We start from the raw sequence: 230,686 nt of genomic DNA on the forward strand, positions 1-230,686 counted from the left end.
CCGCCAATCTCGTGCTGCTCTACGTCCCCGGCCTGCCGCTCTGGTCGAGCCTTGCGGTCGCCTTCGCCGCCCGCAACAGTGCGATCTACTTCACAAAGTGGTATCCCGAGTATCGCCAGATCAAGTACGGTACGCCCGCCCGCGCTCTTCCCGACGCCCGCTGAACAGGATCGATGATGAAGGACGTATTCGCCCGCCTCGCCTCCGACTTCCTCTCCGCTATCGTCTTCCTGGCCGTCTATCTCATCACCGACAACGTCATCCTGGCGACGTCGGTGGCGATCGCCGGAGCGATCGCGCAGGTGATCTACGCCCGCGTCAAGGGGCAGCCGCTCAACTACATGACCTATGCGAGCCTCGCGCTCGTCGTCGTGCTGGGCACGGTCACGCTGCTGACCAACGATCCGCGCTTCATGCTGGCAAAACCCTCGATCGCGCATTTCGCGATCGGCCTCATCATGCTCAAGCGCGGCTGGATGCTGCGCTACATGCCGCCGATCGTCGCCGATACAGTTCCGGAATATGTCACGGCTGCAGGCTACGTCTGGGCGGGGCTGATGTTCGTGATCGGCGTCGGCATGATCGTGGTCGCCTCCACGGGCGATCTGAAGCTGTGGGCGTTCTACATCACGGTGGTTGCCGGCGGCGCCAAGATCCTGGCCTTCGCCGTGCAGTATGTGGTGCTGCGGCTCGTCGTCACCAGCCGGCGGCGCGCCGCCGCCCGCGCCTAAATGCCCTATCGCAGGGTTGGGCAGGAACTGCGAGTTGAGCTATAGGCTCGCTCAGGACGGCCGTGGATGGTCGCGGACCGCCGAAATTTGCTCGGGAGACGGGAATGGCCGTAGACGGCAACTGGAATCTGACCATGACGACGCCGATGGGCGAGCGCCAGGCGACGCTGAGCCTGACCGCTGCGGACGGCACACTCACGGGCACGCAGGGCGCGGAAGGTAATACGGCCGAGATCTTCGACGGCACCGTCTCTGGCAACAACGTCTCCTGGAAGGTCTCGATCACCAACCCGATGCCGCTGACGCTCGAATTCACCGGCACGGTCTCCGGCGACAGCATCAGCGGCGAGATGGGCATCGGTCCGATGGGCAGCTTCCCGTTCACGGGCGCGCGGGCCTAAAGCATGATCCGGAAAAGTGCGAAGCGGTTTTCCGGAAAGATCATGCGTAAACAACAAGCTAAAGCGCGATGACGATTCATCCAAATTTCATCGCGCTTTAACGCCGCGCGCCCCATGATGCGCCCGCTCCGTCTCATCGCCGCGGCGGTGCTGTCTGTCGCGGCACAAGCCGCGCGCGCCGATGACACCGAACCGGCGTGGCGCGCAAGTGCGCTCGCCATGGTGCCGGCAGGCTATATCGCAGGCACCGCCTACCGAACCGAGGGTTCGACCGGTTATCTCGCCGTCTATCCCGCGACATCGAACGATCCGAAGACACCGGCGAGCGTGTTCGCGGCGCGCCAGGCCCTCGTCGTCACGCTCACACCCGACGCTACACGCGCGGTGTCAGCCGAGATCAAGCCGCGCAACGATCGCGATGACGACGACAGCGATTTCGCAAAGCTGCACGCCGAGCTCGCCGGCAGGCGCACGACGCTCCCTGATGGCACCGAGCCCTGCAGTCTCGGCGCCTGGTCCATCGACAAGGATCCCAACGGCCTCAACGTGCGCGCCGAGCCGTCAGCGACGGCGCGTGTGCTCGGCACTCTGCCGCCGCCCTACCGGCTGAAGCTTGGCGGCGCCGAGAACACTCCCGACGGCGGCTGGCTCACCGAATTCCGCATCATCGGTTTCAAGGGCGGCTGGTTTCTGATCGAAGGCGCGAGGCCCCCGGGCAAGGACTACGAGGACGAGAAGCGATATCCGCGCAGTGCGCCAAAGCCCTATGCCGGACGCGGCTGGGTCGCGTCGAACAAGGTCGGGGCGAATTACGCCAATGGCTACACGCGCGCGGGCGGGCTGTTCCAGGCGCCTTTCATCGATGCCAAATGGACGCCAGCACAACGCGAACTCGGCGGACCGATTGATGGCGACGGCGGACCGAAACGCATCTTGGCCTGCAGCGGCTTCTGGGGTCTCGTCGAGAGCCACGATGGCGTCCGCGGCTGGTGGCGCGCGCTGTGCTCGAATCAAGTCACGAATTGCAGTTAAAGCGCGATGAGATTTGGATGAATCGTCATCGCGCTTTAGCTTGTTGTTTACGCATGATCTTTCCGGAAAACCGCTTCGCACTTTTCCGGATCATGCTTTAGAACGTCGCAGCTTCCTGCCGTCATGGCCGGGCTTATCCCGGCCATCGACGTCTTCTTCGCCGCACCAGGAACGTGATGCCCGGGACAAGCCCGGGCATGACGATTGTTAGGGCACGGGCATCATCGTCCGCACACGAGCGCGGATGGAGCAGCTAGCCCAAATTCAACTCTTTGAAGAAGTCGTTGCCCTTGTCGTCGATGATGATGAACGCGGGGAAGTCGACGACTTCGATGCGCCAGATCGCTTCCATGCCGAGCTCGGGATATTCGAGCACCTCGACCTTCTTGATGCAGTGCTCGGCGAGGTTCGCCGCGGCGCCGCCGATCGAGCCGAGATAGAAGCCGCCGTATTTCTTGCAGGCCTCGCGCACGGCCGGCGCGCGGTTGCCCTTGGCCACCATCACCATCGAGCCGCCCGCGGCCTGGAACTGGTCGACGAAGGAATCCATGCGGCCCGCGGTGGTCGGACCGAACGCGCCGGAGGCGTAGCCCTCGGGCGTCTTGGCGGGACCAGCGTAATAGACCGGATGGTTCTTGAAATAATCCGGCAGCGGCTCGCCCTTCTCCAGCCGCTCGCGCAGCTTGGCATGGGCGCTATCGCGCGCGACGATCATGGTGCCGGTCATCGAGACCCGCGTCTTGATCGGATATTTCGAGAACGTCGCCAGGATGTCCTTCATCGGCTGGTTGAGATCGATCTTGACGACCTCGCCGCCGAGCGACTCTTCGACCTGTGGCAGATATTGCGCCGGGTTGTGCTCGAGCTCCTCGAGATAGACGCCGTCCTTGGTGATCTTGCCGAGCACCTGGCGGTCGGCCGAGCACGACACGCCAAGCCCGATCGGCAGCGAAGCGCCGTGCCTGGGCATGCGGATCACGCGGACGTCATGGCAGAAGTATTTGCCGCCGAACTGCGCGCCGACGCCGAGCGACTGCGTCATCTTGTGGATTTCCTTCTCCATCTCGATGTCGCGGAAGGCGTTGCCATCAGGCGAGCCGTGGGTCGGCAGAGCATCGAGATAGCGGGCGGAGGCGAGCTTCACCGTCTTCATGCAGAGCTCGGCCGAGGTGCCGCCGATCACGATGGCGAGATGATAGGGTGGGCACGCCGCGGTGCCCAGCGTCAGGATCTTTTCCTTGAGGAAAGCGAGCAGCCGGTCCTTGGTCAGCACCGAGGGCGTCGCCTGGAACAGAAAGCTCTTGTTGGCGGAGCCGCCGCCCTTCGCCATGAACATGAACTTGTAGGCGTCGTCGCCCTCGGCGTAGATCTCGCACTGCGCCGGCATGTTGTTGGCGGTGTTCTTCTCCTCATACATCGAAAGCGGCGCGACCTGCGAATAGCGCAGATTGCGGCGCAGATACGCATCGCGCGCGCCTTCGGACAGCGCCGCCTCGTCGTCGCCGTCGGTGATGACGTTGCAGCCCTTCTTGCCCATGATGATCGCGGTGCCGGTGTCCTGGCACATCGGCAGCACGCCGCCGGCGGCGATATTGGCGTTCTTCAAAAAGTCCAGCGCGACGAACTTGTCGTTCGGGCTCGCCTCGCTGTCCTCCAGGATCGAGCGGAGCTGCTTCAGATGGCCGGGCCGCAGATAATGGTTGATGTCGCCAAATGCCGCTTCCGACAGCGCCCGCAGCGCCTCGCGCGACACCACCAACATGTCCTTGCCGAGGACCTTCTCGACCCTGACTCCCTCGGACGAGATCTTCTTGTAGGGTGTCTCGTCCTTGCCCAGCGGGAACAGCGGGGTGTGCTTGTAGGGCGGAACAGGCTTGGACTGGTCGGGGAAAGCGGTGGGAGCGTTCATGGGGCAAATCTCGGGGTTTTGCGGCCCTGGCGGGCCTCTCAGCATAGAAGCGTTCTAAGCTTTTTTGCCGCAAAGGGAAGCGCCCGGGAAGCCCGCCCGGCTCATGGGGACCCCTGGATTTCACGATCCCTCGCCACCTGGTCTGACTGATCGACCGCGTAGGGAGCCTCCACAAGCTCCCGCGTCCCTTCAAGCAGACCCGGACGACCTATGTTGGGCAGGCCTGAAGCGGCAAGACACTCGATCCTCGCCCCGATGCTATACGGGCGGCTGCAATGGGATTGCCCTGGGAAATCCAGTCAATGATCTCATCGAGATCACGAGCCGCCGACGCGTGACTGACGACCTTCATTCGCCCGGGTGCTGCTTGAAGTACTACTTGAGGCGCTCCTTGAACTCCTCGAGCGTGAGCCGTCGCGCATTCGGAATCCGACCGACGGCGGCGAACCTCCTCGACCTGCTCGTCGGTTAGCCGATAGACGCTGTAGTCCTGCGACTCCATGAGCATCAGAATCTTCGCTGCGTCCTCCTGGCGTTCGGGCGGCCAGGTCAGAACGCGGTCCAGGATTGCCTTTACCTGCTCCTTGCTCATGTGTTCTTTATGTCACGCACCTGCCAGCAAGGAAGACCCTGCCCTTGCGCTTCGCACCCGGCGACGCTTGAATGCGCGCCCTAAGGGGCTTTTCATCATGATTTTGAAACTGAACGTCCGCGGCGCGATCCTGGTCGCCGCCGCCATCACCGGTCTTGTGACCCTCTCCTCGCCTGCGCACGCCGATCGCTGTGACGACAGCGCCAAGGAGCTGGCGAACCAGATCGACCGCCTCAAGGTGAATTTCCGCGCCGCCAACATCGTCTATCTTTCGCACCCGGCCGCCAAGGAGCTGTCGGTGGGCTGCCGTGGCGACAAGTATTCGATCGAGCTCTATGCCAAGAGTGATCGCAAGCCGAAGCCGGAGTTCTATGCGCTGGTCGGATCGATGGCGGCGATCGTCTTCACCGTGACCAAGGACGACACCACGACGGGCGGGACGCGCTGCCTGAAGCGGATGGGCCTATTGCGCGGCGACAAGATCAACATGCGCTATCGGCGACTCAACATGGAATGCACGCGCACCAAGACGGAGGCGTCCATCGCCATCACGCGCGGCAAGGACGAATAGGACACTCGCCTTCTCTTCGGCCACGCGCTCGCGACGCGAGGCATCGCCTCGCCGGCCGCCACACACTCGGTCATTGCGAGCGCAGCGAAGCAATCCAGAATCTTTCCGCCGAGGGACTCTGGATTGCTTCGCTTCGCTCGCAATGACGAGGAGAGAGCCGTTGTCCTCTCCGATCGTATGCTTGCGGAAGCAAAACGGATCCCATGCCCGATCCCTCGCATTTTAACGATTGCCTTGAAGGAAATTTCGCTCATCGCAGGACACGCTCGATTGTATTCATGTGTGAGGATTTGCGGATGAAGGTTTCCACCGTTGCACCGCCGCCGATCGCGATCGTGGTGCCGAGCTACGACACGACCAAGCAGCAGGACGATCAGACCAAGGTCAAGGACGAGGATCCGACCTTTAAGCCGCAGCCGCCCGCGCCGCTGCCGCCGGGTCAGGGCACGCGGATCGATCAACTCGCCTGATCAGGCTTGCCAAAGCCGAAGCGGCCGATCCGGTCGATCGGCCGTTGCGCGCGTCTCGGCCGCATCTTTGCCGGATAGCCGGACCAATATCATGCGCGCCCGAGCCTTGGGAGCTGCGCATGATCGCACGTCTCTTGCTGCAGAACACGATCTTCAGTCGCGATGGGCGCGCTGTTGTTCGGGGCCGCCGGCACGCTGGATTGGCCTTCGGCGTGGGCGTTCCTCATTACCTCGCTCTGCTCGGTCCGCTTTGCGGCTGGTGGCTCTACCGGCTGGATCCGGCATTGTTGGCGGAGCGTCTGCGTCCGGTCATCCAGAGGGACCAGCCTCCGGCCGACAAGGCCTTCATCACCGCGTTCATCGTCGCGATGCTGGCCTGGCTGATCGTGATGGGGCTGGACCGGCGTTCGCTCGCATCCGAGATGCCGCTTGCCTTGCTGATTCTCGGCTTCCTGCTGTTCCTGCTCTGCGCGCTGTTCACCATGTGGGTCTTCCGCGAGAACTCGTTCGCCGCGCCCGTGGTGAAGCTGCAAGCCGACCGCGCGCAGCGCGTGATCTCGACCGGTCCCTACGCCTGTGTCCGCCATCCCATGTACAGCGGCATGGTCCTGTTCTTCGCCGGCCTGCCGCTGCTGCTGGGCTCGTGGTGGGGACTTGCGATGATGCCGCTCTTCATCGCCTTGCTCGCCGTCCGCATCCTGATCGAGGAGCGCACGCTGCGCGAGGGCCTGCCGGGCTACACCGATTATGCGGCGCGGGTGCACTATCGCCTCATCCCCGGCGTCTGGTGAGCGCACCTCATGGTCCGCACGAAAGCGGCTAATGATCCAGCTCGCGATAGCGCCGGAAGATGCCCTGCTCGTTGAAGGGAATGCGGCGCTCGCTTTCGAGATAGGCCTTGATGTTCGGCCGCGCGGCAATGCGGTCGTGCAGACCCACAAGACCTGGGACATCGGATTCGAACGCCTTCATGCGCTTGGGGAAGGCATAGCGCAGTCCATCGACGATCTGGAATAGCGAGAGGTCGACGTAGGTCAGGCGGCGACCGGTGACATAGGTGCCGCCGCCCCCGGCGAGAAGCTGCTCGAAATAGCCGAGATATTTCGGCACGCGCTCGCCCCAGAACTCGGCCGTGCGCTTCTTCGCCGGCGCCTTCTGATCCTCATAATAGAGCGAGGGCCCGAGCGGATGATGGGTGTCGTGGATCTCGACGACGAGATCGGTGATGGTGAGCTGAAGCTGGTGCACCCAGAGCCTGCCGGCTTCCGTCTTCGGCGCAAGCCCATGGCGGGCGCCGAGATAGAGCAGGATGTTGGCGGTCTGCCCGATGACGAGCTTGCCCGCTTTCAAGAACGGCGGCGCGAAAGGCGGCGTGCCCTTCTGCGCATCCATCATCTTCATCATCGCAGCCGTTCCGCGCGGGCCGCGCGCGACGTCGACGTAAGCGGCCCCCGCCTCCTCCAGCGCCAACCGCACATATTCGCCGCGGCCCTGAATCTCAGGCCAGTAGTAGAGCTCGTATTTCATGGAAGTGGTCCGTGAGCGTGGAGCGACGGACCAATCTAGCACGCAGCCGACGCGTGGCGAGAGTGGTGACCTCAAATGAAAAGGGCGCCGTGCCTGAGCACGACGCCCCTCCTTGCTAGATCGCTTGCGATCAGTTGGTTTGCTGGATCGCCGACAATTCCCAGCCGGTGCCCGGCCGGCGGGCGAAGGTCCAGATCTCGGTCGCCTCGCCCGGCTGCTCGCTGCCAGCAACGATCGCGCCGGTGTTGCGGTCGATCGTCTTGTCGGTGAGTGCGAAGCGCAGCGCCACCGTGGCGTAGTCGGTCTCGCCTTCGCGCCAGGCTTCCGCGAGGTCGCCCTGCAACAATTTCACGTTGGTAACCTTGTTGACGACGTTGCGCGCGCGGTTCTGCGCAAGATCCTGCTCGAAATACGAGACCATTTCCGGCGTCGCGAGCGTGTGCAGCTTGGCCACATCCTCGTTCGACCAGGCGGTCTGGATCTCGCCGAGCAGGCGCTCGAACGCCTCGTAATCATCCGGCTTGATCTCGAGCGGGGCGTTGTTGGCGCCGAACCCGAAGCCGCCAAGGCCACCGGCGAGGCCGCTGCGATAGTTCGTCTGCGGTCCGGGCGCTGCGCCGGCGTCAGCATTGGCATAGGCCGCCCGCGGGGCGTGACGACGCTGCCACCAGGACATTGCCAGCCGCACCACGAGCACCACCAGCGCGATCTGGATGATCAGGCCGAGGATCGAGGACAGGCCGCCGAGGCCACCGAACAGGCCGCCGCCGAACAGCATGCCGAGCAGGCCGGCACCGAGGAAGCCGGCCGCAAGGCCGCCCAGGAAGCCGCCGCCGCGGCCGAACAGGCCGCCGCGCGCCGGCGCGGAAGCAGCCGAATTCATGCCCGCACCCGGCTGGGTGTAGGTGCGGTTGAACTGCGAGGTCGAGCCCGGTGCGGTCGTGGTCGACGGCGGTGCCGAGTAGGTGCGCGAACCGCGCGAACCCGACGACATGCCGCCACCGACGCGCGCGTCGGCGGACGAGATCGCCAGCGCGGTCGGCAGCGCAAGCGCCAGCACGACGGCGATCATCTTGAAGAGATTGCGGGAGCGTAGCGAGAAAGTCATGTGCGTTTCCCAAATCCCCGGCATGGGGACGTGCGCCTAAGATGGGCAGACTTCCCGAAAAGTGAAGCCGGTTTCGGAACTTATGGCTGCGGCCCTCAGTCGCGGGGATGTGGCAAAAGCCCATATTTCGCGGGGGTTTGGCCGGGGGCGCGAGGGAACGGTGGTCGAGGGATACCGGCGGCTATACGGCCGGAATTCCGCTTTTTCCTCGTCATTGGAGGCATGGCTCTCTCGCCACGTCATTGCGAGGAGCAATTGCGACGAAGCAAATCCAGACTGCCACCGCGGAACGATTCTGGATTGCTGCGCTGTGCTCGCAATGACTGAGAATGCGGAAGCGGCGCGCCGCCCCTCGCCTCACCCCTGCTTCGTCATCGTCTCCTTCACCGCCGCCACGAGCTGGCTCAGTGTGAAGGGCTTGGGCAGGAAGTCGAACTGCTGGCCTTCGGGCAGGCTCTTCTCGAAGGCGTCCTCGGCATAGCCGGAGACGAAGATGAACTTGATGTCGGGGTTCTTTTCCCGCATCGCCTTCAGCAGCGTCGGGCCGTCCATCTCGGGCATGACGACGTCGGAGACGACGAGATCGATCGCCCCGCTCTGCTCCTCCAGCACCTCCATGGCCTCGACGCCGTTCTCGGCCTCGACCACGGTGTAGCCGCGCGAGCGCAGGCCGCGGGCGTTCAAGGCGCGCAGGCCCTCTTCGTCCTCGACCAGCAGGATGGTGCCTTGCCCGGTGAGGTCGGTGCGCGGCTTGGCCTCCGTCGGCGCAGGCGCTGCTTCCTTCGCGGCACCATTGGTCGTGCTGGCCACAGCCGCGGGCTGCTCGACCTGCACCTCCGGTTCGGCGAGATGGCGCGGCAGGAAGATGTGGAACGAGGTGCCCTGCCCCGGCTCGGAATCGACGTAGATGAAGCCGCCGGTCTGCTTGACGATGCCGTAGACGGTGGAGAGCCCGAGGCCGGTGCCTTTACCCACTTCCTTCGTCGAGAAGAACGGCTCGAAGATCTTATCGCGGATGTCGGCGGGAATGCCGGTGCCGGTGTCGGCGACCTCGATCCGGACATAGTCCGCAGCCGGCATGCCCTTGTAGGCGAGCTTGCCTGCCTCGTCGGTGGTGACGTTGGCGGTGCGGATGATCAGCTTGCCGCCACCGGGCATGGCGTCGCGCGCGTTCACCGCGAGGTTGACGATCACCTGCTCGAACTGGGAGACGTCGACCTTCACCGGCCAGAGGTCGCGGCCATGGACGAGGTCGAGCTTGACCTTCTCGCCGATCAGCCGGCGCAGCAGCATGGTGAGATCGGAAAGCGCGTCGCCGAGATCGAGCACCTGCGGCCGCAGCGTCTGCCGCCGCGAGAATGCCAGCAGCTGCCGCACCAAGGTCGCGGCCCGCGTCGCGTTCTGCTTGATCTGCATGATGTCCTGGAACGAGGGGTCGGTCGGCTTATGCGCGTTCAGCAGGAAGTCGTTCGCCATCATGATGGCGGACAGCACGTTGTTGAAGTCGTGGGCGATGCCGCCGGCGAGCTGGCCGACCGTCTCCATCTTCTGGGACTGGTTGATCTGGTTCTCCAACGCGCGCCGCTCGGTGGTCTCGAGCATGTGCACGATGGCGGCTTCCGCCTCGTTCTCGGCGGCATCCACCGGCGTGACGAAGAACTGGCCCCAGCGCTCCTTGGTCCCCTCCAGCGCCACCTCGACCGGCGCGATGTCGGCCTGGCCTTCCGCGGCCTGGTTGATGGCCGCGATCAAGAGGTGCCGGTCGCGCGAATTGACCGCGCGGAAGATCGACTTCGAGGCGCTGTCCAGCCCCAGCGCCTGACCGAGCTTGGCGTAGCGCGCGTTGGCGCGCACGACGTTGCCGGCGCGGTCGACGGTCGCGATCGCCATCGGCGTATGGTCGAAGAAGCGCATGAAGCGGACTTCGGCGGCGCGGTCGGGATCGCTGCGCTCGTCGCGGGCGCGGCTGATCACGAGCGTGCGCGACGGCCCCGGCGCGCCGTCGGCGCCGAAGGCGAGCTTGTGATAGAGCCGCACCGGCATGGTCTTGCCGGTGCGCATGCGCAGGTCGATGTCGAAGACCTCGGTCTTCACTTCGCCCGGCACCGCCACGATCGAGGTCAGCAGTGAGGCGCCGTCGCCGGAGACGATATCGGTCAACTTCAATCCGCCCGAGCCGATCTCGGCGAGGTCGTAGTCGAGCCAGTTCGCCAGCGTCGCATTGACGTAGGCGAGCTCGCCGGCCGGATTGACCGAGAAGAAGCCGCACGGCGCGTGATCGAGATATTCGATCGCGTGCTGCAGCTCCTGGAACACGTCCTCCTGGCGCTCGCGGTCGCGGGTGATGTCGGCGATCGACCACACCGCATATTTCGCCTCGCGCTTGCCGGTGCCGAGGGGGCGCACGCGCATGCGCAGCCAGCGGCCCTGGCTGCCGTCGTGGCCGGAGATGCGTACCTCTTCCTGCTGGCGCTTGCCCTCGCGGGCGGCCTTGAGCAGGCGGAACACGGCTTCGGAGACGTCGGGGTTGCCGATGAAGACGCGCTCCACGGGCCGCACGTCCTGCGGGCCGCTGGCGCCGGTCAGCGTCAGATAGGCCGCGTTGGAATAGACCACGTGTCCGCGCGCGTCGGTGACGGCGAGCCCGTCAAATGCGTGATCGGAGATGCGGGCGATGATCGGGTCGTCGAGATTACGGTCGGCGAAGCGGATGATGCCGGCGGCAAAGGCGAACAGGTTGAACAGGCCGACCATCGCCAGCACGGCGAGGATGCCGAGGATATAGGGCTGCGCCTGCGCGCGCCCGAGCGTCATCAGCCCGACGGCGACCGCGACGAGGCCTGCGGCCACCAGCAGCACCAACGCGATGCTGCCCGAGCGCGGCGACGGCTCTTGCGTCGCAACGGGCTCGCGTGTGAGGTCATGGTCGGTCTCAGCAGTCATCTCGAGCTGGCGCAGCCTGTCGGCAGAGAATCAACGCGTCACGGGGCGCGTGGGGTCCTCCCTGCCTGAATCGGACCCTGAGGTGCAAGGGCAGCAGGGGCGAAAGGTACGCTGATTCCCAGATTACGGCCATTTCCGGTACTTTTCGGGTCTTTTACCCCCGCCCGCCGCCGAATCCGCGCTTCAGCCGCATGACATAGCCGATGACTTCGGCGACGGCATGATAGTGCTCGGTCGGGATTTCCTGGTCGATGTCGACCGTGGCGTAGAGCGCGCGCGCCAGCGCCACGTTCTCGACGATCGGAATGTCGTGTTCGCGCGCGATCTCCCGGATCTTGAAGGCGAGGTTGTCGACGCCCTTGGCGACGCAGATCGGCGCGGTCATGCCGCGCTCGTAGGACAGCGCCACCGAATAGTGGGTCGGGTTGGTGATGATCACGGACGCCTTGGGAACCGCCGCCATCATGCGCTTCTTGGCGCGCTGCTGCCGCAGCTGCCTGATCTTGCCCTTGATGTGCGGGTCGCCTTCGGACTGCTTGAACTCCTCCTTGATCTCCTGAAGCGACATCTTCTGCCGCTGGAACCAGCTGCGGTACTGGAAGAAATAGTCGGCGATGGCGACGATCGCGAGCGCCGCGACCACCGCGCCGAGCAGATGAATGGTCATGCTGGTGCTGGCGCCGAGCATGGCCGCCGGATCGAGCCTGACCATCGCCTCCATGCGATGCCGCTCCGGCCACAGGATCATGGTCATGACCACGCTGAGGGCGACCAGCTTGCCGATGCCTTTGAGAAAATTGGCGGCCGCCTGCTTGCCGAAGATGCGCTTGAAGCCGGCGCCGGGCGAAATCTTGCTGAATTTGGGTTTGAGGGACTCGGCCGACCACACCAGACGGTGCTGCAGCATGTTGCCGGCAATGGCCGCCAGCACCAGCATCAACAGGGGCACGCCGATCGCGGCAAGGACGGCGAACTCGATCTGCTGGGTCAGCGCGAGCAGGGCCTTCCCGTCGGTCTTGATCATCCAGGAATTGGCGAGCAGGTTGCGCATCGGTGTCAGCAGCCCGCTGCCGACCGAGCCCGAGAAGGTCGAGACGACGAGTGTGCCGCCCGCCATCATGAACCAGGTGTTGATCTCCTGGCTCTTGGCGACGTCGCCGCGTTCGAGCGCATCGTCGAGGCGCTTTTGCGTCGGGTCTTCTGTTTGACTTTCGGGATCGTTGTCGTCCGCCATCGATCGACCCCTGTCACTTGAGCGGCATCATCTGGTGCATGACACCGATGAAATAGTCGAGAAAGGTGCCCATCATCGCGGTGAGCACCACGGCGAGCACCAGGAAGCCTGCGAAGATCGACAGCGGCACGCCGACGAAATAGACCTGCATCTGCGGCATCAGCCGCGCCAGCACACCGAGCCCGATGTTGAAGACGAGGCCGAACACCAGAAACGGTCCCGAGAGCTGCAGGCCGAGGCGAACGGCGGCCGCGAAGGCGCGCGTTGCCAGCGAGGCGACGTCGCCGCTCGATACGGTCTCGCCCGGCGAGAAGATCGTATAGCTGTCGTTCAGTGCGGCGATCACCAGATGGTGGCTGTCGGTCGCGAACAGCAGCGTCACCCCCAGCATGGTCAGGAAGTTGCCCACCAGCACGCCCTGCTGTCCCTGCGTCGGATCGACCGAAGTGACGAAGCCGAGCCCCATCTGCTGCGCGATCACCGATCCCGCAACCTGGAGCGCCGACAACGTCACGCGCGCGGTCGCCCCCAGCACGATACCGATCGCGATCTCATGCAGCATCAGCACCAGCAGCGGCGCCAGCGACCCCATGTCGACATGATAGGCATTGCGATGCAGCGGCAGGATGATCAGCGTGAGCAGCAGCGCGATCGAGAGCTTGATCCGCGTCGGGATGTTGGTCTCGCCGAGGCCGGGCAGCAGCATCACCATTGCGCCGACCCGGGCGAAGGCGAGCATGAAGGAAGCGGCGAGCGCCGGCAGCAGCGAGACGTCGATGCGCATAGTTCACGCATTGTGCCTCAGCCGCCGATGATTCGCGACGAGATCCGCAGCATGTGGGCGTGGAGCGAGTCGGCCATGAATGGCAGCGCCAACAGCATCGTGGCGAAGATGGCCAGGATCTTCGGCACGTAGATCAGCGTCTGCTCCTGGATCTGCGTCAGCGCCTGGAACAGCGACACGACGACGCCGACCACGAGACCGACCACCATCAGCGGCGAGGACACGATCACGATGGTCCAGATCGCATCGCGTGCGACGTCGAGGGTCTCGGGTCCGGTCATGGTCAGAATTCCTTGTTCAATCTTCATCCCGCCACCACGGCGAGGAACGAACGCTCCCTCCTCGTCATTGCGAGCGAAGCGAAGCAATCCAGACTGCCACCGCGGAAAGATTCTGGATTGCTTCGCTGCGCTCGCGATGACGCCTGGGGCGAGCGCCAGCGCGAAAAATCAGATCGGCATCTTCATGATGTCTTCATAGGCTGCGATCACGCGGTCGCGGACCGAGACCAGCGTGGACACCGCGACGTCGGTGTCTGCGACCGCCGTCACCACGTCCATCACATTGGCCTTGCCGGCTGCCATCGCCACCGTCTGCGCGTCGGATTTGCGGCCGGACTCCATGACGCTGCCGACGGCGTCCTTCAGCAGCGAAGCAAAGGATTGCCCACTCGGCTCGCTGCCCTTGCCGGCGCCGCTGTTCTCCAGCACGCGGGCGAGATTGGCGTAAGCATTGGCGGCGATTGTCGGTGATGCCATGGCTTAAGGTGTCCTGTTCAGCTCTTGAGGATGTCGAGCGTGCGCTGGATCATCCGGCGCGTCGCACTGATGATGTTCAGATTGGCCTCGTAGGACCGCTGCGCGTCGCGCATGTCGGTCATCTCGACCACCGAGTTCACGTTGGGATACTTGACGTTGCCGCCCGCATCCGCCGCAGGGTTGTTCGGCTCGTATTTGACGCGGAAGGCGGACTGGTCGGGCTTGATTCTGCCGAGCGTGACGACCTGCGCGTCGAGCGTGCGGTCGAGCGCGGAGGAGAAGGTCGGAACCTTGCGCCGATAGGGATCGCCGCCGGCGGTCTGCGCCGTCGAATCCGCGTTCGCGATGTTTTCCGAGATCACCCGCATGCGCCCGGCCTGCGCACGCAGGCCGGAGGTCGCGATCGCCATCGAGCGGGCAAAGTCGCTGCTGTCATTCGCCATGATCTGCCTCCGCTAGCTCTGCTGTTCCCGGATCATGCGCTAGCCCTTGCCAATCGCTGTCTTGAGCAGATGCAGGCTCTTCGAATAGAGCGAGGTCGCCGCCGCGTAGTCCATCTGGTTGCTGGCGGCCTTCATCATCTCCTCCTCGAGATTGACGGCGTTTCCCGCAGGGCGCGTCTCGAAGCCGGCATTCTTGTTCTGGTCGAAGCCCGAGGCCGCGCCTGATGGTTTCATGTGCGAGGCGCTGGTGACGGTCAGCGCCAGGGGGCCCATCGAGCCCGTTACGGCGCCGGTCTTGTCGAGCTTCGGCTCGACCAGGTCGCGCGGCCGGAACTTGGGCGTATCGGAGTTGGAGACGTTCTCGGCCAGGACGCGCTGGCGCTCCTGGTGCCACTGCATCTTGGTACGAAGCGCCGACAGCACCGGGAGGTCGTTGATGGACATCGTCGCGGCTCCTTCCGCCCCTTGCGGACCTTGAGGTCCGAAGCTAGGCAGAATTTGCCGCCTGTATGGTTAACAGCTGGTTAAGGACGCTCGTGACGCATGTCCCCAAGCGAGGCACGATCTTGCGGACCCGTGATTCTACGCCCCGAAAAGTGGCATTAACCCAACCGTTTGGCGGCGCATGGACTGGGCAAGAAGTCGTTTTGGATCGGGCGATTCATGGGTTATTAAGAGTTGGGGACGGCAAAACTTGCCGTGGAACGTTAACTAATCGCAGTTTGGGGCATCGTCCGCCGTGGTTGGCGAATCTGACCATCGGCACGAGAAAAGCGCCATTTGTCGGGGACAAGTATGCAAGGCAGCCCTATCACCTTCATCGTCGCGTTCATCGTCGTTCTGGCGTTGATCGGCGTCGCTGCATGGCTGGTTCGTCGATTCGGCAGCAGCCGGCTGGGCGCCAACACACAGCGCGGCCGGATGCCCCGCCTCGCCGTGATCGACGCAGCCGCGGTCGATGGCCGCCGCCGTCTGGTGCTGGTCCGGCGTGACAATGTCGAGCACCTGCTGATGATCGGCGGCCCCACGGACATCGTGGTCGAGCCCAATATCGTTCGCGCCGCGCCCAGCCGCGACCAGCTCCCGCAACGTCCGAGCGCCGCCGAACCGCCGCGCCTCGCCCCCATGCCCGATGCCGGCGGCTGGGCGGATGAAGCACCGCGCCCCGAACTGCTCGATCATCCCGAGCCGCAAATGCCCGAGCCGCCGCCGCGGCCCGCGCGCCCATCCTTCGCCGACGAGGTGCGCCGGCCTGCTCCTGCACTGGCCGAGCGCCGCAGCGAGCCGCCCCTGGGGGGCTTTACGCCCGAGCCGGTCGCGCCACGTCCGGATCGCGAACCACGGCCCGAGCCGCTGCCGCCGCGCATCCCCCGCGGCGAGCCGCCGCTGATGCCGCGCCCGCCGCGCGGGAACGAGCCGACGAAGATGCCGCCCGTGCGCGCCGAGCGCGCCGCTGCACCACCGCCTCCTCCGCCCGTGCCGCAGGCTCCGGCCGTTCCGCCGACGGCACCTGCCGCTACGCCCTCGAGCGCCGAGCAGAACCTCGCCGAGATGGCGCAGCGGTTGGAGGCTGCGCTGCGCCGCCCGGCCGGCGAAACGGTCGCGCCTCCGGTTGCACCGGAACCGCCGCCCGCTCCCCCGCGCGCCGCACGCAACGAGCCGCCGGCGCCGCCGGCCCCGCCTGCAAAGCCGGCCGCGGAAAAGACCAGCTTTGAAAATCTCGAAGACGAGATGGCCTCCCTGCTCGGCCGTCCGAAGCCGTCTTCGTGAAATTGCCGGCCCTCCCGCGTAGAGTTCTTTTCCTTTCTGTCCTGTTCAGCGCGGCCTCGCTCGCGATGCCGGCGCATGCCCAGGACATCAGCATCAATCTTGGCGGCGGCGCTGGCGGCGGCGTCACCGAACGCGCGATCCAGCTGATCGCGCTGCTCACGGTGCTGTCGATCGCGCCGTCGATCCTGATCATGATGACGTCGTTCACGCGCATCGTGGTGGTGCTGTCACTGTTGCGCACCGCGATGGGCACCGCGACTGCGCCGCCGAACTCGGTGATCATTGCGCTGGCGATGTTCCTCACCTTCTTCGTGATGGGACCGGTGCTGCAAAAGTCCTACGACGAGGGCATCCGTCCGCTCGTCGCCAGCCAGATCGGCGTCGAGGATGCGCTCCAGCGCGCCTCCGTCCCCTTGCGCGGCTTCATGCAGAAGAACGTGCGCGAGAAGGACCTCAAGCTGTTTCTGGATCTCTCCGGCGAGGCACCGCCAGCCACGCCCGACGATCTCGCCTTACGCATTCTCGTCCCCGCCTTCATGATCTCCGAGCTGAAGCGCGCCTTCGAGATCGGCTTCCTCTTGTTCCTGCCCTTCCTGATCATCGATCTCGTCGTCGCCTCGGTACTGATGTCGATGGGCATGATGATGCTGCCGCCGGCGACGATCTCGCTGCCTTTCAAGCTGATCTTCTTCGTGCTGGTCGACGGCTGGTCGCTGGTGGCGGGAAGTCTGGTGCAGAGCTACGGGGGGTGAGGCGCAAACCCAGATAGGCCGCGGCTCCTTCTACCCCTAAGTGAAATTGACACCGGCGCACGCCTCGGTAACATCGTGGCGTGGGCGCGGGTTCGCTGGATGGAAATCGAGTTTCCCTTAGAGTTTTTACTATATGTAAGGGTATCCAACGATCCCTTCGAGGAACTGCGATGACCGAATCTGGGAGTGAGGAGCAGGTTTTACAGAGGGAGATCGCACGCTTAGAGTCGGAGGGATACGACGTATTCGTGCATCCCCGCGCTCCACTGGTTCCTGACTTTCTCGGAGACTTCGTTCCCGATGCTGTCGCAACTGGAAACGGAAAGAAAATCGTTCTTGAGGTCGCTAGACCATCGACGCGACAGAGCGAACGTCTGAAAGACGTTGCCGCTCGCTTCGCTCAACAGCGAGAGTGGGAGTTGAAGGTGCTGTTTGTTGCCCCCACATCTTTGGGTACAACGCTTCCGGTGCAGTCGCGTCAGGCAATCGAAGGTGCTCTGAGTGAGATCGAAAGGCTGCGCGACATAGACGCCTTGCGTGCCGCCTTCTTGCTTGCATGGGCAACGTTCGAGGCCGAAGGCAGGGCGTCGGTCGAAGGTCGCTTCGACCGTCCGCAGACGCCTAGCCGCCTCGTCGAAGTTCTAGGTCAAGAGGGGCTATTGACCCCTACCGACGCCGACCAAATGAGGCTGCTCTCAGAAAAGCGCAATCGGCTCATACATGGCGATCTCGGTACCGATATTGGCGCTGAAGATCTGGAAAGGCTCATCGGCATTCTGAGACAGCTTTCCGCTACCGGCACGCCTGAGCACAGCAATTGATGGCCTTAGGACCCGCCCCTGCCCCTTCAAGTCATACTGCTCGCTGAGGTGGTCGCCGATCTGGACCAGCATGGCGACGCTTTCGGCCGTGACGGACGATCAAGATGGCGAAGCTGTCCGGGCCATCGACATGGGCCTTCAATTCGGCCCGTGCCATGGCGATGAGTTCGGCTTCGGTCTTGGCAGGCTTGCTCATATCGTCCCTCTCGCGGCATGAAGATGCTTTGGGTTGCCGCCTGACGGGCACCTGTCGAGAGATCCAGAGGTAGCAGGGTTCCTACCGCGTCGTCTTGATCTGCCGCACGACGGGGATCGTGGGCAGCGAGCCGGTGTGGTCGGACTCGTCCTTGGCCTGCGGCGTGCCGGGTCCGCGCGCCGTGGCGTCGGGGAAGCGCTGCTTCATCTCGCGCAGGAAGCCGTCGAGCGTGTCGACGCTGGCGGCGAGCTTGGCGATCTCGGCGAATTCGGCGCTGGAGGCAGCGGCCGGCTTGCTGGCGATATCGAAGGCGAGACGGTCGGCGCTCTCGCTCATCAGCGGCGCGTATTTCTCGCGGAAGCGCGACAGGCCGATAGAGTCGTCGGCGAGCGCGTAGCCGACGGCCGCGCGAATGATATCGCTCTTCTCGACCGCATTGAGCGGCTTGAAATCGCGGAAACGCTCGCCGTAATAGAGCTCGATCTGCTCGGCGGACTCGCGCCAGCGCCGCGCGGCCCAGAAGATGTCGGAGCGGAGGCGCAGCACTTCGCGCCCGGAGACGTTGGAGACGATGTCGAGCGCGAGATCGTGACGGCCGACGTCGCTCTGCGCACGCGCCTCGAGCAGCAGGCGCTGCTGCCGGAGCTCGCCGGAGAGATCGCTGATGCGGCTCGCGCGCAGCGCGGTGATCGCCATGTCAGGCTTGCGATTGGCGAGATAGACCATGGCAAGGCGCGCGGCGACCTGCGCGCGCGCCGCGCCTTCAAGGCGATGATCGACCTGGTACTGCAGCAGCTCTGCGGCCTGGTCGAGCAGATCGATCGAGGCGAGGCGGTCGGCGAGCCGGCGGATCAGCTCGTCGCCGCGACGGCCGATCGGCGTCAATTCGCGGAACTCGTAGAACATCCCGAGCGCCTCGACCGGCGGCAGCTCGTCCCCCTTCGGCCCCAGGAATATCTGCGTGAACAGGTCGGACGCGAGATCCTGCGCCAGGCGCGAGGCTTCGGCGTTCGGCTGGAGCCTGGTCGCAGTGCGCGCCGCCATGAGCGCATCCCGGTAACGCCCGTTCTCGGCATACAACTGCGACAGCATCTGCAGCGTCTTGACCTCGATCGCGTCGCCGCGCCAGGTCATTGACAGCGTCTCGAGCTCGCGCAGGGCCTCTTCCTTGCCGATCTCGTCGCGCTTCTGGCGCAGCGCGACCTCGAGCTGCTTGGCCTCGGCCGCAGCCGGACGGTCGTTCGAGGCGACCGCGAACTTGTAGTCGTCGAGCGCGTCCTTGTCGTGGCCAAGCGCCTCGGCGAGCCGGCCGCGCAGTACGGCGAAGGCCGGAGCAGCCTCAGGCGGGATGCCGACAACCTCGAGCTCGCTGCGGCGCTTGGAGGCGCCGGCATAGTCCTTCACCTCGAGCGATGCACGCATCGCGTCCATCGTCACGATGCGCTGGATGTCGAGCGGCAGGGAGGCGATGGCGAATTCGACGTTCTTGAACTTCTCGCGCGCGTCCGCCCACTTGCCCTGCCGCGCATAGGCGAGCGCCTTCCAGAGCTGGGAATCGTGGCTGTTGCCGATCACGGGATTGGCGAGGTCCTTCAAGCCCTGCGCCGGGCGGCCGATCAGGATGCTCGCGATCGCATGCATGATCAGCGCACCGCTCTCCTCCTTGTTCAGGGGATCGGTCAGCATCACGTCGGTCACGGCCTTCGCTTCGTGATACATGGCACGCGACATGTAGAACTGCGCGAGGTCGAGCCGCGGCAGCGAGCGCAGCGCGGGCTCGACCGCTGCGATCGCCGTCATCAGCTCGCTCTGGCGCGCCATGAAGTTTTCCGACTGGCCCTTGCGCCAGCCTTCGGGGCTGAACACCGGGCGCACCGCGGTCGGCGCCCGCTCGGCCGAGATGTCGACCGGCGACAGCGTCAGCCCGCCCTTCTTGCCGAGGATCACCTTGTCGGAGCCGACCTCGACGCCGACCTCATCGGAGTTCGGCCGGATCGCGATGCCGTGCGCGGATTCCAGCAGCGAGAGATCGACGAGGTCCTGCCGCTTGATGAAGCCGCGTACCGGCCGCTGCGCAGTGACGACATAGAGCGTATCGCCGGCATCGGGATCGGTGAGCTTGTGCAGGAGGCCCGGATTGGCGAAGGGGATCGCGATATTGGCGAGCGCCGGATCGGTGATGTTGCGCGACATCATCAACGGCAGCGGCGTCGCCTGGATCTTGTCGGCGAGCGTCAACATCCAATTGGTCTCCTTGCCGACCTCCTCGCTCGTCAGCGAGTAGACCAGCGGCCGCGTGAGGCGGATGCGCACCGCTTGCCCCTTGTCGAGCGGGATACGGCCGACCTCGCCGATCATGGCGCCGCCCTTGCTGCGGATCGCCTCGACATCGATGGGCTTCGGCGTGTCGAACACCAACCAGACAGTATCGCCGCGGCGGAACGCCGCCGCCGGCGTTGCCACCTGAAGCGGGAACGTCACGCGCAAGCCGTCGCTCTCGCGGCGCGCATCGACGCTGGCGACGACCTGCTGCGCAGCGGCGGGCGTCTCGCTGGGGGGTGCCTTCGGGGATTCCTTGACCGGCTCCTTCGCCGCTTCGTTCACGGCCTGCTTGGGCGCTTCGGCAACCACAGGCTTGGCAGGCGCGGCCGGGGCTGCGGCAGCCGCCGCCGCGGGCGTTGGGACTTCCTTGGGTGTCTCCTTGGGCACTTCCGCAACGTGCGCAGCCTCAGTCGCGCGCGCCGGCCTCGGCGCTTCGGCGACCGGCATTACGGCGGGCGCGTCCGGCTTCGCCTCGGGCTTTACGTCAATCTTGGCTTCGCGTGCGATCGTGTCCGATGTGGGCGGCGCGATCTCGCGATGGACATCCTTCGGCTTCTCGGCCGCCGGGTTTTCCGGCACAGGCGCGGGTCCCTGACCGGCGGGCTTCATCTGCGCGATCGCCGCCTCCGGCGTCGCGGCCGACTTGCCCTTGTCGGGTTGGAAGGAGACGTCGACGACATAGTTCTTCTCGTCGCGGAACGAATGCACGTCGGAATCGCCGATCAGCGCGATCTCGACATTGGTCTGGTCGATGTCGGCCTTCTGCTTGATCGAGGCGACGTTCGGCGGCGCCGCGACCACCGCGTCCGCCAGGTCGAAATTGAGGTTGGCGTTGAAGACGAGCGTGAGCTTCTGCTCGTTGAGCACGGAGGAGACGCCGACGCCATCGGGCATCTCGAACGCGAAGCGCACGAAGGTCGGCTGCACCGAGGCACGCACACGGATCTGCGGACGTTTCTTGGCCTCGGCGGCGGCGCGCTGGGCGCGTAGCGCGCGCTCGGCCACGCGTGCGCGCTCGGCGAGTTCCTTGACCACGTCCATGGGCAGGCTCGGCGGCGGGCCCTTCCAGCCCTCGGGCAAGAGGTCGACGAAGGTGCGCTCGCCGGCGTTCATGGTGTTGACGGTGACACGCCGCGCCAGCGACAGACGGATGGCGCCGCCATCAGGGTCGCGGCGCGCGGAGTTGACGTAGTCGGGCGCGCCTTCCGGAACGCGATCGACAGGAACGTCGACGGGCCGGTCGAAGCGGATGATGAGGATGGAGCCTGCGGTCGTCACCTCGGAGGGAACGTCCTCGCCGAGCTTGATGACCAGACGGGCAAAGCCGCCGCCGGCGGAAAAGGTCGCCTCGCCCCTGATCGGATCGGCCGCTCGGGCCGGCGCCGCTAGGCCAATCAGGGAACAGGCCGCCAGCAAGGTCGCCCCGCGGACATGTCGCGACAGGCCCCGTGCCAATGCGCGGGCTCGCGACACAAATCCAGCGGCAGCCTCTCGCGCCATTGGCGGCATTTCTTCCAGTTCGGCGGTCATGCCGGCAATGGCGCCGGCGGTGCCGTCGACTGTAGGTCCCGCCAATTAAGGACTTGTTAATGCTATATCTTGATTTGCGCTGCGGGCAGCGCGCCGTGCCGGATCGAGCGGGAGACGATCCGCAACTTTCGGATTTGAGACGCAGTGGATTAAGGAGTTGTTAGCACCTGCAAGCGGTGCCGGTCGCGGCTCGTCAATCCCTTTGCGCAGCACGTGCAGCTCTCCGCCATGTGTTGATCTGATCGTGTGACGCCCTCAAGCCGAGTGCGTCTTCAATGTTGCTCCCCGGTGCCTTCGGGCGCCGGGGAACTCGCTTCGTCGAGACAAGATTCATGATCGTGGCCCTCGTCGCCTTCCGGCGGCGCTGCATGCTGGTGGCTTAGCGCGGATGTCCATGCGGAGGTCATCGCCGCTATGAGCAGCCGGTTGACGGCCTCGATGACTCGTTCTGCGGCGGACGAGTAATTCATGGCCTCCTCCTGCGCTGCCGATTGCGAATGGCCGAAAGCGTAGGATGGTGCCGTGAGCGCCACTGTACGCCACTTCACAGTTGCGCGCGTCAACTCATCGCAGTCTCAGAGGATGCCGCCTGCCTCAGCTACATCCGCCACGGGAGTCTGATCTGCCGCCTTGACGAGTTGCCGAGCACGCGCACTCACAACCTTCGGGGCGTTGCGGTTCGCGCGCGACTCTGAATCAGATGTGAACTCGGCGATGCGAATCGCATTGGTTAGCTTTGGGGGTAATCAATGAGCGGAGAAGCCGGTTGCATTGTGTGTAGCAGGGCAAGAGCGGTCATAGCGATCGTTCCCATCGCCAGAGGATATGCCCTGAAAACATATGAATGCTCTTGTTGCCATAGCACCCTGCAGCTCGTGACGCGCATCACAAAGGCGGCGCTGATCAAGCAGCAGCTCGATATCCTCCCTCGCGTGGACAAGCAGCTGCGTCCGCCTGTTCGCAAGGTGCAACAGGCCTTCGCGACCTAGGCGCACGAACCGTCCCGCTGGGCCGAGGCGAGCGACCACGCGATAACGCGCGGGTCGCAAGGGCGCGCTTCGCCTCGCGGCCTCAATTCGGCTTTTGCGTCGGCTTGCCATCGATCTTGGGAAGATCGCCGGCCGAGGCCGACTGATCGCCGCCGCCATTGGCACGTCGGGCCATCTCGACGGTGAGCCGCTCGGCGGCCTCCGGCGACATCAGCCCCAAGATGTCCGACATCTTTCGCGGCGCGATCGCCGAGGCGATCTCGATCAGCACGCCCATCTCCAGCCGGTCGAACACCCGCGCGGCGTCCTTGGGCTTCATGCCCTCGTACATGGTCACGAGGCCCTTCATACGCTGGGCTTCGGCCGCCTTCTGCTCGGCCTGCGTCGCGGAGATGCGGGTTTCCACGGCCTTCATCTCCTCGACCTTGGTCTCGATGCGCTTCTCGGCCGACTTGAGCAGACTTTCGCGAATGTCGATCTCGCGCTGGCGCGCCTCGATCTCCTGCCGCCGCGCCTGCAACCGTTCCAGGATCGCACGCTCCGAGGCCGAGACCTGCGGCTGGCCTTCCTCCACCTTGACCACCATGCCATCGGGCTTGGTCTCCGGCGCGGCGGGCTTGGGCGCCTCCTTTGGCGCGCCATGGGTCGATCCGGTGATATCCGGATCCTCGCGGCCGGTCGGGAAATTCAGATTCTCCTGCGCCCAGGATTTCTTGGTCTGGTTCGGCTTGTAGTCGAAGACATAGCCGCCGTTGATCACGAGGCCCGCCACCTTCAGCGTGGCAAGACCTGCGACGGCAACCAGGACGACCGGAATGACGCGGATATTACGGAAGGACTTCATACCCAGGCTTCATGCGGCAAGGCCGTTGGATCGTCGGCGCTCGGAGAAGGCTTCGGCCGCAGCCGCCACCGCCTTCGCCGACGAGGGTTTTGCTGTAGGCGTGGCGACCGTTTCCGGGTTCGTCACGGGACGCGCGGCAATCGCGATCTTGGACAGGCGCCGCACCACGTTGTCGGCTTCGCCGAGCTGCTTGTAGAGCTGGTCCGACATCTGGGTCGCCGCCGCGAGCTGGCTGCCCAGGTTCTCGTTGACGTCGCGCACGGCGAGCTTCAGCCCGCCGATCGCGCGCTCGGCGATCTCGGTCGCGGTGATGAGCTCGCCGATGACCGCCTTCAGCGAATGCTCGTCCGCCTTCAGCCGCGTCAGCCGCTTGTTGAGCATGACGCAGTAGACGATCGTCAGCATCAGCAGGATAGCCACCAGCGTCTCGATTGCCATTCCCAGGGAGTGGTTCATGGGGCCTCCATCATCTTGTTCTGCTCGTCCACCTTCTCGAACATCGCAAGTGTCGTACTTGGCTTGCGCAAGGGTTTCGTCACACGGATGGCGACGCGGTCGCCGACCCGGCCCATCCGTCCCTCGGTCAGCGTGACGTCGCCGCAGCGCACGGTGACGTTGGCGTCGGCACGCATCTCCAGCGGCAGCGTGTCGCCGACCTTGAGCCGCATCAGCTGCTTGAGCGGAATGTCGGCCTCGTAGAGCACGGCGTCGACGGCGATCTCGGCCTGCACGATCTCGGTGGCGAAATGGCCCTCCCAGACCGGGTCGCGGCCGAATTTTTCGCCCATGAACATCTGGAGCAGGACGCCCCGGATCGGCTCGATGGTTGCGTAAGGCAGCAACAGCTCGATATTGCCGCCCCGGTCTTCCATGTCGATGCGCAGGCGAACCAGGATCGCGGCGTTGGCGGGACGGCTGATCGCGGCGAAACGCGGGTTGGTCTCGAGCCGGTCGATCGTGAAGGTCACCGGCGACAGCGGCCGGAACGCCTGCTCGGCATCGGACAGCACCACCTCGACCAGCCGCTTGACCAGCTCGGTCTCGATCGTGGTGTAGGGCCGGCCCTCGATGCGCAGCTGGCTGGTGCCGCGGCGGCCGCCGAGCAGCACGTCGATCATCGAATAGATCAGGTTGGAATCGACCGTCGCCATGCCGAAGTTCTCCCACTCCTCGGCCTTGAAGACGGTGAGGACGGCGGGCAGCGGGATCGAGTTCATGTAGTCGCCGAAACGCACCGAGGTGATGCGGTCGAGCGACACTTCGACGTTGTCGGAGGTGAAGTTGCGCAAGGACGTCGTCATCAGCCGCACCAGGCGGTCGAAGACGATTTCGAGCATCGGCAGACGCTCGTAGGAGACCATCGCCGAATCGATGATCGCGCGAATGCCGGAATGGTCGTCGAGATTGACGTCGCCGACGGTGAAGCCGAGGAGATTGTCGATCTCCTCCTGCGACAGCACCCGCTCGCCGGAATTCTTGCCATTGCCGAGATCGCGACTGCCGTCCTCGACCATGGCCGCCCATTGCAGGGCCATGGTCTCCGACAGCTCGTTCTCGGCGGCAGCCTTTGCCGCCTCGGCGGGATCCTCGGAATCGAGCGAGGCCTCCCACTGGGCGGCGATTGCATCCTGGTCGACTTGGTCGTTGCCCGCCATGATCCCTAGTCCGTCATGCTCACTGGACCACGACTTCCTTGAACAGCACCGCGCTGACCTGGATCGGGGCGACCGCCGCGTTGACGCGCTTGGTCAGCTCCTCCTTGAGGCGGAAGATGCCGGCGGAACCGTTGAGGTCGGAGGGGCGCAGTTCGCGCACATAGGTCTGGAAGATGTCGGTGACGCGCGGCATCGTCGGCTTGATCGCCTCGATCTGCTTCTCTTCCTTCAGCTCCAGCACGATCTTCAGCCGCAGATATTGCACGCGCTCGCCCGGCGCGCCGGCGAGGTTGACCATCATGTCGGGGACGTCGACGAAGGCCGGCGGCTTCGGCGGAGGCGCGGCCTCGGCATGATGCTCGTCATCGCCGTGACGGAAGAAGAGGAACCAGGTCGCGGCACCGCCGCCGAGGACGGCGAGCACGCCGACGACCATGATGATGAGCTTGAGCTTGTTCTTCGGCGGAGCAGCTTCCGCGCCGTCGGCGGCTGCGCCGCCTTCCTCATTCTCTGCCATGGTTGCCGCGCTCGTTCATCTCTCAAAGGGGTCGAAAGAGCGAAGCCTCCTGGCAGACAGTGACGCGATACAAATGCCCCAGCGCAATGCGCTCCTCTGATGCGCAAACGCTACGGTAATAATGGTTAACGGAATCTTTCGATTGGGCCTCAGCTAGGAAAAATCTGCCGGGCAAACATGGCTAACAGAACCTTTCTGCCGCCCTCCCGCGCCCTCGAAAAATCAATAAGTATTTGAAATTATGTCATTTTCTTAGTTGGCACGGCTTTCGCTGAGAGAGGGTCGAGACCTCACGGTTTGGGAGAACCTGACGGTCTCGGTCACGGGGTCCGCCAAGGCGCTTGGGAGAGCGAAATGGCAGATCTCACTCAGGGGAGATTTCCGATGCAGAACGCGCTTCTGATCGGCTTGTCACGGCAGATGACGTTGGAGCGGCAGATGGATGTCATCGCCAACAACGTCGCCAACGCCAACACCAACGGCTTCAAGGCCGACCATTCGCTGTTCGAGGAGTACCTCAACTCGAACGCGCGTGAGGACAATTTCATCGGTTCCGACCGCCGGGTCTCCTATGTGCAGGACCGCGGCACCTTCCGCGACGTCGGCCAGGGGCCGATGGAGCCGACCAACAACCCGCTCGACATGGCAATCGACGGCAACGCGTTTTTCGCGGTGCAGGCTGGCGGCACCGAGCGCTACACCCGCGACGGCAAATTCTCGCTCAACAGCACCGGCCAGCTGGTCACCTCCGACGGCAACCTCGTGCTCGGCACCGGCGGCCCGATCACCTTCCAGCCGACCGACCACGACATCAACATCGCGCCCGATGGCACCATCACGGTGCTCGAGGGCACGGCCAGGACCGACTCGATCCGCGGCAAGATCCGCATGGTCTCGTTCGACGATCCGGCCAAGCTGACCAAGCTCGGCGCCAACCTCTATGACGCCGGCTCGGCGGTCCAGCAGGCCGACACCAAGTCCAACGTGCGCCAAGGCTACATCGAGAAGTCGAACGTGAATTCGGTCGGCGAGATGACCCGCATGGTCGAGGTGATGCGCAGCTACACCGCCATCGCCAGCCTGCTGCAGCAGCAGAGCGACCTCCACAAATCGGCGATCGAGAAGCTCGCCGACGTTCCGGCCTGATTGGGAGAGAACTGACATGCAGGCGCTTCACACCGCAGCGACCGGAATGGCGGCACAGGAACTCAACGTTCAGGTGATCTCCAACAACATCGCCAACCTCCGCACCACCGGCTTCAAGAAGCAGACCGCGGCGTTCCAGGACCTGATCTACGAGCACGTGCGCCGCGTCGGCGCGCAGGCCTCGGACCAGGGCACCATCCTGCCCGTCGGCGTCGACATCGGCGGCGGCGTCAAGACCGTCGGCACGCCCCGCAGCATGACGCAAGGTACGCTGTCGCAGACCGGCAACGATCTCGACCTCGCGATCTCGGGTGAAGGCTTCTTCAAGATCCTGATGCCGGACGGCACCTTCCAGTACACCCGCGACGGCACCTTCCAGATGGACAATCAGGGCCGTGTCGTCACCGCGCAGGGCAACCCGGTGCAGCCGACCATCACGATCCCGCAGAACGCCTCGGGCCTGACCGTCAACGAGCAAGGCCAGGTCTCGGTCACGCTGTCGGGCTCGTCGACCTCCTCGATCATCGGCACGATCAACGTGACCCGCTTCATCAACAAGGCGGGGCTGCAGCCGGTCGGCAGCAATCAGTTCACCGAGACGCCGTCCTCGGGTCCGCCGCAGGACGGCACCGCCAACACCGAAGGCTACGGCAAGATCACGCAAGGAAGTCTGGAGCAGGCCAATGTCGACGTCGTCTCGGAGATGAGCGACCTGATCGCCGCCCAGCGCGCTTACGAGATGAATGCCAAGGTGATCAGCGCCGCCGACCAGATGATGCAATCGACCACGGCGCTGTTCCGCTGAGGTGATGACGATGATCCGTGCCACCCTCGCCACCATCTCCGCCCTTCTCGCGCTGGCATTGCCGGCAGCGGCCGCCGACGATTTCATCGCCGCGCCGACGCTGCGCGCAAGCGTCACCGTGACCTCGGACGTGGTGCGGATCGGCGATCTCATCGACAACGCCGGATCCGCCGCGCTGATCCCGGTCTACCGCTCGCCCGATCTCGGCACCACCGGCACGCTGACGGTCGGCCAAGTGCTATCGGCGTTGCGGGCAAAACAGGTGATCGGCGTCATGACCGGCGACATCAAGGAGGTCCAGGTCACCCGCCTCGCCCGCACCCTCGCGAGCAAGGATATCGAGACCGCGGTCGCCGCCACGCTCGAGCGCCGCTTCGGCCTCGGAGAAGCCGCCAACATCACGGTCACGTTCGACCGCGGCGTCGCCGACATGCGGCTGGAGGCCTCCAACACCGGCGCGCTGCAGCCGGTCGCAACCCGCTACGACGCCCGCAGCGGCCGTTTCGATATCGCCTTCGAGATCGCCAACGACGGCAATCCCGCGCCGACCAAGCTGCGCTTCACCGGCACCGCGATCGAGACGGTGGAAGTGGCCGTGCTGACCCGCGACGTCGACCGCGCCGAGCTTCTGAAATCCTCCGACCTTTCGTTGGAGCGCCGGCCGAAGGCCGAGGTCGCCGGCGAGCCCGCCGCGCGCGACCGCAGCATCGGCATGCAGCTGCGCCGGCCGATGCGGGCAGGCACGCCGATCCGCGTCGCCGACATCGTCAAGCCCGACTTCGTGGTGCGCGATCAGGCCGTCACCATCATCTACCAGGTGCCCGGCCTCTATCTCACCACGCGCGGCAAGGCGATCGAGAGCGGCGCCGAGGGCGACACCGTCAGCGTGCTCAATATGCAGTCCAAGCGCACGCTGACCGGCATCGTCACCGGCCGCGGCCAGGTCACGGTTCAGGGCGCCAGCCAGTCCGCACCGACGGCGCCGGCGGTCGAGCAGACCTCGTCGATCAAGCGTGACGAGGCGCCTGCCCCCGTCGACACCGCAGCCCTCGTCCGGAACCTGATTCAGAGCCCCGCGCCGCCGGCTCAAGTCGCACAAGCCCAGATCCCGCAAGTTCGCCTCTCGCAAGCTCCAGCCAAATCAGAGTAAGTCATGTCCACGTTCAGTTCGGCTTCCCATCTTCGTCGCATCGCGATCTCTGCCCTGCTGCTGGCGACTTGCGCATTGGGCGGCTGCTCCTCGATCGACCGCCTGTCGCAGATCGGCGAGCAGCCGAAGCTGTCGGCAATCGATAATCCGACGACGCAACCCGGCTACAAGCCGGTGCAGATGCCGATGCCGAAGCCGGAAGTCGCCTCCTACAATCCGAACTCGCTGTGGCGCAACGGCAGCCGCGCCTTCTTCAAGGACCAGCGCGCCCGCCAGGTCGGCGACCTCCTGACCGTGACCGTGAACATCACCGACAAGGCCAACATCGAGAACGACACCTCGCGCAGCCGCACCAACAAGGAAGATTCGGGAATCTCCGACTTCATCGGCGCCAAGACCATCACGCAGGCCAACAAGATCCTGCCCGGCCGCATCCTGACCGCCGACTCGACCTCGTCGAGCGAGGGCAAGGGCAGCGTCGACCGCAAGGAAGCCCTGCAGACCAACGTCGCTGCGGTGGTGACCCAGGTGCTGCCGAACGGCAACCTTGTCGTCGAAGGCAAGCAGGAGATCCGCGTCAACTTCGAAATTCGCGAGCTGATCGTCGCCGGCATCGTGCGTCCTGAGGACATCCAGAGCGACAACACCATCGATTCCACCAAGATCGCGCAGGCCCGCATCGCCTATGGCGGCCGCGGCCAGATCACCGACGTGCAGCAGCCGCGCTACGGCCAGCAGGTCATGGACGTGCTGCTGCCCTTCTAAGCCTCTTTAAGAGCTCCCACATCGTGTTCGCGAACCTAGGCGCGAACGTCGGTGTACGACGCGGCCTCCGGTAGCTCCCCTGCCGGAGGCCGCACGCATTTTGCTGCCAGCAACTGTGAACACTCGACTTCGCGGCCAGTTACGTACTCAAGCGCCGCCCCGATCTCCGTCATTGCGAGCGAAGCGGAGCAATCCAGACTATCTCCGCGCAAAAAGACTCTGGATTGCATCGTCGCGAAGGGCGCCTCGCAATGACGGCGGAGAGAGGTCAGTTGAACTCCGCCTCCACCGTGCCCAGCCCATCCAGCTCCATCCGCACCTTGTCGCCGGCCTTCAGCCACAGCGTCTTCACCAGGCTGCCGGTGAGCACGAGCTGTCCCGCGTGCAGCCCCTTGCCCTCGGCGGCGAGATGGTTGGCGAGCCAGGCGAGTGCGTTGTGGGGATGGCCGAGCACGTCGGCGCCGGTGCCATGGCTGACCTCCTCGCCATTGAGGATGGCGCGGCCCTTGACGGCCTTCAGGTCCGGCACCGACGAGCGCGGAACCGAGGGACCCAGCACGCAGCCGGCGGCGAAGAAATCGTCGGCGATCAAGGTCGGCGCGCCCATCGTCTCCCACTGCACGTAGCGGTCGTCGACGATCTCGATCGCGGGGTGGTAGGCCTCGACGGCCTCGCCGACCCATTCGGCCGTGAACGGCGCCTCACCGGCGGCGAGGTCCCGCTGCAGCCGCACCGCGATCTCGCATTCGACGCCGAGCCGGACATAATTGGAGGCGGCGAGCTTGGCGCCGCTGTCATGGACGCCCTTCTGGAACACGCCGCCGCCGCAAGGGTGCGGGATGCCGATATACTCCTGCATCACCTGGCTGGTGCAGCCGATCTTGTAGCCGATCAGCGGGCCGACATGCGGCAGCAGGAGATCGTGCAGCGCGCGCTGCACCTGATAGCCCTCCGCTTCATCAACCGGAGGACGCTCCAGCGCCGCGAGCGGCGCACGATTGCGGCGCGCCAACGCGATCGCCTTTGCGGATGCGAGAATCCTGCCCATCGACGCCGCCTCCCACGCTACACAGTCGAAGGCGGCACTTCAGCATCCCCGCTCCGCCCTGACAAGCGCGCCCGGCCCGGGGACAACCGCCTCCTGGCCGCGTTTAAGGAAATATTGAATGGGTGGAGGCTTTATGAAGCCGCGCCACCGGAGCTATCGCAACATGCGCGCGAGACGTGATTACGGCGATGCTGATGCAGCTGGATCAAAGTCTCAACTCCGGAGTCGATCTCGTTGATGCGACTCGCAAAATCGCCCGCACCCGAAGTGAAGGCTGTTTCTCATCCGAACTCACGTGAGCTCGGAGCAACCGGGCCTAGGCCGTTGATCGCGATTCATTTTTGGCGATCGCACCCACCTGCTCACACGCGTGGGAAGCGATAGGCAAACGCCGATCACGGCGCCAAGCGGCGCCTTGCGTCCCAAAAACAAAGAGCCGCAACTCTGCGGCTCGGGCTCTATTCGTCGCGATAAACCTTCTCGCGTTTCTCGTGGCGCTCCTGCGCTTCCACCGAGAGCGTCGCGATGGGCCGGGCCTCGAGCCGCTTCAACGAGATCGGCTCCCCGGTTTCCTCGCAATAGCCGTAGGTGTTGTCCTCGATGCGCTGGAGCGCGGCGTCGATCTTGGCGATCAACTTGCGCTGGCGGTCGCGGGCGCGGAGTTCGATGGCGCGGTCGGTTTCGGACGATGCCCGATCGGCGAGATCGGGGTGGTTCACGTTCTCCTCCTGCAACGCTTGCAGGGTGAGCTTGGACTCTTTGAGGATCTCATCCTTCCAGGCGAGGAGCTTCAAACGGAAGTACTCCTTCTGCCGGTCGTTCATGAAAGGCTCTTTGTCGGTCGGTCGGTAGTTTTTCAACTTTTCCAAGGGCGGCCTATCTTTTTAAGCAACGACTCGCGAACGGAACGAGGTCCGTTGAGCCGGGCCTTATATAGTGGCCTCCGGTGACAGACAATATTTCCCTGATGGTCCCGCGATCGCCCCCAAGCCCTTGCACAGGAAGGTTTATCCTGGAGGGCTTCGGGGGGCCTGCGGGCTCAGTAGCCGACCGTGAAGCGCTGCCTCAGATGCGCCGGCCGCTCGATCTCGTCGGCGAGTGCAATTGCGTAGTCCGCGAAGGTGATCCAGCTTTTCCCGTTCGCATCTGCGAGAAGCTGATCGGTCCCGAGCCGGAACTTGCCGGTCCGCTCCCCCTCGATGAAGAGGGCCGAGGGCGAGATGAAGGTCCAGTTCAGGTCCTTTTCCTGCCGCAGCAGGTCGAGGAAGTCGGACCCCTTTTCGGCCTCCGCCTTGTACTGCGCCGGAAAACCGGGGGTTGTGACCAGCTTCACGCCTGGCGCGACCTCCAGGCTGCCGGCACCGCCGACAACGACATAGCGTCCCACCTTGGACTCCTTCGCCGCACCGATCAGCTTGAGCGCATCGCTGGCCAGGAAGTGCACGGAACTGATGGCGACGTCGTGCCCCGCCCACAGCCGGGCCAGGCCCGCCTGGTCGAGCACGTCACCCTTGGTGGGCGTCACGTTCGGCAGTGCGGCAATCTTCTCCGGGTTCCGGGCGATGGCCGTGACCGTATGGCCGCGGCGGGACAGTTCCTTGGTGATCTCTGACCCGGCCCGACCCGAGGCACCGGCGACTGCGATTTTCATGGAAGGTTCCTTTGCCTGACTTTCGGTAACTAGTGGAAACTAGATATCGTAAAGAATGCTGGTGTTAAGAGAGCACTTTGTGCTTACCTGATTACGCAGGAGTAACCGGCAGGCAACCGCAAGGATTCAGAGGACCCGACGATGAAACCCGATGTCTATGCAGCGAACTGTCCGACGCGCCAGATCCTCGATCGCGTCGGCGACAAATGGGCGGTGCTGATCCTGCTGTTGCTGCGCGAGGAGCCGATGCGCTTCAATCAGTTGCGGCGCACGATCGAGGGCATCTCGCAGAAGATGCTGAGCCAGGTTCTCAAATCGCTTGAACGCGACGGCCTGATCAAGCGCCATGCCATCGCGACCGTGCCTGTGACGGTGGAGTACTCCATCACGCAGCTCGGGCTGACGCTGGCGGCGGCGGTCGATCCCTTACGCGATTGGGCCGAGCAGAATCTGAAAGACGTGCTCGCCGCTCAGCGTCGCTACGACGCGCAGCAGAAGGAGGAAGCGGCGTAAGTGCGCGAAGAACTCCTGAGGGAGTCCCGTCATCCTGAGGCGCGAGTGGCGCGATGCAAAGCATCGCGCCGGGAGATGTACGGCCGAGGTGCCGCGCCGAACACTGATGTCCTCGCGCAAGCGGAGGGACCGTCGCCTTCGAGGCCTCCGCTACGCTCCGGCGCCTCAGGGTAACGGATCACTATCAAGCCCGCCCGGCCTTCGCCAGTTCGACCTCGACGCGCAGCTCGATCTCGGACAGCACCGCATCCAGACCGGCATCACCCGAAGACGATTTCAAGTTCGCAGCAGCATCGCGCAGGCGCATCACGGTCGAGGCGTCGAGATTGCCGGACAACAGCCCCATCTTCAGATCGTCGAGCACGTCGAGCGCGGTCCTGCCCCGGGCAACCGAGCGCTTGCGGCGCTCGACCGGATCTTCCTCGACGCCCTGCAGTGCCAGCAGCGCATCGATGTTGGCGGCTGCCTTCGGTGCCGCAGCGCTCCGCGTCTCCTGCGCCGAGGAGGTATCCGGCAGCACGAAGGTGCCGGAGCCGGTTCGCCTGGCCTGGCTGGCCGGCGTTCCAAGCGTGGTGCCGTTCGGTCCGTAGATGCGCATCGGAGGGAATCCGGGTGATCGATGCGCCACATTCGCCGTTTTATGGTTAACGGCGCGTAAACGGCCCGGCAAAATCTGCCGACAGGCGGCAGTTTCGCTCCTCACGGACAACGCCCACTGGCACCGGTCGAAACAGATTATTCAACCTATTCAATCGGCTAACCCCACTGCCGCGCGTTGGCACAGCGCTCGCAAGGACAGCGTCGGACCAGCTCGTCATGGGAGTGTCGCAGAGGGTCCTTTCGATTTGAGAGGCCTCGGGGAGCAGAGGATGCCAGGCGTTCGTTGGGTGAGGATTGTTGGGATGGCCTGCGCCGCGCTGTCAGCGCTGGTGCTCACGGTCACGTCAGCGGCCGCGAGCTCGCGCATCAAGGATCTCGCCAATATCGAGGGCGTGCGGCAGAACCAGCTCATCGGCTATGGCCTCGTCGTCGGCCTCAACGGTACCGGCGACACCCTCAACAACATCCCTTTCACCAAGCAATCGCTGCAAGCGATGCTCGAGCGCATGGGCGTCAACATTCGCGGCGCCACCATCCGCACCGGCAACGTCGCCGCCGTGATGGTGACAGGCAACCTGCCGCCTTTCGCCACCCAGGGCACGCGCATGGACGTCACCGTCTCCGCGCTCGGCGACGCCAAGAATCTCCAGGGCGGCACCCTGCTCGTCACGCCCCTGTTAGGTGCCGACGGCAATGTCTATGCCGTGGCGCAGGGCTCGCTCGCGATCTCCGGTTTCCAGGCCGAGGGCGAGGCCGCCAAGATCGTGCGCGGCGTCCCGACCGTCGGACGCATCGCCAACGGTGCCATCATCGAGCGCGAGATCGAGTTCGCGCTCAATCGACTGCCGAATGTCCGCCTGGCGCTGCGCAATGCCGACTTCACGACCGCCAAGCGCATCGCAGCCGCGGTCAACGACTATCTCGGCGTCAAGACCGCCGAGCCGATCGATCCTTCGACGGTGCAGCTGTCGATCCCGCCGGAGTTCAAGGGCAACGTCGTCGCCTTTCTCACCGAGATCGAGCAGCTCCAGGTCGATCCCGATCTCGCCGCCAAGATCGTCATCGACGAACGGAGCGGCATCATCGTGATGGGCCGCGACGTGCGCGTCGCCACCGTCGCGGTGGCGCAGGGCAACCTCACCGTCACGATCTCCGAGAGCCCGCAGGTCAGCCAGCCCAACCCGCTGTCGCGCGGCCGCACCGTGGTCGCGCCGCGCAGCAGCGTCACCGTCAGCGAAGACGGCAAGAAGTTGGCGCTCGTCAAGGACGGCGTCTCGCTCCAGCAGCTCGTCGACGGCCTCAACGGTCTCGGCATCGGTCCCCGTGACATGATCAGCATCCTCCAGGCCATCAAGGCCGCCGGCGCGATCGAAGCCGACATCGAGGTGATGTGATGCAGACCGGCGCGATCAATACCCCGCACCTCACGACCTACTCCCCGGTCTTCTCCGTCGAGAGCCGCAACGGCCGGCCGGACTTCGAGCTCGCCGCCGCGCTGCAAAAGGTCTCGCCGCAGCAACAGGCCAAGGCGCAGAAGACCGCCACCGATTTCGAGGCGATGTTCCTCAACAGCATGTTCTCGCAGATGACCTCGGGCGTGAAGGGCGAGGGCCCGTTCGGCGATACCCCCGGCACCGGCGTGTGGCGCTCGATGCTGACCGAGCAATACTCGAAGAACTTCGCCAAGGCCGGCGGCGTCGGCGTCGCCACCGAGGTCTACCGCACCCTCATCCTGCAGCAGGCCAAAACGATCCGCACGGCATAAGGTCAAACGAGATGAACCATTTCAACGCCTCACGTCAGCCGATGCCTGGCCAGCGTCCGAACATCGCACCCGGCAGCACCGAGGCGCGCAAGCTCGCCGAAGACCTGATGGACGCAATGAGCGCCCTGCTCGGACTGATCGAGCGCGAGACCGAGCTGGTTCGCGCCGGCCAGGTCCGCGAGGCGATGACGCTGGAGAGCAAGAAGCAGGAGTTGTCGCGCAATTACGTGGGCGCCGTCAGCCAGTTGAAGGCGAACCAGACCCAGCTCGCGAAATCCGCGCCGGAGCTGCTTTCGACGCTGCACCGCCACCACGATGCGTTTCGCGCGATGCTCCAGGTCAATCTCACCGTGCTCGCGACCGCGCATGCGGTCTCCGAAAGCGTCGTGCGCGGCGTCAATGCCGAGATCCAGAAGCGCAACGTGCCGAACACGTATACGGCCGCCGGACGCCGCGCAGCGCCGGGTCCGCGCCACATCACCCCGCTCGCAGTCAGCCGCTCGCTCTGAGCGCGCACGGGAACAAGCGACAATTTTAGGAAAAACCGCGCGGCGATGTCGTCGCGCGGTTAGGCACGTTTGCTTACCGGGTCTTCAAACCTGGTGTTCCATGGTTGCGCTATTAGAGGGGTTGGGATTTGACTCAAGCAAGGCAACCAGGAGGCTGCCATGAGTACAGATTTCAGCATCAGGCCGGTGGGGATTCCGGCGCCCACGCAGATTGTACCGACGTCCAATGCGGCGGCGAATGAAGCTGTGCAAACGGATCTTCCGGTGAGCCAGACGGTCGCCGCGGCCGATACGAGCGCGCCGGTACGCAATGCTTTGCCGAACCACGACAACATCTCACGCCAGGTCGTGTTCGATCAGGCGGCCGCCTCCTTCGTCTTCCAGGTCGTCAACGACAAGACCGACACGGTGGTGAACCAATTCCCGGACGAGGCGATGCTGCGCCGTCGCGCCTATTTCCATGCACTGGACATGAAATCCGAGCCTTCGCGACCGCTCAGCACGGACGTCAGCGCCTGATTGCCGGGGATCGCGCGCCGCAACGGCATCAGCCAGGCCGGCCGCAAGATCGGTGACGTTGATCTGCGCCCTCACCGGCATCCGTCAGCGTGAACCTGGTCGGCGGCCGAAATGCTCGACCACGACAATCCTCCGTCACGGCCGTCCGGACAGACCCGCGGCGATGTTGCGGTTGATCTCGATCAGCGGGCGGAAGTGGTCGAACTGCGGGCTCATCTGCAGCGCGGCGGTCTGGCTCAGCACGAACACGCTGATGTTGGCGATCTTCTGCCGGACGTCGATCGGCTGCGGATTGGTGTCACGCATCGCCTCGCTCAAGAAGATGGTCCAGAGCTTGCGGTTGAACATCAGGGCCTGCATGGTCTGCTCGCTGAGCGGATCGGCGTTGTTCACCGCGTCCTGGAGCTTGTTGGCGGCCTTGAGCAGGGTCTGCGCCTCGATGTCGCGAGGAGATGCGGTGGTCGTTGCAACACGCGCATAAGCCGAGGCAGCGGAATTCGACATCAATCACCTTGGACGTTACCTAGCGCTTTGGAAGCGCTCAAGGATTTCTTTCCCAACCCTAGGGAGCACCGCTTAAGATTTGCTTACGTGTGTGCTTGGAAGGACTCCGGACAATTACGGGGCGCGGAGCTCTTCGTCAGCGCAAACGCTAGATGCATGCACGCACGCTGTAAACTCGCCTCGCGTGATGCGCGTCGATCTCGGCCAATCCAGTCTTAGCGATCTCCCTCAAAAGAACGGCGGAGCGTTAGCCCCGCCGCGACATCTCGAGCGGCGAACTTGCGCTCTCGAAACTAGCGGAGCAGCTGCAGCACGCTCTGTTGCGACTGGTTGGCCAGCGACAGCGCGGATACCGCGATCGACTGTCGAGTCGACAGCGCCTGGCTGTTGGCCGCTTCCTCGTTGGTGTCGGCGAGCGTCAGGTTGGATGAACCGGTCTGCAGCACGTTGATCAGGTTCTTGGAGAAGTCCTGACGCACCTGCACGATCGAGAGATTCGAGCCGAGAGAGGATCCTTCGGAGCGCAGCCTGCTCGAGGCGGCATTGAGGCTGGCCAGCACCTTGTTGGTGGCGCCGTTGTCGATGAAGTCGACACCGTTGACGAGGTTGCTGAGGCCGAGGCCGGCCGCATTGAACACCACGCCGTTGATGCTCAGCGTGGAGCTGCCGGTCTCGTTGAAGACGAGCTTCAGCGTGTCGCCGTTGAGCAGGTTGACGCCGTTGAAGGAGGAGTCCTGCGACGTCGTGTCGATCTGGGCCAGAATGTTGTTGAACTGGTTGACCAGGTTGGAGCGCGCGGTCTGCGCCACGGGATCCTGGACCGGCGGCTGCGCAGTGGTGAAGGCCAGAACGCCGGTGATGGTGCCGCCGACGACGCCGCCCGCTGTCGTCGAGCCCAGCGTCGAGGAGGCGTATTCGTTGACGGTGGTGACCGTGAGCACGCCGTTGGCGTCGATCGTCGCCGTCAGATGGTTGGCCTGAAGCTGGGCGTTGAGCTGGTCCAACGTCTTGACCGTGCCGTTGGTGCCGTCGCCGAAAGTGACGTTGACAGGCGTGCCGCCGTTGAAGGAGGTGAAGGTGAGCGTCTTGCCGCTGATGCCGCCGACGCCGGAGGTGCGGGCCGCGGTGAAGGCGGTCGCCGTTCCCGTGTTGCCGCTGAGGCCGAAGGCGCTGAGCGCATTGCCGGTGCCGGTGATCGATAGGTCGGCGTTGATGCCGGTGGAGAGCGCAAGCTGACCGCTGCTGTTGACCGATGACGGGATCTGGCCAGCAGTGGTCGACAGCGTCGCCGCGCCGTTGAAGATGCTGGCCGTCTTGACCCCGGTCGCAAGGTCGACCGCGTTGAGCAGGTCGGTCAGCGTCGCGCTCTGGATGTAGACGGTCGAGTTGCCGTTGCCGTCCGTGACGATGTTGCCGCTGACGCCGCCCGACGTGACGCTCGCCGCCGATTGCGGCGTCTGCGCGTTCTTGAAGGTGATGGTGTGGCCATCGATGTTCAGCGTCGAGCCGTCCTGAACGAGCGTCCCGAGCGAACCCGCAGTGGTCGACCGGGCTGCGGTGACGTTGGCATTGCCAGCGCCGGTTGCGGACGTCAGACCGAGCGCCTTGAGGAAGTCGGCCTTACCCGTGACGCTCAGATCGGCGCCGGTCGAGCTCTTCAGCGTGACCTGGCCGCCCGTGATGGATGATGCCACCTGAAGCGTGCCGACGGGACCGGCCGAACCGCTGACCGAGATGGTCGCGGCGCCCGCGCTGATGGTCGCGCTCTTGACGCCGCTGGCCAGATCGATCGCGCTCAACAGGTCGTTGACGGTGCCGGTGGGAGCGGCGGCCGTCCCCATGTAGACGATCGAGTTGCCGTTGCCGTCGGTGGCGATGTGGCCGCTGGCATTCAGGCCCCAGCCGGTCGGCTGCGTCGCGGGCGCCGCGCCGGTCCGGAAAGTGATGGTCTTGCCGTTCACGGTGATCGAATCGCCGTCGGCCGGGGACGAACCGAGGGTGCTGGCGGCCGCGGTGCCGATCAGCGTCGCGGTGCCGGTCAGTGCAGTGGTGCCGTCGGCCGCGTTGACGGCAGTGCCGGTCAGCGTGCCCGCGGTCGAGCCCAACGATGCACCGAGTGTGGCGGCGGCCGTCACCGGCGTCACGCCACCGGGGGCGCCGGTGTAGAGCACATTGCTGTTGGCGGTCGCGCTCGCATAGGAGGTCGTGCCGCGCAGATCGGCTGGCGTCGCGCCGGGAATCGTGGTCGAGACGTTGGACTTGGTGGAGTAGCCGACCGTGGTCTGCAGTGCCTGGTTGGCGATCGATTTCGCGCTGTCGATCAGCTTTTGCAGCGAGGTGATGCCGGTGTTGGCGGCCTGGAGCACCTGCACACCGTTGTTGATGCCGTCGAGCAGGTTGCTGATGTCGCTCGCCCGGTTGTCCAACCCCTGCGCCGTGAAGAAGTTGGTGGGATTGTCGAGCGCCGTATTGACCTTCTTGCCGGTCGACAGCCGCTCCTGCGTCGTGGCCAGCAAGTCGGCCGTCGACTGCAGCGACAACAGGTTCTGGCGAACGGACGCCGAGAGAACGATGTTGGACATTGGCGAGTCTTCCTCTTGAACCGGATACGAATCGGCCGCGCGGTCTGCAAAGCGGGGCTTTTGTCCAGTTCTAGGAGGTGTCCTTTAAAGTATGGTTAACGCCGGTTTAAGCGATAGGGTTAACGGCCGGTGAACGCCCCCTGCCCGTTTTCGAACGCAAAAAGGAGCGGCGGGGCAAAATGGCCCCGCCGCCCTCGGTTTTTATCTACGATTTCAGTCGTTTATTAGCGGAGCAGCTGGAGCACGCTCTGCTGCGACTGGTTGGCCAGCGACAGCGCGGACACCGCGATCGACTGACGGGTCGACAGCGCCTGGCTGTTGGCCGCCTCGACGTTGGTGTCGGCCAGGGTCAGGTTGGACGAGCCGGTCTGCAGCACGTTGATGAGGTTCTTGTTGAAGTCCTGACGGATCTGCACCACCGAGAGGTTCGAACCGAGGCTCGATGCCTCCGAGCGCAGCGTGCTCGAGGCGGCGTTCAGATTGGTCAGCACCCTGTTGGCGGCGGCATTGTCGATGAAGTCGACGCCAATCGTGAGCGCGGCGAGACCGAGACCCTTGGAGTTGTAGGTCACGCCGGTGATGCTCAGGCTCGACTTGGCGGTCTCGTCGAACACCAGCTTGAGCTGGTCGCCGTTCAGGAGGTTGACGCCGTTGAACGAGGAGTCCTGCGCCGTCGTGTCGATCTGGTTCAGGATGTTGTTGTACTGGTTGACCAGATTTGCCCGGGCCGTCTGGGCTACTGCGTCCTGAACGGGGGTGGAAGCCGTCGAGAAGGTCAGCGCGCTCGTCAGCGTGCCGCCGATCGCACCGCCTGCGGTCGTCGAGCCGAGCGTCGAGGATGCGTAGTCGTTGGAGGCGGTGATGGTCAGCAGGCCGTTGGCGTCGATCGTCGCGGACAGGTTGTTGGCCTGAAGCTTCGCATTGAGCTGATCGAGCGTCTTGATCGTGCCGTTGGTGCCGTCGCCGAAGGTGACGTTGACCGCCGTGCCGCCGTTGAAGGAGGTGAAGGTCAAGGTCTTGCCGCTGATGCCGCCGATGCCGGAGGTGCGGGCGGCGGAGAACGCGGTGGCGTTTCCGGTGTTGCCCGACAGTCCAAACACCGCCAGTGCATTGCCGGTCCCGGTGATCGAGAGGTCGGCGTTGATACCGGTCGAGAGCTGGAGCTGGCCGCTGGTATTGATCGACGACTTGCTGACGCCGGTTGCAGTGTTCAGCGTCGCAGTGCCGTTGGCTGCGATCGACGCGGTCTGCACGCCGCTCGCAAGGTCGATGGCGTTGAGCACGTCGGCGACGCTGCCGGCCTGCAGGTAGACCGTCGAGTTGCCGTTGCCGTCGGTGATCACGTTGCCGCTCTTGCCGTAGCCGGTCGGAATGGCCGGCGCACCCGTCGAGCCGGGGACCGGCGCGTTCTTGAAGGTGATGACGTGGCCGTCGACGTTCAGCGTCGAGCCGTCCGAGATCAACGCTCCGAGCGAGGTCGAGCTCGTCGTGCGGTTGACGCTTAGTGACGCATTGCCGCCGCCCGTTGCGCTGGTGAGGCCCAGAGCCTTCAGGAAGTCGGCCTTGCCGGTCAGGGACAGATCCGCACCGGTCGAGCTGTTGATCGTCGTGATACCGGCAGCACTGCTCGAAGCCGTCTGGCCGACGCTGGTGGCGATCGTCGCCAAGCCGCTTGCGATCACGGACGTCTTCACGCCGCTGGCGAGATCGATCGCGGTCAGGAGGTCGCTGACCGTCGCCGCCGGTGTGGCGGTGGTGCCGAGATAGACGGTGGTGTTGCCGTTGCCGTCGGTCACGAGATTGCCGCTGACGCCCGAGCCGGCGGGAACGGCGGCTGCCGCCGGCGCTGCGCCGGCGCGGAAGGTGATGGTCTTGCCGTTGACGGTCAGCGTGTCGCCGTCCGCCGGGGACGAGCCGACCACGCCCGCACCGCCGGCGGTGCCGATCAGGGTCGCGGTGCCGGTCAGGTTGGTGGTGCCGTCGGCCGCCTTCACCGCCGTCGTGTTCGCGAAGCTGCCCGCGGTGGCGCCGAGAGTGGTGGTGCCCGTCGCAGCGGTGATACCGCCCGCCGTACCGTTATACAGCACGTTGCTGAACGCGTTCGCGCTGGCATAGGAGGTGGTGCCGCGCAGGTCGGCCGCCGTCGCACCCGAAATCGTGGTGGAGACGTTGGACTTGGTGGAGTAGCCGACCGTGGTCTGCAGCGCCTGGTTGGCGATCGACTTGGCGCTGTCGATCAGCTTCTGCAGCGAGGTCAGGCCGGTGTTGGCGGCCTGCAGCACCTGCACGCCGTTGGCGATGCCGTCGAGCAGATTGTTGATGTCGCTGGCGCGGTTGTCGAGCGACTGGGCCGTGAAATAGTTGGTGGGATTGTCGAGGGCCGAGTTGACGCTCTTGCCGGTCGACAGACGGCTCTGTGTGGTCGCGAGGAGATCGGCGGTGGACTGGAGAGAGAGCAGGTTCTGACGAACCGACGCAGAGAGAACGATACCGGACATGACTCTTACCCTTCTGGCTTACGCGTCTTCGTTCGATCGCTTCGGATCGAGTGACGGGCGCAGCCTGCGCGGACATGGCTAACAAAGGATGAAACGAGTTTCGCCGGCATAAGCGGCGGTTCACCATAAGCGCGTGAAAGGCGCGTAAGGCATCGGCAATCAGCCTGAAATCATTGGCGTTTCTGTGCGCTTACGCTCCATTAACCATAACCGCTGGTTACTTTTTCGGAAGGGTCGCCTGCCCTCGCGAAACATCGAGCGACGAATAAAAAAACGGCGGGGCCGAAGCCCCGCCGCTGGATCTTGCTTGCGATGTGGTCCGCTTGTCAGCGGAGCAGCTGGAGCACGCTCTGCTGCGACTGGTTGGCCAGCGACAGCGCGGAGACCGCGATCGACTGGCGGGTCGACAGCGCCTGGCTGTTGGCCGCCTCGACGTTGGTGTCGGCCAGGGTCAGGTTGGACGAGCCGGTCTGCAGCACGTTGATCAGGTTCTTGTTGAAGTCCTGACGAACCTGCACGATGGTCAGGTTCGAGCCCAGAGCCGAAGCTTCCGAGCGCAGCGTGCTCGAGGCGGCGTTCAGGTTGGTCAGCACCTTGTTGGTGGCGGCGTTGTCGATGAAGTCGACACCGCTGGTCAGCGCAGCAAGGCCGAGACCCTTGGAGTTGTAGGTCACGCCGGTGATGCTCAGGCTCGACTTGGCGGTCTCGTCGAACACCAGCTTGAGCTGGTCGCCGTTCAAGAGATTGACGCCGTTGAACGAGGAGTCCTGCGCCGTCGAGTCGATCTGCTGGAGGATGTTGTTGTACTGGTTGACCAGATTGGCACGCGCCGTCTGCGCAACCGTATCCTGGACGGGGGTGGAAGCCGTCGAGAAGGTCAGCGCGCTCGTCAGCGTACCGCCGATCGCACCACCCGCGGCGCTCGATCCGATGGTCGAGGACGCGTAGTCGTTGGTGGTCGAGATCGTCAGCAGGCCGTTGGCGTCGATCGTCGCGGACAGGTTGTTGGCCTGAAGCTTCGCATTGAGCTGATCGAGCGTCTTGACCGTGCCGTTGGTGCCGTCGCCGAAGGTGACGTTGACCGCCGTGCCGCCGTTGAAGGAGGTGAAGGTCAAGGTCTTGCCGCTGATGCCGCCGACGCCGGAGGTACGGGCCGCGGTGAACGCGGTCGCAGTCCCGGTGTTGCCGGCAAGGCCGAGTGCATTCAGCGCATTGCCGGTGCCGGTGATCGACAGGTCGGCATTGACGCCGGTCGACAGCTTGAGCTGACCCGAGGCATTGACCGAGGAAGCGATCTGGCCCGAGGCGGCCGCAAACGTCGCCGTGCCGTTGGCCGCGATCGTCGCAGTCTGCACGCCGCTCGCAAGGTCGATGGCGTTGAGCACGTCGGTCACGCTGCCGGCCTGCAGGTAGACCGTCGAGTTGCCGTTGCCGTCGGTGACCACGTTGCCGCTCTTGCCGTAGCCGGTCGGAATGGCCGGCGCACCCGTCGAGCCGGGAACCGGCGCGTTCTTGAAGGTGATGACGTGGCCGTCGACGTTCAGCGTCGAGCCGTCCGAGATCAACGCTCCGAGCGAGGTCGAGCTCGTCGTGCGGTTGACGCTCAGCGTCGCATTGCCGCCGCCCGTTGCACTGGTGAGGCCCAGGGCCTTCAGGAAGTCGGCCTTGCCGGTCAGGGACAGATCCGCACCGGTCGAGCTGTTGATCGTCGTGATACCGGCAGCGCTGCTCGAAGCCGTCTGGCCGACGCTGGTGGAGATCGTCGCGGCACCGTTGGAGATGACCGAGGTCTTCACGCCGCTGGCGAGATCGATCGCGGTCAGGAGGTCGCTGACCGTCGCCGCCGGTGTGGCGGTGGTGCCGAGATAGACGGTGGTGTTGCCGTTGCCGTCGGTCACGAGGTTGCCGCTGACGCCCGAACCAGTCGGGGCCGAGGCTGCCGCCGGTGCAGACCCGGCGCGGAAGGTGATGGTCTTGCCGTTGACGGTCAGCGTGTCGCCGTCCGCCGGGGACGAGCCGACCACGCCCGCACCGCCGGCGGTGCCGATCAGGGTCGCGGTGCCGGTCAGGTTGGTGGTGCCGTCGGCCGCCTTCACCGCCGTCGTGTTCGCGAAGGTGCCCGCGGTGGCGCCGATGGTCGTGCTGCCCGTCGCGGCGGTGGTGCCGCCCGCAGCGCCGCTATAGAGCACGTTGCTCAGCGCGGTCGCGCTGGCATAGGAGGTGGTGCCGCGCAGGTCCGAAGCCGTCGCCCCCGAAATCGTGGCGGAGACGTTGGACTTGGTGGAGTAGCCGACCGTGGTCTGCAGCGCCTGGTTGGCGATCGACTTGGCGCTGTCGATCAGCTTCTGCAGCGAGGTGATGCCGGTGTTGGCGGCCTGCAGCACCTGCACGCCGTTGGCGATGCCGTCGAGCAGGTTGTTGATGTCGCTGGCGCGGTTGTCGAGCGACTGGGCGGTGAAGAAGTTGGTGGGGTTGTCGAGGGCCGAGTTGACGCTCTTGCCGGTCGACAGACGGCTCTGCGTCGTGGCGAGGAGATCGGCGGTGGACTGGAGGGAGAGCAGGTTCTGACGAACCGACGCGGAGAGAACGATACCGGACATTGAGTGTTACCCTTCTGGTACGCAACGCAACAAAACTTCGATTAGGATTAATCGATGCCCGGACGGTGAACGCAGACGGCTAACAAAGCATAAAGCGCGTCGCGCCAAACCTTGCGCGGATTCACCATATGGCGGCGTCGCGCTCAATCGAGCTCACGTATATCGCTCTGATAAGACGAGGCTTTCTCGCCCAATGCGGAGGCATTTGCCACTCGTCAACCATAACTAAGAGTACGCAATTGGCTGCATCCAAATACGCTGTCCCCTCTTAGCGAGCGGCACTCGGATGCCGATGCACAAACAAAACGGCGGGGCCGAAGCCCCGCCGCCGGATCTTGCTTGCGATGTGGTCCGCTTGTCAGCGGAGCAGCTGGAGCACGCTCTGCTGCGACTGGTTGGCCAGCGACAGCGCGGAGACCGCGATCGACTGGCGGGTCGACAGCGCCTGGCTGTTGGCCGCTTCGACGTTGGTGTCGGCCAGGGTCAGGTTGGACGAACCGGTCTGCAGCACGTTGATCAGGCTCTTGTTGAAGTCCTGACGAACCTGCACCACCGAAAGGTTCGAACCGAGGCTCGAAGCTTCCGAACGCAGCGTGCTCGAGGCGGCGTTCAGGTTGGTCAGCACCTTGTTGGTGGCGGCGTTGTCGATGAAGTCGACACCGCTGGTCAGCGCAGCAAGGCCGAGACCCTTGGAGTTGTAGGTCACGCCGGTGATGTTCAGGCTCGACTTGCCGGTCTCGTCGAACACCAGCTTGAGCTGGTCGCCGTTCAAGAGGTTGACGCCGTTGAACGAGGAGTCCTGCGCCGTCGTGTCGATCTGGTTCAGGATGTTGTTGTACTGGTTGACCAGATTGGCCCGGGCCGTCTGCGCAACCGTGTCCTGGACGGGGGTGGAAGCCGTCGAGAAGGTCAGCGCGCTCGTCAGCGTACCGCCGATCGCACCACCCGCGGCGCTCGATCCGATGGTCGAGGACGCGTAGTCGTTGGTGGTCGAGATCGTCAGCAGGCCGTTGGCGTCGATCGTCGCGGACAGGTTGTTGGCCTGAAGCTTCGCATTGAGCTGATCGAGCGTCTTGACCGTGCCGTTGGTGCCGTCGCCGAAGGTGACGTTGACCGCCGTGCCGCCGTTGAAGGAGGTGAAGGTCAAGGTCTTGCCGCTGATGCCGCCGACGCCGGAGGTACGGGCCGCGGTGAACGCGGTCGCAGTCCCGGTGTTGCCGGCAAGGCCGAGCGCATTCAGCGCATTGCCGGTGCCGGTGATCGACAGGTCGGCATTGACGCCGGTCGACAGCTTGAGCTGACCCGAGGCATTGACCGAGGAAGCGATCTGGCCCGAGGCGGCCGCAAACGTCGCCGTGCCGTTGGCCGCGATCGTCGCAGTCTGCACGCCGCTCGCAAGGTCGATGGCGTTGAGCACGTCGGTCACGCTGCCGGCCTGCAGGTAGACCGTCGAGTTGCCGTTGCCGTCGGTGACCACGTTGCCGCTCTTGCCGTAGCCGGTCGGAATGGCCGGCGCACCCGTCGAGCCGGGAACCGGCGCGTTCTTGAAGGTGATGACGTGGCCGTCGACGTTCAGCGTCGAGCCGTCCGAGATCAACGCTCCGAGCGAGGTCGAGCTCGTCGTGCGGTTGACGCTCAGCGTCGCATTGCCGCCGCCCGTTGCACTGGTGAGGCCCAGGGCCTTCAGGAAGTCGGCCTTGCCGGTCAGGGACAGATCCGCACCGGTCGAGCTGTTGATCGTCGTGATACCGGCAGCGCTGCTCGAAGCCGTCTGGCCGACGCTGGTGGAGATCGTCGCGGCACCGTTGGAGATGACCGAGGTCTTCACGCCGCTGGCGAGATCGATCGCGGTCAGGAGGTCGCTGACCGTCGCCGCCGGTGTGGCGGTGGTGCCGAGATAGACGGTGGTGTTGCCGTTGCCGTCGGTCACGAGGTTGCCGCTGACGCCCGAACCAGTCGGGGCCGAGGCTGCCGCCGGTGCAGACCCGGCGCGGAAGGTGATGGTCTTGCCGTTGACGGTCAGCGTGTCGCCGTCCGCCGGGGACGAGCCGACCACGCCCGCACCGCCGGCGGTGCCGATCAGGGTCGCGGTGCCGGTCAGGTTGGTGGTGCCGTCGGCCGCCTTCACCGCCGTCGTGTTCGCGAAGGTGCCCGCGGTGGCGCCGATGGTCGTGCTGCCCGTCGCGGCGGTGGTGCCGCCCGCAGCGCCGCTATAGAGCACGTTGCTCAGCGCGGTCGCGCTGGCATAGGAGGTGGTGCCGCGCAGGTCCGAAGCCGTCGCCCCCGAAATCGTGGCGGAGACGTTGGACTTGGTGGAGTAGCCGACCGTGGTCTGCAGCGCCTGGTTGGCGATCGACTTGGCGCTGTCGATCAGCTTCTGCAGCGAGGTGATGCCGGTGTTGGCGGCCTGCAGCACCTGCACGCCGTTGGCGATGCCGTCGAGCAGGTTGTTGATGTCGCTGGCGCGGTTGTCGAGCGACTGGGCGGTGAAGAAGTTGGTGGGGTTGTCGAGGGCCGAGTTGACGCTCTTGCCGGTCGACAGACGGCTCTGCGTCGTGGCGAGGAGATCGGCGGTGGACTGGAGGGAGAGCAGGTTCTGACGAACCGACGCGGAGAGAACGATACCGGACATGACTCTGTTACCTTTCTGGTAAACGACGCTACTGTTACGCGTCTGCTGAGATCGCGATGACCCAGCGACCGGCGGACCGTGGCGCTGAGACCTCTAACGAAACATGAAATGAACTCCGTGCTTTTGCCGGGGCCTGCGTGATTCGGGCGAGGCAGCTGCGCGCATCGCCGCACTGCCGCACGCATATGACATTGACAAAGCTGAGCTTTTTGGCGGGAATGCCGGTGATTTACAGCTCGTTAACTAATTGCAAGCGAGAATCAGGCCTTGATGAGCCGCAACGAACGCTCGGTTACGAAAGCGTTGATGGAGAACAGGCATGGCCCTCAAGGTCGAGCTCAGACCGCACGAACGCATCATCGTCGGTAACTGCGTGATTACCAACACGGACCAGCGCGCTCGCCTCTTGATCGACGGCGACAACGTGCCGATCCTGCGCGAGCGCGACATCCTCACGCCGGAGACTGCCAATACGCCCGCCAAGCTCGTCTATCTGGCGGTCCAGCTCATGTACATCTCGCCGGATCCGCAGACCCAGCACGGCACCTATTTCAACCTGGTGCGCGACATCGTCACCGCGGTGCCGAGCTCCTGGCCGATCATCGAAGGCATCAACAACAACATCCTGAACGGCGACCTCTACCGGGCGCTGAAGGACGCCCGCAAGCTGATTGCCTATGAAGAGAAGCTGCGAGATCAGTACGCGGCCGCGCATCCGAAGGCGGACGCGGACAAGACCGACGTGAGCTCCGCCGCCTGACCACACGCCTTCGCGCGAACGACAACGCGCCCCGGATCGCCTCCGGGGCCGTTGTTCGTTTCAGGCATGCATCAATGCTACTGCGCCGCGAGCGGCGGCGCCTCGATCTCGATCAGTCCGCCGCTGCTCCGCCGTCCGCCGAACTCCAGCACGGCCGCAATCAGCGCATCGATGTCCGCCTTCTCGGTGCGGTGATTGACGATCGCTGCGCGGATCGCAAACCTGCCGTCCAGCGTCGTGCTCGACGGCGCGGCGAGCCCGGACTCCTGGACATCGGCGACGATCTCGCGATTGACCGCATCATCGGCACGGTAGCGGAAGCAGACGATATTGAGATTGACCGGCGCCAGCAATTCCAGCCGCGGCTCGGCCAGCACGCGCGCCTCGAGATACTTTGCCAGCGCGCAGCTTCGCGCGATCACCGCACCGAGCCGATCGGTGCCGAACGTCTTCAGCGTGAACCACGTCTTCAGTGCACGAAAGCCGCGCGACAGATCGGGGCCGAGATCGCAGGGCCAGACCGCGCCCGCTGCAAGCCCCCTCGCCTCGCGGCGCAGATAGGCCGCCGGCTGCGCAAAGGCCTGCCGATGCTGCTCGCCGTCGCGGACCAGCAGGAAGCCTGCGTCGTAAGGCACCTGCCCCCATTTGTGAAAATCGAGCGCGATGGAATCCGCGAGCTCGATGCCGCCGAGCAGATGCGCAAGCTCGGGGGACAGGATCGCGAGCGCGCCGAAAGCTCCGTCGACGTGAAACCAGATTCCTTCCTCGCGGCACAGCTCAGCAATTGCCCTGAGGTCGTCGATCGCACCGATATCGACCGTACCAGCGGACGCGACCACCAGGAACGGCCTGAAGCCGACCTCGCGATCAACGGCGATCTGCGCACGCAGCGCGGCAACGTCGATGCGATGATCGGCATCGACAGCGATCTTGCGCAGCGCATCGGTGCCGAGCCCGGCAATGTCCATCGCCCTCGATATGCAGCCATGCGCGGCCTGCGACGTGTAGGCCGTGAGCAGCGCACCGTCATTGCCGATGCCGTGCTGCCGCGCCAGCGTGCCGAGCGCAGCCGTGCGCGCCACCAGCACCGCCATCAGATTGGCCATGGACGTGCCCGTGACGAAGATGCCGCTCGCGCTGTCCGGAAAGAGAAACAGGCGGCGCATCCAGTCGACGATCTGGCGCTCGACCTCGATCGGCATGTGGTCGCGCCCGCCGAGATTGGCGTTGAGGCCTGCCGCAAGCATTTCCGCGAGCATGCCGACCGCGGTTCCGCCGCCATGCACCCAGCCCATGAAGCCTGGATGGACGTTGCCGGTCGCATAGGGCGCGACATGCTCGGCGAACTCGCGGTAGACCTCGGCGAGCTCGCTCGCCTCGCGCGGCACGTCGGCCTTGAATGCCGCACGAGCGTCGTCGGGGATCGGGCGCCAGACGGGGCGCGATCGAACGTTGGCAATGCCGTCGATGGTCTCGTCCAGCATGCGATGGGCCAGCGCGCGAAATTCGCTCCAATCCTGCGGATCGAGCGAGGTGCTCGTGACGGAGCCTTGCGTGCCCCGGATGATCTCGTTCATGCTGCGCTCTCCTTGCCCGAATTTGCATGCCGCGACAGCATCGTCGTGAACGCGGCAAAGATCTTGCGCATCTGCGGCGGCTTGTAAGGAAACACGACGGGCGAATCCATGTTGTGCACGACGGCGGTGTTGTCGGCCTCGAACACCAGCAACTCGCGCTTTTCGTTCTCGGCGCAATCGACGATGAAATAGTCGAGCCCGACGCGCCGGCTCATCTCTTCGAGCGCGCTTCCATGGCGCAAGGCGAAGGCGTGGTCGAAGTCGCGCATGAAGACGGCTTCCTCCGCGCGCTTCTCCTCGCTGAGCACCATGTAGGCGTTGAGATACCAGATGTCCCAGCGATCGGCGATCGCCATGTGGCAGGCGTAAGGCTTGCCGTCGACCATGGCGAGACGATACTTGCGATAGAGCCCGTCGGGGCTCACATAGTCGACGAAGCGTGCGACGAAGAAGTCCTGTTCTGTCCGTCCGGCGAGATAGGCCGCGAGCGCCGCCGCATGATCGAGCTTTGCGAGGCCGACGCCGGCGTGCGAGCCGCGCGGCCGCGCGATGATCGGAAAGTGCAGTTCGCCTGCGATGTCCTCGCAGGCGATCTGACCTCGCGAAAGATCCGACAATTGCGCGCGCGTTGCGTGGATGGTCGCGGGAATGTCCAGACCCGGCACACCAGCCAGCAGCCGATACAGCTTGTCGCGATCGAGATTGCCGATCCGATCGGGGCGGTTGAGCAGCGGCCGCGGCCAGTGCGGCGCGGCTTTTTCGATCAGCGCGAGCGCTTCGCGGCATTCCTCCGAATCGGACGCGACCACGATGGCAACGTCGTGCTCGGGCAAGGTTTCCGGCAGGCCGACGCCCTTGACCACATAAAGGGTCAATAGCTCGACGTCGGAGCCTTCGAGCAGGAAATCGATCGGTGTGTTGCCGCCCATGTCGATGTCGGCTGCCAGCGCGAGCAGGCGCAAGCCCGGCTTCGGAGCGGCGCTGGGCGTCCGGAACAATTGATGGAAGGTCAGCACCTCGGACTGGATCGCAAGCCCCCGATCCTTGTCGCCCAGAAGCTGGGTGATCAACGACAGATCCAGCCCTTCGCCCGCGAGCGCCGTCCCTGCCGCGATCCGTGCCACGAGCTGGTTGCGCAACGGATGCAGATCGACGCCCTCGAAGGCCTGGCGCGTCAGCCGCGCAAAGCCGACGCGGTCGGCATAGTTCGCCGCGGTCAGAGCGATCGGCGCGGAAGCTGGATGCTGCATCTCACACCTCGAACGCGGAGCTCACCGCGAAGCAGCCGCTCATCCCGGACCGCTCACGCCGCGGCATCGGCCACCGCCGCGGGCGCCGGCGCGAATTGCGAGGCGATGTCGCCGCGGAACACCGACGGCCCGACGTGATCGAGCGAGCTCTGAATGTCGGCCCAGATCTCGCCGCCGATGTCGGTCCAGCGCTTGCAGAAGGCGAAATCCTCGGAGAGATACGTGCCGGTCGCCGGATCGATCATGCACTCGAACAGCGCGAAACGGTTCTGGCTCGCCGCAAGCGTGTCATGCGAATGCTCGCGAAAGAATTGCAGGCCGGCGTAGTTGGGATGGCGGCACATCGCCTCGAGCACGTGACGCCGGATCATCAGGAAGCCCGTGCCCGCATAACGCACGCGGGTAAAGCCGTTGACCACGACGATGCGGTCGGGATCCTCGATCTCGAGCACGTAGTCGAGCGAGGCGGCGGGCACGTCGGCCCGACCTGACTGTATTGCACGCGCGGCCTTGTCCCAGTTGACCCGCTTGATCGGATAGCAGCCGGCGACGACGTCAGCGCCGCATTCGATCAGCCGGAACACCTGCTCCGGCTTGAAGCCGATGTCGGCATCGATGAACAGGAAATGCGTTGCCTTGGGGTCGTCCAGGAACATCGCGACCAGGTTGGCCCGCGCCCTCGTGATCAGCGCATCGCCGTCGCGCAAATGTACCTTGAGCTCGAGATTGGACATGCCGTGCACGGCGCGCTGCAGCGCGAAGATCGAGCTCGCGTAGATGCTCGACACCTGCCCGCCGAAGCAAGGCGTGGCCACCACCAATTGCATCTTGTCCGACATCGATCGCTCCGCCCCCTGCAATCCTCACCAAGAGGTAAACAGGCATGGTTAACGACGTCTTAACGTGTCCCCTTACAGGAACTTGACGAGCGAGAGCTGCGCGAGGTTCGAGGTCACCTGGTAGGACGCCTGCAGCGCGTTCTGAAGCGCCAGGATCTCGCTCGCCACCTGGTCGGGCGAAGCCGATTCCGCCTGGTCGATGATGGTCTGCAGCTGCGCCTTGGCCTGGGTCTGGCGCGTGGTCGCGTCCTTCATCGTGTTCTGGGCCATCGCGATGTCGGTCTGGATGTCCTCGATGCGCTGCTGGCCGGGCTGCTGGGTCAGCGCCTGCGTCACCCGCAGGCTCAACGCCGAGACCTGCCCGCCGGAATACTGCCCACCAGGCGTCGTCGAAAACGTCCCGAACACCGCGATCGCCTGCAATTGCCGGCGGATCGCATCCTCGTTCGCCTGGGCGCCATACTGCACCGTGACGGCATCGTCGACCCGCGCCATCGCTGTCGAGCGCGGCGAGCCGGGCCCGTCATTGCCGAGGTACCATTTCACGGTGGTCGCCGACCCGTTCGCCAGCGTGGTCGCCGAGCTCGCAGGCGAGGAGCCGACGCGCAATGGCGGCTGCGTGGCGGTGACGGGCGTCGAACTGAAACCGAGCGCACTCAGCGCGCCGGTGTTCGACGTCGTGATGTTGAGGCTCGCCGCATCGTCGGTGGTGATCGTGATCGAGCCGCCATGGACCGTCGAGGGCTTCGACGTCCCGGTGATCTGGTCGATCCTGCCGAGCAGGGTCTGGATGCTGTCGGTGACGTTGAGCTGGTTGCCGGTCGCGCCCGAGGCCACGAAGGTCAGCGTGGTGCCGTTGACGGTGATGGTGTCGCCGGCGACGAAGCCCGGCGAGATCGAGTCCGAGGGGCTCGTACCGGACAGCGCCGTTGCACCGCTGATCGGTGCCGATGGGACCGCCTGGTTGGTCTTGGGCGTGCCGATCGCGGAGCTGGCGGTGTTGAAGAAATTGTCGCCGGCAGTCATGGCCGACGCAGCCACAAGCGAGGTGTTGGCGAGCTTCTGGATCGCGGTGTTCAGCGCGGTGTTGAGGTTCGCCGCGGTGTTGTTCGGATTGACGGGGGTGCTCGCATCGATCGCGAAGCTGCCGACCGGCGTTGGCGTCGCCGAGGACGCGGTCAGATCGATCTGCTCGGTGGTGCCGTCCGGCAGCGTGAACTGGACACTCAGCTTGTCGCCGTTGTTCGGATTGACGCCGTTGAGATCGACCGAGAACGATACCGGCGAGCCGCTCGGGCCTGTCACGGTCGCGCCCGTCAGCGTCGAGGACACCGCCTTGATCTTGAGCCCGAACGGCGAGCCCGCGACGTCCTCGGACACCTGCACCGAGCTCGGCGTCGGCTGCGTCTGCACCAGCCGGCCCATGCCGTTCGCCCCTAAGTCGGCGGCCTGGCGCTCCGCCATCACGGTCTTGAAGCCGGCCTGCGTCGTGGTGCCGTTGATGATGTCGCCGGCATCGGCGACCGGCTGCGTGTTGACCGCCGTTCCCGAGAACAAATAGCGGTTGCCGGACTGCGTGTTCAGCACGCCGACCATCGAGCCGAACTGGGCCGCGGCCGTGTTCTGCGCGACCGTCTGGCCGTTGACGTTGAGGTCCTGCGCCGTGCTGGCCGAGCCGGTCTGCGTGTTGGTGCGGATCGTCGTCAAGGACTGCAGCGCTGTATTGGCGAGGTTTATGCTGACGTTGACGTTGGTGATCGTATCGGTATAGGCGGCGATGTTGGAGAGCTGCGTGCGCCCGGCGATCGCAAAGCCCTCGTTGGTGCCCATGCCGGAATAGTTCTGCGACAGCTTGCCCGTCGAAAGCTGCGTCGACAGGTCGGTGAGCTGCTGATTGATGTTGCGGATCTGCGCGCCGAGAACCGACGAGGAGTAGTTGATGCTGCTGATCGACATCTTTCAGAGCCCTGTTCCTTGTTACATTTGAGCCTGGAGCAACGTGTTCATCATGCTCTGCACCACCGACATGACGTGGGCGTTGGCGGCATAGGCATTCTGAAGCTGGATCAGGTTCGACATCTCCGAGTCCAGATTGACTTTGGAGGTCGAGTCGAACTTGGCCTGGAGCGTCGAGACCACGACGCTCTGGCCCTGCTGGAGCTGCGTCGCCTGGGTCGCGGCATTGGCCTGGACGCTCAGGAACTGCTGGAGGAAGTTCGAGACGCTGCCGGTGAAAGGCTGGCTCGCCGAGCCGAGGCCGCTCTGCGGCGAATAAGAGAACACCGCACTGGTGAGCTGCGAATAGAGATAGTCCGAACGCGTGGTGTCGCCCGCGGGCGTCACCGGCGAGGTGTTATAGACCGACAGCCGGGTCGGATCGGAAACCAGCTGGGTGTTCACGGCGATGCGCCCGGCAAGGCCTGTCATCTGCGAACCCGATGCCGTGATCGCGCCGGTGTAGAGCGCCTGGCCGCCATCGGTGAACAGCGGCAGCTGCGGATTGCCCGAGGTCAGCGACGAGATCGTCTTGGTGGTCGAGGCCGAATTGACCTTGGCAAGGCCGGTGTTGTCGTCGGTCACCCGCAGCGTCGTGGCGGTCGCCGGCGATGGCGCGGCGGAGAACGACAGATGCGCGCCTGACAAGGCGGTGTTGAGCGCAGCGGCGATCGCTCCCATGCCGCCGGAGAAGTTGACGCCGATCCGCATCGGGTTGGCGTTCGTCGCGTTCTGGAGCGGCAGCGCGGCCGGGTCGGTCACGTTGACGAGCGTGATCTGGCGCTGGGTGTTGGTCGCGGTGTCGGTGTAGGTGATGTTGACCGTATTGCCCGGCTGCGCGCCGGCAAGATCGAGATCGAATCCAGCCGGCGGACCCGAGACCGTGCTGCCGGCCGCGGTCTTGTCGGACAGCGCGCTCGCCATCGTCGCGGCGAGCTGGTCGACCTGGTTCTGCGCCTGCACCAGCGTCTGGTCGCGCAGCTTCAGGTCGGCGGCGATCTGGCCGGAGGACACCACGTTGTTGGCGACGACGTCGACCTGCGAGCCATTCGGCAGCTTGATGTTGAACGCGCCGACGCCGGACTTGGCCGGATCGATGTTGTAGAGCGAGGTCGCCGACAATGCGCCCGCGGAGGCGAAGGAGAATTCCGAGGCGAGCCCGGCGCCGACCAGCTGAATGCCGGTCGTGGTGTAGATGTTGGCCTGGTTCGAGTTATCGGTGGTGACGCGGACGTCGACATATTTCGACAAGGTGTTGATGGCCTGGTCACGCTGATCCATCAGCGTCGCGGCCGAGGGGTCGTTGGCCGACAGGCCCTGGAGCTTGGTGTTGATGTCGGCGATCTGCTTCATCGCCGCGTTGGCAGCCTGCGCCGAAGTGGAAAGATCCTGCTCGACATTGGAGCGCAGCGACTGGATGCCCTTGGTCGTGACGTTGAGCTGCTGCGCCAGCGCCTGCGCCGCGCCGAGCGCGACGGTCTGCGCTGACGAAGCACCCGAGCTGGTCGACAACGCCTGGAGCGCCGTGGTGAATTTGTTCAGCGCGCTTTCGAGCGTGCCGTCGTTGCCGGGTGTGCCGTAGACATTCTGAAGCTGCTTCAGGATGTTGGCCATCTGGTCGGCGTAACCGCTGCCGCCGGTTTCGGTCCGCAGCTGGTTCAGCACATAGCTGTCGAGCTCGCGGCTGACGCCGGCCGTCATCGCCGTCGAGCCGAAATCGCCGGTGGTGACCTCGATCTGGTTCGGGGTCTGGACGACGTAACCCGGCGTCTGCGAGTTCGCGACGTTCGAGGAGACGATCGAGAGCGCGGCCTGGTTGGCACGCAGGCCGCTCATCGCACTGGCAAGGGCTGAACTCAAACCCATATCACTGACCCGCCTTTGGTTACGTCACGCGCCGATCAGCGCAACACGTTCAAGAGGTCCTGCACCATCGAATTCGCGGTCGTGATCACCTTGGTGTTGGCCGAATAGGCCTGCTGGGTCACGATCAGCTTGGTGAACTCGTCGGCGATATCGGTGTTGGAGCCTTCCAGCGACGAGCCGCTGATGGTGCCCGAGGCGCCGTCGATGGCAGGTCCCGACTGTTCGGTCGCAGCGTAAGCGCCGCCGTCGAGGGCCTTCAGGTAGTTGGTGCCGTTGAAGTGCGACAGCTGCACCTGCGCGAGATCGAGGTTCTGGCCGTTGGAGAAGGTGCCGACCACAAGGCCGTTGTTGTTGACGGCGACCGAGCGGAGCTGACCGGCGGCATAGCCGTTCTGGGTGATGGTGTTGATGGTCACCGCGCCGCTGGTGCTGGCGTATTGCGTCAGCCCGCCCGAGGAGATGTTGAAGGCGACCGAGCCGAGCGACTGGCCGCTGACGGTGACATTGTTGATGGTGATGCCCGAGCCGCTCGGCGAGGTCAGCGAGCCGTCGGCCGCGAAGGTGAAGGTCTGACCGGTGTTGACCCAGCCGACGGTCGTGCCGGTCGCGTTCGGGTCGGTCTGGTAGAACAGGTTCCAGCTATCGGAATGACCCGCGCCCAGCGAGGCGCTGTCGGTCTTGGCCCAGCGCAATTGCAGGTTCACCGGCGTGCCCGCGGCATTGTAGGCCGTCACCGCGCCGCCGCTGATCGATTCCTTGGTGAAGGTGGCGATGTCGTTGCCGATCACGCCGCCGGTGCCGGCCGTGCCGCCACCGTCGCGATTCTTGGTGATCGTCGAGGTGAAGCCGAGCGCCGAGAAGGCAGCGCTGTTGGAGCTGGACACCGTCAGGTTCGAAACGGTGCCGGTGTTGAGCGTGATCACGCCGCCGCTGCTGACCGACGACCCCGAGGCGCCGGAGAGCGCGTCGATCTTACCGAGCAGGGTCGTGATGTTGTCGGTGACGTTGATCTGGTTCGGGCCCGAAGCGCCCGAGCTCATGAAGGTCAGCGTCTGACCATTGACGGTGATGGTATCGCCGGCGGAGAAGCCGGATGTGAGCACCTGGGCGCCGCCGGCTGTCGCAGTGCCACTCAGCACCGTCGCGCCCGAAATCGCGGGCGAGGACAGCACATTGCCGCCGCGCGTCACGCTGCTGATGCCGAGAGCGGTGGCCGCCGTGCCGCTGCCGATCGCCACGTCGGTGCCGGTGCCGGTCGAGATCTGGATATTGCCACTCACCGAGAGCGAAGCGGTGACGCCGGCGCCGCCGGCAGTCTGGATCGCGTTCAGGATGTTGGCCACCGTGGCCGTGGTGCCTGCGCCGAGACCGATCGTAGTGTTGTTGCCGACGGTCGTCACCGTGGTGCCGCCGTTGAACGTGATGGTGTTGCCGTTGATGGTGAGCGTCTGACCGCTCAATGCGGTCAGAATGCTGGAGGCAAGATGGGTGCCGGCGGTATTGTCAAGGGAGGTGGTTGTCGAGGCCACCGCCGACGAATTGTTCTGGAGTGCAACCGTGCCCGTGCCCGTCGTCGAAGAGTAAGCCGAGCGGACGTTGCCGGTTGCAGCCGCGCCTGACACCGTTGCGTTGGCATAGGGCGCCGGCGGCGTGCCGACCGGCAGCGGGTTGGCCGCGAAATCGGAAGGGTTCAGTCCGCCGGCCGCCAGCAGCGTGCCGCTCGACGCGGTCGTTTTCGCCACGGTGTTCGGCTGGGTCGGCAGGTTTGCCGCGTACTGGATCGAGGTGGTCGCCTGCGCCGGAATGAAGTTGTTCTGGAATTGCAGGACGTTCGCCACGCTGCCGGTCGGATTGCCGGTCTTCGGGTCCACCGTGACGCCCATCAAGTAATAGCCGGCGCCGTTGACCAGGTTGCCGTTTGCATTGAGCTGGAAGTCGCCGCGCCGGGTGTAATAGGTGACGCTGTTGAACACCGGCTGGTTGTCGACGATGCTGGTTGCTTTCTGGATCGAGAAGAAGCCGTCGCCGGTGATCGCCATGTTGGTGGCGACGGTGGACGAGGAGATCGTGCCTTGCGTGGTGATGGTCGCCTTGGCGTTGGCCGTCACGCCGCCCGCGACCTGCTTGCTCGGCACCGCGGCGTCCGGAATGAGATCGACGAAGCTGGTGCCGATGCCCTTGTAACCGGTGGTGGATGAGTTCGCGATGTTGCCGGAAATGTTCTGCAGCGCGTAGGACTGCGCCTGCAGGCCACCCACCGAGGTGTTCATTGCATCGAAGATACCCATAACTTTGTCTCCAAATCCGGTCTCGGCGGCCGGTCGACCATGGCCGCAGTCGGAAGAGACAGTCGCAAGGGCTATGCCAATGCGGGTATTTTCAGGAAATCAATGACTTAATGAAAAAGCCCCGGCCTGACGACCGGGGCACATTTGCCGGGACCGGCAACAATTGCCGGGAGAAATTGTCGTTCCGGAGCGATGCGAAGCATCGAATCCGGAATGACTCCGGCGAACCTACGTCGCCGACGCCGCAGCCGGGTGGAAGACCAGCCCGAAACCGTCGATGCAGTAGCGCAAGCCCGTCGGCTTCGGACCGTCGTCGAAGACATGGCCGAGATGGCCGCCGCAGCGCCGGCAATGCACCTCGGTGCGCACCATGCCGTAGGTGCGGTCCTCGGTCTTGCCGACATTGCCCTCGATCGGCGCATAGAAGCTCGGCCAGCCCGTGCCGCTCTCGAACTTGGTCTCGGACGAAAACAGCGGCAGGTCGCAGCCGGCGCAGGCGAAGATGCCCTTGCGGTGCTCCTTCAAGAGCGGGCTGGAGCCGGGCCGCTCGGTGCCGTGATTGCGCAGGATCTCATATTGCTGCGGCGTGAGCTGGGCGCGCCATTCGGCTTCCGTCTTCACGATCTCGAACTTTTCCGCGGCCTTCTCGCCAGCCTCGGCGGGGGATGCCCTCAGCCAGCGGAAGGCCGAAAGACCAAACAGGCCGGCGACAGTCGTTAGCAGGATGCGGCGGTCAAACATCTCATTCTCCGTGCGGGAGGAGTCCACGCCCTGAGATACGGGCTTCCGACGACCGACGTTACACGTCCGGGTGGGATTTTTCTCAGGCTTGTTGCGAGACGCCGACTTCGTGCGAGACCGGTTCCGTGCCCTGCTCTGCGTCTTGAGCCGCAGGTTTCGGCGGTGGGACCGGCTGCGGCCGAACGCCGGGCGGGGGACGGCGCGGTCCGGTGCCGGCGGCCCGGTTGGCTTCAGCGAGGCGCGCCTCGCGTTCCCTGTCCTTGATACTGGCACGCTCGCGATAGCGGGCGAGCAAGCCCGCGGCGGCGGACCCCGCCCTGCCCCAGATCCCGACCAGCTGGCCGGCGACGCGCCCTGTGGTGCCGCCGGCCCAGACCAGTTCGAACGGTGAGAACAGCTTCCAGCGGTCATCGCCCCATAAAATGCTGCGCGCGATCATCTGCCCGGCCATGGCGGAGGTGTTCATGCCCTGGCGGCCGAACCCGCTCGCCACCCACAGGCCTTTGCGCAGCTGACCGATCTGCGGCATGCCGTGCACGGTCTGGCCGGTGGCGCCGCCGAACATCTCGGTGATCTCGACATTGCCGAGCTCGGGAAAAATCGTGCGGATCCGCCGCCTGACAGCGCCGGCGAAGCGCTGCGGACGCGCCGCCCAGGTGGTCTCCGGGCTTTCCCACATCAGCCGGTCGCCATCGACGATCCGGAAGTGGTCGACGCCGTCCGAGTCCATCACGGATCCCTTGAACGCGATCATCTCATGCAGGCGCTCGCCGAGCGGCGCAGTGATGCCGGCATAGCGCCAGACCGGCAGCAGCGTTTCCGACAGGCGCTTCAAGGGCGCGCCGAGATGGATGTTGCCGGCGAGCACGATGTGGGTCGCGCGCAGCCGCGCCGAGGGCGTGACGATGCGCTTGCGGATGCCGGAATGATCGATGCTGACCACCGGCGTCTCCTCGAAGATGAGGGCGCCGGCCCGCCGCGCCAGCGCCGCAAGGCCGTGCACATATTTCCGGCCGTCGACCTGGAACGCTCTGGGGTAGTACACGCCGTGGAAGTAGCGATCGGTCTTCAGCGTCTCGCGGACCCGATCGACCTGCCAGCCCTCGACCTCGGTATCGAAATCCTCGTGCAGCATCTGCAACCGGCTGATCAGGCGGTCGCCCGCATCGACGTTGGAGACCTCCAGCACGCCGTCGCTGGGGGCGATCCCCGGCATGTTCTCCTCGGTGGCATTGGCGCGGACGAATTCGGCCCCCTCCTTCGACAGCGCCCACAATTCGCGGGCGTCTTCGAAACCGATGCGCTCGATCAGGTCCGCGAGCGGCAGGGCAAAGCCCGGCATCACGGTGCCGAGCTGGTTGCCGGAGGCGTTCCAGCCGACATGCCGGCCCTCGAGCACTGCGACACTGGCTCCGAGCCGGGCGGCTTCCAGCGCGATGGAAAGCCCGGCAAGCCCCGCCCCGATCACACAAATGTCGGCATCGAGATCGAACGACAGCCGCACGCGGTCGCGAAAGCCGGCTTCTTCCTGGGACACGCTTGTGAAAGTCTCGCTCATGCAGTTTTCTTAGAGCATGATCCGGAAAAGTGTGCAGCGGTTTTCTATGGCGGCAAACCCGGAAATCGGGTTTGCGGCGAGATCAAGCTCAAAACGAAAAATTAAAGCGCGATGAGGGTTTGCCCTGATCTCATCGCGCTTTAAAGGACTGTGCGGGCGCTTGTCACCTTGTCCGCAACAGGCGCCTGTAGATTATCCTGGACGTGTAACGATTCGAGAATGCCATGCGCCGTTTGATGCTGCTGCGTCACGCCAAGACCGAGACCGACGCACCGAGCGGCCGAGACCAGGACCGCCGGCTCGACGACCGCGGCCACAGGGATGCCGCGCAGATGGGCGACTGGATCGCCTGCCATCCACCCTTCCCCGATACCGTGCTGGTCTCGCACGCCGTGCGGGCCAGGCAGACCTGGGACATCGCCTGGGAGGCGATGAAGGACCGCGTCCCGGCGCCGCAGGTCGAAATCTTGCCGGAACTGTATGGCGCCGATCCCGCGCAGATCCTGGACTCCATTCGCATTGCAACCGCCCCGGCCGATCCGAAGCGATTGCTGCTGATCGGGCACAATCCCGGCATGCACGAGATCGCCCTGATGCTGATCGGAGGCGGCGATCCTGATGGCGCCGAGGCGCTCGCCAACAACCTACCCACCGCGGGGCTTGCGATCTTCGACTTTGACGTCAAGGATTGGGAGGACGTGGCCTACCGCCGCGGCAAGCTGGTGCTGTTCGTCAGCCCCAAGCTGCTCCGATCGGCCTGAGACGCGCGGGCGCCGTCTCGACCGGTTGGTCAGCTTGGTTCATAGGGAGGCGCAGATGTTCAAGTCCATCCTCGTGCCCATCGACCTCGCCGATACCGATCTCGCCAAGCCGGCGATCGCGACCGCAGCGACATTGTCGCAGACCTGGAGCAGCACGGTGCGCCTGCTCAACGTATTGCCGATGACGCCGGTGATGCTGGCCGAATACGTGCCGGCCGATTTCGACGAGCAGCAGCGCCAGACCTCGGAAGAAGCCCTCGCCATCGTCGCACGCGAATCCGGCATCGAGCCTTCCCGCATCTCCAGCGTAGTGCGCCAGGGCGGCATCTATCACGAAATCCTGGAGGAAGCCGCACACATGAAGGCCGACCTGATCGTCATGACCTCGCACCGGCCGGCGATGCGCACCTACTTCCTCGGCTCGAATGCCGGACACGTCGTGCGTTACGCCAAATGCTCGGTGCTGGTGGTGCGGCACTGAGCGTCGGCGGGCGCCAGGGCGCGCCGTCATAACTCAGGCGCTTGGTTCGAGTGCTCCAGATGTCCGCTCATTCCCCAGATCCGGAAGTGGCCTGCCGAGACTGCAGCGTGCTTACGCAACGGAAATAGACTCCGCACGCTGGCTCGCCCCGGATTTGGCACTCGTGTGCGTCTGATCCAAGCCAGGCCCCAGATCGTTGCACAGCCCGGATGGAGCGGAGAGTGCAATCCGATGCTTTCGCGAGCGGTGGGTCAACGCGCGCAGTAGCAATCAGCCCCTCATCTCGGAGCAATGTCGTGAAGCAGTTCTGGCGGAAATGGACCTACGAGGCCCCGCTCGCAATCGGCGATGCGCTGTGGGGACAGCTCGTGCCGCGAATTCCGGATGTCGCTTCGCTTCAATCTGCTACGAGGCCTTGTGTTGCCTGACGGGCAAAACGCGCGAGCGGTGGGTCAACGCGTCATTCCACAACCAACCATCCGTTGCTTTCGCCGCAGAAAGCGAGCGCTTGGGCGGCACCTGCGCGAGCCTCCTCGAATACGTCCGTATCAATCGATGCTCGCGCTACCTTAACGCCTATGCGGTCTTCCCTGCGCCCTTGTGTCCCGGAAATCTGTCAGAATGTGCAAACGGGCGGTTGGATCAGAACCGCCCGTTGCTGGAACTGAGCCCGTTGCGCCCAAAGGCGACCAGAGCCTGTGCGAGAGCGAGGGACAGCTCCGGTGTCTTCCTCAACCCGAACAGTTGCAGGGGCTTCTAGCCCGAACCGAGCAAGGAAGGGAGTGGATGATGGCACAAAATGATGTTGTTGTCATGGGTATCGACGTTGCCAAGGACAAGGTGGATGTGTGCATTCGTTCGTTGGGAGCGAGGCAAGTCTTCCCAAGCGCCACCCAGGGCCACCGCAAGCTGGTCGCTTGGCTTCGCAAGCACCAAGTGGGCAAGGCGGTGATGGAAGCGAGTGGCGGCTATGAGCGCGTCTGGGCCAAGGTGCTGCGCGAGGCCGGCATTGAGGTTCGGATCGTCGATCCCAAGCGGGTCCGCAGTTTTGCGCTGTCGGCCGGACGGCTGGCCAAGAACGATACGATCGATGCGGAGATGATCGCCTGGTTCGCCGAGACGTTCAACGATGCACCGAGCCAGACCTACGATGCGGCACGTGAGGAGTTGCAGGCGTTGGTGAAGGCGCGCCTGGATCTGATCGATTCCAGGATACGCCTGGTTGGCCAAACCGAACATGCTGCGCCGGGATTGGCTCAGAAAACGCATGCCCGCATCTTGAAGAGCCTGGCCAGCGAGATTGCCAAGCTCGAGGCTGCCATCCGCGCCCAAATCAAGTCCACGCCGGATTTTGCCGAGCGCGTCGAGATCATCGAGAGCGTGCCGGGTTTTGCCGAGACGAGCGCCGCAAACCTCGTCGCAGGCATGCCGGAGCTTGGCGAGGTGAGCAACCAGATCGCCGCGGCCTTGATCGGCGTTGCTCCCTATGACGATGACAGCGGAAAGCGACGCGGCGAGCGCCACATCAAAGGAGGCCGCCGCTGGGTCCGCAATGCCATCTACATGCCCTGTGTCGGCGCAGCCACGCTGAATAACCCCGTTCTGAAGGCCTCTATCGGCGCCTGATTGCCAAGGGAAAAGAACCGAAGGTTGCCATCATCGCCTGCATGCGCAAGCTGATCGTCATCCTCAACACGATGATCGCACGACGGCAGAAGTGGGATCCCAGCCGCTACGCGCTGAACTGAACGAGCGCATCTCGTCGCGCTCGGTACTCCACCGAGCGCATGCAAAGCCAACAGACCGGTGAGCGGACGGGGGCAAGGCCGTCAGCCGCCGCAGGCGGGGGCGCGCCAGCGCCAGCCTTGAGGCCGGCCGATCGCCGAAGGCATCAAGGCAAAGCTCGGGCGAGATGAGCCGCGAGGATGCATATGCATGTCTGCGGCGACACGCTCGCTGCCATCGCCCGGTTTAACCGGGCGATCCAGTACTCCGAGACAGCAGTGATTGAGCCGACTCACAAATACCGCGACAGCTCGGTCTTGAACTGCCCGTAAACAGCATCCTCGATCTGGCTGCGCGTGATGCCGATGTCGCGCAGGGCGCGGTCGTCGAGCTCGTTCAGCGTCTTGACGGCAGAGCGGCGCTCGAGACGGTTGAACAACGCAGAGACGCTATGGGTGAGCGCAGTGAAAAATCCGCTCATTGAGGATGGGCGTAAACTCCGCCCGGCAGTTTGCGAGATCGTGGTCATTTTTCTTCTCCGGCCTGTTGTCCCGCGCGGCGAAGCAGGTGCCGTTGGCGCGGACGCTGTCAGCGCCTGCACCTCATTTGCCGTCGGATTGCTCTCGCTCCCCTCGGCTCAATCGCGGAACTTGATGGAACTTAAATGCTCCAGTACACTCCTCGGAGCAAGTAAAACATTGCTCTCGGTGCAATAATGTCCAAGTTCGAGTACGTGAAGCTTGCCGATGCCATTGCGGCCGATATCACTAACGGCACGTTAAGACCCGGCGATCGGCTGCCGCCCCAGCGCAATTTTGCCTATGACCGCGGGATCGCGGTCTCGACCGCGAGCCGGGTTTACACCGAATTGCTCCGCCGCGGGCTAGTGGTCGGCGAGGTCGGGCGCGGCACGTTCATCTCCGGCGACGTCAGGCGTGAGGTCGAAACCACGAGCGAGCCGGCCGATGCGCGCATCAATCTCGAGGTCAATTATCCGCTGTTGCCGCAGCAATGGGCGATGATCGCCAAGAGCCTCGCGGGGCTCGAGCGCATCGACGCGCTCGAATCCGCGCTGCGCGTTTCGACCAGCACCGGCACCAAGAGCGCGCGCGTCGCTGCCGCCGCCTATCTCGCGCGCAAGGATTTTGCGCCTCAGGCCGAGCAGATCTTCTTCACCGCCAACGGCAAGCAATCGCTCGCGGCCGCGCTTGCGGCGCTCGTTCCGACCGGTGGCCGCTGCGGTGTCGAAGCGCTGACCTATCCTTACGTCAAGAGCATCGCCGCGCGGCTCGGTGTGACGCTCGTCCCGATTCCGATGGACGAATTCGGCGCGCGTCCCGATGCCATCCAGAAGGCGCATCGCGAGGCGCACCTGTCGGCGCTGTATCTCCAGCCCATCATCCAGAATCCGCTCGGCGTCACCATGAACGCGACGCGGCGCGCCGACATCATGCGCGTCGCCGAGAAGCTCGATCTCACCATCATCGAGGACGCCGTCTACGGCTTCCTCGCCGACGACACACCGCTGGCCGCACTCGGGCCCGACCGCTGCATCGTGATCGACAGCCTGTCCAAGAAGGTCGCGCCGGGCCTTGCGCTCGGCATTCTCGTCGCACCGCCTCACTTGCGCGAAGGTGTGATGAGCGCGGTCCGCACCGGTGGCTGGATCGCCTCCGGCCATGCGCTGGCGGCCGGGCAACGGCTGATGGCCGACGGCACCGTCGCCGAGCTGACGCGTCTGAAACGCATCGATGCGGCGCGGCGCCAGCAGACCGCGGCGAGGCTGCTCGCCGGCTACCAGCTCGCCGCCGATCCGCGGTCCTATCATCTCTGGCTGACGCTGCCGCCGCACTGGCGCTCGCAGACCTTCGTCGCCGCAGCCGCAAGGCGCGGCATCGCGCTGACGCCGTCCTCGACCTTCGCGATCGCGCATGGACATGCACCGAACGCCGTACGGCTTGCGCTTGCTCCGCCCTCACCCGAGCAGCTCGATTCCGGCCTGCGCACCATCGTCTCGCTGCTCGGCACCAAGGAAGAGGATTTTGATTCGACGGAGTAGCGATCGGTCTACGGCAGCAAGGACCGGGGCAATTGATCGAAACTGTAGCTCCGCGGCTGGTTGCGCCGGACGAAGCCACCGATCTGCCAGGCGAACAGCGCGGCAAAGCCGACAATGAACAGCGCGCCCGCGAACTCGCCGATCATCAGGGCGCTGATCAGCAGCCCCGTCATGGCCAGCGTCAGCACCGACAGGAACGCCAGCACCGCCGCATAGGTCGTGCGACCGAGGCCTGCGGTCAATTCCGCGCGGCTGCCCGCTTTCGCCATCCGCGCATGGAGCTCGATGAGAAAATCGCGAAAGCCATTGTCCTGCGGCGCCATCAGGGCCGCGGTCTGCCAGCTCGTCGACAGGATCGCGACGCGGCCGCCGCCGTCGCGGCTGATATCGGCGCGAAAGCGGTGCTGCTGCATCGAGACCGGCCGGAACGACAGCCGGATCGCCGAGATCTCGTCGTAGCGCCACAGGCCGGAGCGTCCGGCGACGTGCCAGGACAGCCCCTGCTCCGTCAGCTCGAATCGATGCGCCGAGCCGATCAGCGAGGCCTTGTAGGCGTAGCTCGTGGCCGAACCAGCTTCAGCTCGCTGCATATCGATCATGATCCCATTCGCGATCGGCTTGCGCGATCGCCCTTGCCCATCCTACAAGCGAGGCATGGCTGAGACGACCTATTTTCCGCGCCACCTGATTCTCGGCGCCGCAATGATCTCCGGCGTGCTGCTGGCGCTCGCGGTGCACATGCTAGGCGCGCGCTACGGTCTCGACCTCGGCGGGCTCTGGCGCTCCGACACGCATGAGTTCATCCCCGCGGGCGCGGCGATCGCCTGGTGGCTGATCGCCACGGTCGGCTTCTCCGGCGGCTATTTCACGGCGAGCCTGATGCAGAGCGCCGTTTCCGGACAGATCCCGCAACGGATGCGGCAATTCCTGATCGCGGTCGGCGTGCTCTTGCTTGCGGGAGCGGGCCAGGCGGCCTCGGCGCCGAGCCCGATCCCGACCGTCTCGGGCGTGCTCGCCGGGCTCGCCGCCCTGTGCCTCGGTGCCGTGATGGCGTTCTGCGGCGCGCATTTCGCGCTGCGCCGCGGCTAACACGATTGCCGCCTAGCTTCACCTCTCCCGTAGGGAGAGGTCGGATCGCATCATAAGATGCGATCCGGGTGAGAGGTTACAGTGGCACTGAACGCTGCGGCCCCTCACCCGGATTGCTCAGGCGCGCAATTGCGCGCCATAGCAATCCGACCTCTCCCCGCTGGGTAGAGGTGAAGCTAGGGCGGCGGACCGCGCTCAAGCCGATGCGCGCAGCCGCGGGCGGTCCAGCATCATCGCCACATCGGACGCCGGCCGCGGCTTGCTGAACAGATAACCCTGCGCCTGGGTGCAGCCTTCGCGCCGGAGCAGCTCGAGCTGCACGTCGTTCTCGACGCCTTCCGCCGTGGTGATGATGCCGAGGCTGCGGCCGAGGCCGGTCACCGCACGGATGATCGCCATGGAATCCTCGCGCGTCGCCAGCTCCGACACGAAGGAGCGGTCGATCTTGATCTTGTCGAACGGGAAGCTGCGCAGATAGCTCAGCGAGGAATAGCCGGTGCCGAAATCGTCGAGCGAGATCCGCACGCCCATGGCGCGCAGCTCGTGCAGGGTCGTCAGCGTTGCCTCGCCGTTCTGGAGCAGCACCGATTCGGTGATCTCGAGCTCGAGACGGCGCGCATCAAGCCCCGAAGCGGTCAGCGCTTCGGTCACGGACGTGATCAGGTGCGGGCTCTTGAACTGCACCGGCGACAAATTGACGGCGACATCGACATCGTCGGGCCAGGTGGCTGCGTCGGTGCAGGCGGAGCGCAACACGAACTCGCCGAGCTGAACGATGAGCCCGGTCTCCTCGGCGAGCGGAATGAAGCTGATGGGTGCGATCAGCCCGCGCTGCGGATGGTGCCAGCGCAACAGCGCCTCGAAAGCAACGACGCGACCGCTGGCGACGTCGCGGATCGGCTGATAATAGACCTGAAACTCGTCGCGTTGCAGCGCCGCGCGCAGATCCATTTCCAGCAGGCGCCGGGCTTGCGCGCGCGCATCCATGCCGGTCTCGAAGAAGCGATAGGTGCCGCGGCCGTCCGCCTTGGCGCGATAGAGCGCAAGGTCTGCGTTCTTCAACAGCTCATCCGGATTGCTGCCGTCCTGCGGCGACAGCGAGATGCCGATCGAGACGCCGATCACGATCTGATGGTCGTCTATCTCGTAGGGTGCCGAGATGACCTCGACGAGGCGCCCGGCGAGGGACCTCGCAGCGGTCTCCTCGGAACGTCCGATCTGGACCACCGCGAACTCGTCGCCACCGAGCCGCGCCACGGTGTCGTTCTCGCCGACGGTGGCCTTGAGCCTGCGGCCGACCTCCTTGAGCAGCGCATCGCCGATGGGATGGCCGAGCGAGTCGTTGATGTCCTTGAAGTGATCGAGATCGAGACAAAGCACGGCGAGCTGGTCGCCCGACTTGGTGCGACGCAGGCCCTGCTCGAGCTCCTCGTGGAACAGCACCCGGTTCGGCAGGCTGGTCAGCGCATCGTGGCGGGCCATGTGTGAGATCTTGGCCTGCGCCTCCAGCCATTCGGTGATGTCCTCGAAGGTGGCCACCCAGCCGCCGCCCTGCATCGGCTGGTTGACGACCCGGATCGAACGGCCCGACCGATTGACGATTTCGGTCGTGGTGCGGCCCTCGCGCGCGTCGGCGACGAGACGTGCGAAGAATTCATCGGCATTGCCCTGCCACTCGCCCTTGGCCTGCTCTTCCCGCAGCACGTCGACCAGCAGGCGACCGGTCAATGCAATGTCGGTGCGGCGGAGCATCGCGGCATAGCGCTCGTTGAACAGGATGATCTTGCCGTCCGCATCGAACATGCACAGTCCCTGCGACATGTTCTCCAGCGCGCTGTCCAACACGATCTGCTGGCGGCCCAGCTCGCCCTTGGCGCGGCGGTCGAGCAGCGCTGCTACCAGTGCGATCACGATGATCGCAGCCGCAGCACTCGCGGTGAAAACCGACAGCGATGTCGGCGGGATCGACAGTCCGCTGATCGCCAATGCCGGATCCGGCGTCAATTGCACTGCGCCCATAGCCGTGAAATGATGCGAGACGATGGCCAGCGTCAGCAGCACAGTGGCGCCGAGCGCGCCGGACAAGCTGTCGCGTCGTCCAGCGACATGGAGTGCGAGTGCACCGAAGACGAGCCCAAGCAGGATCGACGCGGCCACGGTGCCGGTTGCCCAGCTGACGCGCGCAGGGATCTCGAGGGCCATCATGCCGGTGTAGTGCATCGCCGCCACGCCGCCTCCGACAATCGCCCCTCCGAGTGCAACGAGGCTGGGTCGCATGGTCGAAACCGCAACACTCAAGCCGACAAATGTGACGGCGATGGCGAAGATCAGCGATAGCAGCGTCACCGGCACGTTATAGGCGCCGACGGCACCCGGGCCGTACGCCAGCATGGCGATGAAATGCGTCGCCCAGATGCCGCAGCCGGCAACGACTGCGTCGAGCGTTAACCATACCAGGCGCCCCGATCCTCGCGTCGCGCGCGCCCGGTGAAACAGGCTGATTGCAGCCGAACTGGCGAGCAGGCAAACCGCGCCGCCAAGCGCGACCAGTCGCCAGTCGTGTTCATCCGTCAGACAGTAAAGCACCTGGTACATGAGCTTTCCCCAAACCTGCCATTACCAGAGCGGGCAAGTGGTGGATTTTGGGTAACGGAGGAGGACTGGCTTGCCGGATGGTGAACAGGCGCTTCCAGAATCAACCGTTCGTTGCGGTCCGAATGTCCTTCGCTGTCGTCTTTTCAACGGGGGATGGGCTCTGCCTGGATAGTCAATCTTCACGCGCGCAGGCCAGCCGCGCCGGCTGCACAGGGAACGGCGCATGATTGCTTCGAGTTGGGTGCCGTGAACCTACATCCAGGGGTCATGCATGGCGACGAAGCACACCTCCATTCCATCACGCGCCGAGTCGGAGTTCAGCAGGACCGCGACCCTTGCAACCGTCGCCGCCCTGATCGCGGTGCTGTTTGCCGGCAGCACCGTGGTGACGCCCCTCTATGTGATATACGAGCGGCAGTTCGGCTTCGCGCAGGTCACCCTGACGCTGATCTACGCGGCCTATGTGATCGGCAATCTGGCAGCGCTGCTGGTGTTCGGGCGCATCTCCGACCAGATCGGCCGCCGCCGGACGGCCGCAATCGCAACGGCCATCGCCATCATCGGCGCGCTGGTGTTCCTGTTCGCGCACGGCATCGCGGCGCTCTATGTGGGGCGGGTGCTGAGCGGGTTGGCGATCGGGATCGGTGCGGGAACCGGCACGGCGTGGCTTTCGGAGTTGATCGACGAGACGGACAAATCCCGCGCCACCGTCGTCGCGACGTCCGCAAACTTCGCTGGCCTCGGTATCGGTGCGGTGATCGCGGGCCTGCTCGCCGACTACGCACCACATCCGTTGCGGACCCCTTTCATTGCCTATCTTGCGGCTCTCATGATGACGGTCATCCTGATCGCCTTTGCCGGCGAAACCGTTCCCCGGCCTCTCGATGCGCTCAGGCAGGTCTCGCTCCGTCCGCGCGCAGCCGTGCCCACCGCCATTCGCGCGGCGTTCGTCGCACCGGCGGTGACTGGCTTCGGCGCGATGGCTCTGGTGGCGTTCTTTGCCGCGCTGGTGCCGAGTGTGCTCGCCAACGAGCTGCACGAGACCAGCCACGCCATCGCGGGGGCCGTCTTCCTCGAGCTCGCTGCGACGGTTGCCATCGTCATCGCGCTGACGCGGCCGCTGCCGAGCCGGACGGCCATGCTGTGCTCGCTGGGCCTCATGCTCCCGAGCGTGTCATTGATCGTCGCCGCACAGTTCCAAGGCTCGCTCGCCCTGATGATCGCCGCGACCGCGCTATGCGGCGTCGCGGTGGGACTGGGTTATCGCGGCAGCCTGCAGGTGGTGAACCAGATCGCGCCGGAGGATCGTCGCGCGGAAGTGGTCTCGGCCTATTTCATCTGCGGCTTTCTCGGCAACGCCCTGCCGGTGATCGGCATCGGCGTGATCTCGACCCTGGCAAGCCCGCGTGTTGCGAGCCTGGTCTTCGCCGCGATGATCGCGGCCTTTGCCGTGATCGCGCTCGGCTTCGGCCTCAGATATTCGGATCGCTGAATCGAGAACGCCGCGCTGACGGCGCGGCGTTGCCGATATCGTTCCGCTACATTCGCCTCAGCTCGCCGCGCGCAGATTCACCTTGCTCTCCGCAAGCGCCGTCAGCTTCTTGTCGGTCGCCTTCTCTTCCTCGAGCGTCTTGGCCAGCACAGCCGCGCAGTCATTGCGGCCGAGCTGCTTGGCCCAGGCGATCAGGCTGCCGTAGCGGGCGATCTCGTAATGTTCGGCGGCCTGCGCCGCATTGATCAGGGCCGCATCCAGCACCGCCTGGTCCGCAACCTCACCCGCGGTCTCGTCGGCTTCCTCGATGATGCCGTCGATGGCCGGGCAGTCGACCGCCTTCACGGCGACGCCGTGCATCTTGAATACTTCCTCGAGCCGGGTGACGTGCTGATTGGTTTCCTCTAGGTGCGTCAAAAAGCCCTGTTTCAGCTGCGGATCGGTGGCCCTGCTTGCCATCTTCGGCAGCGCCTTGGTGAGCTGCTGCTCGGCATAATAGATGTCCTGGAGCTGATGCACGAACAGATCGTTCATGGTCTTGATGTCCTTTGTGAACAGTCCCATCGTTCCGGTCCTCTCGGTTTTGGGAACACGGAGGCGTCGGCTTGCATGAAAAGCCGCATATTCCGCCATGTTCGATTGCTGATCGAGCCTAACGAGCACGCGGTATCGACGTTCCAAAAAGGCCGATGACCACTTGCGCTGGAACAATGCGGACGGCGCCAAGATTTGAAATCATGCTGGCACACTAAGCGCGCGAGCGGAGCCGGTTTCACGACTCATATGCTTAAGGCGCACCCGATGTGAACCGCGTATGACAAAAGTGGCCGGTCCAACGCAGAACCTAATGTTGTCAAGGGCTGCACAAGCCGCTGTTTTTGCCTTAAATGAGCTGGATCATGCCTAGCGATCGATGCTTGCCTTTGGCCGTGATCGCGCCTGACCGGCCAATGCCTGGCCCGGTCGTCTTTGCCCCCGCCGGGAGGATGAATGCACGGACTGCTGCCCGCGCTGAAGCGCGGCTTCAAAAGATGGATCGGCTGGCGACGGCTCGGAATTGCCGCGAGCGTCTTCATCATCGCCTTCGCGATCACAACGCTGGTGCGGACCCTCAAGGGCATCGATACCGGGGTCATCCTGACCGCATTGACCGAGATTCCGCGCGGCAGTATCGGGCTGGCGGCGATCTGCGTCTTCTTTGCGTTCTGCACGCTGACCTTCTACGACTTTTTTGCGCTGCGAACGATCGGCAAGAAGCACGTGCCCTATCGCATCGCGGCGCTGTCCAGCTTCACGTCCTATTCGATCGGCCACAACATCGGCGCCACCGTCTTCACCGGCGGGGCAATCCGCTTCCGGATCTATTCGGACTACGGGCTGAACGCGATCGACGTCGCGAAGATCTGCTTCCTGTCGGGCCTGACCTTCTGGCTCGGTAACATCTTCGTGCTCTCGATCGGCATGGCCATCCATCCGGATGCCGCCTCCGCGATGGACCAGCTGCCCGCGCCGCTCAACCGCCTGATCGCGCTCGGCGGCCTCGCCTCGATCGGCGCCTATCTGGTCTGGCTCTGCATGGGCGAAAAGCGGCGCGAGCTCGGCCAGAAGGGCTGGAAGGTGGTGCTGCCATCGGCGCCGCTGACATTGGTGCAGATCCTGATCGGCGTGGTCGATCTCGGCTTCTGCGCCACCGCCATGTACCTCTTGATGCCGGCCAACCCGCCGATCGACTTCATGTCGCTCGCCGTCGTGTTCATTCTGGCGACCCTGATCGGCTTTGCCAGCCACGCGCCCGGCTCGATTGGCGTGTTCGATGCAGCCATGCTGGTGGCGCTGCCGGAATTCGGCCGCGAACAGCTGCTGGCGACGCTGCTGGTGTTCCGTCTTCTCTATTTCGTGATCCCGTTCGCCCTTGCCATCTCCATCATGGGCGCGCGCGAGCTCTGGATGAACGTGGTCAGGCCGTGGCAGGAACGACGGCGGCTGGCGGAGGCCTGCGCGCAGGCCAACCTGCCCAAGCAGGTGACGACCATGGAACGTGAGCGGTCGCTGCGCCAAGTCGCCAAGCGCTAGGTCTCCCCTGAGACAAAGGTTGCAGGCGGGTGAGCAATGCTCTCTTATTTCCGCCTCAACTTTGCCGTTGAAGACGCGGGCCATGTTCCGATCATCGCTTAAAACCCTCTCCGCAGGCGCCCTGCTGCTTGTCGGGTTGCTGACGATTTTGCCCCCCGAGCCCGCTGCCGCACAGGACGGTGCCCTGCAAATCACCTGGGAGGTACGTAACCGCTTCCGGCTGTTCCGTGAGGAGCGCGACTTCCTGCTCCATGTCGAAAACGCGCGTAACCGCAGCATCCTTGCCGCCGAGCAGTCACTGGAGCTCCAGAGCGAGGGCCGTGGCTGGGCCCGCAACATGGTCAACCGCCTGTGCATCGACCTCCAGGGCCGGGTCAACCAGCCTTGCACCCGCGACAACGTCAAAGAGAACTACATTACACCGATCGACCATCCGGTGACGGTACGCCTGACCGGCGCGGTACCGGTCGGCGCCATCTGCACCTGGTCGTTCGATGATGGCGATGGACCGCAAGCCTCGACCTTCGATTGCGCCGAGCCGATCAATTTGCGCGTCCGCTACGGCAAGCCGACGGTCGCGACCGTCGACGTCTCAGCCGGCTCCGATCCGACCCAGCGGGTCCAGACCGAGATTCAGGTCCGCGACATCTTCGTCGCTGGCCTAGGGGATAGCATCGCCTCCGGCGAAGGCAATCCGGATCGGCCGCTGGCACTGGCAGATGAAGGATTTTGCTTCCGCTCCTATCTCGGCACTGCAGGCGCGCAGTATTACCGGCCGAGCCGCCATGGCTTCAAGGGCGGTCGCGCCTGTGAGGCGCCGGATACGCTCGCCAACTGGCAACGCTACAGCGCGCTCTGGTTCAACGCACCTTGCCATCGCTCGCTCTACAGCTATCAGGCGCGTACCGCGCTGGCGCTCGCCGTGCGCTATACCCACATCGCCGTGACCTTCCTGCCGCTCGCCTGCACCGGCGCCAGCATTGGCGACGGGCTGCTCGGCTCACAGCGCGCCCGCGAATGCCCGCCCGGCAAGACCGGTGTCTGCAACACCAGCGTGAACGCGCAGCTCGCCGAGCTGCGCGAAGCGCTCACCGCGGCAAAGAAACGCCAGCCCGACCGCACGCTCGATCTCGTGCTGCTGTCGGTCGGCGCCAACGACGTCTATTTCTCCGGCCTCGTCGCCGACGTCATCGTCGACACTGCGACCGAGCGCACGTTGTTCCGCCGCTCCGGCGTGATGGCCAGCGTCGATGATTCCCGCGATGCGCTGCAGCGCGAGCTGCCGCAGAACTTCGTCAAGTTGCGCGAGGCGCTGAAGCCGCTCGTCGGCGGCGACCTCTCGCATGTGGTCTATGTCTCCTATGCCAATCCTGCGCTCGCCGACGGCGGCGTGCCCTGCCGCGGCGGCCGCGCCGGCTTCGACATCCATCCCTCCTTCAACGCCGACCCGCAGCGCCTCGCCCGCGTCTCCACCTTCGTCGACACGGAATTCCTGCCGCAGCTGAAGGGACTTGCCACCTGCACCCGCGGCGCGCTGTGCCGCGATCCCGAATCCGACCGCATGACCTTCGTCGACGCGCACCAGGCCGCGTTCGCCGACCACGGCTTCTGCGCCCATTCCGGCAGCGATCCCGAATTCGACCGCAGCTGCTTTGCCGAGAACGGCCAGAGCTTCAATCCTGATATCGTCAGCGCAGCGAGCCAGCCGATGCTGTGCGGTCGCGGCGCCTCGGAATATCGCGCCTACCTGCCCCGCGCGCGCTGGATCCGCGATGCCAACGACAGCTATTTTGCTGCGATGACCTATCCGCAGGGCCTGCCCGCGGCGAGCCAGCCGACCGACATCCACGACGCGACCTGGGGCGTGCTGTCCGCCGTTTATGGCGGCGCCGTGCATCCGAGCGCCGAAGGCCACGCCGCGATGGCGGATGCGGCACTGCCGGCTGCAAGCGCCGTGCTCGGGCTCGACGCGGTGCCTCCCAACGTGACGCGAGGATTTCTGCCTCAGCTGCTGCCGAGCGCGCAGCAGTAGCACGACGCTCCTTCCACTTACTCGGTGTCATCGCCCGACTTGATGTTCAGCCCGGGGACATGACCGACGGGTGTTCGGGGACATAGCCGACACATCATAGTGCAGGGATTTGGCAGTAAAGGAGGCCAAGTCCATGCCCTGGCGAGAGGTGTCGGTGATGGATCAGCGGCGGGAGTTCGTGCGGCTTGCGATGCAGGAGGGGGCGAACCGGCGGGAGCTCTGCCGGCGGTTCAATATCCATCCCGACACGGGCTACAAATGGCTTGCACGATGGCAAGCGGATCAGAATGTCGACGACCGCTCGCGCCGACCGCATGCGAGCCCGGGACAGACCGATTGCGAGCTTGAGGCACGTATTCTCGCGGTACGCGATGCCCATCCGGCATGGGGAGCTCGCAAGATAGCTCACTGCCTGGAGCGCAATGGCTTGCGTTCGCCAGCAGTCTCAACAGTTCATCAGATGTTGCGTCGGTCTGGCCGCATCAAGCCTCCGATCGGCGGCCCGACGGCAAGCCAGCGTTTCGAGATGCCGGCCCCCAATCTGTTGTGGCAGATGGACTTCAAAGGCTGGGTTCGGCTCGGCAATGATACCCAGTGCCATCCTCTGACGGTGGTGGATGACCACTCCCGCTATGATCTGTGCCTGCAGGCCTGTGCCGATCAACGCACAGATACCGTGCGCCGCCGCTTGGAGAAGACCTTTCGCCACTACGGGCTCCCGGAGGCTTTCTTCGTCGACAATGGTTCGCCCTGGGGTGATCCTTCCGGCGAGCGATGGACACGGTTCTCGGTGTGGCTGCTCAAGCTTGGCGTCGCCGTCATCCACAGCCGCCCATATCACCCGCAAAGCCGCGGCAAGAATGAACGATTCCACCGCACCCTCGCGGCTGAGGTGTTCGCACTGCGACAGTTCCGCGATCTCGCAGAGACGCAGCGTGCCTTCGACGCCTGGCGGGAAGTCTACAACTTCGAACGGCCACACGAGGCGCTCGGACAACAGGTCCCGGCCAGTCGATATCGGCCCAGCCAGCGAGCAATGCCCGATCGATTGCCACAGGTCGAATACGACAGCCATGAGATCGTGCGCCGCGTCTCCACGACCAAAGCCTATGTCAGCTTCAAGGGACGTCTTTGGAAAGTGCCACAGGCCTTCCGTGGCGAGCGCCTCGCCATCCGCCCCTCGGCAAACGATGCGCAATACGGGATCTTCTTTGCCGCCCACCAAGTCGCTATCATCGACTTGGCGAGCGGAGAATGTGTCGGCTATGTCCCCGAACACCCGTCGGTCATGTCCCCGGGCTGAACACTTGATCGGGCGATCTGGTACGCCGTGACAGCAGTGATTGAATCGAGAGGCCGCGGCGTACTGGATTCCCCGCTTTTGCGGGGAATGACAGCGGTATGCGGAGCACGAGCTCGCGCATCATCAATGCTTGCGCGTTCGCCATCACCACGAACGTCCCCTCACCTGCCGTTCCATCAATCCAAAAACGGCATCGATCGATACTCCCTTGAACTTGGACACCCCGCCGCGCGCACCTCTAGGACTCGGGTCGAGGAAACATTTCGACTTCGAGGAGGCGCGTGATGAGCGCAGTGGTGTCCGCAGCGGACGTGAGTAGGTCTCGCGTCAGGCTGTTCATCGTGACCATGTTGTTCCTGGTCACCACCGTGAATTATGCCGACCGCGCTACGCTCTCGATCGCGGGTCCCGCGCTCTCGAAAGAGCTGAATCTCGATCCCGTCGCCATGGGCTGGATCTTCTCGGCCTTCGGCTGGTCCTATGTCGTGGCGCAGGTGCCGGGCGGCTGGCTGCTCGACCGCTACGGCTCGCGCCTCGTCTATGCCTTCAGCATCATCATCTGGTCGCTGTTCACGCTGATGCAGGGCTGGGTCGGCTTCCTCAGCGCCGGCGCTGCCATCGTCGTGCTGTTTGCGCTTCGCCTGCTTGTCGGCATTGCGGAGGCGCCTTCCTTCCCGGCGAATGCGCGCATCGTCGCGGCCTGGTTTCCCGGCAATGAACGCGGCACCGCATCCGCCTTCTTCAACTCCGGCCAGTACTTCGCCACTGTGATCTTCGCGCCGCTGATGGGCTGGATCGCGCACACCTACGGCTGGCGCTTCGTGTTCTTCGTGATGGGCGCGCTCGGCATCGTCATGGGCCTCGTCTGGCTCAGGACCATCTATGGCCCGAAGGAGCACCCTTCGATCAACGAGGCTGAGTTCGACTACATCAGGGAAGGTGGCGCGCTGGTCGATCTCGACGCGCCCAAGGATGATCGGCTGCGCGCGCGTGCGCCCGAGGCCGGCTCCGGCTGGGACCACATCCGCCAGCTGCTTTCCAATCGCATGATGCTCGGCGTCTATCTCGGCCAGTACTGCATCAACACGCTGACCTATTTCTTCCTGACCTGGTTTCCGGTCTATCTCGTCAAGGAACGCGGGCTGTCGGTCCTGCAAGCGGGCTTCGTCGCGACGCTACCCGCTCTGTGCGGCTTCATCGGCGGCGTGCTCGGCGGCATCATCTCGGACGCGATCCTGCGCCGGACCGGCTCGCTGACCATGGCGCGCAAGATCCCGATCGTGGGCGGCATGCTGCTGTCGATGTCGATCATCGCCTGCAACTATGTCGAGGGACAGGCGCTGGTGGTCGGCTTCATGGCGCTCGCCTTCTTCGGCAAGGGCATCGGCGCGCTCGGCTGGGCGGTCGTCTCCGACACCTCGCCGAAGGAAGCCGGCGGCATCTCCGGCGGCCTGTTCAATACCTTCGGCAACCTGTCCTCGATCACCACGCCGATCGTGATCGGCTACATCCTGGCCGCGACCGGCTCGTTCAACGGCGCGCTGGTGTTCGTCGGCCTCAACGCGCTAGTGGCCGCCTTCGCCTATCTCGTCATCGTCGGCAAGATCGAGCGGGTGACGCTGAAACGTTCCTCCTGAGGGCTCCCATGGGAGCTTGACCAGGCAACTCAACGGCGGCTTCACGGCCGCCGTCTTTGTTTTGGGGATGATCGATGCTAGAAGTGCCGGCGAAACGCCCTATTCATCTAAGGCATGTATCGATGTTCGACCTCAACCAGCTCCGCTGTTTCGTCACGGTGGCGGAGGAACTGCATTTCGGCCGCGCCGCCGCGCGGCTGAACATGACCCAGCCGCCGCTGTCCCGGCAGATCCAGGTGCTCGAGCACATCATCGACGCGCCGCTCTTGGAGCGTACCAGCCGCTCGGTGCGCCTGACACCTGCGGGACGCAGCTTCCTGCCGGAGGCGCGGCGCATCCTCAAGCTTGCGGAAAGCGCCTCGCAAGTTGCCCGCCGCATCGCGCTCGGCAAGACCGGCTCGCTCAAGATCGGCTTCACCGCGGCCGCCGCCTACGGCTTCCTGCCCGAGCTCGTCGCCGCCTGCCGTGCCAAGCTGCCCGAGGTGGACTTCTCGCTGAAGGAGATGGTGTCGGGCGACCAGTTCGAGGCGCTGACCTCGGGCCAGATCGACGCCGGCCTGCTCAGGCCGCCGATCGCGCGGCCCGAGCTGACCAGCCGCCGCGTCGTCGCCGAGCCCCTGCTCGCCGCGATCCCGAAGAAGCATCCGCTCGCCAACGCCGACGGCATCACCATCAAGGATTTCGACGACCAGCCCTTCGTGATGTATTCGCCCTATGAGAGCCGCTACTTCCACGATCTGCTGGTGGCTCTCTTCACCCGGGCCGACGTGCTGCCGCGCTACGTCCAGCATCTCAGCCAGATCCACTCCATCCTCGCCATGGTGCGCGCCGGCCTCGGCCTTGCCATCGTGCCGGCCGCAGCCGCGAGCCTGAAGATCTCCGACGTGCGGCTGCGCCCGCTGAAGCTGCGCACCCGCGTTCCCGTCGAGCTCTTCATGGTCTGGCGCCGCGACGACGAGAATCCGCTGCTGTCGGCCCTGGTCAAAATCGCCGGCGAATTGTCCTCCGCGGAGCTGACGGAGGATTGATGCTCAATCTGCATCGGTCGATATAGGCTTTGGCTTGGACGCGCATCGAACGGTCTCCTAAACCACGGCGCATGGACGCGCAGGCTTGCGTCCTCCACAACACGCACGAAAGGGAGCAGCGCCCGTGAGCAAGATGACCCCGCAGGAGATGGCCCAGAAGATCGGATCGGGCCTCCTGTCCTTCCCCGTCACGCCGTTCAGGGCGGACTACTCCTTCGACGAGGCGACCTACCGCGCCAACATGGACTGGCTCTGCGGCTACGACGTTGCCGGACTGTTCGCCGCCGGCGGCACCGGTGAGTTCTTCTCGCTGACCCCGACCGAGGTTCCGCAGATCGTGAAGATCGCCGTCGAGGAGACCAAGGGCCGCGTGCCCGTGCTCGCCGGCACCGGCTACGGCACCGCAATCGCCCGCGAGATCGCGATCGGTGCCGAGAAGGCTGGCGCCGACGGCCTGCTGCTGCTGCCGCCTTACCTCACCCATTCCGAGCAGGACGGCCTTGCCGCCCATGTCGAGGCGGTCTGCGCCTCCGTTAAGATCGGCGTCATCGTCTACAACCGTGACAACGCCATCCTCCAGCCCGATACGCTCGCGCGCCTCGCCGAGCGCTGCCCGAACCTCGTCGGCTACAAGGACGGCATCGGCGACATCGAGCTGATGACGCGCGTCTACACCAAGCTCGGCGATCGCCTCACCTATATCGGCGGCCTGCCGACCGCGGAGACTTTCGCGCTGCCCTATCTCGACATGGGCGTGACGACCTATTCCTCGGCCGTGTTCAACTTCGTGCCGGAGTTCGCCACCAATTTCTACGCCGCGGTGCGCAAGCGCGACCATGAGACGATCCACGCCGGCCTGAAGAACTTCATCCTGCCGCTGATCGCGATCCGCAATCGCAAGAAGGGCTATGCAGTCTCGATCATCAAGGCCGGCATGAAGGTGATCGGCCGCGATTCCGGCCCGGTCCGTCCGCCGCTGACCGACCTCACGGAGCAGGAGATCGCCGAACTGACCGCGCTGGTGAAGAAGCTGCCCGCCGCACGATCGTCACAACAGGCTGCAGAATAACAAGACGACAGGGAGGAGCGTGCGATGGCCCGGACTGAGATTTCTGGTGCACCGGTCGTCACATCGATGCAGGTGATCCCGGTTGCGGGCCGCGACAGCATGCTCCTCAACCTCAGCGGCGCGCATGCGCCCTTCTTCACCCGCAACATCGTCATCCTCACCGACAATGCCGGCCACACCGGCGTCGGCGAGGTGCCGGGCGGGCAGAAGATCTGGCAGACACTCCAGGACGCGCGCGATCTCGTGATCGGCAAGACCGTCGGGGCGATGAACAACATCCTCGCCGACGTCCGTACCGCCTTTGCCGACCGCGACGCCGGGGGCCGCGGCAAGCAGACGTTTGACCTGCGGGTGATGATCCACGCGGTCACCGCGATCGAATCCGCGCTACTCGACTTGCTCGGCCAGCATCTCGGGCTGCCGGTCGCCGCGCTACTCGGCGAAGGCCAGCAGCGCACAAGCGTCGAGACGCTCGGCTATCTCTTCTTCGTCGGTGATCGCCGCAAGTCCCGCCTGCCCTATGTGGAAGGCGAGACCGGCGGGGCGGAATGGTTCAACCTCCGCCATCAGGAGGCGATGACGCCGGAGACGGTGGTGCGCCTCGCCGAGGCCACCCACGACCATTACGGCTTTGCCGATTTCAAGCTCAAGGGTGGCGTGCTCCGCGGCGAGCAGGAGATCGAGGCCGTCACTGCCATCGCAAAGCGCTTTCCGAACGCGCGCGTCACGCTCGACCCCAACGGCGCCTGGTCGCTGGATGAGGCGATCAGCCTCTGCAAGGACATGCACGGCATCCTCGCCTATGCCGAGGATCCCTGCGGCGCCGAGGCCGGCTTCTCCGGCCGCGAGATCATGGCCGAGTTCCGCCGCGCCACCGGCCTGCCGACCGCAACCAACATGATCGCCACCGACTGGCGGCAGCTCTCCCACGCGGTGCGCTTAGGGGCGGTGGACATTCCGCTCGCCGATCCCCATTTCTGGACCATGCAAGGCTCGGTGCGCGTCGCCCAGACCTGCCGTGACAACGGCCTGACCTGGGGCTCGCACTCCAACAACCATTTCGACATTTCACTCGCCATGTTCACCCATGTCGGCGCAGCCGCGCCCGGCAAGGTCACCGCGATCGACACCCACTGGATCTGGCAGGACGGCCAGGCCCTGACCAGAGAGCCGCTGCAGATCAAGGGCGGCCAAATTGCGGTCCCGGACAGGCCGGGCCTGGGTATCGAAATCGACAGGGCCGCTATCGACGCCGCGCATGAGCTCTACAAGCAGCATGGACTTGCCGCCCGCGATGACGCTATTGCCATGCAGGACCTGATCCCCGGCTGGACCTTCGACGACAAGCGTCCCTGCCTCGTTCGTTAAAATACTCTGGAGGAAACGATGACTGCGATCCTGAAGAACTTCATCGGCGGCGAATGGGTCGACGGCTCCGGCATCACGAAGAACATCAACCCCTCCAACACCAACGATCTCGTCGGCGAATATGCCAAAGCCGACAAGGCGCAGACCGAGAAGGCGATCGCCGCCGCAAAGGCTGCCTTCCCCGCCTGGTCGCGCTCGACGCCGCAGGAGCGCTATGACGCGCTGAACAAGATCTCCGCCGAGATCCTCGCCCGCAAGGAAGAGCTCGGCCGCCTGCTCGCCCGCGAGGAAGGCAAGACGCTGCCCGAGGGGATCGGCGAGGTCGCCCGCGCCGGCCAGATCTTCGCGTTCTTCGCCGGCGAAGCGCTACGCCTGATCGGCGAGAAGGGCGCCTCGGTCCGTCCCGGCCTCGACGTCGAGCTCACCCGCGAGCCGGTCGGCGTCGTCGGCATGATCACGCCCTGGAATTTCCCGATCGCGATCCCCGCCTGGAAGATCGCGCCGGCGCTGTGCTACGGCAACACGGTCGTGTTCAAGCCGGCCGAGCTGGTGCCGGGCTCCGGACATGCACTCGCCGAAATCATCACCCGTTCCGGCGTTCCCGCCGGCGTGTTCAACCTCGTGGTCGGCTCCGGCTCGGTGGTCGGCCAGACCCTGCTCGAGCACCCCGATGTGGCCGCGATCTCCTTCACCGGGTCGGTGCAGACGGGGCGCAAGATCGCGCAGGCCTGCGTGCTCTCGAACCCGATGAAGAAATTCCAGCTCGAGATGGGCGGCAAGAATCCCCTGGTCGTGCTCGACGACGCCGACCTCAAGACCGCCGTCGAGGTCGCCGTCAACGGCGCCTATTTCTCGACCGGCCAGCGCTGCACCGCCTCCTCGCGCCTGATCGTCACCGAAGGCATCCACGACCGCTTCGTCGCGGCGATGGCCGAGCGGTTGAAGGGGCTGTCGGTGGACGATGCGCTCAAGACCGGCGTGCATATCGGCCCCGTCGTCGACCAGAGCCAGCTCGACCAGGATCTCCGCTACATCAAGATCGGCCAGGACGAGGGCGCCAAGCTCGCCTTCGGCGGCGAGCTGCTCAAGCGCGAGAACCCCGGTCATTACCTGCAGCCGGCGCTGTTCACCGAAGCCAACAACAACATGCGCATCGCGCGTGAGGAAATTTTTGGTCCGGTCGCCGCCGTCATTCGTGCGAAGAACTACGAGGAAGCGCTCGCGATCTCCAACGACACCGAGTTCGGCCTCGCCTCCGGCATCTGCACCACCAGCCTGAAATACGCCTCGCACTACAAGCGCAACAGCGAGTCCGGCATGGTGATGGTCAATCTGCCGACCGCCGGCGTCGACTATCACGTGCCGTTCGGCGGACGGAAGGGCTCGAGCTACGGGGCCCGCGAGCAGGGCTCCTACGCGCGCGAGTTCTACACCACGGTGAAGACGGCCTACACGAATCCGGGTTGACGAGTGATGTCGTGCCGCGGCGCAGGTGTCCACCTCTCCCCTCCGGGGAGAGGTGAACGAAAACACGGTTTCTTCCGTTCTTGAGGCAAGCGAAGATGGACCAGGACGTCGCAGCGAAAGAGCAGCCCCGCTACATCAAGCTCAACGAGCGCGACAACGTCGCGATCGTGGTCAATGATTTCGGGCTTCCCGCCGGTTCGCGCTTTGCATCGGGACTGACGCTGCGCGCCTTCGTGCCGCAAGGGCACAAGACCGCGCTGGTCGATATCGCGGAAGGCGCGCCGATCATCCGTTATGGCGAGATCATCGGCTACGCGCTGTCGCCGATCCTGGCCGGCGAGTGGGTGGACGAGGCCCGCATCCGCATGCCGGAGGCCCCTGCCCTCGACAAGCTGGAAATCTCGACCGCCGTCCCCGCACCGCTGCCGCCGCTCGAAGGCTTCACCTTCGAGGGCTATCGCAATCCGGACGGCTCGGTCGGCACCAAGAACATCCTCGGCATCTCCTCCTCCGTGCAATGCGTCAAGGGCACGATGGAATATGCGGTCAAGCGCATCCGCGCCGAGCTGCTGCCGAAATATCCGAACGTCGATGACGTCGTGCCGTTGACCCATGCCTACGGCTGCGGCGTCGCCATCACCGCGCCCGACGCGGTCGTGCCGATCCGCACCCTGCAGAACCTCGCGCTCAACCCGAATTTCGGCGGCGAGATTTTGGTCGTCGGCCTCGGTTGCGAGAAGCTCGCGCCCGAGCGGCTGGTGCCGGCAGGCATCAACGACGCCATCGTGCGCATGCAGGACGAAGCCTTCGACGGCTTTGGCGCGATCGTCGATGCGATCATGACCCAGGCCGAAGCCCGCCTGAAGGTGCTCAACACGCGCAAGCGCGAGACCTGCCCGGCCTCCGATCTCGTCATCGGCCTGCAATGCGGCGGTAGCGATGCCTTCTCCGGCGTCACCGCGAATCCCGCCGTCGGCTTCGCCGCGGACCTGCTGGTGCGCGCCGGCGCGACCGTGATGTTCTCGGAAGTCACCGAAGTGCGCGACGCCATCCAGCTGCTGACGCGACGCGCCATCAACGAGGATGTCGGCCGCGCGCTGGTGCGTGAGATGGCCTGGTACGATTCCTACCTCGCCCGCGGCGGCGCCGACCGCAGCGCCAACACCACGCCCGGCAACAAGAAGGGCGGCCTTGCCAACATCGTCGAGAAGTCGCTCGGCTCGATCGTGAAGTCCGGCTCCTCCGCCATCGCCGGCGTGCTCTCGCCCGGCGAGAAGGCGACGCAGAAGGGCATGCTGTTCGCAGCAACACCGGCAAGCGACTTCATCTGCGGCACGCTCCAGCTCGCCTCCGGCATGACCCTGCAGGTGTTCACCACCGGTCGCGGCACGCCCTATGGCCTCGCCGCCGCGCCCGTCATCAAGGTCGCGACCCGCAGCGAGCTCGCGCGGCGCTGGAAAGACCTGATCGATTTTGATTCAGGCAGCATCGCCACCGGCGAGAAGACCATCGAGGAATGCGGCTGGGATCTGTTCCGCCTGATCCTCGATGTCGCCTCCGGCCGCGTCAAGCCGTGGTCGGACCGCTGGGGCATCCACAATGATCTCACGCTGTTCAACCCCGCGCCGGTGACGTGAGGGGCTCGAACCACCGACCTCCTGTTCCACAGACAGGCGCTCTTACCCCTTGCGCTTTCCCGCGGCCGCCGCCCCGGTCAAATCTCCGCAGCTTGATCTGCAAGAGCGTTAGGCAGGGTGCATCGGCGCTTCCGCGAAACCGTCCGGAAACATTGGCGCGCAGACCGGAATGACACGCGGGTCTAAGTCATGCTGCCCGGCATGAAGCAGCGTACGCGCGGATGGCCGTCGACATAGTGCTTCCAGACCATGGTGCGGCCGATCTTGTTCGGCACGGTGATCACCGCACCGTCGGGCACCACGACCCATTCGTCGTCGATGCGCACGCGGTAGTGGCCGCGATCGGATTCCCAATCGACGTCGGCGATGACATAGCCGTCGGCGTCGGAGCAGCACTGTCCGTATTCGCTATGCAGACTCTCGAACCAGGGTTTTAATGGCGAGTTGGCGTAGCGGCCGTCATCGCGCGCCAGCGCCGATGTGGCCAATAGCGCCATCAATCCCAGCAGCGTGGCGGCACACGATATTGCTTTCATGGTGTCTCCGCGGTCGAAGTGATCGCCGCGAGGCAAACGCTGCCGTCCGCCCTCCGCGTGGTGCGCGGCAGGCGTGGAGACGGCGACTCGCTCCCCCAGCAGCTTTGCCGGCAGCCATGCAAATCCGGCGCCAGCGCGCATTCCGGGGAACTACTGGAGCGGGTCCGGCGCGTGTTCGCCTTTCGGCGAACGTGGCCGCACGGGCCGTGCAATGACGTTGAGAAGCTGGCACGTCCTGGATTCCCAGCCTAAGCGGGAAGAGGACGCACCGAAGCTACGAGTGCTGAGGCGGCGCGCCTACTGCTTCGCAGGGGCCATCATCGCGCCGCCCTTCTTCGCCGCGGGTGCCGGCGGTTTCGCGGCTGCAGCCTGCGCGGGCAGGTATTTTGCGACGATGGCAGGATCCACCTGGGCAATGTAGGCATCGGGTAGGCGCGTCCAGGTCTCGTCCTTGCCGAGCAGCGCGATGCCGAGATAGCCGCGCAGCGTCAGGGTCTGGCCGTCGGGGCTGACCCGCATATTGGCCTTCCAGATCTGGCCGTCGCGCGGATTGAGCACGTTGCCCCCTTCGTACTTCAATCCTTCGCGCTTCATGTTGCGGACGAAGGAGATGCCGAGCACCGGCGCGTTCTTGCGATCGTCGGTGCACTTGGAGCAGACTTCGTTCGGATTGTCGGTTGGCCGCGGGAAGGTCTTGGCGATCACACCTTCGAACACGCCGTTGTGGTCGATGAAGAGGAACCATCCGACCGTCTTGCCGTCTTCGACCTTCTGCCAGAGGCCCGCCGCCGTGGGCTCGGTGGTCTGTGCCGCACACGGCGTCACCGTCGCGAGCGACAATGCGAGCGCGAGGAAGGAGAGCTGCCTAAAGCTGGAGAAATTCCGCATTAGATCACCTTGTTATTCCACGACCGGAATGGCCGCAGACTACGGCGATTTCGCGAACGGTTCCAGCACCAGAAACATGGGGCATCGCCTCCCCGCTGCGTTCCGTCAGTTGACACCGAGCTTCTTTTGCAGGCTGGAGGACGAGGTCGTGTACTGGAACACGAGCCGCTTCTCCGGATAGACATAACGATGGGCTTTTTGCGACATCAGCGCGCCCTCGTGGAAGCCGCACAGGATCAGCTTGATCTTGCCGGGATACGTGTTGATATCGCCGATGGCGAAGATGCCTGATACGTTGGTTTCGAACGCGGATGTCTCGACCGGCACGAGGTTGTTCTCCAGCGCAATGCCCCAATTCGCGACCGGGCCGAGCTTCATGGTCAGCCCGAAGAACGGCAGCATGGCCTCGCAGGCAATCTCGCTCAAGCTGTTGTCGTTGCCCTTGACGGTCGCGCCGGTGAGCTTGCCGTCAGCGCCGGAGAGCGCGGTGACTTGGCCGAGCCGCAGATCCATCTTGCCGCCAGCGACGAGCGCGCGCATCTGCTCGACGCTGTGGGGCGCGGCGCGAAACTCGTCGCGCCGATGCAGAAGCGTGATGCGCTTGGCCAGCGGATGCAGATTGAGCGTCCAGTCTAGCGCGGAATCGCCGCCGCCGACGATCAGCACGTTCTTGTCGCGGAACGTCTCCATCTTGCGCACGGCATAATGCACCGACGTGCCTTCATAGGCCTCGATGCCCGGCACCGGCGGACGCTTGGGCTGGAATGAGCCGCCGCCGGCCGCGATCACCACCACCTTGCACTCGAACACCTTGCCGGTGTCGGTGGTGCAGCGAAAGGCGGGATCGCCGATCTTCTCCACGGTCTCGACCATCTCGCCGAGATGGAAGGTCGGATGAAACGGCTTGATCTGCTCCATCAGCGCGTCGGTGAGCCCCTGCCCCGAAACCTGCGGAATGCCGGGAATGTCGTAGATCGGTTTTTCCGGATAGAGCTCGGCACACTGGCCGCCGACCTTGTCGAGGATGTCGACGAAATGCGCCTTCATGTCGAGAAGGCCGAGCTCGAAGGCGGCGAACAGACCGCAGGGGCCGGCGCCAATAATCAGCACATCGGTTTTGATCACGTCGCTCATGTCGTCTCTTTATCGATCGTTATCGGTTGGACGGAGCCCTTTGGGCTGAGGTGACTCTGCCTGTCTAGCCAACGGGGATGGAACAGGGAAGGCATAAAAGCGGGATCGCCCCGCAGTCGCGCCCACTTGCCGGGCCAAAATAACTGGGCTGTAACGAGGATGGATATGACGGAGATCAATCGGTGAACGCGCCAGCCCGCCCCGACACGACGCCGCGCCTTGAGGACTATCCCTACCGCCTCAGCGACAACGTCCGCTTCGGCGATCTCGATCCAAACCAGCACGTCAACAACGCGGTCTACGCCACCTATTTCGAGACGGGCCGTGTCACGCTGATGAAGCTTCCCGAATACGGGCTGACCCCGCCAGGCCTCGCCTGGATCATGGTGCGACTCGACATGCATTTTCGTGCCGAGCTGCACTGGCCGAACACGATCGAGCTCGGCCTCGGGGTGGTGAAGCTCGGACGAACGTCGGTGACCTTCGAGCAGGTCGTGTTCTCGCAAGGAAAGTGCATCGCGTCGGCGACGTCGGTCGGCGTCTTGCTCGATGAGGCGACGCGACGCCCCGCGCCGCTGACTGCAGAGGTGATCGAGAAGCTCAGACCCTGGCACAAGCGCGGCATCGAGGTCGCGCCGCCGAGCATCTAGTTTGTTTGGAGACGATCAGGCCTGGCGTTCCGGCGTCGCCACGACGAGACCGTCGAGCTCGTCGGAAACCTTGATCTGGCAAGACAGGCGCGAATTCGGGCGCACGTCGAAACCGAAATCGAGCATGTCCTCCTCCATCGGCGTCGGGCTGCCCACCTTCTCACGCCACGCTTCGTCGACATAGACATGGCAGGTCGCACAGGCGCAGGCGCCGCCGCATTCGGCCTCGATGCCGGGAATGCTGTTGCGGATCGCGGCTTCCATCACGGTTGCGCCGTTCTCGATTTCCACCGTGCGGGTTTCGCCCTTGTGGTCGACAAAGTGAATCTTGGCCATATCTGCTCGTGCTGCCGCGGTGCTGGGAAGGAAGGAGGGTCCGGGCTGTCCTATAACGGGTCGGTCAGCCCGGCGCCATAGCGTTTTGATGCGAAATGAATCCCATCTTGCGGGAAGAAAACGCGTCAAAACAAATGACTAGAGCGCGGCTTTGACCGTATCGGCCTACGGCTTCAGGATCGCCTCGATGGCGGCGCGGACCTCCGTCACCGCCTGTTTCAGCGCGGCGAGGGCATCGGGCCGGCCACGGCCGGTCCTGATCGCGGTCTCCAGGCTGGCTGCGGCATCGGCCACCGCAAAGGCGCCGATTCCTCGCGCCGAACCCTTGAGCTTGTGCGCGAGCGCGCCGGTCTCGGCCGGCATCGCAGCCATCGCCGCCAGCAGGCGGACCGCCTGCTCGGCGAACATCGCCAACACTTCCTGTTCCAGTTCAGTGTCGCCGAGCGTCATCCGAGACAGGTGATCGAGATCCAGCGGGCTATCGATGGGTGCAAGCGGGGGCGACGGCATCCAATCCATCCGTTGCAGTTCAGGCGTCATGGCGCAGGCCCCGGCATCGCGCGGCGGCCGCCGGTCCGGCGGTCAGGTTCCCCTCACCCAAGCATGAAAATGGTTAACGAAATGTTTGGGCTATTTGACGTAGATCTGCCTGTTTATTGACAACAAGTTGCCGCAATCGACCGAGTCCGGTGGAGAATTGCATTTATTGCTAAGGCGTTACGCCACGATCCTGTTAACGATGATTAAGAATGTCTTAATCGCGGGCATTTCATTCGCGACGCTCTGCAAATAGGATGTTGCAGAAATTGGCGGACAAGCCGTCCGGGTGGGGACGGCTCGGGGATCCGCGCAAGCGGCATGATCCGGTCTGTGGGCTTGCGCCGCGCGCAGGGCTCGCGGGGGGACGCGTACACGTAACGAGGGCTCGGACTGAACATGGCGAACACTCCGAAAAAGGTCAAAGACCCCACAGAAGTCGCGCTTTCTGCGATCCAGGAAGCCCTCAACATCAGCGACACGGCTGCGGACACCAGCCGCAACGTCTCCGTGCGCAACGAAGCGGCGCCCCCGGTGCCGCCGCCTGCCCCTCCGATCTTCGATGAGCCGAGCTTCGAGCCGCGCCCGGCCGCCAACGAGGGGGCGACCGTGTTCGACCCGGTCGAGGAGCCGCGCCCCTCGCGCCGCGCCGCCAATGACGACCGCGAGACCATCGGCCAGCTGCTCCAGGCGCTGCAGAAGGGCCGCCCTGCCCGCAGCGTCTACACCTTCGCCACCATCTTCGCCGGCATCTGGCTCGCCGCCTGCGCCGCGCTGACCGTCGGCTTCCTGCCCTCGATCCAGGCCGCCATGGGCCAGAGCGGCGGCGTGCTCGTCATCGCCGGTCTCGTCGCGATGTTCTTCGCGCCGATCATGCTGTTCTACTTCCTGGCGAGCCTCGTCTGGCGCGGCCAGGAAATGCGCATGATCGCGCAGGCGATGGCGCAGGTCGCGATCCGCTTCTCCGAACCGGAAGGCTCGGCCTCCGATTCCATGGTCACCGTCGGCCAGGCCATCCGTCGCGAGGTCGCGGCGATGGGCGACGGCATCGAACGCGCGATTGCGCGCGCCGGCGAGCTCGAGACGCTGGTCGCCAACGAGGTCGCAGCGCTGGAACGCGCCTATTCCGACAACGAGGTGCGCATCCGCGCCCTGCTCCAGGACATCGCGCATCAGCGCGACAATCTGGTCGGCCAGGCCGAGCAGGTCCGCAGCGCCATCTCCGGCGTGCAGATCGACCTGCGCCACGACATCGCGCTGATCTCGGACGCGATCGCCTCCCGTGTCGACGAGGTCGCCAAGTCCATCACCGGCGCGCTCGAAGAGCGCGGTGCCCACATCACCCAGGCGCTGAGCAATGCCGGTGACAACATGATCCTGGCGCTCGGCGAGCGCGGCGGCGACCTGCTCGACCGCCTCGAGGAAGCCAGCAACGAGACCACGCGCGCCGTGCTCGACGCCAGCGAGCGGCTGACCACCAGCCTCAACTTCAAGACCGGCCACGTCCACGACGAGTTCGTCGATCTCGCCGACCGCGTCCATGAGATGCTGAACGAGCGCATCGACCGCATCACCGGCGAATTCGAGCAGCGTTCCGCCGCGATCGTCGACGGCATCTCCGAGCGCACCGAGCAGGTGCACGATTCCCTGAAGAACTCGTCGGACTCGCTGCTGCTCGAGCTCGAGCTGCGTTCCAACGACATCTCCGCCAAGATCGACGACGCCGGCAACCGCCTCGCCGGCCAGATCATGACGAGCGGCGACAAGGCGAGCGAGGCGCTCGACGCCACCGTCAACGCCCTGGTCGCCAAGGTCGTCAGCCAGACCGAGACCGCACACGACTCGCTGTCGCTGCAGATGAGCGCCTTCGACGAGCTGGTGAGGAACCAGGGCACCGAGCTGGTCGAGAAGTTCGCCCGCGACTCCGGCACGCTGGGCGCGCTGATCACGCGCCACATCTCCGAGTTCGACCGCACCGTGAAGACCTTCGGCGGCGAGATCGTCGAGCGCATGGGCCAGCGCACGCAGGACATCGCCGAGACGCTGAGGACCTATGTCGACAATTTCGACACCCGCTTCACGGCGAACGGCGGCCAGATCACGGCGGTGCTCGACCAGCGCCTCGTGCAGTTCGAGACCACGATCGGCGAACGCGTCGCCAACCTCGACACCTCGCTGAACGGCAAGATCGCGAGCCTCGACGGCACGATCGAAGGCCACATCAGGACCTTCGACGAGCAGCTCGTCGGCCGCGTCGCCGCACTCGAACAGTCGTTCGACACCCGCGCGAAGTCCATGACCGAAACCATCGACGGGCGCATCAACACGCTGGCGACATCGCTGACCGACGGTGCCGCGCAGGCGATCCAGTCGATCGACTCCCGCCTCACCCACCTCACGACCTCGCTGACCGATGGCGCATCGCAGACCATCCAGTCGATCGACACCCGGCTGACGCACCTCACGACGACGCTCACCGGCGGCGCGTCGCAGGCGCTCGAATCCATCGACTCCCGCCTCACCTATCTGACCACCGCCGTGACCAACGGCGCCTCGCAGGCCGTGCAGTCGATCGACACGCGCCTCACGCTGCTGACCTCGACGCTCACGGACGGCACCGCGCAGGCGATCGAGGCGGTCGACCGCCGCATTACCGGCGTCACCGAGATCATCGACGGCCGCAGCACGCATCTGACCGACACGGTCACGGCGCGCTTCCAGGACATCCAGCAGGCCATCGAGACCAAGATCGGCTCCGTCGCCAGCGACATCGACGTGCGCGTGGCGCAGTTCGAGGACCTGCTCGGCTCGCGCGTCGAGGCCGTCGCCGGCCGCATCGAGAGCAGCGGACGCCAGGCCAGCGAGGACATGATGTCCCGCGCCGAGATGATCTCGACCGCGATCCGTTCGCATGTCGAGGACGCCGAGCGCTCGCTCACCAACCTCGTCGTCAACACCAGCGAGACCATCCAGACCGGCGCGCGCGCGGCCCAGCAGTCGCTGCTGACGGTCTCCTCCGACGTCAACGCCCAGCTCAAGATGACCTCGGCCGAGGTCGAGCAGGCGCTGACCGCGGTCGGCACCGGTGCGGCGAACTCGATCCTGACCAGTGCCCGCGAAGCCCAGTCGACGCTCGTCGCCGCATCGGGCGAGGCCTCCAACCAGATCAAGGGGCTCGCGGCCGACGTCGAACGCACGCTGTCGGCGGCCGGCTCCGCCACTGCGGCCTCCATCCTGGCCGGCGCCCGCGAGGTGCAGACCACCCTCGTCACGGCGTCCTCGGATGCGGCGAGCCAGGTCAAGGCGCTCACCGCCGACGTGCAGCGTTCGCTGTCGCTGGCCGGCACCACCACGGCGGAATCGATCACTGCCGGCGCCCGCGATGCGCAGAACGCGCTGATCGCGGCCTCGACCGAGACCGCCAACCAGATCAAGGCGCTGTCCTCGGACGTGCAGCGCTCGCTTACGATGGCGGGCACCACCACGGCGGAATCGATCACCGCCGGCGCCCGCGACGCGCAGAACGCGCTGATCGCGGCCTCGACCGAGACCGCCAACCAGATCAAGGCGCTGTCCTCGGACGTGCAGCGCTCGCTTACGATGGCGGGCACCTCGACGGCCGAGACCATCATGAGCGGCGCCCGCGAGGCCCAGAGCACGCTGGTCACGGCGTCCTCGGATGCGGCGAGCCAGGTCAAGTCGCTCGCGGCCGAAGTACATCGTTCGCTCTCGCAGGTGGGCCAGACGACGGCCGAGACGATCACCACCAGCGCGCGCGACGCCCAGAGCACCCTGCTCGCGGTCTCGGCCGAACAGACCAGCCAGGTCCGTTCGCTCGCGGCCGAGATGCAGCGCGCGCTGGCGACCGCCGGCGGCGCCACCATCGAGGCGCTCACCAGCGGTGTCCGCGAGGCCCAGGGCTCGCTGATCTCCGCCTCGAGCGATGCGGCGAGCCAGATCAAGTCGCTGACGACGGACATCGAGCGCACGCTGACCGCGGTCGGCGCCGACACCGCCTCGACCATCCTCAACAGCGCGCGCGAGGCGCAGATCTCGCTGACCTCGACCTCGGCCGACGCCGCGAGCCAGATCCGCACGATCTCGACCGAGATCGAGCGCACGCTGAGCGCGGCCACCGCCAACGCGACCAACGACATCCAGACCAGCGCGCTCAACGCCCAGAACGCGCTGATCTCCGCCTCCAACGAGGCGAGCTCGCGGGTCAAGACGAGCTCGGCCGACGTCGAGCGCTCGGTGCTCGCCGCCACCTCCAGCTTCGGCCAGGCCATGACCGGCAAGACTGACGAGATCGTCACCTACGTGCAGCAGCAGGCCGACCGCCTGTCGAACATGATCGACGCCAAGCGCGGCGCGCTGGTCGATGCCATCGGCTCGAAGACCAACCAGCTCACCCTCGACATCGACCGCGTCACCTCCGACGCGTTGAAGTCGATCGAGACGCGCGGCAACGCCTTCTCGCAGACCATGATGGGCAACGGCTCGGAAGTCGCCCGCACCATCAACGCGGCGAGCGAGATCGCCACCAGCGCGGTCGGCAAGTCGCTGAAGGACCTCGAGCAGGCCTCGCGTTCGGCGATCGACCAGTCGCGCCAGGTCTCGATCGCGGCCGTCACGGAGATGCAGGAGACCAGCAAGATCCTGCGCACCGACACGGTCGCCCTGTTCGAGCGCCTGCGCGAAGGCAACATCCTGCTGCAGGAGGTGCTGACCGGTGCGCACGACAACCTCAACTCGCTGGAGCGGGCGCTGGTGACGCGCGTCGCCGACTTCGTCTCGGCGATGAACGACGTCACCTCGCGCAACGGCGCCGCGACTCAGAACCTGGAAGAGCAGCTCAACGTCTTCAACAGCAAGACCACGAAGGCGCTCCAGGATCTCGGCGAGCTGTCGACCCAGTTCGACAAGCACGGCAAGGCGCTGGTCGAGGCCGCGCAGGTCGTCGAGCAGAGCAACAAGAACACCACCGCCTCGCTCGCCGAGCGCAAGCAGGCACTGGAATCGCTCGTCACCACGATCGACCTGCGCACGGCCGATCTCGACCAGCGGCTGTCGCGCTTCACCGGCCTCCTCGATGAATCGCTGGCGGCCGCCGAAGAGCGCGCCCGCGACATCGCCCGCGTCGTCGCCGAGACCGCCGGCGCAGGCTCCGCCGCGATCACCCGCCAGTTCGAGGCGGTGCGCGCGGCGTCCGAGGAGGAGCACCGCCAGACCATCGAGGCGATGCACGACATCTACCGCCAGACCACGGACGAGGCGGATGCGATGTTCAAGCAGTCGACCGAGAAGTTCACCAACCTCGTCGGCAGCATGAAGCAGATGGCTCTCGAGATGCACAATGAGCTCGAAGCCACCCGCAACGAGCTGCGCCGCGGCGTGCTCGAGATGCCGCAGGAGGCTGCCGAGAGCACGGCCCAGATGCGCAAGGTGATCGTCGACCAGATCGAGGCGCTCGCCGAGCTCAACCGCATCGTGGCCCAGCATGGCCGCGGGCTCGACGTCACTACGGCGGGCCGCGCCAGCATCCATCGCCAGGAAGAGCCGGTGCTGGCTGCCGCCGTCGGCGGCCGGGCTCCCGAGACCCGCATGCGCGACACCGGCAGCGCCTCGACGCTGCCGCCGCCGGACCTCGGCATGCCGGCCGCGCGCCGCACCGAAGCGCCGCCGGTCGCACCTGGCGGTAGCGACCAGGGCCGCGACGGCTGGCTGTCGGACCTGCTCAACCGCACGGACGCCAATCACGGCGCCCCGACCGGTCGTGAGGCTCTGCGCGGCCGCAATGCCGCCGCGCCGCAGCCGCAGGCACCGCAAGATGGCAGCAATCCGCTGGAATCGCTGTCGCTCGACATCGGCCGGCTGATGGACCGCAACCTCGCCGCCGAGATGTGGGACCGCTATCAGCGCGGCGAGAACAAGGCCTTCACCAAGCGCCTGTACACGCCCGCCGGCCAGAAGGCCTTCGACGAGGTCGCCCGCAAGTACCGCGCCGACCGCAACTTCAAGGGCACGGTCGACCGCTACGTCGCCGAGTTCGAGCGCCTGCTCGACGAAGTCGCCCGCGACGGCCGCGGCCCGCAGGAGCTGCGCAGCCACCTGATCTCGGAGACGGGGCTGGTGTACACGCTGCTGGCGCACGCGGCGGGACGATTGGGATAAGCAGCAGAATTCCAAGACAACAGAATGAAGACGGAGGCCTCACGGCCTCCGTCTTGTTTTGCGGGAGGGATCTCAGGTGCCGTTGGGCTGACCGAATGACAGCCGCTCGGCCACGACCGCGGCCTGGGTGCGCGAGCCGACGCCGAGCTTGCGCAGGATCGTCGAGACGTGGCCCTTCACGGTCTGCTCGGCGATGTCGAGTTCGCCCGCGATCTGCTTGTTGAGCTTGCCTTCGACGATCATTGCGAGAATGCGCAGCTGCTGCGCCGACAGCGAAGCCATTCTTGCGGCAAGCTCGACGTCGGCGCTCTGGATCGAGCCGCGCCCGCCGACATTGGGCGGCATCCAGATTTCACCGGCGAGTATTTTCGTGATCGCATCCGCCATCTCGGGCAGGCCGAGCGATTTCGGGATGTAGCCGGATGCGCCGTAGGCAATCGCACGGCGGATCGTGGCGGCGTCCTGCCGTGCCGAGATGATCGCCACCGGCACGGTCGGGAACTGCGCCGACAGGATGAACAGCGCGGCAAACCCTTGAATGCCCGGCATGGTCAGATCCCAGAGGATCAGGTCGATCTCGTCGGACTGGGCGGTCAGGACGCCGATCGCCTCGTCCAGCGACTGGCAGGCGATGATGTCGAGATCCGGCAGCACGCTCGACAAGGCGCTCCGCAACGCCGCCTGCACCAGCGGATGATCGTCGCCGATCAGGATGCGCATCGTCAGGAAGTCTCCAGTTTCGTCTCGAACTGCCGGTTCAGGGCTTCGCTGCCGAGGAAGCGCCGCAGAGCGGCCGGCTTGATCGGCTTCGTCAGGATCTCGCAGCCGCGCGCCCTTGCCTCCTCGCGCACGGCCTCGCTGCGATCGGCTGTGACGATCAGCGCACGGACGTCGCGCCCCGACTTCTGCCTGAGATCGTCGAGAAAGTCCAAGCCGCTGCGACCATCGTCGAGGTGGTAATCGAGCAGCACGAGGTGCGGTGGATGGGCCGCGGCCGCCGCCATCGCTCCATCGGCGTCCGTGGCGACAAGCACATGGTGCCCCCACCCACCGAGCAATGCCGTCAAGCCGTCGAGAATGGCCGCCTCATTGTCGAGGCACAGGATCGTCAGCGTGCGCTCCGCGACCGCGGGCGGCGCATCTGCCACCTTGCGCTGAAGCGGCGTTCCCGCTCCGCGCGCCAGCGGCACCGTGACGGCGAAGCACGAGCCGTGTCCGGGCCGCGATCGGACGTCGACGGGATGGCCCAGGAGCCGCGAGATACGATCCACGATCGCAAGACCGAGACCCAGGCCCTTCTCCGATCCGGGGGTCAGACGCTGGAACTCCTCGAAGATCCGCGTCCGATCCTCCGCCGCGATCCCGACGCCGGTGTCCCAGACCTCGATGCGCAGATCGCCGCCGCGCCGCCGGCAGCCGAGCAGGATGCGTCCCCTGGGCGTGTAGCGGAGCGCGTTCGACAACAGGTTCTGCAAGATGCGACGCAGGAGATGCGGATCGCTGCGCACGGCGACACGACAATCGACGACGTTGAGGACGAGCCCGCGTTCGTGCGCCATCGCGGAGAACTCGACGTTCAACTGCACGAGCAGATCCGCGATCGGAAAATCAAACGCCTCGGCGCGAACGGCGCCGGCATCGTAGGAGGAGATGTCGAGCAGCCTGTCCAGCACGTGCTCGGTCGAGCGCAGCGCCGTGATCGCGCTGCTCGCCAGGTTGCGCTCCTTGTCGACGTCGCCGGATCGCGATGCGGCATGCAGGCTTTCGTCGAGCGCGGACAGGAACAGCCGGGCCGCATTCAGCGGTTGCAGCAGATCGTGGCTGGCCGCCGCCAGGAAGCGGGTCTTGCCGAGATTGGCCTGCTCGGCTTCCGCCTTCGCCAGCTCGAGCGCCTCGGTCCGCTCCCGGACGCGCAGCTCGAGCCCCTCGTTGGCCCGGCGCAGGGCTTCCGCGGCGCGATGACGCTCGGTGACGTCGGTGTAGGTCGATACGTAGCCGCCCTCGGCGACGCGATCATAGACGATCTCGAGCACCGTGCCGTCCGGCCGCTTGCGCTCGTACAGATACGGCCAGCTCTGGGTGGCGACGTCACGATTGACAAGGAGCGCGGCGAATTCGGACGCGGCATATTCGCCGCGCTCGACGTTGAAGGCAATGAGGTCCGCCAGCGGAAGACCGACGCGCACGAAATCCGGCGGCAGGTCCAGGAGCGCGATGAAACGGCCGTTCCAGGCCGTGATGTTGAAATCGGCATCGAAGGCGCAAATGCCCTGCGGCACGCTTTCGAGCGTGCTCTGCAAAAGGTTGCGGTTGAAGCGCAGCGCCTCCGAGGCTTCGTCGAGCATCGCCATCGCCGCCCGCCGCGACAGCGAGTGCCCCTCCAGGGATGCGGCGATCACCACGCGCGCCGATGCAGCACCGATGGCACCGGCAAGCAGATTCTCCGTGAAGCGGATCGAGTCGAGATCGACGAGCCCCGACGGATCGAGGCGCGGCCCGGTGCCGGCGCTACGCGCCGCGAGATAGTTGTCGAAGGCCGCTGCGCCGCGCTGCGCGCCGACAAAACGCAACGCCAGCGCGCGGAGATCGTCGAGCCGGACCACCACGCGGGAGGACAGCGTCGGGATCTTTTCGCGGATGACGCCATCGGCGAATGCGGCCGCCTGGTTGCGCTCGACGGTCGACTGCCGCCCCAGCGCCGAGATCATCAGGAAGCAGACGAGATTGGCGCCGAGGCTCCAGAGCGTGGCGTGCGAGATCGGATCGATCCCTTCGAGACCCAGCAATGCGTTCGGCTTGAGCCAGGCGAGCTTCCACGGCCCCTGGCGGACGATCTCCTCGATCGCCGGCCAGAGCGGCGCGGCCGAGGGAAGCAGCAGCGTATAGGCCCAGATGGAAAAGCCGACCGCGATTCCGATCGAGGCACCGGCCTTGTTGGCCCGCGGCCAGAACAGCCCTCCGACGAACGCCGGACCGAATTGCGCGACCGCGACGAACGACAGGAGTCCGATCAAGGTCAGCGGATAGGACTGATTGACCAGGCGGTGCATCAGATAGGCGAGCAGCAGGATGCCAACAATCGAGAGCCGGCGTACCGCCACCAGCACCGAGGTCATCGGCCGGCTCTGCGCACGCAGGCCGAAGACGCGCGAGCGCAACAGCAGCGGCATGATGACGTCGTTGCAGAGCATGGTGCTGAGCGCGACCGACGTCATGATCACCATGCCGGTGGCGGCCGAGAGCCCGCCCAGGAACGCGATCAGGCTGATGGTGCCCGCATCCGCCGCGATCGGCAGCGAGATGACGTAAGTGTCGGGGTCCATCATCGCGCCGAACCTCGCAAGCCCTGCCGCGGCGATCGGCAGGATCAGCAAGCTGAACAGCGCAAGGTAACTCGGGTAGAGCCATGCCGCTGTGCGCGTGTGCGCCGGCGCCTCGTTCTCGACGACGGCGACATGGAAGGCCTGCGGCAGACACAGGAAAGCGATGCCCGAGATGACGATCGTCGCAGGCCACACCGGCTGCGTCGGATCGAAGCTGAGGATCCCCGCCAGTTGCGGCTCCGATTGAAACTGCGACAGCAGGGCGGCGGGACCGCCAGACAGGCCGAACAGCACGAACAGCGCGACGATCAGGAATGCGAGCAGCTTGACGACGCTCTCGAAGGCGATCGCGAGCATCAGGCCGCGATGATGCTCGCTGGCATGGACATGCCGGACGCCGAACACGATCGCGAACAGCGCCATCGAGGCGGCGACGCCGAAGGCGGAGTCCTGCCAGAATCGCAGTGCTTCGCCTCCGGCGCGCTCGGGCTGGAGGATCAGATAGTCAAAGCTCTTGCCGACAGCCTTGAGCTGAAGCGCGATATAGGGAAGCACGCCGAGCAGCGATGCCAGCGTCACGAAGGCCGCCAGCGCCTGGCTCTTGCCGTAGCGCGCGGCGATGAAGTCGGCGATCGAGGTGACGTTCTGCGCCTTCGCGATCGCGATCACCTTCGACAGGAGCCGTTGGCCGAACAGCAGCACCAGGGTCGGGCCGATATAGATCGTGGCAAAGTCCAGCCCGCTGGTGGCGGCCCGTCCGACCGATCCGTAGAAGCTCCAGGAGGTGTTGTAGACCGCAAGCGTCAGGCAATAGCTGATCGCGGCCACCCAGGAGTTTGGCGACACCAGCGGTCCACCGGCGCTCCGCCGATCGCCCCACCAGGCCACCAGGAACAACGTGGTCACATAGCCCGCAGCGACCGCAAGAACGAACCACGCCTGCAAGACATCCTCACCCGAGATCGTCTGATCGGCCGGCGATGAGCGGGGCCGGATCGCGGGCGGATACTATAGCGTTTTCAATCGCATGAAAGGCTATTTCGCTCCGAAGAAGCGGCGGCCGGAGGATCGTCGGCCGCCGCTTGAGGGTCACTTCAGGCCGCCTCGCGGGACAGCCGCTCCTGCGGCACGCGCTTGACCGCCAGGTTGACCACGACGGCAACCGCGATGTTCAGCGCGAGCGCCAGGACGCCGGTGTAGATCGCGACTTTGCCGGCGCCGAAGTCGATGCTGTGCAGCGGCTTCAGCCCGTCCGACCAGGCGAGCCATGAGCCGCCTGCAAGGCCGACGGCCCAGCCGGCCAGAAGCGCCGTGCTCGAGAACCAGTTCAGATAGAGGCCGAACACCAGCGCCGGCAGCGTCTGGAGGATCCAGAGCCCTCCGAGCAGTTGCAGGTCGAGCGCGAACTGCGTCGGCATCAGGAGAATGGCGAGCAGCGCGCCGACCTTCACCAGCATGGAGGTGATCTTGGCGACCTTCGCCTCACCCGCCGGCGTCACCTTCGGATCGACCCACACCTTCCAGAAGTTGCGGGTGAACAGGTTGGCGGCGCCGATGCTCATGACGGCCGCCGGCACCAGCGCGCCGATCGCGATCGCGGCGAAGGCAAAGCCCGCGAACCAGCTCGGGAACAGGGTCTTGAAAAGCTCAGGCACGACGTCGTTGTTGCTCGCGAGCTTCAACCCGGCCGCATGGCCCATGTAGCCCAGCAGCGCGAGGAGACCGAGCAGCAGCGTGTAGGCCGGCAGCAGCATCGCATTCTTGCGGATGGTATTGCCGCCCGAGGACGCGAAGATGCCGGTCAGCGTGTGCGGATACATGAAGGCCGCGAGCGCCGAGCCCAGCGCCAGCGACGCATAGGGCACGATCTGCGCGGGCGACAGCAGGATACCGCCCGAGCCCTTTGCGGCAAAAGCCGCATCCGCCGCGGTGAAGATCGCGCCATAGCCGCCGAGCTTGGAGGGCACGATCGCGATCGCAGCGATCACCACGATGTAGATCATGATGTCCTTGACGAAGGCGATCAGCGCCGGCGCGCGCAGCCCCGACGAGTAGGTGTAGAGCGCGAGCACCAGGAAGGCGAGAACGAGCGGCACCTCGCCGTGAAGCCCGAGCGCCTTGATCGCGACCTCCATGCCGATGAGCTGGAGCGCGATATAGGGCATTGTCGCCAGCACGCCCGTCGCCGCAACCGCGAGCTCGAGGCCGCGCGAGCCGTAGGCACCGCGCACCACGTCGCCGGCGGTGACATAGCCGCGCTCCTTGGCGACCTTCCAGAGCACCGGCATCACCGCGAACACGAAGGGATAGACGATGATGGTGTAGGGCAGCGCGAAGAAGCCGTAGGCGCCGACCGCATAGACCAGCGCGGGAACCGCGATCACGGTGTAGGCGGTGTAGAAATCGCCGCCGACCAGGAACCAGGTGATCCAGGTCCCGAACTTGCGGCCGCCCAGGCCCCACTCGTCGAGATGAGCGAGCGTTTCCGGCTTGCGCCAGCGCGAAGCGACGAAACCCATGCCGGTAACGAGAACGAAGAGAGCGATGAATACGGCGAACGCCGCGCTATCGACATCAGTCAGCACGGCGCACGCTCCTGTAGACGATGTAGGTGAGTAGCGAGGTCAGCGGCACCCAGGCGAGCTGATACCAATAGAAGAACGGGAAGCCGAATAGATGGGGCTCCCGGACATTGTAGAACGGCACGATCATCAGGCCGATGAACGGCAACAACAGCAACAGGCGTACCACGCGCTCTCCTCCCCTGTGAGTGAAGTCGACGCGCCTTTTCGTGGACGCGCCTTGAGCGCGGTATAGCTGACAACGAGGGACGGCCCCTCCCCCTACCTTGGCTCGGCCCGACCCCCATACTTTCGTACTGGCGCAGCGGCCCCACATCTGCGCAGCAGCGTTGCGCGCTGCAGCGCGTCCGGGACACGAGACCCACGATGACGAACGCACAGGATGCGCGAACGCGTCCGCCTGCTACCGCCTGCGCTCGGCCGCCGCCGGCTTCGGCGGTTCGGGCGGCGGGGCGGGTTGCGATGAGTTGCTGGCGCCGAACAGCACGCGGGTCGGGTTGCGGTCGAAATTGTTCACGGCGCGGCTGATGTCGCCGAGGGTGCGGCGCCCGTCGGCCATCAGCGCGCCGGAGCGCTTGTCGAAATCCTCGGCGAGTTCGCGGATCGACTTCACCGCCTGGAACAGCTCGCCGCCATCCCTGCCGCCCGCCAGCGTGTTGAGGCCGAGCATGAGATTGTCGGCCTTGAGCATGACGCCGTCGACCTTGGCCATCACGTCGTCGATCTTCTCGGAGTTGCGGGCGAGCGAGTTGGTGAAGGTCTCCAGATTCTTCAGCGAGTTCTTCACCGTTTCCTGATTGTCGGCGACGATCTTGTTGATGTTCTGCAGCGTGGCGCGGATCGCCTCGGTGACGTCCTGGAGCTTGTTGGGGTCGGCGGTCAGCGTCGGGATGCCGTCCTGGTCGAGCGGCGGCGGTGCCGCGGCCTCGTCGCCGCCCTTGAGCGAGATTGCGGCGACGCCCGTGAGGCCCTGGAATTCGAGGCCGACCAGGGTGTCCTTGCGGATCGGGGCGTTGTTCTCGATCATGGCGAGTGCGACAACCCGCCGCGGGTTGTCCAGCTTCACCGAGACCACCTCGCCCACCCGGATACCGTTGAAGTTGACGCTGCCGCCGTTGCGCAGGCCCGCTGCGGGCCCCTCGAACACGACGCGCAGGGGGCTGCGCTGCTTGGTGGTGTGCAGCGACTGAAACCACAGCACGAAGCCGATCGCCGCGGCGATCACCGCCAGCGTGAACGAGCCGATCAATACGTAATTCGCCCGCGTTTCCATCAGGTGCTCCGGCTACGACCCAGCTCTCAACCCAGCCACTTAACCCATGACCGCGCGGGCGCGCTTGCCATGGAAATATTGCCTCAGCCAGGGATGCTGCGAGGCCTGCATGTCGGCGATCGACCCTGCCGCAATGATCTTACCGTTCCCTAAAACGGCGATGCGGTCACACGCTGTGTAAAGGCTGTCGAGATCGTGGGTTACCATGAAAACCGTCAGTCCCAAAGTGCGCTGGAGGGTCCGGACCAGCTCGTCGAAATCGCCGGCGCCGATCGGGTCGAGGCCCGACGTCGGCTCGTCCAGGAACACGAGATCGGGATCGAGTGACAGCGCGCGGGCGAGCGCCACGCGCTTGATCATGCCGCCGGAGAGCTCGGACGGGAAACGCTCGGCGACTTCGGGCTTGAGCCCGACCATGGTCAGCTTGGCCATGGTGATCTCATCCATCAGCCGCTGCGAGACGCGCAAGTATTCGCGCATCGGAAACTGGATGTTCTGCCGCACCGTCAGCGAGGAGAACAGCGCGCCCTGCTGAAACAGCACGCCCCAGCGCCGCTCCACGTTGCGCCGCTGCGACGTGCTGGAGGAATCGAGGTCGACGCCGAACACTTCGATGCTGCCCGCGACCTTCGGCACCAGACCGATGATGGTCCGCGTCAAAACGGACTTGCCCGCGCCCGAGGGGCCGACAAATCCCAAAATCTCGCCGCGCTTGACGTCGAGGTTGAGCCCGTCGAGCACACGTGTTGCGCCGAACTGGACGGTGATGTCGCGGACGCGGATGATGGGGTTTTGAATTTCGCCTGCCATCGTCACATCCCGATCGAGGCGAAGAAGATGGCGAACACGCCGTCCATGACGATGACGAAGAAGATGCCCTTCACGACCGACGCCGTGGTGTGTTGTCCCAGCGATTCCGCGCTGCCCTGCACGGCGAGCCCTTCGACGCAGGCGACGATGCCGATCACGGCGGCCATCACCGGCGCCTTGACGATGCCGACGATGAAATGATCGATCGAGATGGCGTCGCGCAGGCGCAACAGGAAGGCCTCCGGCTGCACGCCACCATAGAGCCAGGCAACCAGACCGCCGCCATAGAGCGCGGCCATCGCGCCGAGGAAGGCAAGGATCGGCAGCGCCAGCACCAGCGCCATCATGCGCGGCAGCACCAGGACCTCGATCGGATCGAAGCCCATGGTACGCAGCGCGTCGATCTCCTCGCGCATCTTCATCGAGCCGAGCTCGGCGGTGTAGGCGCTGCCGGAGCGGCCCGCGACCATGATCGCGACCAGGAGCACGCCGATCTCGCGCAGCACCAACACGCCGAGCATGTCGACGACGAAGATGTCGGCGCCGAAGCGGCGGAAATGGAAGATGCCCTGTTGCGCGATGATGCAGCCGATCAGGAAGGTGATCAGCACGATGATCGGCACCGCGCGCCAGCAGACCTGCTCCATGTGATGCACGGTCGAGGTCAGGCGGAACGAGCGCGGATGGATCAGGACGCGAAAGCCCGCAGCGAGCACCGCGCCGAGCATGTCGACGAGGCCTGCCACCGTGCCGGCGAGGCCGGCCACCGCCCGGCCGATCTGCTCCAGCATGCCGGTGATGGTGATGGGGCTGCGGTCGATCACGGGGGTCGCCCGCACCCGCCGCACCTCGTCGACCAGGCTCGAATAATTGGCGGAGAGCCCGGCGATCTGCGGCTCGACCGCGCCCGTGGTCAGGCTGCGGCGCAGCCGCTCGATCAGCCAGGCTCCGAACGTGTCGAGCTTGGCGATCTCGGACACGTCGATGAAGATGCTTTGCGGACTGCCGCCGAGCTTCTCGGCGTCGGCCACCATCCGTTCCAGGACCGGCGCAAAGCTCGCGGTCCAGGTTCCGGTGGCGCGGAGTGCCAGCGCGTTGCCCTTCGCAATCCGCTCCAGCTTCGGATCGCTACTCAAGACGTCCGCTCCCGTGCCGGGGCGGAGAAAATCAGATGGTTGCGCACGCGCCCTTACCCAGAGAAGGTATCCCCAAGTGGTTAATGTTAGTTGCTAGAGGTAACTAGCAGGTTCAGATTTCGCCAGAGTTCAAAATGACTTCCAGCAAACTTGTGGCTCTGGCGGCGCGAATCGAGCGCTTCCCGATCGCCGGCAGCTTTACCATCAGCCGGGGGGCGAAAACCGAGGCCGTGACGGTCGTCGCGGAGGTCAGCCGCGGCGGCCTGACCGGCCGCGGCGAGTGCGTGCCCTATCCCCGTTACGGCGAGACGCCCGAGGCGACGCTCGCCGCCATCCAGGCCATGCAGGGGGCCGTAGCGGGCGGGCTGACGCGGCAGGCCCTCCAGGCCGCCATGCCGCCCGGTGCGGCCCGCAATGCCCTTGATTGCGCCCTGATCGACCTGGAGGCCAAGGCGGCCGGCCTGCGCGCCTGGAACCTGCTGGATCGCCCCGTGCCGGGCGAGCGCACCACGGCCTACACGATCTCGTTAGGTGCCCCCGAGGCCATGGCCGCCGCGACCGCCAAAGCGGCGCACCGGCCGCTGCTCAAGATCAAGCTCGGCGGCGACGGCGATCCCCAACGCATCGCCGCCGTGCGCAGGGCCGCCCCCGAATCCCAGCTGATCGTCGATGCCAATGAAGCGTGGACCGAAGCCAATCTGGAGCACAACCTCGCCGCCTGCGCCGCCGCCGGCGTCACCCTGGTGGAGCAGCCGCTGCCATCAGGCAAGGACGAGGCGCTGGCGCGGATCAAGCGGCCGCTCGCGGTCTGCGCCGACGAGAGCGTGCATGACCGCTCCTCGCTGGCACCGCTGCGCGAACGCTACGACGCCGTGAACATCAAGCTCGACAAGACCGGCGGTCTCACCGAGGCGCTGGCCATGGCCGATGCCGCGCAGGCGCTCGGCTTCGAGATCATGATCGGCTGCATGGTCGCGACCTCGTTGTCGATGGCCCCCGCCATGCTGGTGACGCCGCAGGCGCGCTTCGTCGATCTCGACGGCCCGCTTCTGCTCGCGCGCGACCGCGACCACGGCCTGCGTTATGACGGCAGCCTGGTCTATCCGCCGGACGCCTCGCTCTGGGGATGAGCCGAGAATCGGTGCCGCGCCGACCAGATCACCAGCGCGCCGGCCGCGGCCATCGCCGCCATGACGTAGTACAGGCCATCGCCGATGCGGGCGTAGATCGCGCCTGACGCGATCGAGGTCGCAGCGCCCAAGAGCCCGTTGCAGGCGGCATAATAGCCCTGCCCCCGCGCGATCTGATGCGGGGGCACGCGCTGCACCAGCAGATTCATGGTGCCGACGATGGTCATGCCGAAGGTGAGGCCGTGGCCGAGCTGCACGATCGCGAGCAGCGCGAGCGGCGGCTCGTTGGCGGTGACGGTCCAGCGCAGCACGGCGGCCAGGCCCCCGATCGCCATCATGGTGGAGGGATGCAGCGAGAAGCGCGGCGACAGCGCGAACACGACGATCTCGGCGATCACGCCCAGTGTCCACAGGCCCGCGATGGTCAGCCCGCTGATGCCATGGAGCTGCCAGTTGATGGCCGAGAAGGTGTAATAGGCGACGTGGCTGCCCTGGATCAGCGCGGCCGAGGCGATGATGGCCCAGAAGCCGGCATCGCGCAGCAGCGCCGTGTTGGCGCGCGCTTCGGCGCTCTTGCGCCTGATGTCGTCGAGCGGCTGAAGCAACAGGCTGGCAAGGATCGCAACGACCGCCCAGGCCACGATGACCCAGATCAGATCGCGCGCCGCGATGACGTCGACGAGATAGCCGCAGGCGAGCGAACCCGCGGCGAAGGCCGCCGAGCCCCACAGCCGCAAGGGCCCGTAGTCGAGCCCATAACGGGCAACGCCGCGCAGCGCATAGGCATCGGTCAGCGGCATCGTCGGCGTCCACAGCACGCAGGTCAGCGCATAGATCAGGAACAGCGCCAGCGGCTGCTGTTGTAGTCCAACCGCTGTGAAGCCGATCGCGGTCGCCAGCACCGACACCATCATGGCGGCGCGAATGGCCCGTCGCTTTTCGGCAAACGCCGTGACCTGCGGCAGCGTGGTGAAGCGCGTGATCGCCGGCAGCGTGTTGATGAGACCGATCCAGGCCGCGTCCACGCCGATCGCCTTCAGCCAGACCGGAAAGAACGGCAGATGCGTGCCCGAAACCGCGAAGACCGCCGAATAGAACAGCGCGAGGCTCACGGCAAATCGCCGCTTCTTCGCTGCCGCGATGGGGATTTGTGATTCGGGCTGCATCAAACCAATTGCGATTCGGTCGATATCGTGGTGATCGTTACAGTAACGCGCACTGATTTGCGCGACGAGATTGTCATGGCCAACGAAGCATTCGCCCTCTCGCCCATGTCTGCCCGCGCGGCCGAGCCGAACGAGCAGGATTACGACGCGATCCGCGAAGCTTTCATGGAGACCGCGCGCGGCCGCTGGTTCCTCGGCGAATATGCCAAGCGCAACCGCAATGCGGACACCCGCATGGTGCTGGACGCGGTCGCGAAAATCGAAGAAACCCTTGCGGCACAGCGGCAACCCGTTGTCGAGGACCGCCTGCCGGAGGCGCTGGTCGAGATCCGCCGCGCCATCCGCGAGGCCGAGACGATCGCAATCGCGGCATTCGATCCCGCCGCGATCGAGGCGAGCCTCGCGCCGATCCCGCGCGGGGTTCGCATCATCAAGGAGATCTCCTGGCGCTGGCGCGAGATCGGCGCCGACGGGCGAATCTGCGACCTCATTGATTCGCAGCTCGCCTCGATCGAGGCCGCCTGCGGACAGATTTCGACCCTCGACCCTCGCGCCGAGCTCAAGGCTGCGTTCGATCTGCTGAGGGAGCGGATCGAGCAGACCGAGGGCGGCGCAGCGTCGCAGGCAGAGCATCCCTCGCCGGCGCCGGGGCAGTCAGCGCCCTCCGCCGTGGCGGAAGCTGCGCCTGCGCAAGCCGCGCCCGCCGCGATGGCGAGCGAAGCTCCCGTGGCCTTTACGGAGGCGCTGCAGGACGTCGCGGCCGCTGGCGAGGCCGAAGCAGCGCTTGAGAAAGCCGGCAGCGCGGAAGCATTCGCAGTGGCCGAGCAGGCCATGGATGCGACCATCGCGCCGGACATCGCTGGAAGCGAGCGAGCGCCGGACGAGGTCGCGGTTGGAGACGTCGCTCTTGAAGAGCCCGCCGCCGTCCTGGAGGTCACGGACGAGTTCTCGCTCGACGCCGCCGCGGAAGCCGAGGACGAAGCCATCCTCGAGGCCATCGCGCTGGAGATGGCGGCGCCCGATCCTCAGTTCGACGAGATCATCGAGCCGGTCGAGATGGCCGGCGCAACTCCGCGGCCGATGGCTGCGGAGCCCGTTGCGGTCGAGCTTCCGGAGGCGGTCGTACCGGACCCCGTCGCCGCCGCGATCGCGGAAGAGCCCGCAGCGGACGCACCGATTGCGAGGGACTCGCTCGCGCGCCTCACCGACGCCATCGCGGAAGCCGCCGCCGAAGTGATGGAGCAGCAGGCCCCAGCCATGGCGGCGACGGCAACGTTCGCCGCAGGGCCGACCGCGACGCTGCCGATGCCCTCGCCCCTGCCCACGTCTTCCCCCGAGCCCTCGCTCGGCGCCACCATCCTCGCCAGCGGCATCTTGCAAAAGCCCCGCACCGCCGCCAACGACCCGCTCGCGCCGATCCGCCGCATGACCCAGGCCGAGAAGATCGCGTTCTTCTCGTAAGAGACTACGCTCTCTCCACACCGTCATTGCGAGCGCAGCGAAGCAAATCCAGACTGCCGCCGCGGAAAGATACTGGATTGCTTCGCTACGCTCGCAATGACGAGCCTGGCAATTCCGTCATCCCCGCGAGAACGGCTTCGCCGTTGCGCGGGGTAACGGTGGTGGATGAGTACTCACGATGACGGCGATCAGCCACTCACCCGCAATTCCACACCGCACCGATCGGCGTGCGCGTCCAGCACGGGCCAAAGCTGCCGCCATTGTAGCGGCCGCCGCCGAAGCCAGGGCGGCCGAAATAGTGCCACTCGCCATCCCAGCGGTAATACTGGGGAACCGGGTCGATGTACCAATGGCGGCGGTCGCTGCGCGCGAGACGCCGCATCGCGTCCTTCTGCTTGTAGAGCGGAATGCTGTTGCTCAGCGGCTGGCGATAGCCCGGCAGGAAGCCGTAGCCCTTCCAGACCGGCTTGGGACGCTTTTGCACGGGCTCAGCGGGCGCGACGGCGGGCAGCAGCGACAGGATGACAGCAACGAAGAGACACACAAGGCGAGACATGGATCGACCATAGACAGGCGGATGCGAGAAGGCCACTCAAATTCGAGTGCGAGGCTTTTCGCCGCCTCGATCAATATCCCGCACACGCAGCCATGCCGGCTTTCGCGGAATCGTTATGCGTTGGCTCGCGGCGATCGGGCGGCTGGACCGATCTGATGACGTCCCCCGGCTGATCGCGCCCATCCGAAACGCGGGAAGCCCGACCATCGTGCTAGAATTGATCCGACCTGTCAGCACTGCGTTGCTGTACTGTCTGCTTCGCTATTCGTGGTGCCCTGTCGGAAGGAGCACACATGTCCACGGCGATCTCGACGCTCGGCGGGGTAGGTCTCTTCCTGCTCGGCATGACCGTGATGACGGAGGGCCTGAAGACACTGGCCGGCTCTGCGCTACGCACGGTGCTCGGCAAGGCTGCATCGACGCCGCTGGTTGGCTCGTTCTGGGGGGCCTTGGTCACACTGCTGGTGCAGTCCTCAAGCGCAACGACCATGACGACGATCGGGCTCGTCAGCGCCGGCCTCTTGACCTTCCAGCAAGGGTTGAGCCTCGTCTTCGGCGCGAATATCGGCACCACCGGGACCGGCTGGCTGGTCGCGCTGATCGGCGTCCGCGTCTCGCTCACGGCCGCGGCGCTGCCGATGATCTTCGTCGGCGCGCTGACCAAGCTTCTCGGCAGCGGACGAATCTCCGGGGTCGGCGCCGCGCTCGCCGGCTTCGGACTTGTGCTGTTCGGCTTGACGACCCTGCAGCAGGGCATGGGCGGGCTGGCTGAACGATTGCACCCGGCGGATCTGCCCGCAGTCCTCGGCAGTCCCGGGGTGTCATGGTGGTCGGGCCTCTTCGGCGTGCTGGCACTGGTCGTGATCGGATTGGTCATGACCGCGCTGATGCAATCGTCGACGGCCGCGATCGCGGTGACCCTGTCCGCCTATTTCGCGGGCGCGATCGGGTTGGACCAGGCCTGCGCCCTGATCATCGGCCAGAACATCGGAACAGCGACGAGTTCCGCCCTGGCCGCAATCGGCGCGAGCCCGACCGCGAAGCGGCTGGCCATCGCCTACGTTCTTTTCAAGCTGATTGCCGCACTCATCGCTTTGGTTGCTTTTCCCATAGTAACGCCCATGCTGCTGCGCGCCTCTGACACGATCGACGGCGTCACCCTGCTGGCCGGCTACCACACGGCCTTCAACGTCGTCGGCGTCGCGGTCCTGCTGCCCCTGATCAACCCGTTCACGCGACTGGCCGAACGAATTCTGCCCGAGCGCGGCTCGCCGCTGACGCGATGTCTCGATCCTTCGGCGCTTGGGACCCCGATCGTGGCGGTGGAAGCGGTACGGCGCACGATCGCGCGCGTGCTCTTGACGGTGTGCAGTTCGGTCGAGGCGAAACTTGCCCGCCGCGCTGGATCGATACGCCTGGGGAAGGACGCTGTATCCGTAGAGGAGGCGGCCGATGCCGTGCGCCAGGCACAAATATTCCTGTCGGATGTAGCTGGACCGCCTGAGACCGACGACGAGCAACAGCGTCTGACGAGCACGCTGCTCGCCCTCGACCACGCGTCCCGGCTGACGGACCTCGCAAGTGAAGGAAACAATTTCGCTTCGGTGGCAGGCGGACCGGAGGACATCCGCGCCGGAGAGCTATGTGCCGAAATCATGCGAAGCGCGGCTGCGATTGCGCGCGGCGTGGCGGCGCCGCCCCGCGCCGACGGATCGCCGCACTCCGTACCCGCCTCGCGTGCCGGCGACGCCATGGCCGGTCCGCGCGCCGCCCCGCCCGACGAGGCGATCGCCGAGCTCGAGCGTTGTACGACACAGCTCGCCGAAATGCTGCGCGCCCATCGCAGTGCGACGCTCGGTGCGGTGGCCAATGGGACCCTGACCGCCGACGCCGCCCTGCTTCGTGTCGAGGCGGTGCGAAACCTCGAAGCCCTATCGCAGCACGCCTGGCGCTCGGCGGTTCATCTGGTGGGACAGGGCTAGCGCGGAGATATGTTCAAACAGCCTGAAGCGCGATGACCGTTCGCACCACTCATCGCGATTCAGATCACGCCCTTCCTGATCAGGAAGCAGCCATAGCCCCTGCTGTCGCCGACCTGCACCACGCCAACTCGGCCGCTGCCGCGCGATAGAAATCCGGACGCGAGAGCTTGCCGGGCGTGACCGCGCGCCCGGCGGCGCGCGCGATCTCCGCCAGCACCGCGCGCTGCACCTCGGGCACGCGATCGGGATCGTCCACCGGCATCATCACGCGCACCGGATCCGGATCGAAGTCGTCGAGCGGATAGACCGACATGATGGCGCGGATGGCGGTCTCCATGTTCATGCCCGGCAGCTGGATCAGGCGCTGCGACGTCGTGCCCTGCGCGATGCGGGTCGCGGGGTGATTGGCGTCGACGAAAACGAGGTCGTCGCCGTGGCCCATGGAGGCGAGCAGCCAGAGCAAGTCGGGCGTCAGGAGCGGATCGATCGATTTCAGCATGTGACGGACTATCCTCCCCAATCAGTCGAGAACCATAGCAGGTTCCGAGCGTGATTCAGATCACTTAAGGCCACCATGGTGACAGGGATCACGGACCGCAAGCTCGAACGCGGCCAAGCTTCCTCGCGACCAATCTCGCATCGAGATGAGTGCCAGAGGAGCACGCCATGTTCCGCCTAAAGCCTTTCCTGATGACTGCGGGTCTCCTGGGAAGCCTATTCGGTTTCGCCTGCGGGCCCGTGTCCGCGCAAGTCGCACCGGCCCAGCCGGCTCCCACCGCCCTGCAAGGCCCGGAGCAGCGGGTGGCGCTGGTGATCGGCAATGCGCGTTACCAGAACGCGACGCAACTTGCGAACCCCGACGATGATGCGCAATCGATGGCGCAGTTCCTGAACTCCGCCGGCTTCGAAGTGGTCGCCGCGACCGATCTGACCCAGAACGACATGATCCGCGTGGTCCAGGACTTTTCCGCGAAGGTCGCCTCACGCGGTCCGAACACGGTGGCGATGATCTATTACGCCGGCCACGGCGTGCAGCTCGCCGGAGAGAACTATCTCGTTCCGGTCGATGCGAAGGTCTCCAGCCCGACCGAGCTCGTCAACAATTCGGTGCGCCTCGTCGACGTGATGTCGACGCTGGAGACGATCCCGAGCCGCATGCGCATCGTCATCCTCGATGCCTGCCGCAACAACCCCTTCCCTCAAGTCAACGACGCCGGCCGCGGCCTTGCCATCGTCGATGCGCCGAACGGCTCGATCGTCGGCTACTCGACCGCGCCGGGCGCCGAAGCGCTCGACGGCACCAATGGTCACAGCCCTTATACGCAGGCGTTCCTGAACATCGCTCGCGAACCCAACGTGCCGATCGAGCAGCTGTTCAAGCGCGTGCGCCTGCAGGTCAATCAGGCCACCAGCGGCGCGCAGATCCCGTGGGAGAGCTCGTCGCTGACGAGCGACTTCACCTTCTTCGGTGACACCGCGGTTGCGGCCAACCGTGCGCCGGTGAATGCACCCGTGGTGCAGATGGCCTCCAACCTGCCGAGCCGCTCGACCCGCCAGGCCTATGACTACGTCGTGTCCGAGGGCCGGCCGGAGTACTATCAGGAGTTCATCCGGATGTATCCGCACGACCCGCTGTGCGACCACATCCGCTGGCTGCTCAATAACCTCCTGATCTCGCAGGCCTGGCACATGGCAGTGCTCGCCAACTCGCCGCTCGGCTATAAGAACTTCTATGACAGCTACGGCAACAGCCCCTACGCGCAGGTCGCGCTGAAGCTCGAGGCCCAGCCGAAGCAGATCCCCCTGATGCAGCCGACCAAGTTCCTGGCGCCGCAGAACATTGCCCCGGTCTTCAAGATGGGCAATCTCGGCCAGCCCAAATACATGCCGCTGATGCAGGGCAATGGTGGCGCGCAGATCAGTGGAAATCTGCCGGTCGTGCAGAAGCCGGTCGACGGCAACGTCATCGGCAAGCTCGGCAATGGCGGCCAGATCGTCAATCTGCCGGCGCCGACCAACACGACCAACGGCAAGGTCGGCATCGGCAAGATCGTGACCCTGCCCGCGACCAACGACAAGCCGGGCGCCGGCAACGGCACCCCGGGCAAGATCGTGAGCATGCCCGTGAATGTCGGCAAAGGCGGCACGAAGGTCGACGTGAAGCCAGTCAATGTTCAGACGCAGAACCAGCCGATCCGCGTCATCACCGGCATCGTGAAGCCGGTGAACAAGGTGCAGGTGCAGAACAACGTACAGACCAATCGTCCGCAGCTCAACACGATGCCGAACCGCATGGCCAACAGCAGCAACAACTTCCGGCAGTCGATGAACCAGGCGCCGAGCATGAATGACGGCGGCAACCGTCGCGGCGGATTCATGCACTGATTGCGCAAGGCGCGCATGAGAAAGGGGGCAGAGCGGCGACGCTCTGCCCCTTCTTAACGTGGGGAGTAGACATCAGGTCTGGTCGCCAAGGGCTAAAGCGCGATGAGATTTGGATGAATCGTCATCGCGCTTTAGCTTGTTGTTTACGCATGATCTTTCCGGAAAACCGCTTCGCACTTTTCCGGATCATGCTTTAGCTGCCCACCTCTCCCGTACGGAGAGGTCGGATCGCATCGACAGATGCGATCCGGATGAGGGGATCTGGTCTCACTGGATGCCGCGGCCCCTCACCCGGATTGCTCAGGCGCGCAATTGCGCGCCATAGCAATCCGACTTCTCCCCGTCGGGGAGAGGTGGACCGAGCTCCCTCGGTCCGTTCAGTCAGAAATCAGGCCACCAGCTCGGCGAACAGATCCGCATCGACATTGCCGCCGGAGAGCACGATGACGACGTTCTTCCCAGAGACATCGAGCCGGCCCGCGAGTAGCGCGGCGAGGCCGACGGCGCCGCCGGGCTCCACCACCAGCTTCAGCTCGCGATAGGCGAACGCCACGGCCGCGCCGACTTCCTTGTCCGAAGCCGTGACGCCGCGCGCCAGGAGCTTGCTGTTGATCGCAAAGGTCATCTCGCCCGGCATCAGGGCCATCAGCGCATCGCAGATTGTGCGCCCCGCCGGCGGGTGCGGCTCGCGATGGCCGGCGGTCAGCGAAATGCCGTGATCGTCGAATGCCTCGGGCTCGGCCACCACGATCTCGGCTGACGGATAGCGCGCCTTCACCGCCGTGGCGACGCCCGCGATCAGGCCGCCGCCGGAGGCCGGCGCCACCACGACGTCGGGGCTGAGGCCGAGCGTTGCCATGTCTTCCGCAATCTCGCGGCCGGCGGTGCCCTGCCCTGCGATCACGAAGGGATCGTCATAGGGTTTAACAAGTGTTGCGCCGCGTTTCTCGGCGATGCCGCGCGAGATCGCCTCGCGGTCGTCCTTGTCGCGATCGTAAAGCACGACCTCGGCGCCGTAGGATTTGGTGCGCTCGCGCTTTGACAACGGCGCATCCGCGGGCATCACGATGGTCGCCTGCATATCGAGAATTTTTGCCGCGGCCGCCACGCCCTGGGCGTGGTTGCCGGAGGAGAACGCGACGACGCCGCCGGCACGCTTGTCCTGCGGAATCGAGAACACCTTGTTGAACGCGCCACGGAACTTGAAGGAGCCGGTCCGCTGGAGCATCTCCGGCTTCAGGAACACCTTTGCGCCAACGCGCTCGTTGAGCACGGGGAAGGACAACAGCGGGGTGCGGATGGCGTAAGGCGCGATCACGCGCGCCGCGGCATCGATGTCGGCAGGGCCGACCGGAAGGGCCTGTTCGGTCATGGCGGAATGTTATCGCGGCCGGTCAGGCCCGGGCAAGACACCTCCGCGAGAGGATTTTCTCCGCAGCGTTTTCGAGCGAAGTGGCTACCGGTTCGCGTGAAGAAAACGCGTCAAAACAAGAATCTAGAGCCAATTCGATCCATCGGATCGAAATAGCTCTAGGCGACCTGGCGCGGCTGTTCCGCGCCGGTCCGGCCGGGCAGCACCGCGCCGACCGCCAGGATGCTGTCGATGAAGACCCGCGCCGAGGCTTCCCAGGTGTAATTGGCGGCAAACGCGACGCAGTCCTGCCGGGAGATGTCGAGTGCGGCGAAGCAGGCATTGCGCAGATCATGATCGAGCGCGCCGACCGGCGCGTCGCCGATCACGTCGCGCGGCCCCTTCACGGGGAAGGCCGCAACCGGCAGGCCGCTCGCCAGCGCTTCCAGCAGGACCAGGCCGAAAGTGTCGGTCTTGCTGGGGAACACGAACACGTCGGCGGCCGCATAGATATCCGCCAGTTCCTCGCCATGCTTCTCGCCGAGGAAGATCGCATCGGGATAGGCCTCTTCCAGCGAGGCGCGCGCCGGGCCGTCGCCGACGACCACCTTGGTGCCGGGCAGGTCGAGGTCCAGGAACGCCTCGAGATTCTTCTCCACCGCGACCCGCCCCACCGACAGGAATACGGGCGCCGGCAGGCAGAGATCAATGACGCGGGGATGGAACAGCCTTGTGTCCACGCCGCGCGGCCACAGCACGACGTTGTCGAAACCGCGCCCGGTCAATTCGCGCGCGAGCGCAGGGGTCGCCGCCATCACGGCGCGGCTGGGGCTGTGGAAACGGCGCAGCGCCCGCCAGATCAGCGAACCCGGCACCGGCACGCGGGCGCGGACATATTCGGGAAAGCGGGTGTGGAAACTGGTGGTGAACGGCAGCCTGCGCTGGCGGCAATAGCGGCGGACCATCAGACCGATCGGCCCCTCGGTCGCAATATGGATGCTGTCGGGCCGCGCCTCTTCGATCAGCCGCGCGATCCGCGCCGGACGCGGCATGGCGAGGCGCAAATCGCGATAGCTCGGCATCGCGAAGGTGCGGAATGATTGCGGCGTCAGGAACGAGAATTCGACGCCAACACCTTCAACGCGAAGCGCCTTGGCGGCGTCAGCAAGCTTGGTCAGCGTCCGAACCACACCGTTGACTTGCGGGTGCCAGGCGTCGGTCGCGACCAGGATGCGCATCAGGCCGCCCTTGCCGCGACCTGTGGCACCGGCACCGGCTTCCGCAACTGATCCGCCCAGGTGATGATCTCGAAATGGCCATCATCATGTTCGACGAGGGCCGTGCAGCTCTCGACCCAGTCGCCGCAATTCATGTAGCGGATGCCGGCCTCGTCGCGGATGACGGCGTAGTGGATGTGGCCGCAGATCACGCCATCGGCCTCATGGCGCCGTGCCTCGGCGGCGAGTGCCTGCTCGAACGCGCCGATATAATTGACGGCGTTCTTGACCTTCTGCTTGGCCCATTGCGACAGCGACCAATAGGGCACGCCGAACATGCGCCGGAAGAAGTTGACGAAGCGATTCATCTGGATCGCGAAGTCGTAGGCCTTGTCGCCGAGATGGGCGAGCCAGCGCGCGTTCTGCACCACGAGATCGAAGATGTCGCCGTGGATGACGAGATAACGCTTGCCGTCCACGCCGGTGTGGACGGTGTTCTCGACCACGTCGATGCCGCCGAAATGCGTGCCGTAATAATTGCGCAGGAACTCGTCGTGATTGCCGGGAATGTAGATGATCTTGGCACCCTTGCGCGCCTTGCGCAGAAGCTTCTGGACGAGGTCGTTGTGCGATTGCGGCCAGTGCCAGCTCGATTTCAGCGCCCAGCCGTCGACGATGTCGCCGACGAGATAGATGGTGTCGGCATCATGATAGCGCAGGAAGTCGAGCAGAAGATCGGCTTGAGAACCGCGGGCTCCGAGATGGACATCGGAGATGAACAGCGTGCGAAAGCGCCGCTCGGGGCTCTCGTCACTCACATCGTAACTTCCCATGCGCCAGCCTGTAACAATGTCCCGTGACAGGGGGATGACCGATTGAACCTTGAGGCACCTCAGATACGAATCAAACTTCGCCTCGCCCTGCCCCGCGAATATCAGTCGCATGCGACAATCAGGCGACATGGCGCCGCAGGCGGTGCCGGCAGCAATCCTGTCCTCCCCTGGAGCCCCGGAGTGGGAGGGTGAACTAGCCCCACGCGAGCCGCGCTAAACCGATGAACGGGCGCGCTTCCGCGGGCCCCAGCGTCAGTAGAACTTGTGGAAATGATGGATCGGCGCGTGGCCGTGCCCGACGCTGAAGCGGTCGGCGGCGCCGATCGCGGCGCTGATCCAGGCCTTGGCGTTGCGCACGGCGTTTTCCAGGCCCTCGCCCTTGGCCAGCCCCGCGGCGATGGCTGAGGACAACGAACAGCCCGTCCCATGGGTGTTCTTGGTGGGGAGGCGCGGCGCGGCGAGCGCGATCGTGGTGTCGGCACCGACCAGATAATCGATGCTCTCCGCGCCCTCCCCATGGCCGCCCTTGACCAGGACGGCGCGGCAGCCGAGCGACAGCAGGCGGCGGCCCTGGCTTTCGATCTCGGCCTCGCTTGCGGCCATCGGCTCGTCGAGCAGGGCCGCGGCTTCCGGCAGGTTCGGCGTGATCACGGTGGCCAGCGGTATCAGCTTGGTGCGCAGGGCGTCGACGGCCTCGGAGGCCAGCAGGCGGTCGCCGGACGTTGCCACCATCACGGGATCGAGCACGACGTGCCGGAACGCCCAGCGCGACAGCGCGGCCGCGATCGCATCTATGCTGGCGGCCTGGGCCACCATGCCGATCTTCACCGCGCCGACTTCGAGATCGGAGAACACCGCGTCCATCTGTGCGGTGACGAACTCGGCCGGCGCCGCGTGAATGCCGGTGACGCCGCGCGTGTTCTGCGCCGTCAGCGCCGTGATCACGGATGCGCCGTAGACGCCGAGCGCGGCGAAGGTCTTCAGGTCCGCCTGGATGCCGGCGCCGCCGCTCGAATCGGAGCCGGCGATGGTGAGTGCGACCGGGGTCGTCATCGCCGGATACATTTGCTTGAGGACGCCGCCATGGCCTCTCCTAGCGCGCCCATGGAACAGCAGCAAGCGTTGCCGATTCGCAAACCCGTCGCGCAGCGCGCGAATCAGTCGGGCAAGGCGCGGCCAGGAGCCCGCAATCATGCGGGCTTGAAAAATGCAACCTTGCCGCTCCCTTGGTATAGTCTCTAACCTTAGCGTGCTTCGCCGGTTGCGTGAGACACAGGTGGTGGAACTGTCCAGCGACACCGACGTTGCAGGCCGCCGCGGCCCGCAAACCACCTGGAACAGAACCTTGGGGTGGAACGATGTGGGCCTTCTTCGAACGTCTCCTCGACTCGTCCATGCTTTCGCCGCACGGCATCTGCCTGTTATGGGAGCCGGAGCTGATCGGGCTTCACGTCGTTTCCGACGCCTGCATCGCCGCCGCTTATTTCTCGATCCCCTTTGCCCTTGCCATCCTCGTCACCAAGCGGCGCGACCTCAAGTTCGGCTGGGTCTATTGGGCGTTTGCGATCTTCATCATGGCCTGCGGCCTGACCCATGTGCTGTCGATCTATACGCTCTGGGTTCCGGTCTACGGCATCGAGGGCCTCGTCAAGGCAGCCACGGCGGTCGCGTCGGTCCTCACCGCCGCTGCGCTCTGGCCGCTATTGCCGAAGATCCTGACGATCCCCTCGCCATTCGAGCTGCGGCAGGTCCAGGCCGCGCTCGAGGAGGAGGAAATCAAGAGCCGGGACGCCACGCTGCTGCTGCAACAGGTCCGGGACGCCCAGCGCGCGATGCGCGAGAGCGTTGCGCGCCTGACCGCGATCGTCGAGACCGCGGTCGACGGCGTCTTCCTGTTCGATGCGCAGGACCGCATCCTGCTGTTCAATCCGGCCTGCGAGCGCATGTTCGGCTACCGTGCCGACGAGGTGATGAACCGCAACGTCGGCATGCTGATGCCCGACGCTGATGCGGCACCCGCCGGCCAGGCGAGGCATTTCGCGACCGGCGGCGAGGCCATCGGCCTGCGCAAGGACGGCTCGACCTTTCCGGTGGACCTGTCGGTGGGCCAGGCGCGACAGGACGGCGAGTTGATCTTCGTCGGCATCGTCCACGACCTGACCGCGCGCAAGCTGACCGAGCAGCAGCTTCAGCAGGCGCAGAAGATGGAGACGGTCGGCCAGCTCTCCGGCGGCATCGCGCACGACTTCAACAACCTCCTGACCGTCATCATCGGCAATGCCGAGCACCTGAGCGAGCAGCTCAAGGAGAGGCCCGATCTCAGGCGCTTTGCCGACGACATCTGCCAGTCGGGCGAACGGGGAGCCGAGCTGACGCAGCGACTGCTCGCCTTCAGCCGCCGCCAGCTGCTCCAACCTCAGACGATCGATTGCCGGAGCCTGCTCGACTCCATGTTCAAGCTGCTCAAGCGCACCTTGCGCGAGGACATCGAGATCAGGACGACCTCCGGGCCCGGCACGATCCTGGCCTTTGCCGACCGCGCCCAGCTCGAATCCGCCGTGCTGAACCTCGCGCTCAACGCGCAGGATGCCATGCCATCGGGAGGACATCTGACGCTGAGCACGGAGTTGGCTGCGATCGACGACGACTATCGAGCCCTTCACCCTGAAGTCGCACCCGGTGCCTACGCGTTGATCTCGGTCACCGACGACGGCGAAGGCATGACGGCTGATGTCACCGCACGCGTCTTCGAGCCGTTCTTCACCACCAAAGAGGTCGGCAAGGGCTCCGGTCTCGGCCTCAGCATGGTCTATGGCTTTGCAAAGCAATCGGGCGGCCACGTCGCGATCTACAGCGAGGCGGGCCTTGGCACCACGGTCAGGATCTACCTGCCGCGCGCCAACGCCGGACAATCACAGCCCGATCTTCCCGACAGCGAGGCCGCGGCGCCGCGAGGCTACGAGACGATCCTGATCGTCGAGGACGATCCGTTCGTCCGCTCCTCCGTCATTCGCAGGGTGGAGGCGCTCGGATATCGCGTCATTGCCGCGGTCAAGGGCAAGGATGCCTTGCAGCAGCTGCGGAGCGATCCCAGCATCGACTTGCTGTTCACCGATGTCGTGATGCCCGGCGGCATGAGCGGCTGGGAGCTCGCCGATCAGGCGAGGCGCGTTCGTCCCGGTCTGCCGGTCCTGTTCACCTCGGGCTACGCGCTGGAGACCCTGGTCGAGCAGGGCCGCGCGCAGGCGCAAGCAATCGTGCTGACCAAGCCCTATCGCAAGGCCGAGCTCGCCGAGCGGCTCAGGGATGCGTTGGCAGCAGCAGTGGTCACGTCCTAAAGCCTGATCTGGACCCGGAGGGCCGCGTTAGCGCAAAGTTCGCAGCGGTTCTCCGAAAAGATCATGCTCAAACAACACCGGAAGCGCGATGACGAGCTGGCTCGGTCGCTTCGCGCTTCAGCGCCGCAGCCGAATGCACCCCGGACGCCCGCAAGTTTGCTTGCTAAATCCGGCTGGTTTTGGCCTATTAGCCGCCAGATACGCTTTCGGAGTGCCCGCGATGGTTCCTTTCTTCGTTCAGATCAAATGCAAGCTCGGCCAGTCCTATACGGTGGCCAATGCGCTTGCCGAAGCCGAGATCGCCTCCGAGATCTACTCCACGGCCGGCCAATACGACCTCCTGGTGAAGTTCTACGTCGACAAGGACACCGATATCGGCCATTTCGTGAATGAGAAGGTGCAGGTGCTGCCGGGCATCCAGGACACCCTCACCATCATCACCTTCAAGGCGTTCGGCACGGGCTAAAGCATGATCCGGAAAAGTGCGAAGCGGTTTTCCGGAAAGATCATGCGTAAACAACAAGCTAAAGCGCGATGACGATTCATCCAAATCTCATCGCGCTTTAGTCTTCTGCAGCGCTTGCTTGTCGGCCACGCCGCTCCGCAGCAAAGCGGCGCGTGGTTCATTTCGCCCGACGGGAGAGGTCGGAGCGCATCGAAGATGCGATCCGGGTGAGGGCTCCAGGTCTCAGTGGGCGCTACAGCCGCTCACCCGGATTGCTGCGCAATCCGACCTCTCCCCGTCGGGGAGAGGTGAACACGGACCGCCGCGACGACGTTCGTACCTTAGCTGCCCTGCTTGCGTTTCGGTGGCGTCGGCCCATCCACCGGCGGCAGCGATTTGAGGTACTCCGCCATCGCCGCGAGATCTCCGTCAGATAATTGCGAGGTGTTCTTGATCACGCGCGTCATCGCGCCGCCGACACTGTCGCCATCGGGCAATTCACCCGTCTTGAGGAAATAGGCGAGATCCTTCGCACTCCACTCGCCAAGGTGCTTCTGGGTGATGTTCGGGACCCAGCCCTCGCCTTCCGGATTGGGACCGCCGGCAAATTGTTGGCCGGCGATGATGCCGCCCAGCACATTGCGCGGGCTGTGGCATTCGGCACAATGGCCAAAGCTGTTGACGAGATAGGCGCCGCGCTTCCATTCCCGCGACTTGCTGCCATCGGCAATGAAAGGCTTTTCGTCCAGAAACAGGAATTTCCAGATCCCGATATTGCGCCGGATGTTGAAGGGAAGACCGACGTCGTGGTCACGCACCTTGCCCGCAACAGCCGGCAGCGTTTTCAGATAAGCAAAGAGATCGAGCACGTCCTCGCGCCTGGCGTGCTGATAGGAGATATAGGGAAACGCCGGAAAGTAATGCTGTCCGGCCGGCGAGACCCCGTGCATCACCGCATTGACGAAATCGGCGTCGGTCCATTTGCCGATACCATCGTTCGGATCAGGCGAGATGTTCGGCGCGTAGAACGTTCCGAACGGCGATTTGATCGCGACGCCACCTCCGAGCCTGAGACGATCGGGCTGGTTGGGAACGGCATGGCAGGACGCGCAACCGCCGGCGTTGAACATCACCTCCCCGTTGGCGAGATCGGGCACATGGGCCGGTGAATTGCCCACCGCCGCCACCCCCGGCGCGCTGAGCCACCAATAGATGCCGGAAGCAGCCATCGTGGCGAGCAGCGCCAGCAGAATTGTTCGTTGCAACATGCGCACCATTCACTCGTTGCGGCGAACTTATGACCGATCTCGTCACGGCTCCAGCCACGAAGAATTTAGCCCGCCTTGGCCGGAGACGGGAATAAACTGAAATGCCGGCTGTTGGAAGTTTGCCAGCCCGAACGGGTTCAACAGGGAGAATGCCATGAACAAGACCGTCATCGCCGTGTTCGCGCTCGGTGCCGTCGCTTTTGCCGGGCCGGCCTATGCCGAAAAGCTGAAAGCAACGCTCGACGGCAAGTCCGAGGTGCCCGCAACGACCACCAGCGGCACCGGAACGGCCGATCTGAACTATGATGCCGCCAGCAAGAAGCTGTCTTGGACCGTCACCTATTCCGGCCTCTCCGGCCCCGCCACCGCGGCGCACTTCCATGGGCCTGCCGAAGCCGGCAAGAACGCCGGCGTGGCGGTTGCCATCCCGAATGCCGCCTCGAGCCCGGTCAAGGGCGAAGCGACGCTCACGGACGCGCAGGCCGCCGATCTGCTCGGCGGCAAGTACTACATCAACATCCACACCGCGGCGAACCCGGGCGGCGAGATCCGCGGTCAGGTGACGAAGTAAGCGTCAAGGCTGCTTCGTCATGGAAAGGCCGGGTGCGACGGAGGGCGCGCCCGGCCTTTTCGATTCCGGAGGCGCTCAAGCCGCGTTCAGCGCCTGCGTGAGATCGGCGATCAGGTCCGACGGGTTCTCGATGCCGATCGACAGCCGGATCGTGGAATCGAGGACGCCGATTTTGCGGCGGATGTCGGCTGGAACGCCGGAATGGGTCATGGTTGCGGGCAGGCTCGCGAGCGATTCCGTTCCGCCGAGGCTCACTGCAAGCTTGAGGATCTGCAGCGCGTTGAGGAATCTGACCGCCGCCTCCTTGCCGCCGGCGATGTCGAACGAGAACGTGGATCCGGCACCGAAACACTGCCTCGCAAACGCGCGCCCGGCCGGTGACGCTTCCTCGAGATGACCGAGATAGTGGACCTTGGCGACCTTGGGATGACCGCGCAAGAAGTCCGCCACGAGGCGCGCATTGTCGTTGGCCTTCTCCATGCGCAGGCTCAGCGTCTCGAGCGAACGGTTGATCATCCAGCAGGAATGCGGATCGAGCTGAGTGCCGATCGCGCCCCGCAGCGCCTTGATGCCCTTCATGACAGCCTTCGAGCCGAGCGCGGCCCCCGCGATCAGATCGGAATGACCACCGACATATTTGGTCAGCGAATACAGCGAGAGGTCCGCACCGTGCTCGATCGGCCGCTGAAACACCGGTCCGAGCAGCGTGTTGTCGCAGGCGATGATCGGTGTGTGTCCCTGCGCCTTTCCGATCGCGTCGGCAACACGGCGGATCATCGCGATGTCGACTAGGCCGTTGGTCGGATTGGCGGGCGTCTCGATCAGGATCATCGAAACCCGTCCCTTGCCCATGGCCTGCTCCGACGCCTGCTTGACTGCCGTCTCGTCGATACCGTCGGCAAAGCCGACGGCGCCGATCGACAGACGCGCAAGCGTGTTCGTCAGCAGGGTTTCCGTCCCGCCATAGAGCGGCTGGGAATGCAGAATCACGTCGCCGGGGCGAACAAAGGCCAGGATCGTGGTTGCGATGGCCGCCATGCCGGATGAGAACAGCGCACAACTTTCGGTGCGCTCGTAGATCGCCAGCCTGTCCTCGACGATTTCGCTGTTGGGATGATTGAAGCGCGAATAGACGAGGCCTGCGCCCATGCCTTCCGGCGGCTCGCGCCGGCCGGCGACGTAATCGAAGAAGTCCTGCCCGTCCTCGGCCGTCCTGAACACGAAGGTGGAGGTCAGGAACACCGGCGGCTTGATGGCGCCTTCCGACAATTGTGGATCATAGCCATAGGTCAGCATCAGCGTTTCCGGATGCAGCATATGGTTGCCGATATGGGTCTTGGACGGGAAGGGTTTTGCCATGGCCTGTCTCGCTGTCTTGATGCAGGTGCTCGCCGCGGTTGGAACCTCCTGATCTCATGAGGCAGTCGGGAAGAGATGCGCCGACTCGCACCAACGCCGCGGCCATTGACTCAAAGATAGCTGTTCGGACCGCGATCCGTCAGACCTTGCGAACGGAAAAAGGCGGTTGCTTGCGCAACCGCCCTTCGATTCCGGTAGTTCGGATGACGACGAGTCTCGCCGTCAGCCGTTCTTCACGCGATAGGTTTCGTGGCAGCCGCCGCATTCCTTGCCGATCGCGGGCAGATTCGCTTTGAGCGAGTCGAGATCCTTGATCTTGCTCTTGGCTTCGCCGACGATCTTGCCGAAGCTCGCGATCTTCGCATCGAAGCCGGCCTTGTCCTCCCAGATCTTCGGCGAGGTCGAGTAGTCACCGTCGAGCTTCACGCCCTTGGCGCTGGCCGGAAACAGGTTCGGCAGCTTCCTGGCGGTATCCTCGAACTGCGCCAGCGCGCTGTTCACCGTGGCCTGGTCGTAGGGCTTCTCGCCCTTGACCATCGCCGACATCGCGCCGGCGTTCTTGCCATTGCCCTTCATCAGGGTCTGGACCTCCTTGATGGAATCCGGGTCCGCCCAAACCGCCCCCATACCGAGCAGCAGCGCGCCCCCGACAACCAACACTCGCTTCATTCGCAAAACCCCTTTTCATGATGCAGGATCGTGCCGACCCTTCGATGGCCAACACCGATTGGCAGATTTCATTCCATCCAGAACGCGACGACAGATCGTCGCGCTCTGCATGATCGTTGAGGATGATGTCCCCGCAAACGCGTTCTGCGTTTGCCCCGCAAAACGCGTTCCGCGTTTGCTTGGGGGAATCACAGGCTATGGCGGCGGTGATGCTCGTTGATCGCGATCCACACCCGCTCCGGCGTTGCCGGCATGTCGATATGGTCGATCTTGTATTCGCGCCAGAGCGCGTCGACGATGGCGTTGACGACGGCCGGACAGGAGCCGATCGCGCCGGCCTCGCCGGCCCCCTTCACGCCCATCGGATTGGTCTTGCAGGGGACGTTGTGGGTCTCGAACACGAAGGCCGGCCCGTCCGCCGCGCGCGGCAGCGCGTAGTCCATGTAGGTGGCGGTGATGAGCTGGCCGTCGGCGGCGCCATACACCACTTGCTCCATCAGCGCCTGGCCGATGCCTTGCATGGCGCCGCCATGCACCTGCCCCGCCAGCAGCAGCGGATTGAGCGTCTTGCCGAAATCGTCGACGATCACGTAGTTGACGATTCTGATGATGCCGGTGGCCGGATCGATCTCGACCTCCGCCAGATGCGTGCCGTTGGGATAGGTGCCGTCGGCGCTGGCGAAGGTCGCGCTGCCGTTCAGCTTCGCCGGATCGGCGCCGGGGCGCTTGGCGAGATCGGCGAAGGAGATCGAGCGGTCGGTGCCGGCGATCCGGATCACGCCGTCGGTGATCTCGAGGTCGCCGGCGCTCGCTTCCAGCGCCTGCGCTGCAAGCTCCTTCAGCTTCTTGCCGAGATCGCCCGCAGCGCGCTCCACGCAGACGCCACCGGTGGGAATCGAGGCCGAGCCACCGGTGCCGAGGCCCGTCGCGATCTCATTGGTGTCACCCTGGTGGATATGCACGCGCTCCGGCGGCAGACCGAACTGCTCCGCGACGATCTGCGCATAGGCGGTCTGATGGCCCTGCCCGCTCGATTGCGTGCCGATCAGGACGGTGACATCGCCATTGGGATCGAGGCGGACATTGGCCGTCTCCTCACCCATCACGCCGCAGATCTCGACATAGCTTGCGAGCCCAATGCCGCGGATCAGCCCCTGCTTCTTGGCCGCCTTGGCACGCTTGGGAAACTCCTTCCACTCGGCGATCTCCATCGCGCGCTTCAGATGCGCGGCGAAGTCGCCGGAATCATAGACCTTGCCCGTGGCCGTCTTGTACGGCAGCGCCTTGGGCGGGATGAAATTCTTGCGGCGGATGGCGTCCGGCGTCATATCGAGTTTTCGCGCGCAGGCATCGACGAGACGCTCGATCACATAGGCCGCCTCGGGCCGCCCGGCGCCACGATAGGCGTCCACCGGAACGCTGTGGGTGAAGATGGTGCGCACTCGGCAATGGAAGGCCTGGATGTCGTAGAGGCCCGGCAGCATGCCGGCGCCGCCATGCGGGATGTAAGGCCCGAAGGTCGAGAGATACGCGCCCATGTCGCCCATCAGGTCGCAATCCATCGCGAGGAATTTACCGTCCTCGGCCAGCGCCATCTTTGCGGTGGTGACGTTGTCGCGGCCCTGCGCATCGCCCATGAAATGCTCGGAGCGATCGGCCGCCCATTTCACCGCCTTCTTCAGTTTTCGCGCGGCCACCGCCATCAAAGCGTATTCCCGGTAGGGAAACAGCTTCGTGCCGAAGCCGCCGCCGACGTCGGGGCAGATCACCCGCATCTTGTCGGTGGGGATGTTGAGCACGTTCTGGCACAGGATGTCGCGCAGGCGATGGCTGCCCTGGCTGCCGACCGTCAGCGTCAGATGGTCGCGCTTGGCGTCGTATTCGCACACCGCCGCGCGCGTCTCCATGAAGCTCGCGACCACGCGCGGATTGACGATCGAGATTTCGGCGACCGCATGTGCCTTGGCAAAGGCAGCTTCCGTCGCCGCCTTATCACCGATCGAGACGTCGAACAGCACGTTGCCTGGCTTGTCCGGCCAGACCTGCGGCGCGCCCTTCTTCACGGCGTTGACGACGCCGGTCACCGCCGGCAGCGGGCTCCATTTGACCTCGATCGCCTCGATCGCATCCCGGGCCTGGTCGATGGTCTCGGCGACCACGAAGGCGATGGCATCGCCGACGTGGCGCACCTCGTCCTTGGCGAGGATCGGGTAAGGCGGGCCGGTGAACGGATCGGTCTCGAGATTGAACAGGCAGGGCAGATTGCCGAGGTCCTTGACGTCGTCGGCAGTCAGGATCAGCGCGACGCCGGGCAGGCCGCGGGCGCGGCTCACGTCGATCGTGTATTTGGCATGCGCATGCGGTGAGCGCAGCACCAGGCAGCGCAGCGCGGCCTGCGGCGCGTAATCGTCGGTATAGCGGCCCTTGCCGCGGATGAGCGCGTCATCCTCCTTGCGCAGCACGCTTTGGCCAACGCCGAACTTGATGGGAGCCGCCATTGTCTTTTCCCGTTCTCATGGTTGTTTTGCGAGCCATATTGCCGTGGAAAAAGTGGCAAGGCAAACAGGTTTAGGCGGGCACACTGGTGGCAGGCCGGGAAAGCACCGCGCACCCGTCACCACGGCGTCTAGATTGCACCGCGAAGCAGGACCTCACCTCCATACTTGAGGAGCCCGCCAAAAGCGGGCCTCTCGAAGGATCAGCAACGAAGACGCAGCCCACCAGGCCTCCTGACAAGTTACATGCCACCGCGCCTCCACGGATCCATCGCGCGATCTCTCAGCCTGTCGAGAGCCCTTGCAGACGTGAAGTAGTCGATCTCGGCTCGCGTCAAGCCGATATCCATCAGCGCCCTGTCACTCAGATCGTGCAAGTTGACTCGTGGGCTCTGGCGCCGCTCCTGAAAGGCGCGCCAGTATCGACCGAGCAGGCTCAAGACGATGGAGAAGTCGAGGCGAAGCCGTGCGGCATCGACCTCCGGCTCGCTTGCGCTGTTCGTCAATTGTGGTGGCATCGGATGCTCCTGCTGTTGAGCCGGCAAGGAGCGTGGCCACGAAAAAGGCCCCGTCCGATGCCGGCGGGGCCTGGTGGAAAAGATGTCGTCGTCGAATTCCTAGCGCACGACTCCTTCCACGGCCCAGCCGAAGCGGGTCATGTGGTTGAAGTTGACTTTGCGCGAGCATTTAATCATGGGGCGCTGTTAGCACGACAATCGCACAAAATCAAGAGATGTGCGGAGGTCGACTGCATCCTGGAGGCGAGCACCCTGCTCGCCTAAAGCGCGATGAGATTTGGATGAATCGTCATCGCGCTTTAGCTTGTTGTTTACGCATGATCTTTCCGGAAAACCGCTTCGCACTTTTCCGGATCATGCTTTAGCCGCGCACCAGCGAGACCAGCCAGCTGCGGCCGAACAGAGCGAGCATCGCGAGCGCATAGACGATCGTGCCGCCGACGGCGAGCAGGAGCAGCGTCACTTCGTCCCGGAAGGGCATCGTGCCCAGCCAAGAACCGCTGAAGCGTGCGATCAGCCAGAACGCGGCGGCGAGAATGATTCCGGTCAGCAGGAATTTGCCGAGCGACATCAGCCAGGCGCGGTCCAGAACGAGAAAGCCGCGCCGCACGGCGAAGAACAGCACCAGCAAGAGATTGGTCCAGACGCCGACGGCGGTTGCCAGCGCGAGGCCGATCTGGGCCAGCGATCCCATCAAGGCGACCTTCAGCGCGACGTTGACGGCAATGCCCGTAAGCGAGGCGCGGACCGGCGTTGCGGTGTCCTTGCGGGCATAGAAGGTCGCGACCGCACTGCGGATCAGCACGAAGGGGATCAGGCCGATGGCATAGGCCGCGAGCGTGGCGCCGGCGGCCGCGGCATCGGCCTTGGAGAACGCGCCGCGGGCGAACAGCGCGCGCATGATCGCGTCGGGCACGGTGATGAAGGCCGCGACGAACGGCACCGAGAACAGCAGCGTGAAATCGAAAGCGCGGCGCTGCGCCTTCATCGCGCCATCATGGTCGTTGGCCGTGATGCGCCGCGACATTTCCGGCAGCAGCACCGTGCCGATGGCGATGCCGATGACACCGATCGGCAGCTGATTGAGTCGGTCGGCATAATAGAGCGCCGACAGCGCGCCGGCGGGCAGGAAGGTCGCGATGATGGTGTCGGCGAACAGCGCGACCTGCGTGCCCATCGAGCCCAGCGTCGCAGGTCCCAGCGCTTTGAAAAAGCCGCGCACGTCTTCGTCGAGTTTCAAGGGCGCAAAGCGCGGCAGGCCGCCATGCCGCGCGAGATCGCCGGCGAGCAGGAAATATTGCAGGAAGCCGGAGATCAGGACTCCCCATGCGGCGGCATGGCCCGCGGTTGGAAACCAGACGGCAACCGCCAGCGTCATCATCATCGCGACATTGAGGAAGATCGAGGCCGCCGCGGCGCTGGCAAAGCGCTGCATCACGTTGAGCATGCCGCCATAGAGCGTGACCAGCGTGATCAACAGGAGATAGGGAAAGGTGATCCGGGTCAGCTCGATCGCGAGCTTACGCTGCTCGGCATCCTCACTGAAGCCGGGCGCCAAAATGCTCATGGCCTGCGGCATGAACAGCCAGGCGAGAATCAGCAGCACCACCTGCGAGGCCAAGAGCAGCGTGAAGATGCGGTCGGCGAACAAGTGTGCCGCCGCCTCGCCCCTCTCGCCATGGACATGGGCATAGGCCGGCACCCAGGCGGCGTTGAAGGCGCCCTCGGCGAAGATCGCGCGGAAATGATTGGGCAGCCGCAGCGCCACGAAGAAGGCGTCGGCCACCGGACCGGCGCCGAGGATCGCCGCGAGCATGATGTCGCGGGCAAATCCCGTCAGCCGCGAGAGCAGCGTGTAACCACCGACCGTGAAGATGCGTCCGAGCATGCGGACTCTTCTAGAGGCTTATCGGGCAGCCGATAAGGCTTTGAAGTCCGATGTGATCAAAAAAGACGGCTGCTCGGGGCTGATCACGTCTCCCGTAGGGAGAGGTGAAGAAATCAGCCCGCGAGCGCGCCGCGGACGGCGGCGATGATTCGCTCCTGGTCGGCTTCGGTCAAATAGGCGTGCATCGGCAGGCTGATGACGTCCTGCGACAGGCTCTCACAAGCAGGCAGGCCGCCCTCGGCGACCGGGTAGTGCTTGTAGGCGGTCTGCTGATGCATCGACTTGCCGTAGTAGATCGCGGTCGGCACGCCCTGGGTCTTCAGCGCGGCGGCAAAGCCGTCGCGGTCGGTGCCTTTGGGCAGGCGGATCGTGTACTGCGCCCAGACCGAGGTGTTGCCGGGCGCAAGGCGCGGCACGGTGACAACGTTGGACAGGCCGCGCGCATAGCGTTCCGCAACCCGGTTGCGGGCGGCGATCTCGTCGTCGAAGATCTTCAGCTTCTCGATCAGGACAGCGGCCTGCATGGTGTCGAGCCGGCCGGTCAGGCCAAGGCGGACGTTGTCGTATTTGTCGACGCCCTGCCCGTGCACGCGGATGCTGCGCAGCGTGGCCGCGAGCTCGTCGTCATCGGTGAAGATCGCGCCGCCGTCGCCGAAGCAGCCGAGCGGCTTGGCCGGGAAGAAGCTGGTCGCCGTGGCGTGTCCGAGCGTGCCGAGCTTGCGGCCCTTGTAGCTCGCGCCAAAGCCTTGCGCGGCGTCGTCGAGCACGAACAGGCCTTCGGCGCTGGCGATCTCGGCAATGGCGTCGTGATCGGCGGGCTGGCCGAACAGGTCGACCGGAATCACCGCAACCGGCTTGAGGCCGGCTTTCCGGGCGGTCGCGATGCCGCGCTTGAGCGACTCCGGGCTCATGTTGAATGTGGCTTCGTCGACATCGACATAGACAGGTGTCGCGCCGGTCCGCGCCACCGGCGAGGCGGTCGCGATGAAGGTGAAGGACGGACACAGCACGGCATCGCCGGGTCCGACATTCTTGGCCATCATCACCATCAGGATCGCGTCGGTACCGCTGGCGCAGCCGATGACATGCTTGGCGCCTGAGTAGGCCGCGAGCTGCTTCTCGAGCTCGAAAACCTCGGGACCATTGACGAACTGGCAGTGGTCCATCACCCGCTTGACGGCGGCATCGAGCGAGGCGCCGAGCCGGCGACGCTGCGAGGCGACGTCGATGAAGGGAATGGGTTCGGAACGCAGATGCTGGTTCATGACGCCTTCTTGAGTGGTCGACATGGAGAAGAGAGATCAGCCGGCAACGCGGCGCGGAGCCTTGCGGGCGGGCGCCGCGGCGGCGGGGCGCGACCGTGTTTCCAGGCACTGCGTCGCGATCTCGAGGCTGGCGACGCCTTCGTCGCCGGTCACTGCCGGCGTCTCGCCGTTACGCACCGCCTTCAAGAACGCGAGCAGCTCGGCGCGGAGCGGCTCATCATGGCCGACCGGCAGGTGCCGCATCGAGTAGCTGCCATCCGGCTTGAAGCCGAAGCACTCGGTGACCTGGCGCGTGAGCAGATCGCCCATCACGTATTTGTCGCGCGTGGCGACCGTGACGCTGCGCGCCTTGAACGGTGTCAGCCAGTTGGTGTTGATGTGGGCAAGCACGCCGCTCTCGGTGCGGAACTGCAACAGCGCGATGTCCTCGCGCTCGGCGACCGCGCTCGACAATTGCGGCTGCACCTCGACGATGTCGGATTCGGTGAACCAGCGGATCAGGTCGATGTCGTGCACGGCAAGGTCGATGACGACGCCGACATTGGACATCCGCGGCGGGAACGGGCCGACGCGGGTGATCGCGATGGAGAGAATGTCCTCGCCTGCGATCGCCTGCTTGACGGCGGCGACCGCCGGGTTGAAACGCTCGACATGGCCGATCATCAGCGTCACGCCGGCTTTTTGCGCGGCGGCGACGATCTCGCGCCCCTCCTCCACCGTCGACGCGATCGGCTTCTCGACCAGCACGTGGATGTTCTTGGCGATGCAGGCGAGCGCGACCTCGTGATGTAAATGGGTCGGCGCCGCGACGGTGACGGCATCGACGCCCTCGGCGAAGAGCTGGTCGAGCGTCTCGAAGCTTGCGCAATTGGCAAGTTCCGTGGCCCGCGCGCGATGCGCCGGCGAGGGATCGACGACGCCGACGAGGCTGACGCCGGGAAGACCGCTGAGCACGCGCGCATGGTTGCTGCCCATCACACCGGCACCAATGACGCCGACGCGCAAGCCGGCCTTTACCGGTGCAGACCCTTTGGAACTCATCTGAGCAAACCCCGATTCAACCCAAATCCCCGGGCCGCTTCTAGCACGGACGCCACATTTGTGGCGAATGCCGCCCCCGCGGGCCGGGACACGATTTGATTCAAAAAGTTACACGTTCCCCGGGCCTTAAGCCGAAAAAGATACCGCTTCTCGGCCCGGGTCGCGTGATTCGGAGTTTGCTGGTTACGACCTTTGATAGTCGTCTTCAATCCGTATGATGTCGTCTTCCCCGAGATAAGAGCCGGTCTGGACCTCGATCAGTTCCAGCTGGATCTTGCCGGGATTCTCCATCCGGTGGACCGCGCCCATCGGGATGTAGATCGACTCGTTCTCATGCACCGTCTTGACGGTTTCGTCGACGGTGACCTGGGCCGTGCCGCGCACCACGATCCAATGCTCGGCGCGATGGTGATGCTTCTGCAGCGACAGCCGTCCGCCCGGCTTCACCACGATGCGCTTGACCTGGTGGCGCTCGCCATTGTCGACGGACTGATAGCTGCCCCAGGGCCGGTGCACCTTCAGATGCTCCTCGGTCACCTTCGGCGCGACCGCCTTCAGCTTCGTCACCAGACGCTTCAGTCCGTTGGCATCCTTCTGGCGCGAGACCAGAACCGCGTCCGCGGTCGCGACCACGACGAGATCGTCGACGCCTTCGAGCGCGACCAGCGCGGAATCGGTGGTGACGTTGCAGTTGCGGGAATCCTCGAACACGGCGGTGCCGTGCGCCGCATTGCCCAGCGCGTCCTTCTCCGAGAGCTCCCACACCGCGTGCCAGGAGCCGACGTCGGACCAGCCGCACGACACCGGCACCACGGCGGCGCGCGAGGTCTTTTCCATCACCGCATAGTCGATCGAGATCGCTTTCGCCGCACCGAACGCTTCGGGCTCCAGCGTGACGAAGCCAAGATCGCGGCCGGCATTGTTGACGGCACCGGTGACGGCGTCGACGCTTGCCGCATCGACCCTGCGATATTCGTCGAGCAGCACAGCGGCCGGGAACATGAAGTTGCCGCTGTTCCAGAGATAGCCCGAATTGACGTAGTCGGATGCCTTCACCGCGTCCGGCTTCTCGACGAAGCGCGCCACCGCATGCACCTCGCCGGAGATCGCCTCGCCCGGATTGATGTAGCCGTATTCGGTCGCCGGCCGCTCCGGCTTGACGCCGAAGGTGACGATGCGCCCGGCGCTCGCAGCCGTGAGGCCTTCGCGGCACGCCGCGACGAAGGCGGCATTGTCCTGCACCACGTGGTCGGCGGCGAGCGCGAGCACGATCGCTTCACTGGCGCGGTTCTGCGCGAACACCGCGCCGGCGGCGATCGCGGGGCCGGAATCGCGCCGCATCGGCTCGAGGATCACGTCGGCCTCGATGCCGATCTCGGCGAGCTGCTCAAGCACCATGAAGCGGTAGGCCGCATTGGTGATGACAACAGGACGATCGAACAGCGAGGGATCGGACACGCGCAGCAGCGTGTCCTGGAAGGTCGAGCGTGTGCCGAACAGCGGCAGGAATTGCTTGGGCCGCACCTCGCGCGAAGCGGGCCACAGCCGCGTGCCGGCACCGCCGCACATGATCAGGGGGATTATGCGTTTGTCCATCGTGATCTCAAACCTTGAAGTAGTCCCGATACCAGGTGACGAAATTATGGACCCCATGCTCGATCGGCGTTGACGGTGCAAAGCCGGTGTCGCGCATCAAGTCCTCGACATCCGCGAACGTTTCCAGCACATCTCCCGGCTGCATCGGCAGCAATTCTTTGATCGCCGTCCGGCCCAGCTCCCGCTCCAGAAGACCGACGACGTGCATCAGTTCCTCCGGATGGTGATTGCCGACATTGTAGAGCTTAAACGGCGCATTTGCGGCAGCCGGATCGTCCGCAGGCACGAGATCGATCAGCTTGGATACGACACGGGTCACGTCATCGATATAGGTGAAGTCCCGGCGCATCTTTCCATGGTTAAAGAGCCGGATGGGCTTGCCGGCCATGATGGCGTTCACGAACAGAAACATGGCCATGTCGGGCCGGCCCCACGGCCCGTAAATGGTAAAGAAGCGCAGCCCCGTGACCGGCAGGCGATAGAGATGGCTGTAGGACTGCGCCATCACCTCGTTCGCCTTCTTCGTCGCTGCATAGAAGCTCACGGGATGATCGGTACGGTCCGCGACCGCAAATGGCAGTTTTGTGTTGGCTCCGTAAACGGAGGATGACGAGGCGTAGACGAGATGACGACAGTCGTTGTTGCGGCAGCCCTCCAGCACGTTGAGAAAGCCCACGAGATTGGAATCGACGTAAGTCTGCGGCTGCTCGATCGAGTAGCGCACACCCGCTTGCGCCGCGAGATGCACGACTTTGGCAAAACGATGTTGCGCAAACAGCGCCGCCATCGTCTCGCGGTCGGCGAGGTCGGCCTCGACGAAGGAGAAGCCGGGTGCGTCCCTGAGCAGCGCAAGGCGCGCTTTTTTCAGCGCCGGATCGTAATAGCTGTTGAGATTGTCGAGCCCGACGACGGCGCGGCCTTCGCCCAGGAGCTGCCGGGCGACATGAAAGCCGATGAAGCCGGCCGCGCCGGTAACCAAAATCGCCTGATCTGTCATCCTGTTCCCTAGGATCCGTGCCGACCCTGTTTAGCCGCCACGTTGACGGGGTCGCAATAGGCTCGCCGCTCCTGACGAGAACTCCTCGCAGCGTCCTTAACGACGGCTATTGCAAGATCGGCGCCAAAACCATACCAAAGCGGCCGAATTCGGCGCCTCGCGTCGGGTTGCCTCAAATCTTCGCAAACCCTGTCCATGCGGGCGAGATGCGCCGAATCCTGTTGTCGACGGCCAAAATCCTGATCTCCGCGGCCCTGCTCTATCTGGCGCTGCGCAAGATCGACCTGTCCGAACTGTTTTCGCGCTTCACCGTGACCAGCCTGTTCTGGATCGGCGTCGCGATCGCGGTCACGTTCCTGCAGATCTTCATCGGCGCGCTGCGCTGGCGCGAGATCAGCGCCGTCTGCAGCGCGCCGCTCGAGCTCGGCCGCGCCATGCGCTACAACGTGATCGGCTCGTTCTTCAACCAGACGCTGCCGTCGGCGATCGGCGGCGACGCGGTCCGGCTGTGGCTGGTCGCGCGCGCCGGCGCCGGCTGGCGTGCGGCGACCTACTCGATCTTCGTCGACCGCGCGATCGGCCTCATCGCGCTCGCGATCGTGATCGTCGCAAGCCTGCCCTGGAGCTACACCCTCATCACCGATCCACACGGGCGCTCCGCGCTGCTGCTCGTCGATCTCCTCGCGCTCGCCGGCGGTGTCGGCTTCCTGATCTTCGGCGCGCTGAAATGGCGCTGGCTGAAGACCTGGTGGGGGACCCATCACATTCACGCCTGTGCCGTGATCGCCAATCGCGTCATCTTCAGCCGTACACGCGGGCCGATCATCGCAATCCTGTCGATCCTCGTCCACGTGCTCGCCGTCGTCATCGCCTGGTGCGTCGTGCAGTCGATTGCGGCCCCGGTTCGCTTCAGCGACGTCTTTCTGCTCGTGCCGCCGGTGATGCTGATCACGATGATGCCGATCTCGATCGCCGGCTGGGGCGTGCGTGAGGCCACGATGGGCCTTGCGTTCGGCTTCGCCGGGCTTGCCGCCAATGAAGGTGTCAACGTCTCGCTGCTGTTCGGCGCCGTGTTCTTCATTGTCGGCGCATTCGGCGGCCTCGTCTGGATCCTCAGCGCGGAGAAAGCCGCGCAAGGATCGGCCCCAATCGGAGTGCCGGAGTGAGCTCGGCCGCCGATGCGCCCACCGGCGCGCTCGTGCTGCTTGCCGTTGCGCTCGCCGCGCTGATCTCGGCGCTCGTCACCTGGACCAGCCGCCCCCTGCTCCAGCGCTACGCGCTGGCCCGGCCGAACGCGCGGTCCTCGCATCGCGTCCCGACCCCGCAGGGAGCGGGCATCGCCGTGATCGCCGCGACGCTGATCGTCGCCTCGCTCTGGGGGGCCACGACCAACGTCGCGATCCCGCCGGCGCTGGTCGCCGCGACGGTCGTGATCGCATTGGTCGGCTTCGCCGACGACATCGTATCGCTGCCGGTGCTGGTGCGGCTGGTGCTGCAGGCTGCCTGCGTCGGCGCAGTGGTGTTCACCTCGCCCGAGACCGCGCGCATCGCGCCGGCGCTGCCGCTTCCGCTGGAGCGCGGCCTCATCGTCCTTGCCGGTGTCTGGTTCGTGAACCTCGTCAACTTCATGGACGGGCTCGACCTGATGACGGTGGCGGAAGTCGTGCCGGTCACCGCCGCGCTGCTGCTGCTGGGAATGCTCGGGGATCTCTCATGGCCGGCCGTGCTGATCGCCGCCGCGCTGTGCGGCGCCACGCTCGGCTTTGCGCCGTTCAACCGTCCCGTCGCAAAAGTCTTCCTGGGCGATGTCGGCAGCCTGCCGATCGGCCTCTTGCTCGGCTGGTGCCTGCTGGAGCTCGCGTTTCGCGGACAGACGGCCGCGGCGCTGCTGCTGCCGGCCTATTACCTCGCCGATTCCACCATCACGCTATTTCGACGCATCGCGCGGCGCGAGCCGTTCTGGTCGGCGCACCGCACGCATTTCTACCAGCGCGCCACTGACAATGGCTTCACGGTGCGGCAGGTGATCTGTGAGGTCTTCCTGCTCAACCTCGTCCTGGTAGGGCTCGCCATCCTCACCATCCGCGCCGCCGCGCCGGCGATCACCACGTTCGCAGTCGTTGCCGGCGCGCTCGCGGTCGCATTCGTGCTGCGCCGCTTCTCCCGGCCTCAGCGCTGCTGATCCGGCACCGCCAGGCGCAATCCCTCCTCGAGGGTGACCTGCGGCTGCCAGCCGGTTGCGATCGCCTTCGAGATGTCGAGCTCGAGCGAGCCGATCAGGCCGTCATGCATATCCTGGCGCCCCGTCACGCGGAGAACCGCGCTGAGCAGGCTTGGCGGTATGCCGAACAGCCGGGCGCTCTTGCCGGCAGCTCTCGCCAGGCACCTGACGAATTCAGGCGTCGAGACCTGCTCCCGGTCGGCCAGCAGGAAGATCTCGAATTTGCTCGCGGGGTCGGAATGGCCGAGCCGGTGCAGGATGAACGACGACAGGTTCTGCACGGAAAGAAAGTTGCGGCGATTGCGGATCGCGCCAAACGGCAGCGGCAGCCCCCGCCTGACCGCACGCATCAGCAGCGCAAAATTTCCCTTGGCGCCCGCACCATAGATCAGCGGCGGCCTGATCACCGAGATTCTCATGTCGCTGTCGTGCGCCAGCGCACTCAAGCCCGCTTCGGCCGCCGCCTTGGACGTGGCGTACAGGCCGCGCGGGGTCGGGACATCGCACTCGCGGAACGGCGCACGACCGTCATTGCTGCGGCCATGCACCAGAACGGTGCTGATGAAGATGAAATGGCGCACGCCGGCGACGGCTGCGCAGCGCGCCAGACGCAGTGTGCCCTCGACATTGACGTTGCGGTAGAGCTCGACCGCGCCCTCGTCGTTCTTGTGATGCACGCGCGCGGCGAGATGGATGACGGCGTCAACGCCTTCAAGCGCGGCCTGCCAGTCGGTCTCCGGGCCGACCGACGCGATCACGACCTCTCCGTCCGTGCCTTCCGGGCGGCGCACGGTGCGGCGAATCGACCAGCCCTCGCGTGTCAGCGCGCACACGACATGACGGCCGATGAAGCCACTCGCTCCCGTCACCAGCGCGACCGGCTTTGTCTCGCTCATTGTTGCTCCGACACAAGAGCTTTGCGCAACAATCCGTCGATCGGCACGATCACGCCGCGGTCGACCCGAATTCGGGAACGGCATCCTTCAGGATGGTTCTGATGGTCGTGCGGTCGTCGCGCGCGATCGCCTGCTCCAGCGCCGCGATCCATTTGCGCAGCGTCTGCATCGGCGGTTCGTTCGGCTGCGCGGCCATGATCCCGGCGACGCCGATCTCGCGGGTCGGTTCCTCCGACGCGAACAGGATCTCGTGCAGGCGTTCGCCCGGCCGCATGCCGGTGAACACGATCTCGATGTCGTAGCCGGGCTCGAGACCGGAGAGGCGGATCATGCGCTCGGCGAGATCGACGATCTTCACCGGCTGTCCCATGTTGAGCACGTAGACCGAGACATCCGGCCGCGCCGGTCCGAGCGCGTGCGTCGCCGCCGTGATGACGAGATCGCAAGCCTCGCGGATGGTCATGAAGTAACGGACCATTTCGGGATGGGTGACGGTGACGGGGCCGCCGGCCTCGATCTGGGCCTTGAACTTCGGCACGACCGAGCCGTTCGAGGCCAGCACGTTGCCGAAGCGGACCGAGATGAGCCGCATCGGCGGCTTGACGCCACCGCTGGCCGCAAGATCGTGGTCGAGCGCCTGGCAATACATCTCGGCGAAGCGCTTGGTCAGACCGAGCATCGATACCGGCTCGATCGCCTTGTCGGTCGAGATCATCACCATCGCTTCCGCGCCGGCGGCAAGCGCCGCATCGGCGACGTTGATGGAGCCGAAGATGTTGGTCTTGACCCCCTCGCTCCAGTCACGCTCGAGGATGGGCACGTGCTTGAGAGCCGCGGCATGGAACACGATGTCCGGCCTGAATTCGGCCATCAGGCGCGTGATGCGCTCGCGGTCGCGGATGTCGGCGATCCGCCCTTCGATGGTGGCGACGGAGGCGCGCGCAGCGAGCGTCTCCGTGACTGCGTAGAGCGCCGGCTCGGAATTCTCCAAGATCAGCAGACGCGCCGCGCCAAAGGCGACGACGCGCTCGCAGATCTCGGATCCGATCGAGCCGCCGCCCCCGGTGACGATCACCGCCTTGCCCTTGATCAGCGCTTCTAGGCGCGCATAGTCGATCTTCTCGCTCGGCCGCAACAGGAGGTCCTCGACGGCAACCGCGGTGAGCCGCGGCACCTCGCCGCTCTCCAGCGAGGGCATGCGGCTCACGATCACACCTAGCTTGCGTGCCCGCATCAGGATCGATTCCGGATGGGCTTCCGGCTCGAACGCCGACGGTGTCATCACGATACGGGCGATCGCCTTGTTGCGCTTGGAAAAATCGGTAATGACGTCTTCGATGTCATCGATGCCGCCCAGCACCGGCACGTTGCGGATGAGTTGGCCCAGATCGGCGCGCGAGGGCGACAATATGCCGACCGGCCAGATCCGCTTGATCGCCCCACTCTCGATCCCGCGCAGCAGCACCTCCGCATCCGCGGTGCGGCCGATCAGCAGCGACGGCGCGGCGCCATCGGTCCGCGCATGACGCCGCACCCGCGTATAGCGGAAATAGCGATACGCCATGCGCAGCGCGCTGAGGAACGAGATCTCCAGGAACCAATAGAGGACGATCGTTACCTTGCCGAGGAAGAAAGCGCCACGGACATTGGGGGCGACGAAGATATAGTCGAGCACGAGCAGGCCGACCGTCAGCACGGTCGCCGCGCGAATGATGTTCAGCGCGTCCGGCAGTGAGATGAACCGCCATTTCGTCGTGGTCAGGTTCAGGACGAAGAACACGACCACGCTGAAGGCGAGGAAATAGGGCAGGATCTGGAACAGCAGCGGCAAGCGTTCGAAGAACCCTTCGCCGCCCTCGAAGCGCAGATAGAAGGCGGCAAAAAGCGCTGCCGTGGTCGCCAGCAGGTCGTGGAGCGCAATCAGGAAATTGCGCGAGGTGAGATGCGAAAGACGCGTCATCCGCCGACCGATGAAAACCCAGTTAGATGCAACCTGACCGCGCTGATAGCTCATCTGGACAAGACTTGCCAGCCGCGCGACCGCTCAGGAACCGGCTTCCCTCATCTTCGCCTCGACCTGTTGTGCTCGGATCACCATGCCGCCGGCGACGCCGACCCCGATGACGTACATCCAGCCTTCATGGAAGTCGAACAGATGGGAATTGAACAGCGAGGTGAAGACGTTCTGCACCACGACCAGGAGCCCGATCCAGTTGGCAAGCCCGTCGCCGCGAAACAAGCGCAGATGCAATATCCAGATCGCGTAGAGAATGGCGATGCCGATCACGCCCCATTGCACGGCAACGTTCAGCGTCTGATTATGCGGGTTGCCGATCACCTCGGCAGATGCCTGGTACTGACCGGCGGGCGTCGCGACGCGTTCGAACAATCCGCGGGTCGAGCCGGTGCCGTGCCCTTTGATCGGCGCCTCCGCGAAGAAGCCGAGCGACTTGCGCCAGAATTCGAGCCGCAGGCCCGCCGAGGTCGGTTCGCCCTTTTCCATGTAGCGCGTGTAGTCGTCGGAAAACCTCTCGGCGGTATGGCGCAAATACGGCGAGGCCTGCCAGGCGAGAACGGCGCCGACGAGCAACGCGGCGGAGATGAGCGCGATACTACGCCATCTGAGGTGAAGCAGCGCGAACACGCCGAACATGATCGGAATGGTGACGAGCGCGGTGCGTGAAACCACCACGAACGCCATGTTGATGAAGAAGGTCAGCGCCAGTGCCGTCAGCAGCCCGGCGAACCAGTAGCGCTTCTCGCGCAGCAGCATCACGATCGGATAGGCGAGCGCGACGGCGCAGAGGGCGAATTCCTGGCTCTGGTCGATGTAGTTCTTGACGAAAATGCCGCGCTCCATGGGGTCGGTCTTGAGCGCGAGGTTCGGATAGAAGGCAACCAGCCAGGACATCACCGACAACAGGGCGCAGGACACCAGGAAGGCGACGAAGACCCACTGGCTGCGCGGCGAACGCTCGAAATGATAGAGCAGGACGGGCAGCACGAGCAGCTTGACGGTCGGATTGACCGCATAGAAGCGCGCGCCCCAGGCCGCATCCGACCACAGCGTTCCAACCAGCGCGAGCAGCACCAGCGCGATCGGCGCCGCACAGATCGGACGCTTCAGCGATTGCAGGAAGGCGCCGAAGTCGAGGAACGGCACCACGCAGAGCAGCATCAGCGCGTTGAAGATTCCCGCAAGCGACGTCGACCAGGGCAGCGAGGCCGCGGTCAGGATCGCAAACAGATCGACTGTGTCGCGCCAGGCCGTCGGACTGCGCAGGCGTCGCCGCAACATATGGCCGGGGGTCTCCCGGGCGAGTACCGTCACTTGTCCCCTCCCCGCGCGCGATGAACCAGCGCCGTCGTGCTGAAGCCCTGGAGAATGTCGACCAGCACGACCGTTCCGCCCGCGGCTTCGACCACCTCGTGGCCGACAACCTGCTCGCGGGTGTAGTCGCCGCCCTTCACCAGCACGCCGGGCTTGATCCTGGTGATCAGGTCGATCGGCGTGTCTTCCGCGAAGATGACGACGAGATCGACGGCTTCCAGCGCGGCGAGCACCTCGGCACGCGCGCGCTCGTCCTGCACCGGACGATCGGCGCCCTTCAGCCGCCGCACCGAAGCGTCGCTGTTGAGCCCCACGATCAGCCGATCACAGGCGGCACGCGCCGCCGTCAGCACCTTGACGTGACCGGGATGGAGTATGTCGAAACAGCCATTGGTGAAGCCGACGCGCTGCCCTTGCCTCCTCCATTCGGCGAGCTGCGCATCGAGCGCGGCCGGATCGAGCACGATCTTCTCCTCCGCCGCGAGAGTGGCATGCGGCAGGATCTTTCGTCGCAGCTCGGCCGCGCTCACGCTGGCGGTGCCCTGCTTGCCGACGGCGACGGCGGCGGCGGCATTGGCCACGCGCAGCGCCGTGTCCCAGTCCGCGCCGGCCGCAAGCGACACCGCAAGCGCAGCGGCGACGGTGTCACCTGCGCCGGACACGTCGCGCACCTTCACCGGGAAAGCCGGAACGTGAACGGCCCCGCCCTGCCGCGGCACCAGCGTCATGCCGTGCTCGCCCTGCGTCACCAGGATCGCGTCGCAATCGGCGAGCCGCATCACATCCTCGCTGGCCTCGACGATGCTCTGCACCGTCTCGGCGCGGCTGCGGGTCGCTTCCGAAAATTCCCTGCGGTTGGGGGTGAGCAGCGTAGCGCCGCGATAGATCGCCCAGTTCAGGCTCTTGGGATCGACGATCACGCGCTTGCCGAGCTTTCGCGCGGCATCGATGGTGTGGCGGATCACGCGCGCCGTCAGCACGCCCTTGGCGTAATCCGACAGCAGCACGATATCGGCGCGCGCGATCTGCGGCAGGATGGCGTCGATCAATTTCGTTTCGACGTCATCGGACGCAGGCAGCGCCTGCTCCCAATCCGCGCGCAGCATGTGCGTCGAAAAATGCTCGGAGACGAAACGGACTTTGCGCGTGGTCGGCCGCGAGGGGTCGCACACCAGCACGCTTTCGATGCCGGCTTGGTCATCGATCGCCGCCTTGAGCCGCTTGCCCGCATCGTCCTCGCCGACGAGGCCGACGAAGATACAGCGCGCGCCGAGCGAAGCGACGTTGCGCGCGACGTTGCCGGCGCCACCGACGTGGATCTCGCTGCGCTGGGCGGCGATCACGGGCGCCGGCGCTTCCGGCGAGATCCGCGACACCTCGCCATAGACGAACTCATCCAGCATGATGTCGCCGATGCACAGCACCGTGCGGCCTGAGATGGCTTGCGCGAGGGCATCGAAATCGAGAATGGGCGTCGGCATGGTCTGAAGGGCCTCAACGAAAGCGATCGGGCCGGTCGAGATAATCCCCGACATAGGCCTTCACCGCGTCCTCGAGCATCGTGAAGCCGCCGTTATAGCCGGCGCGGAGCAGACGATCGACCTCGCTCTGGGTGAAATACTGGTAGCTGTCGCGAATCTGCTCGGGCATGTCGATGTATTCGATGTTGGACCTGGTGCCGAGCGCCGCATAGGCAGCCAGCATGAGGTCCTTGAAGCTGCGCGCCTTGCCGGTGCCGACGTTGAACAGGCCGGACACCGACGGCGTCGCGAGCAGCCACAGGACGACGCGCACCACGTCGTCGACATAGATGAAATCGCGGCGCTGGTCGCCGTCCGCGATGCCCTCGCGATGCGACTTGAACAGCTGCACGACGCGGCCCGCCCTGATGTCGTCGAAGCGCCGCGCCAGCACGCTCATCATCGAGCCCTTGTGATACTCGTTCGGGCCGAACACGTTGAAGAATTTCAGGCCGGCCCATTGCGGCGGCAGCCGATCGCCGCGCGCGACGCGCTCGGCGACGGCGAGATCGAACAGGTGCTTGCTCCAGCCGTAGAGATTCATCGGCCGCAATTTCTTCAACGCCGGCAGCGAGGCGTCGTCGTCGAAGCCTGCCGTGCCGTCGCCATAGGTCGCCGCCGAGGACGCGTAGATGAACGGCACCGCGTTCATCGTGCACCAGTCCAGAAGGCGCATCGACAGGCGGAAATTGGTCTCGATGACGAGGTCGCCGTCGATCGCCGTGGTCGCGGAAATCGCCCCGAGATGGATCATGGCCTCCAACTTGCGGCCCTTCAGCCAGCCCTCCAGCTCGGCCGGGGGAACGATATCCACAAGCTGCCGCTTGGCCAGGTTGCGCCACTTGCCCTCGGTGCCGAGCAGGTCGCAGACCACGACGTCGCTGCGACCGGCCTCGTTCAGCGCGGCCACGACATTCGATCCGATAAAACCGGCCCCGCCGGTCACCAGCAACATTCCACCTACCTGCCCGATTTTTCTTAAGGTCCGACCCTGCCGTAGCGCATCATCCGCCAAAGTGTAAGCATTTTGGGCAGCCGCTTTTGCACTCGCGCTCTGCCTGCTTTACGTCCCGCCCCAGAGCGGCTAACCGAACCGCCACATCAGCTCGCCTTCGGCCCTATTAACGAATGAACAAAGATTCGCAACTTAGTGGACATGCAGATCGGGACGATACGCGCCCGATCCTGATCATTCCCTACATGTGGATCGGCGATTTCGTCCGGAATCACACCGTGGTGCGGGTCCTGAAGGAGCGGTGGCCGAACCGGCCGGTCGATCTGCTGACCACATCCCTGTGCGCGCCGCTGATCGATTACATGCCAGGCGTCCGGCAGGGGATCGTCTGGGACCTTCCGCGCAGCCGGCTGGCCGTGGGCCGGCAGTTCGGTCTGGCAAAACTGCTTCGAAAGCGGAACTACGGCACCGCCCTGGTGCTGCCCCGGACCTGGAAGGCGGCTATCGCGCCGGCGCTGGCCGGCATCCCCGAACGAGTCGGCTTCGTCGGCGAGTTCCGCTTCGGGCTGATCAATCGGTGGCGCTGGGGCGAGAAGAAGCTGCCCCGCTTCATCGACAAGAACGCCGCCCTCGCCCAGCCCGACGGCACCCCCTTGCCGGCGGAATGGCCGGTGCCGCAACTGCGCGTCCCGGCTGAAGAGATCGTCCGCTGGCGCCAGGCCAATGGCCTCAGCGCCGGCGCCGCGGTGGCGCTCGCCCCAGGCTCGGTCGGCGTCTCAAAGCGCTGGACCTACTATCCCGAGGCCGCCCGCCTGCTGGTCGAGCGCGGGCTCGAGGTCTGGGTGGTCGGCGGCCCCGCCGAAAAGAGCCTTGCCCAGGAGATCGTCGCCGCGGGCGGCCCCAAGGTGCGGGACCTCACCGGCAACGATCTGCGCAACGGCGTCCTCGCCATGGCGGCGGCGGGCGTTGCGATCTCCAACGATTCCGGCCTGATGCACATCGCCGCCGCGCTCGGCACGCCCACCATGGGCATCTTCGGCCCGACCAGCCCCTACCTCTGGGCCCCGCTGAACGGCCTCGCGGCAACGGTGGTGCAGGACAAGAGCGCGCTCGCCTGCCAGCCCTGCCAGAGCACGATCTGCAAGATGAACGACCACCGCTGCATGCGGGATATCGCAGCGAGCGAGGTGGTGGGGATTGCGCAGAGGGTGCTGGGTGAGGCGGGGGCGAAGGTTACGACCTGAGACGATCGGGGCTCGCGCCGATGATGGCATCCTGCCACTGTTTTGCCCGACGAGTCAAAGCGCCTGTTCGAAAAAACCGCAATCGATCTGACTGTCAGCCAAGTTCTTGATTTTGCTGGCCCCGGCTACTGTGCATGGGGTTGTTTTCGCAGTTTTTGCTTCGCAGCCCCGAGAGCTGTGCTCAGAGCAGCGGCCGATAGACCGCGCCGATGCGCGCCGCCTCGGCATCGAGGCTGAATCGTTCGAGCACCCGCGCGCGCCCGCGCGCGCCCATGGCCGTCGCAGCAGCCACATCGCGCATCAGTGGCTCCAGCGCGGCGACCAGTGCGTCGGCATCTCCCGTCGGAATCAGCACGCCGCTCACCCCATCCTCCACCACGAGCTCGGCAGCGCCGGCGCGTGCGGCGACCAGCGCGCTCCCCGCCGCCATCGCCTCGATCAGCGTCAGGCCGAAGCCTTCGTTGCGTGAGGTGAAGGCGTAGATCGTCAGCCGCTGATACCAGCGCTGCACCGCTTCGATCGGCAATTCGCCGGTGATGACGATGCGCGATTGCAGGCCCGCAGCTTCGATGCGCTTCTTCAGGTCGTTCGCGAAGGCCGTCTGCTCGGGTGTGACCTGCCCGACGATGACGGCGGTGAAATCGGGATAGCGCGGCAGCAAGCGGCACATCGCATCGACGAACACGTCGGTGCCCTTCTGCGCCCGCACGCGGCCGAAGCAGCCGATGGCGTAGCGGCCCGGCAGGCCGCTTTCGGCAAAGGCAGCAGCGCGATCGGCCGGCGGCGCGTAGACGTCGGTGTCGACGCCGTGCGGGATCACCGTCGCCCTCACCTTCAGGAACGAGGCCGAGAGATCTGACGTCGCGATGATCGCGTCCATGCGCCGGATCAGCCAGCGCGTGATCCAGCTGTGATGCCGCTGCGCCGCGGAGGTGAACACGAGCCTCAGCGGCCAGCCGAGCGCGCGCAGCACGACACCGGCGATCATCTCGTTGTTGCGGCGTGCATGCCAGATCACGGGTCGCTTGCGGCCCCACAGCTTCAGGAAATCGGCAACGCTCAGCCGCGCGATCCCCTCCGGCGCGTCCGAGCCGAACCATGCGGCGCGAAACAGCCTTGCCAGGCGCGGCGCCACCATCCGGTTGGTCGCGGTGACCCCGGAATAACGCCTGTGCAGATTTGGCACGATCACTTCCAGATCGCCGAGGAAATTCGCCACGTCACACTCCGTTTCGGAAAGTCCCTATACGCAACATTAAGCATAGTGACCAGTTCAGGTCCGCCGATACCCCCTCTTCACCACGCAAGCGCTAGCCTTGCGCGTTGATCGAAGACGGGTGAGATCATGACTGTGCTAGTCACCGGCGGCGCCGGCTACATCGGAAGTCATACGGTCCTGGCGCTGGCGGAAGCCGGCGAGGACGTCGTCGTGATCGACGATCTCTCCACCGGATTCTCCGCTTACTTGCCCGAAGGCGTTCCGCTGTTCATCGGCGATGCCGGTGATGAAAACCTGCTCGAAGGCGTGATCGCCCAGCACGACATCGAGAGCATCATCCATTTCGCAGGCTCGGTTGTCGTGCCGGATTCGATGCGTGATCCGCTCGGCTACTACCGCAACAATTTCACGACCGCGCGCAACCTGCTCAACGTGGCGGTCAAGCGCGGCATTGGCCGCTTCATCTTTTCCTCGACCGCCGCCGTCTACGGCAATCCGGACCAGATGCCGGTGCCCGAGCACGCGCCGACGCGGCCGCTGTCGCCCTACGGCTCGTCGAAGCTGATGACCGAGATCATGCTGCACGACGTCGCCGCCGCCTACGGCATGCAATACGTGACGTTGCGTTACTTCAATGTCGCCGGCGCCGATCCGCAGGCGCGCATCGGCCTTGCCACCGTCGGCGCCACGCACCTGCTCAAGATCGCGGTGGAGGCCGCCACCGGCCAGCGCGCCAAGATCGACGTGTTCGGCACCGACTATCCGACCCCGGACGGCAGCTGCATCCGCGACTTCATCCACGTCACCGACCTGTCGCAGGCCCATCGCTCGGCGCTGGCCTATTTGCGCAATGGCGGCGCCTCGACCACGCTGAATTGCGGCTATGGCCGCGGCTATTCGGTGTTGGAGACCATCGACGCGGTGCGCCGGGTTTCGGGCCGCAGCTTCGCCGTGCAATACGCCCCACGCCGGCCCGGTGACATCATGACCATGGTCGCCGACACCGGCCGCATCCGCAGCCTGCTCGACTGGCGGCCGCAATACGACGACCTAGAGACGATCGCAGCCCATGCGCTGGCCTGGGAGGACAAGCTGTTCCGCGAGCGCCACGGCGAGCTCCGCCACGCCGCCTCGGCCTAGAATCGTCCCAAGCGCAAGCCCTCAATTGGGCTTGAAAAACCCGGCTCGAGCGGGCACAGAGGCCCATCGATCCCTGACGCGCGGGCAGGCTTTGTCCTGCGCGGTCAATGGACACCGGATGGCCCAGTTTCCAAAGAAAATCACCGACGATCCCTACGCGGCAGCGGTCTTGATTCGCCGCCTGATCATGGAACAGGGGATCGCCTACTGGCGGCGCTATCTCGTTGCCTTCGCGCTGATGGCGCTGGCCGCCGGCGCGACCGCATGCGCGACCTATGTGCTCGGCCAGGTCATCAACCAGGCCTATGTCGACAAGAACATCCCGGGCATCGCGATGTTCTCAGGGATCACGGTGCTCCTGCTCTTCATCAAGGGCGTGGCAACCTACGGCCACATGGTGATCCTGACCAAGATCAGCAACGCGATCCTCGCCACCAACCAGCGCCAGCTGTTCGCAAAACTGATGCGCGAAAGCGTCGGCTTCTTCTCCGAGCGGCATTCGTCCGAGTTCCTGGCGCGGCTGACCGCCGGCGCAAAATCGATCACCGACGTGCTGAATATGCTGGTCAACGCCATCGGGCGCGATTTCTTGATGCTGCTCGCCATGATCGGCGTGATGGTGTGGCAGGACCCGCTGATGTCGTTCATCGGGCTCGTCGCGGTGCCGCCGGCGATGCTGGTGCTGCGCAAGCTGGTCAAGCGCATCAAGGGCCTCGCCTTCAACCAGTTCACCGGCACCGCCGACATCATGGAGACGATGCAGGAATCGCTGCAGGGCATCCGCACCGTCAAGGCCTTCACACTTGAAGAGACCATGCAGAAGCGCATCGACGAGAACATCGCGATCGTCGAGCGCAATGCCAACAAGATGGCCCGCGTCGCCAACCGCTCCAACCCGCTGATGGAAATGCTCGGCGGCTTCGCCGTCGCCGGCTGTCTGATGTATGGCGGCTACGCCGTGGTCGCGCTCAACGCCACTCCGGGCGCGTTCTTCTCCTTCATGACCGCCTTCCTGATGGCAACCGAGCCCGCCAAGCGGCTGGCGCGACTCAATATCGACCTCAATAGCCAGTTGGTCGGCGCGCGCATGCTGCTCGAGGTCGTCGACAGCCCCGCGAGCGAGCAGTCCGACGACGACAAGCCGGCGCTGAAGCTCTCCGACGCGCGGATCGAGCTGCGCGACGTCAGCTTCGCCTATCGTTCGGGCGAGACCGTGCTCAACCGCATGAGCTTCATTGCCGAGCCGGGCAAGGTGACTGCGCTGGTCGGCCCCTCCGGCGGCGGCAAGTCGACCGTGCTGGCGCTGCTTTTGCGCTTCTACGAGGTGACGCAGGGCGACATCGTGATCGACGGCCAGTCGATCGCCTCGGTCTCGCGCAAATCGCTGCGCGCGCAGACCGCCTATGTCGGCCAGGACGTCTACCTGTTCCGCGACACCATCCGGAGCAACATCGCCTTCGGCAAGCCGGGCGCCAGCGAGGACGAGATCATCGAGGCGGCAAAGGCGGCCTGCGCGCATGATTTCATCATGGGCTTTCCGCTCGGCTACGACACGCCCGTCGGCGAGCACGGCACGCAGCTCTCCGGCGGCCAGCGCCAGCGCATTGCGGTCGCGCGAGCGCTACTCAAGAACGCGCCGATCATCCTCTTGGACGAAGCCACCGCCGCGCTCGATTCCGAATCCGAGCGGCAGGTGCAGGAGGCGATCGAACATCTCTGCCGGAACCGCACCACCATCGTGATCGCGCACCGCCTGCACACCATCATGCACGCAGACAACATCCTGGTGGTCGAGGGCGGCGAGATCGTCGAGCAGGGCCGCCATGACGAGCTGCTCCGCCGCGGCGGCCGCTACGCCTCGTTCTTCCGGCTGCAACATCGGGACGCCGGCGCACTGGCGCCGATCAGCGCAACCGCATAGAGTTCCTTGTCAACCTCAAGAGCCGCGAGACCGCCTCATGAACGCCGCCTCCTACGTCATCCCGCTTCCGCCCCAGGCTTCGCTTCCCGTCGTCGGCGAGAGCGGTCGTTATCCGGTGCGCCGCATCTGGTGCGTCGGCCGCAACTATCTGGAGCACATCCGTGAGATGGGCAATGACGAGCGCGCGCCGCCGTTCTTCTTCGCTAAGCATGCCGACATGCTGGTGCCGGACGGCGCCACCATCCCCTATCCGCCGCTGACCAAGGATTTGCATCACGAGGTCGAGCTGATTGTCGCGATGAAGAGCGGCGGGCTCAACATCCCGGCCGAGAAGGCACTCGATCACGTCTACGGCTACGCCGTCGGCATCGACCTCACCCGCCGCGACCTCCAGATCGCCTCGCGCAAGAAGGAGCGTCCCTGGGAGATCGGCAAGTCGTTCGATTATTCGGCGCCCTGCTCCGCGATTCAGCCGGCCTCCAAGATCGGCCATCCCGCCAAGGGCAAGATCTGGCTGACGGTCAACGGCAAGGAAGCCCAGAAGGGCGATCTCACCGAGCTGATCTGGAACGTGCCCGAGATCATCTGGCAGCTCTCGCAGCAGGTGAAGCTCGCCGCCGGCGACATCATCATGACGGGCACCCCGGCCGGCGTGTCGCAGCTCCAGGTGGGCGACAAGCTCGAATGCGGCGTCGACGGCGTCGGCACGCTGAAGGTCGCGATCGGCCAGCCGGAATAGGCTGAGCTCGAGATCACAGAAAGGCGAAGCCCCGGACGTCGCGCCCGGGGCTTTTTTGCGGCCTCAAGCTCGCCGCTGATGCGCGCCCGCCGCGTTGATGTCCTTCCCGGTGTAATCGGTCATCATCGCGGTCGCGGCCAGCGTCATGACAGCGCAGATCGCGATGTAGATCGCGATCGGGGTCGCCGAGTGGAACGTGCCGAACAGCCATGTTGCGATCAGCGGCGCCGGGCCGCCGGCGATCACGGATGCAAGTTGATAGCCGAGTGAGGAGCCGCTGTAGCGCAAGCGTCCGGTAAAGCTCTCGGCAATCAAGGCGGCCTGCGGGCCGTACTGCATGTCGTGCGGGATCAGCGACAGGATGATCGCGAGGAAGATGATGACTGACGATCCGGTGTTGAGCATCGCGAAATAGATGAAGCCGAAGATGCCCGTCACGGCAGCGCCGATCATATACATGTTCTTGCGGCCGATCTGATCGGAGATATGTCCGCACAACGGGATCGAGACGAACGACAGCACCGAAGCCGAGAGCACCGCAGTCAGCAGGAAGTCGCGCGAAACGTGCAGGGTACCGATGCCGTAGGAGAAGACGAAGGCGGTGAAGATGTAGAACGGCGCCTGCTCCGACATCCGCGCGAAGGCCGAGAGCAGAATCTCCTTCGGATACTCCCGGATCACGGTCAGCATCGGGGTGCGGTCGACCTGTCGTTCGGCCACGAGCTTTGAGAACACAGGCGTTTCGAGAATGCCGAGCCGGATATAGAGGCCGACGCCGACCAGGATGATGCTGAGCGCGAACGGAATGCGCCAGCCCCACGCCAGGAACTGATCGCCCGCCATCTGGCTGAACGCCAGCACGGCGAGGTTGGCGAGGAATAGGCCACAGGGCACGCCGAATTGCGGCCATGAGGCGATCAATCCTCGCGATCGGTCGTTGCGGGCCCATTCCATCGACATCAGCACGGAGCCGCCCCACTCGCCGCCGACGCCGACGCCCTGAATGAATCGCAGCACGGTCAGGATCACGGCACCCCAGATGCCGATGCTCGCATAGGTCGGGACTATGGCCACCGCGGCGGTCGCTAGTCCCATCAAGAGCAGCGTCGCAATCAGCGTGGATTTGCGCCCAATGCGGTCGCCATAATGGCCAAAGATTGCTGCGCCAATGGGTCGCGCGACGAAGCCGACTGCGTAGATCGCGAACGCCTCCAGCGTGCCAACCCAGGGGTCGGACTTTGGAAAGAACAGCTTTGCGAAAACCAGCCCCGTGACGGTGCTGTAGAGGAAGAAATCATACCATTCGATCGCGGTCCCTACCGTGGACGCGATGACCGCGCGACGAAGCTGGCGCTGATGCTCGGATGCAGTAAGTCGGGTGGCATCAAGGTCGAGTGTTGCCATGGGAGCGTTTCCCTCGAACAGCCCCCCGGTTGCGCGTTTTCACCGGTTGTTTGCTGAGGAACAAACGAGCTTGGGTTCCAAGGGTTCCCCGCCGAGCTGGAACGAGAAGCTAGAACTTTAGTTGGCCTACAAAGCCGGCCGCGCCCGCTGCCGGGATGGCCTGGCTCTACCAGGCCTTCACCGGCCGATTGGCGTGGCTTGCCTGCGGCACGCCGCGATTGAGCGACATGTGCGAATGCACGCACAGCCATCCATCGCCGTTTCTTGCAAACACCATCGTCGCCCGGCCCGGCCGCGGAAACGCGCTGCCATCAGGGTGATAGCCGGTGCTCGTCCACGGCGCGATCACGGTCGCCATCGCTCCGTCTGGTGATGCCAGAACAGAGGTCTGATCGAGGACGAAACGGAAGTCACTCGTCTTGGGCCAGACGTTGTCCCATTGCGTCGAGACCCATTGATCGAGGCCGGGGATGACATCGTTATGCGTGCCGAAGGCGAGCACATCCGGATGGAAGAGCGGCCTCGCCGAGGCGTAGTCGACCTCGCGGACATAGCCCGCGAAGATTTCCAGCCACTGGCGGAAGAACTGCGTGATCTCCGCGTTAGCAATCGGCAAGAGCGCCATCGCGGACCATTCACCGCAGCGCCGACAGCACGATCAGCCCGAGGATCAGCGCCGTCAGCGAGTATTTGAGCGTGTAGTAGACGTTGCGGTTCCACTCCTTGACCTTGCGGCTGGCGAGATGGATCTCATAGAGCTTGCCGAACACCTTGTTGAGCACGCCGACATTCTCGCCGTCGACGTTCTGCGTCGCAGACGCCTTGACGATGTGATGGCTGACCCAGCGGTTGATCGCGGTCATGAAGCCGAACTTCATCGGACGCTCGACGTCGCAGAACAGGATGATGCGGTTGACGTCGGTCGCATTCTCCGCGCTGTGGATGAAGGTCTCGTCGAACATGAAGGCCTCGCCGTCGCGCCAGACGCATTCGACACCGTCGACGAGGATGCGGCACTTGTTCGAGTTCGGCGTGACCAGGCCGAGGTGATAGCGCAGCGAGCCCGCGAAGGGATCGCGGTGCGCGCCGAGCTTGCCGCCCGGCGGCAGCATCGCGAACATCGCGCCATGCACGCTGGGGATCGAATTGAGCAGCTCCACTGTCTTCGGGCACAGCGTGCGCGCCGAGGGCAGGAAGTCGTCGTACCATTTCAGGTAAAACCGCTTCCAGCCGCTCTTGAAGAAGGAATAGAAACCCCAGTCGTTGTTCTTGGCGGCGGCGCGGATGAAGCCCTCGTCGAACAGGCGCACGGCCTCGTCGCGGATGGTCTCCCAGTTCTCACTCAGGGGCTTCAGCTCGGGAAACTGATCGACCGAGATCACCGGCTTGTTGGGCACCGCCGAGCCTGCATACATCAGGACGTTGTACGGCGCGAGATAGGTCGAATGGTCGCCGAGCTGGCGCGCGAAGCGCAGCCGCTGCTTGCCGCGGAAATGAACGTAGATCGTCGACGCCGCAAGCACATAAAGAATGACAAGTTGCGGCGCAAAAAGCTGTTTCAGCATTTCCCCAATCCCGAGTGACCCAGCCGGGGTGTCGTGTAGCCCGGCCGGGCCGCACCGGCAAGATATCACCGGTGGGTTGCAATCACGCGCGAGAGAGCAAGGGGATGGAACTTGGGCCGAAACCGCCCGAATCAGGCCCGTGATAACGCCTGGAGCCCCTTGAAGGTCAGACGTTTGGGGTCGGTGACGCCGGCGAGGTAGAGACGGCGGATGAAGGCGATGACGGCGTCGCGGTCACAATCGGTCAGCGCGACGACGGCGTCGACCGCGATTCTCTGGGCTTCCATTGGGCTCACCTCGGCCTTGCGAGTAACCCGGCCGGGAGAGGCTAGGACTCATCCGTTAATCCGGCGTTAACCGTCGGGCGGGATGGCTGATTCAGACGGCGGCCGAATACGCAAGAAACATTCGCGCGCGCGGGACGCACCACCCGCCCCAACCACGGCAATATCCTGATTCCGATGCCGCTATTCGGCGCCGGACGTTCTCGCATTGCGTGTCAATGATTTTAGCAGTTCGGCCTGCTGTCGCACCAACTCACACTGCTTTCGCGCATGCGAGCTCGACAACTCGACCCACTGCGAGAGCGTTCTCACGCGGCTCAACTCGCGCGTATACTGCAGGGTAGCGCCTGCATTCACTTTCATCAATTCGAGCACGACAGCGTGACACTCGGCTGCAGCTCCGTCCAGGACGTCGCTTTCCGGGCTGGCAATATCCTTCGTATATTCGAACACATGCACGCCCAGCTTCATTGTCTCGAGGGCCCGCGTCTGCATCTCTTTGGCGATCTCCACGGCAAGAGCGGAGGTGCTGCTGGCATTTTGGAATTGCGTCGAAGCCAACTCCACCTTCGTAGATGCGCAAGTCGCGACGTTGTCGGTTGCCGCCGGAACGGTCGTCTCTGCAGGCACCATTCGCGCAGGTGTCTTTCGAGCAGGTGTCTTTCGAGCAGGCCGCTTGGCTGCCCGCTCGCTCCGGAGTTCATCGCCTCGTGGGACGGCGACCGGATCGGGCGGTATCTCCAAGAGGCTCTCGTCGATGCTACGGCTCGCCGCCGCAGTCAGGTCCACCAGCGACCGACGTCTGGCGCGTGCGCCATCAGCAGGCTGTCTCGACTGCGCCTTGCCCATGATGATTCGACTCCGTGAAGATGTGCTCCGAAATCCACCGCCACAGCCCAACGATCTCGTCCGGCGCAAACTCCGTGACGCCCAAGCCTACCCCGAGCGCGTCCTGGTGATCGTTGCGCTGTCCAATGAAGGGAAGCGCAAGCACGCCCAGCGAGTTGAGCGAAGTGGCAGCTTCACTCAGCCGGCACCCCCGTGTGGGCGTCTGATTGAGGATGAAGGCAAACCGGCGGTTACCCCTGCGAATGGCCAACAGCGTAGGGATGGCAGCTTCGATATCGGCCGGGCTCGGACGCGCCGGAATGAGACAGAAGTCGGCATTGGTGATGGCGCGCAGCGCCAAGGCATTATTCGTGGCGGCCGTGTCGATGATTGCGAGCCCAATCCCTTCGGCCCGTAGCCGAGAAAGCGCCGGCTCGATCTCCGCCGGATCGGCAACGCACTCGACACGGGGAAAGCAATTCTCGCGACGCTGTTTCCATTTCGAGATGGTGCCCTGCGCGTCGGCCTCAATGAGAGCGACGCGCTCTTCGCGTTCCATAGCGGCCACTGCAAGCCCAACGGCCAGCGTACTCTTGCCGCTTCCGCCTTTTTGCGTGACCAGAGCAAGCACGTGCACGTCCCGCGCTCCCATCAATGCCAGCGACGCGGAACTCAGGCGCTGTCGGAAGTAAATTGCATGCGACGCAGCAATACTACTTCAAGTCGCCGTTCGCCTCAAGCGATCGGCGGGTTCCTCCGGCAATATACGGAGATCAGGAATACCTCATCACGCCGTCGTCGATCCGGCCGAAGCGCAAGGAGAGGATGTCGAGCGCGTAATTTTGGTAGAGCCGCCACGGCCGCTTCGAGCCTTGCTTCGGCATCTTGGCGATCGAGCGCTGCACGTAGCCAGAGGTGAAATCGAGCGAGGGCTGCGCGGTGATGGTTGGATCGTCATTGTGCGGCATGCATTGCCGGAAATTGTGCCGGTCCATATAGTTGATGAGCCGGCAGACATATTCGCAGGTGAGATCGCATTTCAGGGTCCAGGACGCGTTGGTGTAGCCGAAGGCAGAGGCCATGTTCGGCACGTCGGCATACATCATGCCCTTGTAGGTCAGCGTTTTGGCGAAATCGACGGCGCGGCCATCGACGCTGACCTCGAGGCCGCCGACGACCTGGAGCACCAGCCCGGTCGCCGTCACGATGATGTCGGCGGCAAGCTCGCGGCCGTTCTTCAGGCGGATGCCAGCGCGCGTAAACGTGTCGATCTCATCGGTGACGACGGAGGCGCGCTGCTCGCGGATCGCCTTGAACAGATCGCCGTCCGGCACGAGGCAGAGCCGCTGGTCCCAGGGATTGTAGCGCGGCGTAAAATGGGTGGCGACATCGTAGTCGGGGCCCAGCGCGATTCTCACGCCCTTGAGGATGAGGTCCTTCACCTTGGCAGGTCGGCGCCGGCTGAGCTGGAAGAAGAACATCCCCCACATCACGTTGCGCCAGCGGATCAGATGATAAGCAAGGCGCGTCGGGAGATTGCGTCGCAATTTGTTGGCAACGGGATCCTGGGCCGGACGCGACACCACATAGGTCGGCGAGCGCTGCAGCATGGTGACCTGCGCCGCCTTCTTGGCGAGCTCCGGCACCAGCGTCACCGCTGTGGCGCCCGAGCCGATCACGACGACGCGCTTACCCGCGTAATCGATATCCTCGGTCCATTTCTGCGGATGCACAATGCGGCCGGCGAAATCCGCCACGCCCTTGAACTCCGGCGTATAGCCCGCCTCGTATTTATAATAGCCAGAGCACATGAATAGGAAATTGCAAGTGAAGCGCACGAGCTCGGTCGCGCCCTCGCCCGAGATGCGCTCAGCTTCCACCGTCCAGCGCGCGTCTGGTGTCGACCACGCCGCGCGCTTGACGCGATGAAGATACCGGATGTGCTTGTCGATGCCGTTCTCGACCGCGGTCTCGCGCACATAGTTCAGGATTTGCGGCCCGTCGGCGATGGCCTTCGGGTCGGTCCACGGCTTGAAGGAATAGCCCAGCGTGAACATGTCGCTGTCGGAGCGAATACCGGGATAGCGGAACAGGTCCCAGGTGCCGCCGATGCAGTCCCGTCCCTCCAGGATGACGTAGCTCTTGGCCGGGCATTTGGTCTGTAAATGATAGCCCGCGCCGATGCCGGACAGGCCGGCACCGACGATCAGCACGTCGAAATGTTCTTGAGACATCGTCTCTCCCGCCGTCGTCATGCCCCGGCTTGACCTGGCGTCACCGGGGCATCCAGTATTCCAGAGACGCCGCGACTTATCACGTCTGCCGCAGCGTACTGGATCGCCCGGTCAAGTGTTCAGCCCGGGGACATGACCGACGGGTGTTCGGGGACATAGCCGACACATTCTCCGCTCGCCAAGTCGATGATAGCGACTTGGTGGGCGGCAAAGAAGATCCCGTATTGCGCATCGTTTGCCGAGGGGCGGATGGCGAGGCGCTCGCCACGGAAGGCCTGTGGCACTTTCCAAAGACGTCCCTTGAAGCTGACATAGGCTTTGGTCGTGGAGACGCGGCGCACGATCTCATGGCTGTCGTATTCGACCTGTGGCAATCGATCGGGCATTGCTCGCTGGCTGGGCCGATATCGACTGGCCGGGACCTGTTGTCCGAGCGCCTCGTGTGGCCGTTCGAAGTTGTAGACTTCCCGCCAGGCGTCGAAGGCACGCTGCGTCTCTGCGAGATCGCGGAACTGTCGCAGTGCGAACACCTCAGCCGCGAGGGTGCGGTGGAATCGTTCATTCTTGCCGCGGCTTTGCGGGTGATATGGGCGGCTGTGGATGACGGCGACGCCAAGCTTGAGCAGCCACACCGAGAACCGTGTCCATCGCTCGCCGGAAGGATCACCCCAGGGCGAACCATTGTCGACGAAGAAAGCCTCCGGGAGCCCGTAGTGGCGAAAGGTCTTCTCCAAGCGGCGGCGCACGGTATCTGTGCGTTGATCGGCACAGGCCTGCAGGCACAGATCATAGCGGGAGTGGTCATCCACCACCGTCAGAGGATGGCACTGGGTATCATTGCCGAGCCGAACCCAGCCTTTGAAGTCCATCTGCCACAACAGATTGGGGGCCGGCATCTCGAAACGCTGGCTTGCCGTCGGGCCGCCGATCGGAGGCTTGATGCGGCCAGACCGACGCAACATCTGATGAACTGTTGAGACTGCTGGCGAACGCAAGCCATTGCGCTCCAGGCAGTGAGCTATCTTGCGAGCTCCCCATGCCGGATGGGCATCGCGTACCGCGAGAATACGTGCCTCAAGCTCGCAATCGGTCTGTCCCGGGCTCGCATGCGGTCGGCGCGAGCGGTCGTCGACATTCTGATCCGCTTGCCATCGTGCAAGCCATTTGTAGCCCGTGTCGGGATGGATATTGAACCGCGCAGAGCTCCCGCCGGTTCGCCCCCTCCTGCATCGCAAGCCGCACGAACTCCCGCCGCTGATCCATCACCGACACCTCTCGCCAGGGCATGGACTTGGCCTCCTTTACTGCCAAATCCCTGCACTATGATGTGTCGGCTATGTCCCCGAACACCCGTCGGTCATGTCCCCGGGCTGAACATCAAGCCGGGCGATGACAGTGGGGTTGTGGCGGGGCCCTGTCAATCTCGTTGCGAGCAGAAACTCGCAACGTCCGTAGCCTGCACTTAGCCGAAATCAGTACCGGTAGTGGTCCGACTTGTACGGACCTTCCACCTTCACGCCGATGTAGTCGGCCTGGTCCTTGCGGAGCTCGGTGAGCTTGACGCCGATCTTGGCGAGGTGCAGGCGGGCGACCTTTTCGTCGAGGGTCTTGGGCAGCACGTAGACCTTCTTCTGATATTTCCCGTCCTTGTTGTTGGCGAACAGCTCGATCTGCGCCAGCGTCTGGTTGGTGAAGGATGCCGACATCACGAAGGACGGATGGCCCATCGCGTTGCCGAGGTTCACGAGACGGCCTTCCGACAGCATGATGATGCGGTGCTTGTCGGGGAACTCGATCTCGTCGACCTGCGGCTTGATGTTGGTCCACTTCAGATTGCGGAGCGCCGCGATCTGGATCTCGTTATCGAAGTGGCCGATGTTGCACACGATGGCGCGATCCTTCATCGCACGCATGTGCTCGATGGTGATGATGTCCTTGTTGCCGGTCGCGGTGACGAAGATGTCGGCGCGGGGCGCGGCGTCTTCCATTGTCACGACCTCATAGCCTTCCATCGCGGCCTGCAGCGCGCAGATCGGATCGACTTCGGAGACCATCACGCGGCAACCCGCCTGGCGCAGCGAGGCCGCCGAGCCCTTACCGACGTCGCCGAAGCCCGCGACCATCGCGACCTTGCCCGACAGCATCACGTCGGTACCGCGACGAATGCCGTCGACCAGCGATTCCCGACAGCCATAGAGGTTGTCGAACTTCGACTTGGTGACGCTGTCGTTGACGTTGATGGCGGGGAACAGCAGCGTGCCCTTATTGGCCATCTCGTAGAGGCGATGCACACCCGTGGTGGTCTCTTCCGAGACGCCCTTGATGTTCTTGGCGATCTCGCCGAAATAGCCCTTCGGCTTCTCCTTCAGCAGGCGCTTGATCAGCGCGTAGAAGATCTCCTCTTCCTCGGAAGCTGGCTTGTCGAGGAACGCGGTGTCGCCGTTTTCGGCACGGACGCCGGCATGCACCAGCATGGTGGCGTCGCCGCCGTCATCGAGGATCATGTTCGGCGTGCCGCCGCCATGCCAGTCGAACAGCTTCGCGGTGTAGTCCCAGTATTCCGTGAGCGTCTCGCCCTTGACGGCGAAGACGGGAATGCCGGCGGCGGCGATCGCGGCCGCAGCGTGGTCCTGGGTCGAATAGATGTTGCAGGAGACCCAGCGGATGTCGGCGCCGAGGGCTGCGAGCGTCTCGATCAGCACCGCGGTCTGGATCGTCATGTGCAGGGAGCCGGCGATGCGCGCGCCCTTCAGCGGCTGCTTCGGGCCGAACTCCTCGCGGGTGGCCATCAGACCGGGCATTTCGGTCTCGGCGAGCGAGATTTCCTTGCGGCCGAAATCGGCGAGCGAAATGTCCTTGACGATGTAGTCGGTGAAGCCGGGCTTCGCGTTCATAGGGGGTTCCTGTTTGTTGGCTCGTCATTCCGGGGCGCTCGTAAAACGAGCGAACCCGGAATCTGGAGGATCAAGATTCCGGGTTCGCCGCCGCGGCGGCGCCCCGGAATGACGCAAGAAAACTAGAGCGCGCGCTTGAGCTGCTCGACGAGATCGGTCTTCTCCCAGGAGAAGCCGCCCTCGTTGTCGGGCGTGCGGCCGAAATGACCGTAGGCTGCGGTGCGCGCGTAGATCGGTCGGTTGAGGTCGAGATGGGTGCGGATGCCGCGGGGCGTCAGATCCATCGCCTTGGCGGCGGCCTTCTCGAGCTGGTCTTCCGACACCTTACCGGTGCCGTGCGTGTCGATGTAGATGGACAGCGGACGTGCCACACCGATGGCGTAAGCGAGCTGGAGCGTGCAGCGGTCGGCAAGACCGGCCGCGACGATGTTCTTGGCGACGTAGCGCGCGGCATAGGCCGCAGAGCGGTCGACCTTGGTCGGATCCTTGCCGGAGAACGCGCCGCCGCCATGCGGGGCCGCGCCGCCATAGGTATCGACGATGATCTTGCGGCCGGTCAGGCCGGAATCGCCATCGGGACCACCGATGTAGAACTTGCCGGTCGGGTTGATGTGCCAGATCGTCTTCGGCGTGATCCAGTCCTTCGGCAGCGCCTCGCGCACATAGGGCTCGACGATGTCGCGCACCTGCTTGGAGGTGAGGTCCTCGATCAGGTGCTGGTGCGACACCACGATCTCGCGCACGCCAACCGGCTTGCCGTTCTCGTACTGCACGGTGACCTGGCTCTTGGAATCCGGACCGAGCACCTTCTCCTTGCCGGAGTGTCGGGCTTCGGAGATCAGCCGCAGGATCTTGTGAGCGTAGAAGATCGGCGCAGGCATCAAATCCGGCGTCTCATTGGTGGCGTAACCGAACATGATGCCCTGGTCGCCTGCGCCTTCTTCCTTGACCTCGCCCGGCTGAAGTGCGTCGACGCCCTGGGCGATGTCCGCCGACTGCGGATGCAGCAGGATCTCGATATCGCAGGTCTTCCAGTGGAAGCCCTCCTGCTCGTAGCCAATGTCCTTGATCGCGCCGCGGACGACGCTCTCGATCTGCTCGTTGGTCACCGATTTCGGACCGCGGGTCTCACCGGCGATCACCACCTTATTGGTGGTCGCCAGCGTCTCGCAGGCGGCGCGGATGGCCCAAGGATCGATGCCCGCCTTCGGCCCTTCACGATAGAACAGGTCGACGATCTCATCGGAGATCCGGTCACAGACCTTGTCCGGATGGCCCTCGGACACGGACTCGCTGGTGAAGAGATAGGACGCGCGCATCAGTAACCCCTTGTTCCGCCGCTAGCCGGCGGGCTTTTGCGATGTTTACTTTTGATGATGTCAATCACGCCGACGCGAGATGACGTAGGATTCGTCGAGAAACCAGAGCCCATTGTACTTTCGCAGCACGTCCCTGGCGGCATCCAGAGTGCGGCCGTTTTGAGTCATTTCCGTCAACCGGTCGTCCTCAATCTGAGCGACATACACTGCCGCATTCCACGCTGCAAAGGCCGTAGAGGTTCCGATGGTGCCGGTGACCTCGTTGGGCAGCGCTTCCATATCATACCTGAAGATCGAACGGTTATCCGCATACGCATTAAAATTTAAGTCGCGGCCCACCGATCCAAGTTCATACTTAACTGCACGCAGTAGCTCATGGCGGCTGACCGAGAAAGGATTTTCTCCGGGCCAGATCGCCTGGATCATTTCCATACCGGGATCATGGCCGTGGGAGTGGATTCCGATCAGCCTGCCGCCCGGCCGAAGCGCCCGCGCCAGGGGTGCAATGATCCGCTTGGCCCGGAAATTGACCGAGGACAGGGCCCGGTAGGGCTGGGACGCGATGACGAGGTCGAAATTGGCTTCGGCCTGGCCCGGCCGCGGAATGGTCGAATCCAACAGGAATCTGTGGTCCTCGCGATAGAGCACGAGGACGACGGGCCGCTCGTAGAGCGGCATAGCCGTGCGTGGGCTGATCGCAGCGCGCCAGTTCTGCTCCAAGAACGGCCTCAGCTCCACGATCTGCTGCTCGAATTCGCCCGACGAAGCGCCGCGCAGCGGCACCTCGTGCCAGACGGTGGCAGCCGCCGCCGCAGGCGATGCAGGGGTGAGCCATGGCGCCTCCGCGTAAAACATGTTGGTGAAGACGAACACCGACGCCGGATGCTCGAAAATGCGGTCCGGCACCTTCTCCAGCGTCAGCCGCAGATCCTCCAGGCTGAGCTCCTTGCCGGCGACATAGAACGGCATGTGTGGAAAACGCTGGTGCGTTGCGCGCAGCACCCGCGCCAGCACCGTGCCGTCGCCGACACCCGCGTCGAACAGACGCAGGGCCGGCGGGCGCGGGTGGATGGATGAAAGCTCCAACGCAACCCGGTCCGCGATCACCCGCTTTTCGCTACAGGTGTGAACGAACAGCAGATATTTCTGACGGTTCTCGAAGAAGCGGAAATTGCCGCGCGGATCGCGCTTTTCCGGCGGCACCTGAAGTCCCCGCGGCGGCGGCACGCCGCCGGCCATCGATGCGGCCATATAGGCCTGGATCCGCTCCAGCGTGTCGATGGTGATGCGCTTTCCTTCGCGCAGGCGATGCACCAGCTTCCCATCGTTCACCGCGCGCCGGCCGAAGGTCGATTCCGCCATGTCAGCCTTGCGGCAGAACTCGGTGATCTGGCTCAGGATTTCGTCGTTCTTCATAAGTGGGAAGCGGTGGGCAGCTGGGTTGGGTCCCACCTCTTAGCAAATTCTGCCCACTCAGGGAATAGCGGATCGAGGCGCCGCGTTTCCCTGGGCGCGCCAGGGCGGGCGGAGCGGTGAACCCCTACGCACTCTTGGGCAACAAACAAGCGCTTCTCCTCACGGGACCATCGCCATGCGCCGTCTGCTCGTCGCACTCTGCCTGCTCACCGTCGCGCCGGGAGCCCTGCCCGCCTTCGGACAGGCGCGTAGTCAGCTCGGCCCGCTCTGCACTACCGAGACCACGCCGGCGGACCAGATGGTCGACGCCTGCACCAAGATCATCGCGCTGAAAGTCTTCAAGGGTGAACAACTCGCCACCGTCTATTTCTGGCGTGCGGTGGGCTGGAATAAGAAGGGCGACTACGCAAAGGTCATCGCTGATACCACGGAAGCCATCCGGCTCAAGCCGAGCCAGGCTGTCTACAACCTCAGGGGATCTGCCTATTTCGACAAGGGCGACTACGACATCGCGATCGCCGATTTCGACGACGCGCTGAAGCTCGGCCCGCCCAGCGGCATCATCTTCCACAATCGCGGCAACGCCTGGCGGGGCAAGCGCGACTACACCAAGGCGATCGCCGACTACGACATGGCGATCAAGTCAGATCCGAGATCGGCGTTCTCGTTCCAGAACCGAGGCATCTCGAAGGAAGCCCTCGGCGATCTCGACGGTGCACTCGCCGACGTCAACCAGGCGATCCGGCTTGATCCCTCGCTGCCGCAGCCGCTGATCACCCGTACCTCGATCTGGCGGGCCAAGGGCGATTTCGATCGCGCCATCGCCGACGGCAGCGAAGCGATCCAGCTCGCCAAGGAGAAGCCGCCGGTCAACATCATGACGCCGCCGAACAGCGTGCTGATATCGGGCTACACCCATCGCGCGCTGGCCTATGAGGCCAAAGGCGACTACGCACGCGCGCGCGACGACTACAAGGCGACGCTGGCTATCGTTGCGTCCGATGCCGGCAGCAAGGCTAGCCAGGCAACAGCAAAGGTTCGGCTGGCGCTGGTGACGGACGCCGCCGCGCCGATCCCGCGCGATACGCCCTCCCCTGCGACGCAGCCGGCGGCATCCCCTACCCCGCTGCAGACCGGCTCAGCACCGATTCCGTCGCCAGCTCCGGCCGTCCGCGGCGCACGCATGGCGCTGATCATCGGCAACGGCGCCTATGCGCACGTCAAGGCGCTGCCCAATCCGCCCAACGATGCGCGTGCGGTCGCGAAGAGCCTGCGCGACATCGGCTTCAGCGTGTCCGAGGGCGTCGATCTCGATCGCGCCGCGATGCAGAAGATGACGCGCGACTTTCTGCGCGAGGCGGCGCGGGCGCAGGTGGCGGTGGTCTACTATGCCGGCCATGGCGTGCAGGTCGACGGCCGCAACTATCTCATTCCCGTCGACGTCGCGCTCAAGCCGGGCGCGAACATGACGGAGGCGATGATCGACATGGACACGATCATGGCCGGCCTCGACGACCAGGTCCGCACCAACATTCTGATCTTCGATGCCTGCCGCAACAACCCGATGGCGCAGCAGGTCGCAACTGCCGGAAATAATCGCGGCATCGAGGGCGCCTCGGGCCTCGCCGCGCCAACGAGTCTCGGCACCGGTGCGACTTTAGGGGCCGGCACGCTGATCGCATTCGCGACCGCGCCGGGCCAGGTCGCGCTCGACGGCGAAGGCGCCAACTCGCCGTTCTCCGCCGCCCTCTCGCGTCATATCGGCACCCCCGGGCTGGAGGTGCAGCAGATGCTGACGCGGGTGCGGGCCGAGGTGGTCTCGACCACGAAGAACAAGCAGGTGCCGTGGTCGAATTCGTCGTTGCTGGGCGAGGTCTATCTGGCGGAGAAGTGAGATGGCCTCGTGCCCAGACGCAGCGCAGCGCTTCTTCAGCGGTGCGCTGCCGAGCCGAGGCCCATCTCTCCGCCACTCGGCTCGTTGCGTTCTGGATCGCGGCTCTGCGCAGCAACGCAAGAGCGTTGCAGCGCGTCCGGGACACAAGCGAGGTCGGCGGCGGGGCCTAGTTACCCCACACTTCCTTGGCGATTTCCACCGCCAAGCTCAGCTTGGCCCACTGCTCCTCCTCGGAGAGGATGTTGCCCTCCTCGGTCGAGGCGAAGCCGCATTGCGGGGACAATGCGAGCTGCTCCAAGGGAGCGAACTTGGCGGCTTCTTGCAGGCGGCGCTTGATGTCGTCCTTCTTCTCGAGCTCGCCGAACTTCGAAGTGATGACGCCGACCACGACGACCTTGTTGCCCTTGGGCAGGAAGCGCAGCGGTTCGAAACCGCCGGCTCGGTCGCTGTCGTACTCCAGGAAGTAGCCGTCGTAATTGGTGCCGGCGAGCAGGGTCTCGGCCACCGGCTCGTAGCCGCCCGAGGAGATCCAGGTCGAGCGGAAATTGCCGCGGCAGACGTGCGTCGTCACCACCATGTCGGCGGGCTTCTCCGCCAGGGCGTAGTTGATGATGCGGGCATAGATCTGCTGCAGGCCGTCCGGATTGTCGCCGCGCTCGCGCGCCTTCTGCAATTCATCCTGCGAGCAGAGATAGGCCCAGACGGTGTCGTCGAACTGTAGATAGCGACAGCCGGCGTCGTAGAACGCCTTCACCGCTTTGCGGTAGGTCCTACCGAGATCTTCGTAGAAGGCATCGAGGTCGGGATAGACGTCCTTCGAGATCGACTTCCGGCCGCCGCGGAAGTGCAGCACGGCCGGTGACGGGATCGTCATCTTGGCGGTGACGTGGGCCTGGTCGGCGACCTTCTTCAGGAAGCGGAAGTGATCCAGCATCGGGTGGTCATCGGGGAAGTCGAGCTTGCCGATGACGCGGACCGCATCGTGACGGGTCTGCACGCCCGTGAACTGGATGCCGGTGTCGGGGTGGAACAGCTCGCAGCCGGTGAGCTTGGCCAGGAAGTCGAAATGCCACCAGGAGCGGCGGAATTCGCCGTCCGTCGCGAGCTTGAGCCCAATCGAGGCCTGCTTGTGCACGACCTTCTCGATCTCCAAGTCCTCGATCTTGCGCAGATCGTCAGCCGAGATCTCGCCCTTCTCCAGTTTTGCACGGGCTTCCTTGATCTTGGCGGGGCGCAAAAGGCTGCCGACCTCGTCGGCACGGAAGGGGGCTTTGGTTCGCTGCATGTATTACTCCCTGCAAATTTTAGTGTGCCGCCGCCCCTGCCACTCCGAGATGGCGCTCCAGGACCGAGGGGTCCGCCTTCAGCGCAGCGCTCGGAGCGTCGTGGACGATCGTTCCGCGCTCCAATATCACAACGCGGTCCGCGAGCCCCAGAATCTTTTGGGCATTCTGCTCGACGATGATCGAGCAGATGCCTCCTGCCCGGGTGATGGTCCCGATCGCCTTCAGAAGCTCATCGACGATGATGGGGGCGAGGCCTTCGGTGGGCTCGTCCAGCAGCAGGACCTTCGGGTTGAGGGTGAGCGCGCGGCCGATCGCCAGCATTTGTTGCTCGCCGCCGGAGAGCTGGTTGCCAAAGTTGCTCCGCCGCTCCTTCAGCCGCGGAAACATCTCGTAGACCTTCTCCACCGTCCAGGGACCGGGTTGCGCCACCGCGGTCATGTTCTCTTCCACCGTGAGCGAGCGGAAGATGTTGCGCTCCTGCGGCACCCAACCGATGCCGGCGCGCGCCCGCTGGTCGGGCCGCATGGCCGTGACGTCGGTGCCGGCGAGCGTGATGCTGCCTGCGAAGCGGCGGGTGACGCCGACGATGGAGTTGATCAGCGTGGTCTTTCCGGTGCCGTTGCGCCCGAGCAGCGCGAGCACTTGCCCCTGCGCGAGGCGGAGCGTCATCTTCGGCAGCACCACGGCCTCGCCGTAGCCGGCGCGAAGTGAATCGATCGCGAGCAGGTCAGACATTGACCGCCTCCTCGCCGAGATAGACGGCCTTCACTTGCGGATCGCGCGCGACCTGCTCGGGAGGGCCTTCGGTCAGCAGCGCGCCCGAGACCAGCACCGAGATGCGATCGGCGAAGGAGAACACGAGGTCCATGTCGTGCTCGATCAAGAGCACGGTGACCTCGCGCGGCAGCGCGCCGACGACGGCGAGAATGTCGTGGCGCTCGCTCTCGGGCACGCCGGCGGCGGGCTCGTCGAGCAGCAGCACGCGTGGCTTGGCAGCAATGGCGACGGCAATCTCGAGCAGGCGCTGCTTGCCGTAAGGAAGCGTCACGGTCTGCTCGTTCATGACGTCGAGCAGATGGAAGCGCGTGAGCAACTCGGCGATCTCGCCGTTGACGTCGCCGCGCGTCCCCATCCGCCGCCACCAGTCGCCGCCATGGCCGAGGCGCTCTGAGACCGCAAGACCAATGGTCTCGAGCGGGGTCAGGTCGGGATAGAGCTGGTTGATCTGGAAGGTGCGCGACAGGCCGCGCAGCACGCGCTTGTGCACGGGCAAATCGGTGATGTCCTGGCCTTCGAGCAGAATGCGGCCCGAGTTCGGCTTCAGCACACCGGTGAGTTGGTTGATCACGGTAGTCTTGCCGGCGCCGTTGGGGCCGATCAACGCATGGCGGGCGCCCTGCTCGACCTTCAGGGAGAGATCGCGGGTGACCCGCAGGCCGCCGAACTGTTTTTCGAGATTCCGGGTCTCGAGCGCGATGGTCATGTGTCGCTCTCCGGGACGGCGACGACGGCTTTACGTCCCGCAACCTGCCTGATGATCAGGTTCGGCACATAGAGCACCCAGCGATGCAGGCGCTGGCGGCCGACCAGCACGATCACGACCAGCACGAGGCCGATCCAGAACTGCCAGTATTGCGGGGTGATCGTCGAGAACAATTCCTGCAGCATGCGGAACACCACCGCACCGATCACCCCGCCATAGAGATAGCCGGTGCCGCCGATGACGAGCACCAGCATCAGGTCTGCGGAACGCTCGAAGGCAAACACGTCGAGCGAGGCGATCGCGGTGGTCTGGGTGAACAGCGCCCCCGCAACGCCGGCATAGAACGCCGCCAGCGTGTAGATCGCGATCAGGCGGCGGTTGACGGGGATACCGATGGCCGCGGCACGCAACGGATTGTTCTTGATCGCGCGCAGCGACAGGCCGAACGGGGAATGGACGACACGGCGGGCGAGTAGGAACAGCACGAACAGCACAGCCAGCGAATAGAAGAAGCCGGCCTTGCCGAACATGTCGAACGGGATCTGGCCGAAAATCGGCTGCATCTCGATGCCCTGCAGGCCATCGGTGCCGCCGGTGACATTGGAGAAGCGTTCGGCGAGCGCCTCCAGCAGCAGCGCAATGCCGAGCGTCACCATCAGACGCGTCAGATCGACGCCGCGGATTACCAGGAAGCTGGTGCCGAAACCGAGCACCATCGCGGCAAGGCCCGCGACGACGAGCGCGAGCACGGGCTCGTTGATGATCCCGTGCAGCGCAAGCAGCCCCGCGGCATAGGCGCCGACGCCGAAGAAGGCGGCATGGCCGAGCGAGACGATGCCGGCATAGCCGAGGATCAGATCGAGCGACATCGCAAACAGCGCCAGGCGCAGGATGTCGGTCATGATCAGATAGCGCGACGGAAACAGAAAGCCACAGGCCAGCACGATGAGCCAGAAGGCGACTTCGCCGTAGTGCCAGCGCGCCTGGCGCTGGGCGTGGTACCCGACGTCGGAAGCAGCGGTCATCGGCGAACTCAACGGGCGGCCGTGCGGCCGAACAGGCCGTTCGGGCGCCAGATCAGAATCACGATCATCATGGTGTAGATCACGAAGGGTCCCATCTTCGGCACGTAATATTTGCCGGCGACGTCGCCGATGCCGAGCAGCAGCGACGCCAGGAACGGGCCTGTTATTGAGGAGGAGCCGCCGACGGTGACCACGATCAGGAAGTAGATCATGAACTTCAGCGGGAAATATGGGTCGAGGCCGAGGATTTCGGCGCTCAACGCGCCGCCGAGGCCGGCAAGCCCGCAACCAAACGCAAAGGTGAAGGCGAACACTTGCGGCACGTTGATGCCGAGACCGCTGGCGGCGCGGGGATCGTCGACCGCGGCGCGCAGACGGCTGCCGAAGCGGGTCTTGGCCAGCACCATCTGCAGGCCGATGGTCAGCAGGCCGCAGATCACGATGATCATCAGCCGGTAGCGGCCGATGCCGATGCCGAACACGTCGAACTGGCCCTGGAGTGCGGCGGGTAAATTGATGAAGACGCGCGAGGAGCCCTGGATGTAGTCGACCGCCGCCACCGACATGAAGGTCAGGCCGATGGTGAACAGCACCTGGTCGAGATGGCTGCGGGTATAGAGATGCCGGTAGAGCGAGCGCTCCAGTACGATGCCGATCGCGGCGGCCGAGACGAAGGCGAGCGGCAGCGCGGCGAAGAACGGCCAGCCCATCCGGTTGACCAGCACCATGCAGACATAGCCGCCGGCCATCGCGAAGGCGCCGTGGGCAAGATTGACGAAGTTCATCAGGCCGAGCGTGACCGCGAGCCCGCAGGCGAGCACGAACAACAGCATGCCATAGGCAACGCCATCGAACAGGTTGGTGAGGATTGCGGTCATCGATGACAGTCGTTGTCGAGAAAATATTACTCCAAGCGGAGTAGGCTACTGTGCTCCCTCTCCCGCTTGCGGGAGAGGGCTGGGGAGAGGGCATCTGCGCAACGGGACAATCCCCGTATTGAGAGAACCCTCACCCGGCGCTGCGCGCCGACCTCTCCCGCAAGCGGGAGAGGTTTAGAAGAGCGCGTCACTTCTTGGTCTTGCCGAGATCCTTGACGGCCTCGAAGGTCGCGAACTCGACATTGTAGAGCTCGCCGTCGACCTTCTCGACCTTGCGAATGTAGATGTTCTGCACGATGTCGCGGGTCTCGGGGTCGATCGAGATCGGGCCGCGCGGGCTCTCCCATTTCTGGCCCTTCATCGCCTCGATCAGCTTGTCGCCGTTGGTGTCGCCACCCGTCTTCTTCAGCGCCTCATAGATCAGGTGGATGCCGTCATAGCCGCTCACGGCCATGAAGCCCGGACGATTGCCGAAGGCCTTCTTGTAGGCCGCGACGAAATCCTTGTTCATCTGCGAGGGATGCGCCGCGGAATAGAGGTGCGCGGTGACCGTGCCGAGCACGGCATCACCCATGTTGTTGAGCAAATCGTCATCAGTGACGTCGCCGGGTCCGATCACCTTGATGCCGGCCTTATCGAGGCCGCGCTCGGCATATTGCTTCATGAAGTTGCCGCCCTGGCCCGCGGGCACGAACACGAAGATCGCGTCGGGCTTGGCATCCTTCATGCGCTGGAGGAACGGCGCGAAGTCGGGATTTTGCAAGGGCACCTTGACCTCTTCGACCACCTCGCCCCCGCCGGCGGTGAAATGCTGCTTGAAGAAGTTCAGCGCGTCATTGCCGGGCGCATAATCCGAGGTCAGCGTCGCCACCTTCTTGATGCCGTTCTTCACGGCCCAGTCGCCGATGATGGTCGAGGACTGCGCCAGCGTGAAGCTGGTGCGCACGATGTAGGGGGAGCGCTCCGTGATGATGGAGGTGCCGGCCGCCATTACGACTTCCGGGATCTTGGCCTGCGTCGCCAGCGGCGCGGCGGCAAGGGCTGCCGGCGTCACGCCGAAGCCGGCGATGAAGTTGACCTTGTCGTTGACGATCAACTCCTGCGCGGCGGTCTTGGTCTTGTCAGGAATCGCGGCATCGTCCTTGAGGATGATCTCGACCTTCTTGCCGGCGACGGTGTCGCCCTTCTGCTGCATGTAGAGCTTGATCGCGTTCTCGATCTGCTTGCCGGTCGAGGCCTGGCCGCCAGTCATTGGCAGGATCAGGCCGACCTTGATGCTGTCCTCGGCCTTGGCGGAGGCGACGGCCGCAAGGGCTGCGATGACGGCCGCTGCTGCGGCTCGTGGAAAAATCTTGCGTTCGAACATCGGATGTCCCTCCCCTTCATTCCTGACCTGTTGTGCGCCGGACCGCGTGCCCGGTCCTTGCCGCGCTTGACTCACGGATAAGCCATGCCGCGCGGCCACATGGCGTCCTCTGCAACCCCGTTGTCAATCGGACGTTGGGCGACCATTCGGCGCAAGCCGCGTGATCCGCCTCAACGACGGCAGGAGATTTGTACATTTGTACAAATAACATGGTCCTGTCAACGAAGAAGCCCTTGTCGGGTGATGCCCCGAAGAAGCCCTTATCGGGTGATGCCCCATTTTACGAAGGCCCGCGCAACTCGTTGATGGAAGATTCCGCCTCTCATTTGCAGAATCCGGACATCTCACGTGCTTCGCGGCGAGACATCCGGCGGCTCTCACCGAATGAGCACGAGTGAATACGTGATGTATACCGTATCAGCTAGACTGAACGCCTCAAGCCCCGCAATATGCCTACCATAATACCTTTTTGTATACAGAGGCGCCAATCTTGGAATAAACCAATTTTACATATTGAAAGTTATAGTTCGCCGCTGACGCCCATCCGGCGCCCCCCTTATTCGCGCCCGATCGGCACGACCTAGAAGATGTCCATGCGTTCCTGTTCGCTTTCGATCGCTGCTGCAGTCGCCCTGCTCGCGTCCAACCTTGCAGGCTGCGGCACGGTCAACGAGAAGCTCTCGGCCGGCATGGGCGACTACGTCCCGCAATGGGCCGGCGGCCTGCCGGCCGATGCGCCGCCGCGACCGGGCACACCGCAATATGATGCCTACATGAAGGAACGCGAACGCAAGCGGCTGATGCCGGCGGCCGATCGCGAGAAAGAAGAGCAGGCCCAGAAGGGGGCGACGGCAACGACGTCGGCTGGCGCGGTGCGCTGATGGATACCTGTCATTCCGGGGCGCCTCACAGGCGAACCCGGCACCTCGAGGTTCTCTGGTGCGCAATTGCGCACCATCGTTCGCGCTTCGCGCGTCCCGGAACGACAGTACCCTAATCCACGAACACCACCGTCTTGCGGCCGTTGAGGATGACGCGATCATCGAGATGGTAGCGGATGGCCCGTGCCAGCACGCGGCGCTCGATGTCGCGGCCCTTGCGGACCAGATCTTCCGGCGTGTCGCGATGGCTGATGCGCTCGACGTCCTGGTCGATGATCGGGCCCTCGTCGAGGTCGCGCGTGACGTAATGCGCGGTGGCGCCAATCAGCTTCACCCCGCGCTCATGCGCCTGGTGATAGGGTTTTGCGCCTTTGAAGCCAGGCAGGAACGAGTGGTGAATGTTGATGCAGCGCCCCGACAGCTTTGCCGAGAGATCGTCCGACAGGATCTGCATGTAGCGGGCGAGCACCACCAGATCGGTCTTCGTCTCGCCGACGAGATCCATGATCTGCGCCTCCTGCTCGCGCTTGGTCTCCTTGGTGACAGGCAGGTGGTGGAAGGGGATACCGCCGAAATCGAGCCCGGCATAGACCTCGCGCGGATGGTTGGAGACGATCGCGGTCGGTATCATCGGCAATTCGCCGGTGCGCCAGCGATAGAGGATGTCGACCAGACAGTGGTCGGATTTCGACACCAGCAGCATCACCTTGCGATGCGCAGCCCGGTCGCGCATCTGCCACTCCATGCCGAAACGCTCGGCGATCGCGGCAAAGCCGGTCTGGAGCGCCGACAATTCCACGGCAAGATCGGCCGCCGTGAACACCACCCGCATGAAGAACTTCTCGGTCTCGACGTCGTCAAACTGCTGGGCGTCGAGGATGTTCTGTCCGTTGTGGGCAAGGAACGTCGACACCGCGGAGACGATGCCGGGGCGATCCGGACAGGACAGGGTCAGGACATATTGATGATCGGGCATATTGATGAACAGGCTTGGCTCTTGATGAAGCTTTGTGCAACGGAACTATCCGCGATTTGCGCCCTGCTCTAGCACCGCCCCCGCCCTTGCGCCAATCCCAAGACTTGCTTCGACATGAAGCGCGGAGTCAGGATGAACGGACGATTGCGATTGTCTGACCGGAGCATACCCATGGCCGACCGCTTGAACGGCTACCGCATCTTGATCCTGGAAACGCGGGAGGAGGCGCAGTTTTCGAAGCTTCTGCTCGAGCAAGGCGCCGAGGTCGTGCAGTGCCCGATGTTCACCATCCGTGATGCGCCGGATCCGGCTCCGGTCGAGGCTTGGATTCGCCGTGCCATCGACAAGCCGTTTGACGATCTCGTGCTGATGACGGGCGAAGGCCTGCGTCGCATCATGAAGCTTGCCCGCGCCCGCGAGCTCGACGCCGCCCTTGTCGCGGCGCTCGCCAGAGCGCGCAAATTCACCCGGGGCCCGAAGCCGGGCAAGGCGCTGCGCGAGATCGGTCTCGAAGCGCAGCAGACCACCGAGAAGCCGACCACGGAGGGCGTGATCGAGATGCTGGCCAAACTCGACCTGAAGGGGCATCGCCTCGGCCTCCAGCTTTATCCGGACAAGGACCACAGCGCCTTGACCGGTGCGCTTGCGGCGCAAGGCGCCGAGGTCGATACCGTGCTGCCCTACGTCTACGATTCCAAGGCCGCTGATGCCAACATCGTCGCCGCCATCGACGACATGGCGGAGGGGCGAATCGATTCGCTCGCGCTGACCAATCTCGGCCAGGTCCGCCGCCTGATCGAGGCCGCAAAAGCACATGGCAGCGAAGCGAAACTGCGTGCAGGTCTCGAACGGACGTTGATCGCCTCGGTGGGGCCGGCGGTCTCCGGTGAGCTCGCCGCGCACGGTCTGCGCACGGACGTCTCGCCGGCAGATGAAGCGTATTTCATGCGTCCGCTGATCTCGGCGATGGCTGCGGCACTCGCCGAGAAACGACCGAGCGCGGCGGGTTAATCGCCAAGATACCTAGCCCGCCACCTGCGAGGCGGCCGACAGCAACTCCTGCGGGCTCGGCGCTCCGAACATGCGCTGGCCGCCGTTCGGAACCTCGGTGAACGTCCAGCGCACGATCCCTTCCCGGTCGAGCAGGAACTGGCCAAACAGCTGCCCCGTGCCGGTTGCCGCCATGCGCTGGTCGGCTTCGGTCATCTCGTAACCGTCCTTCTTGTTGAGGTACTCCGCGGCTGCCGGCCGGTTCATCGGGCTGGGCAATTCGCCGGGCATGTCCACTTGCATGCTCATGACCACGTCCATGCCGACCTTGCGTGGCCACTCGGTTTCGTTCTCCGTGAACTCGAGATTGGGCAGGCCAAATGCGCGGTGCGAGACCCGATCAGGGTCGGACGCGGCCAGCAGATTGGGCAATGGATGATAGCGGAAATAGAGCCGCGCCCGGTCGATCGGTGTGTTGACGACCGTGAGACTTTCGATCCCCTTCCCGCGCAGCACGCCATCAAGCTGCGCTTGCGCCGCGATATGGCGCCGGCAGAATGGGCAGTGCAGGCCGCGAAACAGGCCGACGAGTATCGGGCTATGCCCGCGATAATCCTCGAGCGCGATCTTTCCTTCGCGTGTGATGGCCTCCAGGACGATGTTCGGTGCGCGATCACCCGGCTGAAGTGGTCCACCAACATGACTTTCGGACATGGTTGAACTCCCTCACATTGGCTAGTCAAGGAACGGCAGTACGATCAGCCCTGCGGGATCGAGCCCGTGCCGGGCGCAGACATCGTGGGCAAGCGCGAAATATCGCTCCGCCTCGGGCATGTCGCCTCGATCAAGGTTCAGCGTCGCAAGACCATCATAGCATGGAAACAGCTGCTGCGGCTCGCCGGTCTCGCTCGCCACCTCGATGGCCTCGTTGTAGCAGCGCGCGGCCATGTCGGGGCGGAAATGGCACTGATGGATTTGCCCGAGCACGATCAGGGGTACCGGGAGATGCTCGCGCTGATCGAGCGCGCGGTCGATCTCGATCGCCTTTTCGGCAGCCGGCACCCCCTCCTCGGTACATCTGTCCGTGAAGGTGCAACAGGCAACGGCAAGATTGGCAAGAAGGCGCGCCTGGAAGCCGAGATCGCCGATACGATTGGCGACATCGAGGCCGCGTCGGCAAACCGCCATGGCTTGCGCCGGGTCGATGATCGTGTAGAGCACGCCAAGATTGGTGTAGCCGCGGCACGCCACGTTGAGGAGGCCAGCGGCCTCGGCGGCCGCGACACTTTGCTCCACCTCTTTCACCGCCTCCTGGTGTCGCCCAAGCCGCGCCAGCGCAACTCCCTTGGTGTTGAGCGCCTCCGCAATAGCGCCCGCCGCCTCGAACCCGGCTTGCTCGTCCGCATCGGTCGGCACCGATTGCGCGTAGCCGAGCGCGTCGTCCGCCCACCGCGCGGCGCCGACGTGATCGCCCACACGGAAAGCAAGACGGCCGCGCTCTTGCTGGAGATGAGCCCACTCCAGGAGGTGTGCCCACTCGATCGGCGCGTCGGTCCCGCCAAGCCGTTCAGCCGCCTCGGCATAATGCATCTCTGCCTTGACGCGCTTGCCGGCGTCCCACAACAATCGACCGAGCTTGCGAAGAATGCGCGCCTCGCCGATGCGGTCCCCTGCCGTGCGGTGTTCCTCCAGCGCACTCTGATAGTGCTCCTCGGCGGTGCTTCGGCGGCCAGTCACGCAACAGAGGTCCGCGACGCGCTCGTATAGGATCAGGCGTTCCGGCTCCTGTTCGCCGGAGGTCGACAGCACGGCGAGGGATTGCTGATAGAAACGGAGGGCATCGTCGTTGGCATAGCTCGCACGTGCGCGATCGCCGGCCGCGCGTAAATAGCGCGCGCCTCTCGACTTGCTCGCGCTCAGACTGAAGTGATGTCCGAGCAATATGAGATCTTCGAGCTGCTCGGGTTCTTTGCCGTAGAGCCGCTCCAGCGCGGCACCAATCCGTCCATGGAGTTCGACCCGACGCTGCAAAAGCAGATTTTGATAGATCACGTCCTGAAGCATGGTCTGGGTGAAGCGATAGGTCCGCAGCGACATCGAGTTCGAGCCCGCGACCTCCTCGATGATCTCGGCGTCGCACAGAAGTTCGAGCCCTGCCTCGACCCTTGCCGGCTCGTTTGCCGCCGCACCTAAAACAGACGCATCAAAGCGCGGACCGATCACCGCAGCCTCCTGGGCCACCTGGCGCACCTGATGCGGCAAGCGGTCGAGGCGCGCCAGCAACAACGCCTGTATGCTTGCTGGGATATCGGCGGCGGCTTCATCCGATTTCAACCGCCACTGCGCACCATCACGCTCCAGGGCCCCGCCTTCGATGAGGCCGCGGATGATCTCCTCAAGGAAAAGCGGATTGCCGCCTGCGCGATCGAGGATTCGGGTGAACAAACGTCCCGGCGGTTCCCGCCAGCCATGACTGAAATACGCCGAAAGCAGCCTTCGTCCGTCAGCATCGTCAAGCGGAGACAGCCGAATGGTCGTGTGACTGATCCTGCTCGAACCGAACTGATCCACCTGCACCGGCCGATGTGTAAACAGCAGCATCAGCCGTGTCCGCTCCAGCCGGTCCATCAGGAACCGCAACGCTTCAAGCGACACCGCGTCGGCCCAATGCAGATCCTCGACGATGATCAGAAGTGGCGACAAGGCGAGGCGGCGTTCGAAGATGGTACGGATCGCGAAAAAGATCTGCCGCCGGAGCTGTTCCGGTTCGACATGCCTGAGCACAGCGTTGGGATCGCCAAGGCCAAGAACGTGCAAGTAGAGAGGCATCAGGCGATCGGCCTCCTCGGCCGCGAGGCCAAGCTCCAATAGCGCTTCTGCAACCTTCGACTCTGCCTCTGCGACGCCGGCCTTCTTTGCGATGCCATAGGCGCTACGCAGCACGGCGGCGAGTGCTCCGTAGGATTGTTCGCCGAGCGGCGAGCAAACCGCCTGTCGGATCGCTACGCCTGCGAAGCGATCCTCATCGCGGATACGGGCGACGAATTCGTTCACCAGCCGCGTTTTCCCGATGCCCGCTTCGCCAACCAGCCGTACCAGTTGAGCCGCACCGCCGCAGGCGCGATCAAGGCTGCCGATCACGCGCGCAAGCTCGGCGTCGCGCCCGATCAGTGGTGCATCGAGCCCCAGCGTGTCGAGGCCACGTGCCGTGCGGGGCGTATCGAGCGGTCCCTTTAGACGATGGACCAGCACGCCGCCCATCTTGCCCTTGAGCGAGATCTCGCCGAGCGAGTCATAGGAGAACGCATGTCGCGTCTGACGGTGGGTCAACGGCCCGACCAGCACCTCGTCCGGAGACGCCATCGACTGCAATCGCTGCGCCGTATTCACGGTATCGCCGGTCACCGAATAGGATTTGGCAACGCCCACGCCTAACCCACCCGCGACGACATGGCCGGTGTTGATGCCGACATGGAGCTGCAACGGTGAACCGGCGTAGGCCCTCGCGCGCTCGCTGAGGCGCGCTGTTCGGCTGATCATGTCGAGGGCAGCGCGGACCGCCCGCTCGGGGTCGTCCTCGTGCGCAGCCGGCGCACCAAACAGCGCGAGCATCGCATCGCCGATGAACTTGTCCACGAAGCCGCCGAAGCTCTGCACCGCGGCCGTCAGCTCCTCGAACAACTGGTTCTGAAGCGTCTGCATGACCTCTGGGTCGAGCCGCTCGCTCATCGCAGTGAAGCCGCTGAGGTCGGCAAACAGCACGGTGATGGTGCGGCGGTTTGCTTCGCTATCGACATTGTCCGACGGCGGTCGAAATTCGCCTTGAGCCGCCTGCAGGAGCGGTGGCGAAGACGATCTGAGTGTCGCCGGGCTCGTCTGCGCCGATGCCTGTCCGCCGTCATTGCTGGACCCGCTGACGAGAGAGCCGCATTTCGGGCAGTAGACAAAATCCGGTGCGCATGGAAAGCCGCAGCCGGGGCACGCGTTCGGCTGCTTCATGCCGCACTTCGGGCAGAAGGCAAAGCCGCTCTGAACCTCGAAACCACAACCCGAGCAGTTCATGGCTCAAGTCCTCGCGGAAGCCGCGATGGCGCAATCTGCTGGCCCTACCAAATGGGTCCCAGGATGCAGACCAGCATGGGCTTTGCGCGCCGGAAGAGCAAGCGGCGGCAACCTACATCTCAGTATGGGCGGCGAAGCAATGCTGCGGGCGCTCTGGCGCACCGCACGTCGTCGGCAAAGCATGGTGGCATGCGGTAGCGTCAATTGACAGGGCGTTCGCCGGGGCTACCCTCCCAAACAGAAGAACAAATGAATAAGGGCAGGGAATCGCCGTGAAACCCGTCGTCGCATCTTGAGCACATCCGCAGAACCTTCCGCGCTCGCGCCATTTCGCATCCGCAACTATCGCTTCCAGTGGCCGTCCGACCTGCTCACCTCCTGGGCCTTCGAGGTCGAGACGCTGGTGCTCGGCTGGTACATCATCGTAGAGACCGGCTCGGTGCTGCTGCTCACCGTGCTCGCTTCACTCCAGTTCGTCGGAACACTGGTCGCGCCCGTGTTCGGCATGATCGGCGATCGCATGGGTCATCGCGATCTCCTGGTCGTGATGCGTCTCGCCTATACGGCACTCTCTTCGACCATCATGGTCCTGGCGCTGAGCGGTCATTTGTCCCCGCTCAGCGTCATGGTGATCGTCGCGATCATGGGCCTGATTCGTCCCTCCGATCTCGGCGTCCGGGGCGCGCTGCTGGCCGAGATCATGCCGCCCGAGCAACTGGTGGGCGCCATCAGCGTTGCGCGCACAACCCAGGACAGCGCCCGCATCGCCGGAGCACTGACGGGCGCCGGGCTGTTCGCGCTTCTTGGCATTGGCCTCGTGTATGTGGCGATCGCCGGTCTCTACCTCGCGGCTGCGCTTCTGATGCTCTGCCTGACACGGCCGAAAAGGCCTGTCGCCACGAGCGATCTCCCGGCGGACAGTGACGCCGTTTCGAGATTGCTGGGCGATCTGAAGGAAGGCATCGTCTATGCCTGGAATGGCCCGGGAATGCGCGCGGCGCTGTGCGTCGCGTTCCTGGCCAATCTTACCGCATTTCCCTTCACGGGCGGATTGTTGCCCTACATCGCGCGGGAGATCTTTCATACCGACCAGACCGGCCTTGGTTATCTCTCGGCGAGTTTCGCCGTTGGCTCTCTGATCGGCTCCATCACGCTAAGCCTGGTCAGTGGCGTGCGCATTGCCCGGCTTCTGATCGGCGCGACGCTGGCCTGGTACGCCATGCTGCTGGTGTTCGTCGAGATCAGGGCCTTACCGGTGGCCATGGCCTGCCTCGTTCTCGCCGGCATCGCCCAGAGCATGTCGATGATCTCGGCTGCCGTGATCCTGATGCGCACCGCGAGCGCACATCTGCGCGGCCGCGTCATGGGGGTGCGCATGATGGTGATCTACGGCTTGCCGATCGGGCTGCTCGCAGCCGGCAGCCTGATCGACATCATCGGCTATTCCGCGACGGGGTCGCTCTATGCGGTCGCAGGGTTCGTCGCGATGATGGCGATCGCGGTGCGCTGGCGCGCCGACCTCTGGCCAGTACATGCCCCCGCCAATGCGCGGTGACGAATATCCGCACTAATCCCCGTACCCGCGCAGCCGCTCGATATCGAGGATGGTGACACCGCCATATTCCAGCCGCAGCAGCCCCTCCTTCTCCAGTCGGTTCAGCGCGCGGTTCGCATTCTGGCGGGACATGCCGGAGAGTGCGCCGATCTCCTCCTGGGTGATCTCCAGGTGCGCGGTCGATTCCGGATAGAGGATCGGATTGAACAGCGAAGCGATGCTGCGGGCGAGGCGCGCGGTGGCATCGAGCGTCCGGTTGACCTCGAGCATACCGATGAACTGGCCGAGCCGCTCGTTGAGCTGGCGCACCAGGAAGCGGTTGAAGCCGACGCTGTTCTCGAACAGCCACATGAAGGCGCTGCGTTCCATCAGTGCGACGCGGCTGTCGCGCAGCGCGACAACGTCATAACGGCGCGGCTCGTTCTTGAGCACGCTGCCCTCGCCGAACCAGGCCCCCGCCGTCAGCCCCGCAAGGCTGGTCTCCTTGCCGTCGCGCGAGACCCCGCCCATACGGGCAAGGCCGCTCACCATGCCGGCCCAATAGGCAAAAATATCGCCGCGCATGAACACGCTCTCGCCGGTGCCGTAGGACCGCTCCGTGATTCCGGCACGCGCGACCTCGATCTCCGCTTGTGTGAGCTCCCGCGACCAGGCGGCGACGCGCTTCAGATGATCTTCTGAAATCATGATCTCGCGGCCAGCCGCACCGTTTCGTCACTCCGCCTTCTGTTGCAGTGCAACATGATGGTTTCGACCGCCATTCGACCAAAGATGAAAGCCGCTGCCGCCCGAAAAACTTTGTCGCAGAATTGTCAGCCGGGAGACATTTCAAAATAGCGCTTTCCCCTATTGAGGACCACCTCGGGCGATGCGGCTTTTGATCCCAAACGGGGAACGAGAGCGGTGCGGCTCCGGTCGAGACCATCTGTTGCATGGCCTCGCCGCGACCGCCGTACTAGGATCGCCCGACAGAACGGACGAAGAGCGCCGCTAAAATGCGCCATGACCGGGAGGGATTCGTTGGTGGCTACCAGTCTCGAAGTGCGCGGCGTGTCCTTGCGATTCGGCGGCGTCAGAGCGCTGACCGATGTCGGCTTCGCCATCAGGGAAGGCGAGCTGTTCTCGATCATCGGTCCCAACGGCGCCGGCAAGACCTCGATCGTGAACTGTATTTCCGGCCGCTACAAGCCGACCGAAGGCCAGCTGTTCTATCAGGGCCGCGACATCACCGGTTTGACGCCGAATGCACGCGCTTCGCTCGGCATCGGCCGTACCTTCCAGAACCTGGCGCTGTTCCACCATATGAGCGTGCTCGACAACATCATGGTCGGCCGCCATCACCTCTTGAAGAACAACTTTCTCACGGGCTCGCTGTACTGGCTCACCGGCGCGCGCAGGGAGGAGCTCGAGCACCGTCGCAAGGTCGAGGAGATCATCGACTTCCTCGATCTGCAGTCGGTGCGGAAGGCGACTGCGGGCACCCTCTCCTACGGCCTGCGCAAGCGCGTCGAGCTCGCCCGCGCCATGGCGCTGGAGCCGCGCCTCATTCTTCTCGACGAGCCCATGGCCGGCATGAACTTCGAGGAGAAGGAGGACATGGCCCGCTACATCGTCGACCTCAACGAGGAGTTCGGGATGACGGTGGTGATGATCGAGCACGACATGGGCGTGGTGATGGACATCTCCCATCGCGTCATGGTGCTTGATTTCGGCAAGAAGATCGCCGAGGGCGATCCGGCGACCGTGCTCGCCGATCCGCACGTCAAGCGCGCCTATCTCGGCGAAGAGGACGAGGTGCTGATCGATCCCGACGATGCTCCTCAGGCGCAGGAGAGCGCGGCATGATGGATTATGCGGGCCGCCTCGCGCAGGCCGACACCTACCCGAAGATGCTCCGGCTCAATGCCAGGGAGCACGGCAACGACATCGCACTGCGCGAGAAGGATCTCGGGCTGTGGCGCATCTTCACCTGGAACGACTACCAGGCACGGGTGCGCGATTTCGCGCTTGGCCTGGTCGAGCTCGGCCTTGGTCGCGGTGACGTCATCGGCATCATCGGCGACAACCGGCCGGACTGGGTCGCGGCGGAAGTCGCAACGCATGCGATCGGCGGCCTCAGCCTCGGGCTCTATCGCGACGTGCTGGATGAAGAGGCCTCCTATCTGCTGAATTATGGTGAAGCACAGCTGGTCTTCGCCGAGGACGAGGAGCAGGTCGACAAGCTGCTCACCCTCGCCGAGCGCGTGCCGAAGCTGAAGCACATCATCTATTCCGATCCGCGCGGGATGCGGAAATACGACGATCCCAGGCTGATGTCGGCCGAGAAATTTGCTGAGCTCGGCCGGGCCCGTGCAGCGCGCGAACCGGAGCTTTACGACAGGCTGGTCGATGCCACCAAGGGAGAGGACGTCGCGATCCTCTGCACGACATCGGGCACCACCTCGCATCCCAAACTTGCGATGCTCGCAGCCGGCCGCGTGCTCGGCCATTGCGCGACCTATCTCGCCTTCGATCCGAAGGGACCGGATGACGAATACGTCTCGGTGCTGCCGCTGCCCTGGATCATGGAGCAGGTCTACGTGCTCGGCAAAGGCCTCTTGTGCCGGATGAAGATCAACTTCGTCGAAGAGCCGGACACGATGATGAACGATCTGCGCGAGATCGCGCCGACCTTCGTGCTGTTCGCACCCCGCGTCTGGGAATCCATTGCTGCCGACGTCCGCGCCAAGGTGATGGATGCAACGCCCTTCAAGCAGCGGCTGTTCGATGTCGGCATGAAGAGCGGGCTCGCCGCACTCGAACAGGGCAAGCGCTCCGGCTTTGCCGACGCGATCCTGTTCCGCGCGCTGCGCGATCGCCTCGGCTTTACCCGCCTGCGGTCGGCCGCGACCGGCGGTGCGGCGCTCGGCCCCGATACGTTCAAGTTCTTCCAGGCCATGGGCGTGCCGCTGCGCACGCTCTACGGCCAGACAGAGCTCTTGGGCGCCTACACGCTGCACCCCGAGGGCAAGGTCGACCCTGACACCACTGGCGTGCCGATGGCCGACAGCATCGAAATCCGCATCGACAATGCCGACGTCCACGGCGTCGGTGAGATCGTGGTGCGCCATCCCAACATGTTCCTCGGCTATTACAAGAATCCCGAGGCCAGCGTCGCCGACATCAAGGACGGCTGGATGTGCTCGGGCGATGCCGGCTATTTCAACGGCGACGGGCAGCTCGTTGTGATCGACCGCATCAAGGACCTCGCCGAGACCTCGCGCGGCGAGCGCTTCTCCCCGCAGTTCATCGAGAACAAGCTGAAGTTCTCGCCGTATATCGCGGAAGCCGTGGTGCTGGGCGCCGGCCGCGACGCGCTCGCGGCGATGATCTGCATCCGCTATTCCATCATCTCGAAATGGGCGGAGAAGAACCGCCTCTCCTTCACCACCTACAGCGACCTCGCCTCGCGGCCCGAAGTCTATGCGCTGCTGCAGAAGGAGGTCGAGACCGTCAACGCCACGCTGCCGCCGGCCCAACGCATCTCGCGCTTCCTTCTGCTCTACAAGGAGCTCGATGCCGACGATGGCGAGCTTACCCGCACGAGAAAGGTCCGCCGCGGCGTCATCAACGAGAAGTACGAAGGCATCATCGACGCGATCTACCGCGGCGTTTCCGACATCCCCGTCGATACCGTGATCCGCTTCCAGGACGGCACCACGCAGCGCGTGCGAACGACGCTGCGCGTCGTGGATCTGGGCGGACAGAGGCACATGGCGGAGGCTGCGGAGTGAACTTCGTTTCAATCACGAGCGTGATTCGGATTGCTGCGCCCTCTCCCCTTGTGGGAGAGGGCGTCTCCGCCGGGAGCCGCGGCCTCACTCGGGTGAGGGGTGCTCTCTCCACGCCTCCCCGGCCGAGACACCCCCTCACCCGTCTTCGCTTCGCGAAGCCACCCTCTCCCGCGAGGGGAGAGGGTACACCGTCATCGCTTTTGCATTTTGCGCGGGCCGCGACATGAACACCGCCTTTCTCATCCAGCTTCTGGTCAACGGCCTCGTGGTCGGTACGCTCTATGGCGTGGTCGCGATGTCGTTCGTGCTGATCTACAAAGCGACTCAGGTCGTCAATTTCGCGCAAGGCGAGCTGCTACTGGTCGGCGCCTGGGTGTGCTGGGCATTGCTCGCCAAATACCAGGTGCCATTCTGGATCGGCATGCCGATCACGCTGGTGTTCATGTTCGTGTTCGGCATCGCGGTCCAGGTCCTGATCCTGCGGCCGATGATCGGCGAGCCCATCATCTCCGTGATCATGGTGACGATCGGCCTGTCCACCGTGCTCCAGGCGACGCTGAAGTGGATGTTCGGAGTCAACCCGCAACCGTTCCCGCGCGTGTTCGAAAGCCAGTCGGTCAGCCTGTTCGGTCTCCAGATCCAGACAGTCTATGTCATGAGTCTTGTGGTGTCCGTCGCCATGATGATCGGCATGGCCTGGTTCTTCCGCGCCTCGAAATACGGCCTCGCCATGCGCGCCACCGCGTTCAACCAACAGGTCGCGCAGTCGCTCGGCATCTCCGTGAAGAGCGTGTTCGCGATGGCTTGGGCGATCTCGGCGACGGTGTCGGCCGTCGCCGGAGTCGTCGTTGCGGTCGTGAACGGCGTGTCCTCGGGCCTTGCCGCGTACGGCATCAAGGTATTTCCGGCGGCGATCCTCGGCGGGCTCGATTCCGTCGGCGGCGCCGTACTCGGCGGCATCATCATCGGACTGCTCGAGAATGTCGCCCAATATATCGACAGCCAGTACCTGCACTGGGGCAATCTCTACGAGATCGCGCCGTTTTACGTCCTTATCATAGTGCTGATGATCAAGCCTTACGGCCTGTTCGGCACCCACGACATCGAGCGGATCTGACCCATGGCCGGCCCTGCCCTCATCCCTGCTGGTGATTTCCGCACCTCCTATGCGGCGGACACCACGATCTTCCCGACCACGACCAGCCGCAACTTCGCCATCGCCGGCGTTCTGCTGCTCTGCCTCGCGCCGCAATTCTTCAGCGGCTACTGGCTGAGCATTTTGATCCAGATCGGCATCTTCTCGATCGCGGCGCTCGGTCTCAACATCCTGGTCGGCTTCACCGGCCAGATTTCGATCGGGCACGCCGCTTTCTTTCTGCTCGGCGCCTTCACCTCGGCCTACATCTCCAACAACGCCCCGATCCCGGTATTCTTCGCGATCCCCCTTGCCGGCGTCATCACCGCGCTGGTCGGGCTGATCTTCGGTATCCCCGCGGCGCGGCTGAAAGGTCTTTACCTGGTCATCGCGACCCTTGCAGCACAATACATCCTCCTCGACTTCTTCTCCCGCGCCGAATGGTTTTCCGGCGGATCGGTGCCGGCGAGCGCCGAACCGTTTTCGATCTTCGGCTACACGCTGCGGGGTGACAGACAGTATTTCTACGTCGTGCTGGCCTATGTGCTCGCGAGCTACATCCTCGTCACCAACCTGATGCGCACGCGCGACGGCCGCGCGCTGGTGGCCATACGCGACCATTATCTCTCAGCCGAGATCATGGGCATCAATCTCACCAAGTACCGCACGCTGTCGTTTGGCCTCGCCGCCTTCTTCGCCGGCATCGCCGGCGCGCTCTACGCGCACTATCAGCTCGTGGTCTCCCAGGAGGGTTTCGGCATCGAGCGCTCGATCTTGTTCCTGGCCATGATCATCATCGGCGGCACCGGTTCGATCATGGGCACGCTGATGGGCACCGCCTTCGTGGTGCTGCTGCCGGAGTCGATGGAATTCCTCAGCCTGTATTTGAAGGGTGGCGCGATCGACAAAGCGCTGTCGCTGAACAACAACATCACATTCCTGCGCGAGATCGCGATCGGGGTGATCATCATCGCGTTCCTGATGTTCGAGCCCGACGGCCTCGCGCATCGCTGGCGGCAGATCAAGGCGTACTGGAAACTCTACCCGTTCTCGCATTGAGCGCGGGCAACGCAGTTAAACAATAAACAGGAGGAACCGACCCATGACGATGAAGACCTTTTTGAGCACCGCATCGCTCGCGCTGGCGATCGCCGCATTCTCGGCAAGCGCACAGGCGCAGATCGCGATCGGGCATCTCGCGGATTATTCCGGCGGCACCTCTGACGTCGGCACGCCGTATGGCCAGGCCGTCGCCGACACCTTCGCCTGGGTCAACAAGAACGGCGGCATCGGCGGCAAGCAGGTCAACCTCGACACCAACGATTACGGCTACCAGGTGCCCCGCGCGATCGCGCTCTACAAGAAGTGGTCGGCACCGGACAGCAAGGTCGCGGCGATCATGGGCTGGGGTACCGCCGACACCGAGGCGCTGACCGGCTTCCTCGCCCAGGACAAGATCCCCGACATGTCCGGCTCCTATGCCGCCGCCCTCACCGATCCCGAAGGTGTCAGCGGCAAGGCCAAGCCTGCTCCCTACAATTTTTTCTACGGCCCGAGCTATTCGGACGCGCTGCGCGCGATGCTGATGTGGGCAGCCGAGGACTGGAAGGCCAAAGGCAAGCCCGGCAAGCCCAAATTCGTGCACATGGGAGCCAACCATCCCTATCCGAACGCACCGAAGGCCGCCGGTGAAGCCATGGCGCAGGAGCTCGGGTTCGAGGTGCTGCCGCCGCTGGTGTTTGCGCTCGCGCCCGGTGACTACAGTGCGCAGTGCCTGAGCCTGAAGTCCTCGGGCGCCAACTACGCCTATCTCGGCAACACCGCCGCCTCCAACATCTCAGTGATGAAGGCCTGCAAGACCGCCGGCGTCGATATCCAGTTCCTCGGCAATGTCTGGGGTATGGACGAGAACGCCGCCAAGACCGCCGGCGATGCCGCCAATGGTGTGATCTTCCCGCTGCGCACCGCGGTGAGCTGGGGCGGCGATGCGCCCGGCATGAAGACGGTGATGGAGATCTCGAAGATGTCCGACCCCACCGGCAAAGTCTATCGTCCCGTGCACTACGTCGCGGCCGTCTGCTCGGCGCTGTACATGAAGGAGGCGATCGACTGGGCCGCCAAGAATGGTGGCGCCAACGGCGAGAACGTCGCCAAAGGCTTCTACCAGAAGAAGGATTGGGTGCCGGCCGGAATGGAAGGCGTCTGCAATCCCTCGACCTGGACCGACAAGGACCACCGCGGCACGCTGAAGGTCGATCTCTATCGCACCAAGGTCTCCGGCGCGACCGACGGCGACCTCAACGACCTCATGGCCAAGGGGACGATCAAGCTCGAGAAGGTCAAGACCGTCGAGCTGCCGCGCAAGCCGGAATTGCTTGGGTGGTGAGTCCGGCTTCTACCAAACGAACACTGTCATCCCCCGCGAAGGCGGGGGATCCAGTACGCCGCGGCTTCACGATGAATCTCCGGCGCCTCTGGAATACTGGGTCACCCGCCTTCGCGGGTGACAACAGCGGAGAATGAAGTCGCATGTCCCAAATCATTGAAGCAACCCGCTCAACTCCTACCGTTGTGGCACCCGCGCCCCTCCTCGCCGTGTGCAACATCGAGGTCGTCTATGACGACGTCATCCTGGTGCTGCGCGGCCTCAGCCTCGACGTGCCCAAGGGCGCGATCGTGGCGCTGCTGGGGGCCAACGGCGCCGGCAAGTCGACGACGCTGAAGGCAATCTCGGGGCTGCTCAAGACCGAAGACGGCGAGGTGACGCGCGGCGAGATCCTGTTCGAAGGCGAGCGGATCAACGGCATCGACCCCGACAAGATCGTCCGCCGCGGCATCTTCCAGGTGATGGAGGGCCGGCGCATCGTCGCCGACATGACGTCGCTGGAGAACCTCAAGCTCGGCGCCTTCACCCGCAGGGACCGCGAGATCGATGCCGATCTCGAGATGGTCTTCAATTACTTCCCGCGCCTGAAGGAGCGCACTGGCCTTGCCGGCTATCTCTCCGGCGGTGAGCAGCAGATGCTCGCGATCGGCCGCGCCCTGATGGCGCGCCCGAAGATGATTTTGATGGACGAGCCTTCGATGGGCCTGTCGCCGCTGCTGGTCAAGGAAGTGTTCTCGATCATCCAGAAGATCAACCGCGATCTCGGCGTCACCATCCTCTTGGTCGAGCAGAACGCACGCGCTGCGCTCTCGGTGGCAAGCCACGGCTACATCATGGAACAAGGCAAGGTCGTGCTCGATGGCAGCGCCGACGAATTGCGCGACAACGAGGATGTCAAGGAATTCTACCTCGGCGGCGCCGGCGACCAGCGAAAGAGCTTCAAGAATCTCAAGAGCTTCAAGCGGCGCAAGCGGTGGCTGTGATCCGCAAGAGCCTAGCCCAGCACCTGCTCCGCTTCCGTGACTGCGCAGAGAACATGATAGAACGAAGAGGCAGGAATGGTGTCGATCAGCGATTTGCCGTCGCGATCGAACTGGTCGTACCAGCCGCCCTTCACGGGATGGCTGAGATAATGCCGTTCGAGCCGCACCAGCGCCGCGCGCGCCTCATCCGCCGCCCCCGCCTCGCCGGACTCGGCTTGCGCGATCCACGCCTTCGCGATCTCGGTCTGCGGCCACAGCCGGCGCGTGCCGCGGCGGATGTTGCCGCTCGCATCGCCCTCGTCGATCAGGCAGCCCGTCGCCCCGTCGCAATAGCGCAGCGCGGTCGCCAGCAGCTCCGCGCGCCGCTGCCCGGTCGGACAACCCGTCATGCGCTCAAATCCCTTCAGCAGCCAGACCCATTCCGCCTGGTGGCCCGGCTCGACGCTGACCGGCTCGATCTTCGACCAGTCCTCCTCGAAATACTCCGACAACACGTGCTTCTGCTTGTCGTAGAGATTGGCCAGGAACAGTGCGAAGAATTCTCCGGCACGGTTCTGGAACGACAGATCGTGGGTCGCCTCGAAGCACGCGATCATCGCCTCGAACAGATGCATGTGCGGGTTCTGCCGGCGCGGCAGCGAGACCGGAAGGCCTTCGTGAACGCCACCATGCGGCGAGCGCAGATGGCCGTCGAGGAAGGCGAGCAGCGCATCGATCTCGGCGCGGACCTGCGCATCCTGGTCGAGCGCATAGACGCTGGCGAGCGCAAACAGGATGAATGCGTGGTCATAGGCATCGCGCCGGGCATCCAGCACCGATCCTTCCGGCGTCAGCCGGTGCACATAGCCGGGCCGGCCATCGGGCGATTTCGCTCTGCCCAGCAGATGCTCCAGCCCCTTCAGCGCGATGGTGCGTCCGTCAGGATACCAGCCCATCTGTGCCGCCTTGGCGTAGCACCAGATCTGGCGGGCCTGCACAAACACGCGCCGGGGCGCGGCCGCATCCGCTGCGCCATCGCGGTGCAGCCGGTCGATGAAGCCGCCCGCGGCGTGATCCCAGCCGATCGTCGACCACAGCGGCAGCGCCTCGTCGATCATGCGGCGCTTCAGGCGCACGACGACGTTCGACGCCTCGTCCGCCGCAATGATTCCTTCGTCCGCCATCGGGTCCCCTTCAAGCCTCGCCAATGGCGGTCTGATAGCCATGCCGGTGGCGGCGCGCAACGGATGCCAACACGGAAAAAATAGCCATGACCGCCCATTACGACGCGCGCGAGACGCGTGAGCAAGCCGCGCGCGAGGCCGACCTGTTCGCCCGCCTCCCGGAAGTGCTGCGAGCCGCCATGGCCGCCCCGGCCTATGCCGAGCGGCTCAAAGGGTTCGATCCCGCCGCCGTGACCTCCAGGGCGGCTCTGGCAGGCCTGCCGCTGTTGCGCAAGTCGGAACTGCCCGCCATGCACAAGGCGTCTGCGCCCTTCGGAGGCTTCGTCGCGGCAGCTCCCGGCTCGTTCGCGCGCCTCTTCACCTCCCCCGGCCCGATCTTCGAGCCGGAAGGGCGGCAGGCCGATCCCTGGCGCGGCGCGAGGGCGCTGTTCGCGGCCGGGTTCCGTCCCGATGACGTCGTCCTCAATACCTTCAGCTACCATCTCACCCCCGGGGGGTTCATCTTCGATGCGTCGGCGCGCGCGCTCGGCTGCGCGGTGATCCCGGCTGGCCCGGGCAATACGGAACAACAATTCGAGCTGATCGAGGCCTACCGGCCGGTCGGCTATAGCGGCACGCCGGACTTCCTGAAGATCCTGCTCGACGCCGCCGCAAGCTCGGGTCGCGACGTCTCCTCGATCAAGCGCGCGCTCGTTTCGGGCGCGGCCTTCCCGCCTTCGCTCCAGGCAGAGATCAAGGCGCGCGGAATCGACGCCTATCAGGCCTTCGGCACCGCCGATCTCGGCATTGTCGCGTTCGAGACCGAGGCGCGCGAAGGCATGGTCGTGAATGAGGACCTGATCCTGGAGATCGTCAAGCCCGGTACCGGAGATCCGGTAGCGCCGGGCGACGTCGGCGAGATCGTCGTCACCTCGCTCGACCCGCACCATCCCTGGATCCGGCTCGCGCTCGGCGATCTCACCGCGGCCTTGCCCGGCACGAGCCCCTGCGGGCGCACCAATATGCGCATCAAGGGCTGGATGGGCCGCGCCGACCAGACCACCAAGGTCAAGGGCATGTTCGTCCGTCCCGAGCAGATCGCCGAGATCGGCAAGCGTCATTCCGCGCTCGGCAGACTACGCCTCGTCGTCACACGAGAGGGCGAGACCGACGCAATGACGCTGAAAGCGGAAACGGCGGCGGCGAGCGAGGCGCTACGCGAAGAGATCGCAGGCACCTTGCGCGCCGTGACGAAACTCGGCGGCACCGTCGAGCTGGTCAACCCCGGCGTACTGCCCAACGACGGCAAGGTGATCGCGGACGAGCGGTAATCTCAGATCGACTTCGATAGTCGTTAATTGCCGAGATAGAGCACGTCCAGGCCCGAGCAGAATACGTATGTAACGCCTTCAGCGGAGCGTTCACCGTCGGCTGCTCGTTGGTGTTGAGGCTGGTGTTGATCAGAACCGGCAGAGGGGTCGCCTTCGCTAACTCGCCGATCAGGCCAGCGCCACACCTGCGTCATGCGGCACCGGCGGCACGTAGAGACGCTTCACGGAGGGCTCGGCCGCGATCTCCATGTTCATCTTGCAGGTTCAGTCCGACGCCGCCGGCGATGCAGACGTCGCCGCAGCCGGTCTCTTGAATCGGAGTGCGGATCAACCTCGGTGGTGACGATCTCGAGCTGCTTCCGGCCGCTCGCGGCGATGTCGGTCAGGCGCTGGTCGAGCGGTTGGCCGCGCAGCCGCCGCGGACCCAAAATCTCCTCCATCCTCACAGAGATGATGGTCGTAGAGTTCGATCTTCGGGCTGTGGCCGAACTGATATTTGAAATATTCGGTGAGAGGCTGCGCGTAATTCGTGAAGGTCTTCAGCGGCGAGCAGATCCAGTCGACATCGCGCATGGTGATGCCGGCTTGCTTGAGGCAGAATCCGATCGCGCCACGCGGCAGCTTGCCGCGCGCATGGTGCGCCAGCGTGAATCGCTCCTCCTCCGCGGCTGCGACCAACTCGCCGTCGCGCAGCAGAACCGCCGCACCGTCGTGATGCCCGTGCTTGATCCCCGAGCTGATTCCAATCACCTACATGTCGCGTAGACCGCTTGCGGAGCCTTCTATAGAAACCGCTGCCAATGTAAATCGGCTACGGGCCGACCGGAGTGCGTGGCGGCAGCCATATTGGCGCGATGCACCCGGCGCAGGAACCTTGCATCGTCCCTGCGGCTCCCGTATTACCAACCCCTGCTACGATATGGCCTGGAATTGGCCCTTCCTGGACCCCAAAACGTGCTTGAACGAACCCTCGTCACCATCGCCGAGACCGAGACCATTGAGGAAGCCTTCCGGCGCCTGAATGCGAACATGCTCGGAATCCTGTTCGCGCAGGACGCAAGCGGACGAATCGTCGGCGCCGTGACGGACGGTGACATCCGTAGACGCATGCTGACCGGCATCACGATCCAGGACCGGGTTGCGTCGTGCATCAATCGCAACTTCGTCTGGGCGCCGACCGGCGGACCGCGCGAGCAGATCCTCAAGCTGCTCGACCAGCGTGTGCACGTGGTGCCGATCCTCGATGGCGAGGGACGGCTGGTCGACGTATTCAGCCGCGAGCTGTTCAACCTCTCGGAAGAGAGCGAGGTGTTCGCCCGCGCCCGCTCGCCGGTGCGGATCAGCTTCTCCGGTGGCGGCACCGACCTGACGCATTACTTCGTGGCGAATGACGGAGGCGCGGTCATCAGCGCCACGATCAAGATGTACGCACACGCGACGTTGCGGCGCCGGAGCGATCCCAGCATCCGGATCTACTCGCACGACTTCCGCCGCACGGTCGAGGCCGACAATCTCGCAGAGCTCGGAACGGGCGGAGATCTCGCGCTGATCAAGTCGGTCGTGCGTCTGATCAAGCCGACTTACGGCTTCGAGCTCGAGGTGTCAGCCGACTTCCCGGTCGGTTCCGGTCTCGGCGGCTCCGCGGTGGTCTCGTCCGCGATCATCGGCTGCTTCAACGAATTCCGCGGGGATCAGTGGGACCGCCACGAAATCGCGGAGATGGCCTTCCAGGCCGAGCGGCTGATGCTCAACATTCCCGGGGGCTGGCAGGATCAGTACGCCACCGTGTTCGGCGGCTTCAATCACATGGAGTTCTTCTCCGACCAGAACACCATCGTGCCGCTTCGCCTCGATCCCAACATCATCGCCGAGCTCGAGGAGAGCCTGGTGCTCTGCTACACCGGCTCCGGCCGCGATTCCGGTGCCATTCACCGCGACCAGAAGGCTCAGCACGAGACCAGCGACGCCGTCGCCGCGGCTGCCAAGCAGAAGGAAGTGACACGCGACATAAGGCGGCATCTGCTGCGCGGCCAGCTCCTCGAATGCGGCCGGTTGATCGACGAGGCCTGGCACGCCAAGCGGAAGCTGAGCTCGAAGATCTCCTCGGACGCGATCGACGCGATCTACGATTTTGCCAAACAGCATGGCGCGGTCGGCGGCAAGCTGCTCGGCGCCGGCGGCGGCGGTTACTTCATGTTCTTCGTACGTCCGTTCGAGCGCTACCAGCTCATCGCGGCACTGGAACAGCAGGGGCATAGCTGCTCGCGCATCATGTTCGAGGAGAACGGTCTGCGGACGTGGAAGTCGCGCGTGCCCACGCAGCTCGCCTGACGCATAAGAGACGAGAATGTTGATGACATCGCCCAAACCTTCTGCTCCGATCCGCATCGGCCACCGTCTTCTGGGCGACGATGAACCCTGTTACGTCATCGCCGAAATCGGCAACAACCATAATGGCGATTTCGACCGCGCCATCGCACTGGTCGACGCCGCAGTCGCGGCCGGCGCGGATTGCGCCAAATTCCAGATGCGCAAGCTCGACGAGGTCTATCGCGCCTCGAGCCTGTCCGGGAAAGACGACGACCTCGCCGTCGAATATACGCTCGATCTCCTGCGCCGCTTCGAGCTGCCGACGGCAGAGCAGAAGAAGATCGCGGAGTACTGCGCAGCGAAGGGCATCCAGTATCTCTGCACACCCTGGGACGCCAAGAGCGTTGCCGTGCTCGAAGGCTTCGGCGTAGAGGCCTACAAGGTCGCCTCGGCCGACCTCACCAATCTGCCGCTGCTCGCTCGCCTCACCACGACCGGCAAGACGCTGATCGTCTCGACCGGCATGAGCACGACCGACGAGATCAAGGCCGCGGCGAAATTCCTCGACGACCGCAATGCCAGCTACGCGCTCCTGCACTGTCAGAGCACCTATCCGGCAGCGCTCCACAACATCCATTTGCGTTTCATGGAGACGCTGCGCGAGATCCATCCGGTCGTCGGCTATTCAGGTCACGAGCGCGGCATTGCCGTTTCGACCGCCGCCGTCGCGCTCGGCGCCGTCATCATCGAACGCCACATCACGCTCGACCGCGAGATGGAGGGTCCCGACCATGCCGCGAGCCTGGAGCCGGAGGAATTCAAGGCACTCGTCTCCGGCATCCGCGAGGTCGAGGCGGCGCGCGGCGAGAAGCTTGCTGAACGCGCGCTGAGCCAGGGTGAGCTGATCAACCGCGAAAACCTCGCCAAGAGCCTGGTGGCCGCGCGCGACCTATCGGCCGGCACCGTGATCTCCGAGACCGACATCGCGGTGAAGAGTCCGGGTCAAGGCTTGTCGCCTCTGAAGATGCCGGCGCTGCTCGGCCGCAAGCTGACGCGGACGATGGCAGCCGACGACTATTTCTTCCAGAGCGACCTCGACGAAGGCGTCGCCAAGGCACGGCGCTACCGTTTCGACCGGCCCTGGGGCGTGCCGGTGCGCTATCACGATACCGAACGCTTCCTGGAGATCTGCGAACCCGACATCATCGAATTCCATCTCAGCTACAGCGACATGGAGCGCGATCCCGCAGCGTATCTGTCCGGCACCTATGATCTCGGCTTCGTCGTGCATGCGCCGGAGCTGTTTGCCGGCTCCAAGCTGATGGACCTCGCAACTCCCGACGAAGCGCTGCGGCGCTATTCGCTGGAGCAGACGCAGGCGGTGATCGACATCACCCGCGGCCTGAAGAAGTTCTTTCCCAAGACCAAGCGTCCGCCGATCGTCGCCAATATCGGCGGCTTCACCATGGACGAGCCGCTGCCGCCGGAGGAGAAAGCCGAGCGCTACCGTATCTTTGCGCAGAGCTTGACCGAGCTCGACATGGACGGAGTCGAGCTGACGCCGCAGACCATGGCCCCGTTTCCCTGGCATTTCGGCGGCCAGCGCCACCAGAATATCTTCATCTTCCCGGAGGAATCGGCGGCCTTCTGCGCCAAGCATGATCTGCGCATGTGCGTCGATATCTCCCATACCAAGCTCGCCGCCAATCATTTCGGCTTCGACTTCGCGCAAGGGCTCGCCCAGCTCGGGCCACACACCGCGCATCTGCATTTCGGCGACGCTAAGGGACTCGACGGCGAAGGTCTGCAGATCGGCGAAGGCGAGATCGATTTCGACGAGATCGGACAGGTGCTGCGCAAGCATGCGCCGACGGCATCGTTCATTCCTGAAATATGGCAGGGCCACAAGAACATGGGCGAAGGCTTCTGGATCGCGCTCGAGCGTCTCGAGGGACACATCTGATGGCGCGCAAGACACTGGCCGTGATCGCCGCGCGTGGCGGCTCCAAGGGCATCCCGCACAAGAACCTGCTCGATCTCTGCGGCAAGCCGCTGATCGCCTGGACGGTCGAGCAGGCGCGCGCCGCACGCGGCGTCGACGTGGTGGCGGTCTCGTCGGACAGCGACAATATCCTCGCCGCGGCCGAGGCCGCCGGAGCCGTCGGCGTGCGGCGTCCTGACGACATTTCGGGTGACCTCGCTTCCTCCGAATCCGCCTGGCTGCATGCCCTTGATGCGACCGAGGCGCGGTTGGGACGGTTCGAGCGCATCGTCGCGCTTCAGGCCACATCGCCGATCCGCGAGCCCAGCGATATCGAGAAGGCGCTTGCGACCTTCGATCGTGACCATCTCGACAGCCTGCTCTCGGTCTGCGAGGTCGAGGATTACTTCAATTGGCGGATCGGCGCGAGCGGCCCGGAGCCGATCAACTACGACTATCGCAACCGCCGCATGCGGCAGCAGATCGAGAAGCGCTACCTCGAGAACGGCTCGTTCTACGTCCTGATCCCGTCCCTCCTGCGCGAGCAGAACAATCGTCTCGGCGGCAAGATCGGCTTCCACGTGATGGAGCGTCACAAGATGTTCCAGATCGATCGTCCCGAGGATGTCAAGCTTTGCGCCGCCATCATGCGCAGTTACGGCTATGCCTGATCTCAGCGCCTTCTCTCTCGCAGGCAAGATCGCGGTAGTCACCGGCGCCTCGCGCGGCATTGGCGCGGCGATCGCGAGCGGCCTGCAGGATGCGGGTGCCACCGTGTTCGGCCTCAGCCGGTCTGGGACCGCGCCGCAGGGCGTCATCGCGATTGCCTGCGATCTCTCCGACGACGGCGCGATCGAAAGCGCGTTCGGCACCATCGCGGCAAAAGGCGAACGGATCGACGCACTCGTGAATGCCGCAGGCATCAGCCTTCCCGCCCAAGGCAGCGAAAGCGAGCTCGCGCGCTTCCGCGCCACGGTCGCAACCGACCTCACCGGCGTCTATGCCACCATCCTCGCCGCCTATCCGCTCCTGAAGAACGCGGGCTCGGCGGCGATCGTCAACGTCACCAGCATCAATTCTGTCCGCGGCTTTCCCGGCAATCCCGGCTATGTGGCAGCGAAAGCGGGTCTTGCCGGGCTGACGCGCGCGCTGGCCGCCGACTACGCACCGGACGGCATCCGCGTCAACGCGTTGGCGCCGGGTTACATCGCGACCGAGATGACCGCGAAGAGTTATGCCGATCCTGCCATGCACGAGGCGAGACGTCGCCACACCATGCTCGGCCGCTGGGGACAACCCGCCGACATGGTCGGCGCCGCCATTTTCCTGGCATCGGAAGCCTCCGCCTATGTGACCGGCCAGGAAATCTTCGTCGATGGCGGCTGGATCGCCAAGGGCCTCGCCATCAGCTCGGATAGCAAGTCGTGACCGCAACATTAGAACGCATCGGCTTCATGCAGGGGCGCCTGTCGGCACTGGTCGACGGCAAGATTCAGGCGTTCCCGTGGGATGAATGGCGCGAGGAATTTCCCCGCGCCAAGGCGCTTGGCCTGACGCGGATGGAATGGACGATCGATCAGGAGCGCCTGCGCGAGAACCCGCTGACGACCGAGCCGGGACAACGGGAGATTCTGACGCTGGCGCACGAGAACGGCGTGCGCATCCCGAGCCTGACCGGCGACTGCTTCATGCAGGCGCCGTTCTGGAAGGTCGATGCCGTCGTGCGCGATGCTCTCGTCAACGATCTCGATCTCCTGATTGCCGCCTGCAGCCGGATCGGCATCGAGTTCATCGTGGTCCCGCTGGTCGACAACGGCAGGATCGAGCGCGAGAGCGAGAGCGACACGCTCAAGCGGGTGCTGATTGCCCGCCGCGAACAGCTTATTAGACAGAACGTCAAGATCGTCTTCGAATCCGACCTGCCGCCACGCGATCTCGCCCGCTTCATGGAGGCGTTTCCGGCAGACGTCTTCGGCATCAACTACGACAGCGGCAACAGCGCCTCGCTCGGCTACGACAGCGCCGAGGAGATTGACGCCTACGCGCCTCGCATTCTCAATGTGCATGTGAAAGACCGCGTTCTCGGCGGCACCACCGTGCCGCTCGGCGCCGGCAACGCCGATCTCGCCAAGACGATCCGGCTGATCGAGCGCTCCGGCTACAGGGGACCCTACATCCTGCAAACCGCGCGTGCCGCCGACGGCGACCATGCCGGCGCGCTCGCCCGATATCGCGACATGACGGTCGGTTGGATCGAGGACGCGGCCCGATGAAGCTCGAACTGGAAGGCCGAGTCGCTCTCGTCACCGGCGCCAGCCGCGGCATCGGCCTTGCCATTGCCGCTGCACTTGCCGCCGAGGGAACAAAGGTCGCGCTGGCTGCACGCGGCTCGAATGCGCTGAACGCGGCGCGCGCGACCGTCGGCGGACAGAGCTCGATCCATATCGCCGACGTCACCGATCCGGCTGCCGCCGCGACACTGATCCAGGACGTCGAGCGGCAGTGGGGCCGCCTCGACATTCTCGTCTGCAACGTCGGCAGCGGCACCTCCGTCCCGCCAGGCGAGGAAACCGCAGCGGAATGGTCGCGGGTGATGGACCTCAATCTCTTCGCCACGACGAACACGATCGAGGCGGCACGGCCGCTGCTGGCACGCGGCAGCGGCGACCGGTCCATCGTCTGCATCTCCTCGATTGCGGGCATGGCCGCACTCGGCGCGCCCGTCACTTACTACGCTGCGAAAGCCGCACTGAACGCGACGGTGCGCGGATTGGCGCGGCCGCTGGCGCTCGATGGCATCCGCATCAATGCAGTCGCGCCTGGCAATATTCTCGCCGCCGACGGCACCTGGGCGCGCAAGCTCGCCGAGAACAGGGCCGCGGTCGAAGACATGCTTGCGCGGGAGGTGGCACTGCGCCGGCTGGGCAAGCCGGAAGAGGTCGCTGATCTCGTCGCATTCCTCGCCTCACCGCGCGCGGCATTCATCACCGGCAGCGTCATGGTCGCCGACGGCGGCCAATTGCGCAGCTGAACAGGAGCTCCCGATGGCAAGCCCCTCCTCCCGCTATGATCTCGCCGGACGCACCGCGCTCGTGACCGGCGCTGGCGGCCTGCTCGGGCGGCAGCATGTCGCCGCACTTTCCGAGGCCGGCGCACGCGTCGTCGTCACCGACGTGGGGCTCGCGCAGGCCGAAGCCGCCGTCGCCGCGCTCAAGCAGAACGCGCCGTCCGCCGACCTGATCGCGCTTGCGATCGACGTCACCACGCTTGATTCGGTGCGTGCTGCACACGAGCAACTTTGCGGCCGCGGTATCTCCGTCGATATCCTCGTCAACAACGCGGCGATCGACCCCAAGGTGACCTCCACACCCGGCGTGATGCATTCCTCCCGCTTCGAGGCGTTTCCGGTGCCGCAATGGCAGACCGAGATCGCCGTGGGCCTGACCGGCGCGATGTTGTGCGCGCAGGTGTTCGGCGGCGCGATGGCATCGCGTGGCCGCGGCGTGATCCTCAACATCGCCTCCGATCTGGGCGTGATCGCGCCGGACCAGCGGCTCTACCGCCAGCCGCAGGTGACGCGCGAGGAGGAACAGCCGGTGAAGCCGGTGACCTACTCCGTGATCAAGCACGGCTTGATTGGGCTGACGAAATATCTGGCGACGTACTGGGCCGATCACGGCGTCCGCGTCAACGCGATCTCGCCGGGCGGCGTCTTCAACAACCAGGATCCGGCCTTCGTGGAACGCCTCACCCGCCTGATCCCGATGGGCCGCATGGCCGAGGTGGACGAATATCGCGCCGCCGTGCAATTCCTGTGCTCGGATGCCTCGAGCTACATGACAGGACAGAATCTCGTCATGGATGGGGGGCGGAGCGTGTGGTAGCCCGAGTGACGATGGCAAGACCGCGTCGCTGCACCTGCGGCCCTTCGGAAATCGGCTCGCCACAAGCCCCATCAGGGCCCCCGAAGTTCAAGCAGTCTCTGCGGCCGTGCGGCAATCGGAAAAGCGGCACTCTTCTCGATATGCGTGCTCGCGATTCGGTCCCGAGAATTCTTGCGCTGCCCCGGCGGCTCCCGTATGACCGAATCCGGCTACCTGACCTGGTACCCGCCGGAACATCGGCCCTTCCTGGACCTAGACTGTGTTCAACGACCGTCCGCCAGCATCGCTCATCACGGCGTCGATTCACATCGAGGAACTGACGTGCGCTGGCAGACAAAGGCGCGAGCCTTCTCGGTCCTGTCGAACATTCCCTTTGGTGAAAACATTCACTACGCCCTGCAGCGCTACGTCACACGACGGCTGCCGCGGCCCGAGAAGCAGGTCAAATCCGTCTATGCACTTGCACAGCGGCTGCTAGGCGTGCACGAAGCGTACAGCCAGCGGCCGCTACGGGATTCGACTTGCTTCGAGTTCGGCGCCGGGCGCGATCTGATCATTCCGCTCGCCTTCAGCGTGCATGGAGCCCAGCGCTTCATCACCGTAGATATCGAGCGCTTGGCCAAGCTGGAGCTGATCCGCTCCAATGCGGCAATCATTTCCCGACTCAGCGGCACTAGCCACCCAGACATCGTTTCCTTCGATGACCTCGAACGGTCGTGGCGGATCGACTATCGCGCTCCAGCCGATGCGCGGGCGACGGGCCTGCCGGCCGGTTCGATCGACTGCGCGGTTTCGGTCGAAACGCTTGAACACATTCCCAAGAGCGCCATCGCGGCCATCTTGAAGGAGCTGCGGCGCATCATGCGACCTGACGGGCTGATCCTCATGCAAATCGACTATGGCGACCACTTTAAGGGCTTCGATCCGTCGATCAGCTCGTTCAACTTCCTGACTTATTCGGAAGAGGATTGGCTGCCCTTCCAGTCGCGCTTCCAATACGTCAATCGCTTGCGCCACAGCGAATATCTGGAGCTATTTGGAGAGGCCGGGTTCGAGCTGCTCAGCGAACAGCCCGATCGCCAGCCGCCGGAGCGGTACATCCTGGAGCGATTGGCACCATGCTTCAGAGGCTTCTCCGAAGAGGATCTGTTCACGCTAGAGCATGATGTTTTTATACGGAAACATAGCCTGAGTTTTTGAAGTAGTTGGTGCACTCCTCCTTGGAGAAGAGATCGAGGAGTTCACCAACCTTTCTCCAGGTTGCCTCCACGTCACGGGGCTCGGCAGCTCGCATGAGATGTTTGAGTTTGGCGAAGACCTGCTCGATCGGATTGAGGTCCGGGCTGTAGGGCGGCAAGAAGATGCGGTGGGCGCCTCTGGCGCGGATGGCTTGGCGAGCCGCTTTGCCCTTGTGGCTGCCAAGATTGTCGAGAACGACGATCTCACCCGGTGCGAGGGTGGGTGCCAACACCTTCTCGACGTACAGCGTGAAGAGCTCACCATTGATGGGACCATCAATCACCCAAGGCGCGCTGATCCGATCGTGACGCAGCGCCGCGATGAAGGTCATTGTCTTCCAATGGCCGAAAGGTGCAGAGGCTTGGAGGCGCTGCCCGCAAGGCCCCCAGCCGCGCAGTGGTGCCATATTGGTTTTGATCCACGTCTCGTCGATAAACACCAACCGCGCGACGTCGATCCTGCCTTGATGTGCTTTCCAGCGGGTCCGCTTACGGGCGACGTCGGGACGATCCTGCTCGGCTGGTAGAATCGTTTTTTTTGAAGCTGAGCCCTTCGGTGTGAACAAAAGTCCACACCGCCCGCACGTCTGTCTTGATCCCGCGTGCAGCCAGTTCCTGCGTCAGCTTGCGCAAAGTGAATGGCCCCGAGCGAATGCGTTTGCGCAGCCAGTCGGCGTTGGCATCCGACAGAACCCGCTTCTTGTGGCCGCCGATTTGGCCAGGTGACAGGCCTCCGGTATCCCGTCTCAGATTCTTCCACTTCGTCACGCAGGAGGCGCTGATCTGGAGCGCCTCGGCAATCGAACGAACTGTTTCTCCCGCGTCAGCTCGCGCCAAAGCCCGTTCCCGGATGTCTTCCGAATAGGGTCGCGTCATCCATGCCGGCCTCCGCCCTCCGGCATGGATGTTGAATCAGAAATCGCTCCCGGTGGGAATCCCGATTCCAGCCAAAAACAACATGCTCTAAGCTCTCTGATCGTCGGCCGTCCGGCCGGCCCGTCGAACGGAAACTGAAGATCGCCATTCGCCCGTTGCGTGGCCGAAGCCTTCAGCATCAATCCACATGCCGTAACGAGTCAGAACTGCCGGTTGTGCCCGGGCAGTCACGGACGCCAAGCCGCAGAACGGCGAAACCAACGAAACCAAAGAGGCCTGTCGGCCAGCACCCACGGGAGAATGGGCCGGCCCGACCTCTGCGCCCGCTCCTCAACAATGATTGCCGCGAACAGCGCAGCAATCTTCACCCAATATGTCGGCGTCGCGACAAAGTTCAGCATGCCGCCAATGTACATCACGTAGATGCCGTACAGCACGTAGAAAGATAGAGCCGCCGTCAGATATCGTTCGGCAACGACCGACCGGATCATGACAGCGGAGAGGAGCGCAGTGAGCCAACCGGCCCCCAGCAGAAATATCCAGCCGAGTTCAGGACCAAACAGCTCGAAGAAAATTTCGGGAAACCCGCCTGCGAACTGAAAACCGCCTGTAATGTGTTCCGTCGTCCGCGGCTCACCGATGGTCTCGGACATCAGGAACTGCGGGGTCGTGTTTCGTCCCGCGACGATGGGGCGGTCGAACAGGAAATCGAAGGCGTGGCGCGCGTCCCAATCTCCGTTGACCAGGACGCGTTGATAGGATGCCCATCCAATCTCCGACGGCTGCACCAGAACGCGCTCGATGAAAGCGCCCAGCGCAGCCTGACCTTCGAACCCTCGGACCCTGGTCAGATTCCAATAGAGCGCGAATGCGATCATCGCGACCGTCAGCGCAATGCCGCCCGCGCCGGCCAGCACGATGCGGCGGTCGGCAATCCGGGGCATCAAGCTGAATATGCTCGCGCTCCCGAGATCTCGCGCCTGAGCGAGCAACACCGCGGAAAATGGTATGACAAAGAACGCGCAGGATCGGTAGAAAGGCGAGAAGCGGCCGCCGACGAGAAACATGTAAAAGATGAGGACGGCCAGCAAACCCACAAAGCGGTAGTCGTATCGTTGACGTCGTAATCGCTCGGCGACAAACATGGTCCCCCACCAGAAGCACAGCATGTCGCCTCGCTCGATCACTAGGCGATGGAGGAAATTGGCTTGTTCATTGAAGGTCCAACGCTCGATCTTGGCAAATAGCGGAATGACGCCTCCCTGAATCAGAGCACCGAAAAGCAAGATCAAGAAGAGGATGGACGCGTAGAACGTGACGTCCGAAAGGGTCAATTGAGATTGGGTCGCAGGCACTCCCGGAGTTGGAGCCGACCGCGCCCATTCGTCGAGCGTCCTCGAATTGAAGACCCAGAGGAAAGGAAGAAGCGTCAGAAAATACGTAATCGACTGGAACACCGTCATGACGCCGGGTCCAAGGAACATCGCAAACTGGGACGAGAACACGGGCCCCGAGAGATCGATATAGAGCGACGAAATCGTCCGCCATGCGAAGGTAAACAAAAGGAAGGCAAGACAAACGAAGATCGTCGGCCTGAACAGCCCCAGCCAAACGATGAACAGCAGTATGGAGGCTCCAGCCAGAAGGGTCATTGCCGAAGTCCTACCCGAGACGCGCCGGCCGCCTCAGAAAGAAGGTCAATAGACTGATGAAAAAGAGAATGCCCAAGCCCGCCAGGATGGCTCTTTGCACGAGATTGACTTCCCTCGGCCCTTCAATGACGGGAGACAATCCGTCCCGTGGACCCGTCATCCTCACGGCGCGTTCGAGATAAGCCAGTAGAGCGATGCGCGTATCGACGTTGAGCATCCTTTCGACAGAAGCCCCTGGGCTCTCCGCGAAGGCGGCCCCGGTGGCAATCCCGTCCGGCCGAGCCGGCGTGAAGTCCGTCTTGCTCTTCTTCAACGCATCGTCGAGCAGCACTTTCGCATCCTGCAGGCGCGCGCGCACCGAATGCAACAACTCCATTCTCGGGTCGAACAATCTCTGGTGTGCAGCCTGGATCGCAAGAACAGCCTGTCGAAGCAGGGTCACCGCCTCCTCCTTCGAGGCGCAACTCGCCTCCAGATAGATCGACGAATCGCCATCGACGATCCCGCGCAATGAGGCACCGGCGAACGCCCCCCGAGAGTCGGGAAGCGCCTTCCGAGCATCGGACAGAACAGCGCTTTGAAATTGGACCGCTCCGATTCGTGTCACCAGGTCACGGGTGCTCTCTATGGGTTCAACAGCTGCTCCAGCGAGCCCGAGAATACCTTCAAGGGTAGGCACTTTGCCAATCGCGATGGTCGAGGTCGCGGTCCAGGATTCCACCTTCCGCCCGACGGCAAGGGAACCAAGAGCAGCCAACAAGATCGCCCCGATCACGAGCGAAAGAACCCAATGTGTCCGCACTGCTTTGGCAGCAATATGGAACCATCTCGCGAGCTGCAGAAACTCTGGAGCTCGCGACGTACGCTCGGCCATGGGCATGTGACTCTTGTCCCCAGTACCCCCACAATATCTCTGGGAGTCCAATCATTATCATACTGAACCATCCATGGTTGATCAATCGGCCCATAAGCAAAGGGCTCTCGATCAACGATCACGCATGATGGCCCGCTGCCCTCCGCCGGCCGGTTCATTCAACAAGAGGCTCCACGACTTCTCCCTTGCTCGTTGCTTCCGGGCGTCGCCGCGCGTAAACAGAGCGCACAACAGTTCCTGTCGCGGCAAGCAGCGCGCCATTGACAGCCGTTGGTGCGAGGTCTTTGTCTCTTGGTGTTGCGTCCTCCAGGCCTTTACCGACGATCGACCGACGCTGGGAGAAGATCCGGCCGCCACAGCTTAATTCAACGAGAAGCCAGAACCTTGAGACAGACACTTGCTGCTCACCTTCGACTGAGGTGCCGAGGGGGAGAGGCGTCATGCTGAGACAGGCCGTGATCCTCGTCGGCGGACTCGGCACCCGCCTCGGCGAACGCACCAAAACGGTTCCAAAGCCGATGCTCGACATCGGCGGGCGGCCGTTCCTCGACACGCTGATCGACGAACTGGTCCGCTACGGTATATTCGATGAAATCGTCCTGCTTGCCGGCCACAAGGCGGAGATCGTCGAGACGCACTACGCCGCGGCCGGCAAGGGACCGACGCGCATCGTGGTGTCGCGCGAGACCGAGCCGCTCGGTACCGGCGGTGCGCTCGTGCATGCGCGCGACCTGCTGCACGATCGTTTCCTGCTTCTCAACGGCGACTCGCTGTTTGACTTCAACCTGCTGGATCTGATCGCGCGTGCGCAGGGCGGTCGCGTTCACATGGCGCTGCGCGACGGTGTGATCGGAGACCGCTACGGCCGCGTCGTGCTCGACGGCGATGCGGTGCGCGACTTCATCGCTCCGGGTGCGGGCGCCACGGGACCGGTCAATGCCGGCATCTACGTCGTCGACAAGTCCGTTCTCGCCGACATCGCGAAGCTTCCCGCCTCGCTCGAGCAGGACCTGTTCCCCGGCCTTGCTTTGCGCGGCGAGCTGCGCGGCACGGCCTATCGCGGCTATTTCATCGACATCGGCATCCCCGATGATTTCGCGCGCGCCGATCGCGAGCTGCGCGAGAAGCTGCGGCGTCCAGCCGTGTTCTTCGACCGCGACGGCGTGCTCAACCATGATTCCGGCTACACGTTCGAGACGCACAAGCTTCAATGGATCGAGGGCGCATGCGAGGCGGTGAAGGCCGTCAATGACGCCGGCTATTTCGCCTTCGTCATCACCAATCAATCCGGCGTCGCACGCGGCTACTACGAGGAGCATCATGTGGTCGCGCTGCACCGCTGGATGGCGGACCAGATGGCGCTGATCGGTGCCCATATCGATGCTTTCGAATATTGCCCCGACCACCCCGACGGAACCGTCGCACGCTATTGCCGCATCAGCGATCGCCGCAAGCCGGGGCCGGGCATGATCACCGACCTCGCGCAGCGCTTTCCGGTCGACATGACGCGCAGCATGGTGATCGGCGACAAGCCAAGTGACATCGAGGCCGCGCAGGCTGCCGGCCTCCCCGGCCATTTGTTCGAGGGCGGCAATCTCGAGGCGTTCGTGAGACAGCGCCTGAACCCGGCCGGCAAGGCTTAGGTAGGCTTACAAAAACTGCTGCATCCCCGGGCATTTGGCAGCTTTCGGACCGCTGCTCTGTTGCGCGCAACGGCCAGTGTGCTATAGCGCCATCTTGTTGCGAATACTGGCTTAATCGCCTTTTGGGGTCCGGCATGGCAGATCTGAGGGACGCCCGCGTCCTCGTTACCGGCAGCGACGGCTTCATCGGTTCGCATGTCGTCGAGGAGCTGGTGAAAGCCGGGGCCCGCGTCAAGGCGGTCGTCTACTACAACTCCTTCAATTCCTGGGGCTGGCTGGATACGGTTCCCGCCGACATCATGAAGTCCGTGGAGGTGGTCGCCGGCGACATCCGCGATCCGCATTTCATGATCGCAGCCGCCAGCGGCTGCACCGACGTGCTGCACCTGGCAGCGCTGATCGCGATCCCCTTCTCCTATGTCGCGCCGGATTCCTACGTCGAGACCAATGTGCGCGGCACCGTCAACGTGCTCCAGGCGGCGCGCACGGCCGGCGTGCGGCGCTTCGTGCAGACCTCGACCAGCGAGGTCTACGGCACCGCGCAGACCGTCCCGATCAAAGAGAGCCATCCGCTGGTTGGCCAATCGCCCTACTCGGCCTCGAAGATCGCATCCGACCAGATGGCGCTGTCGTTCCAGGCGTCGTTCGACATGCCTGTCGTCGTCATCAGGCCGTTCAACACCTATGGACCACGGCAATCGGCGCGCGCTGTCATCCCGACCATCATCAGCCAGATCGCGACCGGTAAGCGCAGGATCCGTCTCGGCGCCGTCAGCCCGACCCGCGACTTCTCCTTCGTCACCGACACCGCGCGCGGCCTGATCGCAGGTCTCACCGCGCCGGCCGAACAATGCGTCGGCCAGACCATCAATCTCGGCAGCGGTTTCGAGATCTCGGTCGGGGCGACGGTCGAGATGATCGCAGACGTGATGGGCCTCGAGATCGAGATCGAGACCGATGAGGCGCGCCTGCGTCCGGCCAACAGCGAGGTCGAGCGGCTCTGGGCCGACAATTCCAAGGCACGCCAGCAGCTCGGCTGGAGCCCGGAGTTCGGCGGGATCGACGGCATGCGCCAGGGCATTGTGAAGACGGTGAACTGGTTCACCAATCCCGCCAATCTCGGCCGCTACAAGGCGGACGTCTACAATGTCTGACGCAACGGTGGGAACGACCTCAACCAGATCCGACATCTCCACGCGCCCGTTCGATCCGAAGGCCGTGGTCGATGCGGTCCGGCGCGCCGCGGGCACGCCCAACGGCATCCTCGGCCTGCACGAGCCGGTGTTCGCAGGAAACGAGATCGCCTATCTCGAAGAATGCATCAAGAGCACCTTCGTCTCCTCGGTCGGCCCGTTCGTCGACCGCTTCGAGCGCATGCTCGAGGAGGTGACGGGCGCAAGACGCGCGGTCGCCGTCGTCAACGGCACGGCGGCGCTGCACGCCTGCTTCAGGCTCGCCGGCGTCGAGCCCGGCGATGAGGTGATGTCGCCGGCACTGACCTTCATCGCGACCACCAACGCGATCGCCTATTGCGGGGCGGTGCCGCATTTTATCGACAGCTCGCTCACGACGCTCGGCATGGACCCGCGCGCCCTCGCCGCGCGGCTCGAGGCGATTGCGGAACGAACGCCCAAGGGCACGATCAATCGCGAGACCGGACGCCGCATCGCCGCGATCTCGCCGATGCACACGTTCGGGCATCCCGTCGAGCTCGACGAGATCGCCGTGGTCGCGAGCGACTGGGGGATTGCGCTGGTGGAGGATGCCGCGGAATCGCTCGGCTCCACCTACAAGGGCCACGCCGTCGGATCGCAGGCGCGGCTCGCTGCGTTGAGCTTCAACGGCAACAAGATCGTCACCACCGGCGGCGGCGGCGCCATCCTCACCAATGACGAGGAGCTGGGACGCCGCGCCAAACATCTCACCACCACCGCGAAGCTGCCGCACAAATGGGCCTTCGTGCACGACGAGATCGGCTTCAATTACCGCCTGCCCAACCTGAACGCCGCACTCGGCTGCGCTCAACTCGAGCAGCTCGACGACTTCCTGGCGAGCAAGCGCCGGTTGGCGGCGGCTTATGAGCGCGTCTTTGCGGATGTACCCGGCGTGCGCTTCTCGCGCGAGCCCGAGGGCACCACGAGCAATTACTGGCTGAACGCGATCCTGCTCGACGAGGCGTATGCCAGGCGGCGCGACGACGTGCTCACGGCGCTGAACGAAGCCGGCTTCGGCGCGCGCCCGGCCTGGACCCTGATGCACCACCTGCCGATGTTCGCGCAGAGCCCGCGCGGCGATCTCGCCACCGCCGAATCGATCGAGCGCCGCCTGATCAACCTGCCGAGCAGCGCCAGCATCAGGGCCCGCGATGAATAACGTGCCGCGAAAAATCTGTTTCGTGACCGGCAGCCGGGCCGATTTCGGGCTGCTGATCTGGCCGATGCGCGCGATCCGCGAGACATCAGGCCTGACGCTCCAGCTCGTCGCCACTGGCATGCATCTCGCGCCGGAGTTCGGCTACACCTTCAACACCATCCGGGACGAGGGATTCGATGTCGACGAGCGCGTCGAGACGCTGCTCGCCAGCGACACCGGCGCGGGCGTCGCGAAATCGGTCGGGCTCGGCGTGATCGGATTTGCCGATGCCTTCGCACGGCTGCAACCCGATCTTGTGGTCCTGCTCGGCGACCGTTTCGAGATGTTCGCAGCCGCGCAGGCCGCGATGTTCATGCGGCTGCCAATGGCGCATCTGTTCGGCGGCGACGTCACCGAAGGCGCGGTCGACGAATCGATCCGCCACGCCATCAGCAAGATGTCGCATCTGCATTTCACCAGCAATCAGGGCTCGACACGGCGGTTGATGCAGCTTGGTGAGCATCCATCCCGTATCCATACCATCGGTTCGGTCGGCATCGACGGCATCAAACATCTCGATCTGATCGATCGCAACGAAGTTGGCGATGCGATCGGGATGCCGCTCGGCGAACGCAATGCTCTCATCACGTTTCATCCCGTTACGGTCGAAGCCGGGCGGTCAGTGGCCGAGCTGGACGAGTTGTTCGCGGCGCTGTCGACGCTCGATCCCGCCTTTCGCCTCATCTTCACGCTCGCCAATGCCGATGCCGAGGGGCGCGCGCTCAACGACCGGACCAAGGCCTTCGCGGCCAGCCGGCCGAATACGATCGCGGTCGCCTCGCTCGGCCAGCTTCGCTATCTCAGCCTGATGAGCCAGGTCGACGTCGTGATCGGCAACTCGTCGAGCGGGATCCTCGAAGCGCCGTCGTTCGGCGTGCCCACGGTCGACGTCGGCGACCGCCAGAAGGGGCGGGAGCGGGCGGCCTCGGTGTTTCACGCTGCGCCCGAACGGGGTGCGATTGGTGCAGCGATTTCGCAGGCACTTCAGCGTGGCCGCAAGGACACCATCAATCCGTATGGCGACGGCGAATCCAGCCGGCGGTTTGCCGACATCATCGCCGGCATCCCGGATTTCAGGCAGCTTCTCGCCAAGGGCTTCTACGAACTTCCCGCAAGCGGAGCGCGGCCATGACGACGCACACGCTGATCATCGCGGAAGCCGGCGTCAATCACGACGGCAGCCTGGACAAGGCGCTGGCCCTGGTCGATGCGGCCGCCGATGCGGGTGCCGACATCGTCAAGTTCCAGACCTTCAATGCGAAGGCGCTGGCGGGCGGAGCAGCGAAAAAGGCCGACTATCAGCAGCGTACGACCGACGCTGCCGAGAGCCAGCTCGCCATGCTGAAGCGGCTGGAACTGCCGCAGGCCGCGCATCACACGCTGATTGCGCGCGCCAGAGAGCGCGGCATCGAATTCCTGTCGACGCCATTCGATGACGCCTCCCTCAGCTTCCTGCTGTCGCTCAAGCTGCCGCGCATCAAGATCGGCTCGGGTGATCTCACCAATGCGCCGTTGCTCCATGCAGCGGCAAGAGCTGGCGCGATGCTGATCCTGTCGACCGGCATGGCAACGCTCGGCGAGATCGAAGAGGCGCTGGGGGTGCTCGCCCACGGCTATGGCCAATCCAATGACCCGCCTGGCATCGCCGCTTTCCGCGTCGCGTGGCGCGATCCGGCGGCTCGCGCCGCGCTGGCGCGGCACGTCAGCTTGCTCCATTGCACGACCGAATATCCCTGCCCCATCGCCGATGTGAATCTCGCCGCGATGGCGACGATGCGATCCGCCTTCCAGCTGCCGGTCGGCTATTCCGATCACACCGACGGATTCGAGATTTCGGTCGCCGCGGTCGCGCTCGGCGCGGCCATCATCGAGAAGCACCTGACGCTGGATCGCAATGCGCCCGGTCCCGATCACGCGGCCTCGCTCGAGCCTGGTGATTTCAAGCGGATGGTCAGCGCCATCCGCAGCGTCGAGGCCGCGCTCGGCGATGGCGTGAAGACGCCGAAAGAGTCCGAGGTCAGGAACGTGCCGGTGGCGCGCAAGAGCATCGTGGCGGCACGCGCGCTGAAGGCCGGCGAGATCATCGGCCCGGCCGATATCACGGCCAAGCGGCCGGGCGCGGGGCGCCCGCCGATCGAGTATTGGTCCCTGATCGGAACCGCGGCGCCGCGGGCGCTCGAACCCGACGATCAGGTTTAACGACGAGGCTTTGCAGGAATCCCGCGCAGCACGGACCCGGGCGGCCATGACCCCGTGACGACCGAGCCCATCGCCACCAGCGTATCGTTGCCGATGGAAATGTGATCGCGGACGCGGCTGCCGAGACCGACAAAGCAATTGTCGCCGATCTCCGCGCCGCCGCCGACCACCGTTCCCGGAGAGAGATGCGTGTAGTGTCCTACGCGCACATCGTGCTCGACGACTGCGCCCGAATTGATGATGCAGTGATGGCCGATCATGCTTCGCGCATTGACGATCGCTCCCGGCATGATGACGCTGCCCGCGCCGATCGTTGCTGACGGCGAGACAAACGCGCGGGGGTGAATCACCGACGCCCAGCGCTTGAGCTGCAGCCGGCCGATCATCTGCCGGCGCGCCGGCCCCACCTGCATCGTCCCGATCCCGACCACGAAGGCGGCGTCCGGATACCTGGGCGCAACGTCATCGGTTCCGAGATAGCGCGCATCGCCCAATGTTCCCGGCTGGCGATCGAGGAAACCGAGCACGTTGAACTGGCCCGACAGGACGGCGGCCTCATAGACCATGAAGGCATGCTCGCCGCCGCCGATGATGATCAGATCGTCCATCGCGATTCCCCTAGCGCGCCCCGATCTTAGCGACCGCGGCGCGTTCCCACAAACCGCCGGACCGGACCGAAAACGCGAGAATTAACAAGGGCTACGCAGGATCCCATGGCGGGGTTGACGCCGCCTCTCGCAGCCGCGATATAGCAGGCTCAGCGGTGGGCCACCCCCAATATCTGGCGTATGCGAGGCAGATTGCCATGAAATCCTGGCGCAAAGCCGTCGTCGGTACCCAGGCGACCGTGGGCGACGCCATTGCCGCGATCGAGAGCGGAAGCATCCAGATTGCGCTGGTGCTCGACGACCAGAACCGGTTGCTCGGCGCGGTCACCGACGGCGACGTCAGACGCGGACTGCTGCGCGGCATCGCCCTCACCGGACTTGCGACCGACATCATGAACCGGACGCCGGTATCGGCCCCTGCCACCTTGCCGCGCGAGGATCGCCTGCATTTGATGCGGCAGAGGTCGATCAAGCAGCTCCCTCTTGTCGACGAGGGCGGCCATCTCGTCGTGGTCGAGACGCTCGATGAGCTGCTCGAACCGCGTCATTATCCGAACCCCGTACTGATCATGGCGGGCGGCCTCGGCGAGCGCCTGGGCGCGCTCACACGCGACGTGCCGAAGCCGATGCTCAATGTCGGCGGGCGGCCACTGCTCGAGACGATCGTTCGCAACGTCGTGCAGCAGGGTTTTCGCAACATCTTCATTTCGGTCAACTACAAGGCCGAGACGATCAAGGACTACTTTGCCGATGGCACCGCCTTCGGCGCCAACATCCAGTACGTGCACGAGACCGAACGGCTGGGCACCGCCGGTGCGCTCGGGCTGTTTTCGACACCGCCGGATCTGCCGATGATCGTCACCAACGGCGACATCCTCACCACGATCAACTACGGCGCGCTTCTCGACTTCCACAACGGAACGCCGGCGGAAGCGACGATGGCCGTTCGCGAGCACAAGGTGCACGTCCCCTATGGCGTGGTTTCGACGTCGGAGGGCTTTCTCCAGACCATTCGCGAGAAGCCGACCGAGAGCTGGTTCGTCAGCGCAGGCATCTATGTGATCGGCAGGTCCGTCTTCAGCCATGTCAGGCCCGGCATCAGCATCGACATGCCTGCCGTGCTGGAGCGCGTGATCGCCGGCAGGGGACGGGTCGCGGTCTATCCCATTCGCGAGTACTGGCTCGACATCGGCCGCCTCGAGGATTTCGAGCAGGCGCATGCGGAGTTTCACGAGGTCTTCCCGTGACCTCGACAACCGCACTCGTGGTCGGCCTCGGCTCGATCGGCACAAGGCATGCGCGCGTCCTACGCGAGCTCGGCGTTCGGGTCGCGACGGTCAGCCGGCGCGAAGGCGCCGATTACGGATCGATCGCGCAGGCTCTGGCGGCGGCGCATCCGGACTACGTGGTGATCGCCACCGAGACGGCGCGCCATGCGGACAATCTGCAAGAGCTCGCGCAGAGCGGCTTCCACGGCAAAGTCCTTGTCGAAAAGCCGCTATTCGCAACACCTGCATCACCCCCGAAATATCCGTTTGCCCATGTCAGCGTCGGATACAATCTCCGCTTTCACCCCGTGATGACGGCGCTGGCCGAAAGACTGCGCGGGCGAGACGTGATCACGGTCGGCGCCTATGTCGGCCAGGACATCAGGGACTGGCGGCCGGACCGCGATCACCGCGCGACCGCATCCGCCACCGCTGATGCCGGAGGCGGCGTGCTGCGGGATCTCAGCCACGAACTGGACTACCTCTTGTGGCTGTTCGGGCCATGGCATCGCGTCGCCGCGCTCGGCGGCGCCTCCGGCGCTCGCGACATCGACGTCGACGACCACCTCGATCTGCTGCTCGATATGCAGCGGGCACCATCGGTCCACGTCCATATGGACTATCTCGACCGTCAGGGCGTCCGCCGCATTCGCGTCAATGTCGACGACGACACTATCGAGGCAGATTTCGTCGGCGGCCGTCTCACGATCAACGGCAAGGCAACGGAGATCCCCAGCGAGCGCGACCAGAGCTACCGCGACATGCATGTCGCGGCAATGCGTGGCGCGAGCCCGGTCTGCTCGCTGCCAGAGGCCCTTGGCGTCATGCATCTGATCGACGCTAGCGAGCGCGCGTTGCGCACCAAGACCTGGGTGTCGCCGTGAGTCTTCTCTGCACCATCTGCGCGCGAGGCGGCTCGAAAGGGGTCGTCGGCAAGAACGCGCGCGATCTCCTCGGCAGGCCCGTGCTCGCCTGGAGCATCGCGCAGGCGCGCGAGACCGGCCTGTTCGATGCGATCGCCTTCAGCAGCGATTCGGACGCCCTGCTCGATGCGGCGGTGAAGGCGGGCGCCGACATTGCGGTCAAGCGCCCGGGCGAGATGGCGACCGATACCGCGCCGAAGCTGCCGGCGATCCGGCATTGCCTCGAGCAGGCGATTGCGCAAACGGGCAAGACGCCGGAGATCTTCGTCGATCTCGACGTCACCTCGCCACTCAGGCTGGCCTCCGACATCAGCGGGGCGGTGGCGCTGCTGCGCGAGAGCGGCGCGCGCAATGTCATTACCGGGGCGCCGGCGCGACGGTCGCCATATTTCAATCTTGTCGAGCAGCGGACCGACGGCAGCGTTGGCCTCTCCAAACCCACCAATCCGCCGGTCACGCGACGCCAGGATGCGCCACGCTGCTTCGACATGAACGCGTCGATCTACGTCTGGCGCGTCGCGCCGTTCCTGGAGCAGCCCGCGGTGTTCTATCCGGACACGCGTCTGTTCGAAATGCCGGAAGAGCGTTCGATCGACATCGATTCCGATCTCGATTTTACGTTGGTGGAACTGTTGCTCCGCCAGCGACTGCCGGCCTGAGGAGGCGCAAGCGATGACCACGAGCTTCAAGGCTCTGTTCGATCTGACCGGGCGTACTGCCGCCGTCACCGGCGGGTGCGGCATCCTCGGACGTCGCTTTGCCGAGGGGCTTGCCGAGTTCGGCGCCAATGTCGCGATCGTCGATCTCGATCAGGCCGCGACCGATGCTGCGGCGACCGACGTCGTCTCACGCCATGCCGTCCGCGCCAGAGGCTACGGTTGCGACATCACCGATCCTGATGCGGTGCGCAATACGGCCGATGCGATCGAAGCCGATCTCGGACCGGTCTCGATCCTGCTCAACAACGCCGCGAGCAAGACCCGCGATGTGGACGCCTTCTTCGCACCCGTCGAGACGTTTTCGCAGGACACCTGGCGCGAGATCATGGCGGTCAATCTCGACGGCATGTTCAATGTCGCGCAGGTGTTCGGCGGCCGGATGGCCGAGCGCGGCTACGGCGCCATCGTGCAAACCGCCTCGATCTACGGACTGATGGCACCCGACCAGCGCATCTACGAAGGCTCCGAATATCTCGGCCGCGCCATCAACACGCCCGCGGTCTACACGGCGTCCAAAGCCGGCGTCATCGGCCTGACCAAGCACCTCGCGACGTACTGGGCAGCGAAAGGCGTTCGCGTCAATACGCTCACCCCAGGCGGGGTGGAGAGCGGGCAAAACGAGACCTTCAAGGCGCGCTATGGCGCCCGTATCCCGCTCGGCCGCATGGCTCGCGCGGACGAGATGGTAGGGACCATGCTGTTTCTGGTGTCCGACGCTGCGTCCTACGTGACTGGGCAGAACATCGCCGTCGACGGCGGACTGAGCGCCTGGTAACGAAACCCCAATGATCAAGCGCCTGATCCAGAACACGGTGATTTCGGCGCTTGCCTTCGGCGTGGCCGCTTTGCTCGGGCTGGCGGTCATTCCACTGATCATTCGAACCTGGGGAGTGACCGAGTTCGGCCTCATCGTGATCTCTCGGCTGCTGCTGCCCAGCGGAATGATGGCGGTGCTGGACCTCGGTCTGTCCGAGGTTGCCACGCAAGTCGTCGCGCGCGCGAGAGAGCATCGCAATTGGGAGCAGGCGGGCCGCCAGATCGTTTTTCTCGGTGTGGCCTCCATCGCGCTCACCTTGATCCTGAGCGCGACCATCTGGCTCGCGACGCCGCTGCTCGTCATCGTGATGAAGGTTGACGCCGCGCATCTGGAGGCTTTCACTCGGATCATGCATTATACGGCGCTCGCGAATTTGATCTTCGTTCCGGCGCTGGTGTGGGAAGGCATCGTAAAAGGTTTTGAGCGCTACAACCTGCTCCGCTTGGCGGAGGTCACGTCCACGACGGCCTATGTCGGCCTGACATTCGCGGCCTCGTGGATGGCGGCAGGCTTTGAAGTGGTAGCATATGTCTATCTCGTCACGCTCGCCGCCCGCGCTATCGTGATCGGGATCGCGGCGTTGGTGGCCTTGCGGCGCAAACACGTGCGATTGCTGCCGTGGACCACGGACATCCGGCAGGACCTCCTGCATCGCTGCCTGCTGCTCCTGCAAGGCAAACTGATGGGCGGCGTCGCCGGCCCGCTTCAGCCGTTCCTGGTTGGACTGCTGTTCGGCCCCAAAGCTGTCGGCACCTACGACGCCCTGGTGCGCTTGTCGCGGGTCTCCAAAGTCGTTGTGAGCCTCCTGACGTCCGCCTTGCTTCCGGTCGCCAGCCGCCTCGACGAGCGTGGCAGCGCGTCATCGTTCCAGCGCCTCGGTGACCTCGGCCTCGTCATGATGCCGATGTTCGTGGTGCCGCCCCTTGCAGCAACCGCGATTCTCTCCCCCGAGATCATGAGCATCTGGATAGGTCCACTCCTGGCGCCCTACGCGTTCTGGATGGGCCTGAGCTTCCTGGTTCCGATCTGCGCGCAATACGTGGCGATCGGCAGCCTGATCTTCCTGACGCGGCCCGAGGTACAGTCCCGGCTCAACCGGCTGATGGCCATTCAGCTTCTGGTCTGGGCGGCGGTCTCCGCCGCGACGTTGCATTTGTTCGCGGAACGCGCCCTGATACTTGGCCAGGTCATCGGAAGCATCGCCATGCTGCCCTTGCAGCTGAGGGAGTTGCGCAGTGCACTCGAGCTCGATCGCAATCAGTTCGCGAAGGTGATCGGAACCCAGTTCGCAATCCTTCTCCTGGCAAGCGTTTTTCTAGCAACAATTGCAGGTTACATTCGGTTCGACAGCGTGCTAAAGCTCGCGCTCGGTTCCATGGTTTTCTGTCTGGTGACCTGGGTGCTCCAGTACTTTCTGGTCCTCGAGAAGCGGCACCGGACTGTATTTCCTGCAGTCGGACAACTGATGGGACTGACGTCCAAAAGCAGCTGAATGAACATCCACGCGACAGACACGACAGCCGTCATCACAGGTTTCGCTCCGGCGTCATTGTCGGACAAGGCTACGACTTATGCCATCGACGCGGCAAGGAGCATTGGCCGTCTCGTCATGCGCCGTGTGAAGCGCACTGCCGACGTCGTCGATTCCGAGTACAATCTGACGCATTGGCAGCGAATGCTGTCCGAAAAGGCCTGGACGAAGGCCGCCAGCATCGACGAGTTCCTGATACCGAAGAATCCCGCGCGGGGTCTTCGCAAGGTGGACAATCAGATTTGCAGGGTCGCGGCCGACGACTACTATCGCTATCGCGCCGGAGCCCTCGGCGATCTGCTCGCGCGGCACACAGGTGGCGCCACGGAGATCATCGAACTCGGCGCAGGCTGCGGCATCAATCTGCTTTCCCTTCACCTCAATCACCCCGACTGGAAGCTGCGCGGGTTCGACATCGCGCCGAACGGAATCGCCGCGGGTCGCGAGATCGCAGCGCATTATGACCTGTCGGACCGGATATCGCTCGACCGGATCGACCTGACCGACGGCAGCGACCCAAACTACGCAGCGATCAGGGACAAGGTCGTTTTCACCTACTTTTGCATCGAGCAGATTCCTTATGGCGTGCGCAAGGTGGTGGACAACATCATTGCTGCGAGGCCGAAGCGCGTCATCAACATCGAGCCGACGACGGAGCTGCTGAATCTCTCGAGCGCGCGAGATATCGTCAGCTACCTCTATATCCGTTCGGTCGACTACCAGACGCAGCTGTTCTCGACGCTCGACGATTACGAGCGAGAGGGCCGGGTCCGCATCCTGGCGCGTGAACGGATGCCGTTCGCGCCGACGATCCACAATGATGGTTTTTTGTATTGCTGGGAGCCCACATGACAACCATCGGCACCACGACTGATCGACCTGCTCCGAAGAAGCAGAAGGTCAACCAGTTTCGCCGCCTGTTGTGGCACTTCAACCGGACAGATCTCGGCTGGGTCACCAAGGCAGCCTTGACGACCCTGCAGCCGGGCGCCCGCGCCAAACGTGTCGCCCTGCTCGATCAGCTTCCGTCGAAAGCGGAATGGAGCGAGGCAAGCCGGAAGCTAGACAAGGACGGCTACGCGGATGTCTCCTCGCTGATGGACCGCAACCTCGCGGAAGCCGTCGCGACGGTCGCGGACAACAAGGTCAGCCGGCTGAAGGAACTCTCCGACAAGCAGCAGCTCGGCCACAAGTCATTCTGGGTCAGCCTGCTGGATGAGGACCTCGTCAACGGCGCCTTTGCGACCGACCATCCTTTCGTGCGCTACGCCCTGCAGCCGGCCGCGCTGCGCATCATCGGCGACTTCATGCACGACCTACCGCAATTGTCGGACGTGCTGCTGACATTGTCGCAACCGACGCCGAACCAGGCGCTCAGCTATTCCCAGCTCTGGCATCTCGATCATGACGACAAGCGTGTCTGCAAGCTCTTCATCTATCTGACCGACGTGCAGAACACCGCCGACGGTCCGTTCACCTTCATTCCGGCCGGGCCGTCGAAGCCCTTCCGCAACACGCTGAAAAGCCACATGAGCGACGCGCAGGTGTTCGCCAAGACCGGCCCCGACGCCGTCAAGGAGATGATCGCGCCCCGCCTGTCGTCCTTCATCGTCAACACCGCCCGCTGCCTGCACATGGGGAGCCGGATCCAGTCGGATCACAGCCGCCTGCTGTATACGGCAACTTATATCCAGCAACCGCGCATCTATCCCGAACCGCCGGCGCGGTTCCGCGCGGTCGGCGCCCTGACCGACCTCGAGCGCACCGTGATGCGGCTCTGATACGGACCTGCCGGGAGCTCACATCTTGCGCATAGGCCTGGTGGTCGATCACCCCAAGCGTGACCTGCCGGGCGCAGTCATGCTCGGCTATCAACTCGCGCGCCGCGGCGTCTCGGTCGTGCTGGTGCCGATGTACGAGCAGGCCGTCGACGTGCCGCGGCTCGGACTCGATGCGCTGGTCGTCAACTATGCGCGCCCGGCCAATCTCGATCTGATGCGCAGCTTCGCCAAGGCAGGCCTTGCGCTTTACGTCCTCGATACCGAAGGCGGCGTGCTTGCAGAAAAGGGCGGCAACTCGCCGCCGGCGATGGCCGCACACGTCAGGAGCAGCGGTTACGCCGATATCCTCTCGGGCTATTTCTTCTGGGGCAGCCGGCTCCACGACGCCTTCCTGGCGGCGGGAACCATGAAACCGGAGCAGCTTCATCTCACCGGATGCCCGCGTTTCGATTTTGCGGCGCCACGCTGGCGCACGCTGCTTGACAGCGAGCCGCGCGGTTATCTGCTCGTCAACGCCAACTTCCCGCTGGTCAATTCACGCTTTACCGGCAAGCCGGGCGGCGAGCGCGAGGCGATGGTGCGGGCCGGCTGGGATGGCGCCTATGTCGACCGCTTCATCGCGGACCTGAAGCAGGTCTTCACCAACTACCTCGCCGAGATCGACCGGCTCGCCGGCGCGCGGCCCGACCGCACCATTCTCGTGCGTCCGCATCCTTTCGAGAGCGAAGACGTTTATCGCAACGCGCTCGCGCGCCATGCCAATGTCGTGATCGACGGCACCGGCAGCGTGCTCGACCGCATCCGCAATGCGGCCACGGTCGTCCATCTCAATTGCGGCACCGCGGTCGAATCGGTCCTGCTCGGAAAGCTTCCGCTCCAGCTCGAATATCTGAACACGCCGGTCACCGCCGGCCACGCCGCGCTGCCCGCGCGCGTGAGCCGCTCGGTCAATTCGTTCGACGAGCTGCTCGGCGCGATCGATCACATCGAGCGCGAGACCGAGACCTTCGACTTCGCGCGCGTCCACGCCGCCGATATCGAGGCCTTCTTTCATCTCAACGACGGACAGGCTGCCGAACGGGTCGCCGATGTGTTGACCGGCGCAAGCAGTTCGCGCCGGCCTTACGTCTCGTTGCTGGCGACCGTGAAGGGCACGCGCGACAAGCCGAGCCTCGGCCAGGTCGTCAAGGGCACGGCCAGTGCCGTGCTCGGGTCGGCCGTCACCGAACGGCTGCGCAGCCGGTTCAACCCCGCGCGGCGCGACAAGCGGATCGAACCGGTCTTCGTCAGGACGCTGCTGCAGCGTATCGCAACTCATGACCGCGCGACCCCGTCGCAATTCATCGCGCGGCGCGCGCACTGCGCGACGACGGGCTTGCCGCTCGCGAGCATTGCCATCGAACCCGCCCGATAGACCATGGCCTCATCTGCAAGAACCATCCTCATCACCACGCTCGCCGAATACCAGACGCGGTTCTGGATTCCGGTCGCGCAGCGGCTGCGCGCAGCCGGCGACGACGTCGAGCTGCTCGCCTTCGACGATCGCAGCGCCGAGATGTCGGCCGCCGAAGGCGTGCCGGTCACCAACATGTACCGCGAGGGCCTCAAGACCGGCTCCTCGCCCGACGATCGCGGCGCATTCGATGCGCGCGTCGCCGCCTACGGGCTGGACGGGACCAATTTCCTGTTCAGCCATGAGCGCTTCACCTTCGGCATCCGCGATACGGCCGCGCTGCGGCGGCGCTTCATGATCTATGCCAATGCGATGGAGACGGTGCTCGATCGGCTGGAGCGGCAAGACAAGCGCGCCGAGCTGGTGCAGGAGCTCGGCGGCTTTCTCTCGGTGCTCGCGAGCTTCTACGCCGCAAGGCGCCGCAACATCCGCAACTGGTTCATCGAGCCTTCGTTCTTTCGCGGCCGCATGTACTTCACGCCCGACACGCTCGGCGCGCCCGACGTGATGCCGACGCCGGCGGACGCCGTCTCGCCTGAAGTGCGCGCCTATCTCGACGACACGCTGACGCAGCGGGCGATCGTCATCCCCAAGAAGGACCAGCATCATTATTCGGCGGCCTTCAAGAAGGTCGTGAACCTGCGCAACGCCAACCGTCTCGTCGAAAAGCTCTGGGACCAGTTCGCGCTCGGCAAGCACCAGGAGTTCGGACACAATCTGCGCCATGCGCGGGTGCACGCCGCGATGGCGCTCAATGCGACGCGGCTGCGCAAGCTCTACAGGCCGATCCCCGAGGCGCCCTTCGTCTACTATCCGTTTCACGTTCCGGCCGACATGGCGCTGACGCTGCGCTCGCCCGACTATCTGGACCAGGTCGCGACCGTCGACTTCCTGCTGCGGACGATCCCGGACTCGCATGTGCTGGTTGTGAAGGAACACCCGGCCCAGATCGGCGCGATCTCTGCCGACCGCCTGTTCGAGCTGGCGCGCCGGTTCGACAATTTCGTGCTGCTGGCGCCGCAGACCAACAATTACACCGTGCTCAATCGCGCCGATGCCGTCATCTCCGTCAACAGCAAGTCGGGTGCCGAAGCGCTGCTGCTCGGCAAGCCGGTCGTGGTGATGGGCGATGCGTTCTATCGCTCCTGCCCGCTGGTCCATGCGGTCGATCGTCTGGCCGATGTACCCGCACGGTTGCGCGAGGCGCTCTCCGCCGGGCCGTTCGATCCGGCCAAGGGCGCGCCGTATTTCGAGTCGGCCTGGCGGCGGTCTTATCCGGGCGAGCTCTATGTCAGCGATCCCAAACTGCTCGACACGTTTGCGGCCTCCTTGCGTGCCGCAATCGCTGAGCCGGCCCGCGTGAACTGAACGGACCCATCATGCCGCTCGTTTCGATCATCACACCATCCTGGAACGTCGAAGGCCTGATCGAGGAGACGATCCGTTCGGTACAGAGCCAGACCTTCACAGATTGGGAGCTTTTGATCGCCGACGACTGCTCGACCGACAAGACGCCGGAGATCATCGCTGACATCGGCGCGCGCGATCCGCGTGTCAAGTTGATCCGGCAGGCCAGGAATGGCGGCCCGGCGCTCGCGCGCCAGGCGTCGATCGATGCCGCGCAGGGCCGCTATCTCGCCTTCCTCGACAGCGACGATCTGTGGCTGCCCGAGAAGCTGGAGCGGCAGCTCGCCTTCGCGAAGACGAAGCAGGCCGCCCTCACCTACACCGCTTTCCGCCGCATCAACGAGGCCACCACCGTCACCGGACGACTGATCGAAGTGCCGGCCTCGCTCACCTATGGCCAGCTGCTGAAGAATACCGCGATCGCGACGCTGACCGCGATGGTCGACCGAGAGATCGCGGGCCCTATCGCCATGAAGAACGAGGGCTATGACGATTTCTGCTTGTGGCTCTCGATCCTCAAGCGCGGCCACACCGCATACGGCCTCAACGAGGATCTGGCTCGCTACCGCGTCAGGGGCTCCTCGGTCTCCAGCCGCCCGATGCGCTCGGCCAAATGGGTCTGGCAGATCTACCGCAATGTCGAGCACCTCTCCTTGGTCCGATCGGCCTGGTGCTTCGCCAATTGGGGAGCGCGGGCGTGGCTGAAGCGGCGGGAGTTCTAGGCGCACCGCAGCACTTGCCCCGGCTGGAAAAAATGCGAAAACAACCCCATGCACAGTAGCGGTAGTCAAATACCTCTCTCCAAACCCACTTGGCTATTGGCGAGTCCGGCCGTTGCCGATACCACTCAGCCCCGCTCCCGCCGGACAATCTGGAACCGATCATGCCGTTTGAAAGCTACAAGAACAGCCGCATCCTCGTGACCGGGGGCGCTGGGTTCATCGGATCGCACTTGTGCGAGCGACTGCTCGATGCCGGCGCCGAGGTGGTATCCGCGGACAATTATTTCACCGGCAGCCGGCGCAACATCGCGCATCTGATCGCAAATCCGCTGTTCGAAGCCGTCCGGCACGACGTCACCTTCCCGCTCTACATCGAGGTCGACGCGATATTCAATCTGGCCTGCCCGGCCTCGCCGATCCACTACCAGCGCGATCCGGTGCAGACCACCAAGACTTCGGTGCACGGCGCCATCAACATGCTGGGGCTCGCCAAACGGCTCAAGGCGCGCATATTCCAGGCTTCGACCAGCGAGGTCTATGGCGATCCGCTGATCCATCCGCAGACCGAGGATTACTGGGGCAACGTCAATCCGATCGGCATCCGTTCCTGCTACGATGAGGGCAAGCGCTGCGCCGAGACGCTGTTCTTCGACTACTGGCGCCAGCACGGCCTGCCGATCAAGGTCGCGCGCATCTTCAACACCTACGGCCCGCGTATGCAGCCAAATGACGGCCGCGTGGTGTCGTCCTTCATCGTCCAGGCGCTCCAGGGCGAGCCGATCACCATTTTCGGCGATGGCCAGCAGACCCGCTCGTTCTGCTATGTCAACGACCTCGTCGAGGCCATCATGCGGTTGATGGTGACTGCGGAGGACGTCACCGGCCCGATCAATCTCGGCAACAATTCCGAGTTCACGATCCGCGAGCTCGCCGAGACGGTCATCGCACTCACGGGCTCGCGTTCCAAGCTGGAGTTCAAGCCGCTGCCGCAGGACGACCCGCGTCAGCGCCAACCCGACCTCGCCAAGGCGAAGGCTGTCCTGAACTGGGAGCCGAAGATCGCGCTCGAGGACGGCCTGAAGGAGACCATCGCCTATTTCAAGCACTCGTTCGAGATCGCCTGATCCGGCTCGCAAGGTCCCTCATCGGCGGCGAGCCTGTCCGCCATGAGCCGTCCGGCATCATCAGGGAAATCCCGATCGCGGCTGGACTCGATGGCTCCGCGACGGCGTCAGGCGAGCAGCAAGCCGATGTGGTGCAGCTCGTGGAGAAGGTCAACGGGGCTGACCGGCACGGGAGCACCCTGGTTCACTACCGCCTCAGGCACCGACGGCGCGGACGTGACCTCCGCACCAACCCAGCCGGGCATCGGATCAGGCGCCTCCGGCGGGCTGGACAGTGATGCGTCATCGAACCTGAACACGAGAGCATCCGCAGCGAGCGGCGCGGCGCCGACGCTGCCGTCGCCATTGAGATCCTGATGGAGTGTCGGCTCCAGCGCTTTCAGAGACGGATCGGACCCGAGCACTTCCGGGGCCGCCGCAAGGGTGGTCTGGAAGTTTCCGTTGGCGTCCGTGCTCCAGACGGAATAATGCGCGTTCGATGAGCTCTTCCAGACGACGTCGTAGCCGCCGCCCGACACCTGCTCGGCGCCAATGACCGTCCAAACACCCCAATCCGCCGCGATCACAGCAGACCCCGCATACTTCAGCACAGGTCCGGTGCCGGTCGCGATGCTGTTCAGGTGGTAGTTGCCGCCGGACAGGACCACGCTGGTCGATCCGAGCGCCTCGATCGTGGTGCTACTGAGGGCAGGGGCGCCAATCGTGCCGTCGCCGTTGAGATCCTGCTGGAGCGTCGGCTCCAGCGCCTGCAGGGACGCATCGGTCCCCAGCACTTCGGGGGCCGCGGCCAGTGTGGTCACGAAGTTGCCGTTGCTGTCGGTGCTCCACACGGAATAATGCGCGTTCGATGAACTCTTCCAGACGACGTCGTAACCGCCTCCCGACACCTGCTCGGCGCCAATGACCGTCCACACTCCCCAATTCGCCGCGATCACCGCCGACCCCGCATATTTCAGGACAGGTCCGGTGCCGGTCGCGATGCTGTTCAGGTGGTAGTTGCCGCCGGACAGGACCACGCTGGTCGATCCGAGCGCCTCGATCGTGGTGTTACTGACGACGGGGGCGCCAATCGTGCCGTCGCCGTTGAGATCCTGCTGGAGCGTCGGCTCCAGCGCCTGCAGGGACGCATCGGTCCCCAGCACCTCGGGGGCCGCGGCCAGTGTGGTCAGGAAGTTGCCGTTGCTGTCAGTGCTCCACACGGAATAATGGGCGTTCGATGAACTCTTCCAGACCACGTCGTAGCCGCCGCCCGATACCTGCTCGGCACCAATGACCGTCCACACACCCCAATCCGCAGCGATCACTGCGGAGCCCGCATACTTCAGGATCGGTCCGGTGCCGGTCGAGATGCTGTTCAGGTGGTAATTGCCGCCGGACAGGACCACGCTGGTCGATCCGAACGTCTCGATCACAGTCGTCGTCAGACTGGCGCTGGCGACCGTGCCATCCCCAAACTGGAAATATTCGACGCCGGTGAGGGTATCAGTGCCGTCTGGCGAGCCGTTGCGCAGATCGGTCAGCGTGAACGTCTGTGTCGTTGTGTTGTAGGCAACCGCATAACTGGCCCGGCTGCCCGAATACACTGCGGTGTCCGTGCCCGGGCCGCCGATGATGGTGTCGTTGCCGCCACCGCCGGTGATCGTATCGTTGCCTGCGCCGCCGTTCAGCACGTTGGCGATCGCGTTGCCGATGATCGTGTCGTTGCCGGACCCGCCGGTGGCGTTGTCGATGTAGGAGCGCAAGTCGCCATTAAAGAGATAGGCGTTGTAGACGTTGCCCGATGCGTAGTGGCCGTCACCGAGATAGGCCAGCTGCACGGAGGAGAATACCGACGACGCACCGGGATTGAGATTGATGCTCAGGTTCGTCGTGTAGTTCGACAGATCGTAGGTATCGACGCCGCCGCCGTCCCAGACCGTCTCGTAGATGCGGTTGGCCGAGCCGCCTGCGCCGCCGCCAGGCGCGAGCTGCCCGACGCCGTTGATGAACTCCTGGCCCGTCGTGGGATTCCAGGTGTAGACCGTATTGCCGCTCTGGGTCGTGTAGTTCGCGCCATACATTGTCTGCAGCGCGAGGATATCGTTGGCCATATAGGTCTGCGGATATCCATACGATTCATTGGTGTAGCCGCTCGTGGTCGACGCACCGACATAGCTGCGATAGCTCATGACGGTGTATTCGCTGTCATCATGCGCGCTCGGTACCGCGACGTTGGCGGGGCCGCCGGTCTCCTGGCTGTGCTTGAGGCCGAAGGCGTGGCCGAGTTCGTGAAGCGCGGTCGTGAAATAGTAATTGCCGAGCTTGGCCAGCGAGTAGTCGTACTGGGTGCCGAACCATACATCGCCCCCCGCTGAATAGTTGCCGGGGTAGTAGGCGTAGGAGGTCGGATTGGCCGACGGGGACTGCGCGACCATGATGTCGCCGCTTCCGGTCCCGTTGTACTGGATCGTGGCGTTGGTGTAGCCGCGGATCAGCCCGATCGCATAGTTGATCGCCGCCTGCATCTGGGTCGGCGCCGAGGCGAAACCCGTCGAGCTCGGTTCGCTGCTGCCGCCGTAGTAAGGATTGGAGTAGTCGCTGGGCGAATCCGGAAAGCTGTAGCTGATCGTGCCGGTCCACTTGTAGCCCGACAGCAGGCCGTCGATCTCCGCATTGTTGGTGGCACTGACATTAACGGCGGTGGCCAATGAACTCTCCGGAGCAATGCATCGCGCGATTCGCTGTGCTGGGGTATGGTTCTAGCTAGAGAGTTATACGTTTGGTTTAACTTGGGCGTCGACCCCTCAGCCGGGCCGTAACGCCCTGTTAGCCATCAAATCCCGTAGTGATACGGACCAGCGGCGGTGGTCTGTTCCGTAAAGGAAACCATGAAACTGGGTCCACTTTCGGCCGGTCTGATTGGAGCCCTGGCGATGCTTGCCGGGCCGGACCGTCTGCCCATCGGAGAGCAACCTGTCATGGCCTCGAAAGCCAATGCGGACGAAAGCGGCAATGCGAACGCCAAGGCAGGACGCGCCCCCTCCATGCCAATTGCCCGCGATCCTGCCGTCGCGGTGGCCGAGGAATTCGAAGCCGCCCGCCGGACGGGAACGCGGCAGGCTTTCGAACTCTTCATAGCGCGCCACGGCGACGACCCCCTGGCCGAGCAGGCGCGTGCCGAGCTGAAGCGCCTGTCGCGCTGATCCCTTGCGCAAGCGCAATAGCCTGCGCCGGGCGAGGCCCACTCAGGCCTGCATTTCGACAGCCGGCATCCGCGTCGAGGCAGACTTGCCGCCCGATGTTTCGGCACTATGGTGGCTCCGCAATCTGTCCCGGAGCCTTTCACGATGCCTTTTCCGCATGCCTCGGAAGCCCTGTCGCGCTTCACCGTGCTCGATCTGACCCGTGTTCGCTCCGGCCCGACCTGCGTGCGGCAGCTCGCGGACTGGGGCGCCAACGTCGTCAAGATCGACGCGCTGACCGAGGATGCGGGCGGCGAGCAGCCGGGTGGGCCGCGCCAGGGTTCCGACTTCCAGAATTTGCACCGCAACAAGCGGGCCATGACGCTGAACCTGAAGGACGAGCGCGGGCTCGCCGTGTTCAAGCGCCTCGTCGCCAAGGCCGACGTCGTGGTCGAGAATTTCCGTCCCGACGTGAAGAAGAAGCTCGGCATCGATTATGACAGCCTCGCCACGATCAACCCGCGCATCGTCTATGGCAGCATCTCCGGCTTCGGCCAGGATGGCCCCTACCACAAGCGGCCGGGCTTCGATCAGATCGCGCAAGGCATGGGCGGGCTGATGTCGATCACCGGCGCGCCGGGCGAAGGCCCGATGCGGGTCGGCATTCCCGTCGCCGACCTCAGCGCCGGCCTGTTCTGCGCCATGGGCATCCTCACCGCGCTGCTCGAACGCGAGGTCTCGGGCAAGGGCCAGTGGGTGCAAACCTCGCTGCTGCAGGCCCAAATCTTCATGCTCGATTTCCAGGCCGCGCGCTGGCTAATGGAAAAGGAGGTGGCAAAGCAGGCCGGCAACAACCATCCGACCAGCATTCCGACCGGCGTGTTCAAGACTTCCGACGGGTACATCAACATCGCCACCACCGGCGGGCGGATCTGGGAGCGCTGTGCGCAGGCGATCGGCGCGCCGGAACTCGTCAGCAATCCCGACTACGCGACCGCGCCGGCACGCTCGAAGAACCGCGACGCGCTCAACGCCGAGATCGAGCGGCACACCATGACGAAGTCAACCGAGAGCTGGGTCCGCGAACTCAACGAGGCCGGCGTGCCCTGCGGGCCGATCTACGCCATCGACCAGATGTTCGAGGACGCGCAGGTCAAGCATCTCGGCATCGCGCAGGACGTGCCCAACGAAGAAGGCCGGCACATCCGCCTGGTCGGGCAGCCCGTGACGCTGTCGCGCACGCCGAGCAGGATGGTGGCGCGGCCGCCGGAATTCGGCGAGCAGACCGAGGAGGTGCTGAAGGAGTTCGGCTTCAGTGCGGACGAGATCGCAAGGCTCCGCGACGCCAAGGTGCTGTGAACCTCACGCACCGTCTGCAACGACAAAGCCCGGCGCGAGCCGGGCTTTGCTTCCAAGCCAAGGTAGTGTCCCGACCGAAATGCCACCACATAGCTAAGCTATTGATATCTGGAGGGATTACTCCGAAATCCTACGCGGATGTCGCCCTGGTCCCATGTGTGAACCCGATGCGTCCCAGCAAACGGTCGATCGCCGACCAGAACAGCAGCAGAATCGCCAGCGTCGTGATTGAGCCGACCAGGCCATTCGACCAGAACACCTTCAAAGTCCCGCCCGAACCGATCATCGACAGGCGAAACGCATCCTCCGCACGGTTGCCGAGCACCAGCGCCAGCGTGAACGGCGCCAGCGGAATGCCGATCTTCTTGAAGACGTAGCCGACGACGCCGAAGCCCAGCATCAGCCAGATGTCGAACATCGCGTTCTGGATCGCATAGGCGCCGATCGCGCAGGACACCACGATCATCGGCGCCACCGCGGCGAACGGCACGCGCAGGATCGAGGCGAAGATCGGCACCGTCGTCAGCACCAGCACGAGGCCGACGACGTTGCCGAGGTACATCGAGGCGATCAGGCCCCAGACGAAGTCCTTGTGCTCGACGAACAGCAGCGGACCCGGATTGAGCCCCCACACCATCAGGCCGCCGAGCAGGATCGCGGCAGTGCCCGAGCCGGGAATGCCGAGCGCCAGCATCGGCAGCAGCGCCGAGGTGCCGGAGGCATGCGCCGCGGTCTCCGGCGCGAACACGCCCTCGATGCGGCCCTTGCCGAAGCTATCGGGCTCCTTTGCGAAGCGTTTTGCCAGATTGTAGCCCATGAAGGACGCCGCGATCGCGCCTCCGGGGGTGATGCCGAGCCAGCAGCCGATGAAGGAGGAGCGCAGCAGCGTCACCCAGTATTTCGGCAGGTCCTTCCAGACGCCGAGCACGACGCGGAGCGAGATGCCCGCCGCGTGTCCCCGCAGCGCCAGCCGCTCCTCCATCGTCAGCAGGATCTCGCTGATGCCGAACAGGCCGATGACGGCGACAAGGAAGTTGATGCCGCGGAGCAGCTCCGGCGAGCCGAAGGTCATGCGCAGATTACCGGACACCGTATCCATGCCGATGCCGGCGAGCAGCAGGCCCAGCGACATCGAGATGACGGTCTTGTGCTTGGCCTCGCGCCCGAGACCAACGAAGGAGCAGAAGGTCAAGAGATACACCGCGAAGAACTCGGGCGGGCCGAACTTCAGCGCGAAGGACGAGATCATCGGTGCGAGGAAGGTGATCAGGAGCACCGCGACCAGCGAGCCGATGAAGGAGGACGTGAACGCAGCCGTCAGCGCCTCCGCCGCCCTGCCTTGCTGGGCCATCGGATAGCCGTCGAAGGTGGTTGCGACCGACCAGGCTTCGCCGGGGATGTTGAACAGGATCGAGGTGATGGCGCCGCCGAACAGCGCGCCCCAATAGATGCAGGACAGCATCACGATCGCCGAGGTCGGATCCATCGTGAAGGTGAGCGGCAACAGGATCGCGACGCCATTGGGACCGCCGAGCCCCGGCAGCACGCCGACGAAGATGCCGAGCACGAGCCCGACCATCATCAGGACGAGCGTCTTCCAGGTGAGCAGGACGGCGAAGCCGTGAAGCAGGAGACCGAGAGCTTCCATCGCGTGGGCCCGCCTAGCGGCCGAGGGCCGCTTCGAGCGGTCCCTTCGGCATGATGACGTCGAAGGCGATATCGAAGGTGACGAACATGATCGCCGTGAACACGAAAGCTGTGAGCAGCGACTTCCACAGCGCGATCTTTCCGACGAGCCGCATGAAGCCCGCGATCAGGAGGAAGCTCGCGACATAGAGGCCGAGGAACTGCGTCACCACGCAGAACAGCAGCGTCGGCACGAACACCGCCATGACGCGACGGGCCTGCGCGTGCGTGACGAAGGTCTCGCGCGAGGAGCGCCGGGCGAGGAACGCCGAGATCAGGCCGTAGAGGCTGCCGGCGCCGAGGATGACCGAGAGATAGAACGGGAAATAGCCGGGCTCGGGCCCGGTCGCATCCCAGGACGCGCCGGTGCGCCAATTGTCGTAGCCGAGCGTGATGGCGAGCGCGAGCAGCAGGAGACAGACGACGATCTCGATCGTGCCGGAGGCGACGATGGAGGGCGAGTCGTCTTCGGGCGCGGTTGGATCGTCGACGACGATTTCGATATCGGTTTGGGACATGGGCGAACAACAAACGCTGCGGCTGATCCCTCTCCCGCTTGCAAGGGAGAGGTTAGGGTGAGGGGGAGTCTCCACGAGGACGGTGAAAGCTGGACTCGCGGAGAGTCCCCCTCACCCGGATTGCATCTTCGATGCAACATAGCCGAAGCTCCGCTTCGGCGTCCCCTTGAGAATGGCCGCCTAGGCCACCTATGCTCTTGTGTCCAGAAAATCTGCCAGAATGTGCGAACGGGCGGTTCTCGCAAAACCGCCCGTCGCTGGATCTGAGCCCGTTCGTGCTCAAAGGCCTTGAGCCTGTCGGGGAGCGAGGGACAGATCCGGTGGTCTTCCTCAACCCGAACAGTTGCATGGGCTTCGAGCCCGAACCGAGCAAGGAAGGGAGTAGATGATGGCACAAAACGACGTCCTTGTCGCTGGCATCGACGTGGCCAAGGACAAGGTGGATGTGTGCATTCGCTCATTGTCACAACGGCAGACGTTCGCGAGCAGCCCAGAAGGTCGGCGAGCGCTGATCCGCTGGCTTCGCAAGCACAAGGTCGGCAAAGCCGCCATGGAGGCTTCCGGTGGTTATGAGCGGGAGTGGGCCAAGGTGCTACGCCAGGATGGTATCGAAGGCTTGGTGGTGGATCCAAAGCGGGTGCGCAACTTCGCCAAATCGGCTGGACAGCTCGCCAAGAACGATCCGATCGATGCGGAGATGATTGCCTGGTTCGCCGAGACCTTCATTGAGGCAAGGGGGCAAGCCTACGATGCGGCACGCGAGAAGCTGGCGCAGATCGTGAGTGCGCGCCAGGCTCTGATTGACGTGCAGACGAGCTTGCGAAACAGGACGGAGCATTCCACTCCTGACGTCGTGCAGAAGATGCAAAATCGCCTGCTGAAGCGGCTCGCCGCCGAAATTGCCAAGCTGGAAGCAGCGATCGCAGCCCTGATCAAGACCACACCGCGTTTTGCCGAACTCGCCGAGATCATCGAGAGCGTACCAGGTCTTGCCGGGGGCACATCCGCCGGACTGATCGGGGCGATGCCGGAACTCGGCCAGATAGGCAACAAAGTGGCCGCGGCCCTGCTGGGTGCTGCGCCTTATGACGACGACAGCGGCAAACGTCGGGGCGTCCGTCATATCCAGGGCGGACGCCGCAAGGTCCGCAACGTCTTCTACATGGCGTCCATGGGAGCCGCGACCCGGCATAACCCCGTGCTCAAGGCCTTTTACGATCGCCTGATCGCCAAAGGCAAGGAGCCGAAGGTTGCGCTCACCGCCTGCATGCGCAAGCTCATCGTGATCCTGAACGTCATGATCGCACGCGGCGAGAAATGGGACGCCGGCCGGTACGAAGTGAGCAACTCCGCTCGGCTTCCGCCGAGCGCTTGCACGCCCTGAAGACCGGCGAGCGGACGGGGTCAAGGCCGGAAGCCGCCGGAGGCGGTGGCGCGCCAGCGCCAGCCTTGAGGCCGGCCGATCGCCGGGCTACTTCAACACAGTTGCTCCCCGCAAGCGGGGAGAGGTGAAGAAGACAACTACTTCGCGACGAAACCGGCTTCCGTCATCAGCGACTTGTTCAGCGCATCGTCCTCCTCGAGGAACTGCACCATATCCTTGCCGGTGAGGAAGATCGGCTTCAGCGCCTGCTTCTCCATGTAGTCCTTGTATTCGGCGGTCTGCGTCACCTTGTGGAACAGATCGACATAGAACGCCTGCTGCTCGGCCGTGACCTTGCCGGGCAGGAACATCGCGCGCAGCATCAGATACTGCACGTCGACGCCCTCCTCCTTGCAGGTCGGGATGTCAGCCCAGGACTGGGTGTCCGTCACCTTCGTCGTGTAGGAGATGCGCTCCTTGTCGAACACGCAGAGCGGACGCACCTGGCCAGCGCGCCAGACTTCGAGATTTTCGGACGGATTGTTGACGTTGGCTTCGGTGTGGTTGCCGACCAGCTGGGTCGCGGCTTCGCCACCCGACTTGTATGGCAAATAGGAGAATTTCGCGCCGGTCTTCTGCTCCAGGAATACGGTGAGCACGTGATCCTCGCGCTTGGAGCCGGTGCCGCCCATCTTGAATGGCGAACTCGCCGCCTTCGCGGCCGCGACGAATTCCTTCACCGTCTTGGGGCCTGCGCTGTTGTCCCAGAGCACGAATTGGTCGAGCGCGACCACGGAGACCGGCGTCAGTTCACGCCAGTTGAACGGAATCTTCGCCGACAGCGGCAGCATGTAGATCAGCGAATAGGCGATCAGCACCTTGTTCGGATCGCCCTCGCTGGATTTCATGTACATCAGCGCTTCCGCGCCCGAGGCGCCGCCCTTGAGCGAGACGACCATCGGCTGCTTCATCAGATTGTTCTTCTGGATCGCGGCCTGCATCATCCGCGCCATCTGATCGGAGGCGCCACCGGCGCCCGCGGCGACCACGATCTCGACCGGCTTCGTCGGCTCCCAGCCGGCGAAGGCGGGAGCAGCTGCCAACAGCGCTCCTGCGCTGCAAGCGACCATCATCAGTTTTCGCACGCGTCTCTTCCCTGTGGTTCTATCGCCGACAAAATCATCATGTCTCTGCCTCGACAAGTAATGGCATGTTCAGGCAGTTGCGCAATGTGACTTTGGGCGGAACCTGCTGTTGAGGCCAGGAGTCGCGGTTCACCCGCAGATACGACCACGCGCGCAGAGTGGGTCCATGGACAAAGTTCTCTCGTCAGAACGAAACGATGGCTCGAGACAAACGATCTTCAACCATAGCTCCTTTCCCTCACGTAGACTCTCGACAAGGGAGAACCGCGTTCAAGCGAACCAGCGCTGTTAACCATCCCGCTAAAAATTTATGCCATTGCAGCTGGCTTTTCTCAGATCCGCGTTCTACATTTGTCCTGCCGCCGCAATAAACGCGAAGGCGGCCGCCGCCGATGTTGCAGCACCGGACGACGGCCTGACCACAACAGACTACTATGGAGTCCATCATGGCTGATGGCCATTATACCGCCGATTCGGCGATCGTTTTCGCTTTCAAGCTTGCTGTTCCCGGCCGCAAGGGCCGCCAGGGCGGCCCCGAGGAGCAGGTTGTCGCGGCGCTCGCGCGCTGCAAGTCGGCGAACGAGGCAATGCTCTTGGCTTCGCCCCTGAACTAGCACCCGCCCTACTCACCCCAGACCCCGCGATCCGCACGCCGGCGACGCCCCGTCGCGGCATGGCCGCACGGCGCTGCTCGTTCGAGCCGAGCCCAGTGCCGTGCTGCCCCGTTCGGACAGGATCTTCATAAGCCCCAGGAGTTCTTCAATGTCGTTGTTCAAGAGCAAGGCCGTGCTGGCCCGCAGCACCACTCACATCTACCGGCCCTATGGCGGCATTGCCGACGTGCGCGAGGTCACCGACCGCGCCGCCCATGTCCGGGTTCTCGATTTTCCGTCGACACTGATTTCGGACATCATCGCAAGCGAGCTTGCCTGCCCCGCCTTCTACGCCATGGTCGGCTCGGGGCGCATCTATCTCGGGGAGACCAACAATCTCGGCCGCCGGTTGGGAGAACATGCCGCCGATCCTCAGAAGGGGTTCGTGCAGCGGGTCTTCGTTGTCCGGGGCGCCGAAGGGTTCCGCTTCACCAAGGACACGGCCGTCTATCTGCAGTACACGCTGACGCAGGCCGCCAAGGCGGGCAGGGCATTGCAGGTGATGGCGGGTTGCCCGCCCCGCTTGCCCGAACTCGACCCGCTCGACGTTCCGCTTCTCGAGCGCATCCTGGAGGATAGCAAGCGCCTTCTGTTCGACGCCGGCCTCGCCGCTTTCGAACCCTCACCGTTCAGTGGCGCGCACGAGCAGATCGCCGAGATTCCCGCATCCGAAACCGTCGAGGCGGACGAGACCGGCCCGATGGAAATCGGTGTCGACCTGCCGCGCGGCGGCAGCGAGTTCGAGCTTCGCTACGACGACACGCTGTGGGCGCACGGCTATCCCGCCGGCGACCGCTTCGTGGTGGCGGCCGGTTCGGACATTCGCATCACCACGAATCCGAGCGCGAGCGCGGTCAACCGCGCCCGCCGCGCGGCATTGTTCGACGCCGGCGTCTTGAGCCCGATCCCCGGAGCCTCCGATCGCATGCGCCTGACCGTCGACGTCGCCCTCCCCTCGATGGCGATCGCCGCCGCCGTGGCGTGCGGTGCCCACGTCGATTCTTCGAAGTGGCGGGCGATCGACCCCAATCAGCGCCCCTTGATGCATCTCTAGTACGAAGGTCGACGTCGCACGCTCCCGAGAGCGTGCGGCGTGGGCCTCAGCGCTTCTGGCGGCACCGCACCGCCGATCGAGCCCGAGGCGCCGGGCGTTGCCTTCCGCCCCTGGCGAGGCCTTCACAACAAACATCGGGCGGCCGATCGCCGGCCGGTTGCAGCGATGCATTCATGGACAAGATGATGACCGACGATACGGACGAGATAACGTTCACCGCTTTCGATCTGGATCTCATCGAAGGGGCGGCGGAGGATTCAGCCTCGAGCGACGACGAACTCGCCAAGCTGCCGCGGATTCTGCGATATGGGCTGCTCGCCTCGCGTGGCGTCAATTCGGTCTATCAGCGACTTGCAGCCGACATCGAGGAAAGCTGTCCCGGCTTGCCGTTGGCCGCCGCATGGCTGGACATGCCCAATGCCGACACCGGTAGCAGGCTCGCCGCGGAGCTCGACCACCGCTCCGTCGTCGAGGACAAGAGTGAGCTGCGGGGTCTTGCCGATTGCATCCGGCTGACCTCGCTGATGCTGCCCCGCGACAAGGCTCTCATCGAGGACCATCGACGTGTTGCAAGAGCCTTGCTCGCCGCGCTGCGCAAGCTCGACCACGACAGCCCTCTTCGTCTCGCCGCCGAAGCAGAGGCGGTGACCTATGGCTGGGCAGCCTTGCCGGTCTGTGCGAACGACGTCACCAGAACCTTCCAGACTCCGGCCGCGACCGCCGCGGCGGCTCTGGGCGCGCAGATGGCAAAGTATCGGATTGAGGACGTCACGGCGAAACTCATGGCACACGCCGCCAGGGAACGAGTGGAACGAACCAAGTCCGATCGCGCCGTGGCTCCCGAGAAGGGCGCGCGAGCCGACGACGCGCCGGCGCCGAACGGCCAGGTTGTGGTCGCCCAAATAGATTCGGCAGAGGTCTCGCGCCATAAGCTGAAGGACATCATGGCGCCGCTGAGTAAGGTCATCAATATCGCCTTGCCCCTCGTCGCCATGCCTCCTCTCTCCGAAGTACGTCGAGCACTGCTGGCCGAGTTTCCGTATGCGGCCCTCGTCGTCGACTTTGTCCTTGCCGATCTCGTCGGTCGGCCAACGGTGAGACTAAATCCATTGCTGTTGAGCGGCGAACCGGGGTCCGGGAAGACGCGGTTTGCGGAGCGCATGTTTCATCATCTCGGCGTATCCTGTTGGCGCACCGACGCAACGGCAGCCGACGGCTCGGCCTTCGGTGGCACCGACCGACGCTGGTCGACCGCTCAGGTCT

The 230,686-nt window shown here is 64.6% G+C and carries 194 protein-coding genes and 3 pseudogenes (2 of these 197 cut by a window edge); 92 read left to right on the top strand and 105 right to left on the bottom strand.

Annotated features, from left to right (window positions below):
• The 4 genes from P6U28_RS19805 to P6U28_RS19820 all read left to right on the top strand — a co-directional run.
• On the top strand, positions 1 to 164 hold the 3' end of the coding sequence (locus P6U28_RS19805) for a hypothetical protein (protein WP_129145416.1). The gene continues 412 nt to the left of window position 1, outside the view; the window shows 164 of its 576 coding nt (coding positions 413–576); the start codon falls outside the window, past its left edge; the stop codon is at positions 162 to 164.
• 12 nt (positions 165 to 176) lie between these two features.
• Positions 177 to 731, top strand: a complete 555-nt coding sequence (locus P6U28_RS19810) for an inner membrane-spanning protein YciB (protein WP_209296525.1) — start codon at positions 177 to 179, stop codon at positions 729 to 731.
• Between the two features lie 104 nt (positions 732 to 835).
• On the top strand, positions 836 to 1,132 hold the full coding sequence (locus P6U28_RS19815) for a hypothetical protein (RefSeq protein WP_122402448.1): 297 nt from the start codon (positions 836 to 838) through the stop codon (positions 1,130 to 1,132).
• A gap of 117 nt (positions 1,133 to 1,249) precedes the next feature.
• A complete protein-coding gene (locus P6U28_RS19820) occupies positions 1,250 to 2,164 on the top strand; it encodes an SH3 domain-containing protein (protein ID WP_129145428.1) in 915 nt (304 codons plus the stop codon).
• A gap of 253 nt (positions 2,165 to 2,417) precedes the next feature.
• On the opposite strand, the gene P6U28_RS19825 is transcribed toward P6U28_RS19820, so the two are convergent.
• Positions 2,418 to 4,073, bottom strand: a complete 1,656-nt coding sequence (locus tag P6U28_RS19825; RefSeq protein WP_122402447.1) for a fumarate hydratase — start codon at positions 4,071 to 4,073, stop codon at positions 2,418 to 2,420.
• A gap of 208 nt (positions 4,074 to 4,281) precedes the next feature.
• Positions 4,282 to 4,665, bottom strand: a complete 384-nt coding sequence (locus tag P6U28_RS19830) for a hypothetical protein (RefSeq protein WP_407123039.1) — start codon at positions 4,663 to 4,665, stop codon at positions 4,282 to 4,284.
• A gap of 97 nt (positions 4,666 to 4,762) precedes the next feature.
• Between P6U28_RS19830 and P6U28_RS19835 the strand changes: the two genes are divergently transcribed.
• From P6U28_RS19835 to P6U28_RS19845, 3 genes and pseudogenes are all read left to right on the top strand, one after another.
• Entirely contained in the window at positions 4,763 to 5,236 is a 474-nt protein-coding gene (locus tag P6U28_RS19835; protein ID WP_407123040.1) for a hypothetical protein, read from the top strand.
• A gap of 296 nt (positions 5,237 to 5,532) precedes the next feature.
• Positions 5,533 to 5,706, top strand: a complete 174-nt coding sequence (locus P6U28_RS19840; protein ID WP_164937146.1) for a hypothetical protein — start codon at positions 5,533 to 5,535, stop codon at positions 5,704 to 5,706.
• A 119-nt stretch (positions 5,707 to 5,825) separates the two neighbouring features.
• Positions 5,826 to 6,497 (top strand): annotated as a pseudogene (locus tag P6U28_RS19845) (methyltransferase family protein).
• 28 nt (positions 6,498 to 6,525) lie between these two features.
• On the opposite strand, the gene P6U28_RS19850 reads toward P6U28_RS19845, so the two are convergent.
• From P6U28_RS19850 to flgB, 9 genes are all read right to left on the bottom strand, one after another.
• Positions 6,526 to 7,233: a glutathione S-transferase gene (locus tag P6U28_RS19850; RefSeq protein WP_122402443.1), complete on the bottom strand. Its 708-nt coding sequence runs from the start codon at positions 7,231 to 7,233 to the stop codon at positions 6,526 to 6,528.
• A 130-nt stretch (positions 7,234 to 7,363) separates the two neighbouring features.
• A complete protein-coding gene (locus tag P6U28_RS19855; RefSeq protein WP_129145421.1) occupies positions 7,364 to 8,365 on the bottom strand; it encodes a Tim44 domain-containing protein in 1,002 nt (333 codons plus the stop codon).
• A 333-nt stretch (positions 8,366 to 8,698) separates the two neighbouring features.
• Complete coding sequence (cckA, locus tag P6U28_RS19860) at positions 8,699 to 11,284, bottom strand: cell cycle histidine kinase CckA (RefSeq protein WP_407123041.1); 2,586 nt, start codon at positions 11,282 to 11,284, stop codon at positions 8,699 to 8,701.
• Between the two features lie 154 nt (positions 11,285 to 11,438).
• Entirely contained in the window at positions 11,439 to 12,518 is a 1,080-nt protein-coding gene (gene flhB / locus P6U28_RS19865; RefSeq protein WP_122402440.1) for a flagellar biosynthesis protein FlhB, read from the bottom strand.
• A gap of 13 nt (positions 12,519 to 12,531) precedes the next feature.
• Positions 12,532 to 13,302, bottom strand: coding sequence for a flagellar biosynthetic protein FliR (gene fliR / locus P6U28_RS19870; RefSeq protein WP_407123042.1), 771 nt, complete (start codon positions 13,300 to 13,302; stop codon positions 12,532 to 12,534).
• Positions 13,303 to 13,319: 17 nt separating this feature from the next.
• Entirely contained in the window at positions 13,320 to 13,583 is a 264-nt protein-coding gene (gene fliQ, locus P6U28_RS19875) for a flagellar biosynthesis protein FliQ (protein ID WP_060736542.1), read from the bottom strand.
• A gap of 168 nt (positions 13,584 to 13,751) precedes the next feature.
• The gene (fliE, locus tag P6U28_RS19880; RefSeq protein WP_122402438.1) at positions 13,752 to 14,060 is read right to left on the bottom strand and encodes a flagellar hook-basal body complex protein FliE; all 309 of its coding nucleotides are present in this window, start codon (positions 14,058 to 14,060) and stop codon (positions 13,752 to 13,754) included.
• Positions 14,061 to 14,077: 17 nt separating this feature from the next.
• Positions 14,078 to 14,503 carry a flagellar basal body rod protein FlgC gene (flgC, locus tag P6U28_RS19885; protein ID WP_122402437.1) on the bottom strand — a complete coding sequence of 142 codons (426 nt, stop codon included), beginning with the start codon at positions 14,501 to 14,503 and terminating at the stop codon, positions 14,078 to 14,080.
• A gap of 39 nt (positions 14,504 to 14,542) precedes the next feature.
• The gene (flgB, locus tag P6U28_RS19890) at positions 14,543 to 14,947 is read right to left on the bottom strand and encodes a flagellar basal body rod protein FlgB (RefSeq protein WP_122402436.1); all 405 of its coding nucleotides are present in this window, start codon (positions 14,945 to 14,947) and stop codon (positions 14,543 to 14,545) included.
• Positions 14,948 to 15,298: 351 nt separating this feature from the next.
• Between flgB and P6U28_RS19895 the strand changes: the two genes are divergently transcribed.
• The 4 genes from P6U28_RS19895 (at position 15,299) to P6U28_RS19910 (ending at position 18,063) form a co-directional block, all read left to right on the top strand.
• Positions 15,299 to 16,273: a flagellar biosynthetic protein FliO gene (locus P6U28_RS19895; protein ID WP_129145423.1), complete on the top strand. Its 975-nt coding sequence runs from the start codon at positions 15,299 to 15,301 to the stop codon at positions 16,271 to 16,273.
• Positions 16,270 to 17,025 carry a flagellar type III secretion system pore protein FliP gene (fliP, locus tag P6U28_RS19900; protein WP_122402434.1) on the top strand — a complete coding sequence of 252 codons (756 nt, stop codon included), beginning with the start codon at positions 16,270 to 16,272 and terminating at the stop codon, positions 17,023 to 17,025. The genes P6U28_RS19895 and fliP overlap by 4 nt, the downstream gene beginning before the upstream one ends.
• Positions 17,026 to 17,195: 170 nt before the next feature.
• Entirely contained in the window at positions 17,196 to 17,846 is a 651-nt protein-coding gene (locus P6U28_RS19905; protein WP_160118815.1) for a hypothetical protein, read from the top strand.
• A gap of 70 nt (positions 17,847 to 17,916) precedes the next feature.
• Positions 17,917 to 18,063, top strand: a complete 147-nt coding sequence (locus P6U28_RS19910) for a hypothetical protein (RefSeq protein WP_407123223.1) — start codon at positions 17,917 to 17,919, stop codon at positions 18,061 to 18,063.
• A 60-nt stretch (positions 18,064 to 18,123) separates the two neighbouring features.
• On the opposite strand, the gene P6U28_RS19915 is transcribed toward P6U28_RS19910, so the two are convergent.
• The 6 genes from P6U28_RS19915 to fliL all read right to left on the bottom strand — a co-directional run bounded on the left by P6U28_RS19915 (position 18,124) and on the right by fliL (position 25,899).
• Positions 18,124 to 21,864 carry a tetratricopeptide repeat protein gene (locus P6U28_RS19915; RefSeq protein WP_407123086.1) on the bottom strand — a complete coding sequence of 1,247 codons (3,741 nt, stop codon included), beginning with the start codon at positions 21,862 to 21,864 and terminating at the stop codon, positions 18,124 to 18,126.
• Positions 21,865 to 22,166: 302 nt separating this feature from the next.
• Positions 22,167 to 22,364 (bottom strand): hypothetical protein, encoded by a 198-nt coding sequence (locus tag P6U28_RS19920; protein WP_407123043.1) that lies wholly within the window; start codon positions 22,362 to 22,364, stop codon positions 22,167 to 22,169.
• Positions 22,365 to 22,965: 601 nt separating this feature from the next.
• Entirely contained in the window at positions 22,966 to 23,727 is a 762-nt protein-coding gene (locus tag P6U28_RS19925; protein WP_407123044.1) for a MotE family protein, read from the bottom strand.
• A 9-nt stretch (positions 23,728 to 23,736) separates the two neighbouring features.
• Positions 23,737 to 24,183, bottom strand: a complete 447-nt coding sequence (locus P6U28_RS19930) for a DUF6468 domain-containing protein (RefSeq protein WP_122402430.1) — start codon at positions 24,181 to 24,183, stop codon at positions 23,737 to 23,739.
• A complete protein-coding gene (fliM, locus tag P6U28_RS19935) occupies positions 24,180 to 25,382 on the bottom strand; it encodes a flagellar motor switch protein FliM (protein ID WP_209296368.1) in 1,203 nt (400 codons plus the stop codon). The genes P6U28_RS19930 and fliM overlap by 4 nt, the downstream gene beginning before the upstream one ends.
• Before the next feature lie 19 nt (positions 25,383 to 25,401).
• Entirely contained in the window at positions 25,402 to 25,899 is a 498-nt protein-coding gene (gene fliL, locus P6U28_RS19940; RefSeq protein WP_209296367.1) for a flagellar basal body-associated protein FliL, read from the bottom strand.
• A 384-nt stretch (positions 25,900 to 26,283) separates the two neighbouring features.
• On the opposite strand from fliL, the gene flgF reads away from it, so the two are divergent.
• Genes flgF through flgH form a run of 4 tightly spaced genes read left to right on the top strand, consistent with a single transcriptional unit; the run spans position 26,284 to position 29,765 of the window.
• A complete protein-coding gene (gene flgF, locus P6U28_RS19945) occupies positions 26,284 to 27,045 on the top strand; it encodes a flagellar basal-body rod protein FlgF (protein ID WP_122402428.1) in 762 nt (253 codons plus the stop codon).
• 16 nt (positions 27,046 to 27,061) lie between these two features.
• Positions 27,062 to 27,850 carry a flagellar basal-body rod protein FlgG gene (flgG, locus tag P6U28_RS19950; protein WP_407123045.1) on the top strand — a complete coding sequence of 263 codons (789 nt, stop codon included), beginning with the start codon at positions 27,062 to 27,064 and terminating at the stop codon, positions 27,848 to 27,850.
• Between the two features lie 10 nt (positions 27,851 to 27,860).
• Positions 27,861 to 29,000, top strand: a complete 1,140-nt coding sequence (gene flgA / locus P6U28_RS19955; protein WP_407123046.1) for a flagellar basal body P-ring formation chaperone FlgA — start codon at positions 27,861 to 27,863, stop codon at positions 28,998 to 29,000.
• Between the two features lie 3 nt (positions 29,001 to 29,003).
• Positions 29,004 to 29,765 (top strand): flagellar basal body L-ring protein FlgH, encoded by a 762-nt coding sequence (flgH, locus tag P6U28_RS19960; protein ID WP_122402426.1) that lies wholly within the window; start codon positions 29,004 to 29,006, stop codon positions 29,763 to 29,765.
• A gap of 268 nt (positions 29,766 to 30,033) precedes the next feature.
• Here the strand turns inward: flgH and P6U28_RS19965 are convergent, their stop codons facing one another.
• The 3 genes from P6U28_RS19965 to P6U28_RS19975 all read right to left on the bottom strand — a co-directional run bounded on the left by P6U28_RS19965 (position 30,034) and on the right by P6U28_RS19975 (position 32,464).
• Positions 30,034 to 30,813: a 2-keto-4-pentenoate hydratase gene (locus P6U28_RS19965; protein WP_209296255.1), complete on the bottom strand. Its 780-nt coding sequence runs from the start codon at positions 30,811 to 30,813 to the stop codon at positions 30,034 to 30,036.
• Between the two features lie 458 nt (positions 30,814 to 31,271).
• Positions 31,272 to 31,637 (bottom strand): RNA polymerase-binding protein DksA, encoded by a 366-nt coding sequence (dksA, locus tag P6U28_RS19970; RefSeq protein ID WP_085966600.1) that lies wholly within the window; start codon positions 31,635 to 31,637, stop codon positions 31,272 to 31,274.
• A 215-nt stretch (positions 31,638 to 31,852) separates the two neighbouring features.
• Complete coding sequence (locus tag P6U28_RS19975; protein ID WP_209296254.1) at positions 31,853 to 32,464, bottom strand: NAD(P)-dependent oxidoreductase; 612 nt, start codon at positions 32,462 to 32,464, stop codon at positions 31,853 to 31,855.
• Positions 32,465 to 32,605: 141 nt separating this feature from the next.
• Here P6U28_RS19975 and P6U28_RS19980 point away from each other — a divergent pair, with 141 nt between their 5' ends.
• On the top strand, positions 32,606 to 32,977 hold the full coding sequence (locus P6U28_RS19980) for a helix-turn-helix domain-containing protein (protein ID WP_027552655.1): 372 nt from the start codon (positions 32,606 to 32,608) through the stop codon (positions 32,975 to 32,977).
• A gap of 184 nt (positions 32,978 to 33,161) precedes the next feature.
• On the opposite strand, the gene P6U28_RS19985 is transcribed toward P6U28_RS19980, so the two are convergent.
• Positions 33,162 to 33,575 (bottom strand): flagellar assembly protein FliX, encoded by a 414-nt coding sequence (locus P6U28_RS19985; RefSeq protein WP_100231151.1) that lies wholly within the window; start codon positions 33,573 to 33,575, stop codon positions 33,162 to 33,164.
• A 271-nt stretch (positions 33,576 to 33,846) separates the two neighbouring features.
• On the opposite strand from P6U28_RS19985, the gene P6U28_RS19990 reads away from it, so the two are divergent.
• From P6U28_RS19990 to P6U28_RS20005, 4 genes are all read left to right on the top strand, one after another.
• On the top strand, positions 33,847 to 34,971 hold the full coding sequence (locus tag P6U28_RS19990) for a flagellar basal body P-ring protein FlgI (protein ID WP_209296253.1): 1,125 nt from the start codon (positions 33,847 to 33,849) through the stop codon (positions 34,969 to 34,971).
• Positions 34,971 to 35,342: a flagellar assembly peptidoglycan hydrolase FlgJ gene (gene flgJ / locus P6U28_RS19995; RefSeq protein ID WP_122402421.1), complete on the top strand. Its 372-nt coding sequence runs from the start codon at positions 34,971 to 34,973 to the stop codon at positions 35,340 to 35,342. Before P6U28_RS19990 ends, flgJ begins: the two co-directional genes overlap by 1 nt.
• A gap of 11 nt (positions 35,343 to 35,353) precedes the next feature.
• The gene (locus P6U28_RS20000; protein WP_407123047.1) at positions 35,354 to 35,851 is read left to right on the top strand and encodes a hypothetical protein; all 498 of its coding nucleotides are present in this window, start codon (positions 35,354 to 35,356) and stop codon (positions 35,849 to 35,851) included.
• 159 nt (positions 35,852 to 36,010) lie between these two features.
• The gene (locus P6U28_RS20005) at positions 36,011 to 36,370 is read left to right on the top strand and encodes a hypothetical protein (RefSeq protein ID WP_407123048.1); all 360 of its coding nucleotides are present in this window, start codon (positions 36,011 to 36,013) and stop codon (positions 36,368 to 36,370) included.
• 135 nt (positions 36,371 to 36,505) lie between these two features.
• On the opposite strand, the gene flaF is transcribed toward P6U28_RS20005, so the two are convergent.
• The 5 genes from flaF to P6U28_RS20030 form a co-directional block, all read right to left on the bottom strand.
• On the bottom strand, positions 36,506 to 36,874 hold the full coding sequence (gene flaF / locus P6U28_RS20010) for a flagellar biosynthesis regulator FlaF (protein ID WP_028181463.1): 369 nt from the start codon (positions 36,872 to 36,874) through the stop codon (positions 36,506 to 36,508).
• 293 nt (positions 36,875 to 37,167) lie between these two features.
• Entirely contained in the window at positions 37,168 to 39,456 is a 2,289-nt protein-coding gene (locus P6U28_RS20015) for a DUF1522 domain-containing protein (protein ID WP_407123049.1), read from the bottom strand.
• A 224-nt stretch (positions 39,457 to 39,680) separates the two neighbouring features.
• Positions 39,681 to 41,954, bottom strand: a complete 2,274-nt coding sequence (locus P6U28_RS20020) for a DUF1522 domain-containing protein (RefSeq protein ID WP_407119654.1) — start codon at positions 41,952 to 41,954, stop codon at positions 39,681 to 39,683.
• A gap of 326 nt (positions 41,955 to 42,280) precedes the next feature.
• Complete coding sequence (locus P6U28_RS20025) at positions 42,281 to 44,554, bottom strand: DUF1522 domain-containing protein (RefSeq protein ID WP_407119655.1); 2,274 nt, start codon at positions 44,552 to 44,554, stop codon at positions 42,281 to 42,283.
• Between the two features lie 358 nt (positions 44,555 to 44,912).
• Entirely contained in the window at positions 44,913 to 47,186 is a 2,274-nt protein-coding gene (locus tag P6U28_RS20030; RefSeq protein ID WP_407119656.1) for a DUF1522 domain-containing protein, read from the bottom strand.
• A gap of 319 nt (positions 47,187 to 47,505) precedes the next feature.
• Between P6U28_RS20030 and flbT the strand changes: the two genes are divergently transcribed.
• The gene (gene flbT / locus P6U28_RS20035; RefSeq protein WP_407119657.1) at positions 47,506 to 47,946 is read left to right on the top strand and encodes a flagellar biosynthesis repressor FlbT; all 441 of its coding nucleotides are present in this window, start codon (positions 47,506 to 47,508) and stop codon (positions 47,944 to 47,946) included.
• A gap of 77 nt (positions 47,947 to 48,023) precedes the next feature.
• On the opposite strand, the gene P6U28_RS20040 is transcribed toward flbT, so the two are convergent.
• The 8 genes from P6U28_RS20040 to P6U28_RS20075 form a co-directional block, all read right to left on the bottom strand.
• Positions 48,024 to 49,523 carry a pyridoxal phosphate-dependent decarboxylase family protein gene (locus P6U28_RS20040; protein WP_407119658.1) on the bottom strand — a complete coding sequence of 500 codons (1,500 nt, stop codon included), beginning with the start codon at positions 49,521 to 49,523 and terminating at the stop codon, positions 48,024 to 48,026.
• Complete coding sequence (locus tag P6U28_RS20045; RefSeq protein WP_407119659.1) at positions 49,520 to 50,773, bottom strand: hypothetical protein; 1,254 nt, start codon at positions 50,771 to 50,773, stop codon at positions 49,520 to 49,522. The genes P6U28_RS20040 and P6U28_RS20045 overlap by 4 nt, the downstream gene beginning before the upstream one ends.
• 53 nt (positions 50,774 to 50,826) lie before the next feature.
• Complete coding sequence (locus P6U28_RS20050; protein WP_122402411.1) at positions 50,827 to 51,612, bottom strand: hypothetical protein; 786 nt, start codon at positions 51,610 to 51,612, stop codon at positions 50,827 to 50,829.
• Positions 51,613 to 51,684: 72 nt separating this feature from the next.
• Positions 51,685 to 53,568: a flagellar protein gene (locus P6U28_RS20055; protein WP_407119660.1), complete on the bottom strand. Its 1,884-nt coding sequence runs from the start codon at positions 53,566 to 53,568 to the stop codon at positions 51,685 to 51,687.
• Between the two features lie 21 nt (positions 53,569 to 53,589).
• Positions 53,590 to 55,473 (bottom strand): flagellar hook-associated protein FlgK, encoded by a 1,884-nt coding sequence (gene flgK, locus P6U28_RS20060; protein ID WP_407119661.1) that lies wholly within the window; start codon positions 55,471 to 55,473, stop codon positions 53,590 to 53,592.
• Positions 55,474 to 55,508: 35 nt separating this feature from the next.
• On the bottom strand, positions 55,509 to 57,761 hold the full coding sequence (locus P6U28_RS20065) for a flagellar hook-basal body complex protein (RefSeq protein ID WP_407119662.1): 2,253 nt from the start codon (positions 57,759 to 57,761) through the stop codon (positions 55,509 to 55,511).
• 228 nt (positions 57,762 to 57,989) lie between these two features.
• Positions 57,990 to 58,502, bottom strand: coding sequence for a peptide-methionine (R)-S-oxide reductase MsrB (gene msrB, locus P6U28_RS20070; RefSeq protein WP_129145038.1), 513 nt, complete (start codon positions 58,500 to 58,502; stop codon positions 57,990 to 57,992).
• An 82-nt stretch (positions 58,503 to 58,584) separates the two neighbouring features.
• Positions 58,585 to 60,060 carry an FAD-binding oxidoreductase gene (locus P6U28_RS20075; protein ID WP_122402406.1) on the bottom strand — a complete coding sequence of 492 codons (1,476 nt, stop codon included), beginning with the start codon at positions 60,058 to 60,060 and terminating at the stop codon, positions 58,585 to 58,587.
• Between the two features lie 224 nt (positions 60,061 to 60,284).
• On the opposite strand from P6U28_RS20075, the gene P6U28_RS20080 reads away from it, so the two are divergent.
• The 3 genes from P6U28_RS20080 (at position 60,285) to P6U28_RS20090 (ending at position 62,928) form a co-directional block, all read left to right on the top strand.
• Positions 60,285 to 60,821 carry a histidine phosphatase family protein gene (locus P6U28_RS20080; RefSeq protein WP_122402405.1) on the top strand — a complete coding sequence of 179 codons (537 nt, stop codon included), beginning with the start codon at positions 60,285 to 60,287 and terminating at the stop codon, positions 60,819 to 60,821.
• Positions 60,822 to 60,876: 55 nt separating this feature from the next.
• Positions 60,877 to 61,302 (top strand): universal stress protein, encoded by a 426-nt coding sequence (locus tag P6U28_RS20085; RefSeq protein ID WP_122402404.1) that lies wholly within the window; start codon positions 60,877 to 60,879, stop codon positions 61,300 to 61,302.
• Positions 61,303 to 62,088: 786 nt separating this feature from the next.
• Positions 62,089 to 62,928, top strand: a complete 840-nt coding sequence (locus P6U28_RS20090) for an IS110 family transposase (protein ID WP_407119663.1) — start codon at positions 62,089 to 62,091, stop codon at positions 62,926 to 62,928.
• Between the two features lie 391 nt (positions 62,929 to 63,319).
• On the opposite strand, the gene P6U28_RS20095 is transcribed toward P6U28_RS20090, so the two are convergent.
• Complete coding sequence (locus P6U28_RS20095; RefSeq protein ID WP_122402402.1) at positions 63,320 to 63,556, bottom strand: DUF1127 domain-containing protein; 237 nt, start codon at positions 63,554 to 63,556, stop codon at positions 63,320 to 63,322.
• 186 nt (positions 63,557 to 63,742) lie between these two features.
• On the opposite strand from P6U28_RS20095, the gene P6U28_RS20100 reads away from it, so the two are divergent.
• Positions 63,743 to 65,086, top strand: a complete 1,344-nt coding sequence (locus tag P6U28_RS20100; protein ID WP_122402401.1) for a PLP-dependent aminotransferase family protein — start codon at positions 63,743 to 63,745, stop codon at positions 65,084 to 65,086.
• Between the two features lie 8 nt (positions 65,087 to 65,094).
• Here P6U28_RS20100 and P6U28_RS20105 read toward each other — a convergent pair whose 3' ends face one another.
• Positions 65,095 to 65,685, bottom strand: coding sequence for a hypothetical protein (locus P6U28_RS20105; RefSeq protein WP_407119664.1), 591 nt, complete (start codon positions 65,683 to 65,685; stop codon positions 65,095 to 65,097).
• A 55-nt stretch (positions 65,686 to 65,740) separates the two neighbouring features.
• Here P6U28_RS20105 and P6U28_RS20110 point away from each other — a divergent pair, with 55 nt between their 5' ends.
• Positions 65,741 to 66,175 carry a hypothetical protein gene (locus tag P6U28_RS20110; RefSeq protein ID WP_122406565.1) on the top strand — a complete coding sequence of 145 codons (435 nt, stop codon included), beginning with the start codon at positions 65,741 to 65,743 and terminating at the stop codon, positions 66,173 to 66,175.
• 195 nt (positions 66,176 to 66,370) lie between these two features.
• Here the strand turns inward: P6U28_RS20110 and P6U28_RS20115 are convergent, their stop codons facing one another.
• Positions 66,371 to 68,770, bottom strand: a complete 2,400-nt coding sequence (locus P6U28_RS20115; protein ID WP_407119665.1) for an EAL domain-containing protein — start codon at positions 68,768 to 68,770, stop codon at positions 66,371 to 66,373.
• Positions 68,771 to 69,041: 271 nt separating this feature from the next.
• Here P6U28_RS20115 and P6U28_RS20120 point away from each other — a divergent pair, with 271 nt between their 5' ends.
• The gene (locus P6U28_RS20120) at positions 69,042 to 70,262 is read left to right on the top strand and encodes an MFS transporter (RefSeq protein ID WP_407119666.1); all 1,221 of its coding nucleotides are present in this window, start codon (positions 69,042 to 69,044) and stop codon (positions 70,260 to 70,262) included.
• Between the two features lie 57 nt (positions 70,263 to 70,319).
• Here the strand turns inward: P6U28_RS20120 and P6U28_RS20125 are convergent, their stop codons facing one another.
• A complete protein-coding gene (locus P6U28_RS20125) occupies positions 70,320 to 70,826 on the bottom strand; it encodes a ferritin-like domain-containing protein (protein WP_122406564.1) in 507 nt (168 codons plus the stop codon).
• A gap of 426 nt (positions 70,827 to 71,252) precedes the next feature.
• Between P6U28_RS20125 and P6U28_RS20130 the strand changes: the two genes are divergently transcribed.
• The 9 genes from P6U28_RS20130 (at position 71,253) to garD (ending at position 83,876) form a co-directional block, all read left to right on the top strand.
• Complete coding sequence (locus P6U28_RS20130) at positions 71,253 to 72,335, top strand: YbhN family protein (RefSeq protein ID WP_407119667.1); 1,083 nt, start codon at positions 71,253 to 71,255, stop codon at positions 72,333 to 72,335.
• Between the two features lie 82 nt (positions 72,336 to 72,417).
• Positions 72,418 to 74,367, top strand: a complete 1,950-nt coding sequence (locus P6U28_RS20135) for a hypothetical protein (RefSeq protein ID WP_407119668.1) — start codon at positions 72,418 to 72,420, stop codon at positions 74,365 to 74,367.
• A gap of 133 nt (positions 74,368 to 74,500) precedes the next feature.
• Positions 74,501 to 75,670 (top strand): IS481 family transposase, encoded by a 1,170-nt coding sequence (locus P6U28_RS20140; protein ID WP_407119669.1) that lies wholly within the window; start codon positions 74,501 to 74,503, stop codon positions 75,668 to 75,670.
• 284 nt (positions 75,671 to 75,954) lie between these two features.
• Positions 75,955 to 77,307 (top strand): MFS transporter, encoded by a 1,353-nt coding sequence (locus tag P6U28_RS20145; protein WP_162500205.1) that lies wholly within the window; start codon positions 75,955 to 75,957, stop codon positions 77,305 to 77,307.
• Positions 77,308 to 77,429: 122 nt separating this feature from the next.
• On the top strand, positions 77,430 to 78,335 hold the full coding sequence (locus P6U28_RS20150) for a LysR substrate-binding domain-containing protein (protein ID WP_122402395.1): 906 nt from the start codon (positions 77,430 to 77,432) through the stop codon (positions 78,333 to 78,335).
• Between the two features lie 124 nt (positions 78,336 to 78,459).
• Positions 78,460 to 79,404: a 5-dehydro-4-deoxyglucarate dehydratase gene (gene kdgD / locus P6U28_RS20155; RefSeq protein WP_129145035.1), complete on the top strand. Its 945-nt coding sequence runs from the start codon at positions 78,460 to 78,462 to the stop codon at positions 79,402 to 79,404.
• 24 nt (positions 79,405 to 79,428) lie between these two features.
• Positions 79,429 to 80,772, top strand: a complete 1,344-nt coding sequence (gene gudD, locus P6U28_RS20160) for a glucarate dehydratase (protein WP_122402393.1) — start codon at positions 79,429 to 79,431, stop codon at positions 80,770 to 80,772.
• 18 nt (positions 80,773 to 80,790) lie between these two features.
• Positions 80,791 to 82,239, top strand: coding sequence for an aldehyde dehydrogenase family protein (locus P6U28_RS20165; RefSeq protein ID WP_122402392.1), 1,449 nt, complete (start codon positions 80,791 to 80,793; stop codon positions 82,237 to 82,239).
• Positions 82,240 to 82,334: 95 nt separating this feature from the next.
• Positions 82,335 to 83,876, top strand: a complete 1,542-nt coding sequence (garD, locus tag P6U28_RS20170; protein ID WP_122402391.1) for a galactarate dehydratase — start codon at positions 82,335 to 82,337, stop codon at positions 83,874 to 83,876.
• Between the two features lie 182 nt (positions 83,877 to 84,058).
• Here the strand turns inward: garD and P6U28_RS20175 are convergent, their stop codons facing one another.
• The 3 genes from P6U28_RS20175 to P6U28_RS20185 form a co-directional block, all read right to left on the bottom strand.
• Positions 84,059 to 84,412 carry a hypothetical protein gene (locus P6U28_RS20175; protein ID WP_164937105.1) on the bottom strand — a complete coding sequence of 118 codons (354 nt, stop codon included), beginning with the start codon at positions 84,410 to 84,412 and terminating at the stop codon, positions 84,059 to 84,061.
• A 297-nt stretch (positions 84,413 to 84,709) separates the two neighbouring features.
• Positions 84,710 to 85,300 carry a DUF2147 domain-containing protein gene (locus P6U28_RS20180; protein WP_122402390.1) on the bottom strand — a complete coding sequence of 197 codons (591 nt, stop codon included), beginning with the start codon at positions 85,298 to 85,300 and terminating at the stop codon, positions 84,710 to 84,712.
• A gap of 105 nt (positions 85,301 to 85,405) precedes the next feature.
• On the bottom strand, positions 85,406 to 86,434 hold the full coding sequence (locus tag P6U28_RS20185; protein WP_122402389.1) for an NAD(P)/FAD-dependent oxidoreductase: 1,029 nt from the start codon (positions 86,432 to 86,434) through the stop codon (positions 85,406 to 85,408).
• A 182-nt stretch (positions 86,435 to 86,616) separates the two neighbouring features.
• On the opposite strand from P6U28_RS20185, the gene P6U28_RS20190 reads away from it, so the two are divergent.
• A complete protein-coding gene (locus P6U28_RS20190) occupies positions 86,617 to 87,084 on the top strand; it encodes a thioesterase family protein (protein ID WP_122402388.1) in 468 nt (155 codons plus the stop codon).
• Positions 87,085 to 87,099: 15 nt separating this feature from the next.
• On the opposite strand, the gene P6U28_RS20195 is transcribed toward P6U28_RS20190, so the two are convergent.
• Positions 87,100 to 87,420 carry a 2Fe-2S iron-sulfur cluster-binding protein gene (locus P6U28_RS20195; protein ID WP_008143731.1) on the bottom strand — a complete coding sequence of 107 codons (321 nt, stop codon included), beginning with the start codon at positions 87,418 to 87,420 and terminating at the stop codon, positions 87,100 to 87,102.
• A 165-nt stretch (positions 87,421 to 87,585) separates the two neighbouring features.
• Positions 87,586 to 87,930: an Hpt domain-containing protein gene (locus P6U28_RS20200; RefSeq protein WP_162500573.1), complete on the bottom strand. Its 345-nt coding sequence runs from the start codon at positions 87,928 to 87,930 to the stop codon at positions 87,586 to 87,588.
• Positions 87,931 to 88,356: 426 nt separating this feature from the next.
• On the opposite strand from P6U28_RS20200, the gene P6U28_RS20205 reads away from it, so the two are divergent.
• Positions 88,357 to 94,131, top strand: coding sequence for a negative regulator of septation ring formation (locus P6U28_RS20205; protein ID WP_407119670.1), 5,775 nt, complete (start codon positions 88,357 to 88,359; stop codon positions 94,129 to 94,131).
• Positions 94,132 to 94,203: 72 nt separating this feature from the next.
• Here P6U28_RS20205 and P6U28_RS20210 read toward each other — a convergent pair whose 3' ends face one another.
• From P6U28_RS20210 to P6U28_RS20240, 7 genes are all read right to left on the bottom strand, one after another.
• Complete coding sequence (locus P6U28_RS20210; protein WP_122406561.1) at positions 94,204 to 94,857, bottom strand: response regulator transcription factor; 654 nt, start codon at positions 94,855 to 94,857, stop codon at positions 94,204 to 94,206.
• On the bottom strand, positions 94,854 to 98,399 hold the full coding sequence (locus tag P6U28_RS20215; protein ID WP_407119671.1) for a NahK/ErcS family hybrid sensor histidine kinase/response regulator: 3,546 nt from the start codon (positions 98,397 to 98,399) through the stop codon (positions 94,854 to 94,856). The genes P6U28_RS20210 and P6U28_RS20215 overlap by 4 nt, the downstream gene beginning before the upstream one ends.
• A 149-nt stretch (positions 98,400 to 98,548) precedes the next feature.
• A complete protein-coding gene (mctP, locus tag P6U28_RS20220) occupies positions 98,549 to 100,039 on the bottom strand; it encodes a monocarboxylate uptake permease MctP (protein ID WP_407119672.1) in 1,491 nt (496 codons plus the stop codon).
• A complete protein-coding gene (locus tag P6U28_RS20225; RefSeq protein ID WP_122406560.1) occupies positions 100,029 to 100,205 on the bottom strand; it encodes a DUF3311 domain-containing protein in 177 nt (58 codons plus the stop codon). The genes mctP and P6U28_RS20225 overlap by 11 nt, the downstream gene beginning before the upstream one ends.
• A 234-nt stretch (positions 100,206 to 100,439) precedes the next feature.
• Positions 100,440 to 101,309: an MlaD family protein gene (locus tag P6U28_RS20230; RefSeq protein WP_407119673.1), complete on the bottom strand. Its 870-nt coding sequence runs from the start codon at positions 101,307 to 101,309 to the stop codon at positions 100,440 to 100,442.
• A 39-nt stretch (positions 101,310 to 101,348) separates the two neighbouring features.
• The gene (locus P6U28_RS20235) at positions 101,349 to 102,119 is read right to left on the bottom strand and encodes an ABC transporter ATP-binding protein (protein WP_162500203.1); all 771 of its coding nucleotides are present in this window, start codon (positions 102,117 to 102,119) and stop codon (positions 101,349 to 101,351) included.
• Between the two features lie 2 nt (positions 102,120 to 102,121).
• Positions 102,122 to 103,255, bottom strand: a complete 1,134-nt coding sequence (locus P6U28_RS20240) for an ABC transporter permease (RefSeq protein WP_122402382.1) — start codon at positions 103,253 to 103,255, stop codon at positions 102,122 to 102,124.
• 134 nt (positions 103,256 to 103,389) lie between these two features.
• Between P6U28_RS20240 and dgcA the strand changes: the two genes are divergently transcribed.
• Entirely contained in the window at positions 103,390 to 104,385 is a 996-nt protein-coding gene (gene dgcA / locus P6U28_RS20245) for an N-acetyl-D-Glu racemase DgcA (RefSeq protein ID WP_122402381.1), read from the top strand.
• Here the strand turns inward: dgcA and P6U28_RS20250 are convergent.
• Entirely contained in the window at positions 104,355 to 105,551 is a 1,197-nt protein-coding gene (locus P6U28_RS20250) for an MFS transporter (protein WP_407119674.1), read from the bottom strand. The genes dgcA and P6U28_RS20250 overlap by 31 nt on opposite strands.
• A 75-nt stretch (positions 105,552 to 105,626) precedes the next feature.
• On the opposite strand from P6U28_RS20250, the gene P6U28_RS20255 reads away from it, so the two are divergent.
• Entirely contained in the window at positions 105,627 to 107,012 is a 1,386-nt protein-coding gene (locus P6U28_RS20255; RefSeq protein WP_407119675.1) for a hypothetical protein, read from the top strand.
• Between the two features lie 196 nt (positions 107,013 to 107,208).
• Here the strand turns inward: P6U28_RS20255 and P6U28_RS20260 are convergent, their stop codons facing one another.
• Complete coding sequence (locus tag P6U28_RS20260) at positions 107,209 to 107,568, bottom strand: hypothetical protein (RefSeq protein ID WP_122402378.1); 360 nt, start codon at positions 107,566 to 107,568, stop codon at positions 107,209 to 107,211.
• A gap of 293 nt (positions 107,569 to 107,861) precedes the next feature.
• On the opposite strand from P6U28_RS20260, the gene P6U28_RS20265 reads away from it, so the two are divergent.
• Positions 107,862 to 109,550: a Na/Pi cotransporter family protein gene (locus P6U28_RS20265; RefSeq protein WP_129146158.1), complete on the top strand. Its 1,689-nt coding sequence runs from the start codon at positions 107,862 to 107,864 to the stop codon at positions 109,548 to 109,550.
• 59 nt (positions 109,551 to 109,609) lie between these two features.
• Here the strand turns inward: P6U28_RS20265 and P6U28_RS20270 are convergent.
• A pseudogene (locus tag P6U28_RS20270) lies at positions 109,610 to 110,049 on the bottom strand (RbsD/FucU family protein).
• A gap of 167 nt (positions 110,050 to 110,216) precedes the next feature.
• Between P6U28_RS20270 and P6U28_RS20275 the strand changes: the two are divergent.
• Entirely contained in the window at positions 110,217 to 111,935 is a 1,719-nt protein-coding gene (locus tag P6U28_RS20275; RefSeq protein ID WP_407119676.1) for a caspase domain-containing protein, read from the top strand.
• A gap of 388 nt (positions 111,936 to 112,323) precedes the next feature.
• Here P6U28_RS20275 and P6U28_RS20280 read toward each other — a convergent pair whose 3' ends face one another.
• The 4 genes from P6U28_RS20280 to thiD all read right to left on the bottom strand — a co-directional run bounded on the left by P6U28_RS20280 (position 112,324) and on the right by thiD (position 116,389).
• Positions 112,324 to 113,307: a threonine/serine dehydratase gene (locus tag P6U28_RS20280; protein ID WP_129146161.1), complete on the bottom strand. Its 984-nt coding sequence runs from the start codon at positions 113,305 to 113,307 to the stop codon at positions 112,324 to 112,326.
• Positions 113,308 to 113,465: 158 nt separating this feature from the next.
• The gene (locus tag P6U28_RS20285) at positions 113,466 to 114,524 is read right to left on the bottom strand and encodes a glycosyltransferase family 1 protein (protein WP_129146162.1); all 1,059 of its coding nucleotides are present in this window, start codon (positions 114,522 to 114,524) and stop codon (positions 113,466 to 113,468) included.
• Positions 114,524 to 115,336, bottom strand: coding sequence for a UDP-2,3-diacylglucosamine diphosphatase (locus P6U28_RS20290; protein WP_122402372.1), 813 nt, complete (start codon positions 115,334 to 115,336; stop codon positions 114,524 to 114,526). Before P6U28_RS20290 ends, P6U28_RS20285 begins: the two co-directional genes overlap by 1 nt.
• A gap of 252 nt (positions 115,337 to 115,588) precedes the next feature.
• Positions 115,589 to 116,389: a bifunctional hydroxymethylpyrimidine kinase/phosphomethylpyrimidine kinase gene (thiD, locus tag P6U28_RS20295; RefSeq protein ID WP_407119677.1), complete on the bottom strand. Its 801-nt coding sequence runs from the start codon at positions 116,387 to 116,389 to the stop codon at positions 115,589 to 115,591.
• Positions 116,390 to 116,730: 341 nt separating this feature from the next.
• On the opposite strand from thiD, the gene P6U28_RS20300 reads away from it, so the two are divergent.
• Positions 116,731 to 118,674 carry a PAS domain S-box protein gene (locus P6U28_RS20300; protein ID WP_407119678.1) on the top strand — a complete coding sequence of 648 codons (1,944 nt, stop codon included), beginning with the start codon at positions 116,731 to 116,733 and terminating at the stop codon, positions 118,672 to 118,674.
• A gap of 220 nt (positions 118,675 to 118,894) precedes the next feature.
• On the top strand, positions 118,895 to 119,140 hold the full coding sequence (locus P6U28_RS20305; protein ID WP_018642903.1) for an Lrp/AsnC family transcriptional regulator: 246 nt from the start codon (positions 118,895 to 118,897) through the stop codon (positions 119,138 to 119,140).
• 320 nt (positions 119,141 to 119,460) lie between these two features.
• Here the strand turns inward: P6U28_RS20305 and P6U28_RS20310 are convergent, their stop codons facing one another.
• Positions 119,461 to 120,387, bottom strand: a complete 927-nt coding sequence (locus P6U28_RS20310; RefSeq protein WP_407119679.1) for a c-type cytochrome — start codon at positions 120,385 to 120,387, stop codon at positions 119,461 to 119,463.
• A 154-nt stretch (positions 120,388 to 120,541) separates the two neighbouring features.
• Here P6U28_RS20310 and P6U28_RS20315 point away from each other — a divergent pair, with 154 nt between their 5' ends.
• Positions 120,542 to 120,958 carry a CHRD domain-containing protein gene (locus P6U28_RS20315; RefSeq protein ID WP_122402371.1) on the top strand — a complete coding sequence of 139 codons (417 nt, stop codon included), beginning with the start codon at positions 120,542 to 120,544 and terminating at the stop codon, positions 120,956 to 120,958.
• A 75-nt stretch (positions 120,959 to 121,033) separates the two neighbouring features.
• Here P6U28_RS20315 and P6U28_RS20320 read toward each other — a convergent pair whose 3' ends face one another.
• The 9 genes from P6U28_RS20320 to P6U28_RS20360 form a co-directional block, all read right to left on the bottom strand.
• The gene (locus P6U28_RS20320) at positions 121,034 to 122,317 is read right to left on the bottom strand and encodes a cystathionine gamma-synthase family protein (RefSeq protein WP_122402370.1); all 1,284 of its coding nucleotides are present in this window, start codon (positions 122,315 to 122,317) and stop codon (positions 121,034 to 121,036) included.
• 222 nt (positions 122,318 to 122,539) lie between these two features.
• Entirely contained in the window at positions 122,540 to 122,986 is a 447-nt protein-coding gene (locus P6U28_RS20325; protein WP_122402369.1) for a cytochrome c, read from the bottom strand.
• A gap of 188 nt (positions 122,987 to 123,174) precedes the next feature.
• Positions 123,175 to 125,484 carry a xanthine dehydrogenase family protein molybdopterin-binding subunit gene (locus P6U28_RS20330; RefSeq protein WP_122402368.1) on the bottom strand — a complete coding sequence of 770 codons (2,310 nt, stop codon included), beginning with the start codon at positions 125,482 to 125,484 and terminating at the stop codon, positions 123,175 to 123,177.
• A 239-nt stretch (positions 125,485 to 125,723) separates the two neighbouring features.
• The gene (locus P6U28_RS20335; protein ID WP_407119680.1) at positions 125,724 to 125,999 is read right to left on the bottom strand and encodes a hypothetical protein; all 276 of its coding nucleotides are present in this window, start codon (positions 125,997 to 125,999) and stop codon (positions 125,724 to 125,726) included.
• A gap of 361 nt (positions 126,000 to 126,360) precedes the next feature.
• Complete coding sequence (gene murJ / locus P6U28_RS20340; RefSeq protein WP_407119681.1) at positions 126,361 to 127,887, bottom strand: murein biosynthesis integral membrane protein MurJ; 1,527 nt, start codon at positions 127,885 to 127,887, stop codon at positions 126,361 to 126,363.
• 113 nt (positions 127,888 to 128,000) lie between these two features.
• Positions 128,001 to 129,152 (bottom strand): DegT/DnrJ/EryC1/StrS family aminotransferase, encoded by a 1,152-nt coding sequence (locus P6U28_RS20345; RefSeq protein ID WP_407119682.1) that lies wholly within the window; start codon positions 129,150 to 129,152, stop codon positions 128,001 to 128,003.
• A gap of 36 nt (positions 129,153 to 129,188) precedes the next feature.
• The gene (locus tag P6U28_RS20350) at positions 129,189 to 130,193 is read right to left on the bottom strand and encodes a Gfo/Idh/MocA family protein (protein ID WP_407119683.1); all 1,005 of its coding nucleotides are present in this window, start codon (positions 130,191 to 130,193) and stop codon (positions 129,189 to 129,191) included.
• Between the two features lie 183 nt (positions 130,194 to 130,376).
• Positions 130,377 to 131,789 (bottom strand): mannose-1-phosphate guanylyltransferase/mannose-6-phosphate isomerase, encoded by a 1,413-nt coding sequence (locus P6U28_RS20355; RefSeq protein WP_407119684.1) that lies wholly within the window; start codon positions 131,787 to 131,789, stop codon positions 130,377 to 130,379.
• A gap of 7 nt (positions 131,790 to 131,796) precedes the next feature.
• Entirely contained in the window at positions 131,797 to 132,786 is a 990-nt protein-coding gene (locus P6U28_RS20360; protein ID WP_407119685.1) for an SDR family NAD(P)-dependent oxidoreductase, read from the bottom strand.
• 206 nt (positions 132,787 to 132,992) lie between these two features.
• Here P6U28_RS20360 and P6U28_RS20365 point away from each other — a divergent pair, with 206 nt between their 5' ends.
• On the top strand, positions 132,993 to 133,952 hold the full coding sequence (locus P6U28_RS20365; RefSeq protein ID WP_407119686.1) for a lysylphosphatidylglycerol synthase transmembrane domain-containing protein: 960 nt from the start codon (positions 132,993 to 132,995) through the stop codon (positions 133,950 to 133,952).
• Positions 133,949 to 134,968, top strand: a complete 1,020-nt coding sequence (locus tag P6U28_RS20370) for an MraY family glycosyltransferase (protein ID WP_407119687.1) — start codon at positions 133,949 to 133,951, stop codon at positions 134,966 to 134,968. The genes P6U28_RS20365 and P6U28_RS20370 overlap by 4 nt, the downstream gene beginning before the upstream one ends.
• On the opposite strand, the gene P6U28_RS20375 is transcribed toward P6U28_RS20370, so the two are convergent.
• The 5 genes from P6U28_RS20375 to rfaD all read right to left on the bottom strand — a co-directional run bounded on the left by P6U28_RS20375 (position 134,956) and on the right by rfaD (position 141,709).
• Positions 134,956 to 135,903: an NAD-dependent epimerase/dehydratase family protein gene (locus tag P6U28_RS20375; protein WP_122402360.1), complete on the bottom strand. Its 948-nt coding sequence runs from the start codon at positions 135,901 to 135,903 to the stop codon at positions 134,956 to 134,958. The two genes, P6U28_RS20370 and P6U28_RS20375, sit on opposite strands and share 13 nt — an antisense overlap.
• A gap of 49 nt (positions 135,904 to 135,952) precedes the next feature.
• On the bottom strand, positions 135,953 to 137,863 hold the full coding sequence (locus P6U28_RS20380) for an SDR family NAD(P)-dependent oxidoreductase (protein ID WP_407119688.1): 1,911 nt from the start codon (positions 137,861 to 137,863) through the stop codon (positions 135,953 to 135,955).
• An 84-nt stretch (positions 137,864 to 137,947) separates the two neighbouring features.
• Positions 137,948 to 139,234 carry an O-antigen ligase family protein gene (locus P6U28_RS20385; protein ID WP_407119689.1) on the bottom strand — a complete coding sequence of 429 codons (1,287 nt, stop codon included), beginning with the start codon at positions 139,232 to 139,234 and terminating at the stop codon, positions 137,948 to 137,950.
• The gene (gene rfaE1, locus P6U28_RS20390) at positions 139,231 to 140,715 is read right to left on the bottom strand and encodes a D-glycero-beta-D-manno-heptose-7-phosphate kinase (protein ID WP_122406556.1); all 1,485 of its coding nucleotides are present in this window, start codon (positions 140,713 to 140,715) and stop codon (positions 139,231 to 139,233) included. The genes P6U28_RS20385 and rfaE1 overlap by 4 nt, the downstream gene beginning before the upstream one ends.
• Positions 140,716 to 140,728: 13 nt before the next feature.
• Positions 140,729 to 141,709, bottom strand: coding sequence for an ADP-glyceromanno-heptose 6-epimerase (gene rfaD / locus P6U28_RS20395; RefSeq protein ID WP_407119690.1), 981 nt, complete (start codon positions 141,707 to 141,709; stop codon positions 140,729 to 140,731).
• Positions 141,710 to 141,882: 173 nt separating this feature from the next.
• Here rfaD and waaF point away from each other — a divergent pair, with 173 nt between their 5' ends.
• Positions 141,883 to 142,953 carry a lipopolysaccharide heptosyltransferase II gene (waaF, locus tag P6U28_RS20400; RefSeq protein WP_407119691.1) on the top strand — a complete coding sequence of 357 codons (1,071 nt, stop codon included), beginning with the start codon at positions 141,883 to 141,885 and terminating at the stop codon, positions 142,951 to 142,953.
• A gap of 181 nt (positions 142,954 to 143,134) precedes the next feature.
• On the opposite strand, the gene P6U28_RS20405 is transcribed toward waaF, so the two are convergent.
• Positions 143,135 to 144,172: a glycosyltransferase family 4 protein gene (locus tag P6U28_RS20405; RefSeq protein WP_407119692.1), complete on the bottom strand. Its 1,038-nt coding sequence runs from the start codon at positions 144,170 to 144,172 to the stop codon at positions 143,135 to 143,137.
• A gap of 126 nt (positions 144,173 to 144,298) precedes the next feature.
• On the opposite strand from P6U28_RS20405, the gene galE reads away from it, so the two are divergent.
• From galE to P6U28_RS20420, 3 genes are all read left to right on the top strand, one after another.
• The gene (gene galE / locus P6U28_RS20410; RefSeq protein WP_122402354.1) at positions 144,299 to 145,312 is read left to right on the top strand and encodes a UDP-glucose 4-epimerase GalE; all 1,014 of its coding nucleotides are present in this window, start codon (positions 144,299 to 144,301) and stop codon (positions 145,310 to 145,312) included.
• A 118-nt stretch (positions 145,313 to 145,430) separates the two neighbouring features.
• Positions 145,431 to 147,233, top strand: coding sequence for an ABC transporter ATP-binding protein (locus P6U28_RS20415; RefSeq protein ID WP_407119693.1), 1,803 nt, complete (start codon positions 145,431 to 145,433; stop codon positions 147,231 to 147,233).
• A 37-nt stretch (positions 147,234 to 147,270) separates the two neighbouring features.
• Entirely contained in the window at positions 147,271 to 147,972 is a 702-nt protein-coding gene (locus P6U28_RS20420) for a fumarylacetoacetate hydrolase family protein (RefSeq protein ID WP_122402352.1), read from the top strand.
• A gap of 63 nt (positions 147,973 to 148,035) precedes the next feature.
• Here P6U28_RS20420 and P6U28_RS20425 read toward each other — a convergent pair whose 3' ends face one another.
• From P6U28_RS20425 to P6U28_RS20475, 11 genes and pseudogenes are all read right to left on the bottom strand, one after another.
• On the bottom strand, positions 148,036 to 149,376 hold the full coding sequence (locus P6U28_RS20425; RefSeq protein WP_122402351.1) for an MFS transporter: 1,341 nt from the start codon (positions 149,374 to 149,376) through the stop codon (positions 148,036 to 148,038).
• Positions 149,377 to 149,542: 166 nt separating this feature from the next.
• Positions 149,543 to 150,001, bottom strand: a complete 459-nt coding sequence (locus P6U28_RS20430; protein WP_407119694.1) for a YybH family protein — start codon at positions 149,999 to 150,001, stop codon at positions 149,543 to 149,545.
• A gap of 10 nt (positions 150,002 to 150,011) precedes the next feature.
• Positions 150,012 to 150,941 carry an aspartyl/asparaginyl beta-hydroxylase domain-containing protein gene (locus P6U28_RS20435; protein WP_122402349.1) on the bottom strand — a complete coding sequence of 310 codons (930 nt, stop codon included), beginning with the start codon at positions 150,939 to 150,941 and terminating at the stop codon, positions 150,012 to 150,014.
• 131 nt (positions 150,942 to 151,072) lie between these two features.
• Entirely contained in the window at positions 151,073 to 151,228 is a 156-nt protein-coding gene (locus P6U28_RS20440; protein ID WP_007612486.1) for a hypothetical protein, read from the bottom strand.
• Between the two features lie 180 nt (positions 151,229 to 151,408).
• Positions 151,409 to 152,074: a hypothetical protein gene (locus P6U28_RS20445; RefSeq protein WP_407119695.1), complete on the bottom strand. Its 666-nt coding sequence runs from the start codon at positions 152,072 to 152,074 to the stop codon at positions 151,409 to 151,411.
• Positions 152,043 to 152,684: an AAA family ATPase gene (locus P6U28_RS20450; RefSeq protein WP_407119696.1), complete on the bottom strand. Its 642-nt coding sequence runs from the start codon at positions 152,682 to 152,684 to the stop codon at positions 152,043 to 152,045. Before P6U28_RS20450 ends, P6U28_RS20445 begins: the two co-directional genes overlap by 32 nt.
• A 142-nt stretch (positions 152,685 to 152,826) precedes the next feature.
• Positions 152,827 to 154,287 (bottom strand): NAD(P)/FAD-dependent oxidoreductase, encoded by a 1,461-nt coding sequence (locus tag P6U28_RS20455; protein WP_129146169.1) that lies wholly within the window; start codon positions 154,285 to 154,287, stop codon positions 152,827 to 152,829.
• A 119-nt stretch (positions 154,288 to 154,406) separates the two neighbouring features.
• Positions 154,407 to 155,574: pseudogene (locus tag P6U28_RS20460) on the bottom strand (IS481 family transposase).
• A 185-nt stretch (positions 155,575 to 155,759) separates the two neighbouring features.
• Complete coding sequence (gene ahcY, locus P6U28_RS20465) at positions 155,760 to 157,181, bottom strand: adenosylhomocysteinase (RefSeq protein ID WP_122402346.1); 1,422 nt, start codon at positions 157,179 to 157,181, stop codon at positions 155,760 to 155,762.
• A 122-nt stretch (positions 157,182 to 157,303) separates the two neighbouring features.
• Complete coding sequence (metK, locus tag P6U28_RS20470; protein WP_122402345.1) at positions 157,304 to 158,500, bottom strand: methionine adenosyltransferase; 1,197 nt, start codon at positions 158,498 to 158,500, stop codon at positions 157,304 to 157,306.
• 60 nt (positions 158,501 to 158,560) lie between these two features.
• Complete coding sequence (locus P6U28_RS20475; RefSeq protein WP_122402344.1) at positions 158,561 to 159,916, bottom strand: hypothetical protein; 1,356 nt, start codon at positions 159,914 to 159,916, stop codon at positions 158,561 to 158,563.
• A 175-nt stretch (positions 159,917 to 160,091) separates the two neighbouring features.
• On the opposite strand from P6U28_RS20475, the gene P6U28_RS20480 reads away from it, so the two are divergent.
• Positions 160,092 to 161,810 (top strand): caspase family protein, encoded by a 1,719-nt coding sequence (locus P6U28_RS20480; RefSeq protein WP_407119697.1) that lies wholly within the window; start codon positions 160,092 to 160,094, stop codon positions 161,808 to 161,810.
• 166 nt (positions 161,811 to 161,976) lie between these two features.
• Here the strand turns inward: P6U28_RS20480 and P6U28_RS20485 are convergent, their stop codons facing one another.
• From P6U28_RS20485 to P6U28_RS20510, 6 genes are all read right to left on the bottom strand, one after another.
• The gene (locus P6U28_RS20485) at positions 161,977 to 163,095 is read right to left on the bottom strand and encodes a cobalamin-independent methionine synthase II family protein (RefSeq protein WP_407119698.1); all 1,119 of its coding nucleotides are present in this window, start codon (positions 163,093 to 163,095) and stop codon (positions 161,977 to 161,979) included.
• 19 nt (positions 163,096 to 163,114) lie between these two features.
• On the bottom strand, positions 163,115 to 163,831 hold the full coding sequence (locus tag P6U28_RS20490) for an ABC transporter ATP-binding protein (RefSeq protein ID WP_407119699.1): 717 nt from the start codon (positions 163,829 to 163,831) through the stop codon (positions 163,115 to 163,117).
• Positions 163,824 to 164,579: an ABC transporter ATP-binding protein gene (locus P6U28_RS20495; protein WP_407119700.1), complete on the bottom strand. Its 756-nt coding sequence runs from the start codon at positions 164,577 to 164,579 to the stop codon at positions 163,824 to 163,826. The genes P6U28_RS20490 and P6U28_RS20495 overlap by 8 nt, the downstream gene beginning before the upstream one ends.
• Complete coding sequence (locus P6U28_RS20500) at positions 164,576 to 165,604, bottom strand: branched-chain amino acid ABC transporter permease (protein WP_407119701.1); 1,029 nt, start codon at positions 165,602 to 165,604, stop codon at positions 164,576 to 164,578. Before P6U28_RS20500 ends, P6U28_RS20495 begins: the two co-directional genes overlap by 4 nt.
• A gap of 8 nt (positions 165,605 to 165,612) precedes the next feature.
• Positions 165,613 to 166,482 (bottom strand): branched-chain amino acid ABC transporter permease, encoded by an 870-nt coding sequence (locus tag P6U28_RS20505; protein ID WP_122402338.1) that lies wholly within the window; start codon positions 166,480 to 166,482, stop codon positions 165,613 to 165,615.
• Positions 166,483 to 166,669: 187 nt separating this feature from the next.
• On the bottom strand, positions 166,670 to 167,848 hold the full coding sequence (locus P6U28_RS20510; RefSeq protein ID WP_122402337.1) for an ABC transporter substrate-binding protein: 1,179 nt from the start codon (positions 167,846 to 167,848) through the stop codon (positions 166,670 to 166,672).
• 587 nt (positions 167,849 to 168,435) lie between these two features.
• Between P6U28_RS20510 and P6U28_RS20515 the strand changes: the two genes are divergently transcribed.
• Positions 168,436 to 168,729 (top strand): hypothetical protein, encoded by a 294-nt coding sequence (locus P6U28_RS20515; RefSeq protein WP_407119702.1) that lies wholly within the window; start codon positions 168,436 to 168,438, stop codon positions 168,727 to 168,729.
• 112 nt (positions 168,730 to 168,841) lie between these two features.
• Here the strand turns inward: P6U28_RS20515 and purU are convergent, their stop codons facing one another.
• Positions 168,842 to 169,705 (bottom strand): formyltetrahydrofolate deformylase, encoded by an 864-nt coding sequence (purU, locus tag P6U28_RS20520; RefSeq protein ID WP_407119703.1) that lies wholly within the window; start codon positions 169,703 to 169,705, stop codon positions 168,842 to 168,844.
• Positions 169,706 to 169,876: 171 nt separating this feature from the next.
• On the opposite strand from purU, the gene P6U28_RS20525 reads away from it, so the two are divergent.
• Positions 169,877 to 170,716 (top strand): uroporphyrinogen-III synthase, encoded by an 840-nt coding sequence (locus P6U28_RS20525; protein ID WP_407119704.1) that lies wholly within the window; start codon positions 169,877 to 169,879, stop codon positions 170,714 to 170,716.
• Positions 170,717 to 170,728: 12 nt separating this feature from the next.
• Here the strand turns inward: P6U28_RS20525 and P6U28_RS20530 are convergent, their stop codons facing one another.
• Positions 170,729 to 171,409: a redoxin domain-containing protein gene (locus P6U28_RS20530; protein ID WP_122402333.1), complete on the bottom strand. Its 681-nt coding sequence runs from the start codon at positions 171,407 to 171,409 to the stop codon at positions 170,729 to 170,731.
• A 21-nt stretch (positions 171,410 to 171,430) separates the two neighbouring features.
• Positions 171,431 to 174,757 (bottom strand): adenylate/guanylate cyclase domain-containing protein, encoded by a 3,327-nt coding sequence (locus tag P6U28_RS20535; protein ID WP_407119705.1) that lies wholly within the window; start codon positions 174,755 to 174,757, stop codon positions 171,431 to 171,433.
• 292 nt (positions 174,758 to 175,049) lie between these two features.
• Here P6U28_RS20535 and P6U28_RS20540 point away from each other — a divergent pair, with 292 nt between their 5' ends.
• Positions 175,050 to 176,312, top strand: coding sequence for an MFS transporter (locus P6U28_RS20540; protein WP_407119706.1), 1,263 nt, complete (start codon positions 175,050 to 175,052; stop codon positions 176,310 to 176,312).
• A 12-nt stretch (positions 176,313 to 176,324) separates the two neighbouring features.
• Here the strand turns inward: P6U28_RS20540 and P6U28_RS20545 are convergent, their stop codons facing one another.
• Complete coding sequence (locus P6U28_RS20545; RefSeq protein ID WP_122402330.1) at positions 176,325 to 176,999, bottom strand: Crp/Fnr family transcriptional regulator; 675 nt, start codon at positions 176,997 to 176,999, stop codon at positions 176,325 to 176,327.
• A gap of 315 nt (positions 177,000 to 177,314) precedes the next feature.
• Between P6U28_RS20545 and P6U28_RS20550 the strand changes: the two genes are divergently transcribed.
• The 6 genes from P6U28_RS20550 (at position 177,315) to P6U28_RS20575 (ending at position 184,589) form a co-directional block, all read left to right on the top strand.
• Positions 177,315 to 178,157 (top strand): ABC transporter ATP-binding protein, encoded by an 843-nt coding sequence (locus P6U28_RS20550; RefSeq protein ID WP_407119707.1) that lies wholly within the window; start codon positions 177,315 to 177,317, stop codon positions 178,155 to 178,157.
• Positions 178,154 to 180,085, top strand: a complete 1,932-nt coding sequence (locus P6U28_RS20555; RefSeq protein WP_407119708.1) for a long-chain fatty acid--CoA ligase — start codon at positions 178,154 to 178,156, stop codon at positions 180,083 to 180,085. Before P6U28_RS20550 ends, P6U28_RS20555 begins: the two co-directional genes overlap by 4 nt.
• 223 nt (positions 180,086 to 180,308) lie before the next feature.
• Entirely contained in the window at positions 180,309 to 181,202 is an 894-nt protein-coding gene (locus P6U28_RS20560; RefSeq protein WP_407119709.1) for a branched-chain amino acid ABC transporter permease, read from the top strand.
• A 3-nt stretch (positions 181,203 to 181,205) separates the two neighbouring features.
• A complete protein-coding gene (locus tag P6U28_RS20565; protein ID WP_122402327.1) occupies positions 181,206 to 182,279 on the top strand; it encodes a branched-chain amino acid ABC transporter permease in 1,074 nt (357 codons plus the stop codon).
• Positions 182,280 to 182,322: 43 nt separating this feature from the next.
• Positions 182,323 to 183,606, top strand: coding sequence for an ABC transporter substrate-binding protein (locus P6U28_RS20570; protein WP_407119710.1), 1,284 nt, complete (start codon positions 182,323 to 182,325; stop codon positions 183,604 to 183,606).
• A 143-nt stretch (positions 183,607 to 183,749) separates the two neighbouring features.
• The gene (locus P6U28_RS20575; protein ID WP_407119711.1) at positions 183,750 to 184,589 is read left to right on the top strand and encodes an ABC transporter ATP-binding protein; all 840 of its coding nucleotides are present in this window, start codon (positions 183,750 to 183,752) and stop codon (positions 184,587 to 184,589) included.
• 11 nt (positions 184,590 to 184,600) lie between these two features.
• On the opposite strand, the gene P6U28_RS20580 is transcribed toward P6U28_RS20575, so the two are convergent.
• A complete protein-coding gene (locus P6U28_RS20580) occupies positions 184,601 to 185,752 on the bottom strand; it encodes an AGE family epimerase/isomerase (protein WP_407119712.1) in 1,152 nt (383 codons plus the stop codon).
• Between the two features lie 86 nt (positions 185,753 to 185,838).
• Between P6U28_RS20580 and P6U28_RS20585 the strand changes: the two genes are divergently transcribed.
• Positions 185,839 to 187,062, top strand: a complete 1,224-nt coding sequence (locus tag P6U28_RS20585) for a phenylacetate--CoA ligase family protein (protein ID WP_407119713.1) — start codon at positions 185,839 to 185,841, stop codon at positions 187,060 to 187,062.
• Here P6U28_RS20585 and P6U28_RS20590 read toward each other — a convergent pair.
• A complete protein-coding gene (locus P6U28_RS20590) occupies positions 187,010 to 187,234 on the bottom strand; it encodes a carbamoyltransferase C-terminal domain-containing protein (protein WP_407123087.1) in 225 nt (74 codons plus the stop codon). The two genes, P6U28_RS20585 and P6U28_RS20590, sit on opposite strands and share 53 nt — an antisense overlap.
• Positions 187,235 to 187,389: 155 nt before the next feature.
• On the bottom strand, positions 187,390 to 187,812 hold the full coding sequence (locus P6U28_RS20595; protein WP_407119714.1) for a carbamoyltransferase N-terminal domain-containing protein: 423 nt from the start codon (positions 187,810 to 187,812) through the stop codon (positions 187,390 to 187,392).
• A gap of 204 nt (positions 187,813 to 188,016) precedes the next feature.
• Between P6U28_RS20595 and P6U28_RS20600 the strand changes: the two genes are divergently transcribed.
• The 8 genes from P6U28_RS20600 to P6U28_RS20635 all read left to right on the top strand — a co-directional run bounded on the left by P6U28_RS20600 (position 188,017) and on the right by P6U28_RS20635 (position 196,437).
• Entirely contained in the window at positions 188,017 to 189,393 is a 1,377-nt protein-coding gene (locus tag P6U28_RS20600) for a CBS domain-containing protein (RefSeq protein ID WP_407119715.1), read from the top strand.
• Positions 189,394 to 189,415: 22 nt separating this feature from the next.
• Complete coding sequence (locus tag P6U28_RS20605; RefSeq protein ID WP_407119716.1) at positions 189,416 to 191,335, top strand: N-acetylneuraminate synthase family protein; 1,920 nt, start codon at positions 189,416 to 189,418, stop codon at positions 191,333 to 191,335.
• Positions 191,335 to 192,024 carry an acylneuraminate cytidylyltransferase family protein gene (locus P6U28_RS20610; RefSeq protein ID WP_407119717.1) on the top strand — a complete coding sequence of 230 codons (690 nt, stop codon included), beginning with the start codon at positions 191,335 to 191,337 and terminating at the stop codon, positions 192,022 to 192,024. The genes P6U28_RS20605 and P6U28_RS20610 overlap by 1 nt, the downstream gene beginning before the upstream one ends.
• Entirely contained in the window at positions 192,017 to 192,781 is a 765-nt protein-coding gene (locus P6U28_RS20615; RefSeq protein WP_407119718.1) for an SDR family oxidoreductase, read from the top strand. Before P6U28_RS20610 ends, P6U28_RS20615 begins: the two co-directional genes overlap by 8 nt.
• On the top strand, positions 192,778 to 193,626 hold the full coding sequence (locus tag P6U28_RS20620; protein ID WP_407119719.1) for a sugar phosphate isomerase/epimerase family protein: 849 nt from the start codon (positions 192,778 to 192,780) through the stop codon (positions 193,624 to 193,626). The genes P6U28_RS20615 and P6U28_RS20620 overlap by 4 nt, the downstream gene beginning before the upstream one ends.
• Positions 193,623 to 194,384: an SDR family NAD(P)-dependent oxidoreductase gene (locus P6U28_RS20625; protein ID WP_407119720.1), complete on the top strand. Its 762-nt coding sequence runs from the start codon at positions 193,623 to 193,625 to the stop codon at positions 194,382 to 194,384. The genes P6U28_RS20620 and P6U28_RS20625 overlap by 4 nt, the downstream gene beginning before the upstream one ends.
• A gap of 13 nt (positions 194,385 to 194,397) precedes the next feature.
• The gene (locus P6U28_RS20630; protein WP_407119721.1) at positions 194,398 to 195,237 is read left to right on the top strand and encodes an SDR family oxidoreductase; all 840 of its coding nucleotides are present in this window, start codon (positions 194,398 to 194,400) and stop codon (positions 195,235 to 195,237) included.
• Positions 195,238 to 195,432: 195 nt separating this feature from the next.
• Positions 195,433 to 196,437, top strand: a complete 1,005-nt coding sequence (locus P6U28_RS20635) for a class I SAM-dependent methyltransferase (RefSeq protein WP_407119722.1) — start codon at positions 195,433 to 195,435, stop codon at positions 196,435 to 196,437.
• Here P6U28_RS20635 and P6U28_RS20640 read toward each other — a convergent pair.
• The 3 genes from P6U28_RS20640 to P6U28_RS20650 form a co-directional block, all read right to left on the bottom strand.
• Positions 196,409 to 197,351 (bottom strand): IS630 family transposase gene (locus P6U28_RS20640; protein WP_122401624.1). Its coding sequence is split into 2 segments (ribosomal slippage): positions 196,409 to 197,014 and positions 197,016 to 197,351, totalling 942 coding nucleotides; the frame shifts between segments, so codons are not numbered across the junction. The two genes, P6U28_RS20635 and P6U28_RS20640, sit on opposite strands and share 29 nt — an antisense overlap.
• A gap of 227 nt (positions 197,352 to 197,578) precedes the next feature.
• Complete coding sequence (locus P6U28_RS20645) at positions 197,579 to 199,003, bottom strand: DUF6418 domain-containing protein (RefSeq protein ID WP_407119723.1); 1,425 nt, start codon at positions 199,001 to 199,003, stop codon at positions 197,579 to 197,581.
• A gap of 10 nt (positions 199,004 to 199,013) precedes the next feature.
• Positions 199,014 to 199,877, bottom strand: a complete 864-nt coding sequence (locus P6U28_RS20650; RefSeq protein ID WP_407119724.1) for a hypothetical protein — start codon at positions 199,875 to 199,877, stop codon at positions 199,014 to 199,016.
• A gap of 440 nt (positions 199,878 to 200,317) precedes the next feature.
• Between P6U28_RS20650 and P6U28_RS20655 the strand changes: the two genes are divergently transcribed.
• The 5 genes from P6U28_RS20655 (at position 200,318) to neuB (ending at position 206,131) form a co-directional block, all read left to right on the top strand.
• A complete protein-coding gene (locus P6U28_RS20655) occupies positions 200,318 to 201,520 on the top strand; it encodes an HAD-IIIA family hydrolase (protein WP_407119725.1) in 1,203 nt (400 codons plus the stop codon).
• 134 nt (positions 201,521 to 201,654) lie between these two features.
• Positions 201,655 to 202,674 carry an NAD-dependent 4,6-dehydratase LegB gene (locus P6U28_RS20660; protein WP_407119726.1) on the top strand — a complete coding sequence of 340 codons (1,020 nt, stop codon included), beginning with the start codon at positions 201,655 to 201,657 and terminating at the stop codon, positions 202,672 to 202,674.
• Positions 202,667 to 203,893 (top strand): LegC family aminotransferase, encoded by a 1,227-nt coding sequence (locus P6U28_RS20665; RefSeq protein ID WP_407119727.1) that lies wholly within the window; start codon positions 202,667 to 202,669, stop codon positions 203,891 to 203,893. The genes P6U28_RS20660 and P6U28_RS20665 overlap by 8 nt, the downstream gene beginning before the upstream one ends.
• Positions 203,886 to 205,064, top strand: coding sequence for a UDP-N-acetylglucosamine 2-epimerase (gene neuC, locus P6U28_RS20670; protein ID WP_407119728.1), 1,179 nt, complete (start codon positions 203,886 to 203,888; stop codon positions 205,062 to 205,064). Before P6U28_RS20665 ends, neuC begins: the two co-directional genes overlap by 8 nt.
• Positions 205,061 to 206,131: an N-acetylneuraminate synthase gene (gene neuB / locus P6U28_RS20675; RefSeq protein ID WP_407119729.1), complete on the top strand. Its 1,071-nt coding sequence runs from the start codon at positions 205,061 to 205,063 to the stop codon at positions 206,129 to 206,131. The genes neuC and neuB overlap by 4 nt, the downstream gene beginning before the upstream one ends.
• Here neuB and P6U28_RS20680 read toward each other — a convergent pair.
• Positions 206,128 to 206,739, bottom strand: a complete 612-nt coding sequence (locus tag P6U28_RS20680; RefSeq protein WP_407119730.1) for an acetyltransferase — start codon at positions 206,737 to 206,739, stop codon at positions 206,128 to 206,130. The genes neuB and P6U28_RS20680 overlap by 4 nt on opposite strands.
• Before the next feature lie 197 nt (positions 206,740 to 206,936).
• Here P6U28_RS20680 and P6U28_RS20685 point away from each other — a divergent pair, with 197 nt between their 5' ends.
• The 11 genes from P6U28_RS20685 (at position 206,937) to P6U28_RS20735 (ending at position 218,484) form a co-directional block, all read left to right on the top strand.
• The gene (locus P6U28_RS20685; RefSeq protein ID WP_407119731.1) at positions 206,937 to 207,986 is read left to right on the top strand and encodes a nucleotidyltransferase family protein; all 1,050 of its coding nucleotides are present in this window, start codon (positions 206,937 to 206,939) and stop codon (positions 207,984 to 207,986) included.
• Positions 207,983 to 208,891, top strand: coding sequence for a Gfo/Idh/MocA family protein (locus P6U28_RS20690; RefSeq protein ID WP_407119732.1), 909 nt, complete (start codon positions 207,983 to 207,985; stop codon positions 208,889 to 208,891). Before P6U28_RS20685 ends, P6U28_RS20690 begins: the two co-directional genes overlap by 4 nt.
• Positions 208,888 to 209,589, top strand: coding sequence for an acylneuraminate cytidylyltransferase family protein (locus P6U28_RS20695; RefSeq protein WP_407119733.1), 702 nt, complete (start codon positions 208,888 to 208,890; stop codon positions 209,587 to 209,589). Before P6U28_RS20690 ends, P6U28_RS20695 begins: the two co-directional genes overlap by 4 nt.
• Before the next feature lie 13 nt (positions 209,590 to 209,602).
• Complete coding sequence (locus tag P6U28_RS20700) at positions 209,603 to 210,424, top strand: SDR family oxidoreductase (RefSeq protein ID WP_407119734.1); 822 nt, start codon at positions 209,603 to 209,605, stop codon at positions 210,422 to 210,424.
• Positions 210,425 to 210,434: 10 nt separating this feature from the next.
• Positions 210,435 to 211,958 (top strand): lipopolysaccharide biosynthesis protein, encoded by a 1,524-nt coding sequence (locus tag P6U28_RS20705; protein WP_407119735.1) that lies wholly within the window; start codon positions 210,435 to 210,437, stop codon positions 211,956 to 211,958.
• A complete protein-coding gene (locus tag P6U28_RS20710; RefSeq protein WP_407119736.1) occupies positions 211,959 to 212,849 on the top strand; it encodes a class I SAM-dependent methyltransferase in 891 nt (296 codons plus the stop codon).
• Entirely contained in the window at positions 212,846 to 213,778 is a 933-nt protein-coding gene (locus tag P6U28_RS20715; RefSeq protein ID WP_407119737.1) for a hypothetical protein, read from the top strand. The genes P6U28_RS20710 and P6U28_RS20715 overlap by 4 nt, the downstream gene beginning before the upstream one ends.
• Positions 213,779 to 213,803: 25 nt before the next feature.
• The gene (locus P6U28_RS20720) at positions 213,804 to 215,192 is read left to right on the top strand and encodes a surface carbohydrate biosynthesis protein (protein WP_407119738.1); all 1,389 of its coding nucleotides are present in this window, start codon (positions 213,804 to 213,806) and stop codon (positions 215,190 to 215,192) included.
• 3 nt (positions 215,193 to 215,195) lie between these two features.
• Complete coding sequence (locus tag P6U28_RS20725) at positions 215,196 to 216,599, top strand: capsule biosynthesis protein (RefSeq protein WP_407119739.1); 1,404 nt, start codon at positions 215,196 to 215,198, stop codon at positions 216,597 to 216,599.
• A gap of 11 nt (positions 216,600 to 216,610) precedes the next feature.
• Positions 216,611 to 217,360, top strand: a complete 750-nt coding sequence (locus P6U28_RS20730; protein WP_407119740.1) for a glycosyltransferase family 2 protein — start codon at positions 216,611 to 216,613, stop codon at positions 217,358 to 217,360.
• A gap of 161 nt (positions 217,361 to 217,521) precedes the next feature.
• The gene (locus tag P6U28_RS20735) at positions 217,522 to 218,484 is read left to right on the top strand and encodes a UDP-glucuronic acid decarboxylase family protein (RefSeq protein WP_407119741.1); all 963 of its coding nucleotides are present in this window, start codon (positions 217,522 to 217,524) and stop codon (positions 218,482 to 218,484) included.
• A 107-nt stretch (positions 218,485 to 218,591) separates the two neighbouring features.
• Here the strand turns inward: P6U28_RS20735 and P6U28_RS20740 are convergent, their stop codons facing one another.
• A complete protein-coding gene (locus tag P6U28_RS20740; RefSeq protein ID WP_407119742.1) occupies positions 218,592 to 221,171 on the bottom strand; it encodes a M10 family metallopeptidase C-terminal domain-containing protein in 2,580 nt (859 codons plus the stop codon).
• Positions 221,172 to 221,441: 270 nt separating this feature from the next.
• On the opposite strand from P6U28_RS20740, the gene P6U28_RS20745 reads away from it, so the two are divergent.
• The gene (locus P6U28_RS20745) at positions 221,442 to 221,666 is read left to right on the top strand and encodes a hypothetical protein (RefSeq protein WP_407119743.1); all 225 of its coding nucleotides are present in this window, start codon (positions 221,442 to 221,444) and stop codon (positions 221,664 to 221,666) included.
• Positions 221,667 to 221,810: 144 nt separating this feature from the next.
• Complete coding sequence (locus tag P6U28_RS20750; protein ID WP_209295631.1) at positions 221,811 to 223,004, top strand: CaiB/BaiF CoA-transferase family protein; 1,194 nt, start codon at positions 221,811 to 221,813, stop codon at positions 223,002 to 223,004.
• Positions 223,005 to 223,134: 130 nt separating this feature from the next.
• Here the strand turns inward: P6U28_RS20750 and P6U28_RS20755 are convergent, their stop codons facing one another.
• Positions 223,135 to 224,652: a tripartite tricarboxylate transporter permease gene (locus tag P6U28_RS20755; protein ID WP_407119744.1), complete on the bottom strand. Its 1,518-nt coding sequence runs from the start codon at positions 224,650 to 224,652 to the stop codon at positions 223,135 to 223,137.
• A gap of 13 nt (positions 224,653 to 224,665) precedes the next feature.
• Positions 224,666 to 225,208 (bottom strand): tripartite tricarboxylate transporter TctB family protein, encoded by a 543-nt coding sequence (locus tag P6U28_RS20760; RefSeq protein WP_162500196.1) that lies wholly within the window; start codon positions 225,206 to 225,208, stop codon positions 224,666 to 224,668.
• Between the two features lie 385 nt (positions 225,209 to 225,593).
• On the opposite strand from P6U28_RS20760, the gene P6U28_RS20765 reads away from it, so the two are divergent.
• A complete protein-coding gene (locus P6U28_RS20765) occupies positions 225,594 to 226,592 on the top strand; it encodes an IS110 family transposase (protein ID WP_122402735.1) in 999 nt (332 codons plus the stop codon).
• Positions 226,593 to 226,729: 137 nt separating this feature from the next.
• On the opposite strand, the gene P6U28_RS20770 is transcribed toward P6U28_RS20765, so the two are convergent.
• Positions 226,730 to 227,704, bottom strand: a complete 975-nt coding sequence (locus P6U28_RS20770) for a tripartite tricarboxylate transporter substrate binding protein (protein WP_209295676.1) — start codon at positions 227,702 to 227,704, stop codon at positions 226,730 to 226,732.
• Between the two features lie 458 nt (positions 227,705 to 228,162).
• Between P6U28_RS20770 and P6U28_RS20775 the strand changes: the two genes are divergently transcribed.
• The 3 genes from P6U28_RS20775 to P6U28_RS20785 form a co-directional block, all read left to right on the top strand.
• Entirely contained in the window at positions 228,163 to 228,330 is a 168-nt protein-coding gene (locus tag P6U28_RS20775; RefSeq protein WP_160118811.1) for a hypothetical protein, read from the top strand.
• A gap of 172 nt (positions 228,331 to 228,502) precedes the next feature.
• Positions 228,503 to 229,423 (top strand): hypothetical protein, encoded by a 921-nt coding sequence (locus tag P6U28_RS20780; protein ID WP_407119745.1) that lies wholly within the window; start codon positions 228,503 to 228,505, stop codon positions 229,421 to 229,423.
• Between the two features lie 173 nt (positions 229,424 to 229,596).
• Positions 229,597 to 230,686: the 5' portion of an AAA family ATPase gene (locus P6U28_RS20785; RefSeq protein WP_407119746.1), read on the top strand. 482 nt of this gene lie beyond the right edge of the window; only the first 1,090 of its 1,572 coding nucleotides appear in the window; it begins with the start codon at positions 229,597 to 229,599; its stop codon lies beyond the right edge, outside the window.

The sequence above is a fragment of the Bradyrhizobium sp. STM 3561 genome (genome assembly GCF_045571455.1).
GTDB lineage: Bacteria > Pseudomonadota > Alphaproteobacteria > Rhizobiales > Xanthobacteraceae > Bradyrhizobium > Bradyrhizobium vignae.

Bases quoted from the DNA above. Each gene is read 5' to 3' on its own strand.
- P6U28_RS19810 (WP_209296525.1), top strand. From the start codon at position 177: ATGAAGGACGTATTCGCCCGCCTCGCCTCCGACTTCCTCTCCGCTATC.
- P6U28_RS19815 (WP_122402448.1), top strand. From the start codon at position 836: ATGGCCGTAGACGGCAACTGGAATCTGACCATGACGACGCCGATGGGC.
- P6U28_RS19820 (WP_129145428.1), top strand. From the start codon at position 1,250: ATGCGCCCGCTCCGTCTCATCGCCGCGGCGGTGCTGTCTGTCGCGGCA.
- P6U28_RS19825 (WP_122402447.1), bottom strand. From the start codon at position 4,073: ATGAACGCTCCCACCGCTTTCCCCGACCAGTCCAAGCCTGTTCCGCCC.
- P6U28_RS19830 (WP_407123039.1), bottom strand. From the start codon at position 4,665: ATGAGCAAGGAGCAGGTAAAGGCAATCCTGGACCGCGTTCTGACCTGG.
- P6U28_RS19835 (WP_407123040.1), top strand. From the start codon at position 4,763: ATGATTTTGAAACTGAACGTCCGCGGCGCGATCCTGGTCGCCGCCGCC.
- P6U28_RS19840 (WP_164937146.1), top strand. From the start codon at position 5,533: ATGAAGGTTTCCACCGTTGCACCGCCGCCGATCGCGATCGTGGTGCCG.
- P6U28_RS19850 (WP_122402443.1), bottom strand. From the start codon at position 7,233: ATGAAATACGAGCTCTACTACTGGCCTGAGATTCAGGGCCGCGGCGAA.
- P6U28_RS19855 (WP_129145421.1), bottom strand. From the start codon at position 8,365: ATGCCGGGGATTTGGGAAACGCACATGACTTTCTCGCTACGCTCCCGC.
- cckA (WP_407123041.1), bottom strand. From the start codon at position 11,284: ATGACTGCTGAGACCGACCATGACCTCACACGCGAGCCCGTTGCGACG.
- flhB (WP_122402440.1), bottom strand. From the start codon at position 12,518: ATGGCGGACGACAACGATCCCGAAAGTCAAACAGAAGACCCGACGCAA.
- fliR (WP_407123042.1), bottom strand. From the start codon at position 13,302: ATGCGCATCGACGTCTCGCTGCTGCCGGCGCTCGCCGCTTCCTTCATG.
- fliQ (WP_060736542.1), bottom strand. From the start codon at position 13,583: ATGACCGGACCCGAGACCCTCGACGTCGCACGCGATGCGATCTGGACC.
- fliE (WP_122402438.1), bottom strand. From the start codon at position 14,060: ATGGCATCACCGACAATCGCCGCCAATGCTTACGCCAATCTCGCCCGC.
- flgC (WP_122402437.1), bottom strand. From the start codon at position 14,503: ATGGCGAATGACAGCAGCGACTTTGCCCGCTCGATGGCGATCGCGACC.
- flgB (WP_122402436.1), bottom strand. From the start codon at position 14,947: ATGTCCATCAACGACCTCCCGGTGCTGTCGGCGCTTCGTACCAAGATG.
- P6U28_RS19895 (WP_129145423.1), top strand. From the start codon at position 15,299: ATGCAAGGCAGCCCTATCACCTTCATCGTCGCGTTCATCGTCGTTCTG.
- P6U28_RS19905 (WP_160118815.1), top strand. From the start codon at position 17,196: ATGACCGAATCTGGGAGTGAGGAGCAGGTTTTACAGAGGGAGATCGCA.
- P6U28_RS19910 (WP_407123223.1), top strand. From the start codon at position 17,917: ATGGCGACGCTTTCGGCCGTGACGGACGATCAAGATGGCGAAGCTGTC.
- P6U28_RS19915 (WP_407123086.1), bottom strand. From the start codon at position 21,864: ATGGCGCGAGAGGCTGCCGCTGGATTTGTGTCGCGAGCCCGCGCATTG.
- P6U28_RS19920 (WP_407123043.1), bottom strand. From the start codon at position 22,364: ATGAATTACTCGTCCGCCGCAGAACGAGTCATCGAGGCCGTCAACCGG.
- P6U28_RS19925 (WP_407123044.1), bottom strand. From the start codon at position 23,727: ATGAAGTCCTTCCGTAATATCCGCGTCATTCCGGTCGTCCTGGTTGCC.
- P6U28_RS19930 (WP_122402430.1), bottom strand. From the start codon at position 24,183: ATGAACCACTCCCTGGGAATGGCAATCGAGACGCTGGTGGCTATCCTG.
- fliM (WP_209296368.1), bottom strand. From the start codon at position 25,382: ATGGCGGGCAACGACCAAGTCGACCAGGATGCAATCGCCGCCCAGTGG.
- fliL (WP_209296367.1), bottom strand. From the start codon at position 25,899: ATGGCAGAGAATGAGGAAGGCGGCGCAGCCGCCGACGGCGCGGAAGCT.
- flgF (WP_122402428.1), top strand. From the start codon at position 26,284: ATGCAGAACGCGCTTCTGATCGGCTTGTCACGGCAGATGACGTTGGAG.
- flgG (WP_407123045.1), top strand. From the start codon at position 27,062: ATGCAGGCGCTTCACACCGCAGCGACCGGAATGGCGGCACAGGAACTC.
- flgA (WP_407123046.1), top strand. From the start codon at position 27,861: ATGATCCGTGCCACCCTCGCCACCATCTCCGCCCTTCTCGCGCTGGCA.
- flgH (WP_122402426.1), top strand. From the start codon at position 29,004: ATGTCCACGTTCAGTTCGGCTTCCCATCTTCGTCGCATCGCGATCTCT.
- P6U28_RS19965 (WP_209296255.1), bottom strand. From the start codon at position 30,813: ATGGGCAGGATTCTCGCATCCGCAAAGGCGATCGCGTTGGCGCGCCGC.
- dksA (WP_085966600.1), bottom strand. From the start codon at position 31,637: ATGAACGACCGGCAGAAGGAGTACTTCCGTTTGAAGCTCCTCGCCTGG.
- P6U28_RS19975 (WP_209296254.1), bottom strand. From the start codon at position 32,464: ATGAAAATCGCAGTCGCCGGTGCCTCGGGTCGGGCCGGGTCAGAGATC.
- P6U28_RS19980 (WP_027552655.1), top strand. From the start codon at position 32,606: ATGAAACCCGATGTCTATGCAGCGAACTGTCCGACGCGCCAGATCCTC.
- P6U28_RS19985 (WP_100231151.1), bottom strand. From the start codon at position 33,575: ATGCGCATCTACGGACCGAACGGCACCACGCTTGGAACGCCGGCCAGC.
- P6U28_RS19990 (WP_209296253.1), top strand. From the start codon at position 33,847: ATGCCAGGCGTTCGTTGGGTGAGGATTGTTGGGATGGCCTGCGCCGCG.
- flgJ (WP_122402421.1), top strand. From the start codon at position 34,971: ATGCAGACCGGCGCGATCAATACCCCGCACCTCACGACCTACTCCCCG.
- P6U28_RS20000 (WP_407123047.1), top strand. From the start codon at position 35,354: ATGAACCATTTCAACGCCTCACGTCAGCCGATGCCTGGCCAGCGTCCG.
- P6U28_RS20005 (WP_407123048.1), top strand. From the start codon at position 36,011: ATGAGTACAGATTTCAGCATCAGGCCGGTGGGGATTCCGGCGCCCACG.
- flaF (WP_028181463.1), bottom strand. From the start codon at position 36,874: ATGTCGAATTCCGCTGCCTCGGCTTATGCGCGTGTTGCAACGACCACC.
- P6U28_RS20015 (WP_407123049.1), bottom strand. From the start codon at position 39,456: ATGTCCAACATCGTTCTCTCGGCGTCCGTTCGCCAGAACCTGTTGTCG.
- P6U28_RS20020 (WP_407119654.1), bottom strand. From the start codon at position 41,954: ATGTCCGGTATCGTTCTCTCTGCGTCGGTTCGTCAGAACCTGCTCTCT.
- P6U28_RS20025 (WP_407119655.1), bottom strand. From the start codon at position 44,554: ATGTCCGGTATCGTTCTCTCCGCGTCGGTTCGTCAGAACCTGCTCTCC.
- P6U28_RS20030 (WP_407119656.1), bottom strand. From the start codon at position 47,186: ATGTCCGGTATCGTTCTCTCCGCGTCGGTTCGTCAGAACCTGCTCTCC.
- flbT (WP_407119657.1), top strand. From the start codon at position 47,506: ATGGCCCTCAAGGTCGAGCTCAGACCGCACGAACGCATCATCGTCGGT.
- P6U28_RS20040 (WP_407119658.1), bottom strand. From the start codon at position 49,523: ATGAACGAGATCATCCGGGGCACGCAAGGCTCCGTCACGAGCACCTCG.
- P6U28_RS20045 (WP_407119659.1), bottom strand. From the start codon at position 50,773: ATGCAGCATCCAGCTTCCGCGCCGATCGCTCTGACCGCGGCGAACTAT.
- P6U28_RS20050 (WP_122402411.1), bottom strand. From the start codon at position 51,612: ATGTCGGACAAGATGCAATTGGTGGTGGCCACGCCTTGCTTCGGCGGG.
- P6U28_RS20055 (WP_407119660.1), bottom strand. From the start codon at position 53,568: ATGTCGATCAGCAGCATCAACTACTCCTCGTCGGTTCTCGGCGCGCAG.
- flgK (WP_407119661.1), bottom strand. From the start codon at position 55,473: ATGGGTTTGAGTTCAGCCCTTGCCAGTGCGATGAGCGGCCTGCGTGCC.
- P6U28_RS20065 (WP_407119662.1), bottom strand. From the start codon at position 57,761: ATGGGTATCTTCGATGCAATGAACACCTCGGTGGGTGGCCTGCAGGCG.
- msrB (WP_129145038.1), bottom strand. From the start codon at position 58,502: ATGTTTGACCGCCGCATCCTGCTAACGACTGTCGCCGGCCTGTTTGGT.
- P6U28_RS20075 (WP_122402406.1), bottom strand. From the start codon at position 60,060: ATGAGCGAGACTTTCACAAGCGTGTCCCAGGAAGAAGCCGGCTTTCGC.
- P6U28_RS20080 (WP_122402405.1), top strand. From the start codon at position 60,285: ATGCGCCGTTTGATGCTGCTGCGTCACGCCAAGACCGAGACCGACGCA.
- P6U28_RS20085 (WP_122402404.1), top strand. From the start codon at position 60,877: ATGTTCAAGTCCATCCTCGTGCCCATCGACCTCGCCGATACCGATCTC.
- P6U28_RS20090 (WP_407119663.1), top strand. From the start codon at position 62,089: ATGATGGCACAAAATGATGTTGTTGTCATGGGTATCGACGTTGCCAAG.
- P6U28_RS20095 (WP_122402402.1), bottom strand. From the start codon at position 63,556: ATGACCACGATCTCGCAAACTGCCGGGCGGAGTTTACGCCCATCCTCA.
- P6U28_RS20100 (WP_122402401.1), top strand. From the start codon at position 63,743: ATGTCCAAGTTCGAGTACGTGAAGCTTGCCGATGCCATTGCGGCCGAT.
- P6U28_RS20105 (WP_407119664.1), bottom strand. From the start codon at position 65,685: ATGATCGATATGCAGCGAGCTGAAGCTGGTTCGGCCACGAGCTACGCC.
- P6U28_RS20110 (WP_122406565.1), top strand. From the start codon at position 65,741: ATGGCTGAGACGACCTATTTTCCGCGCCACCTGATTCTCGGCGCCGCA.
- P6U28_RS20115 (WP_407119665.1), bottom strand. From the start codon at position 68,770: ATGTACCAGGTGCTTTACTGTCTGACGGATGAACACGACTGGCGACTG.
- P6U28_RS20120 (WP_407119666.1), top strand. From the start codon at position 69,042: ATGGCGACGAAGCACACCTCCATTCCATCACGCGCCGAGTCGGAGTTC.
- P6U28_RS20125 (WP_122406564.1), bottom strand. From the start codon at position 70,826: ATGGGACTGTTCACAAAGGACATCAAGACCATGAACGATCTGTTCGTG.
- P6U28_RS20130 (WP_407119667.1), top strand. From the start codon at position 71,253: ATGCACGGACTGCTGCCCGCGCTGAAGCGCGGCTTCAAAAGATGGATC.
- P6U28_RS20135 (WP_407119668.1), top strand. From the start codon at position 72,418: ATGTTCCGATCATCGCTTAAAACCCTCTCCGCAGGCGCCCTGCTGCTT.
- P6U28_RS20140 (WP_407119669.1), top strand. From the start codon at position 74,501: ATGCCCTGGCGAGAGGTGTCGGTGATGGATCAGCGGCGGGAGTTCGTG.
- P6U28_RS20145 (WP_162500205.1), top strand. From the start codon at position 75,955: ATGAGCGCAGTGGTGTCCGCAGCGGACGTGAGTAGGTCTCGCGTCAGG.
- P6U28_RS20150 (WP_122402395.1), top strand. From the start codon at position 77,430: ATGTTCGACCTCAACCAGCTCCGCTGTTTCGTCACGGTGGCGGAGGAA.
- gudD (WP_122402393.1), top strand. From the start codon at position 79,429: ATGGCCCGGACTGAGATTTCTGGTGCACCGGTCGTCACATCGATGCAG.
- P6U28_RS20165 (WP_122402392.1), top strand. From the start codon at position 80,791: ATGACTGCGATCCTGAAGAACTTCATCGGCGGCGAATGGGTCGACGGC.
- garD (WP_122402391.1), top strand. From the start codon at position 82,335: ATGGACCAGGACGTCGCAGCGAAAGAGCAGCCCCGCTACATCAAGCTC.
- P6U28_RS20175 (WP_164937105.1), bottom strand. From the start codon at position 84,412: ATGAAAGCAATATCGTGTGCCGCCACGCTGCTGGGATTGATGGCGCTA.
- P6U28_RS20180 (WP_122402390.1), bottom strand. From the start codon at position 85,300: ATGCGGAATTTCTCCAGCTTTAGGCAGCTCTCCTTCCTCGCGCTCGCA.
- P6U28_RS20185 (WP_122402389.1), bottom strand. From the start codon at position 86,434: ATGAGCGACGTGATCAAAACCGATGTGCTGATTATTGGCGCCGGCCCC.
- P6U28_RS20195 (WP_008143731.1), bottom strand. From the start codon at position 87,420: ATGGCCAAGATTCACTTTGTCGACCACAAGGGCGAAACCCGCACGGTG.
- P6U28_RS20200 (WP_162500573.1), bottom strand. From the start codon at position 87,930: ATGCCGTCGCCCCCGCTTGCACCCATCGATAGCCCGCTGGATCTCGAT.
- P6U28_RS20205 (WP_407119670.1), top strand. From the start codon at position 88,357: ATGGCGAACACTCCGAAAAAGGTCAAAGACCCCACAGAAGTCGCGCTT.
- P6U28_RS20230 (WP_407119673.1), bottom strand. From the start codon at position 101,309: ATGGAAACGCGGGCGAATTACGTATTGATCGGCTCGTTCACGCTGGCG.
- P6U28_RS20235 (WP_162500203.1), bottom strand. From the start codon at position 102,119: ATGGCAGGCGAAATTCAAAACCCCATCATCCGCGTCCGCGACATCACC.
- dgcA (WP_122402381.1), top strand. From the start codon at position 103,390: ATGACTTCCAGCAAACTTGTGGCTCTGGCGGCGCGAATCGAGCGCTTC.
- P6U28_RS20250 (WP_407119674.1), bottom strand. From the start codon at position 105,551: ATGCAGCCCGAATCACAAATCCCCATCGCGGCAGCGAAGAAGCGGCGA.
- P6U28_RS20255 (WP_407119675.1), top strand. From the start codon at position 105,627: ATGGCCAACGAAGCATTCGCCCTCTCGCCCATGTCTGCCCGCGCGGCC.
- P6U28_RS20260 (WP_122402378.1), bottom strand. From the start codon at position 107,568: ATGTCTCGCCTTGTGTGTCTCTTCGTTGCTGTCATCCTGTCGCTGCTG.
- P6U28_RS20265 (WP_129146158.1), top strand. From the start codon at position 107,862: ATGTCCACGGCGATCTCGACGCTCGGCGGGGTAGGTCTCTTCCTGCTC.
- P6U28_RS20275 (WP_407119676.1), top strand. From the start codon at position 110,217: ATGTTCCGCCTAAAGCCTTTCCTGATGACTGCGGGTCTCCTGGGAAGC.
- P6U28_RS20280 (WP_129146161.1), bottom strand. From the start codon at position 113,307: ATGACCGAACAGGCCCTTCCGGTCGGCCCTGCCGACATCGATGCCGCG.
- P6U28_RS20285 (WP_129146162.1), bottom strand. From the start codon at position 114,524: ATGCGCATCCTGGTCGCGACCGACGCCTGGCACCCGCAAGTCAACGGT.
- P6U28_RS20290 (WP_122402372.1), bottom strand. From the start codon at position 115,336: ATGGGAAGTTACGATGTGAGTGACGAGAGCCCCGAGCGGCGCTTTCGC.
- thiD (WP_407119677.1), bottom strand. From the start codon at position 116,389: ATGACGACCCCGGTCGCACTCACCATCGCCGGCTCCGATTCGAGCGGC.
- P6U28_RS20300 (WP_407119678.1), top strand. From the start codon at position 116,731: ATGCTTTCGCCGCACGGCATCTGCCTGTTATGGGAGCCGGAGCTGATC.
- P6U28_RS20305 (WP_018642903.1), top strand. From the start codon at position 118,895: ATGGTTCCTTTCTTCGTTCAGATCAAATGCAAGCTCGGCCAGTCCTAT.
- P6U28_RS20310 (WP_407119679.1), bottom strand. From the start codon at position 120,387: ATGTTGCAACGAACAATTCTGCTGGCGCTGCTCGCCACGATGGCTGCT.
- P6U28_RS20315 (WP_122402371.1), top strand. From the start codon at position 120,542: ATGAACAAGACCGTCATCGCCGTGTTCGCGCTCGGTGCCGTCGCTTTT.
- P6U28_RS20320 (WP_122402370.1), bottom strand. From the start codon at position 122,317: ATGGCAAAACCCTTCCCGTCCAAGACCCATATCGGCAACCATATGCTG.
- P6U28_RS20325 (WP_122402369.1), bottom strand. From the start codon at position 122,986: ATGAAGCGAGTGTTGGTTGTCGGGGGCGCGCTGCTGCTCGGTATGGGG.
- P6U28_RS20330 (WP_122402368.1), bottom strand. From the start codon at position 125,484: ATGGCGGCTCCCATCAAGTTCGGCGTTGGCCAAAGCGTGCTGCGCAAG.
- P6U28_RS20335 (WP_407119680.1), bottom strand. From the start codon at position 125,999: ATGCCACCACAATTGACGAACAGCGCAAGCGAGCCGGAGGTCGATGCC.
- murJ (WP_407119681.1), bottom strand. From the start codon at position 127,887: ATGCTCGGACGCATCTTCACGGTCGGTGGTTACACGCTGCTCTCGCGG.
- P6U28_RS20345 (WP_407119682.1), bottom strand. From the start codon at position 129,152: ATGAACCAGCATCTGCGTTCCGAACCCATTCCCTTCATCGACGTCGCC.
- P6U28_RS20350 (WP_407119683.1), bottom strand. From the start codon at position 130,193: ATGAGTTCCAAAGGGTCTGCACCGGTAAAGGCCGGCTTGCGCGTCGGC.
- P6U28_RS20355 (WP_407119684.1), bottom strand. From the start codon at position 131,789: ATGGACAAACGCATAATCCCCCTGATCATGTGCGGCGGTGCCGGCACG.
- P6U28_RS20360 (WP_407119685.1), bottom strand. From the start codon at position 132,786: ATGACAGATCAGGCGATTTTGGTTACCGGCGCGGCCGGCTTCATCGGC.
- P6U28_RS20365 (WP_407119686.1), top strand. From the start codon at position 132,993: ATGCGCCGAATCCTGTTGTCGACGGCCAAAATCCTGATCTCCGCGGCC.
- P6U28_RS20375 (WP_122402360.1), bottom strand. From the start codon at position 135,903: ATGAGCGAGACAAAGCCGGTCGCGCTGGTGACGGGAGCGAGTGGCTTC.
- P6U28_RS20380 (WP_407119688.1), bottom strand. From the start codon at position 137,863: ATGACGCGTCTTTCGCATCTCACCTCGCGCAATTTCCTGATTGCGCTC.
- rfaE1 (WP_122406556.1), bottom strand. From the start codon at position 140,715: ATGCCGACGCCCATTCTCGATTTCGATGCCCTCGCGCAAGCCATCTCA.
- rfaD (WP_407119690.1), bottom strand. From the start codon at position 141,709: ATGTTGCTGGTGACCGGCGGGGCCGGTTTTATCGGATCGAATGTCGTG.
- waaF (WP_407119691.1), top strand. From the start codon at position 141,883: ATGAACAAAGATTCGCAACTTAGTGGACATGCAGATCGGGACGATACG.
- galE (WP_122402354.1), top strand. From the start codon at position 144,299: ATGACTGTGCTAGTCACCGGCGGCGCCGGCTACATCGGAAGTCATACG.
- P6U28_RS20415 (WP_407119693.1), top strand. From the start codon at position 145,431: ATGGCCCAGTTTCCAAAGAAAATCACCGACGATCCCTACGCGGCAGCG.
- P6U28_RS20420 (WP_122402352.1), top strand. From the start codon at position 147,271: ATGAACGCCGCCTCCTACGTCATCCCGCTTCCGCCCCAGGCTTCGCTT.
- P6U28_RS20425 (WP_122402351.1), bottom strand. From the start codon at position 149,376: ATGGCAACACTCGACCTTGATGCCACCCGACTTACTGCATCCGAGCAT.
- P6U28_RS20430 (WP_407119694.1), bottom strand. From the start codon at position 150,001: ATGGCGCTCTTGCCGATTGCTAACGCGGAGATCACGCAGTTCTTCCGC.
- P6U28_RS20435 (WP_122402349.1), bottom strand. From the start codon at position 150,941: ATGCTGAAACAGCTTTTTGCGCCGCAACTTGTCATTCTTTATGTGCTT.
- P6U28_RS20440 (WP_007612486.1), bottom strand. From the start codon at position 151,228: ATGGAAGCCCAGAGAATCGCGGTCGACGCCGTCGTCGCGCTGACCGAT.
- P6U28_RS20445 (WP_407119695.1), bottom strand. From the start codon at position 152,074: ATGGGCAAGGCGCAGTCGAGACAGCCTGCTGATGGCGCACGCGCCAGA.
- P6U28_RS20455 (WP_129146169.1), bottom strand. From the start codon at position 154,287: ATGTCTCAAGAACATTTCGACGTGCTGATCGTCGGTGCCGGCCTGTCC.
- ahcY (WP_122402346.1), bottom strand. From the start codon at position 157,181: ATGAACGCGAAGCCCGGCTTCACCGACTACATCGTCAAGGACATTTCG.
- metK (WP_122402345.1), bottom strand. From the start codon at position 158,500: ATGCGCGCGTCCTATCTCTTCACCAGCGAGTCCGTGTCCGAGGGCCAT.
- P6U28_RS20475 (WP_122402344.1), bottom strand. From the start codon at position 159,916: ATGAAGAACGACGAAATCCTGAGCCAGATCACCGAGTTCTGCCGCAAG.
- P6U28_RS20480 (WP_407119697.1), top strand. From the start codon at position 160,092: ATGCGCCGTCTGCTCGTCGCACTCTGCCTGCTCACCGTCGCGCCGGGA.
- P6U28_RS20485 (WP_407119698.1), bottom strand. From the start codon at position 163,095: ATGCAGCGAACCAAAGCCCCCTTCCGTGCCGACGAGGTCGGCAGCCTT.
- P6U28_RS20490 (WP_407119699.1), bottom strand. From the start codon at position 163,831: ATGTCTGACCTGCTCGCGATCGATTCACTTCGCGCCGGCTACGGCGAG.
- P6U28_RS20495 (WP_407119700.1), bottom strand. From the start codon at position 164,579: ATGACCATCGCGCTCGAGACCCGGAATCTCGAAAAACAGTTCGGCGGC.
- P6U28_RS20500 (WP_407119701.1), bottom strand. From the start codon at position 165,604: ATGACCGCTGCTTCCGACGTCGGGTACCACGCCCAGCGCCAGGCGCGC.
- P6U28_RS20505 (WP_122402338.1), bottom strand. From the start codon at position 166,482: ATGACCGCAATCCTCACCAACCTGTTCGATGGCGTTGCCTATGGCATG.
- P6U28_RS20510 (WP_122402337.1), bottom strand. From the start codon at position 167,848: ATGTTCGAACGCAAGATTTTTCCACGAGCCGCAGCAGCGGCCGTCATC.
- P6U28_RS20515 (WP_407119702.1), top strand. From the start codon at position 168,436: ATGTCCATGCGTTCCTGTTCGCTTTCGATCGCTGCTGCAGTCGCCCTG.
- purU (WP_407119703.1), bottom strand. From the start codon at position 169,705: ATGCCCGATCATCAATATGTCCTGACCCTGTCCTGTCCGGATCGCCCC.
- P6U28_RS20525 (WP_407119704.1), top strand. From the start codon at position 169,877: ATGGCCGACCGCTTGAACGGCTACCGCATCTTGATCCTGGAAACGCGG.
- P6U28_RS20530 (WP_122402333.1), bottom strand. From the start codon at position 171,409: ATGTCCGAAAGTCATGTTGGTGGACCACTTCAGCCGGGTGATCGCGCA.
- P6U28_RS20535 (WP_407119705.1), bottom strand. From the start codon at position 174,757: ATGAACTGCTCGGGTTGTGGTTTCGAGGTTCAGAGCGGCTTTGCCTTC.
- P6U28_RS20545 (WP_122402330.1), bottom strand. From the start codon at position 176,999: ATGATTTCAGAAGATCATCTGAAGCGCGTCGCCGCCTGGTCGCGGGAG.
- P6U28_RS20550 (WP_407119707.1), top strand. From the start codon at position 177,315: ATGACCGGGAGGGATTCGTTGGTGGCTACCAGTCTCGAAGTGCGCGGC.
- P6U28_RS20555 (WP_407119708.1), top strand. From the start codon at position 178,154: ATGATGGATTATGCGGGCCGCCTCGCGCAGGCCGACACCTACCCGAAG.
- P6U28_RS20560 (WP_407119709.1), top strand. From the start codon at position 180,309: ATGAACACCGCCTTTCTCATCCAGCTTCTGGTCAACGGCCTCGTGGTC.
- P6U28_RS20565 (WP_122402327.1), top strand. From the start codon at position 181,206: ATGGCCGGCCCTGCCCTCATCCCTGCTGGTGATTTCCGCACCTCCTAT.
- P6U28_RS20570 (WP_407119710.1), top strand. From the start codon at position 182,323: ATGACGATGAAGACCTTTTTGAGCACCGCATCGCTCGCGCTGGCGATC.
- P6U28_RS20575 (WP_407119711.1), top strand. From the start codon at position 183,750: ATGTCCCAAATCATTGAAGCAACCCGCTCAACTCCTACCGTTGTGGCA.
- P6U28_RS20580 (WP_407119712.1), bottom strand. From the start codon at position 185,752: ATGGCGGACGAAGGAATCATTGCGGCGGACGAGGCGTCGAACGTCGTC.
- P6U28_RS20585 (WP_407119713.1), top strand. From the start codon at position 185,839: ATGACCGCCCATTACGACGCGCGCGAGACGCGTGAGCAAGCCGCGCGC.
- P6U28_RS20605 (WP_407119716.1), top strand. From the start codon at position 189,416: ATGACATCGCCCAAACCTTCTGCTCCGATCCGCATCGGCCACCGTCTT.
- P6U28_RS20610 (WP_407119717.1), top strand. From the start codon at position 191,335: ATGGCGCGCAAGACACTGGCCGTGATCGCCGCGCGTGGCGGCTCCAAG.
- P6U28_RS20615 (WP_407119718.1), top strand. From the start codon at position 192,017: ATGCCTGATCTCAGCGCCTTCTCTCTCGCAGGCAAGATCGCGGTAGTC.
- P6U28_RS20625 (WP_407119720.1), top strand. From the start codon at position 193,623: ATGAAGCTCGAACTGGAAGGCCGAGTCGCTCTCGTCACCGGCGCCAGC.
- P6U28_RS20630 (WP_407119721.1), top strand. From the start codon at position 194,398: ATGGCAAGCCCCTCCTCCCGCTATGATCTCGCCGGACGCACCGCGCTC.
- P6U28_RS20635 (WP_407119722.1), top strand. From the start codon at position 195,433: ATGACCGAATCCGGCTACCTGACCTGGTACCCGCCGGAACATCGGCCC.
- P6U28_RS20645 (WP_407119723.1), bottom strand. From the start codon at position 199,003: ATGACCCTTCTGGCTGGAGCCTCCATACTGCTGTTCATCGTTTGGCTG.
- P6U28_RS20650 (WP_407119724.1), bottom strand. From the start codon at position 199,877: ATGGCCGAGCGTACGTCGCGAGCTCCAGAGTTTCTGCAGCTCGCGAGA.
- P6U28_RS20655 (WP_407119725.1), top strand. From the start codon at position 200,318: ATGCTGAGACAGGCCGTGATCCTCGTCGGCGGACTCGGCACCCGCCTC.
- P6U28_RS20660 (WP_407119726.1), top strand. From the start codon at position 201,655: ATGGCAGATCTGAGGGACGCCCGCGTCCTCGTTACCGGCAGCGACGGC.
- P6U28_RS20665 (WP_407119727.1), top strand. From the start codon at position 202,667: ATGTCTGACGCAACGGTGGGAACGACCTCAACCAGATCCGACATCTCC.
- neuC (WP_407119728.1), top strand. From the start codon at position 203,886: ATGAATAACGTGCCGCGAAAAATCTGTTTCGTGACCGGCAGCCGGGCC.
- neuB (WP_407119729.1), top strand. From the start codon at position 205,061: ATGACGACGCACACGCTGATCATCGCGGAAGCCGGCGTCAATCACGAC.
- P6U28_RS20680 (WP_407119730.1), bottom strand. From the start codon at position 206,739: ATGGACGATCTGATCATCATCGGCGGCGGCGAGCATGCCTTCATGGTC.
- P6U28_RS20685 (WP_407119731.1), top strand. From the start codon at position 206,937: ATGAAATCCTGGCGCAAAGCCGTCGTCGGTACCCAGGCGACCGTGGGC.
- P6U28_RS20700 (WP_407119734.1), top strand. From the start codon at position 209,603: ATGACCACGAGCTTCAAGGCTCTGTTCGATCTGACCGGGCGTACTGCC.
- P6U28_RS20705 (WP_407119735.1), top strand. From the start codon at position 210,435: ATGATCAAGCGCCTGATCCAGAACACGGTGATTTCGGCGCTTGCCTTC.
- P6U28_RS20710 (WP_407119736.1), top strand. From the start codon at position 211,959: ATGAACATCCACGCGACAGACACGACAGCCGTCATCACAGGTTTCGCT.
- P6U28_RS20715 (WP_407119737.1), top strand. From the start codon at position 212,846: ATGACAACCATCGGCACCACGACTGATCGACCTGCTCCGAAGAAGCAG.
- P6U28_RS20725 (WP_407119739.1), top strand. From the start codon at position 215,196: ATGGCCTCATCTGCAAGAACCATCCTCATCACCACGCTCGCCGAATAC.
- P6U28_RS20730 (WP_407119740.1), top strand. From the start codon at position 216,611: ATGCCGCTCGTTTCGATCATCACACCATCCTGGAACGTCGAAGGCCTG.
- P6U28_RS20735 (WP_407119741.1), top strand. From the start codon at position 217,522: ATGCCGTTTGAAAGCTACAAGAACAGCCGCATCCTCGTGACCGGGGGC.
- P6U28_RS20745 (WP_407119743.1), top strand. From the start codon at position 221,442: ATGGCCTCGAAAGCCAATGCGGACGAAAGCGGCAATGCGAACGCCAAG.
- P6U28_RS20750 (WP_209295631.1), top strand. From the start codon at position 221,811: ATGCCTTTTCCGCATGCCTCGGAAGCCCTGTCGCGCTTCACCGTGCTC.
- P6U28_RS20755 (WP_407119744.1), bottom strand. From the start codon at position 224,652: ATGGAAGCTCTCGGTCTCCTGCTTCACGGCTTCGCCGTCCTGCTCACC.
- P6U28_RS20760 (WP_162500196.1), bottom strand. From the start codon at position 225,208: ATGTCCCAAACCGATATCGAAATCGTCGTCGACGATCCAACCGCGCCC.
- P6U28_RS20765 (WP_122402735.1), top strand. From the start codon at position 225,594: ATGATGGCACAAAACGACGTCCTTGTCGCTGGCATCGACGTGGCCAAG.
- P6U28_RS20770 (WP_209295676.1), bottom strand. From the start codon at position 227,704: ATGATGGTCGCTTGCAGCGCAGGAGCGCTGTTGGCAGCTGCTCCCGCC.
- P6U28_RS20775 (WP_160118811.1), top strand. From the start codon at position 228,163: ATGGCTGATGGCCATTATACCGCCGATTCGGCGATCGTTTTCGCTTTC.